Source organism: Citrobacter tructae (genome assembly GCF_004684345.1).
Classification (GTDB): Bacteria; Pseudomonadota; Gammaproteobacteria; order Enterobacterales; family Enterobacteriaceae; genus Citrobacter; species Citrobacter tructae.
On sequence record NZ_CP038469.1, the window covers coordinates 4,540,923 to 4,771,608 of the forward strand.

The window sequence follows — 230,686 nt, forward strand, 5'->3', positions numbered from 1 at the left end:
GGGATTTTTGATCAGTACCGTTTCGCGCACCTGCAGAACATGACGATAGATATAACCATTTTTGGCCACATTCTCATTGAGCATGTGCCGGTATTTCCCCGTACCCGCAATACGCATTAAAGATTCATCAATGATTTCAACATCCGTCCCGGTAATACCAGAAATAGCGTCAGCATAATTACAGATATCGTCCTGAATATTACTGAGTACTGAAATCATGATATCTCTCCGGCGGGCAACGAATTTCTCAAGGGTAATGATAAATATGCGAATTAAGGCCAGGTTGGTTTGCGCGGAATCAATCTATTGCACTGTTTTTATATATATTTTTTGTTTTATCTTCCGCGATCACACAATTTATCATTTGTGAGAATTTATCAAAGTAACTCGATAAACTCAGTAACTCTTTTTTACTGCATTTGCTGGCGTACTATTTTTTAATTCGTTGAACTTAAAGCTGTTATTAAAAATATTCTCATCATTTCGTCGTTTTATAAAAAACTGGTAAGCATTTTGCTATTAGGAAATACCGCTCGCTTAACGCTCTCTGTATGACACCGATTACAGGGAATGAAATACCAGGACAATGAGGTTCTATGATGCAGGAAAACGTATCGTTTTTTATCAACCAGACGCCGTTTACCGAACGCCCCGACGCGCCGCTGGCGCCGTTTAGTCGCCAGGAATTGGTAAAAGCGCTGAATTTTCATCGCTCCATTCCAGGCTATGCGCCAACGCCGCTGTATTCGCTGCCGGCCCTTTCGCAAAAATTGGGCGTTAAAAATATTTATCTGAAGGATGAATCTCAGCGTTTTGGTCTCAAAGCTTTTAAGGCGTTGGGGGGAGCCTACGCAATGGCATGCCACATCGCGGAATTAGTGGGTAAGGATATCAGCGAATTACCCTTCGACGTGATGACCAGTGACGAGGTGCGTCACGACCTGAAAACCGTGACGTTTGCTACGACTACCGACGGCAATCACGGTCGCGGGGTGGCGTGGATGGCGCGACAGCTCAAGCAAAATGCCGTGGTTTACATGCCGAAAGGCTCATCTGAGCAGCGTCTGACCGCTATTCGCAATGAAGGCGCGACGGCTGAAATTGTCGATATGAACTACGACGATGCTGTACGTATGACCGCAGAGCAGGCTGAAAAACATGGCTGGATCGTGGTGCAGGATACGGCCTGGGAAGGGTACGAAAAGATCCCGCAGTGGATTATGCAAGGCTACGGCACCCTGATGCTGGAAGCGATGGACCAACTTCATCAGGTTGCACCGACGCACGTCTTCGTTCAGGCAGGTGTGGGTTCATTTGCCGGGATGGTGCAGGGAATGGTGACGGCAGCCTGGGGTGACAATCGCCCGAAAGTGATTGTCGCCGAGGCGTTAATCGCCGATTGCCTCTATCGCTCAGCGCTTGCCAAAGAAGGCGATGCGGTGGCTGTAGGCGGGGATTTACAGACCGTTATGGCCGGGCTTGCCTGCGGTGAAGCCAACAGCATCGGCTGGAAACTGCTGCGTGATTATGCCGCCGCATTTGCCTCTTGTCCTGATGAAGTCGCCGCACTGGGGATGCGCATGCTAGGTAACCCGTTAGCGGGCGATCCACAAATTACTTCCGGTGAATCAGGTGCCGTGACCACTGGTCTGCTGGCACTGCTGATGACCTCACCTGCATTGGCGCAAACGCGTGAACAACTGGGGCTGGATGTGCATTCGCGCGTGCTGTTGATAAGCACGGAAGGTGATACCGATCCGCAACAATATCTGGATATTGTCTGGGGCGGTCAGTACCCCGGCGTTAACTCATCCATTCCTGATTGAAAGTCATAACGGAGAAAACCATGTTATCTGCAAACCGTATTGAAGAAGTCATTAAGAATTGCCAGGCACTGATCCAGCAGAAAAGTTATTCCGGTCAGGAAGGGGAAGTGGTTAATGCAATAAAAATAATGATGGAGCATTACCAGTTTGATGACATCCATGTAGATAAGTACGGCAACATTGTTGGCGGCATTGTCGGCAACAAGCCGGGGAAAACGCTGGTGCTGGATGGCCATATTGATACTGTGCCTGTGAACCCGGAAAAGTGGATCCACAATCCGTATGGCGGCGACATTGAAGATGGCAAAATTTATGGCCGTGGCACAACGGACATGAAAGGCGCCGTGGCGGCGATGATCTCTGCCGTTGGATTTTTCGGCCAGGATAATCAGCGTGATTTTGCCGGTAAAATTTACGTGGCCTGCATCGTACATGAAGAGTGCTTTGAAGGAATTGCCGCCCGCCTGGTCAGCGAACGTTATAAACCCGATTATGTGATTATCGGTGAAGCGTCAGAATTGAATCTGAAAATTGGCCAGCGTGGCCGCGCTGAAATTGTTGTTGAAACGTTTGGCAAACCGGCGCACTCCGCTAACCCGCAGGCAGGTATTAACGCGGTGTATAAAATGGCGCAGCTGATCGACAAAATTCGTACCATTACCCCGCCAACGCATCCGGTGTTAGGGCCTGGCATTCTGGAACTGACAGACATTAAATCGTCGCCGTATCCGGGGGCTTCTGTGGTGCCAGATTATTGCCGCGCGACCTATGATCGTCGCCTGCTGGTGGGCGAAACCAAAGAAAGCGTTATTGCACCACTGGAAAGCGCGCTTGCCGAACTGGTTGCTCAGGACCCACAGTTTAAGGCCTGCGTCTCCTACGCTGTGGGCCAGGAGTCTTGCTATACCGGCGCTACCATTGAGGGCGAGCGTTTCTTCCCTGGGTGGGTTTACGAAGAGTCCGACGAATTTGTGCAGGCCGCGTTGACCGGCGTTCGTGCGGCAGGGTTTGAACCCACCATCACCCAGTACTCTTTTTGCACGAACGGTAGCCACTATGCGGGCGAAGTGGGCATCAAAACCATCGGTTTTGGCCCTTCGCGTGAAAATCTGGCGCACACCATCGATGAGTTTATTGAAATCGATCAACTTACCGGTTCGGCCAGCGGATATTACAGCATCATCCAGACGCTCTATCGTCATTCATAAATAACGATAAAAACCTCTTACCCTACAGGCGGTGCCGTTTATCGGCACCGCAATGGAGAATAACGATGAAAACCATTTTCAAAAACGGAAATGTGATCGATGGGACGGGCAGCGAAGGCAGGATTGCCGATGTAATGATTGATGAAGGTCGTATTGTGGCTATCGGCCAAATAGATGTCGGTGTAAATGAACAGATTATTGATGCAACAGGAAAAGTAATTTGTCCGGGTTTTATTGATACCCACACGCATTCTGATTTATCAGCGATTATTAATCCCGCGCTGTCGGCGAAAATTCGTCAGGGTATTACCACGGAATTATTAGGACAGGATGGTGTGGCGTTAGCGCCGTTACCTGAAGAATATATTCCGGCCTGGCGTAAAAATATTGCCGGACTTGATGGCGACACTGACAAAATTGACTGGAAATATAAAGATACGGACGGTTATCTCAATTTGTTGGCTTCCCGTCACCCGGCCACCAACCTCGCGTATCTGGTTCCGCACGGCAATGTGCGCATGGAAGCGATGGGACTGGACGGGCGTCCTTCTACCCGTGAAGACGTGGCGAAGATGTGCGACGTTCTCGAGCGGGAGTTAAAAGCCGGGGCGTTTGGTCTGTCCACTGGGCTTATCTATATGCCGTGCGCCTTTGGCGATACCGCTGAAATGATTGAGCTGTGCAAGGTTACGGCGAAATACAACGGGATCTTCGTAGTACACCAGCGCAGTGAAGCTGACGATATCATCAACTCCACCCAGGAACTGATTGATATCGCCACAGCAACTGGCGTCTGGCTGCACATTTCGCATATGAAAGTCTGTGGCAAGAAAAACTGGGCGCTGATTGATCGGATGCTGAGCATGTTGGAGCAGGCGCAGGAGGAAGGCATTCGGATCTCTTACGATCAGTATCCGTACGTCGCGGGCAGCACTATGCTCGGCGTGATCCTGCCACCGTGGGTACACTCCGGCGGAACCGACAAATTGCTTGAGCGTCTGGCCTCGCCTGAGTTGCGGGAAAAAATGATCGCTGATATTCAACAGGGCATTCCGGGCTGGGATAACTTTATTGACTTCGCCGGTCTGGATCAGATTTTTGTCACCAGCGTTAAGACAGAAAAAAATCAGGATGCCGTCGGCCTGAACCTCGTCCAGTTGGGTGAACTGCGCGGTAAAGATCCCTACAACGCTACGTTTGATCTGCTGTTTGAAGAAGAAAATGCCGTTGGGATGGTCGATTTCTACGGTACGGAAGAACACGTGATTAAGTTCCTTTGCAGGCCGGAACAGAACGTTTGTACTGATGGCCTGATGGGCGCAGGTAAGCCGCACCCGCGCGTGTTTGGCGCTTTCCCTCGCGTGCTCGGTAAATATGTGCGGGAAGAGGGATGTCTGAGCTGGGAAGCGGCGATCCGTAAAATGACCGGAAAACCTGCTGAGGTATTGGGCTTGCAGGATCGCGGGCTGATTAAGGTCGGTTATGCTGCAGATATTGTGATGTTTGATCCGCACACTATTGCGGATAAAGGCACGTTTGTTGAACCTAATCAGTATCCTGAAGGAATTGAACTGGTCATGGTCAATGGGCGCATTGCTTTAATTAATGGCATAGAGAGCTATGCCTGTAGCGGTACTGTTATCAGAAAACAATATTAATAAATAACGCTCAACACGCGTTGATCCCTCGCGACCATTATTGGCCGCGAGAGATCACTACACCCCAAGGACATCACAATGAACCTACAAACATCTTTACCTTCAGGTAAGCCAAAGACCTGGAAAGCAAGATATACCGTTCTGTCATTGATCTGGATGGCGTGGCTGCTTTCCTTTCTCGACCGTATGGTTATGAGTGTTTCATTACCTTATATCGGTAAAGACTTAAATCTTGATACCACGCAACAAGGTTTAATTATTAGCGCCTTCTTTATTGGTTACGCGGCATTTCAAATTCCCGGCGGTTTACTGGCGGATAAATTTGGTTCGCGTAAAATTATGGCAATTGGCATTGCCTGGTGGTCAATTTTCACCAGCTTAACCGGTGCGGTACTGACGCTTCCTCTGATGCTGGCCGTTCGCTTTTTATTTGGCGTCGGCGAAGGGTGCTTTCCGTCAGCTTCCTGGAAGATGATCTCGACCTATTTCCCGTCGAAAGAGCGTGGTCGTGCGACGGCGATTCAGTCGACGGTGAACACCTTAGGCCCGGCACTGGCGGTGGTTGTCGCTGCAAGTATCATTGGGGCATTTGGCTGGCATATGGTCTTTATTGTGCTCGGTATTCCCGGCCTGTTTGTTGCGGCGGGCATCTACTTCTTTACGCGAGACAATCCGAAAGATCACCCAGCCATTACTCAGCAAGATCTGGCAGAACTGGCGGCTGACGATCAGGGAGGCCTGCAAAACACCAGCGCTGTTGCCTTCAAAGACGTGCTGAAAATGCCGGTGCTCTGGCAGATGGCAGGTATCTGGTTCTTGTTTGACATTACCTTCTGGGGCTTCTCAACCTGGCTGCCAAGTTACCTGATCACCGTCCGTGAATTCTCACTGGCGAAGACTGGCGTGATGGCGGCAATTCCTTTCCTGTTTGGCGCATGCGGAACACTGATCGGTGGATATTGCTCCGACAAATACAAGTCGCTGCGTAAGATGTTCTATGTTGTGACGTCTGTTATTGCTGCTGGCTTCCTGTACCTGACCTTCAGCGTGAGCAGTGCGGATATGGCGGTGGTTTACCAGTGCATTTCAGCACTGTTCATGTTCTTCGCCATGGCGACGTTCTGGGGGATTTTGATGGACACCATCCCCAGCAAAATCATGGGCCGCGCATCGGGTATCGTTAACTTTGGTGGGCAGATGGCAGGGGTCGTTTCCGCACCAGTTATCGGCTGGTTAATTCAAAGCAGCGGGGGTAGCTACAACAGCGCATTTATCTTTATGATTGCGGCGCTGATTTGTTCAGCGGTGGTGACGCTGACTGTGAAAAACTCGCATGCTATTACTGCGTTACCCAGTCAAGCCTGATTAGCGTTTATCCCCTGTGGCTCTGGTGTGCCAGAGTCGCAGGGGTCAGGCCGCGTTCCGTGCTGATGAGTCTTTATAGTTTACGCATGACGTTAATGTGATCTGGTGTACTAAATTAATTTCTTAATTGAATTCTCTAATGAAAATAACACAGGGTGTTTTAAACCACAAAAATAAGAAGTTTTATTGTTGATTGTATCCAGATCTGGATAGGTAAGAGCATATCTCTTCTTAGAGAAGCATTCAGTATAGAAATCCATATGGTTTAATACTTCGGTGTTTAATGGTTTGGCTTTGGTGTATATCTCTTTAGCGAAAGCACTGCATTTACTACAGTTGCAATGGCAAGTGGAATAATCAGTAGCGATGATAAAATCATCATTATCCATGGCAAAGCCTAGTTTTTCTCGCCGGGTATAGGCATCCATTATCCCGTTGGCCTCATGCTTCAATAGTATGCTTGTCCATTCGCTTCTTTTTAAATATGGGGATAGTATATAACTCAGCAATAAGATGGTTCTTTCATTTACCGTAGGGTAGACGTTTAACGTGTTTATTTGTTTTGCTTTGATGATAAAATATGATGCTATTATAAAACCAAGGCACCGGGCGGTACTGATCTCCAGTTCCCCATTTCGTTTGTGCGAAGCATCATCTCCGGCTAAAGGCATTAGTGTATTTTCGAAAGCTAAAAAATCGGCAATAAACTCCATAGTCCTGATGTAGGGCAGTTGATTTCCATTACTCTTAATAAATTCATGATGGTGACATATTAGATGAACCAGTTCATGGAAAAAAACAAAGTTCATGAAAGATTTTGCTGTGTTAAGTGATACCTCTACTGATTTAGTATCAACTCTATTTGCAATCATACAAAGAGCAGTATCGGCTGAGGGCGAGTGCTTAAATATTGTGGATAAATCGAGGCTGATGTTTAAGTTGTAAGTTCCTGCAACGATAATCACCCAAGAATAGAATCTTCGATTTATTGCAATAAATGCAGTATCATCTTTAATATTTATCTGGACTAAGGGCTCATTTTCATAAACAAAACCCCAAATGGATTTCCTGACAGGGATTAATGCGTTATGTCCCAGCCAAACGTTGAGAGTTAAATCAAGCTCAGTAAAAGAATACCAAGTTATATCGGTGTCAATGTCTGCCGGGGAACACCAGGACTGATAGGGCCATGAGTCGGGAGTTATATCAGGGAAATCAACATTATTTAATGATTCTCGTATCTGATTCATTTTACTTTACGCCATTAATCAATTGCTTCGTTGACGACCAGAAAGGTAGCGTAAGTTGCTATTCTGGCTCCTTATTTTCTCCTTTCATGATGAAAATGATGCTTTAAAGTTGGCTGGGTTTTCTTCACACCAGGTTATGCAGTCGTGAAATTTCTGCGGATCTGATTTTTTCTAAAGATAAAATTGTCGAAGTTGTTATCACCCGAAAGTATGAGAAAGAATGTTGCTGATATGTTTTTGAACAACGAACTAATGTGTCCAGGCGGTTCGTTCATGGGAAGTTCCTGATAAATAAATGCGTAAAAACAAGTGTAGAATATTTTTGCGAAGAAATAAAATTCACAAAAACAAATTTTGTCAACACATTGAAAAATAATATTTGTTTGATTTATAAATCTTATAGTAGACAGGCATATATTGATTTCCAACGGTGACAGGGCGCTTAACGGCTCAGGACATCCGACGAAGCGGAGGCCTCGCGTCCTGCGGCCCTGTGAAACAGAGTCGCAGATGGCATTATGCACGGCTTATTCTACATCTGATATTCGATCATCCCACTTTTTCTGGCAACCCAGTCATAAAGGCGCTGTCCACGGAGGTTAGTTTCATGGGTATGCCAGTATAATCTTGAAGCATGGCGCTTATGGGCGCATTTCTGAACATACTCAATGAGCTGCTTGCCGATGTGTTTGCCTCGGGCATCCTCGTTAACAAACAAGTCTTCCAAATAGCAATATTCTGTCTCAGACCATGTTGAGCGATGGAAGAGATAATGCACCAGGCCAACAATTTTACCGTCATACTTCGCGACAGCACAAAAAACTGGCTCCGCGGGATTGTGAAAACGCCCCCAGGTTAACTGCGTTACCTTGTCTGAAATGTCAGTGCGGTAAAAAATCTGGTAGTTTAGCCATAGAGGAAGCCAGCCAGCGTAGTCTTGTTGTGAGGCGGGTTCGATAGTAATCGGTGCATCTGTGTTTTGGTTATTCATAGGTCTCCTGATATTTTTAGTTAGTGTGGTATTGTTTGTGGTTATCCTAATTAGTGTTTGAACCACCGCAAAGAGACACTTTGTATATATTGATAGGATCCACTTTTTCCGGAAGAGCTAAAGCAATGAAAAAAAACAACGCCCCTTTATTTCAGGAGCTTTTTTTAGAACAAGGTGTTATTAAGGAACAGGTCTACCATGCTTTGCGTAACGCCATTGTAGAGGGGCGCTTGCCGTCAGGCACGAAGATACCCTCAACCCGGGCGTTGTCTGAGATGATGTCAATTTCACGGAACTCGGTTATTGCCGGTTATGACCGTTTATTAGATGAAGGGTATATTCTGACGCGGAAAGGTGCCGGAACATTTGTCACACAAAATATTCCTGACCGAAGTATTAGCAATAACTATCCCAAAATGATGCAGGAGAATGAGCAGCCGTCTGATGGGCAGTTAAATGCTGATATCACTGCTGTTCATGAATTGTGGTCAGGGGATTATGAAGGGCGTGAACTGAATCGGCTCTTTGCTGTTGGCGTTGGTTGTACCGATCTCTTCCCACATACATTATGGGGAAAGTTATTGGGACGAGTCTGGAGACAATCCCGGCATCAGTTGGGTTCTCACACCAGTCCCTGTGGTTTTTATCCCCTAAGGAAAGCAGTTTGCCATTATATTAAAACGACACGGGGTGTTAACTGTAGCGAAGATCAGATTATCATCGTAAACGGTATTCAGCAGGCATTAAATATTACTGCGCGGGCGCTGCTTTCAAAAGGAAATGAAGTTTGGCTGGATGACCCCGGTTATAAAGGCGCTCGGGGGGTATTTATGTCAACCGGGGCAATAGTGAGACCCGTGCAAGTGGATAGCGAGGGGATGAATGTTCAATATGGTATTAATCATTTCCCCCACGCGAAACTGGCTTATGTCGTTCCTTCAGACCAATACCCATTAAGTGGGGCGCTGAGTTTATCTCGGCGACTTGAGCTACTGGAATGGGCGAAGTCAAATCGGGCATGGATATTTGAAGATGATTATAATAGTGAATTTCGCTATGCCGAGCGTTCTTTGCAAGCATTGCAGGGATTAGACCAGCATCAGCGGGTAATCTATTCCGGGACATTCTCCAAAATGATGTACCCAGAGTTTCGCTTAGGATTTTTAGTTGTTCCTCCTGGTTTAAAAGAACAGTTTATCGTGACGAAATATTTTTCAGATATTGGGACCAGCTATCTTGAACAGGCCGTGCTGGCGAGTTTTATTGAAGATGGGCACTATGCCAGTCATGTGCGTCGAATCCGTAAGGCGTGTTATGAGAGAAGGGCGGTGTTGGTTAATGCGATTCAATACTATCTTGCCGATAAAATGACTATCCAGCCTTCTGATTCAGGGATTCATATTGTGTGCTGGCTGCATGATGGGGTGACTGGAAATGAAGTCGAGGAAAAAGCCAGAATGCTTGGTATGGGAATACAGTCATTGAGTCATTATTATCATGGGGATGCATCTCGACAGGGGGTTATGATCGGTTTTGCAAATCATCCACCAGAGGCTATTGTTGACGGTATCCGCCGCCTTGCGCATGTTATTTAGAGGTGGTCTGGTGGCTGATGTAACGCAAAAGTGTGGATCTATAAAAAACACCGATTGTGGCTCTTTTTACATACTCATTCATCCCTTATTCTGGCGTCGTTTGGCGCTAATATAAGAGGTAAAATATGTCATCCACCTTTAATGAATTCCAACAGCCGATCGGTGTGGGATTACCTAACTGGCAAAGTGCGCAGTTTCCTGCGGCTCAACAAATTACAGGACGCTATTGTAAGCTCGAGCGGATAAATGCCGAGCGCCATGCGCAAGATCTCTATGAAGCCTATCGCGATGCCCCTGATTCTCGCGACTGGACCTATCTCGCCGCCGGGCCATTCACAACGTTTGATTCAATGTTTGCTTATTTAACAAAGATTGAGGCACAGTCCGATCCTATGCATTACGCCGTGATCGATTTGGCCAGTATGAAGGCTGTTGGAACGCTGGCGCTGATGCGCATTGATACGTCGAATGGCGTGATAGAAGTTGGCTGGGTTACCTATTCGCGACGTATGCAACGCTCGCGGCTGTCAACGGAAGTCATGTCGCTGTTGTTGAAGTATGTTTTTGAGGTGCTGGGTTATCGCCGTTTCGAATGGAAATGCGATGCGCTTAATGCGCCTTCTCGTGAGGCTGCGAATCGCTTTGGTTTCAGCTTCGAAGGGATATTTCGTCAGGCAGTTGTCGTGCATCAGCGTAATCGGGATACCGCCTGGTATTCAATCATTGACAGTGAATACCCAGCGCTACAAGCAGCTTACAAGATCTGGCTCGATGAGAGTAATTTCGATGCCAGCGGACAGCAGATTCAGCGCCTGGCGGATGTGATCAGCAAGGAACAAAGCAAGCGCTCAATGTGATTGAGCTCGCGACGTGTCAGATACCTGTTTTTTGTACAATATGACGTCTGGCATTCGTCGCGATTGTCGTTTACTTTCAACAGGTTCTTACCCAACCGAACGGCTTTTTTCATTTCCCCCATCGCCTAATCTGTAAGCCAGCGCCACCACTAACGATTGCACCAGGCACAGCGTTGCAGATTGTGATCGAAATGCGTCGACCTGCGCCTCTTTTACCACAAAGCAAAGATCGCTGAACGTTGCCAGCGGACTGATCTGGCTGTCGGTGATCACAATCTGGCGGGCACCCGCATTCGCCGCCGTTTCGCTGACCATCACCGTCTCTTCTGCGTAAGGCGAGAAGCTGATCGACACCACGATATCGTTCGCTTTAATACGGTTTATCTGCTCGCGCAGCATTCCCCCCATCCCGTCGAGCAGAATCGGGCGGCACTCAAGATGGCTCAGGGCGTAGGTGAGATAGGCTGCCACGCTAAAGGAGCGACGTAAACCGGCGATGTAAATCGTGTCGGCTTCTTTCAACAGCTGTACGGCGCGTTCCAGCATTTCTGGTTCGGCGCGGGCCGCCAGTTGCTGTAAGGCCTGAGCATTCGAACGGGCAAATTCCTGCAGGATGTCCAGCGGGGTCTCCGGTACAGCTTCGCTTTCCATTTCGCGAAACAATCGCGCGCGGTCGCTGTAGCTGGCGGTTTCTTCAACCAGGTTCATACGAAACAGTTGTTTCATTTCGTTGAAACCGGAGAAGTCAAAGGCATTAGCAAAGCGGATCAGCGTTGATGGCGGGACCCCGGCACGTTCGGCAATGACGGCAACCGTATCGAAGGCCACGCTGTTGGTATTATCCAGCACATAGCGGGACACCTGCTGCAGCCTCTTGCTCAGGCTATCGTAGCGATCGCGGATTTGCTGCTGCAGCTCGTTCAGGCTGGTTGCTGTCGTCATTTTACCTCCTGTTGCATAGTTTTATGATTCTAAACGCAAAGCCGCGTCTTTTAAATGTTGCTCATTCAATTGCTATAAAAAATGAAACAAAAACTTCAATACTCTCTTCGCTTGAAATGCGCGAATAGCCAGATGAATCTGGTGATGTCGCTCGTTAACATAAAAACCCATCCTTGATCACATTAATCATTATTTGTTTTATTTCAACTTAAAATGGAATATTTGTTTCATATATAGTGTGTAGATAACGATAGTGTTCAGGTAACAGTCACGTATCAACAGCGAGAGGTTAAGGATGGAGACGGTAGCGAATTTTATTCACGGCGAATGTGTCACCGGTTCAGGCCAGCGTGTGCAGGCAATCTTCAACCCAGCCACCGGCGAACAAATCCGCCAGGTGGTGATGAGTTCGGTACAAGAAACCGAACAAGCCGTTGCGGCGGCGCATGACGCTTTTCTAGGATGGGCGCGGCATTCTCCACTAAAACGTGCGCGAGTGATGTTTCGCTTTAAGGCCTTACTGGAAGAGAATATGGCGCGGCTTGCCCGGTTGATCAGCGAAGAACATGGCAAAGTGTACTCTGATGCCGTCGGTGAAATCACTCGTGGCCTGGAAGTGGTGGAATTTGCCTGCGGTATCCCGCATCTGCAAAAAGGCGAGCACTCCGCCAACGTGGGGACCGGCGTTGACAGCCACTCGCTGATGCAACCGCTCGGCGTGTGCGTCGGGATTACGCCGTTTAACTTTCCGGCGATGGTGCCGATGTGGATGTTCCCCATCGCGCTGGCGACCGGCAACACCTTCGTGCTGAAGCCGTCGGAAAAAGATCCTTCTCTCGTGCTCGAACTGGCAAAACTGCTGCAACAGGCGGGGCTGCCGGACGGCGTGTTCAACGTGGTACAGGGGGATAAGGAGTCGGTAGACGTGCTGCTGACCGACCCGCGCGTGCAGGCCGTGAGCTTTGTCGGCTCCACACCGATTGCCGAATACATTTATCAGACCGCATCCGCCCACGGCAAGCGCTGCCAGGCGCTGGGCGGGGCAAAAAACCACTGTATTTTAATGCCGGATGCCGACATGGAGATGGCGACCAGCGCCATTATGGGGGCCGCTTACGGCGCGGCGGGAGAACGCTGCATGGCACTTTCCGTGGTGCTTGCGGTGGGTGATGAAACGGCGGATGAACTCTGTGCCCGACTGGAAAAACAGATTGCGACACTGCGCGTCGGACCCGGTCTGGACCAGTCGCCGGAAAATGAAATGGGACCGCTTATCTCCTCGACGCACCGCAGCAAAGTGCTGGGCTATATCGATAGCGGGGAATCTCAAGGAGCCAGTCTGCGCGTAGATGGCCGGCGTTTTAGCGTCAAAGGTCATGAGCAAGGCTATTTTGTCGGGCCGACGTTGTTCGATAAGGTCACGCCAGAGATGACCATTTATAAAGAAGAGATTTTTGGACCCGTGCTTTCTGTGGTGCGGGTAGCAGATTACGCCAGTGCGGTAGAACTGATTAACCGCCATGAATATGGTAACGGTACGGCTATTTTTACGCGTGACGGCGGCTGCTCGCGTCGCTTCTGTGAAGAGGTTCAGGCTGGGATGGTTGGGGTGAACGTCCCGATCCCGGTCCCGATGGCGTTCCACAGCTTTGGCGGTTGGAAGCGTTCCATCTTTGGTGCGCTTAACGTTCACGGTAACGACGGTGTGCGTTTCTACACTCGAATGAAAACCGTCACCGCACGCTGGCCGGAAATGCAGCAGGACACGGGCGCTGCGTTCTCCATGCCGACGCTGGGTTGACAGGAGGTGCTATGCAAACCGAACGTATGACCATGGCCCAGGCGCTGGTCAAATTTCTCAACCAACAATATGTCTGCATTGATGGACATGAAACGCCCTTCGTGGAGGGCGTGGCGACCATCTTTGGTCACGGTAATGTGCTCGGAATAGGCCAGGCGCTGGAGCAGGATGCCGGGCATCTGAAGATGATGCAGGGCTGTAATGAGCAGGGTATTGCGCATATGGCGACCGGATTCGCCAAACAACATTGCCGACAGCGTATCTGGGCCGTGACATCGTCGGTAGGCCCAGGCGCGGCCAATATGCTGACGGCGGCGGCAACCGCGACGGCGAACCGCATTCCTCTGCTGCTGTTGCCGGGGGACGTTTACGCCAGCCGCCAGCCGGATCCGGTATTACAGCAAATTGAGCAGTACCACGATCTCAGTATCAGCACCAACGATTGCTTCCGCCCGGTCTCCCGTTATTGGGATCGCATTAACCGTCCGGAGCAGTTAATGAGTGCGATGTTAAGTGCGATGCGAACGCTTACTGACCCCGCAGACACCGGCGCGGTGACGATTTGTCTGCCGCAGGATGTACAGGGCGAGGTCTGGGAGTATCCGCTTAGCTTCTTCGCGCGCCGTATCCACCACATTGAACGCCGACCGCCTGACACGCAGCGCCTGGAGATGGCCCGGGCGCTGATTGCCCGTAAACAGCGCCCGCTGGTGGTGTGTGGTGGTGGCGTGCGTTACTCCGGCGCGCATGAAGCGTTTCGCGTGTTTGTTGAGACGCTGTCGCTGCCTTTTGCTGAAACCCAAGCCGGAAAAGGCGCGCTGGTAAGTGACCACCCACTTAACCTGGGCGGTATCGGCGTGACGGGAGGAATGGCGGCGAATCAGCTCGCGCCGCAGGCCGATCTGGTCATTGGCATCGGCACGCGCCTCACCGACTTTACCACCGGTTCAAAGGCGTTGTTCTCGCACCCGGACGTGGAGTTTCTGTTGCTGAACGTGGCGGAATTTGACGCGCTGAAGCTGGATGCCACTGCGCTGATTGCCGATGCCCAAACCGGGCTGATGGCATTAACCGGGGCGTTGAAAGATTACCGCAGCGAATGGGGGGCGGAGGTCGCGCAGGCACAATCGGCCTGGCGCGAAGAGTGTCGTCGTTTATGGGCGCGCGAATGGCATCCTGATGATGCACCAGAAGTGGCGGGACACCTTGATGCTCAACTGGCGGAATATGGCGACACGCTCAACACCCGGCTGACCCAGACGCGGGTGCTGGGACTGATCAACCAGCATATTGAAGATAACGCCATCGTGGTGGGCGCGGCCGGATCGTTACCGGGGGATTTACAGCGACTCTGGCAGGTTAAAACGCCGGACAGCTATCACCTGGAATACGGCTATTCCTGTATGGGTTATGAGATTGCTGCCGCTATAGGCGCGAAGCTGGCAAAGCCACAGCAACCGGTGTACGCCATGGTAGGGGATGGTTCGTACATGATGTTGCACTCGGAGCTACAAACCGCCGTGCAGGAGGGAATAAAAGTCACCATCCTGCTGTTTGATAATGCCAGTTTCGGCTGTATTAACAATCTACAGATGGGCCACGGAATGGGGAGTTTTGGCACAGAGAACCGCCATCGCAACCCGCAAACCGGGCGGTTGGACGGGCCGCTGGTGAAGGTTGATTTTGCCCAAAATGCCGAAAGCTATGGCTGTCGTGCATGGCGGGTTCATGACGAGCAAAGCCTGCTGGCGGCGCTGGAAGCCTCACGCGCCGAACTCGGCCCAACGCTGCTGGATATTAAAGTGCTGCCGAAAACCATGACCCATGATTACGCATCGTGGTGGCGAACTGGCGATGCACAGGCTGCAGAATCACCAGCGGTGCGCAAAGCTGCAGAGCAGACCCTGGCGCAGGTGAAAAACGCGCGCCAGTATTAGTTTTTTCCGCCATAACGAAATTTTCATTTCATTTTTCCTGTTGTTTCACACATTGCCCTCTTCCTGACCGGGAGAGGGCGAATCATCGTATCTGACACCCGGTAATGTTGTGATATTGATAACAGATTTTATCTCATTCATCTCAAAACTGTTAACTTGCACTCAAAAACATAATTTTCACTATTTATAAAAATGAAATAAATGTTTTATTTATAGTGTCGTTAGTTCATCGCATTCACCAACACCGGGAGCCGTTATGTTTAACATTGCTTTACTGGGCGCTGGCCGAATTGGTCAGGTACATGCAGCTAACATTGCCAGTCACAGTGCCACCACACTCTGGTCCGTTGTCGACCCGAATCAGGAGTTTGCCACCCGTCTTGCCACGCAGTATCAGGCTCGCTTGCAGAGCCTGGATGAGGCGATGACTGACCCGAACGTTCACGCCGTGCTGATCGCCTCTGCCACGGATACCCACGCAGATCTGATTGAACTGGCCGCTCGTCACGGCAAAGCCATTTTCTGCGAAAAGCCGGTACACCTTGATCTTGCCCGCGTTCGCGATTGCCTGAAAGTGGTCAAAGAGTACGACGTACCGCTGTTTATCGGTTTTAACCGCCGCTTCGATCCGCAGTTCCGTCGCGTGAAAACAGATGCGCTGGCCGGGCGTATCGGTAAGCCTGAATCCCTGCTGATCATTTCCCGCGACCCGTCACCGCCACCGGCTGAATATGTTCGCGTGTCCGGTGGGATGTTCCGCGATATGACCATCCACGATTTTGATATGGCGCGTTTTATCATGGGTGAAGAGCCGGTGTCTGTGTATGCCCAGGGCAGCAATCTGGTGGATCCGGCGATTGGTGAAGCGGGGGATATCGATACCGCGTTCATCGTTCTGAAATATGCCTCCGGCGCGATGGCGACCATCGTCAACAGCCGCCGCTCCTCTTACGGTTATGACCAGCGTCTGGAGCTGCACGGTTCTGAAGGGCTGCTGTGCGCGGGCAACATTCTGGAAAATCAGGTGCAGCACTACGCTAAGAACGGCTGCACCAGCGCATTGCCAGAACATTTCTTCCTGCAACGTTACAAATCCGCTTACGCCGCGGAATGGGAACATTTTGTTGCCGTACTGCGCGGTGAGGCGGTCCCGGATTGCAACGGCGACGACGGTGAGCGCGCGCTGTATCTGGCTGATAAAGCGCTGGAATCACTGCGTAGTCAGCGTGAAGTTCTCCTCTGATTGTTATACCCAACCCCCCTACACAGAGAGACATAATAATGAAAAAACTGATCTTAGCTGTCCTCATCGCCATGACCTCCGGGGCAGCAATGGCTGAAAACGAACAAATTGTTTTCAGCACGCCAAACCTGGCAATGCCGTTTGAAGTCCACATGCAGCGCACTGCGGTGAAAGCCGCAAAAGAGATGGGCGTAAATCTACAGGTTCTCGACGGGCAGGGTAGCTCGCCGAAACAGGTCGCTGACCTGGAAAACGCCATCACTCGCGGGGCGCAGGGATTTATCGTCTCCCCCAATGATGTTAATGCCGTCTCCAGCGCGGTAGATGAAATCCAGGATGCAAAACTGCCGGTTGTCACGCTTGACCGCTCCGTTGACAGCCAGAAAAAAGTGCCGCACTTCGGTGCCAACAATTACAAAGGCGGCCAGGTCATTGGCGACTTTGTGAAAACCAAATTCCCCGAGGGTGCTGACATTATTCTGCTCACCGGCCAGCCGGGATCGTCCTCCAACATCGAACGCACCAAAGGCATTCGCGACAGCCTGAAAGCAGGTGGCGAAAAATACAAGATCGTCGCCGATCAGACGGGTAACTGGATGCGTTCTGAAGGGATGCGCATTGTTGAAAGCGTACTGCCTTCGCTGCCGAAACGTCCGCAGGTGATCCTCTCTGCTAACGACGATATGGCGCTGGGGGCAATTGAAGCGTTACAAGCCCAAGGGATGAAGCCTGGTGAAGTACTGGTCACGGGCTTCGATGCGGTGCCGGAAGCGCTGGCGCGCGTGCGTGATGGCTGGCTGGCGGTCACGGCGGATCAGCGTCCAGGCTTTGCGGTAACCACGGCGATGAGCCAACTGGTGGCAAACGTGCGGGAGAAGAAACCGATCACCGGCGCGGACTATCCACCAACGCTTATCACCAAAGAGACCCTGCAGCAGGCTGAGCGTATTAATGAGGCCGGTAACTAATTTATCTGGAGCCGCTGTTACGGCGGCTCCCCATGAAGGAGGAGCAGGCTGATGTCGCAACCCTTATTGAATGTGACCGACCTGGCAAAAAGTTTTTCCGGCGTCTGGGCGCTGAGTAGTGCGCAATTGACCGTCGGAACAGGTGAGATTCACGCGCTGCTGGGCGAAAACGGCGCGGGGAAATCAACCTTGCTGAAGGCACTGGCGGGCGCACAGCCGCAAACTCGCGGTGAAATCAGCTTCAACGGTGAAACGTTACCGGTAGATGACTCCCCGGTCGAGCGGCAAAACAAGGGCATTATCACTATCTATCAGGAATTTAACCTGCTGCCGAATATGACCGTTGCCGAGAATATGTTCCTCGGGCGCGAGCCGCGCAAACGCAATCTGATTGTTGATGAAAAGGCGGTAAATCAGGAAGCGCAGGTAATTCTGGATTATCTGCAGTTGAACGTGGCACCGACCACGGCAGTGGCCCGCCTGAGCGTGGCGCAGCAGCAAATGGTAGAAATTGCCCGGGCGCTAACTCTCAATGCGAAGCTTATCATCATGGACGAACCTTCCGCCGCACTGAGCGACAGCGAAGTGGAAAGCCTGCATCGGGTGGTGCGGGAGCTGAAAAGCCGTGGTGTGAGCATTATTTATGTCACTCATCGTTTACACGAAGTGTTCCAGCTCTGCGATCGATTCACCGTATTCCAGGATGGCCGTTATACCGGCAGCGGCGAGGTTGCCGAGACTACGGTAGAACAGCTGATCCGGCTGATGGTCGGGCGCGACGTGGCGTTTAATCGTCGCCCTTCGAGCGAAACCCATCATCAGGACAAACCTGTACGCCTCTTGATAAAGGGGTTAAGCCGCGAGAAACCGCCGCTGGATCCGCACGGTATCGCGCTGCATGACATCAGCTTTCACGTCCATGCCGGAGAAGTGTTAGGCATTGCCGGGCTGGTGGGGGCCGGGCGCACTGAAGTCGCGCGGTGTCTGTTTGGTGCCGACGCCTTTACGTCTGGCAATTTTGAACTGGATGGCGTGCCGTACCAGCCACGCGATCCGCTGTACGCCCTGGATCAGGGGGTAGCGATGGTCCCTGAAGATCGCAAAAAAGAGGGGGCGGTTCTCGGGCTGTCTATTCGCGACAACCTGTCGCTCTCCAGCCTCTCTTCTCTGTTGCACTGGCGCTGGTTTGTGAACACCCGCAAAGAGGATGCCCTGATTGAGTCCTACCGCCAGGCGCTGCAGATCAAAATGGTCAACAGCGCGCAGGAAGTGCGCAAGCTATCCGGTGGCAACCAGCAAAAAGTGATCCTCGCGCGCTGCATGGCGCTCAATCCCCGCGTGCTGATCGTCGATGAGCCGACGCGCGGCATCGACGTCGGCACTAAATCAGAAGTGCACCAGGTGCTGTTTGAAATGGCGAAAAAGGGCGTGGCGGTGATTGTGATCTCCTCCGATCTACCCGAAGTGATGGCGGTTTCTGACCGGATCATCACCCTGAGTGAAGGTCGGGTGACCGGCGAGATCCACGGCGATGACGCCAACGAAGAGCGGCTTATGACGATGATGGCCATCAACCACAACGCCCTGAACGCGGCATAACGGAGTTTCTCATGACGCAGATAATTACTAAAACGCAGGCTCCGGGTAAACGCGCCGGACGTCTCGATCCCATCGCTTTTTTTGAGCGTTTCGGCGTGCTGATTTTCATGATCCTGCTGCTGATTTTCTTCCAGTTGCAGAACAGCAATTTTCTCTCTGAACGCAACATTTTCAACATCCTGACCGAAGTCTCGATCTACGGGATCATGGCCGTGGGGATGACCTTCGTCATTCTGACCGCCGGGATCGACTTGTCCGTGGGTTCCATTCTTGCAGTCTGCGCCATGACCGCAGCGTATGTGATTAAAGGCGACAACTTTACCACCGTTGACCCGAATGCCTGGGGCGGCTTGAGCTGGCTGGTTGGGATGGGGATTTGCCTCGCGATGGGCACTGCGATTGGTTTTCTGCATGGCCTTGGCGTTACCCGCCTGCGTCTGCCGCCGTTTATCGTTACCCTCGGTGGGATGACCATCTGGCGCGGTCTGACGCTGGTGGTTAACGATGGTGCGCCGATCGCCGGTTTCGATCCGGGCTACCGCTGGTGGGGACGCGGCGAACTGCTCGGCATCTCCATTCCGATCTGGATCTTCGCCCTGGTGGCCATCGGCGGCTATCTGGCGCTGCATAAAACCCGCTGGGGACGCTTTGTGTACGCCATTGGCGGCAACCCGGAAGCGGCACGTCTGGCGGGAGTTAACGTCAAGCGGGTTCTGGTGAGCGTTTATGTGCTGATCGGCTGTCTTGCTGGGTTGGCTGGCTTCATTCTCAGTGCGCGTCTGGGCAGCGCAGAGGCGGTTGCCGGGATCTCGTTTGAGCTGCGCGTCATTGCCTCGGTGGTGATCGGCGGAACGTCGTTGATGGGCGGATACGGGCGTATCGGCGGCACCATTATCGGCTCAATCATCATGGGCATTCTGATTAACGGCCTGGTCCTGATGAACGTCTCGGCTTACTACCAGCAAATTATTACCGGTTTAATTATCGTTCTGGCTGTGGCGTTTGATACCTATGCCAAGAACCGTCGCGGCGCATTGTGAGGGATAAATGATGAAAGAGGTACGCATTGGATTAATTGGCACCGGGTACATCGGCAGGGCACATGCCATCGCCTATGCCCAGGCGCCGACGGTGTTCAACCTGCGCGGCAAGCTGGTGCGAGAAATGGTTGCCGAAGTCACGCCGGAACTGGCTGCTCAGCGGGCGCAGGCGTTTGGCTTCAACCGTTCAACCGGGGACTGGCGCGCGCTGGTGGCCGATCCGGCCATAGATGTAGTGGATATTTGTTCGCCGAATCATCTGCACAAAGAGATGGCGCTGGAGGCCATTCGCCACGGTAAACACGTCTACTCGGAAAAGCCGCTGGCGCTGAATGCCCATGACGCCAGCGAGATGGTTGAGGCGGCGAAGCAGGCCGGGGTGAAAACACTGGTGGGGTTTAATTACATGAAAAACCCGACCGCGAAGCTGGCGAAAGAGATTATTGAGCGCGGGGAGATCGGCGAGGTGATCCATTTCTACGGCACCCACAACGAAGACTATATGGCCGACCCGCTTTCCCCTATTCACTGGCACTGCTTTAAAGAGACGGCGGGGCTGGGGGCGTTGGGCGACCTGGCAGCGCATATCGTCAATATGGCCCAGTATCTGGTCGGTGATATCCAGCAGGTTTGTGGCGATTTGAAGATTGTGGTGCCGGAACGCCCGGCGAAGGCTGGTTCATCGCAAAGGGTGACGGTGGAAAACGAGGATCAGGCCCACGCGATGGTGCGTTTTGCGGGCGGCGCGCAGGGGGTGATTGAAACCTCCCGCGTTGCCTGTGGCCGCAAAATGGGACTCTCGTATGTGATTACCGGAACCAAAGGGGCCATCAGTTTTACCCAGGAGCGCATGGCAGAACTGAAGCTCTATCTGCATGACGATCCGGTGAACCGCCAGGGATTTCGCACGCTGCTGGTGGGGCCTGCGCATCCGGACTATGCGGCATTTTGCCTGGGGGCGGGCCATGGCATCGGCTTTAACGACCAGAAAACCGTGGAGGTACGTGACCTGGTAGACGGCATTGCCGCCGATGTGCCGATGTGGCCGGACTTCGAAGAGGGCTGGAAGGTGTCACGCGTGCTTGATGCCATTGCGCTCTCACACCTGGAAGGTCGCTGGCTGAACGTGAACGACATTGTCTGAAGAGGTATCAACGTGGAAAAGCAGTTTGATGTGATATGCATGGGCCGCGTGGCGGTTGACCTCTACAGTCAACAGATTGGCGCGCGCCTGGAAGATGTGTCGAGCTTTGCCAAATACCTTGGTGGCTCGTCGGGCAATGTGGCCTACGGCACGGCGCGCCAGGGGCTGCGCTCGTCAATGCTGGCGCGCGTGGGCGACGAACATATGGGCCGCTTCCTGCGTGAAGAATTACACCAGGTCGGATGCGATACCAGCCACCTGATTACCGATAAAGAGCGCCTGACGGCGCTGGTGCTACTCGGCATTAAAGACCGGGACACCTTTCCTCTGATTTTTTACCGTGACAACTGCGCGGATATGGCGATTGTCGCCAGTGATGTCGATGAACAGTACATCGCGTCTGCACGCTGTCTTGCCATCACCGGGACACATCTTTCTCATCCACAAACCCGCGAAGCGGTGCTAACGGCGCTGAACTACGCCCGCCGCCACGGTGTGCGCACGGCGCTGGATATCGACTATCGCCCGGTGTTGTGGGGGCTAACCTCCTTAGGCGACGGCGAAACGCGCTTTATTGCCGCTGAGCAGGTGACTCACCAGTTGCAGGATGTGTTGCACCTTTTCGACGTGATTGTCGGCACCGAGGAGGAGTTTCATATCGCGGGCGGCAGTACCGATACGCTGCAGGCGCTGGCGCAGGTTCGGGCCGTGAGTAAGGCGACGTTGGTTTGCAAGCGAGGGGCACTTGGATGCTCGGTGTATACCGACGCCATTCCGCCACGGCTTGATGACGGCCTGACGGTGACCGGCGTGCGCGTGGAGGTGCTCAACGTGCTGGGGGCGGGCGATGCATTTATGTCCGGCCTGCTGCGCGGCTACCTCAATGATGAAGGTTGGGAGCAGGCTTGTCGCTATGCCAACGCCTGTGGTGCGCTGGTGGTGTCGCGCCATGGCTGTGCGCCCGCGATGCCGAGCAAACTGGAGCTGGATGATTATCTTTCCCGTGCCGAAGAGGTGTTGCGCCCGGATATCGATCCGCGTCTTAACCATCTGCACCGCGTCACGACGCGTCGCCGCGAATGGCCGGAACTGTGCGTGATGGCATTCGATCACCGCAGTCAGCTTGAAGAGATGGCTATGCAGTGCGGTGCCTCGCTGAAACGCATCCCGGCGCTAAAACAGCTGATCCTGCAGGCCAGTCGCGAAGCGGCAAACAGCGCCGGACTGGAAGGGAAGGCCGGGCTACTGTGCGACGGTACGTTTGGTCAGGATGCGCTGAATTCAATCACTGGTGAAGGCTGGTGGATAGGTCGTCCGATCGAACTGCCGGGCTCGCGCCCGCTGGAGATGGAGCACGGCAATATCGGCACGCAGCTCATCAGCTGGCCGCAGGAACATGTGGTGAAATGCCTGGTCTTTTTCCATCCGGAAGATGCCCACGCCCTGCGGCTGGAACAGGAGCAGAAAATCGCCGAGGTCTACCACGCCTGCTGCCAGTCCGGACATGAGCTACTGCTGGAGGTGATCCTGCCTGCCAGTATGCCGCGTAGTGATGAGCTCTATCTGCGCGCCATTTCCCGCTTCTATAACCTGGGGATTTACCCCGACTGGTGGAAGCTGCCACCGCTCACATCTGCGGGCTGGACGGCGCTGAGTCACATTATCGAGCGACGCGATCCGCACTGCCGTGGGGTGGTGATCCTCGGGCTGGACGCTCCGGCAGAGCAACTGCGCGCTGATTTCAAGGCGGCTGCAGGCCATGAACTGGTGAAAGGATTTGCCGTGGGACGCACGCTTTTTGGCGACGCCTCCCGCGCGTGGCTGAAACACGATATCGGCGATGCGCAACTGGTGACACGTATTCGGGACAACTACCTGCAGCTTATCGCCTGGTGGTGTGAGCGCGGACAAGCATAATTCTGGAGAAGAGAATGACAGTACAATTAGGCATTAACCCACTGACATGGACCAACGATGACCTTCCTTCACTGGGCGCGGAGACCTCACTTGATACCTGTCTGAGTGAAGGCAAAGAGGCCGGGTTTACCGGGTTCGAACTGGGCAACAAGTTCCCGCGCGAAGCGCGTCTGCTGGGGCCAATTCTGCAACGTCACGGACTGCAACTGGTTTCCGGCTGGTACTCAGGCCGCCTGCTGGAGCGCAGCGTGGAGGAGGAGATTGCTGCGGTGCAATCGCACCTGACGCTGCTGCGTGAGCTGGGGGCGAAGGTACTGGTGTTTGCTGAAGTGAGCGGCTGTATTCATGGTGAACAGCAGACGCCAGTTCATCTGCGCCCGCGCTTCCCGCAGGCGCGCTGGCAAGAATATGGCGAAAAACTCACCGAGTTTGCGCGTTACACTCAGCAGCAGGGGGTACAAATTGCCTACCATCACCATATGGGGACGGTGATTGAATCCGCTGAAGACGTGGATAATCTGATGACACACACCGGTGATGAGGTTGGTTTGCTGCTCGATACCGGCCATCTGACCTTTGCTGGTGCCGATCCGCTGGCGGTGGCGCAGCGCTGGGCATCGCGCATCAACCATGTTCACTGCAAAGATGTGCGTGCCGATGTGCTGGCGGATGTGAAAAATCGTAAAACCAGCTTCCTTGATGCGGTACTGAGCGGCGTTTTCACCGTGCCGGGTGACGGTTGCGTAGACTACCCGCCGATTATGGCATTACTGAAGGCGAATCAGTATCAGGGCTGGCTGGTGGTGGAGGCGGAGCAGGATCCGGCTATTGCGCATCCGCTGACCTATGCGCGGCTGGGGTATAACAACCTTAGCCGTTTGGCGCGGGATGCCGGGCTTATCTGAGGAGGTGACATGTCACGTTTATTATCACGCTGGCAGCAGCCAAACGCGCAAGGGCGCACGCAGTCGGTGACGCCGGAAGGTGCAGGCTGGGGATATGTCGGCTTTGAGGCGTATGAACTGGAAGAGGGGCAGTTGCTCACGCTGCCCGCCGTCAGTGAGGAGCGTTGTCTGGTGCTGGTGGCCGGACGCGCAACCATCACCACACCGGGCGCAATCTTTACGGATATCGGCGAGCGGATGAGCCCGTTCGAACGCATTAAACCGTGGGCGGTTTACGTTACCCCGCAAGAGACAGTGCAGGTCACCGCGCTGACGAGGCTTGAGCTGGCGGTCTGCGCGGCTCCGGGTAAAGGGACATATCCAACGCGACTAATTGCGCCACAGGATATTGACGGTGAAGCACGCGGCAAGGGGCATAACCAGCGCTATGTGCATAACATCTTGCCGCAAGATAAACCTGCTGACAGCCTGCTGGTGGTGGAGGTATGGACCAACGAAGGCTGCACCAGCTCGTATCCGAGCCATAAGCATGATACCGACAATCCGCCACTGGAAACCTATCTTGAGGAGACCTATTACCATCGCCTCAATCCGCAGCAGGGATTCTGTATGCAGCGGGTGTACACCGACGACCGGACGCTCGATGAGTGCATGGCCGTCTACAACCGCGATGTGGTGATGGTGCCAAAGGGATACCACCCGGTAGCGACAATGGCGGGATATGACAGCTACTACCTCAACGTCATGGCCGGACCGGTTCGCAAATGGATGTTCACCTGGGAAGATGACCACGCCTGGATCAACCGCGATTATCCTGCGGATAAATAAGGGAGGTTTGAATAATCGTTATCGTTTTAAGTGAACTTTAATTGTTATTATTATCTGGAAAATATGTTGATTTGGTCATTCCGAGTATCCCAGGGTAATCACTGGCGCAAAAAAGCCCTCAACTTGTGCTGAGGGCTTTTCATGTGTTTTTGCGAAGGCGTTCCACTGTGCTTGTCCGACCTATAAAACAGTATCTATAGAATAACCCAGCCGATAGCGCGATTAATGGTATCGCGAAATATTTCTGCCACGGCCTTTATATAGCCATAAAATCACCCTGAAAATATAAGTATGATTCAGGAGGGGGCTGGGTAATGAACCCTCCTTCATCATGATCGATACATTTTCGCTTCTTCCTTGCGGCGGCGAATCAGGCCCGGCAGCACCTTTCCTGAACCATAAACCCAACGACCAAATTCTTCTGCGGCTCCTTCAAAATTGCCCGCTTTGTGCTTGCGTAACAGTGTTGAATCAGCGAGCGCATTTATACCTGCGTTGTAAGCAAAGCTGGTCAGTGCACCAAACTGGTGGACAGATGTCACCGCGTTACCCAGCAGAGCAGCAACCTTGTTCCCGTAAATTGCAAGATCGCTAGCAAAACGTTGGTCACATTCAGCCTGCGTCCATTTGGTCCCTTTAGTAATATCTGGCCCCGTACTTCCCCAGCCGATAGTCCAGGGTTCGCCTCCGCTTCCTGGGTCAGGATAGGCCTCTAATTCGCAGCTTTCAAAATGTTTGATGAGGTCAATACAGGCTTGATCGGGTTTAAATTTTGCCACCCCAACAGGTGGTGTAATTATGCGTTGCACGGCTGGCAATACAGCTAATTGAAGCAGTACGTTCCAGGTTTTGGGGCCAACTATGCCGTCCGGTACCAGGTCGTGATCGCGCTGAAAAACACGCACAGCAGCCTCAGTGTGCGGGCCGTAAATTCCGTCCTCGGGTATTTCAATGATGGTTTGGATTTGTTTGACCAGATCGCCCTTAGCACCGCGTCGCAACGTAGATCTGCCGCTGGAGTCCATCGCGGGAATCGCAGGACGGACTTGTGCTGTGCCGCGTAAGATTTGGCCGACCTGATTACGAAAGACTGCCATATCAAGAGTCGGATCGTTCTTCCTGCCTGGCGGCAGCGCGAACTCTTTATGCCCGCACGCCATGTTTTCTGATGCGCCAATATATTTGAGTATCGCTGCGACACAGCGATAATACGCATCAAGTTGCACCTCTGACCACCGTTCGCCGACACCCGTATTTTCAGCCTCTATACCAATGAAACTACTGTTGCCGGTGTCAATGCCATGCCAACTCCCTGCGCCTGCATGGTTGGCTCGACCCGCAGCGACAATGAATACCGTACCATCTCGCGCGAGCCCAATTTGCGCCAGTGGGCCCGCAAGCGCCTGGGCATTTGCCGATGCGGCTCGCCCATTAATGAGCGTATTGAGGCTGGGCATCACGCCTTGTGGGGCTCCGGCAGTATGATGGCACATCACGCCGCGAATCGACCCGACGTCGCCGCGCCCACGCGTCCGCCATCCGGGACACTCAGCAACCTTGAGACCAGCCGCCTCCATCACATCGGGAAGCCAGGTGAGAGAATAGGCCATGATTTATACCCCCTTACTCTGAGGCGGTGGTGATGGCGCGACATTTTCGCGAGTAACGCCTCCTGTTGCGACAGGTAGATCCGAATCCAGGGTTACTTCCTCGCCGGCAACGGGTTGAGCATCGCAGAGGCAAGAATCAATGTTGTCTTCGGCATGTGGCACCGATGTTGTTGCCACAGCAGTACCAGAGACCGATGCCGATGTTGATGTATCCACTGGTTTTTTACTGGCGTTAACGGCCGCGTCTTGCTCTGGAATAGCGCTGCCATTTCCAGAAGCGACTTTGGACAGGAGGTCAGGAATTAATCGTTCAGCGAAGCCTCCGAGGAAACCCAATATGAAATTAGGCATCCACAAACTCGACGTTAAACTCTGAGGAAATTTCAGCCAGTCAATAAATCCCAGACGATAAAGACAAACAATGACAAACCCGGCGATCATACCCACCGCAACACGAAGAACGGCATCACTGGTATTATCGCGCCAGTGGAGATCGGTTCGGATAGTGCGGGAGCGAATGCCGATACTGATAGAGAAGAAGGCTCCTAAAATCCCACCGGCAACGCCATATTCAATATTTGGGGAATGGCGGATAAGACACACTATAACGAGTGCAATGGTGAAAATGAGGGCTGCAAGTGAGGCCGATATAAGATAAAGAAAACGAGCCCGCGATTTACGGTCGACAATCACTTCGTTGCGAATTTCAGTCAGTATTTCTGAGGCATTAGGCTGATCCCCTTCCAGCGCAGTGATCAGTGCATCGGCAACTCGGCGGTCCAGATGTTCTGCCCTTTTTTTCAGCTCATCGCTTTTACTGTTGTACCAGCCATCAATGAGGCTGTTGATTTGCCCTCGCAGTGCCGCCAGAGAGGCCAATTTTTGTCGTTGTGATTCAGCGAGAGTGTGATCGTCGGCGAATTGCACCATAACCCGAGCTTTGGTGCGATATACGGCATAACATTTTGAGTTTATTGTATAAATATCGAAAACGACGATCCCTGCCGCATCCTTCTCACCTATTTTTAGCTCACTTAGTTGCATGATGGTTATCTCACTTACTTGCATTACCTGCACGCTACAATTGAACTCACGAAGACAAACAACTGACGTTATCGCATCAGAAGCTTGGCTTATTTAATAAATGTCAGCAGAAACATAATTACTTCTGTGTATTAAGCATACTATCGAGAACGTTAAATATAATAATTGTTATCTAGTATAGAAAATTTTCACTGCCCACATCTAATAGCAATAGGTGAGTTTGAAAAATATACTTGATAGAAATTAATGGCAGCTTTTTTCATTTATCACATAGGGAGCGCATCACTCTAATTTCGTAGGTCATACCATGATGCAGTCACCTATAGTAATCAAATGTGCCGCAAACCGAAGCGCCGGTTTCGCCGGACAACACGGGAGGCGGTCATGGCCTTAAATTCAGTACGCACAATCAGGATGCCGATTTACGCCATCATCTGCATCGTTGTTTTGATTATTGCCGCTACGATTGCCTTATCCTGGCCGCGCACGGATAGCCTGGGTACTTCCCTCCAGCCTGAACTTAACGAGCCAACTGGCGATCGGTTCCAGATAGCTAACGCAATTTTGATGAATTACGAAGAGACACGATCAAATGCGGCAAGATGGAGTGGGGTTTACTGGGGCTTTACGTTTACTGCGGCAATATTTAGCGCACTGGCCGGATTTATTTTTAATATATGATTTTATATGTAGTTTGTTAACTTAATATGGGTGAAAACCCGGGTTGGTTTCTGTTCTTTATTTCATTAAGAACAGGTGATAATAAATGAGAGGGTTTTCTTACATGTGTAGGACGTATCCTATATATCGTGTTAATGTTTAGAGTGTTCGGTATATTCAAAATGTTAATTTTGTGGTCTTTGATGTTTCATTGGCGATTTTCTCTTGTTTTTATAAAAATTAATAATGATACACATAGTGACTATGTTAGAGTTTACAGTCTAAAGGCTGAAATCTGTAAATTATAATATTGAAGCCTCACCTGCTCATTAGGCATCGCCTCACTTTTTTATCGGGATTCTCATACGCTATGAACGCGATAATCGTTGATGATCACCCATTGGCTCGTATTGCCATCCGAAATTTACTCGAAACTAACGGTATCACTGTAACCGCTGAGCTTGACAGCGGAGAGGGGGTGGTACACGCCGTGGAAAAAATCAAACCGGAACTGTTGATTGTTGATGTCGATATTCCGGGTATCAGTGGCATTGAGGTGCTGGAGCAATTACGCAAGCGACACTATGCGGGTGTAATCATTATCATTTCAGCGAAAAATGAAATTTTTTATGGCAAACGCAGCGCGGAGTACGGTGCTAACGGATTTGTGAGTAAAAAAGAGGGCATGAACAATATTCTTGCCGCAATCGACGCTGCCAACAATGGTTATAGCTATTTCCCTTTCTCACTTGAACATTTTACGGGGACATCCATTACTGAGCAGGACAAGCTTGATGCGTTGTCTGCACAGGAAATGAAAGTATTGCGCTATATTCTTAGCGGAATAGATTACAGCACCATTGCCAGTAAAATGAACATAAGCAATAAAACAGTCAGCACCTACAAAAGTCGCTTAATGGAAAAGTTAAATTGCTCATCATTAATGGAACTTTATGATTATGCGCAAAGGAATAAAATAGGGTAGGGATATGCAAGTACGCTTGTTAGTATTTCTGATGGCCATATTTGCCATCGGGTTATCTGTGGGTGCCAGTTCTGCTCAGCAACTTGAATTGAAAAGTAACTACAATACACCAGTGCAAAACAGTAATTTAACCAGCGAAGAAATAAACTGGTTAATGCATAAAAAAACATTGGTTGTGGGGACATGGTTACCGGAGGTTTCTCCGATTGTCTATCAACATAGCAACGAATATTATCGTGGGGTCAACGCGGATTACCTTGCGCTAATGCAAAAAAGTCTCAACGTGAAAGTTACCATAAAACAGTATGATAATGAGGAGCAGGCGCTTGCTGCGCTCTCTAATAATGATGTCGATACATTGTTAACGCAGTTATCCAGACGAAAGGACATGGGGGGGCATTTGCTGCGTACCGCGGCATTGCTGAAAACATGGCCGACGCTGGTGACGTCAATAAAAAACACCATGCTACCACTGACAACGGAGCAAAAGGTAAACGTCGCGTGTGTGCGGGATTGTCCCTTTCTTGATGTTATTCAGGCGACTTTCCCGAATGCTAAGATTTCATTTTACGACGATGAACATCAAGCCATGGCGTCAGTTGTGAACGGTGATAACCACTATTTTATTGGTAATAATATTACCAGCAGTCATTGTATCTCCAGATATTATTCCCAATCACTCGTCATAACTCACTATTTTGATAAGCAAAAACAGTATAACTTTTTTGTGGTCAATGAAGCACAGCCACTATTAAGCAAAATACTTGATAGTTTTATTTCGTCAATCAGTAATGAAACGCATATGCAGGTGATGCAAAACTGGTTGAATCGCGGAAATTTGACTTATCTTAATGCCCCCATTCCTTTCAACGCTCAGGAAAAAGAATGGCTGAAAACGACGCATCGCATCCGAATATTGATTAACCCGGATTACCCGCCCTACACGCTTGTAGGGCACGGTGGTGAGTTGCGCGGCATCCTTGGTGATTTACTTAATATTATTCATCTGCAAACAGGTCTTGAGTTTGAACCGATTCTGGTCAGCTCAAAAAGCGAACAGATGAAGCATATGAATGGCCTGCAATGGGATATGTTTCCTACTATCGTCCGAACCGATAAGTTTCAGGGGGATACCGCATTCAGTGAACCCGTGATGAATGTTACTTTCGTGATGATCACTTCTTCCCAGGAAACTCCTGAATCGCTACTGGAAAAACCGATACGTATTGCTCTGCCTGCCGGGCATATTCTGGCAAATGACTTAAAGCAACGTTATCCGCAGGCAACCTGGGTGAATGCGGATACTGCCAGCATTGCCATGGCAATGGTCAAGGAGGGAAAAGTAGATGCTGCAATCGCGACAGAATTGTCGGCGAGGTTCATGATTGATCATTATTACCAGAAAAATATGCACTTCTTTCGACTTCCTGATATGCCTGGAGCGTCCGTTAGTTTTGCTATCTCTTCGCATCAGCCAATACTAAAGTCCGTTATGGATAAGGCGCTGCAAGCCATACCGCCACGTGAAATTTTGCAGATGACAGAGAAGTGGTCGAAAATTTCCAATACACAGGTCGATATCTGGAGCCGTTTTAGCAAGCAGTTCTATCAACTGGTGGTTTTTGCGCTATTGCTTATTGCGATCAGTCTCATCTGGGGACTGTCACTGTCTCGCGAAGTACGCAAAAGAAAGCAATCGCAGCGGTTACTGGAGGAGCAACTTCATCTCAAAGAGGTATTATCCCTTGAACTGGAAGCCGAAAAGAATAAAGCCATTGAGGCAACCAAAGCCAAAAGCCGCTTTCTTGCGAGCATGAGTCATGAATTACGCACGCCAGTGAGTTCGATTGTTGGTTTTCTGGAATTGCTGTCTAGTTCAGAACTCAGCGCTGTGCAACGGAAAGAGGCAATTGCGCTTACGGGGGCGACAGCCCAATCGTTGCTGGGGCTGATCGGAAAGATTCTGGACGTTGATAAAATAGAGTCCGGTAAATATCAGGTTATTCCTCAGTGGACAGATCTCTCGCAACTCATCGAATTGCAGTGTCACTCTTTTGACGCATTAGCCCGGCAGAAAGGCATTAACCTTTGCTGCATCAGCCAACTGCCGGCTCACGAGCGGGTGTTTATTGATCAGCAGGCTTTGCGACAAATACTCACCAACCTGGTAGGTAACGCACTGAAGTTTACCGAGCAGGGGCATATTCATGTCACGGCTCATCTGACTCCTGAAGGCGGTAATCAGGGCATCCTGACGATCACCATCAGCGACACGGGCTGCGGTATTAGCGAAGAAGAGCAGGCTGGGCTATTCCACCGTTATGCTCAAACGCCTAAAGGCCGCCAACAAACCGGTTCAGGTCTGGGGTTGTTTATTTGCAAAGAACTGGTGACCTTGATGGGCGGTACGCTCAAGATGACGAGCCGCCAGTCGCAAGGGACCACCTTTACGATGACACTGTCGGTGGAAACCGCCCGACAGTCGAAAGCGCCTGATGGCGATACAGCAGGTGCGTTGTTGCCGCTACCGTGTCTCTCCATCCTTATTGCCGACGATCACCCGACCAATCGACTGCTGCTCAAGCGCCAGTTAAATGCCATTGGCTACAGCGTGGATGAAGCCTGTGATGGCGAAGAAGCTGAAGACAAACTGGCCAAGAAATCATACGACTTGTTGATAACTGATGTGAATATGCCGAAGAAAGACGGGCTGACGCTCGCTGCCTCGCTACGTCGTCAACATGCACAGTTACAAATATGGGGTCTGACGGCCAGCGCGCTCCCGCAGTCACGTGAGGAATGTCTGCAAAGCGGTATGAATTTGTGCTTGTTCAAGCCCGTAGCGATTCAGACGTTGACCCACGAATTGAGCAAAATCGATAAGGGTTACTCCTCTCCCTGCGCTATCCGACATTTGAAATTCAATGTTCTGACTGAAAATACCGGCGGGGATCGCGCGTTAATGAACGAAATACTGGAAACCTTTCGCGAGGCGACGGTTAGCGATTTACAAGCCGCTGAGAGCGCTGTTGCACAAGATGAACCGCAGTTATTTTTACGCGCTCTCCATCGGTTACACGGATCGGCTCAAATTCTGGGAATTACCGCACTTCAGACGCTGTGTGAACCTTTTGAGTCAATGCAACAAGACAATCTGCCTCTGGCATTACGCCAGGAGGTATTACAGAAAATTGTTGCTGTTGTACGGGAAATTGAGATTGAGATTGATAGTTTAATCAGCCATTGACTGGCCTGAACGGGTAGCCGTTGCTACCCGTTCAGAAGAGGACTATCACTATTTCTGCAATCCGCGTGGCGAGTATTATTGGCCCGCACCCAGCACTTCACTATCGATGACAATACCTTCTTCCGCACCTTTGAGCGCCAGATTAGCCTCATAGTATTTGCCAGAGGACAGCAGTTTTTCGGCGCTGGCAACGGCTTTACGAGTCTGGTTAAGCGGCATCAGGTATTGCGTCTGAGCCACGCTGATTCCAGCCAGTTGCAAGGTATCCACCGCACCTTTCCAGTCACCTTTGGCCATTTTGCCATTCGCTGTTTTGATCGCGGTTTCTTTTTCCGGGCTGGCAATATAGTCTTCTGATACTGCTACCGTAGCATTAATAATCACATATTGATCATCAATCATCTTCGCTTTGGCGTCTGTTTTGACAAACTTCGCCCAGTCGCTGCTATCGCCCGCCAGCAGGGAGGCTGCGTCATCCGTTAATTTTTTGGCGCTGTCAGGCTGTCCATGAAACAGGGCCAGTCTTGCAAACTGAATATCACGCATCGCATTAGTACCTTTCACTGCAACCTGCATAATATCTGCTGCTTCTTTTTGTACATTTGCGCTCGCCGCTTGCGCTGGTGTGGTAGTTGTCGCTGCCAGTACCGGAGTAGAACTCATCATCGTTGCAAGCAGACCTGCCAGAATAATCTTTTTCATTACCTTCTCCTGAATGAAATGGGTATATGTCACTGAACGAAGCTAGCATAATAAATAAAATAAAAAGGTGGAATCAGAGTGCGGGGTAAATAGTGAGGTCATAATCTTACACGTGTCAGAATTCTGACGTGTGTAGGAATAGGTGTATTAACATCTTCCAGTGTTCTTATTTACGTGTGCTGGTGATAAGTTCTATTGTCTTCTCATGAGTGATATTGATGATGTCTGTTTATATTGCCATGTGACAGTGCAGTATTTTTAAGGTGACGGAGGAAGTATGTTTGTTTTTAACCAGTATAGCCTGAGAGCGTTTAATGAAAAAGCACGGCTTCATTATAGAAGACACGCTACAATTATGGCTGCATTGTTGCTGATTTGTGGTTTTTGCTGCCTTATTTACCCAATCGCTGCGGGCATTTATTTGAGCTATGCAACAGGGTTTATGTTTCTGTTATGTGGCTGCTATTCTATCTACAGTCTGATTACTTCTGGTAAACAGTCGTTGAGAGCTACATTTACCTATGCTCTTTTTTCTGTCGCATGGTTATTGCTGGGGTACAGTTTTATTGTCAATCCCATCGTAGGCATGGGTTCATTGGCCGTGATTTTTTGCTGCTTATTCATTATTGGTGGCATTTTTCGCATCGTTTCCGGGTTCAAAATGTTTAGTAGTCCGGGCTATGGATGGAATGTCTTTATTGGCATCTTTGATCTGCTTATCGCTGGCGTCTGGCTGAATATGGATGCCGATAAATCTTATCTATTTACTACTATTTTTATTGGTCTGGAGATGATTTTTAGCTCCTTTGGTTTTATTCGCTTGCGTAAAAATATGACGTTTTTTAAAGATGATAAAGTACTCGGTAAAAATTAATGTGAAACACAGGAGGGTATGTGAACATTAAAATAATTATCTCTACTGTCATTCTGATGGTCTCCATTTCAGCCTCGATGAATCGTGTTTTTGCTGCTGAAGCAACTGAGGTCGCACCACAAGATATGACCTGCAAAGAATTCGTAAACCTGAGTTCGAAATATATGACGGCGATTGCCTTTGTGGTGGTCAATAAAAATAGTGATTTTAAAGGTGATGACTATGTTTCCCTGCATGAGGTGGAAACTGTTTCTGTACCGAAAATCCTTAAACAATGTCATCAAACCCCGAGTGCTAAATTGGGTGAACTCATAGGGAGAGTAAAGTAGTTGGTACGTACGATTAAGTAAAAATTTTAATAGTCTATTTTGAATGAGGAATTAACAATGACAATACTTATTGAGCCCGTTGAAAATGACGATGTCTATGCTTCTATAGAGTTGGCAACCTTCTTGCCTAAAACAGCGTTTCCGCTGCAGGAAAGCAATCCACGTAATGTTTACAATGCAATTCATGATGAGCTGATGCTGGACGGCAACTCCCGGCAAAATCTGGCTACTTTTTGCCAGACCTGGGTTGATGATGAGATTCGCCAGTTGATGGATCTCTCCATCGACAAAAATATGATTGATAAAGATGAGTACCCGCAGACTGCCGAAATTGAACGGCGTTGTGTGACCATGCTTGCCGACCTGTGGCATTCTCCTGCGGCTGTTGACACTCTGGGCTGTTCAACTATTGGTTCTTCAGAAGCCGCGATGCTCGGTGGTCTGGCGATGAAATGGCAATGGCGTAAGCGCCGTGAGCTGGCAGGAAAGCCCACCGATAAGCCGAATATGATTTGTGGCCCGGTTCAGATTTGCTGGCACAAATTCGCCCGCTATTTTGATGTTGAGCTACGTGAAATCCCGCTGGAAGGTGATCGTTTGTTAATGACGCCTGAAGAAGTCATCAAACGCGTGGATGAAAATACGATTGGCGTTGTGCCGACGCTGGGCGTGACCTTTACCTGTCAGTATGAACCTGTAAAAGCAATTAATGATGCGCTGGAACAGCTTTGCCAGCAGACCGGTCTCGATATCCCAATACATGTTGATGCCGCCAGCGGCGGTTTCCTGGCACCGTTTTGTGCGCCAGAGCTTGTCTGGGACTTCCGCCTGTCGCGAGTAAAATCGATTAATGCCTCCGGCCATAAATTTGGTCTTGCTCCACTGGGTGTGGGCTGGGTTGTATGGCGTGAAAAAGAGGATCTGCCGCAAGATCTTATTTTCAATGTTAACTATCTCGGCGGCAATATGCCGACCTTTGCACTGAATTTCTCGCGTCCTGGTGGACAGATAGTTGCGCAGTACTACAACTTCCTGCGTCTGGGCTATGAAGGCTATCGTAAAATTCATCAGTCCTGTTATACCGTGGCTCAGTATCTGGCGAAGGAAATTGCTGCAATTGGCCCGTTTGAAATGGTTTTTGATGGCGACTGCCATAAAGGGATCCCTGCGCTAGCATGGACACTGAAATCTAATTTCCAACATGGCCAATACACACTGTTCGACCTGGCTGACCGGCTGCGCAGCCGTGGCTGGCAGGTTCCGGCCTATTCCATGCCCAGCCATCGTGAAGATTTGGTTGTGCAGCGCATCCTTGTACGTCATGGCATGAGTATGGATCTGGCTGAATTGCTGATTGACGATCTCAAACGCACCCTTGATACGCTGGAAAAAAATCCCGTCACCCAGCCTTTAACCGCTGAGGAAGCCGGCGGCTTCAATCACAGTTAGTCGCTTCCCCACTCGTCTACCCGAGAGCCATGGTGCCATGGCTCTCTTCGTTACTATATAAACATCTGCACAGGTCTCAGGCCTGCTGATGCGGAGGGACTTATGTCCACAAAAACGACTCAGGTGCCCGCCAGGCAGCTTACGCTGCTTGGTTTTTTTGCCATCACCGCTTCGATGGTTATGGCTGTTTATGAATATCCTACTTTTGCGACTTCCGGTTTTAGCCTTATTTTTTTCCTGTTAATGGGGGGGATCTTTTGGTTTATTCCTGTTGGCTTGTGTGCCGCGGAAATGGCTACCGTTGAAGGCTGGGAGGAGGGCGGTGTCTTTGCATGGGTTTCTAATACTCTAGGGGATCGCTGGGGATTTGCAGCGATCTCTTTTAGCTTCCTGCAAATTGCAGTTGGCTTTATTCCGATGCTCTACTTTGTGCTGGGCGCACTCTCTTATATTCTTAACTGGCCGGAAATTAATACTGACCCGCTGCTTAAAACGGTTGTCGCCGTCATTATTTTATGGGGGCTGGCGCTAACCCAATTTAAAGGCACACGTTATACTGCGCGCATTGCTAAAATTGGTTTCTTTTTGGGTATTTTATTACCCGCCGTCGTACTGGTGGTACTGGCATTGGCCTGGATTTATAAAGGTCAACCTGTTGCGATTGAGATATCGACGCATTCCTTCTTTCCTGATTTTTCCCAGATCGGTACGTTGGTGGTGTTTGTTGCCTTTGTACTCAGCTATATGGGGGTAGAGGCGTCGGCAACCCACGTCAATGAAATGCGCAACCCTTCCCGGGATTATCCCCTGGCAATGATCCTGCTGGTTATTGCGGCTATTGGGCTTAGCTCGGTTGGCGGTCTGTCTGTTGCGGCGGTGATCCCTCATGATGAGATCAATCTTTCTGCCGGCGTCATGCAAGCATTCAGTACATTAATTGGTTTTTACGGGCCGGGTTTTGAGTGGGCGATTCGGAGCGTGGCTGCCTTACTGATGCTGGGTGTGTTGGCTGAAATTGCGTCGTGGATTGTGGGCCCGTCTCGGGGAATGCTGGTCACTGCGCAAAAAGGTCTGTTACCCACCCGGTTTGCCAAAGTGAATAAAAATGGTGTGCCGGTCGCGTTGGTTTTCTCCCAATTGATTATCACAACAATTGCGTTAATTGTGCTGACTAATACAGGAGGGGGTAACAATATGTCTTTCCTGATAGCACTTTCACTTACTGTGGTTATTTATCTGTGCAGTTATCTGATGCTGTTTCTCGGGTATATCCAACTGGTTTGCAAACAGCAGGATAAAAAGCGTGCTTTCCAGATCCCGGGTGGTAAAAAAGTGAAACTGCTTATCGCCTGTTCTGGTCTGATCGTCTCGGTGCTGGCATTTGCTGTTTCTTTTATTCCACCATCTTCTTTGCCGGGAACTCACGCGGACGAGATGTATGCAGAGTTGCTGATAGTCTGTTTTGCTCTCGTTTTTGTCCTTCCTTTTATTGTTTACCTGTTTCGTAATAAAAACAGCAAAAAACAAGTACCGGACTTGGTGTTGGTGAAAACAGATAATGCACCGCCAGGACATTTTTTCATTCATCCTAAAGCTCGTTCTACTCATTATCCGAAGTGGTAAAAGATAACGGATGGGGAAGTGGGCACAAAAAAGCCCGCAGGGCTTGCGCCATGCGGGCTTCTAGGACTTCATCGGATGACTCTGGTAATCACCGATGGAGAATTTTGGGCTGGCGTCCCTGTAATTGGTGGGGGAGGTGGTTGAGTTTGTTAGGGATTTTGATTTTTTGCGGGGAAGGGAAGGCGCAAAAAGAGTGGCGATGATGTTGATATGGAAGGGGTTTTTGTATCTTATTGATTTTTAAGTTGAATGTTGAGGCGTATTGGTTCTAACTTTGCTGGAAATTGTAAGAGTGTCGTTTTCATCATTCGAGTCTGTTCTTGGTATAGTCATTCGCACCCTGAGATATATGCTTTTAAGTGGTTCAGAGTATGTGCTTACTGGTTACGGATATTGTGCCTGAATCATGTGGTTTGATGATTGCCGCTTTGCTTTCGAGCCAGTAAGTGTTCTACGTACTCTAATGAACATTCCGCCCATGCAGAAAAGCTGCTGACTATATTTCATTCGATTAACGTGAAATGCATACCAATTCCCGATATATATGACTGTTTTAAAGTGATTTTCTATTATTTTTTTCTGTGCTGAAAATAATAAGATTATGATTTTAATGATATTTTTATAACTTTAACGCCACTTGCAGGACTTGGCACTTTTAATTATTGTATTGTAATGTTTAACCGTTTATTACGGTTTTTAGAAAAATAAATACATCATTTGATTTTTTACTCTTTCACAGAGGGGTACAAAATGAAAATAGCCGACATTCAAGCACGCCTTAATAAAATTGGAATTGATGCTGGGCCGGTTGACGGATTCTATGGAAAAAAAACCATCAAGGCTGTTAAAGTTTTTCAGAAGAATAATAATTTGCACATAGATGGTATTCCCGGGCCAAAAACTTTATCAAAAATGTTTCCCGAAAATAGCGGTGTTCAACCAGAAAATGTTGTCCCAGTGGATCTTGTCTGGTTAATTGAAGCAATCCGCTTATTTGGTGTAACAGAAACGCCAGGGGTTGGTTCTAATGTTAAAATACTAGAATGGGCTGAAGACCTAAATCTTCCTTATAGTGGTGATGAAGTTCCATGGTGTGGTTTATTCATTGCTCATTGCATTAATACCACTTTACCAGATGAACCATTACCATCGAATCCACTGAAAGCAAGAAACTGGCTAAATTTTGGCGTCAAGACACAACCTACGCTAGGCGCTATCATGGTTTTTTCACGTGAAGGTGCTGGCGGAAACAAGGGGCATGTAGGTATATATATGGGAGAGAATACTGAGAGTTATCGTATCATTGGGGGGAACCAAAGCGATAAGGTGTGTTTTGCTAACATTTCTAAAATACGTTTACTTGGCAGCTTTTGGCCGTCTGTATTAGCATTACCTCAACACTCTATCAAACCAACAGTAGTTGGTGGGACGCTGTCATGGAATGAATTGTAGAATATAAGTTTTATTTTTTATTAAAAGCTCATTATAGTTCGTTCGAGTGTTTTAGTGTTGAATTGTAATATGTGATTAAAATTTATCTGATGCCCTATATATAATATTTTTGTTATTGATTCGGAATTGTGAAATAAAGTGGCAATTGGATATAATCTACTTAGGCACATCGTTTTATAAAGGTGATATCATGATGTCCATTTATAGATTTACAGGTGCTATTTTTGCAGTGTTTTTTATCTCATCATGCAATATGAAAGCAAAAGCAACCGAAAATGATAATACTTCTTTAAAGGATGAATACAGTCTCATGAACGCTGGGGGGGAGGCTGTTACTTGGGTCACAGATATACCAATTGAGCCTAAAAGACTGGTGGGAAGAGTTGTTATTTTAAAAAACATCGGAAAACCAGAACCGCTCACTATATCCGCAAAATTACCTGTAGAAGAAAAAAATGATTCAGTAATAACCAGAAGCATAATTAAAAAGGTGGGAGCGACTGGTAGTGTCGGACTTGGTAATATATTCTCGATAGCTGCATCAGCTGAAACAGCAGTAGAATTCCAAGTTGTTCAAGGTTCACGCTGGGTTACCGATACAAGCAGTGATGAATATTATCAGGGGTTAAAAAATTTCCTGGAGAGGGCTGGAGATATCAAGCAGTACGATGAGGTATACATGGTACAGGGGGTCATACAAAGAAAAATATGGTTAAAAAAATATAATAAGGCTGATGCTAAAGCAGAATTAACATATTTTGTTAAAATTAATGGAACTCTTTACGGGACTAATAGTGATTATGAGGAAGTTAGCCAGTATGGAATTCTTTATATTCCATTGGTTTTAAAAAAATCAGGTATAGATGTTACTAGGTTGAATTTATCTACGGAAAATAAGATTTTGGCAAAGGAGAAAGTAAGTGATTTTAATGCGGAAGTGAATGACATTAAGTTGCCGAGCGCTACGCTAGTGAATTTACCATCAACTGTTTATGATTTGGATAAAAACTCCTCATTTATCATTTCAGGCAATGATACCATCAAAAATTTGAATGGGGATGTGAAGGGGTTGAGTAATGAAATGCTGAACTCTAAAATTAAAGAATTTAATGATAACAATATAAAGATTTATCATTAATAATACCCGGGTAGAAAAATATGACTGTAAATATCTAATGCTGTATATATTACCTATCGATGAATCATCTGACGCGCAAGATGTTGCTACTAAACTTAATATCAATCAAAGTGTTTTTGGCAGCCTTAAGTTTATTACTAAGCGGAGTCATGACAAACATAATAGGAATGTAAGAGGCACGTAGCATAGAATACTATTGATTACCTTTTACTTCGATTTTGATTGAAGACCGGAGGGTGATTAGTAACGTAACGGGCGATGTTGAGCCACAGAATTCAAAAAAATTACTTACAGACAATCTTAAGAAACATTTGTGTTTTTTGTAAAAATGCTAATTGAGTAGTGAACCCAATGCTTACGTATACGCAGCGATGGTGTTTTGCATCTCCGGTGAGGCTTTAATGGATAATTATCCAGAAATGCTGCCCGCAAAGGCTCGCTAAAGCGAGCCTTTGCGGGCGTAGATTTTAGATTTGTCTCAGGGTTAAAACCAAACCACGGCTATCTCAGCCGTACCTAAAATACTTAAACGAATAGAATTGGGAATGCAGAATGATACGATGCACCACAAGGAATGTTGCAGTTATGCCGGACGCAACTCCCGCTGATCCAGAAACGAAAAAGTAGGCCAGTTCTCTCACGCATGAAGAAAATCAGGAAGGGCTGGAGGCGCTAAACTGCTTCCACGATGAGTACGGACATTTTAGTGATGACTACAGGACATTTTAAGCACAGCTCTTCAGGATTAACCGTAACGCTGAGGTTGTAGTTTATACGCGTTCTTTTAAGTGTTGACGAAACGAATTGACAGCCACAATGGCGCACTTCCCTCCCTTACCCTTAAAGGCCTTTAAAGGCCCTTTAGCGAGCTTTTGCGGGCGTAGCATTATTCGAGCCAAAGTTGGCTGAAATCCGGCCATCCCAGCGTATTTAAATCCCGCCAGGTAAATGACTTCTCGGTCGCAAATTCCATCCAGTGATGCAGCAAAGGAATGACATATCGCTGGTGGGTCATCTCATGGAAAAAGGCGGCAATGGTGGCGAATGCATGCTCATCGTCGCTGTTCAGAATCGTCGGCAGCAGGGTGTTCAGGTTTTGTCGCTGGGCTTCAGGCAAGCGCGTAAACAGCGCGGTGGAAGCCAGCCATTCCAGAAACGCCGGAACCGAAAGGGTATCAAGCATAAAGTTACTGAGCCAGATATCCGCAGGAGGGCGCGGCTGGCTGTTAAAGCTATCAAACGCGTCGATCCGTATTTCGGCGCGAATATGCCAGCGCTCAAGTAGGCGGTGAATCGCCCCGGCAAGCTCCACCAGTTCCGGCTGCTGAAAGGTGCTGATGATAACCGGCTGACGCAGGTTAAACGGCGCGGTGATCCCGCCGAAATCCACCGGGCGGTGGTTCCACTGCGGCAGCATGCCCTGAGCCACGGAGAGGATGCGCGCGTATTCGTCGGGAAGCTGCGTCTGGCTGAGGAGTTCGACAGGTTGCAGCAGGTAATTGATAAATCGTCTTCCGGCCTCATCTGCAAAGGCCCCATCACCGTCGAGCAGCACAAAGCAGCAGCCCTGCTCCAGACTACGCTCGTTGAGCGGGCGGTCATCCTGTGCCTCCTCGCCCCGTAGCAGGGGAATAAAGCTCATGCTGATATGCTGCGGTGCCCAGGTGAAAATGGTGATCTCCTCCAGTCCGGGCCGCGCCTGGTGCCAGTGTTGATTGCGCCGCAGAACCATAAAGTTGTCGCTGTGCTCCTGAAGATGGAAAGCGCCGGTACAGCGGATGTGTCCGTGCTGGTAATCAAACAGCATTGTCGGCTGGGTGGCGAGCAGGCAGTCGAGCCGCCTGACAGGATGATGCGTTTCAATCGCCAGATGCCATGGCGCGCTAGCGGTAATGGTTTTTATTGAGCTGAAAAGCGGGGCGAACTGCGGGCTCTGGCTGGCGGCGAGCAGGCAGTGCTGAACGGCGCAGGCATCCAGTTCGCTGCCATCGGCAAAGCGGGTGGTGGATTTCAGCCAGAACTCCCAGCGGGTAAAGTCCTCGTTGTGGGTCCAGTAGTGGGCGATATCAGGGACGATCTTGCCCTGAACGGCGTCATAGCGCGTCAGTCCGCTCAGGCACTGGCGCAGGAGGTGGCGTTCGGTCCGTCGCAGGGGGACGAGCGGGTTAAGCGGATCCAGATTGCGATAGTAGGGGATGCGTACCCGCGTTTCGCTGCTTTTATCCTGTACCCCAAAGCGCCACAGGTTCAGGCGATCCAGCAGATACTTGTCGTTGCCGATAAACCGCAGCACGTTGCCGTAATCCTGCTTCTCCAGCAGCTTATTGACATTCTGGCTGAACAGCTTTTCCGGCGAGGTTAACAGGTGGAGCCGTGAGCGCTTGCCGCGTCCGCGCTGCGGCTGCCAGTCGAGCCATTTTTCCTGATGCATCTTTTTCAGCGCAATACGGCAATTACGCACCGAACAGCCGAAGATGGCGGCGATCTCCTGCATCTGTAATTCGTGCGTCTGACCTGCGCCGTAGCGGGCGTGCAGCCTGCGAAAATGCGCCTCGAAGATATTCATGTGATGCCCTCCCGCCGAACGCGATTTCCTCTTTTATCCCTTTCTGACGGTTTCTGGCGTGATTGTCCTCATAAATTTTCCGGTTTTAAGCGAAAACCGGAAATAACTTTCGTCTTTGATTGCTGTTTTTTTAATCATCTCGGGTTCGGATACTGAAGGTGTTCGGAGCAGAACCTGCTGTTGTGCGAATCCCTGTCATAAAGACGCGCTCAGGAGATCGAGATGAAAAGATTCAACCTTCTGCAAATGTTACAAAGCATCGGGCGATCGCTCATGATCCCCATTGCCATGCTGCCTGCCGCCGGTATTTTGCTGGCTTTTGGTGTTAGCTTTCAGGATCCCAATATTGTCGCCAGCCTGCCGTTTCTCGGCACTGACTGGCTGGTTCACGTGCTGAAGCTGATGGCGGAAGCGGGCAGTGCGATTTTCGCCAACCTGCCGCTGCTGTTTGCGGTCGGCGTGGCGGTGGGACTTAGTGACGATCAGGGCATTGCCGGGCTGTCGGCGATCGCCGGGTTTTTGATTATGAACGTCACCATCGGCCAGTTTCTGGGGATCACGCCCGAATCGGTGGCGCAGGTGCGTGACTACACGATGGTGCTGGGCATCCCTTCGCTGCAGACCGGCGTGTTTGGCGGCATCATTATCGGGATTATTGCCGCCTGGCTGTATAAACGCTATTACCGCATCCAGCTTCCTTCATGGCTGGAGTTCTTCTCCGGCAAGCGATTTGTGCCGATAGTGACCTCCTTCGCCGCGCTGTTTGTCGGGCTGGTGATGGCGGTGGTCTGGCCGCCGGTTCAGCATCTGATTAATGGCCTGTCGAATACCATGACGGTGCAGGGGCCGGGCGTGTCCGCCTTCCTGTTCGGTTTTGTCGAGCGGCTGCTGATCCCGTTTGGCCTTAACCATGTCTGGTGGCCGACGTTCTGGCTGCAGTTTGGCGAGTACGTGAACAAAGCCGGGCAGGTGGTGCATGGCGACCAACTCATCTTCTTTGCCCAGCTGAAAGACCAGGTGCCGATTACCGCCGGAACCTTTATGGCCGGGCTGACGCCGATCAAGATGTTCTGCATTCCGGCGATTGCGCTGGCGATCTACCGCTGCGCCAGCCCGGAAAACAGAGCGCGGGTGAAGGGCATTATGCTCTCTGGCGCGATCACCTCCATTGTTTGCGGCATCACCGAGCCGATTGAGTTCTCCTTCCTGTTTGTTGCGCCTGTGCTGTATGGCATTCACGCCGTCTTAGCGGGGCTGGTGTTCCTGCTGATGGAGTGGTTCCGCGTGCACATCGGGCTCTCTTTCTCCGGCGGGCTTATCGACTATCTGTTCTTTGGCGTCCTGCCGCGAGCGCCTCACTGGTACATGGTGTTTCCGGTCGGGCTGGTGATGGGAGCGCTGTACTACGCCCTGTTTACCTTTGCCATCCGCCGCTGGAATTTGCTGACGCCGGGGCGTGAAGTCGAAGAAAACGCTGTGGCGCAGGAAAACGAACAGGACGACCTGGTGAGCGGCATCATTCTGGCCTATGGCGGGCTGGGAAATATGACCAGCATCGAAGCCTGCATGTCGCGTCTGCGCATTGACGTGACGGATAAGACGCTGGTGGACAAAGCGCTGCTGAAACAGCTTGGCGCGGCGGGCGTCGTCGAGGTCGGGAACAACATCCAGAGCGTCTTTGGTATGAAATCCGATCGGCTGAAAGAAGCGATCCGCGCAGCTAACGCGTATACACAGGAGGCAAAATGAAACAGCTACACCACAGCGGCTTGCCGCTGTATCTCGATGACGACGGCGTGATGGCGCTGAAACCGCCGCTGAACTATCTCGGCTTTGGCCGCAAAAGCGCCGGACAGATGGCGGTGGTATTACCGGAGTTCACTGAAGCACAGCGTGATGAACCGACTTACGATGTTTATCGCGGGCTCAGCTTTGCGGAGGATCACGAACGGCTTGCTGCTGACCAGTATCAGTATGACATCACCATCATCATGCCGGGAACGATTGGCCATGAGCGCAAGAAAACCAGCGGTCATTATCACGGCTATAACGACACGCGGCGCAACACCCATCCGGAAGTGTATGAGGTGATTAAGGGTACGGCGGCATATATCCTGCAAAAGTCGCCGGATTTTGCCGTCCCGCCAAAAGATCTGCTGGTGGGCGATCTTATCGTGGCGGTGGTGAAGGAGGGGCAGAGCATTATCGTGCCGCCGAATTACGGCCACTGCTCAATCAATATCGGTGACGGGCCGCTGGTGTTCAGCAACCTGGCGTATAAACCCTGCGCGGTTCACTACGACACGGTGCAGTTTTACCACGGTATGGCCTGCTACATCGTGGAAGAGAACGGGCAGCTCTGCGTGCGCAAGAATCACTACTACCCGCGTATTCCGCGCATCAAATTCGCCACCGTCAAAGAGAACCCGCATCTTGGCATCACCTTCGATACGCCGCTTTACCAGCGCTACCGCGCCGCACCGGAACGTTTTCATTTTCTGGGGCATGTCGATAACTATGTCCGGGAAATCATGGGGATGCTCCAGTATGAGGATGATTTATTCCCGCTCTGTCAGGAGGACGCATGATGGAAACGCAATCTGTTGCAGGCGTTGCCTGTAGCGACCTGAATCAGGTGATGTCGCGGATTGATGGCGCTGCGCTGGCGTGTCTGGAGCAGGCCATTGCTGACGCGAACGCGATATTTGTTTTTGGCGCAGGCCGTTCGCTGTTGATGCTGAAAGCTTTTGCGATGCGCCTGATGCATATCGGCCTGAAGGTGCATGTTGTCGGCGATGTGGTGACGCCTGCGCTGCAAAAAGGCGACCTGCTGCTGCTGGCCAGCGCATCGGGCGAAACGGCTTCGCTGGTGAATGTGGCAGCGAAAGCGAAGAAGCTGGGCGGCACCGTGGCCCTGCTGACCATTTTCCCCGAGTCCACGTTGGGGAATCTGGCGGATGTGGTGATCAGGATCCCGGCCTATACCGACAAACTGCCGGATGGACCTGAGAATGTGAAAGGTATTCTGCCCGGCGGCAGCCTGTTTGAAGAGGCGGTCATGGTGCTGGGCGACGCCATGATTGTGAATCTGGCGCAGTCGACGGGATATCGCTTAACCAAAGGCTTTGCGCTGCACGCCAACCTCGAATAAGTCATTCGACACAAGGAAACCAACATGAAATTACAGCTTGCCCTGGACGAGTTAACCCTGCCTGAAGCGCTGGTATTTATTGATAAGGTGGTTGACGACGTTGATATTATTGAAGTGGGCACGCCTTTTCTAATTCGGGAAGGCGTGAACGCAATTAAAGCCATTAAAGAAAAATATCCGCATAAGGAAGTACTGGCGGATGCGAAAATTATGGATGGGGGATATTTCGAGTCCCGGCTGTTATTTGATGCTGGCGCAGACTACGTTACGGTTCTGGGCGTGACGGATGTTTTAACGATCCAAGCGTGTATCCGGGCGGCAAAAGAGACGGGAAAACAAGTGGTGGTGGATATGATCTGCGTCGACGATCTGCCCGCGCGGGTCCGCCTGCTAGAAGAAGCGGGGGCGGATATGCTGGCGGTACACACCGGCACCGACCAGCAGGCGGCGGGACGCAAGCCGATTGATGATTTGATAACGATGCTGAAGGCGCGCCGGAAAGCCCGGATTGCCGTCGCAGGCGGCATCAGCAGCCAGACGGTGAAGGACTATGCGCTGTTAGGTCCGGATGTGGTGATTGTGGGATCAGCGATCACGCATGCGGCGGATCCGGCTGTTGAGGCAAGGAAGATATCACAGGAGTTGTTGCAACATCATTGAGGTTAGACGAACAGAACGACATCTGGCGCGACTGTGTGCCAGATGTCGGAATAACCATAAGATTATGCCTTCAGTCTGAATCGTGGATTAACTCCCTTCGCGCTGGTGGCTCGATTATTCATAGGGATTTGATAAATACTCCATATGGATTTTATCATTGTCAAAGCCCCTATCTACTATGACGAAATCATTGCGCAGCGTAGGGGGCTTGGCGGAACCCCAGGCCATCTGCTGCATGCTTTTACCAAGGAACATGTCAGAGAGACGGTCGCTTACACGGCAGTAGCATAAGTATCAAGAGGATACTGCCAATATCCAAATTCCGGGATAGACATCTCGGTTTAGTTACTGCAATTCATGCTAGTGACTCGGTGGGAAAAGGAAGATCTCAAATGTCTGATGAGTGTTAGGAGCGGACATCTCTCCTAGGAAAATTACATCTTTGATATATAATGGCTTTTAAAATTAATTTTTAGACATTAATGAACCGTGACGATGTTAATGAAACGTGAAGATATAAACACTATTATAGCCATGTCCGGGCTAATTCTTGCTGCATTTACCTCTTATAATCAATTTAAACCAGAAACAGATAAGCTTGAGGTGGCCGTTAATACAGGCTTTGTAGCCAGTTCCGAATTAGAATTAAACAAAGATATTTATGTGCCCAAAGCACTATATGGAGATTATACTAGATTTGCTGGCCCCGCTTCGATAATCCTTGAAGTATCAAATAACATGAGCAGGCCTGTTACAATAAAAAAAATCGAAGTCGAATTAATTAAGAACGACGCTGCGGTGAGTTACACTAGCATGTTCAACCCTTTAGACAATAAAACCTTAGACAATTTACAATCCCCTACTACTATCTCTGAGCATTCTGTCAAAAAAATAGAGTTGCGAATAAATATACCAATTTATTATAACGAGGACGTTTCCTCATGCTTCAGAAGTATTAAATCCACCAAGCCTAAAGATGAGAAATTTGGCAATGTACGTTTTTGCTATTATAAAAACGGCATCGATTTATTAGGGAATAAGGTCCAACTCAAGCAGTTTGAAGACGGTGGATACATGGTAGAATCCTTTAAAGGAAATAGCTTAATATATAGGGTAACAGCCATAACAGGCGACAACTCCAAGATAGTTAGTTTAGCTACTTTTTATTGAGTTTTTTAACGATTCCCATCTATAAGACAGGACAATGTAAGTATGCATTCTGAATGTCCGTTGTTCGCTCACATCGGACCATGCTTTCTAATAATCCCTGCACTTTGACTTGATAGCTGGGTTAAGGGCCTTACCATTCTGACATAGCATAAAGGCACAGCCCTTAAAGTTATGACATTATGAGTGTTCAGGTTTGCCGCTCTCCAGACTGCGGTGTACCGCCTCGCAGATCCGGCTTACCGCCAGCCCGTCTACGGCGGTGATCGGGTAGGGTGACTTGTTCCTGACGGCCCGTACAAAGTCGTTTATCGGGTCGATACCGAAACCGCTGGCAACGCCGTTGCGGTAGTTGATGAAATAGCTGTTGGGTGTGAGCGTCATGCCCGGCGTGGTGATTTCCAGCCCGCGATGCTGCGAGGTGCTGCGGATATAGGTTGCCTCGCAGAGGATATCAATACGCCCGTCGTTGTCCTTCGGAAAGCCCTCCGGCAGCACCCACGAGTTTTCCACCACCCACGAACTGCCATCGGCCATTGTCAGCAGGCTCTGCACGCTGTCGAAGGTGTCGAGGCCGCATTCGACCGTCAGCCGCTTCTGCCCGACGGCATACACCGACACCACCTCCTGGCCGGAGAGATACCGTACAAGGTCAAAGCAGTGGGAACCGAGAAACCATACCGGAGAGCTTGCGCCCGCCCAGTCCAGCCACTCCGTCGGCACGCTAATCACGTCGTCCATGCTGATATGGCCGCGCAGGATGCGCCCGGCTTCCGGCTTCTCCAGTTCGGCCTTAATGCGCATTACCGCCGGGTCCCAGCGCTTGTGGAAATCGACGCCGACCAGCAGGTCCCGCTGCTGCGCCATCTCCACGATAAGCTCACACTCGCGTACCGAGGTGGCGAGCGGCTTTTCCGCCAGCACATGTTTGCCGTGGCGCAGGGCGGTGAGGATGGATTCGGTGTGGTACGGATCCGGTGTCGCCACCGAGACCACGTCGATGGCTTCCTCTTCCAGCAGCGTTTCCAGCCGGGTATAGCCCATGATGCCGTATGACATGGCGAGGTCGTCGCAGCGTTCTGCATCGGTGTCGCAGATGGCGACCAGCACCGTGTCCGGGTTATGGCGGTACGCATTCATATGGTGTTTGCCGTAGATACCCGCACCGACCACGGCGGTTCTGATTTTGTTCATATTTGAGTCCTCAGAATAAGCCCAGGGAAAACAGCCAGCCGATGATGACGGCCAGCGGTCCGGTTAACTGACGCGAAAGCAGAAAGGCGGGGACGCCCTTCGCGATAGTCTCCGGCTTTGCCTCCTGCATGGAGAGTCCTACAGGGACAAAGTCGCAGCCGACCTGCACGTTGATGGCAAACAGGGCGGGCAGGGCAAAGGCCGGGGATATTGCGCCCGCGCCAATCTGCGTGCCAATCATCACGCCAATCACCTGCGAGATGGCCGCACCCGGCCCGAGCACCGGCGAGAGGAACGGAATGCCGCAGATGAGCGACAGCAGCACCAGCCCCCACAACGAGTTCGCCAGCGGCGTCAGGGCGTGGGCAATCAGGCTGCCGAGCGCGGTCTCCTGCACCAGCGCAATCAGCAGCGAGACAAAGGCCATAAACGGGATAACGTTGCGCAGGGACACGTCCACCGCCTCGCGGCTGGCGGCGAACAGCAGGGCGATAACATGGCCGACGGCGGTGCCGGTCTGCTCGACCATGCGCACCAGTTTCTCCGCGCCACGTGGAGGCGGCGGAGTGATGATGACCCGTGGCGCAGCGACAGGCACGGATTCCGGTTCACCGTCCGGGGCTTCGGCGGTATCCACCAGAACCAGTTGCTCCATCGTCACGCCGGAGACGTAGTTCTCCTCGCTAATAAACTGCGCCAGCGGCCCGGCGCGCCAGGTGGGGAGCACGTTGATGGTCGGGATGCCCTTCTGCGGATACAGGCCGCAGCGCAGGGACCCGGCGCAGTTAATCACCACGCACAGAATGTCGTTATCCGGTGGGATATCAGCGAAGCCGTTGACAATTTCCGATTCGGTGAGCGCGCTGATTTCTATCGCCACCGGATGGATTTCGCGTCCGGTCAGCGACAGTACCTTTTTGCCGCTGCCAACGGGCAGCCACAGCCCCTTGCCGTAGCCGCCGGGACCAGGGGGAATGAGTACCGTGTTCATGGTCGTCCCTCCGCAATCATCAGTTCTCCGTGCAGGGCCGGGAGCAATGGCACCGGGCCGGACAGATGGACCACGCCGGGATGGAAGGCATTCAGGCTGCCGTCAAATTTCATCGTCAGATGGCCGAGCTCAAACAGCGACTGCTGTGCTTCTCTGCCCACAGCCGTAATGAGGTAGCTGTATCCGGCCAGCAGCAGGGTATCGCCTGGCAGAATGAACAGATTTTCTTCCCGCATGGTCGGTTCCAGTGACAGGGAGTAGTCCAGACAGTCCTTCGGCCCGTTGCTGTCGAAGGTGATGAGCATTTTGTCGGTGAGGCCATCGGCGACAAACAGGCCGATAGCGACGATACGCGCGCAGTAGGTCATCATGGTTCGTTCCCCCGTTTGCTGAGGCGCAGGAACAGGTACTCGGTGATAATCCCGCGGATTAAACCAATCAGCATGGCGGCGGCGATATAGCGCAGCGCCAGTGAAGTGACGGGCAGGCCGAGCGCCTTAATCCCGGCGGCGACGCCAAGCCAGACGAACAGCTCCGACGGTACCACGTGGGGAAACAGGCTGGTAAGCGGATGGGCGGTGGTACCGAGCGCATCCTCATAGCCGGGCTTGCTCTTCTCAGGTAAGAGCTTGCCGAGGGTCAGCGCGCCGGGGCTGCTCATAAAGAACCAGCCGAGCACCGGCAGCACGCCGTAGGTGAGGATGCGCGAGCGGCCGAGCAGGGCCGCGACCTTCTCCATCCGTACGGTGCCGACCAGCTTCATCAGGAAGTTGATGGCCAGCAGCAGGCAGATGAGCATCGGGATAAGTCCCGTCATCATGTCGAGGAAGATTTTGCCTGCGGCCTGGAATACATGAATAAACGCCTCAGCGAGGCTGACTGTCCACATAAGGTGTCCTCCGGGTAAAAGGCCCGGAGCGCACAGACTTATGAGACAGAGGTTAAGGCATGACAGGCGTAAGCGTCTGGGGCTCCGGTAATGGCGATAAACAGCTATGGCTCATACTGCTTTCTTTGTTATCCCCGCTTGTGGCGTGTTTTTGTGAACTGAGCGGTTTTCAGGACGAGCGGATACGTGGCAATTCAGCCCTGAGTATGCGATGCTCAGCAGTTGGGTTTGCAGAGGGTGATTGTCTGCAATTTATACAGATAGATTAGATCGAAAATTAGAAAAACAAAAGCTATAAATATCTAATTTTCGAAATCTTTTCTTTTTTTCTGATTATTCATGCGGTTACAGAGTTGGGGCGTGATGATTAAGAGTGAATTTAGTACAAGATTAGCCGAGTTACTCGCGAGAACGGGTGATTCGATGCGCGATCTTGCCCAAAAAAGTGGGATACCTTACTCCACAATCCGCGGATACATTGCTGGGGACTCGCTCCCTACTGGGATTGAACAATTACATAAGATTGCTCGTGTTACAGGTGTGCAGCCTGCTTGGCTTTTGGGTGGGGATGTTGAGCCTTCCACGCGCGATATGCGAGTTACAAAAGAATTAAAACTATTAGTGACTTTGGCGGAACATCTCTCTGATGTGCAGAGGGGGATTCTCCTTAAACAAACCCTCGCGGCATTAATTGATGAAACCGATTGTGTTGAACGTGATCAAGAACATACTAAATTATTATCCCCATCAATAATTGAATTAGCTTTAAAACTTGATCAGCTATCTGATGATAAAAGGAAATTTTTATTTGATTTTTTGGATAAGGATAAAAAATAATTGAATGGTTGTTGTATTACATGCAATTGTTAACTTGTTTCCATATAAAGGTCTTAAACAAAGAATTCTATTTTATTCCTTTTAATTTAAATTAAGGATGAGGTATGTTTGAAAAAGTATCGGACATTTTGGAGGCATTTGTTGCGGCAGAAATTGATTCTCTAAAAGATGTTGATATGCCTCATATGCCAACCTTAGGTAGTGCATATGAAGCTATAACTAAGGAAGGTGTTAATCAAGATTATGTGATTCCAAAATATTTAGGGCTTAAAGTTGTATCTGGATTTATCACTGTTGCAGATGTAATATTCCCTCAACAAATAGATGCTATGCTTGTTGTTGGTGATGGTAAAAGATATGGTAAGACAGAACAATTTATCTATGAGATAACTCAGGTATTATGTATATTCGAAATTAAAAAAACTTTAAGGAAAAATGATTTAAAGGATGCTTTCTTGCATCTGCGAGAATTGAAAAAGGCTTTTACCGAAGATTTTTCTCGAAAAATTGATGATGAAGGATTTCAACCTAATGTTTTTCTTGCAGGGCATCATTTTTCGCAAATTACAGGGAGAAAAGCTCCTGGTTCATATAATGATCTGAAGTATTTGGATGTAAAAGACCAAATTTTAATGTATACCTTAATTCAGGAAATTTATGCACCAGTAACGATTATTCAGGGATATGGTGGCTATGAAACTGAATATGGTTTACGTACTGCATTTATTGATTCGCTTGAGGAATTATACGCTGAGTATGGTAATGGAGCGGGTTTAGGAGTTCCTGGTTTGCCATCTCTGATAACATCCAATAACTTTAGCTTGGTAAAAGGATGTGGGTTACCATTCATAATGACTAATCAAGAGCGTGAGTGGGTTGTTATTGGATCGACTCGATTTAAATCTATCCGTATGATGATGGAGTTAATTTGGTCTAAAATATCCATTTTTTGTGATAGTCAACTTCCATGGGGAGATGGAGTTTCAATGGAAAATGTCAGCCCCTTAATGCTTGCTATTCCCGCGGAACATAATGGACAAGTCGGCTGGCGCTACCCTACAATTGAGTATAAAGAAAAGACTCTTGAAAGAGCAGAGCATATTGAGTGGGAGCCAAATGCTATAACTAATAGTGAATATGATATGTTCATCCAATTAATGTGTGATGGAGGTATGTTGAAAATTAATGAGGAGCTGTGTGAAGTCCTTGATTGCACAATTGATGAAGCTAAAGAGATGGCGAGTAATTTAACGAAGACAATGGAATTTGTCTTGGATGGCGATCTATTAGAGCCTATTAAAAAGGTCATTTTTGTTATTAAAAATGATACAGATGGTGCATATCTGTCATCAAATAGGGAACGGTTTGATGCATGGTGCCACAAAAAAGGTATAGAACCAAGATATATAACTTTAATTGTAACTTGGTAAAGTTATAATGAGTATAAATTAGTTACGAATCTCACCTTTATTTAGGGGTAGGCCCATTACCCCTTATTCTCCCTTCCTTTCAGCCTTTGCAGTCCCTTTTCGCCATTTTCATTCCTTCTGTTTTTGAGGTGGTATAGGTGGGACAAGTGGTACAACCGCGCCTGCCGTGGCTTTGCGCTGTACCACCTGAAAAATGCCAGTCTGAAAAGTGGGACAGATTCAGCAACGGCTGTCCCACCCTGTACCACTTTTTTTAAACCAAATTCTGTAATGTGGGACGCTGAAACCCGCGCCAGCTCTGCGTGTACCACTTGTCCCACCCTGTACCACCTTTTTTTAAGACACGCGAGACTGCACTCAGATACTGAGGATGCGGGAGGTGAGCCGGTAGACCCTGGCTTTGCCGATCTCCGGCAGGCGAACCTGCGACTGGTATTTCCCGTCGCTGCCGGGCAGCAGGCATTCTGCTTCCAGACATAATCTGGCCGCTCTGGCGGGACTGAATCCCCGGCACATTTCCCGCCAGCCCTCCGGCAGGATGTGAAACAGTGTGTGCTCTTCACCCGTCAGCGGATCTTTTTCCACCCGGCGAAAGCCCACCATATTCAGCGGGCGGTCCGGGCCGTCCCACGAGGCAAAACGGCTGTACTGGTGCGCGGTGATGAACCGCTTGATCTGCGCCAGCACGCCTTCATCTTCCTGGTTGGCAATATGGCCGCGTTCGTTCAGCCAGGCGAGCAGGCAGATCTGCACCGCCTCATACGCCGTACCTTCCTGCCAGCCCGTGATGCCGTGCAGCGTCGCTATCTCTCCGGCCGCCGCCAGCAGGGCAAAACGGGCCACGATGCGCTGCACCTGGTTTCCGGCGTTGTCCGGCATCAGGGCGGTCTGGTAGCGGCGAAGTAACTCTCTCGCCAGCGTGGTGCTGGCGTCCAGGTCGTGGGTGAGGAAGGCCAGCCAGGCACGAAAGGCGGTGCCGTGGAAGCGGGCGACCCGGTCGCACAGGGCATCGGCGAACTGCTGGCCGCTGGCAAAGCCGTGTAGCTGCTCAAACGCGCCATGATGCCCGGTGTCGCTGGGGATTTGTACCATGCGCACGTCCATTCCGGCGTAGAGGCGCTCCCCGGCGCGTTCGGTATGTTCCGCCAGCGACAATTCCCCGGTGGAGAACAGCAGCAGCGTCCAGTGCCTGCGGTTACGCACTTCGCCATCGGTACGTGCACGCCCCTTGCCCTGGCCGTTCGCCAGCATATAGGCAATCATCCCGGCTTCACGCGGGTCCACTTCGCGCAGTTCATCGAGCGGCAGCAGGGCATCATTGTGTCGGCTGGCAATTCCCTCCAGCGCATTCCCGGTGGCCCGCCATGAGTGCCAGTAATCCGTCCCGCCACAGACGGAAGCGGCCACTTTCATCACTGTGGTTTTACCGTCAGTGGACTCACCGCGCAGATGGAAGCCTCCGCCGCCCGTTCCGGTCAGGCGCAGCAGCGGGGCGGCCAGCGCACAGCAGACGGCAAAGACCAGCCGTGAATTGCCTGCACAGAGTGCGGCGACCTGCTCCTGCCACTCTGCCAGCGTCCCTGCCTGCGTAAAGCCACCAGTCAGGTAGTGGCTGCCCTGAAGGATGACATTGTCACCACCGGGACCGATAACTTCATCCGGGAGCACGTACACGCCATTGTGCCAGCCGGTTTTCTCCACGCAGGTGACCCGGCGTCCGGGGAGTGACCGTGAGATGTATTCGCACAGCAGGCTGCGTAGGGCGGGGCGGGTGGAGATGTAGGTCAGGCCGTTCTCCAGCAGGATGCGCCGCAGCTCCTCGCCGTTGCCGCTGAGCATCGCCATCGGCATGGCCCAGCGCCGCAACTGCCCGGTGGTGGTGTGCCATTCCAGCAGGCGTCCATAGCTGCCGTCATGGCTGTCGCAGGTGATGGCGGTGACGCGCAGAGGGGAACAGATGCGCTGGGGCTGGACGTCGCTTTCTCCGTCGCGGCGTTCGGTGAGCTTATCAAACCACAGCGCCTCTTCATCGAGGCGGAAGTGCTCCGGCAGGATGTCAGAAGGCCTTTCCTGCCGCAGGCGTGCAAGCTGACCGCTCCAGTCCTCCAGCAGCTCACCGTCGGGGCTCATCAGCCGGGCCATCTGCACATCCGCATGTGCCAGTTTTACGGCGATTTTCAGCAACTCCTCTTCGTGGATATCGCCGGTGCGGAGTACCCGGACGTAGAGCGTGTCGGGTCTGATAATGGTCAGATTATCCAGATCGGCCAGTTCATCCGGGCCGAGTACCACCGGGGGAACATCATCTTCCCGGTCGGGATCTTTTCGCCAGGCGCGTGAGGTCTCCCATGCCTGGCTTCCGGCCAGGATCACCACTTCGAGCGTGCGGTCAGGAGACTGCTTGTTGAGGAAGGGGGCGCGTTTCATGATGAGGTATCGGTCGGCTCATCCCTGAGCGTGGATTAACGGATGGCGGTGCGGCGCTGCTGCCACTGGCGGATTTCAGCGGCATCGAACACCACCAGTCGGGAAGAGAGGTGGACGGGGCGGGGAAAGTCGGAGTCTTTAATCAGGCGGTAAACCGATGATTCGCTCATCGCCAGAAACTGGACCACCTGCCGCATACGCACATTGCCGCTTTCGGGAAAAGCATCGTTATTGTCAGCACGGGTTTTCATGATTGCACCTCACGGGAACAGAGTGTCGGAGCGGTTATAGCGCGGAACGGGAAGGGGAGGTATAGGTCCGGGTGAAAAAGTAAAGTCCGGATAGAAAATAATGAGTCCGAAAAATGATTGTTTATTGCCAGTAATAATGACAATAAATTAACTAGTTGAAAATTAATGGGTTATTTAACATCGCCTATGTTTGAATGAAATCTGCGCAGGTAAGCGGGTGGTAATGCACTACTACGAACGTTTCATATCAACGGGCGCTAGTCTACAGTTCGTTATAAGCGTTTAAAATAATACCGTTAGCGATAATTCATTCACTGCGTCCAAATGATGTAGAATTCTCATTAACCTACAGTTGTAGGTTGTGTTCCTGCATAATACTCCGATGTGTATAAATTGTTTTACAAATTAATTTTGTCTATAGTTTAATAAGAAAGATAGGCAGTGTTATGTATATAATTTAACTTGCAAAAAACACAAGTTATAACTATTACACAACCATGCCTATACTTATTGTTGATAGATAAGAGGTTACACAGTTATGTTATCCGAATCTGATAACCAGAGGTTGCTCTGACCAAATATTGATTCTATGCCTTCTTTTATTTCTGAGATATCATCTAAATATAATATTCTTAAGTTTTTTATTGCTCGTGAACAAGCCACGTAGAGCAAATTTTTAGTATTATTATGTTTTTCTTTGAAAATATCATCAGTTAGCAAATGATCGCGATATTCTTTATTTTCTTGAAGAAATTTGAAATAGTTTTTAAATTTAAGCTTATCTTTATTTCCAAAGCTATGTTCTAAAATAATAGCAACATTATTGTATTCTTCACCTTTGGTACCATGGTAGGTGTGGTAGATAATATCACCAATCTCTGTGCCATCTATAAAATTAATCCAATTCATTAGAGATTTTATTGGTAAGGATAAAATACTCTGTATTTTACCTTTAGCTACAGTTTCATCTTCAGACATATCATTCATGAGTAAATTTATGCTGTTTATAATTGCAGACTTAAATAAATGGGGTGACAAGGTTTTTTCTTTGTCAGAGTTAATGCGGTTTATTAGTATTTTTTCTAGAGAACTTTTTTCTTCACTATATTCAAGACGGTCTGTTATTAGTTCAATCCAGTCATTAAGTGATACAATTTCTTTATTTTGCAGTTCACGTAAAATTGAATTTGCAGAAGAAAAACTTAGTCCCTCACCATAAGCTCCAAAAATACAGTGATAAGAAACATTATTTTGAAGAATGTCTTGATATAACTTTGTTAGGTTATAGATAATCAATATGGTTGGGTGGAGTTTTTCTAATTGCTTGGATAACACTTGAGTATTTAGGTTTTCATGATAGATCGTTGAGTTTTGATATGCTTGGTAAACATTGTCGAAATCATTGAACTGCGCCATGAGCCTATTAGTTAACACTAGGCAGTGGATCTTGCAATCGTCATTATCCCTACCTTTACTGGTTTGGTCTAAATAAGATTTATAATGTGAGAGAAACTCTTTTGCTATTTCCATTTTTCCCTTGGATTGATGATGAGAAAAAATAACGGAACCTTTATTACTCTCTGACGAAATGGGTATTTGAACTATTTTATCTGCGCGAATTTTGTTTGCAACATCAATTATTTGTTGATGTGAGCGGCGGTTAAATATTTTATCTATTTCATAAAGTCCGCTATGAAGTTTTGTGATATTTTCTCCTACTCCATCATCATAAATACATTGGGCCGTGTCGCCAAAGTAACCTACCATCCATTTCTTATTATTTTGATTTGAAAAATCATAAAGAGTTTTAAAAAAACCAACAACATGACTATTTGTATCTTGATATTCATCAATGAAAAAATAAGGGTAACTGTCAATAATAATACGACATAGCATTGGATAAGTTTTGACTAGTTTTAACCCATACTCAAGTAGAGTATCATGACTGAACTTCATATAATGAAGTCTATCGATATTGACCTTACTGTCATAATAAACACGATTTTCTTTATTAGATTCAATCCTGGCAAGACACTCTTCAAGTCTTTGGATTTTATAAAACATACTGACAACGAATTTAAAGTTAGAAACATTTTTTAAAAAACTATCTAGATGAGAAGGTTTCTCAATTGTTGAATCCCCATAAGCTTTTTTAAAAGATGCAGCGCTATGATCTTTATAACGATAAAAAATATCTTTAGTCTGAAAAATATACTGAATGAATGTTTGCTTTTCGGGTTCATCAAGGTTGATAAAAAATTTCGCTTTTTCAGAATGATTAAGTTCTTTTTTATTTTCATCTATCACATTGATTATCTTTTCCTTATGACATATCAAAAGCTGTGGTTGGGCTCTTTTGATTATATCCCACAACATTTCGTGAATAGTTGAAACGTGAACTACTTCTGAATTTCCTAACCGTTTCTTTATTTCATTTACCGCAACATTGGTATAGGTAATGCAGGCTATTTTTTGGGGGCTTCTAGTAGCTATGATTTTATTTATAGTGACATATTTAAGAGTTTCTATCAGCGCATAGGTTTTACCAGCACCAGCACCAGCATTGAAACGAAAACTGTTGAAATTATCAACATGATTGATGACGCTTTTTTGCACCTCTAGTTCTTTAATTTCATTTGTTAGCATCAGCTATCTCCGCCGTAATTTCAATTTTCGGGATTACAACATCTTGGTTAACGGCTATACCGTATTCATTTGCCGGAGTTGCACTATCTCTTTGTATTTTAAATGCAAGCCATTTTAATCCATCCTCAAGATAATTTGGTAATTTTGGTAAGTATTCAGTGTCTTCCGCTGAGAGGAAATTAAATAACAATTTGTTAGAAAAATCACTTTTACTATCAGAAAGTTTTTTCTGTAATTTATAAGAGTGAGAGATTAAATTTTTATTGGATTTTTTACCACTACTATTCAATATTTCTTGATAAATTCCAGGTTTACATTCATTTAGTGCTTCATTAAGTGCATCGTTGTTATAATTTGTCAAAATTAAAGCCTCTTCGAAGCTAGTTGCGTACTGGCCTTCAATTGGATCTTTTTGAAATACAACATAAAGGTTTTCGTCACTAAAGAATTCTATATTATCTAATTGGCCTGCTTCTTCTTCAGATTTATCTTTGAGTTTTATGTTCAATTCTTTAAGTGTCGCATTAGTCGTAGTTCGACCACTGAGACTTGTGATTTGATAAAAAGTTGGTGCAGTACCCGGACGGAAAGGTATATCTCCATTTTTTGCCTGTTGACCACATCTTAGACACGTTTCATTTTCTTTATGTGCTTTGCATTTTTCACATTTTTCACGCTTGATATCTATGTCGGTCACAATTAGACTAGGGACACAAAGTTGTTTTGCTAATGGAAAGTATAATTTGCCGTGAGCGCCATTGATATTGAATACTGATATATAGTAGTTACTAAGAATTGGATGCTTTTCCAAATAATAATGTAACAAAGTCTCCTCAGTAATACCTTCAACAAAGATAATTGCGTCTGAAAAAAACAACTCTGACACTTTGTATTTTATATGTTTTTTTATAAATTTGAGTTTTTCATTAGCATCATTATCTTCACTAGAGACTACGCATTCATCAGTCAGGTTAATGGCTTTTGTGCATTTTTTTATTGAAGTTAAGTAATTAAGATTGTTGAATGTATTGCTACTATGGATTTTGCTATTAACGATGTGAGAAGAGTGGGTTGTAATAGCTATCTGGCATTGAAGAGTTTTTTTTATAACCGAAGAATTGTTTGCTATCTCCAAAGCTTTTTTTACTGCATTATCAATACGTTTAATAAAGAACTCTTGCATGTGAGGGTGCATGAATGCTTCAGGCTCTTCAATAAATAGTAGATTAACTTTACTAAAATGACTTTTGTCTTCATAGCTATCTACAAAATGAATTATTTCACCGATTATATTTAATAGGTTTATATATCCTAAGCCAAACTGATCTTCGGGGATATAATCTTCACCATCTATAAAATTATATTTTATCAGTCCTTTCATTATCGCATCATAACTAACATTTCCCGATAGATTTAAATCTACTTTATTTGAGTGCTCTATCTCACATAGAACCTGCGATATATCAGTGCTTTTTGCACCTACACTTAAAGATATTTGCTGGTTAATCAGATGAATACTGGATTCCAAACCTGTGCGAGATTTAGTGTCATTAGTGAATTGAAATGAAACTATCTTATTGAAAACATCGCTAAGAACTCCTTCTTTAAGATGACGATTGGCTTTTATTTCTTTGATGTTAATTAATTTTTTAAGTGAGAATTTTTCTGCAGGTTCACCTAATATATCGATAAAATTAGTTTGATAAAGATTTCCCTCCTTTTTAAAACAGTTAGTGTCTTTTGAAAGCATTAAGTAAAACATTTCAAACTGCTGTTTATGATCTAGTGTATTCCCTTCTGAATTTTTTAAATTAAAGATCCTCTTAACTTCCTCTTTAAAAGCAGTTTCTTCAGAATAAACAATTTTGACTACAATGCGTATACTCACGGAAGTTCCACTCTCACCCTCACTAATTGATATAAAAGGTGATAGGTTCGTCATTAAATCATTATCGTTGAAATCTACTTTAATTGCTAATGTAAACTCTAATGTCGGTGTTTCTAATTGTTCGAACTTTGTATCTTGATCAATATTATAAGATCGTTTGTAAAGACTAAATAACTCATTTAAGTATGATAAGTTAAAGTCAGATGCTAAGGGTTGTTCGTTTCCGCATAGCATTTTAAGTGCATTGATGACAGTTGTTTTACCTGCGTTATTCTTACCAATTATTAAGGTTGTCGATGGTGCAATCACTGATTTTGATTGCTCACCTTCTATTGTCATATCTATAACTTCTGGTTTAACGAAGCATACTTTATTATCCGTAGAGCGAAACTTTCTATAATTCTTGATGGTTAAAAATTCTAAATGCACGGGATTACCCTCATCCATAATATTTTAATCAGTTTGCCTAGGCAATTTACTATAACATATTACGACGTGTGTGATTTGTTCAATGCTTCGTTTATTTTTATAAGGTGATTTGATTTTGTACTCTTCTGGGAGCTACTCTTTATCCCGCCCCATCTTCAATACCTCATAAAACGTCCCTCTCCCAAGCCCATCCGACGGTAATTCCCGCTCTTGAACCAATACCTTCAGCTTCCGAAGTATCCGATCCGAAGCCGGTTTATCAGACGTCCCATAACGCCCGTCAGTCTCCTCAACCAGAAGCTGAACCAGCAGCCAGCAGAGTCGGGCAGTATTCTCCCGCGCCTTATCGCGCTTATGCATTCCACGCAGGGAAGGTTGTGCTGAAGCAGTGAGGTCCGGTAGCGCTTCATCACCGAGCGTTTTCAGCCACTTGCGTCCACGGCTGTTACGCGACAGTTTCATCACCGCCTTCAGGCTGCGAGCCTTAATTTCTGGCGGCGTGAGTTCGTCATCAATAAGCCGCCAGGCCAGCGCGAACATTTCATCGGCATAGAACATGCGTTTATTCGCCGGGGCACTGACCATGCCAGTGGCTTTGATGGTGCGGCTGATGGCGTCGTGCAGGATACGATAATTCTCTTGATGTTCTTCCGGCAGGGCGTTTGCTGGTTGGGAAGCATCGAGGCCGAGAAGCAGAAGCGCGAGATGCCGCGCTTCCAGCAGCGGCATATCACATTCTCGTTCAAAAAGATTCTGACGAATGGGACTGGTCACATTATTCTCCTTCCACGATTTGCAGCGGTTCTTCTGCACCGAGCAGCGCCTGCCGTCTGGCAGCATCAACGTAGTTTCCCCACCACTGCATCAGCGGTCGCCTTTGTTCCAGGTAGTCGCTGCGGTTGTAGGCCGCTTCGATCTCGTCTTCTTTCTGGTGTGCCAGCGCAGACTCCAGAACTTCACGGGGAAAATGACCTGCTCCCGCCGTTCTGGCGATGCTGCGCATGCCGTGGGCGACCAGCTCACCGCCGAACCCCATACGGATAAGCGCGGCGTTCGCGGTCTGCTGGTGCATATGCTCCAGCGGTTTGCGAATGCTGGGGAAGACCCACGGGCGATGGCGGCTGACGGGCTCCATTATCTGAAGAACGCGCAGCGCCTGTTTGCTGAGCGGCACCGTGTGTGAACGGTTCATCTTCATAAAGGTCTCGGGGATGCGCCATTCCGCTTTTTTCATATCGATGTCGCACCAGCGGGCGCTAACGGCTTCGCCGGGGCGAACCCAGGTCAGTAGCTCCCATTCGATCAGGCAGCGGGTTTCCTTGCGGATTGAGGCGTTCTGTAGTGCCAGCATTAGCCTGCCCAGTTCGCTGGGGTGAAGGGCGGGCATGTTCTGCTTTTTCGGTTTCTTAAAGCGGGCAACCAGGTTGTCAGCCGGATTGAACTCGATGAGCTCTTCGGAGATGGCAAAGCGGAAGATTTCATTGAGCCGTGAGATGACCCGCCGCAACGTTTCGAGGATGCCTTGTTCTTCCAGTGGTGTGAGGTGTTCCTTGAGCATTTTGGGGCGGATCTCAGTGACGGGCGTGTTACCCAGAGAAGGGAAGACGTGCATCTCCAGCGAGCGCCAGACATCTTTGGCGTGGTCTTCGCTAAGATCGCTGGTCCGTTTTTTCTCTTTGAGCCACTGTTCCGCAACTTTTTCCAGCGTGCATTCATTCTGGATGCGTTTTTCTTCGGCTATTCCTGCTAAGTGTTGACGGGGATCGATGCCCTGCCAGAGCAGTCGTCTGTACTTCGTGCGAGTTTCGCGAGCCATGGCCAGTGTAACGACCGGGTAAGGGCCAAGGCTGGTTTTGGTGCGCTTTTTGGTGACGGGATGATAATACTCGAAATGCCAGGCCTTCCTCCCTGAAGTCTTAACCAGCAAGTACAGGCCTTCACCGTCCCGTAGCTCATAGTCCGTGCTACGGGGCTTCGCGCCAGCGATCCCCACATTTGTTAAGGGTTTCAGTTGCTTAGGCATGTTTTAGCACCACGCTTTTTTAGCCCCACGATACCGTGGTGCTAAACATGGTGCCAAAAGGTCAAGATTCATACAGAGATCATGACCACACATGCAACAAAAAAGCCTGCAACTCGTTGAAGTTACAGGCTTTTTTAAGGTTCATGATGCATCATGAATGAATGTTTGGTGGAGCTGGCGGGAGTTGAACCCGCGTCCGAAATTCCTACATCCTCGGTACTACATGCTTAGTCAGTCTTTACATTCGCACGCCAGCTGCGGACAGACACGCCACTAACGAACTAGCCTGATTAGTTTTAGCACTTCAGCCCCAGGCAGGACATCCGCGCGATCTCTTTTGGGTTTGACCTCTCTTGATCCCCGTCTTAAGAGCGGAAGCTAGGGAGAGAGGGCTCTTAGCAGGTTATTAAGCTGCTAAAGCGTAGTTTTCGTCGTTTGCGACTATTTTTTTGCGGCTTTTTACGAGGCCAACCGCCCCTCGGCATGCACCTTGGGTTTCGCAAATCCCGTCGAATCCAGAATCAGCCCCAATGTGTTAGAGCAAGTATAACAGACTTGTGACATGCGTGACCAGCCCCTGCAACCCCTTATCCTCAACGATTTACCGTTCGCGTAGCGCTTCTTTTGCACGGTTAAACGGTTTGATTAAATAGTCAACGATGGTTTTTTCACCTGTTTTTATATCCACTGTGGCAATCATACCCGGAACGATAGAGAAATGACGCCCCAGTTTATTCTGCAAATAGTCCTGATGGGTGCGGATAAATACGCGGTAGTAAAAGATTTCCGGCTTCACTTTGTCCTGAATGGTGTCCGGGGAGATAGTTTCGACCACGCCTTCCAGCCCGCCGTAGATGGCGTAGTCATAGGCGGTGATCTTCACCAGCGCTCGCTGCCCGGGGTGAATAAAAGCGATATCGCGCGGTGACAGGCGGGTTTCAATCAGCAGATGATCGTCCACCGGTACAATCTCCATCATCTCGCCGTTGGGAGGGATCACGCCGCCAATGGTGGTGACCTGAATGTTTTTCACGATGCCGCGCATCGGGGCTCGGACGGTCAGGCGGGTGACGGAATCCTCGCGTCCTTTCAAAATGGCCGCCAGCATATCCACTTCGGCGTTGGCTTTCGACAGCGCTTCCCGTGCCTGTACGAAATATTGCGAGCGAAGGTCGGTGATTTTCAGCCCGAGGTCACTTTTTTGCCGCTGCAGGCGCAGTACTTCAACATGGCTGGCGGCACCGCTTTTCTCCAGCCGTTGGGTGATCGCCAGCTCTTTGTTCACTGATACCAGCGCATCCTGCAGTTCTACCATCGAGTCAGCAAGCTGAGCCCGACGGCTTTTATACAACCGGGTCTCGGAGGCGATAAGGTCCGGCCAAGCTTTCAGCGCATCGGGAAACGTCAGCACCAGATCGTTGACTTCGGCGTTGAGCCGCGCGCTGGAGGCCAGCGAGGCGCGGTAGCGGGCGGCGCTTTCACCGACGTTGGATTCCGAGCGGGTTGGGTCGAGGCGGGCCACGACTTGATTGGCCTGCACTTTGTCCCCTTCGCGCACAGTCAGTTCAGCGAGGATCCCGCCGTCAAGCGACTGCAACACCTGTTCGCGAGAGCTGGGGATCACTTTGCCGTTGCCGGTGGAGACTTCATCCAACTTGCCGAAGTATGCCCAGATGCCGAGGATGGCAAACAACAATGTGCTGAGCAGGATAATGCGGCTGGCCCCGGAAAAGCGCTGTTCGCGGCGGATATCGAGGTCGTCCATGGCGGCATCATGCGGATTGGTTTTCATTTTTCCACTCCCGACCGTGAGGTTGTGCAGGTGCCCGACTCGCGTTCAGCGCTTGTGCTTTCGGGGCATCCATTACCAACTGACCTTCTTTTAACACCACCACGCGATCGACCAGTTCCAGTACCGGCACGCGATGGGTGGCGACAATCAGCGTGCGGTTGCCGAGCCACTGATTCAATCGCTGGATAAACTCCCGCTCGGTATGTTCATCCAGTGAGGCGCTTGGTTCGTCGAGCAGCACAATATTGGGCGAACGCAGTAGCATTCTCGCCAGCAGAATGGACTGCCTCTGTCCGCCGGAGAGGCCGTTGCCGCCTTCCATAATCGGGTGGCCCAGCCCTTTGGCGAGCTGTTTAACAAAGGTGGCTGCGCCGCAGACCTCCAGCGCGTCGAATATCTGTGTATCGCTGGCATGCGGTGCGCCGAGAGTCAGGTTCTCACGCAGGGTGCCAAAAAAAAGTCGCGCATTTTGGCTGAGAAAGCCGATGTTCCTGCGTAAATCGGCCATATCAATTTGCGCCAGACTCAGGTTATCGAGCCGGACGTCGCCCTGAATAATCTCCACGCCGCCCGCCATGGCCTGCAGCAGAGTAGATTTCCCCGCACCGTTACGTCCGAGGATGGCGATGCGCTCCCCTGGCATAACCTCAAAGCGGGAGATGCGCAGCGGCACTCGCTGGTCGTCACTGTGGTAGCGAAAATGCGCGTTCTCAAACAGATAGTGCCCGCGAAAGATCTCCTGATGTACCCGATTCTCATCGTGCTGGGTTTCGGTGGGGAGCTGCATAATACTGTCCAGTCCCATCTTCGCCGCCTTGACCTGCTGCCAACGGGCAAGCACGCCGCACAGATTCGCCATTGGGGCGATCATTCTCGAACCGAGCATCGAGGCCGCCACAACCGCGCCGGTGGTCATTGTGCCTTCAATGACCATTGGCGCGCCGAACATAATAATGGCGGCGTATACCAGGCTTTGCACCGACATGCCCCAGCCAATCAGCCCCTGAGTTAGCTTGCGCGTACGCAGCCCGGACTCGCCGGTAATGCGGATGTAGCTGTTCCACTGCTGCAAAAAGCGGTTCTCCGCTTGCATCAGCTTGATGTCCTCGAGGCCCTGAACGCTCTCGACCAGTACCGCGTTACGCAGCGTGGACTCGTGCGCCGCCTGATTAGCGAGCACCGCCAGTTTTTTTTGTAGCAGCAGTCCTGGCAGGATCATCAGAATCGCGGCGACGGGCGCTATCCACGCCAGCGGCGGAGCGATGCAGGCCAGCACAACGATAAACAGAAAGAAAAAGGGCAGATCGACGATGGTCGACATGGTCGAGGAGGTGATCATCTCACGCACCTGCTCCAGCTCACGGAGCTGGGATATAAAGCTTCCGGTGGAGCGGGGGACGGCGCTGTTACGCAGGCGCAGGGCATGGCTGAAGACGCGATCGGAAATGCGCATATCTGCACGTTTGCCGAGTACATCCATGATATGGGTGCGCGCTTCGCGCAGTAAAAAGCCGAACAGCACCGCCACCAGCACCCCGGTCGAGAGGACATACAGTGTGGGATATGACTGGGCCGGGATCACCCGATCGTAAACCTGCATCGAGAAGATAATCCCGGCGAGCGACAGGACGTTAATCAGGAACGCGGCGATCATCACCGGCAGGTAAGGCCGGATGTCCTGCAACACCAGTTCGCGCATCCAGTCGGGCTTAAAGCGCGAAATATAGCGGTCAACCCGACTGTCTTTTAGCGCCGACAGCGGGCGTAGTGCGGTGATGGTGTGGATCTCCGGCAGCAGCTCCGCAAGCGCCAGCCGGTTGCGCTGGCCTTCTTCGGCGATGACAAACACATCCAGGGCATCTTCACCGTTGAAGTGCTCTATCACCATGATTTGGCCATCGCGCAGTTCCGCCACCACCGGTAAACGCCACTGGCTGAATACCTGCTTCGTGGTGTCCAGCGCATGAAATGACAGCCCCGCCTGACGTGCCAACTGCGTCAGGGCGAGGGTTTTGTTCTTTCCGTTAAACCACGGGGCATTGGCCTGTATCGCGCCGGGTGAGCAGGTGACGCGATAGTGGCTGGCAATGTGGGTAATGGCCTGCGCCCACTGGCTCAGGGCAGGTTCGCCAATCATCTCTTCAGCAACGGGATCGATGCGGCTCATAGCTGAATCTCCACCGACTGGATGCTGCGATTGTTGAGGGCGAACGCCTGGCGCAACGCACCGGTATTGTAGAGGCAGTTCAGCTGGAGTTGACGAAGCTGGCTTTGGGTTTGCAGTTCGGCAAAGCGGGCCTGATACACTTCCTGCTCGGCGTTGAGCACGTCGAGCAGTGGACGAGAACCGAGGTCCAGATATTGTTGCTGATACAGCTCGCGGGTTTGTTCACTCAGCCGCTGTTGACGGCGGAGGATCTGCAAAGCGGTGGCAAGGCTCATCGCCTGGCTGCGGGATTCGAGCAATTTCTGGCGCACGTCGAGTCGGGTACGCTGGATGGAATATTGCGCTGAATCTACCGCATGGCCAGCAGCGTTGCGGCGGGCGGTGAGTCCGCCTCCTTGATACAGCGGCATCTCTACTTTTACCCATGTGGAGTACTGCGTTTTGTCGAGCACCTCATGGCTGGGATATTTGTCATTGAGATAATGCTGCACGGAAGGTTCGAGCGAGATGGTCGGCGTCATCTGTGCGTTGGCGTAATCGAGATTTGCCTGCGCGACATTGGCCTGCGCCCAAGCCGCTAGCACCGCAGGAACTAGCCTGTCATCAGGTTTGGCTACGTCGCAACTGCTGTCCAGTTTCACCGGGAATTCGTTGCTGATGCCGTTGAGTGAATTCCAGCCAAGAAAGCTCATCAGCGTTGCCTTGCTACTGTCTAGATTCGCCTGATACTGCGCCAGCTGTGAACGGGCAGACTCGATACGCGCATCGGTTTGTACTACGTCAGAAAGCGACGTGGCCCCTTCATCGTTGCGTTGTCGGGTCAGCCTGCCAATGCCGTTTAGAGCGGAGAGTTGCGCTTCGGCGGCATCGACCATTTGTTGCCATGACTGAACCTGCACAATGGCGTTGGCGGTTTCGTGGGCGACGGTATCAATACTGAGTAATACGTTGGCCTGTTGCTGCGCAGCTCCCGCAGTTTCGGCGCGCACCTGGCTGGCGACTTTGCCAAAGTCATACAGCATTTGCGACACCGAGATCACTAGCGACGGGCTGAAACCATGATCGTTATAGGTATTGCTGTAGCCGTTGTTCATTCCGGCGGTGACCTGCGGATAATATTTCGATTTCGCCACGTCGATCTGCTCATTTTGTGAAAGCAGTTTACCGATGGATTCACGGATCGCAGGATGCCAGCTCACGGCGCGGCTTACCGCATCGTTCAGTGTCAGATTGCCGGGTGCGGCAGCGCTCAGCGGTAGATCGGCCACCGAGCCATCCAGTGAGGGGAGCATCTGGCTGGTCGCCAGCCCTTCCGGGGTGATGATTTGCGGTTCATCTTCGGCATTAACCCGTTCCGAACAGAGCGTTAATGCCAGCAGTAAAGCGACAGGGGTGACATTTCTCATCGTTTATCCCTTACAAAATACGGCCGTGAAGACTGTTATTGCCCCGAATGTCTTGGCATCCGGGGCTGTAGTTATAAAGTTTTGGCGCTAATGTCAGGTCACAATATGATTTTGTTGAACCAGCTCATCGAGCGTGATGTGAACGCTTTCCAGTGTTACGAGGGTAGTCGAATGATACGTTGTACCTGTACCGTCACGGTCGATGGACAGTACGGTGTTACTGCCGTTGGTGGTTACCGTGAGATAGTTGCCGAGCGTGGCGTTCTGCCCGTTCCAGCCCACCAGCAGGTCGCCGATATCGATTTTGTCTCCCTGCGCCAGTGAGAAGTTGGCCCAGGTGTCCGTGGTTCCGTTGCCGCCGGTGGCATCATTGGCGCTAAGCAGGTGATAAATCAGCGTATCGCCGTAAACGCTGCCGATGAGGCGATCTGCATCGACCGTGCTGACGATCTGTGGGTTCATGTCGATGGTCAACGAGGCGGTATCGGTATGGCCGTTCTGGTCATTAAGGGTGTAGGTGAATGTCTCTTTGGTTTTGATGGACTCCAGTGAAACATCGCTGTTGAGGGCATAGGTGTAATGCCCATCAATGCCGATCGTCAGCTTGCCATACAACCCATTAATGGTGGCGCTGGCGGTGCTACTGCCCAGCGGATCCAGCGTGGCGGTGCTGCCGCCTGCACCGATCACCGTCAGCAGGGTGTGCACGCTGGCGATATGGTCTCCGTCATAGATATTGCCAGTGACGCTATTCGCGCCAGCGGTTTCGAAGTTATCAAGATCGACTATCGCGCCTTTCACGCTGGGGGTGATGGTGATGGTGCCGAGCCCAAGCGCACCGGCGTTACCGGTGTAATCGAGGCGATAATTACCAGCGTGCAGCACCAGTCCGTTCAGGGCGATATCAAGATTGCCGCCAATCAGTAATCCACCGTTAAATGAATCACCGGCAACTTTAACGCCTTGGCTGTCGTACAACGCCCAGGTCACATTCAATCCGCCCAGTGTTAGCAAAGATGCCACGTTAAAATGCAGCACCACGTTTTGCACAGCCGTACCCGCCGCAACTTCAACGAAGCCGGAGCCGCTTTTTGAGCTGGGCCCCAGCACCGTGGTCCAACTGGCAGAGCCGACGCTGGCATCACTAAAGGGTTGAGAAGTATCCTGCAGCGTGGTGACCGCCATCTGGCTGCTGGTATCGTTCACGGCATCCAGCGCTTGCGGGGTTGCCTTGATGTTCAGGGATGCGCTGCCGATATCACCGTTTGGCGCCTTGACCGTGTACACAAAGCTGTCCGGGGTATTAATGCTGTCCGCACCCAGTCCGCTTTTTAGCGTATAGGTGTAGTTACCCTTCGCATCGATAGTCAGCGTGCCATACTGCCCAACAATGCTGGTGGTGCCTGTCCCACTGACCCCGACGCCGTTCACTTCGGTGATCACCGTATTAGCGGGAGCGGAATCATTGGCCAGAATGTTGCCATTGGTTGAGGTACTCAGGCTGTCCACCGCGTAGGTGTGATCGGCCTGAATATTCAGGGTGTAGCCGGTCAGTAGTGTCAGACCACCGGAGGCGTTAAGTAAGAACAGGTAGTCCCCACCCGGCAGCGTGATGGTATACGCCTTTGAGCTTCCGCCGAGTAGCGCGGTGACCCAGTTCGGTTGTACCCGGTATTGCTCATACTGCTGAATGGCGTCATTGAAGCGGTAGACATAGAGATCAAAACCGCCAAGCGTAACGCCGAGGACGTTAGCCTGAACGGTCAATGTACGGGTCGCGCCGTCATCAACGTTGAATTTGATCGGGTTGGTCAAACCGTTTACCAGGCTAACGTCCAGGACATTACCCAGACCGACATTGGCGAGCGTGAAGCCGGTTTGCTGTGACGGCAAGTGCTCGACCGCGATGACCTGCGTCCCATAAGTTAGCGTAGCAACATCGTCTGCCGCCGTTACAGTGCTGGTTGTTGGGGTCTGACCCAGCGTCACCACCAGTTTTGCCGATGAGTGGTCACTGCCATGCGTCAGCGTATAGGTAAAGCTTTCGGAACGCCCGTACACCGATGTCGAGGTATTCGTGAGTGTGTAGGTATAACTGCCGTCCTGGTTAATATGCAGGATGCCGTACTTACCCTGAATGTCCGCTCCGCCTGCCGGGATGTTCACTGTATTCCCGTTGCCATCGGTAATCGACGTCACCCGCGTGCCGGAAGGGGCGTTATCCTGCCCGTTGGTGGGGTCGGTATCGGTGATGATGTTACCGGATCCCGTCAGACCGCCGGTAATGGTTCCGGCGCTGGTTTTGACCACCGCCACGTCCAGGCTGGTGAAAGCACCGGTTGCCAGTAGGCTGGTGTTGTAGCTGACCACGCGGTAGTCCCCGCCGGTGAGCTTGTCATAGTTGAGCGTTACGCCGGAGGCGCTGAGCGTTAACAGATCGGCAAAATCGGGTTTACCGGTATCGACCACCGTAACCCAGGCGTTGAGCGTAGAGTCAAAGCGCTGGATAACAATCTCCATGGTGCTCAGTAGCGACAGCACAATGCCTGTCGCCGCCGCATTGATGGTGATGGAGCCGCTGCCGCCAGGCTGGATGCTGAAGTTGACGGCAGCAGTGTTGTCTCCCAGCACGTTCGCCACATTACCCAGCGCGTCGACCAGCAGGAAACCATAGTCGCTTTTGTGCTCGTTAGTGACCGTGACGTCGGTTTGTAATGCCAGGCGGGTGATGTTGTCTTCGGCCAACAGCGGCAATACCGGTGCGATAATGTTTGTTGGTGAAGAGGTGTTACCCGCAGCATCGGTTGCAGTGGCGGACAGCGACTGACCTTCAATCTGGCGTACCGGTAAGGTGACGCTGTAAACACCGCTGCTGTTGGCGATAGCCGTTACGCTGCCGCCGCCGGGCAGGGAGATAGTCACTGTGCTGCCCGCTTCGGCAATACCGCTGACGGTTCCTCCGTCAGCGCTGATTAGCACTGACGGTGCTGGTGGTGGCGTGGTATCCACAATCACGCTAAACGAGCCCGACAACCCGCTTGCGCCGTTGGCGTTTGTTGCAGTGGCGGTAAATGCGTGGTTACCCTCGCTGAGGGCACCGGATGGGGTAAAGCTCCAGAGCCCATTGCCGTCGGCGGTCGTTGTGCCCATCAACGACCCGTTGTTGTAGAGGCTGACGATGGCGTTAGCCTGCGCCGTTCCGCTAAGGGCTGGACGGGTATCATTGGTGGTTTTCCCTGCCGCGATCAGACCAGTAATCGTGCCAACGTCGTCAAATACGCTGGAAATAATCGGCGCTGGCGGAACACCGGTAAACGGTGCCAGTACGTTGCCTGGGGTACCGATGTTACCGGCGGCATCCTGAGCGCTAACCAGCAGCGTTTGCCCACTGATTTGTGGAGGATTCAAGGTAAAGGTGAAGTTACCGGCAGCATTGGCGGTTGCGGTGCCAAGTACGGTTCCGCTGCTGGAGGTGATGATCACCGTACTGTTCGCTTCGGCAACGCCGGTCAGTGCGGTCCCGTTGGCGTTTACCGTCAGGCCGGTTGGAATACCCGGTGCGACGGTATCGACCACAATTGCGGTGGCAGACGATAGCCCGCTGGTATTACCTGCGGCATCTGTTGCTGTGATGGTGAAGGAATGCGTTCCCTGACCCAGCGCCGTAGGTGGCGTGTAATTCCAGTTGCCACTGCCGTCCGCCGTTACGCTGGTTACCAGGATGCCATTATCATAAATATCGACTCGCGCGTTAACTTCCGTGGTGCCGTTTAACGTTGGGCGTGCGTCATTGGTAGGCTGATTGCTGCCAATCACCCCGGTGTTGGGCCCGACATCATCAACAATACTGCTAATTGATGGCTGCGTGGGGGCGGTGCTATCTACGTTAATGGTGAAGCCCGCCGACGCACTGCTGATATTGCCTGCCGCGTCGGTGGCGGTGACGGTAAAGGTATGTGCGCCATTTACCAGCGGTGTGGTGGGGGTAAACACCCAACTGTTATTACTTTGCACCAGCGCCGTGCCCAGCAGGGTGCTTCCGTCATAGATACTGACGGTGCTGCCCGCTTCGGCGGTACCGTTGAGCGTTGGTCGGGCATCGTTAGTCAGTTGCCCGTTATTAAGCCCCGCGTTGAACACACCGCCTGCGACGTCATCCACAACCGAGGTCAGGAGCGGCGCTGATGGCGCGATCGTGTCAACGTTGATAATAAATTCGCTTGAAATGGGACTGACGTTCCCGGCGGCATCCGTGGCAATCGCGGTAAAGACATGCTGGCCGTTACCCAACGTGGTGAGCAGATATTCCCAGGAGCCATCTATCGTTGCCGTTACCGTAGTCAGCAGCGTGCCATTGTCGTAAATGGCAATCCGGGCGTTAGCCTCTGCCGAACCGCTCAGTACGGGGCGGGTGTCGTTGGTCCAGGCACCACTCGACAGCGTACCGGTGCCCGGAAGTACGTCATCAAATGCCTGAATGATGGTCGGTGCCAGCGGGATGATAGTGTCTACAATGAGGGCAAACCCGGCAGACGAAGAGCTGACGTTGCTGGCCGCGTCCGTAGATGTCACTGTCAGCGTGTGGTTACCGTTGCTCAGCGCTGTTCCCGGCGTGAAAATCCATGCTCCGCCCCCGTCTGCCGAAACGGTGCCGATCAGCGTACCGTTGTCGTAAATTTTGACCGTTGAATTGGCCTCCGCCGTGCCGCTGAGGGTAGGGCGCGCATCGTTTGTCGCCTGACCGTTGTTCAGATTTCCGGTCAGCGGACCGACATCATCGGTGACCTGAGTGATAATTGGTGCGTTCGGCGATACGGTATCAATCGTGAGCGTAAAGCCAGTAGAGGCAGAACTGGTATTGCCCGCGCTGTCGGTGGCGGTAACGGTCAGCGTATGAGGACCGTTACTCAGCGCAGCCGTTGGGGTAAAACTCCAAGTGCCGCCTGCGCCGACGGTGGTGGTGCCAATGGGCTGACCGTCGCTCAGGACGGTAATGGTTGCGCCAACTTCACCGCTGCCACTCAGTGCCGGGCGGGTTTCGTTCGTCGTTTGACCGTTACTGATCGGCCCAGTGGTAGGGGCCGTGTTGTCTTGCACCGTACTGATGACCGGCGCTACGGGAGCAATAGAATCCAGTTCAAGGGTAAAGGATGAAGACGCTCCCCCGGTATTACCGGCCAGATCGGTGGCCGTTGCGGTGAAGACGTGCTGCCCCTGACCTAGCGCGTTTTCCGGTGTAAAAGTCCAGTTGCCCGATTCGTCTACCTGTGCAGTACCTATTGCGACGCCCTTATCTTTTATCGTGATCGTCGCACCGGCTTCCCCTTTGCCGTTCAGCGTAGGCTGTGCGTCGTTGGTCAGTTGCCCGTTAGCCAGCGATGTATTACCAGGTTGATCGTCAATGACTGAGGTGATGAGCGGTGCGGCGGGCGGTAGCGTGTCGACGACCAGTACGAACGGTGGCGTCGCTGGGCTGATGTTGCCTGCGCCATCCGTGACGGTTGCCGTCAGCGAGTGGTTGCCTTCACTGAGCGCAGGGGCTGGCGTAAAACTCCAGTTGCCACTTCCGTCGCTGATCACCGTGCCGATCACTGCGCCATTATCGCGAATAGTGACCACAGAGTCTGCTTCGGTGACACCAGCAAACGTCGGGGTGTTATCGTTGGTTGACTGCCCGGAGGTGAGTGTCTGGGTCGTGCCAACGTTGTCCGTTACCGTCACAATGGACGGCGCGTCCGGGACTAAGGTATCGACAATGATCCGAAAATCGTCGGATGCGACTCCCTGATTACCCGCCGCGTCGGTGGCGCGCACGGTGAAGTCATGCGTGCCTTCTCCCAATCCTTCTGCTGGAGTAAAGCTCCAGAATCCGTTGCTGTTTACCGTGGTTGTGGCATAAGCGATACCGTTATCGTAGAGGGTGATGGTTGCGCCCGCTTCGCCGGTTCCGTTTAAGGTTGGGCGTGAGTCATTGGTAATTTGCCCTTTATCCAGCGACCCGGTGCCAGGTGAAGCGTCGTCGATAATGCTGGTGATGGTCGGTGCCAGTGGCGCGGTGGTGTCGATGGTAATGGCATAATTGGGTGACTGGCCGCTGGATATTGAGTTGACGGTTTGTGACACGCTGAAATTATAAGTTGTGCCGTTTGTCAGCGCCGTAGGCAGTTGATAACTCCATGCGCCAGAAACGGCATCGGCAGTTACCGTGGTGAGGAGTGCGCCGTTCTGGAAAATGCTGACCGTTGCTCCCGCCGTGGCGGTTCCTTGCAACAGCGGTAAGGTGTCGTTGGTGGTTTTACCGTTGCCGATAAAGCCCATGCCGGGGGCAACGTCGTCCACGATGTCAAGAGTCGGCGGGTGTGGCACGCTGGATGTGGCAGCGGTAAACGGCGTGGGATTGCTCTGGTTACCCGCAGGATCCTGGGCGATGGCATTCAGTGCCTGACCTGCCGTTTGCGCCGGTGAAATCGTGATGGAGTAATTTCCTGAACCGTCTGTGACTCCCTGACCGAGAATCGTCGTTCCGTTGCGAATAATGACGGTGCTGCCAATTTCGGCCGTACCGCTTACCTGTGTACCATCAGGGTTAATGCTAGTAACGATTGGGTCGCCGGGGGGCAGCGTATCAACCTTCAACGTCACCGGATTGCCTGCCGCCAGCACGTTACCAGCGGCATCTTCGGCACCGAAAGTTAGCGTGTGGGTGGTATTTGGTGTGAGGGAAACATCCACACTCCAGGTGCCATTTGCGGCAACGGTGGCAGTAGCAACAGGATTGCTACCCTCATAAATGAATACGGTACTGCCCGGCGTGCCGGTCCCACTAATCGTCGGGGTGGTATCGTCCGTCACACCGCCGCTGGTCAGTGAACCGGTAATGACCCCGACGTTATCCTGAATATTCGTTACCTGCGGCTGAGTCAGCGTTGTTGTGTTAACCGTAAACGAGACGCTGTTTGAGCTGCCGCTGGCGTTACCTGCCGCATCGGTGGCGGTGGCGGTCAGTGTGTAGCTTCCGTTTGCTAGCGCAGTTCCGGGAGTGATACTCCAGACGCCGCCAACCACCGTTGTGGTGCCGATCACCGTACTGCCGTTGTACAGGGTGATGATGTCTCCGCTGATGCCGGTTCCGCGAATGGTTGGGGTTGTGTCATCGGTTATCGCGTTGGGGGCGAGATCCCCCTGGAAACCGCCGACGTTATCATTGGCGGCGATAATAACCGGAGGAGCAGATGGCGTGGTGTCGATTTCCAGGTTGGTCGCTACTGATGGCAGGCTGACGTTGCCAGCTGGATCGGTTGCGGTGACGGTTATCTGGTAACTGCCTGGGGCTACAGGGGCGGGGGGCGTAAAGCTCCAGGTGCCGTCTGCGCCAACCGTTGCCGTACCTTGCAATGGCGGAGTACCGCTAAGATAAATGGTAATCAGATCCCCGGCGCTTCCCGTACCGCTAAAGGTTGGCGTGGTATCGTTGGTGATGCCGTTGGTGATAATTCCGGTTATCGGATTGGCATCATCAGTGATGGTCGGTGGTTCGGGTTTCGCTGGTGGTAGATTATCCACCGTCAGCGTAAAGCCAGCGGATGGGATCCCCACATTGCCTGCTACGTCAGTCGCCGTGGCGGTGAATTTGTGTGGGCCGTCCAGAAGCGGAGCGTCTGGCGTAAAAGTCCATGTCCCATTTGGCTGTACGAGGGTAGTGCCAATCGGGGCGTTATTATCATAAATAGTAATGGTTGCACCCGGTTCGCCGGTTCCGGAAAGTGTGGGTTCGACGCTTTTCGTGCTGCCACCGTTAATCAGCGTCTGTGTGGTGCTGCCAACCAGACCTTCCGCTGATGAGATGACAGGGGCGACGGGGGGAGTTGTATCAATGGTCAGCGTGAAGTTCCCGGCGCTACTGGCGTTACCCGCCGCGTCGGTTGCGATAGCCGACAGCGTATGTGGCCCTTCACTCAACGGTTGAGTAACCTGGAAACTCCAGCTTCCTCCTGCCAGGACCGTGGTGGTACCTATTGGCGTGGCACCATCGTAGAGCGTAATGGTAGAGCCGGCTAACCCGGTACCTTTCAGCAGCGGCAGGGTATCGTTTGAACGGCTATTGGTGCTCAGATCGACGGGTGAATTCCCAACGTCGTCCGTGGCGCTCACAATGACGGGCGCTGTGGGTGCCAGGGTATCAACGGTCACGATGACAGGATTGGGGGAAGTGACAACGTTCCCGGCGGCATCCGTTGCGGTCACCGTAAAACGGTGGACACGATCGTCAAGCGCCTCATCTGTTGGGACGGTATAACTCCAGGTGCCCGACCTGTCGATAAAAAAGACTGCCATTTGCAGGCCATTATCATACAGCGTTACCAGCGAGCCGGGCTCACCGGTTCCTGAGATTGTTGGCGTTTTGTCGTTGGTGATCCAGTTGTTATTGGCGATATCTCCGGTGATGCTGCCAACGTCATCGCTGATAAGCGTAATGGCCGGTACGCTGGGGGCTATGCTGTCGACAATGATTTTCCAACTGGCGGCAGTGCTGGTGTTGTTGGCGGCATCGGTTGCCGTTACCGTAAAGACATGCGCACCCTGGCTCAGCGCCGTGGTGGGGGTGTAGTTCCAGTTGCCGTTGATATCGGCGGTGACAGTGGTTAACAAAATGCCATTATCATAAATTTTGACCTGAGACCCTGCCTCGGCGGTGCCCTCGATTTTGGGTTTATCGTCGTTAGTGGATCCGTTGTTACTAATGGGGCCGGTGAAATCAGCGACATCGTCAGTGACGGCGATAATAATAGGTTGGTTTGGCGCGGTGAGATCCGGGGCAACAGCCGAAGTTGGCAGGCTTTCGTTGCCAGTGCTGTCCGTTGCGGTGACGTTTACTGTTTCATTGTTGATTTTCGCTGGGGTGATCTGGACGGTGAAATTGCCGCCGCTGTCCGCCTGACCCACGCCAATAGTAGCTCCGTTGCTGTCTTTGATGGTGACGGTGCTTCCCGCTTCAGCATGCCCGCTAACCGCTCCACCATTTCCTGCGACGAGAACATCTGTCGGTGCATCAGGAGCGGTGGTGTCCGGTGCGTTGACAGAGGCGTTACCGCCCTTGTTGCCTGCGGCATCGGTCGCATTTGCCGTAAGGGTCTCGCCGTTGGTTTGTGGCGGAACCAGCGTTGCGGTGAAATCCCCATCCGTATTGGCAGTTGCCGTTCCAATGATATTGCCATCCGGATCCAGAATATTGACCGTACTGCTGGGTTCGGCCTTGCCGGTGACCTGGTCGCCAGTGCCATTAACTAACAGGTTTGTTGGGGGTTGTGGCGCGGTAATGTCTGGCGCAAGCGCCGTTTCCGGCAGGCTTGGGTTTCCTGCCAGATCGGTCGCGATGGCTTTAATGGTTTCGCCATTGGTCTGCGGCGGGTTGATTGTGATGGTAAATGACCCATCCGCCCCGGCGACGCCGTTGCCGATAGGGTTATTGCTAGCGTCGGTGATCACCACGGTATTACCAGGCTCGGTCGTTCCGGTAACGACGGTTCCATCAGCAGATACGTTGAGATCATCAGGTGGCGACGGTGGCTGGGTGTCGATGCTGATATTGAACGCTGGTGACATGCCTCCTGTACCTGACTGGTTTGTCGCGGTGGCGCTGAAGGCGTGTAGCTCGTCTGATAACGGGGAGCTGGAAGTCCATGTCCAGTTGCCGTTACCGTCAGCCAGTACGCTGACGATAAGTATGCCGTTGTCGTAAATAGTAACCGTGCTGTTGGCGTCGGCGGTGCCGGAAAGCGTAGGGGTATCATCGTTGGTAGCCTGGTTGTTGCTCAATGACCCGGTTGATGGGTCGACGTTATCCATCACGCTGACGATAACCGGTACGCCAGGATAGCCAGAGTTCGTCGCATTGAATGGGGTATCTGGCCCGATGTTTCCTGCCTGGTCCTGAATCTTAGCGATTAGCGCTTCGCCGTGCGTTTGTGAGGGGGAAATCGCGATGGCGAAATTGCCGGTTTGATCGACCGTTATTGAACCCAGAACCTGATTATTGCTACCAATGATCATAACCAGGCTTCCTGCCTCTGCACGACCCATTACCGTCGTACCTTCAAGATTTACGCTTGATATAATCGCACCTTCCGGTGGCGTGGTATCAACGGTAAATGTTGGCACGGTTGTTTCGCTGCTCACGTTACCCGCAGCATCAGTTTGCGTCAGCGTCAGATTGTGAACACCATCGCTGAGCGGTATATCCGGTGTAAAAGTCCAGTTGCCATTGTCATCAACCAGGACCATGCCAATCAGAATACCGTTATCAGTGATGCTGATAAAACTACCTGCTTCGCCGGTGCCTGTGAGCGTCGGTGTGGCATCGTCGGTCACACCGTTATTGCCTATCAGGCCTGTAATGGAGCCGACATTGTCAGTTTCTTCTGTGACCAAAGGGGCATCCGGGGCCAGCGTATCGACGATAATGTCCCAACTGTCCGACATTTCGCTGTTGCCCGCATTATTTGAGGCGCTGACGGTAAACTGGTGAGTGCCGTCTGCGAGCGGAGATGAGGGGGTAAACGACCAGTTGCCGTTTGCATCTACAGTGACCTGGCCTATTTCGATGCCATTATCAAAAATATGTAGGGTGGCATTCGCGGGGCCGGTACCCAAGAGTGTAGGTCTGTTGTCGTTGGTCGATTCCTGTTGATTAACGAGGCCGGTAATCAGTTCCTGGTCATCAAGTACGCTGGTGATAACGGGCACGTCTGGCACGTTGGGGGTTGTCGTTGGTGGCTCACCGTCATCGCCGCCTCCATTACCGTTGCCGCCACTACCATTGCCATTGCCACCATTACCGTTTCCAGCGTTGTTGTCGCTCCCGCCACCACCACCTCCACCACCACCACCCGCAGCGAGGCCTATTCCACCAGCGACCGCGATCCCACCAAGAACCCAGGGCCATACAGCGCCACCTTCATGGCTGCCTTCGGTCGTCATCAGCGGAGTGAGATCGTCCAGATGCTGGAAGTGGAAAGCGCCATCAGTATCCTGAACCCACCACAGTGCGCCATTGCTATCTTCCAGAACGAGTTGGTTTTGCGCATCACCTTTTCCAGTGTAGAAATTTTTAATGGTGATGGTTTCACCTGAGCGGAGTGTGACCACCAGATCCTGGTTAATACGGGTCAGTTGGCTGATGTCCTCACGCGAAACTGACAACTTCACGATGGACGGTGTACTGAGCGTCACTTCTGAGGTTTCAACATTCGTGGATACACCAGTCAACTTTGATACAACGGCGAGATGACGCATATGTTCACTCCTGATGGCTTGCCGGGGGAATTAATCCGCAACAGCGTTCTGGGAAAATGAGCAGACAGGTGCCCCGTTCATCCTGAAGATGAATTTACACATGTGGTTTCATTGATTAGGTCATAGTGATGTTGGTTTTTTAGTAAATAAGAGTCGGCCTCGACGTTGAATAGTTCTTTTGTATTAGATGATATAGTCAGAAAGAAAGTATTCTGCAACTTATTCATAATAAAAACATATAGTGATATTTCAGGTAAATTAGAGTTGGCTGTTTTGCGGTGTAGGGTTTTTTATATCTTGTTGTATTTTAATGATTTTAATTGTTCATTACATGTGCTGGTATATAATAAACATCAGTAATAATAGTGTTATTTAAATGAGGGAGAAATAGAGTGAGACAGTTCTTGATGTTTTATTTTATTAGTCTATGAGCGGCAAGAAATAAATGCGTAAATTATTTGTTGTTTGAACGATTCAGCGATATTTAACTATAAGATTGGTGAATATATCGAGGTGGCTTCAATAACTAAAAAATAAGGACCAGTCCCATGATGAGAGACTGGTCACAAAAAATGGGTTATCTGCCAGCATTTTTCATAATACGTGCTTTGTCTACCTGCCACTCACGCTCTTTCACATCGGAGCGTTTGTCGTGCTGCTTCTTACCTTTAGCGACGCCAATTTTCACTTTGCACCAGGCATTTTTCCAGTACAGTGACAGCGCAACCACGGTGTAACCCTCGCGGTTCATTCGACCATATAGCGAGTCGAGCTCACGTTGGTTTAACAGTAGCTTACGGGTACGAGTGGGATCGCAGACCACGTGCGTTGAGGCAACCGCCATTGGGATGAAGTTGGCGCCAAACAGATAAGCTTCACCGTCTTTAAGAATGACGTAGCTGTCGCTAATGTTGGCTTTACCCGCGCGCAGGGATTTGACTTCCCAGCCCTGCAGAGCGAGTCCAGCTTCGAACTCTTCTTCGATAAAGTATTCGTGTCGTGCGCGCTTGTTAAGCGCGATTGTGGCTGAGCCAGGTTTGTGTGCTTTTTTCTTCGTCATAATGCCGCTCAGTATAGGTAATCTGGAATCGAAAAACACCCCATTTCATCCAGCGGGGCGCAAGGCGCTATCTTAGCACGAGTTGGGCTATAGCGTTTTTTTTAGCGGATGATAAATGGTATTATTTGCTCGATTGATATAGATGGAAATTGTTATGCCTCAGATTAGCCGGACCGCTTTAGTGCCTTACAGTGCGGAACAGATGTATCAGCTAGTGAATGATGTTAAATCCTATCCCCAGTTTTTACCGGGTTGCACCGGAAGCCGCGTTCTGGAGTCGACTCCGGGACAGATGACGGCAGCGGTGGATGTTTCTAAAGCAGGGATTAGCAAAACGTTCACCACGCGCAATCAGTTGACTAATAACCAGAGTATCTTGATGCATCTGGTCGATGGTCCTTTCAAAAAACTCATTGGTGGGTGGAAGTTTACGCCGCTCAGTCAGGACGCGTGCCGCATTGAGTTTCAGCTCGATTTTGAGTTTACTAACAAGCTCATCGAACTGGCATTTGGCCGTATCTTCAAAGAGCTGGCGTCGAACATGGTGCAGGCCTTCACAGTGCGTGCGAAAGAGGTTTACAGTGTCAGTGTCGGCTAAAATGGTCGTCGAAGTCGCGTACGCGCTACCCGACAAACAATATTTACAGCGCGTGACGCTGCAAGAGGGTGCAACGGTTGAAGAGGCTATTCGCGCTTCTGGATTGTTGGAATTACGTCCTGATATCGATCTCAGCAAAAACAAAGTGGGGATCTACAGTCGACCGGTAAAACTTGCTGATGTTGTATACGACGGCGATCGGGTAGAAATCTACCGACCATTGATTGCCGATCCGAAAGAGTTACGCAGGAAGCGGGCTGAGAAATCCGCCAACAAATAACAGACAGTAAAAAGGTGCTCATTGAGCACCTTTTTTGATCTCTCAAACCTATTTGTTGTCGGTCAGGGCAGGTTTGTTATCAATGTTGGTCAATACGCCACTGCTATTAAAGGTCAGCGTCAGTGTTTGTTGCGTTACGCCTTCATGTCCAGGCTGTTGACGGAACACATAAAACCAGGTGTTGGTGCCAAAAGGATCGGACATCATTGGCGTACCCAGAGCATAAGCAACCTGCTGTTGCGTCATACCCACACGAACTTTGGATACATCGTTAGCAGTCAGATAGTTTCCCTGGTTGATGTCAGGACGGTAAACCACTCGCTCCAGAGTGGAACAGCCTGCGGTCAACATCAGTAGTACTGCTGCAGCAGCAGTCAGCGTTTTACAGCGCATAGTGATTTGATTCCTTTTCGGGCCCGAGCAGTACGCGGCTCATATGTAATATGCCGATGATAATAGACCTTTCATCACTTTAAAACCTTTTGCTGTCGGGTCGGACGGCGATTTTATGTTGAACTCAGACCGTTACAAGAGAAAAAAGTTTACGCAGCCAGCAGTTCTTTTGCATTTGCGAGGGTATTGCGTGTGACTTCGCTGCCGCCAAGTAAGCGGGCGAGTTCCTGCAGACGCGCGCGTTTATCCAGCGGTTGCATATGCGTTTCGGTCATCGCGCCATCGGTTTCTTTGCTGACATAGAAGTGTTGGTGCCCACAACCGGCAACCTGCGGCAGGTGCGTGACGCACATGACCTGCGTGGATTCTCCCAGTTGGCGCAGCAACTTGCCCACAACTGCCGCTGTCGGACCACTAATACCAACGTCTACTTCATCGAAAATTAGCGCCGGCGTTTCCATTTTACGTGCGGTGATTACCTGGATTGCCAGTGCGATACGCGACAGTTCCCCGCCGGATGCGACTTTCGCAATAGGCTGTAACGGTTGACCTGGGTTAGTGGTGACCTTAAATTCAATGCGATCGGCACCGTCTATGCTCAGATGGTGTTCATCGAACTTCACGTCAATGCAAAAGAGTCCGTGTGGCATAGAAAGTGCGTGCATACTCTCTGTAATGAGCTGCCCCAGTTCCTGAGCAAAATGCTGGCGTTGGTGATGCAGCGTCTTTGCTGTTTCCAGTGCCTGCTGGTGGTGATTGTTCACCGCCAGGGTTAGGGTTTCGAGTGAATCAGCCTGATCGTCAAGCTGCTGTTGCTCATCCAGCAGGGACTGATAGAACTGCGGTAGCGCTTCCGGTGCGACATGATGTTTGCGCGCCAGAGAGATTTGTTTAGAGATGCGCTGCTCAAGTTCGAATAACCGGTTAGGGTCCAGATCCAGCCGATCGCAATAGTGGCGCAATTCGTCGCTGGCCTCGCTGAGCTGGATGGTTGCCTCTTCGAGCATGTTCAGAATACCGGAAAGCTTACCGTCCAAGCATGCCAGTTCGCTCACCAGCTGCTTTGCTGTATACAACTGGCTTTGCAGATTAGCGTCTTCGCCATCTGCCATGATAGCCAGCGCTTGTTGGCTGGTGGTGAGCAGCTGTCCGCTGTTAGCCAGACGCTTGTATTCTTCATCGATCTGCTCAAACTCACCTGGCTGCGGATTAAATTCGTTCAGTTCTTTCAACTGATATTGCAACAGCTCTGCCCGGGCTGCACGCTCCTGGCTTTGTTGTTGATGATGCGCCAGATCGCGACAGCTCTGATGCCACAGTTGATAGCGTGCCGCCATTTCCTGAATCAGTGAGGCTTCATTGGCGTAGCCGTCCAGCAGGGATTTTTGATGTTCAGATTTCGTCAGGAGTTGATGCGCGTGCTGGCCGTGGATTTGAATAAGCAACTGGCCGAGCTCGCGAAGCTGTGACAGCGGTACCGCAGTGCCGTTAATAAAGCCACGCGAGCGGCCATCACAGCTGATAACGCGGCGCAGCAAGCACTCACGGCCTTCTTCAAGCTGGTTCTCTTCGAGCCATTGTAGCGCCGCTGGCGTGTCTTTCAGGGAAAAGCGGGCGCACAGATCGGCACGTGTGGCACCTGTGCGAACCATGTCGGCATCGGCACGTCCGCCAAGGCACAAACCGAGGGCATCAATGGCAATGGACTTACCCGCCCCGGTCTCGCCGGTAATGACGGTCATTCCGCTCTGAAAATCGATCTCAAGTTCACGAACGATAGCAAAATTGCTGATGGTCAGTTGTGCTAACATAGCTGTTTTCCTGTATGAAAAACCATAACTGTAATTACATACAGTATAAACTGGTTTTTTATACAGTAAAGAGGTTGGCGTTAAATTAAAATAATTTTTTTGACCAGCCTAGCTTGGTGCTTAATGTGTTGAAATAGCTGTAGTCTTTGGGGTGAATCAGGTTTAGGTGGTAGTCACAGCGGCGAATCAACACGTCTTCACCTTCCTGGATAGGCAGGGCAATCTGGCTGTCGCAGCTGATCTCAAGATCGCTACGGCGGTGCGAGAAGCGCAGGCGAATCGTGCTGCTACTGTTGATCACCAGCGGTCGCGCCGAGAGCGTGTGCGGGAACATCGGCACCAGCGTAATGGCGTCCAGAGAAGGTGTCAGGATTGGACCACCGGCAGAGAGCGAATAGGCGGTAGACCCGGTTGGCGTGGAAATAATCAGCCCGTCAGAACGCTGGGAAAACGCAAAGACTTCATCGATATAGACTTCAAATTCAATCATGTGCGCGACTTTACCCGGATGCAAAACCACTTCATTGATCGCGGTACTGATGCGCTTCTGGCAATCCTGCTGGCACACCTGGGCCTCCAGCAAAAAACGTTTCTCACTGATGTAGTGGCCTTCCAGGACGTCGGCTAACTGCTGATGCGCATTATCCGGGTCAAGGTCGGTGAGAAAGCCAAGATTGCCACGGTTAATCCCGATGACCTTGATATCATAACGTGCCAGGGTGCGCGCTGCGCCGAGCATGTTGCCATCTCCGCCAACCACTACCGCGAGGTCCGCCTGCTGGCCAATCTCTGCCAGCGTGCCGGTTTGCACATTTTTCAGCTGCAGCTCGCGGGCGATTTGTTGTTCCACGATAACCTCATACCCTTTTGTGCACAGCCAGCGGTAAAGCATTTCATGTGTGGTCAGTGCAGTGGGGTGACGTGGATGCCCCACAATGCCAATACACTTGAAATGTTTGTTCATTTTCTCGAGGTCCTTGTAGCGAAGATGAGTGACAATGTGAGTACTTCCCTTGAATCCCTGAATCTTATCCCCATAATAAGCCAAGTTAGCGAGATGAATGCGAAAAAACGCGGAGAAATTCATGAGTAGTAAAGAACAGAAAACGCCTGAGGGGCAAGCCCCGGAAGAAATTATCATGGATCAGCACGAAGAAGTTGAGGCGGTTGAATCAGACGCTTCTGCTGAGCAGGTGGATCCGCGCGATGAAAAAATTGCGAATCTGGAAGCTCAGCTTGCTGAAGCCGAAACGCGCGAGCGTGACAACGTGTTGCGTATCAAAGCGGAAATGGAAAACCTGCGTCGTCGTACTGAACTGGACGTAGAAAAGGCGCATAAGTTCGCGCTGGAAAAATTCGTTAACGAACTGCTGCCGGTGCTGGATAGCCTGGACCGTGCGCTGGAAGTGGCGGATAAAGACAACGACGCCATGGCCGCGATGATCGAAGGTATCGAACTGACCCGTAAATCGATGCTGGATGTGGTGGCGAAGTTTGGTGTGCAAGTGGTTGCGGATATCGATGTGCCGATGGACCCGAACGTACATCAGGCGATTGCCATGGTTGAGTCTGATGACGTTGCCGCCGGTAACGTACTGATGGTGATGCAGAAAGGCTATACCCTGAACGGACGTACCATCCGTGCCGCGATGGTGTCTGTGGCGAAAGCTAAAGGCTAATCAGCCTGTAGCGCCGGATAACGCATCTGCATTACCCGGCGCTATATTACTACCCCTGGTCTGCCACGCTCTCCCGCAGCGGTTTTACTGGCAAGACCTGCACCTGTTTAATCATATTATCCTGGACGTCGAGAATATCGATATCGTACTGACCAATGCGCACCCGCGTACCGGCCACCGGGATCTCTTCCAGCGCTTCAAGAATAATCCCGTTCACGGTTCGCGCATCATCTTCCGGCAAGTGCCAGTTAAAGGCTTTGTTGATTTCGCGCACGTTGGCGCTGCCGTCAATAATGACTGAACCGTCATTTTGCGGGGTGACTTCCTCGGCAAGCGTCGGTGACATGGAAGTGGTGAAGTCGCCGACAATTTCTTCCAGGATATCTTCGACCGTGACCAGACCCTGAACGTCGCCATATTCGTTAACCACCAGGCCGACCTTCTTTTTATTGCGTTGAAATTTGATCAACTGGGTGCTGAGAGGCGTACCTTCCGGGACGTAATAGATCTCATCGGCGGCGCGTAGCATGGTCTCTTTGGTGAACTCTTTTTTCTCTGCCATCAGGCGCCAGGCCTCTCGTACACGCAGCATACTGATGGTGTCATCCAGCGAGTCGCGGTAGAGCACAATGCGACCGTGCGGGGAATGCGACAGTTGACGCACGATCGATTTCCAGTCGTCGTTGATATCAATACCTATGATTTCGTTACGCGGAACCATGATGTCGTCGACGCTGATTTTTTCCAGATCCAGTACTGACAGCAGCATATCCTGATTACGGCGCGAGATTTGCGAGCGTGATTCATTCACCAGCGTTCGCAGTTCGTCTTTACTCAGTGAACCGCTCACCACGATATCCGTTTTGATGCCCATCATGCGCATCAGCAGACGGGTAATGGTGTTCAGTAGCCAAACCAGCGGCATCATCAGAATCTGCAATGGCACCAGTAAGAAACTGCTGGGGTAGGCAACTTTTTCTGGATATAGCGCAGCGATGGTTTTTGGCAGCACTTCAGCAAAAACCAGCACCACAAAGGTCAGTACCCCGGTGGCAATCGCCACGCCCGCATCACCATACAGACGCATACCGACGATAGTGCCGAGCGCGGAGGCCAGGATGTTCACCAGGTTGTTGCCAATGAGCACCAGGCTTATCAGGCGGTCCGGCTTATGGAGTAATTTTTCAACGCGCTTCGCCTGACGATTCCCCTGCTTGGCCCGGTGACGCAGACGGTAGCGGTTCAGGGTCATCATTCCGGTTTCGGAACCGGAAAAATAGGCTGAAATAACCACCATGATGAGAAGCGTAACAATGAGCGTGGTGGTGGAGATGTGTTCCACGTAGGGTTCCTTAAAGACTTAACTCACAAGCTGCTGCAGTATGCGACTTCCAAAATAGGCCAGCGTCAGAATGCCGGCGCCTGTGACGTTAAACCATACGACACGACGTCCGCGCCAGCCTTCATGATAATGCCCCCACAGCAGAACGATATAGACAAACCATGCCACGATAGAGAGCACGGCTTTATCAATATTTTCGGTACTGAACAGGTTATGCATGTAAAACAGGCCGGTACACAGGGTCAGCGTCAGTAGAACCACGCCTATCTGAGTGATGTGAAACATTTTGCGCTCAATGCTCATCAGCGGCGGCATTTCATTGTTGAACGCCAGCTTTTTATTCTTCAACTGGTAATCAATCCACGCCAGCTGCAGCGCGTACAGTGCGGCAATAATCAGCGTGGCATAGGATAAGAGCGATAGCCCGATGTGGACCATCATACCCGGCGTGGCTTCAAGGTGGGTGATGTACTCGTTGGGCATAAACGTGGCGCAGGCCAGATTGATTAGTGCAAAGGCATAAACAATCGGCAGCAGCAGCCAGCCGCGATTGCGCGAGGCCACAATGGTCATTACCGTACAGATCATCAGACTGACGAGCGAACCGACGTTCAACAGGCTCAGGTTTTGTCCATTCTCACCACCGGGCAAAATACGCGCTTCCAGGGCAAAAGCGTGGCACACCAGCGCGATAACCGCAGAAAGAATAGCCATACGCCGCCAGCCGCTGTTTTTTTGCAGCAGGGCGGGAACGATCAGCGCAAGGCTGACGGAATAGGCGACAAGGGCGAACAAAGCAAAAACGGGCATATAGGTGTCGACAGTTGACCAGTGATAAAGAAAAGCAGTATAGCGTTACGTGACCGCTGCTCCAACCGTTGCATAACAACAAAGGCGGCTTCATGTTATACTGCGACAAAATTCTGTTGATGTGTCGCGCTAGCGACCGACCGTTTCCACCCCAGGCGAGAGACAATGTTTGATAATTTAACCGATCGTTTGTCGCGCACGCTGCGCAATATCAGTGGCCGTGGACGCCTTACTGAAGACAACGTTAAAGAAACGCTGCGCGAAGTGCGCATGGCGCTGCTGGAGGCTGACGTTGCGCTGCCGGTAGTGCGTGAGTTTATCAATCGCGTAAAAGAGAAAGCGGTTGGTCATGAAGTTAACAAAAGCCTGACCCCAGGTCAGGAGTTCGTCAAAATCGTTCGTAGCGAACTGGTTGCGGCGATGGGCGAAGAGAACCAGACCCTGAATCTGGCTGCTCAGCCGCCAGCCGTTGTGCTGATGGCGGGTCTGCAGGGCGCAGGTAAAACGACCAGCGTGGCGAAGCTGGGTAAATTCCTGCGCGAGAAGCACAAGAAGAAAGTGCTGGTCGTCTCCGCCGACGTTTATCGCCCGGCGGCGATCAAACAGCTGGAAACGCTGGCTGAGCAGGTTGAGGTCGACTTCTTCCCGTCAGACGTTGGTCAGAAACCGGTCGATATCGTTAACGCCGCGCTGAAAGAAGCGAAGCTGAAATTCTACGACGTGCTGCTGGTGGATACCGCCGGTCGTCTGCACGTTGACGAAGCGATGATGGACGAAATCAAACAGGTCCACGCGTCTATCAATCCGGTAGAAACGCTGTTTGTTGTCGATGCCATGACCGGTCAGGATGCTGCGAATACCGCCAAAGCGTTTAACGAAGCGCTGCCGTTAACCGGTGTGGTACTGACTAAAGTCGATGGTGATGCCCGTGGTGGTGCTGCGCTCTCTATTCGTCATATCACTGGCAAACCGATTAAGTTCCTCGGTGTCGGTGAGAAAACCGAAGCGCTGGAGCCATTCCACCCGGATCGTATTGCTTCGCGTATCCTTGGCATGGGCGACGTACTGTCGCTGATCGAAGATATCGAAAGCAAGGTTGATCGCGCGCAGGCTGAGAAGCTGGCGACCAAGCTGAAGAAGGGCGACGGTTTCGACCTGAACGACTTCTTAGAACAGCTTAAACAGATGAAAAACATGGGCGGCATGGCAAGCCTGATGGGCAAGCTGCCGGGCATGGGTCAGATCCCTGATAACGTGAAATCGCAGATGGACGATAAAGTGCTGGTGCGTATGGAAGCCATCATCAACTCGATGACGATGAAAGAACGCGCCAAGCCGGAAATCATTAAAGGTTCCCGTAAGCGCCGTATCGCACAGGGCTGCGGTATGCAGGTCCAGGATGTTAACCGCCTTCTGAAACAGTTCGACGACATGCAGCGCATGATGAAGAAAATGAAGAAGGGCGGGATGGCCAAGATGATGCGGAATATGAAGGGCATGATGCCGCCAGGCTTCCCTGGTAGATAAATATATCGGGCTACCTTATTTGCCATTTTTACGCCGGAGTGTGCTCAACAAAACACTATAGTGTTTTGAACGCACTTCAGGGCGGCCCGCAGGGCGAGCGGAGCGAGTAAATGCTCACGTACTGCGTGTACGCTCCGCTTTCTGTGCGCACGCCGACGCCAAACTGGCCGCAACGGTAACGCCCTGGTATAAAGCTTCATCACATGTTGATTGCTTTTTTCCCAGAAATCAGTAAAATTTTCGGGCTTTTAATATGACACCGGGTCCCTTCCCTCGATGGGGCCCGGTGTTTTATTCACACAAGAGGATGTTATGGTTACTATTCGTTTAGCTCGTCACGGCGCTAAAAAGCGTCCGTTCTACCAGGTTGTTGTTACTGACAGCCGTAATGCACGCAACGGTCGCTTCATTGAGCGCGTTGGCTTCTTTAACCCAATCGCTAACGAAAAAGAAGAAGGCACTCGCCTGGATCTGGATCGTATCGCTCACTGGGTTGGCCAGGGCGCGACTATTTCTGATCGCGTAGCTACGCTGATCAAAGCAGCAAACAAAGCAGCTTAATCTGTCACGGTGGTCATGATGAGCAAGCAACTCGCCGCACAGGCGCCCGTGGAACCCTTAGTTCTGGGGAAAATGGGGTCTCCTTACGGTATCCGTGGTTGGCTCAGAGTGTTTTCTTCCACTGAAGACGCCGAAAGCATTTTTGACTATCAGCCCTGGTTTATCCAGAAGGCGGGTCAGTGGCAGCAAGTACAGCTGGAAAGCTGGAAGCACCACAATCAGGATTTGATCATCAAGCTGAAAGGTATTGACGATCGTGATGCGGCGAACGTACTGACTAATTGTGAAATTGTCGTAGATTCCTCGCAGTTGCCAGCGCTGGATGATGGCACTTACTACTGGAAAGACCTTATGGGCTGCCAGGTAGTGACCACTGAAGGCTACGAACTCGGTAAAGTCGTCGATATGATGGAAACCGGTTCGAATGACGTAATCGTCATCAAGGCAAACCTGAAAGATGCGTTTGGTATCAAGGAACGTTTAGTACCGTTCCTCGATGGGCAGGTTATCAAGAAAGTCGATCTCACTACTCGTACTATCGAAGTAGATTGGGATCCTGGTTTTTAAACCACCGGATAAACGGTAAAAGTCGGCGTGATGGGGATTGGCTTGTGTTTATAGGTATCGTTAGCCTGTTTCCAGAAATGTTCCGCGCAATTACCGATTACGGGGTAACTGGCCGGGCAGTAAAAAATGGCTTGCTGAACATCCAGAGCTGGAGTCCTCGTGACTTTGCTCATGACCGGCACCGTACCGTGGACGATCGTCCTTACGGCGGCGGACCGGGGATGTTAATGATGGTGCAACCTTTACGGGATGCCATTCATGCAGCAAAAGATGCGGCAGGTGAAGGCGCGAAAGTGATTTATCTGTCACCTCAGGGACGCAAGCTTGATCAAGCGGGCGTTAGCGAACTGGCCACGAATCAAAAGCTGATTCTGGTGTGCGGTCGCTATGAGGGAGTAGATGAGCGCGTGATTCAGACCGAAATTGATGAAGAATGGTCAATCGGCGATTACGTTCTCAGCGGTGGAGAATTAGCAGCAATGACGCTGATTGATTCCGTTTCCCGGTTTATTCCGGGGGTACTGGGTCATGAAGCTTCGGCAACGGAAGATTCCTTTGCCGATGGATTGCTGGACTGCCCGCACTATACCCGACCTGAAGTGTTAGAACAGATGGAAGTACCGGCAGTATTGCTGTCGGGGAACCACGCTGAGATACGTCGCTGGCGTTTGAAGCAGTCGCTGGGCCGTACCTGGCTTAGAAGACCTGAACTTCTGGAAAACCTGGCTCTGACTGAAGAGCAAGCAAGGTTGCTGGCGGAGTTCAAAAAGGAACACGCACAACAGCAACATAAACATGATGGGCAGGCGTAAGCCCCCAATATCAGTTTACCCAGGATAAGAGATTAAATTATGAGCAACATTATTAAGCAACTTGAACAAGAACAGATGAAGCAGGACGTACCTTCCTTCCGTCCGGGTGATACCGTGGAAGTGAAAGTATGGGTTGTTGAAGGTTCCAAAAAACGTCTGCAGGCATTCGAGGGCGTGGTTATCGCTATTCGTAACCGCGGTCTGCACTCTGCATTCACTGTTCGTAAAATCTCCAACGGCGAAGGCGTTGAGCGTGTCTTCCAGACTCACTCTCCGGTAGTTGACAGCATTGCTGTTAAACGTCGTGGTGCTGTTCGTAAAGCTAAACTGTACTACCTGCGTGAGCGCACTGGTAAGTCTGCTCGTATCAAAGAGCGTCTTAACTAAGATATCGCTCAGGCGACATCCTGACAGAAGGGGCTGGCCAATGGGCTGGCCCTTTTTTTTATCTCGATAAAATGCTCTTTGCCAACGATTAAGCCGATCGAGGGGTGGCGATCCTGCTGGAAAGGGGAATTGTGGTGTTGGAGATGACGGGTTTCACCATAGACATCGACTGGCTGCGCCAGGGACTGTGTTGGCGCAGTCAGTCGAGTATGGGGACTAAGGCGTGCTGATGACGACCGCAACACGGCGGTTTTCGGCACGGCCTTTTGAGGTCTGGTTACTGGCAATCGGGTATTTTTTCCCCAATCCTTGTGTCGTCAGATTGCTACGTGGGATGTTGGCGCCCTGAGCCCAGGCGTCTGCAACCACATTGGCTCGCTTGAGTGACAGGGCTTCGTTGTAGCTGTCTTCGCCGTAATTATCAGTATGACCATCCAGACGCGCATGGTTCAGGCCGGTTGCTGCCAGTTTGGATGCCATTTCCTGTATCTGTTTTTCACTTTCAGGACGCAGTTTATAGTCGTTTTTATCAAACAGGATTGTATCAGACAGACCCAGCGACCAGTCGCCTGACGCTTCGGTAAATCCATATGATTTCATGGCAGCAATTTGCTCAGGGGTAAATTTGCCCTGAGGAGCCTGACAGCCAGCCAGAATCAGTATTATCAGAATAAACGGGGATAATAGTCGTTTTAGCATGTGTGTAATTCCTTAATTTTTAATGATGCGTTCAGAACGCAAATGTTTAGCCTGATACATATTGTGATCGGCAAGTTCTTGTAATTTCTCGGCAGAGGCATGTTCCCACGTCAGCGCAAATCCGATGCTTAGTGTCATGCTTGCCAGATGACCATTGTGAAGGTCAAACGGACGATTAAATTCTTGAGACAGCGCCGCGCAGATACGCTGAACTTCGTATTCAGAATGGACGCTGTACAGCACCATGGCAAATTCATCGCCGCCAAGCCGGTAGGGCTGATGCTGATTACCACCAAATTCGGCCAGCCTCTTTGCGACTTCAATCAGGACCCGGTCGCCTGCAGCGTGCCCCCAAGTATCATTAATAAATTTAAAATTATCGCCATCAAGGAATAACAACGCAGAACTGCTATGGGCAGCATCGTCGTTCATCAGGGCGTTAATGCTGCTGCGAAATGCAGCGCGATTTGCAAGTCCGGTCAGGGGGTCGTGCAGCGCGGTACGTAACAGCTGAGCGTTTTTAGCCTGCAGTCGCAGTTGCCACTCTTCCATCTCATCCAGCAGACTATTAAAGTCCTGAGCAAACAGATGAAACTCTTCAATGCGCTCTTCGGATACTCGCCGTGAGAAGTTGCGGTTGGTACGAACATCGTGCACCACCTCGGTAATATTTTGCAGCGCTTCAACGACGCCGTTATGCAAATAACGAGTGAGCATTAATGCAATACCGGAGGCCAGCAAAATGCATCCGGTCAGCACGGCCAGTGACAGATAGATGAAATGGCTGATGACGCTGTCGCGTGCAATCAGGCGCACTTCACCAATGACGTTGCCATTGTGCAAAATAGGCTGTGTCACCGGCTGAGGGAACAGCCAGTGGCTGATCAGACCGCTGATCTTATCGGTTGTGTCCTGGGCGTCATAACGCCAGGTGGCGATCACCTTTTGATTTTTATTGCGTACTTCCGCAACGGAGAATTGCCCTTGTTGTCCCAGTGCAGCCAGCGTTTCTGTTGCCGCAACGCTATCGGAAAACACCAATGAAGCTTCAAGCGAGTGGGTCATGGTTGCGGCGGTCAGATCCAGATTTTTTTGCGCATACTGCTTGAGTGCCAGCACGGAAGAAATGCTCAGCAGCAGCCAGATCAGCGTCATAGTAACCAGTACGCTGACGATGCTGATACGCCGTAATGTCCGTTTGAACGTCGGGCGTGTTATGGGAGAAATACCCTTATCCATGCTTATTATTCCGTGCAAGCATCAATACGTCAGGACTGACCCTTACACCACTACGTGAGAGGGAGTCCATATTTACTGAAAACCTCACTTCTTCATTATTTATGATGAGGCAAAAGGCGCTACCAATAACGCAATCGGAATTCTGTTCGGCAATTAATAACAATGCCTTAGTCGGGAATTGACTCTTTAATTCCACCTGAAATGCCGGGGATTCATTGCCAAAATAAAAACCGTCACACTGCGCAACTAAACTGTCTTGTTGTGTATGAACGATGACGGGAAGATAGGGTAACGCCCCGGAACGCGTATCTTGCAGCACACTGGTAAAACGTGATGAAGAGAAAATACACAGTTTGGGCGGACCGGAAAGCACAGGCCAGCGCGTGTAGCTGACGATACCGGAAACCATCGAGCGTACGGATTTCGCCTCTTCCGTCACGTTTTGGGCATACAGCGGTAATCCGGACAGTAGCAGTGCCAGTAGAAGTATGAGTCGATAAGAAAAGCTCATGAAAAGGTACCTACCAGCGTTAGCCGTAATACGTCGAAATACATTCACGATTGTTCGCAACAAAGTAACATTATTTTACCAAGGCGTCATTATATCTGGAGGGATAATATTACTGATTTAAGTTAAATCTCATTATTTTATTCATTATAACTTATTGTTTAATTTAGCCTTATAGATGCAGCGCCTTCATTTGAACCATTTTGCCAGGCACTGTGTAATTGACTAACATCTTCCACAGTGTCGCAACTTGGTGGAAAGGTTTTTCCGGCCAGTCCCCTTGCGTAGACAAAATCCGGCTGACAGGTTTTTCTCTGCCCTTCGGTATAACCCTTAAGATATTGTGCACGATCGACCTCGGGGTCATTGTAATTGTCGGCAAGCGTTTCATTATCTTTAACGACATACCCCGAAATAGCATCTTGTATCCCGGCATCGTACCAGTCAGTGCCGGTCCAAGTTGGGGCGTGGGTATAGGGATCTATCTGACATCCGCTAAGAAGTAATGCCAATACAGTGCAGACGAGTTGCTTCATTGCTGGTACTCCCTGGTTTTTTTAAAGCATAGCGGATCTGATAATTAGTGTGTGTAAATTTAAGTGTACGAATTCGCGTCATGTATTTGCTGTAAAATAGCATCTTGTAAATTAATATTTACGGAATGTGGATTGAAATCTTTACCTGTTGTGTTATCGTAATCACCTCCTCGCTGAGGAATAACTATCGCAAACGAGCTAAACAGGATCGCCATCATGCAAAAAGACGCGCTGAATAACGTACATATTACCGACGAACAGGTTCTGATGACCCCGGAACAACTTAAAACGGCGTTCCCGTTGAGTCAGGCGCAAGAGGAGCAAATTGCTCAGTCGCGCAAAACGATTTCTGACATCATCGCTGGTCGCGATCCGCGTTTGCTGGTGGTGTGTGGCCCTTGCTCAATTCACGATCCTGAAACTGCTCTGGAATATGCTCGTCGATTTAAAGCCCTTGCCGCAGAGGTCAGCGATAGCCTCTACCTGGTGATGCGCGTCTATTTTGAAAAACCCCGTACCACCGTCGGCTGGAAAGGGTTGATTAACGATCCTCACATGGATGGCTCTTTTGATGTTGAAGCAGGCCTGAAAATTGCGCGTCAGTTGCTGCTTGAACTGGTGAATATGGGGCTGCCGCTGGCAACAGAAGCGTTGGATCCCAACAGCCCGCAATACCTGGGCGATCTATTTAGCTGGTCCGCTATCGGTGCGCGTACGACTGAATCACAGACTCACCGTGAAATGGCTTCGGGTCTGTCCATGCCGGTTGGTTTTAAAAACGGCACTGACGGCAGCCTGGCGACAGCCATTAACGCCATGCGCGCAGCGGCACAGTCGCACCGTTTTGTGGGGATTAACCAGGCAGGGCAGGTGGCACTGCTGCAAACGCAGGGTAATCCGGACGGTCACGTGATTCTACGCGGTGGTAAAGCACCAAATTACAGTCCTGCAGATGTCGCTCAGTGCGAAAAAGAAATGGAGCAGGCGGGACTGCGACCGTCACTGATGGTAGATTGCAGTCATGGTAACTCCAACAAAGATTACCGTCGCCAGCCTGCCGTCGCAGAGTCTGTGATTGCGCAAATTAAAGATGGCAATCGTTCAATCATCGGCTTGATGATAGAAAGCAATATTCACGAAGGCAACCAGTCTTCCGAGCAACCGCGTAGCGCAATGAAATACGGCGTGTCCGTAACAGACGCCTGCATTAGCTGGGAAATGACGGACGCGTTGTTGCGTGAAATTAATAAAGACTTGAACGGCCAACTGGCGACGCGCCTGGCTTAAGAGGTGAGTTATGGTGGCTGAATTGACCGCATTACGCGATCAAATTGATGAAGTGGATAAGGCGCTGCTGGATTTGCTGGCACGCCGTCTGGAACTGGTTGCCGAAGTTGGCGAGGTAAAAAGTCGCTTCGGGCTACCGATTTACGTGCCTGAGCGGGAGGCGTCTATGCTGGCTTCTCGCCGTGCAGAAGCCGAAGCGCTCGGGGTACCGCCGGATCTGATTGAAGATGTATTACGTCGTGTAATGCGTGAGTCATACTCCAGCGAGAATGACAAAGGATTTAAAACACTTTGTCCTGATTTACGCCCGGTGGTGATCGTCGGTGGTGGTGGTCAGATGGGACGGCTGTTCGAGAAAATGCTTACTCTGTCGGGTTATCAGGTGCGTATTCTTGAACAACAGGACTGGGATCGCGCCGAGGACATCGTGGCCGACGCTGGAATGGTAATCGTTAGCGTGCCTATTCACGTCACAGAGCAGGTGATCGCGAAATTACCGCGCTTGCCTGCTGATTGTATCCTGGTCGATCTGGCCTCGGTGAAAAACGGCCCGCTGCAGGCGATGCTGGCGGCGCACGATGGTCCGGTAGTAGGATTGCATCCGATGTTTGGCCCGGACAGCGGCAGTCTGGCAAAGCAGGTGGTTGTCTGGTGCGATGGACGCCAGCCGGAAGCCTATCAATGGTTCCTGGAACAGATTCAGGTCTGGGGAGCGAGGCTGCATCGGATCAGCGCCGTCGAGCACGATCAGAACATGGCGTTTATTCAGGCGTTGCGCCACTTTGCAACCTTCGCTTACGGGTTGCACTTAGCGGAAGAGAATGTTCAGCTTGAGCAGTTACTGGCGCTATCTTCGCCGATATACCGTCTAGAACTGGCCATGGTCGGACGCCTGTTTGCCCAGGATCCGCAACTGTATGCCGACATCATAATGTCGTCTGAGAGTAACCTCGCGTTGATCAAACGTTATTACCAGCGTTTTGGTGAAGCGATTGGTTTGCTGGAGCAGGGGGATAAGCAAGCGTTTATCGACAGCTTCCGTAAAGTTGAACACTGGTTTGGCGATTATGCCAAACGCTTCCAGAACGAAAGTCGGACGCTGTTGCGTCAGGCCAACGATAGTCGCCAGTAGAGTAGATGCCGGATGGCGGCGTATACGCCATCCGGTATTATCACACGTTAGCTCGGATCGACCGGCACCACGTTCTCACTCGGATAACATCCCAACACCTTCATCGAACGGGTAATCTCTCCCAACTCCTTCAGTGCTTTTTGCATTTCCGGCGATTCCAGGTTGGCCTGGATATCGAGATAAAACATCTCTTCCCACGGATTGCCGTGAATCGGGCGCGACTCCAGCTTGGTCATAATCAGATTATGGTTGCGCAGCACCAGCAGGGCCTCAACCAGCGCACCCGCTTGTTGTCCTGTCGCCATGAGCAGCGTGGTCTTCGCCGGAACCTGGTCGGAAACATTGATAGCCTTGCGTGCCAGCACGACAAAACGGGTAATGTTTTGCGTCTGATTCGCTTCAATATGTTCAAGTACCTGCAGACCGTGCAGCACGCCGCCGGCTTCGCTTCCCAGAGCCGCTACGTGTGGTGAGTTAGTCTGTGCAACCTTTTCCATGGCCGCAGAGGTGCTTTCAGTGTATTCGATCTTCCAGTGCGGGTAGCGATTGAGGAATTTGCTGCATTGCTGGAACGGTTGCGGGTGGCTGTACACCGTTTCGATGCTATTCAGATCCGTGGTGCCGGAAACCAACACGCAGTGGTCGATGATAATGGTCATCTCGCCGACGATAGAGAGCGTGGTGTGCTGCAGCAGGTCGTAAACATCGTTAATCGCGCCGGAGCTGGTGTTCTCGATCGGTACTACCGCGTAGTCCGCTTGTCCGGTTTCGACTTGGTTGAAGATGTCGGCAAACTTTGCACAACCGCTTTCAATAAATTGTTCAAAATGGCGAGCGGCATACTGACGCGCGGCGAGGTGTGAATAGGAGCCTTTTGGCCCCAGAAAAGCGACCCGGGCTGAGTGCGGGTTGATCTTGTTCAGATGCTGCTGCAGGAGCGCCTGTTGGGTGAGCACGGAATCTTCGATGATCAGTTGGAACAGGCGAGTGATGTAGTGTGCGTCGAGGTGATGTGCTTTACCCAACTGGATCAGTCGGTCTAACAGATCGCGTTCGCGGTCAATATCGCGCACCGGACGATGAGAAAGCAGTTTTGCTTTGCCGACTTCTACGGCCAGACCACGACGCTCAGCCAGCAAGGCCAGTAATTTTTCATCCAGCGTGCTTATCTTATCGCGCAGCGCCAGTAACGGGTTTTCCGATGTCATAGTGTTGCCTTTTTTATTATCAATAAAAAAGGCCTCCCGTTGTGGGAGGCCTTATTGTTCGTCTTCGCATTCTTTATCACACGACGAAACGCCTCCCATTCAGGGGAAGGTAAAAAAGAATGCGAAGAAGAACGGAACAAGTTTCATGTTATTTTCCTTTGGCTACGACAGTAAAGTACCCGTACTGTTTTCACCCTGTCAACAAAAAACGCGCCCGGAGGCGCGTTGGCGATACACTCAATGTAAGGGACTACTCTTCTTCTGCTTCGACGAAGTTGGCGTCTTTTACTGAAGTTGTTGCACGACGGGCTTCGCCTTTGTGCTGCACTTTATTGAGCTGCCGTTCCAGCTTGTTGATCAAATCGTTAATTGCGGTGTACATATCTTCGTGCTTAGCGCTGGCAACCAAATGTCCGTTCGGTGTATTGATGGTGGCATCAGCAGTGAAACCCTGTGGCTCCTTGGACAGAATGATATGTGGATTAATCAGATGAGTTTGCCATTTTTCAAGTTTGGCGAGACGGTCTGCGACATGCTGGCGAATTGCCGGAGTAATTTCCATTTGTTTACTGGTAATGTTCATTGTCATAAATTTTACCTCTTGTCTTTCCCGTCTTGGTGATTCCAGCATACCTTTCCTAATGTCAAAATGTGTGATTTAAATCACATTATTTTGTCGCTTTTTGTCAAGAAAACCTTTTTGTGAGGCATCGCAGGAACAGGCGATTTTTTACTTGAGGAATACCTGAAAGCAGGCCATATTTGATGGGATGCGTCGCCGCTAAACCGCTTCAGTTGTGGCGTCAACGGATAAAAAAACGGCAGCCCTTGGGCTGCCGTTTTGCATTCAGCGATAAATTAGGTGTTGCTGCTGTTGGCTGCAATGATTTTCGCCACTTTTTCTGCCTGTGCGGTCATCTGCATCTGGCGATAGGCGTTTTCCATCAGCGGTAGAGCATCACGTGTTGCCTGGGTATCTGGGAAGTCACGCAGCATACCTTCCACTCGGTTTACCACGGCAACCCATGCGCCGCGCGCGGTGTAGTATTCCGCAACGGAGTATTCATACTTTGCCAGGCGATCTTTCAGGAACACCAGACGCTTGGTGGCATCTGTCGTGTACTGGCTGTTCGGATAGCCACGTACAAGTTTGGAAAAGTCGTTAAACGCAGCTCGGGCGTGCTGTGGATCGCGATCGCTGCGATCAACACCAAAGAATCCTTGCAGTGCGCTATCATCCAACGCCATATTGGTCAGGCCACGCATATACATGACATAATCAATGTTAGGGTGTGTCGGGTTCAGACGGATAAAGCGATCGATGGCAGCCTGAGCGAGCGGCAGATCGGCATTTTTGTAGTAGGCGTAGATGAGATCTAATTGCACCTGCTGAGAATACGGTCCAAATGGATAGCGATTATCCAACGCTTCCAATTGCGTTATTGCCTGTTTCCAGTTACCGTCCTGCAGCTTTTGCTGAGCAGTCGCGTAGATTTCATTTGGTGGGTTATCGGGCACCTCTTCCTTTGAACCAGAGCAACCCGCCAAAAACAGGCTCAACGTGGCTGCTGCCACCAGGTATTTCATGCGCGTCATGACGTTTTGACTTTCCTCAAAATGTTTTACGGGAGATTCTCTGTTCCTGCTCCCGGTTAAGACCAGCTACAATAGCACACTATATTAAACGGCAAAGCCGTAAAACCCAACGTTAAACGAAGAAGCAGTTTATGGCACAACGAGTAGAACTCACCGCAACAGTCTCCGAAAATCAGCTCGGTCAACGCTTAGATCAGGCTTTGGCCGAATTGTTCCCTGATTATTCGCGTTCACGCATAAAAGAATGGATCCTCGACCAGCGCGTGCTGGTTAATGGGAATCTTTGCGATAAGCCGAAAGAAAAAGTTTTGGGTGGAGAGCGTGTCTCCATCAATGCTGAAATTGACGAAGAAATACGTTTTGAAGCGCAAGATATCCCACTGGATATCGTTTATGAAGATGACGACATTCTGGTGATCAACAAGCCACGTGACTTCGTGGTGCATCCGGGGGCCGGTAATCCGGATGGCACGGTATTGAATGCGTTACTGCATTACTATCCGCCAATTGCAGATGTTCCACGTGCGGGTATCGTGCACCGTCTGGATAAAGACACTACTGGATTAATGGTGGTGGCAAAAACGGTTCCGGCGCAGACGCGTCTGGTTGAGTCGTTGCAGCTGCGTGAAATTACGCGTGAGTATGAAGCTGTGGCGATTGGTCATATGACAGCAGGCGGTACTGTAGAAGAGCCGATCAGCCGTCATCCCACCAAGCGTACACATATGTCCGTGCATCCAATGGGTAAACCTGCAGTAACGCACTACCGCATTATGGAACACTTCCGTGTACACACGCGCCTTAGGCTGCGTCTGGAAACAGGACGTACGCACCAGATCCGCGTACACATGGCGCACATTACCCACCCGCTGGTGGGTGACCAGGTCTACGGTGGCCGTCCGCGTCCACCGAAAGGTGCATCGGATGCATTCATCTCTACCCTGCGTAAGTTCGATCGCCAGGCGCTGCATGCCACCATGCTGCGCCTGTATCACCCGATCACTGGTATCGAAATGGAATGGCATGCGCCGATCCCGCAAGATATGGTTGATTTGATTGCCGTGATGCGTGCCGATTTCGAAGAGCATAAGGATGACGTGGCCTGGCTATGAGTAAGCTAATTGTCCCGCAGTGGCCGCTGCCGCAAGGCGTCGCAGCCTGTAGTTCTACCCGTATTGGTGGCGTGAGTATGCCGCCGTATGATTCGCTGAATCTGGGTGCCCATTGCGGCGATAACCCGGAGCATGTTGAAGAGAACCGCAAACGGCTATTTGCTGCGGGCAATCTGCCTTCTAAACCCGTCTGGCTCGAACAGGTGCATGGTAAAGAAGTCCTGAAACTTACTGGCGAGCCTTATCATTCTAAGCGTGCGGATGCGTCTTACAGCAATACGCCGGGCACTGTGTGTGCGGTGATGACGGCGGACTGTTTGCCGGTGCTGTTTTGTAATCGTGCAGGAACGGAAGTCGCGGCGGCCCATGCGGGCTGGCGCGGGTTATGTGAAGGCGTGCTGGAAGAGACGGTGGCCTGTTTTGCTGATAAACCTGAAAATATTATTGCCTGGTTAGGTCCGGCAATTGGTCCCCGCGCGTTTGAAGTGGGACCTGAAGTGCGTGAAGCGTTTATGGCCAAAGATCCGAAAGCGGACAGAGCATTTCAGCCGCGTGACGAAAAGTACCTAGCGGATATTTATCAGCTTGCTCGTCAGCGCCTTGCAAATGTTGGGGTCGAGAATCTCTATGGCGGTGACCGCTGTACGTTCAGCGAAAGTGAGACTTTCTTCTCTTATCGTCGCGACAATACCACCGGTCGTATGGCAAGTTTTATTTGGCTGATATAACCTAAAGAATCAAGACGATCCGGTACGCGTAATTTTCTTTTCACATAATTCAGGTCATTCACCTTGAATAATTGAGGGATGACCTCATTTAATCTCCAGTAGCAATTTTGACCTGTTATGGGAGGAGTTATGCGTCTGGATCGTCTTACTAATAAATTCCAGCTTGCTCTCGCCGATGCCCAGTCACTTGCATTGGGGCACGACAACCAATTTATCGAACCTCTTCATCTTATGAGCGCCCTGCTTAATCAGGAGGGGGGATCGGTCCGTCCTTTGTTAACGTCTGCTGGCATTAATGCTGGCCAGTTACGCACAGCCATTGATCAGGCATTGAGCCGTTTGCCACAGGTAGAAGGTACCGGTGGTGATGTGCAGCCTTCTCAGGAGCTGGTGCGCGTACTGAATCTTTGCGACAAGCTGGCGCAAAAGCGTGGGGACAATTTTATTTCGTCAGAACTGTTCGTTCTGGCGGCGCTTGAGTCGCGCGGCACGCTGACCGATTTATTAAAATCAGCGGGGGCGACGACCGCCAATGTCACTCAGGCAATTGAACAGATGCGTGGAGGTGAAAGCGTGAACGACCAGGGGGCTGAAGACCAACGTCAGGCCTTGAAAAAATACACCGTCGATCTGACCGAGCGTGCCGAACAGGGCAAACTCGATCCGGTTATCGGTCGTGATGAAGAAATTCGCCGCACCATTCAGGTGCTGCAGCGTCGTACAAAAAATAACCCGGTGTTAATCGGTGAACCAGGCGTCGGTAAAACGGCTATTGTCGAAGGGCTTGCTCAGCGCATCATTAATGGCGAAGTACCGGAAGGCTTAAAAGGCCGCCGTGTACTGGCGCTGGATATGGGCGCGCTGGTGGCAGGGGCGAAATATCGCGGTGAATTTGAAGAACGTTTAAAAGGCGTGTTGAACGATCTGTCGAAACAGGAAGGTAACGTCATTCTGTTTATCGATGAGCTGCATACTATGGTTGGCGCAGGCAAAGCCGATGGTGCCATGGATGCCGGGAACATGCTGAAACCGGCGCTGGCGCGTGGGGAACTGCACTGTGTCGGGGCCACAACGCTTGATGAGTATCGCCAGTACATTGAAAAAGATGCGGCGCTGGAACGTCGTTTCCAGAAAGTGTTTGTTGCCGAGCCGAGCGTAGAAGACACCATCGCGATTTTGCGTGGGCTGAAAGAACGTTATGAGCTGCACCACCATGTGCAGATTACTGACCCGGCAATTGTTGCTGCAGCGACGCTGTCTCACCGTTACATTGCTGACCGTCAGTTGCCGGATAAAGCCATCGATCTTATCGATGAAGCCGCGTCCAGCATTCGTATGCAGATTGACTCCAAGCCGGAAGAACTGGACCGACTCGACCGCCGTATCATCCAGCTCAAACTAGAACAACAGGCGTTAATGAAAGAGTCTGATGAGGCGAGCAAAAAGCGCCTCGATATGCTTAATGAAGAACTTGACGACAAAGAGCGTCAGTATTCTGAGCTGGAAGAAGAATGGAAAGCGGAAAAAGCGTCACTCTCCGGCACACAGACGATTAAGGCTGAACTGGAGCAGGCGAAAATCGCTATCGAACAGGCGCGTCGTGTAGGTGACCTGGCGCGTATGTCCGAACTGCAGTATGGCAAAATTCCTGAGCTGGAAAAACAACTGGAAGCCGCCACGCAGTCTGAAGGCAAAACTATGCGCCTGTTGCGTAATAAAGTGACGGATGCGGAAATTGCCGAAGTATTGGCGCGCTGGACGGGGATCCCTGTCGCCCGCATGTTGGAAGGCGAGCGTGAAAAACTGCTGCGCATGGAGCAGGATCTGCATAATCGCGTAATTGGTCAGAACGAAGCGGTGGAAGCGGTATCTAACGCTATTCGCCGTAGCCGTGCGGGGTTGTCCGATCCGAATCGTCCGATTGGTTCGTTCTTATTCCTCGGACCGACCGGTGTCGGTAAAACCGAGCTGTGTAAAGCGCTGGCTAACTTTATGTTCGACAGCGACGATGCGATGGTGCGTATCGATATGTCCGAGTTTATGGAGAAACACTCTGTCTCTCGTCTGGTCGGTGCGCCTCCGGGATACGTTGGCTATGAAGAGGGCGGCTACCTGACAGAAGCGGTGCGTCGTCGTCCTTATTCCGTCATTCTGCTGGATGAAGTGGAAAAGGCGCATCCGGATGTGTTCAACATTCTGCTGCAGGTGCTGGACGACGGCCGATTGACTGATGGGCAAGGGAGAACGGTCGACTTCCGTAATACGGTAGTCATCATGACTTCGAACCTGGGGTCCGATCTCATCCAGGAACGTTTCGGCGACCTGGACTACGGACATATGAAAGACCTTGTGCTGGGCGTGGTCAGTCAAAACTTCCGTCCGGAATTTATTAACCGTATAGATGAAGTTGTTGTCTTCCATCCATTGGGTGAACAACATATTGCATCTATTGCACAGATCCAGTTGCAGCGTTTGTATAAACGTCTTGAAGAGCGTGGCTATGAAATCCACATCTCTGACGAGGCGCTGAAACTGCTGAGTGCGAATGGTTACGATCCGGTCTACGGGGCGCGTCCATTGAAACGTGCTATTCAGCAACAGATTGAAAACCCGCTGGCCCAGCAAATCCTGTCTGGTGAGCTGGTTCCTGGCAAAACAATCCGTCTGGAAGTAAATGACGATCGTATTGTGGCAGTGCAGTAAGTCACAAATTAACAAAAACGGGTCCGGTGGGGCTCGTTTTTGTTTAAAAGCCAGGCGAAAATAGGAGGATTGGTTGAAAAATAATCGCTTGATAGGTTTTTTGTATTTTTAACTTGTCAGCCTGAAATAACTCCCTATAATGCGCCTCCACTGACACGGAACAACGGATTACACGCCGCCGGGTCAGCGGAGTTCCACTGAGAACTTCTCCGAGGAAAGCAAATTAAAAGCTTGACTCTGAAGCGGGATGGCGTAATATGCACACCCCGCGCCGCTGAGAAAAAGCGAAGCGGCACTGCTCTTTAACAATTTATCAGACAATCTGTGTGGGCACTCGAAGATACGGATTCTTAACGTCGCAAGACGAAAAATGAATACCAAGTCTCTGAGTGAACATACGTAATTCATTACGAAGTTTAATTCACGAGCATCAAACTTAAATTGAAGAGTTTGATCATGGCTCAGATTGAACGCTGGCGGCAGGCCTAACACATGCAAGTCGAACGGTAGCACAGAGAGCTTGCTCTCGGGTGACGAGTGGCGGACGGGTGAGTAATGTCTGGGAAACTGCCCGATGGAGGGGGATAACTACTGGAAACGGTAGCTAATACCGCATAACGTCGCAAGACCAAAGAGGGGGACCTTCGGGCCTCTTGCCATCGGATGTGCCCAGATGGGATTAGCTAGTAGGTGGGGTAACGGCTCACCTAGGCGACGATCCCTAGCTGGTCTGAGAGGATGACCAGCCACACTGGAACTGAGACACGGTCCAGACTCCTACGGGAGGCAGCAGTGGGGAATATTGCACAATGGGCGCAAGCCTGATGCAGCCATGCCGCGTGTATGAAGAAGGCCTTCGGGTTGTAAAGTACTTTCAGCGAGGAGGAAGGTGTTGTGGTTAATAACCGCAGCAATTGACGTTACTCGCAGAAGAAGCACCGGCTAACTCCGTGCCAGCAGCCGCGGTAATACGGAGGGTGCAAGCGTTAATCGGAATTACTGGGCGTAAAGCGCACGCAGGCGGTCTGTCAAGTCGGATGTGAAATCCCCGGGCTCAACCTGGGAACTGCATCCGAAACTGGCAGGCTAGAGTCTTGTAGAGGGGGGTAGAATTCCAGGTGTAGCGGTGAAATGCGTAGAGATCTGGAGGAATACCGGTGGCGAAGGCGGCCCCCTGGACAAAGACTGACGCTCAGGTGCGAAAGCGTGGGGAGCAAACAGGATTAGATACCCTGGTAGTCCACGCCGTAAACGATGTCGACTTGGAGGTTGTTCCCTTGAGGAGTGGCTTCCGGAGCTAACGCGTTAAGTCGACCGCCTGGGGAGTACGGCCGCAAGGTTAAAACTCAAATGAATTGACGGGGGCCCGCACAAGCGGTGGAGCATGTGGTTTAATTCGATGCAACGCGAAGAACCTTACCTACTCTTGACATCCAGAGAACTTAGCAGAGATGCTTTGGTGCCTTCGGGAACTCTGAGACAGGTGCTGCATGGCTGTCGTCAGCTCGTGTTGTGAAATGTTGGGTTAAGTCCCGCAACGAGCGCAACCCTTATCCTTTGTTGCCAGCGGTTCGGCCGGGAACTCAAAGGAGACTGCCAGTGATAAACTGGAGGAAGGTGGGGATGACGTCAAGTCATCATGGCCCTTACGAGTAGGGCTACACACGTGCTACAATGGCATATACAAAGAGAAGCGACCTCGCGAGAGCAAGCGGACCTCATAAAGTATGTCGTAGTCCGGATTGGAGTCTGCAACTCGACTCCATGAAGTCGGAATCGCTAGTAATCGTAGATCAGAATGCTACGGTGAATACGTTCCCGGGCCTTGTACACACCGCCCGTCACACCATGGGAGTGGGTTGCAAAAGAAGTAGGTAGCTTAACCTTCGGGAGGGCGCTTACCACTTTGTGATTCATGACTGGGGTGAAGTCGTAACAAGGTAACCGTAGGGGAACCTGCGGTTGGATCACCTCCTTACCTTAAAGAAACGTTCTTTGTAGTGTCCACACAGATTGTCTGATGAAAAGTAAATAGCAAGGCGTCTTGCGATTGAGACTTCAGTGTCCCCTTCGTCTAGAGGCCCAGGACACCGCCCTTTCACGGCGGTAACAGGGGTTCGAATCCCCTAGGGGACGCCACTTGCTGGTTCGTGAGTGAAAGTCGCCGACCTCAATATCTCAAAACTGACTCCCTGAGTTATGTTTGAGATATTTGCTCTTTAAAAATCTGGATCAAGCTGAAAATTGAAACGACACACTGTGTCTGTTCTCCGTAATAAGAACAGATAAGCGGTGTGTTCGAGTCTCTCAAATTTTCGCAACGCGGAATGTTTTACGAAACATCTTCGGGTTGTGAGGTTAAGCGACTAAGCGTACACGGTGGATGCCCTGGCAGTCAGAGGCGATGAAGGACGTGCTAATCTGCGATAAGCGTCGGTAAGGTGATATGAACCGTTATAGCCGGCGATTTCCGAATGGGGAAACCCAGTGTGATTCGTCACACTATCATTACGTGAATACATAGCGTAATGAAGCGAACCGGGGGAACTGAAACATCTAAGTACCCCGAGGAAAAGAAATCAACCGAGATTCCCCCAGTAGCGGCGAGCGAACGGGGAGCAGCCCAGAGTCTGAATCAGCATATGTGGTAGTGGAACGGTCTGGAAAGTCCGACGGTACAGGGTGATAGTCCCGTACACAAAATCACACATGCTGTGAACTCGAAGAGTAGGGCGGGACACGTGGTATCCTGTCTGAATATGGGGGGACCATCCTCCAAGGCTAAATACTCCTGACTGACCGATAGTGAACCAGTACCGTGAGGGAAAGGCGAAAAGAACCCCGGCGAGGGGAGTGAAAAAGAACCTGAAACCGTGTACGTACAAGCAGTGGGAGCCTTGATTTATCAGGGTGACTGCGTACCTTTTGTATAATGGGTCAGCGACTTATATTCTGTAGCAAGGTTAACCGTATAGGGGAGCCGAAGGGAAACCGAGTCTTAACTGGGCGTTAAGTTGCAGGGTATAGACCCGAAACCCGGTGATCTAGCCATGGGCAGGTTGAAGGTTGGGTAACACTAACTGGAGGACCGAACCGACTAATGTTGAAAAATTAGCGGATGACTTGTGGCTGGGGGTGAAAGGCCAATCAAACCGGGAGATAGCTGGTTCTCCCCGAAAGCTATTTAGGTAGCGCCTCGTGAACTCATCTTCGGGGGTAGAGCACTGTTTCGGCTAGGGGGTCATCCCGACTTACCAACCCGATGCAAACTACGAATACCGAAGAATGTTATCACGGGAGACACACGGCGGGTGCTAACGTCCGTCGTGAAGAGGGAAACAACCCAGACCGCCAGCTAAGGTCCCAAAGTCACAGTTAAGTGGGAAACGATGTGGGAAGGCACAGACAGCCAGGATGTTGGCTTAGAAGCAGCCATCATTTAAAGAAAGCGTAATAGCTCACTGGTCGAGTCGGCCTGCGCGGAAGATGTAACGGGGCTAAACTGTGCACCGAAGCTGCGGCAGCGACACTATGTGTTGTTGGGTAGGGGAGCGTTCTGTAAGCCGTTGAAGGTGGCCTGTGAGGGTTGCTGGAGGTATCAGAAGTGCGAATGCTGACATAAGTAACGATAATGCGGGTGAAAAACCCGCACGCCGGAAGACCAAGGGTTCCTGTCCAACGTTAATCGGGGCAGGGTGAGTCGACCCCTAAGGCGAGGCCGAAAGGCGTAGTCGATGGGAAACAGGTTAATATTCCTGTACTTGGTGTTACTGCGAAGGGGGGACGGAGAAGGCTATGTTAGCCGGGCGACGGTTGTCCCGGTTTAAGCATGTAGGCGGAGAGTTTAGGTAAATCCGGACTCTTATTAAACGCTGAGGTGTGATGACGAGGCACTACGGTGCTGAAGTAACAAATGCCCTGCTTCCAGGAAAAGCCTCTAAGCATCAGGTAACACAAAATCGTACCCCAAACCGACACAGGTGGTCAGGTAGAGAATACCAAGGCGCTTGAGAGAACTCGGGTGAAGGAACTAGGCAAAATGGTGCCGTAACTTCGGGAGAAGGCACGCTGATACCAGGTGAAGCGACTTGCTCGTGGAGCTGAAATCAGTCGAAGATACCAGCTGGCTGCAACTGTTTATTAAAAACACAGCACTGTGCAAACACGAAAGTGGACGTATACGGTGTGACGCCTGCCCGGTGCCGGAAGGTTAATTGATGGGGTTATCCGTAAGGAGAAGCTCTTGATCGAAGCCCCGGTAAACGGCGGCCGTAACTATAACGGTCCTAAGGTAGCGAAATTCCTTGTCGGGTAAGTTCCGACCTGCACGAATGGCGTAATGATGGCCAGGCTGTCTCCACCCGAGACTCAGTGAAATTGAACTCGCTGTGAAGATGCAGTGTACCCGCGGCAAGACGGAAAGACCCCGTGAACCTTTACTATAGCTTGACACTGAACACTGGTCCTTGATGTGTAGGATAGGTGGGAGGCTTTGAAGTGTGGACGCCAGTCTGCATGGAGCCAACCTTGAAATACCACCCTTTAATGGCTGGTGTTCTAACGTAGACCCGTGATCCGGGTTGCGGACAGTGTCTGGTGGGTAGTTTGACTGGGGCGGTCTCCTCCTAAAGAGTAACGGAGGAGCACGAAGGTTAGCTAATCCTGGTCGGACATCAGGAGGTTAGTGCAAAGGCATAAGCTAGCTTGACTGCGAGAGTGACGGCTCGAGCAGGTGCGAAAGCAGGTCTTAGTGATCCGGTGGTTCTGAATGGAAGGGCCATCGCTCAACGGATAAAAGGTACTCCGGGGATAACAGGCTGATACCGCCCAAGAGTTCATATCGACGGCGGTGTTTGGCACCTCGATGTCGGCTCATCACATCCTGGGGCTGAAGTAGGTCCCAAGGGTATGGCTGTTCGCCATTTAAAGTGGTACGCGAGCTGGGTTTAGAACGTCGTGAGACAGTTCGGTCCCTATCTGCCGTGGGCGCTGGAGAATTGAGGGGGGCTGCTCCTAGTACGAGAGGACCGGAGTGGACGCATCACTGGTGTTCGGGTTGTCATGCCAATGGCATTGCCCGGTAGCTAAATGCGGAAAAGATAAGTGCTGAAAGCATCTAAGCACGAAACTTGCCCCGAGATGAGTTCTCCCTGACTCCTTGAGAGTCCTGAAGGAACGTTGAAGACTACGACGTTGATAGGTCGGGTGTGTAAGTGTAGCGATACATTGAGCTAACCGATACTAATGAACCGTGAGGCTTAACCTTACAACGCCAAAGGTGTTTTGGTGAAGAGACACGATATTCGGCTTGATACAGATAACATCAGAACGCAAAAAGCGGTCTGATAGACAGAATTTGCCTGGCGGCTGTAGCGCGGTGGTCCCACCTGACCCCATGCCGAACTCAGAAGTGAAACGCCGTAGCGCCGATGGTAGTGTGGGGTCTCCCCATGCGAGAGTAGGGAACTGCCAGGCATCAAATAAAAACAAAAGGCTCAGTCGAAAGACTGGGCCTTTTGTTTTATCTGTTGTTTGTGAAAACCAGTATCCCATCTACAGATCATTTCTCGAATATTTCTGAATCCTTTCTCTGCTAATTAAAAACGTGACCTATATCGCACAATAAAACATAACAATTATATAACATTTAATTTACTAAAAAAGACACTATACATCATTGATAAATTCACCAGATCCTTGGCAGGGGCAAAATTCTAATGGCTGATAGCAGTGTAACTGAGAATGGGGTGATGACGGACAGCGATACCCGTCGTCGTATATGGGCGATCGTAGGGGCATCATCGGGGAATCTGGTCGAATGGTTTGATTTCTACATCTACTCTTTTTGTTCTCTCTATTTTGCCCATATCTTTTTTCCTTCAGGAAATACCACTACACAACTCTTACAAACCGCTGGAGTTTTCGCTGCAGGTTTTTTGATGCGACCAATTGGCGGATGGCTTTTTGGCCGGATAGCCGATAAGCACGGACGTAAAAAGTCTATGCTATTGTCAGTATGCATGATGTGTATGGGATCTCTGGTGATCGCCTGTTTGCCGGGATATGAAACTATTGGCACATGGGCGCCTGCGCTGCTGCTGCTAGCCAGATTATTCCAGGGGTTGTCTGTTGGTGGTGAGTATGGAACCAGTGCAACCTACATGAGTGAAGTTGCTGTTGAAGGTAAGAAAGGATTTTATGCTTCATTTCAGTACGTTACCTTAATTGGTGGGCAACTTCTGGCATTGCTGGTAGTGGTGATACTACAGCAAACGTTAGAGGACTCAGCGCTCAGAGCATGGGGCTGGCGTATCCCCTTTGCGTTGGGGGCCGTGCTGGCGATTGTCGCGCTATGGCTGCGTCGCCAGTTGGATGAAACGTCGAAACAGGATGTGCGTGCACTGAAAGAAGCAGGCTCCCTCAAAGGGCTATGGCGTAACCGCAGAGCCTTCGTCATGGTACTAGGATTCACTGCAGCAGGTTCATTGTGTTTCTATACGTTTACGACCTACATGCAAAAATATCTGGTGAATACGGCAGGCATGCATGCCAACGTGGCCAGCGGCATTATGACGGCGGCACTGTGCGTTTTTATGCTGGTGCAACCGCTGTTCGGCGCTTTGTCAGATAAGATTGGTCGCCGCACATCGATGCTGTGTTTCGGCGCGTTAGCCACGCTTTTCACCGTTCCTATTCTAACGGCGCTGCAGGATGTGACTTCCCCGTATATGGCGTTTGGCCTGGTTATGTGTGCCTTGCTGATCGTGAGTTTCTATACATCAATCAGTGGCATTCTGAAGGCCGAAATGTTCCCGGCACAGGTTCGTGCATTGGGGGTTGGGTTGTCTTATGCGGTGGCGAATGCCTTGTTTGGTGGCTCAGCTGAATATGTTGCGCTGTCGCTGAAGTCGATTGGTATGGAAACCACATTCTTCTGGTACGTCACCGCTATGGCAGTGGTCGCATTCTTTGTCTCGCTACTACTGCACCGCAAAGGTAAAGGCTTACGCCTCTAGTGATGGGCCATTTGCCAGACGGTATAACCGGTGGAAGCACCGGCGACATCCCAGACAAAATCTTTCCAACTCCAGCCGCTTCCCGCCGGGCGGCTGTCCCACAGCTCTTTAGAAGCGCCAAGGCTAATTGAGAACATGAAACCTATGGCGGCACTGCGATCGTGGCTGTTCCCCTGATGCTGAGCGTACTCGTTCCCGGCTGCGGCCAGCATGGCTGAGGCAATGAAATGTTGCGCTTTGTCTTGTCCACTCCAGCTGTCGTTTGCCATATGGCTACAACCAGAAAGTATCAGGATACTGGCGAGAATAAACAGGCGCACCGTTGCCTCCATAGGAAAAACCCCGTCAATGACGGGGTTCTGGTTACAGAATACGGCTGATTAATCTGTCGATTCGGATACGGCGGAGTCGACGGATAAGCTTACGTACTTTGACCGGATAGTCGGCAATACTCTGCAGGTCGCGATAGTGTTTAACGACGGTAGTATGTGTGCGGATAAGTTCCAGCTCTTTCTCGCGCTGTAAAGTCAGTTCCTGCTTGGGATCGTGGATCAGGATGGCGTTTTCCAGATCCAGACGCCAGGCGCGAGGGTTAAGGTTGTTACCGGTGAGCAGCATCCATTTATCATCAACCCACATGCCCTTCAGATGATAGGTATTGTCATCATCTTTCCATAATCGTACGACCAACTGATCGGTATTAACGTAATACTGCAGTCGGCTCAGGAAGCGGCGCAGGTTAATTTCATACAGATAAGGGAGCGCGCCGATAATTTTAAACGGTTCATCTTCCGGGATGAAAAAGTCGTTGGCGGCCTTATCACCCACAATAATTTCGACCTTTTTCCCTTCGCGCAGGAGCTGGATAATATTGCGTACCAGTATTGCCGGTAGATTGAAATAAGGGGTACAGATAGTGAGTTTTTGCTCTGCGCAGGGCATCAGATGGAAAATGGTCTTATTGAGCAGACTGGATTTTCCAAGCCCAACCAGAGGCGTCACCGAAAGCTGTTCGTTATCCGCATTACCCTGGAAATGGAATGACGCATCACGCAATTCCTGACGATACAGGCGGATGTCGTTTTTAATTTCCGGACTTTTAGGACGGTTGGTATCGTCAAGACGATTCACGCCGCGACCGTTCATCAGGTTCTGCGTTACCCAGTCGAACATAATGTCAGCCATTTGCGCGTTGCGAATCAGCTGGTAGCGATCGTAGCGATATTTATCATGCTGGTGCAGGTAAACATCGTTCAGGCTGGCACCGCTATACAGGACGCTATCATCAATGATAAAGCCTTTAAAATGCAGGACGCCAAGCGCTTCACGTGTGTTAATCGGTACGCCGTAGACGGGAATATCGATCCCAGGGTTTTCTTGCGCCATTCGGCAATACCAGTCAGCGTTGGTATTGGACGCTGCTGCGCCAATGCGTCCGCGTTGGGCACGATGCCAGTCGACAAGCACCCGGATATCAAGCTCAGGACGCTGCCGCTTAGCCTCATAAAGCGCGTCGAGAATGCCTTTGCCACCGTCGTCCTGTTCAAGATACAGGGCAATGATGCAAATACGTCGCGTCGCGCTGGCTATTTTCTCCAGCAGAGTCTCCCTGAAATTAGCGGGAGCATAAAAGAAATCTACATCATCAACTGATTGAGAAATCTTAGGTAGTTGGGCAAGGTGTTGTTGATGTTTATTACGCTTAAATTTTGACAACATCACAGTGCATTTCTTCTCTGTTCATTGAAGGGTCCTCTGTGCTATGCAGACGACATAAGCGAGCAATGATAACACCAGTACCCGTTAAAGTGGTCAACATTTCCAGTACCTTACTCACGATTCCTCATATTGGGCTAGATTAAGCGTTAGCCCAACAATTCCCTCTTCGAGCTGGACGTCAACAGTGAACCCGAGTTTGCGGGCCAGGGCGACCATCCCCCGATTGTTTGGCATCGTAATACCATTCAGACGTCTCAGTCCGTGATCTCGGGTATAGGCAATTAATTTTTCCATCAATCGCCGTCCGAGCCCGAGCCCTTTGAGATCCGATCGCACCAGCACGGCAAATTCGGCATCGACGTTATCAGGATCGGAAATGGCGCGGGTTACGCCGAGGATCTCTTCGGTGTTATTGCGGCAACGTACCGCCACAAAGGCCATTTCCCGATCGTAGTCGATCTGCGTCATATTGGCTAAATCTTCATGGGTGAATTCATTGATCTCGCTAAAATAGCGGTAATACAGATCTTCTTTGGTCACCAGCGAAATGAATTGCTGTAGATGAGGTTCATCCTCCGGCAGAATAGGACGGAACAGACAGCGTTCGCCGTTCTTCATCTCGACCCATTCTTCAAGCTGTTGAGGGTAGGGGCGCACGGCGAGTCTGCTTTCGTTATCGCCAGTGAACGGGGCAATATCCAGCGTGACGTCCAGGGCGGTAAATTCACCGGCGGAGGCCAGCAGCGGATGGATATCCAGACGCTGTATTTCCGGGCAATCGACGATCAGGTTGGAGACCTGAACCAGAAGCTGGCTCAGACCGGCAATATCCAGAGGGCGTAGCGCACTGCGGGCGCGGATCTTTTTATTTTTTATCCCCTGGATCACCAGATAGCGTGCGAGGTTCATGTTCAGCGGCGGTAATGCCACCACGGCTTGCTCTTCCGGTCGCCACTCTACGCCACCTTCTCCTAGCATAATGAGTGGTCCAAATACCGGATCGTGTTCGACGACCACGCGCAGCTCCTGGGCCCCTGCGCGATTCGCCATACTCTGGACTAACAAACCATGGATACGCGCCTGCGGCCAGGTCATTTTCACCCGATCAAAAATGGCATTGGCAGCCTGCTGCACTTCTGTTGCTGTGCGCAGGTAAAGCATGACCCCCTGAACTTCCGATTTATGCGGAATATCGGGAGAGCGCAGCTTGAGCGCCACCGGATAACCGATTTGCTCGGCGATGTGCACGGCTTCTGCACTGTCGCTGGCAATCCAGGTGGACAGCGTGTGCAAGCCATAGGCGTGCAAAATAGGCTGGACTTCATGCGTATCCAGCGACGTCGCCCCATCAGCGATCGCCTGTTGTAATAGATTATGCGCCTCGGCGGTGTTAGCAGTGAGGCTGTCGGGGAGCACCGGCGTTTCGCGCAGTTGCTTCTGGTTACGCCGGTATTCAACCATATGCATAAATGCAGTGATGGTGCCTTCCGGCGTACGATAGGTGGGTAATCCGGCTTCACTAAATAACCTGCGGGCTTCCTGGGATGAAAACTCCCCGCACCAGTTGGTCAGTAAGGAAACAAACTTGCCGCGCGGATGATGTTTCACCGCCTCGATTAGCGCCTGTGCGCTTTCGGTGCCTGGTGCGGCCGCGCTGGGCGAGTGGATGACCATCAGGGCGTCGAAATCCTGGCTGGCGAGTAAAATATCCAGCGTTATGACGTAATGCTCACTGCTGGCGTCGTCGCGCAGATCCAGCGGGTTGGCAATATCAACGTGGGCAGGTAACGCATCGCGTAACTTCTGGCTGGTCTCTTCGCTTAGCGTGGCCAGCTTACCGTTTCGCGACCACAGCTCATCTAAAGCCAGTGCGGCAGGGGCGGCACCGTTGCTGATTATCATCAGCCTGTCGCCACGCAGGGGGCGCATGTGGCTGAGGGTTTCTACCGCCGAGAAAAGCTCGTGCGTGTCCTGTACGCGCAACAGACCGGCGCGCTGGATGGCGGCATCCCAGGCCGGGTCCATTCCGGCGCTGGTATTCAGTAGGCGCTGAGCCGCCGGACTGCGACCACTTTTGATTACCAAAATGGGTTTGTTGCGCGATGCGCTACGTGCTGCCGAGACAAAGCGGCGGGCATCGCTCAAATGTTCGAGATAGAGCAAAATCGCACTGGTTTTACTGTCACGGGCCAGGTAATCAAGTAGTTCATCAACGTCGATATCCAGGCTGTCGCCCAGCGCGATGAAATAGGAAAATCCCATTTCCCGCTGCTGCGCCCAGTCGAGAATAGTGTTGGATACGGCAGCAGACTGAGAGATAAACGCCAGCTTACCGCGTTTAATCGGCACGGGTGAAAAACTGGCGTTAAGCCCCTGCCAGGGAGCAAGCAGCCCCAGGCTGTTGGGGCCAAGCAGACGTATTTTATAGCGTGAAGCGCAGGCCAGCAGTTCTGCGTGCTGCGCCGAGGGCGCTGAAAGAATAATGCACGTTTTGCAGCCTTTCTCACCCAGCGCTTCCAGTAACGCCAGATTACGGCTGGCATTGGTGCACAAAACGGCAAGGTCGGGAGAAAAGGGCAGACTGCCGATATTGGGCCAGGCCAGCACGCCCAACACTGCTTTCCAGGCGGGTGTCACCGGTAAAACCGGCCCATTGAAACCACCGGCCAGTAAGTTACGCATCATCAGGTAACCCGCACGATTGGGCTTCATTGACGCCCCAATCACCGCAATGGATTTCGGTCTCAGTAGCGCTTCCAGACCACGTTGACTCATATCGGCTTCCTTAATGACACCAGTGACCGAATGATTTTAAACGCTTTCTGTTAAGTCTGCTGTGATGCTTCCCTGATGTTGGGTTTTTCCTGCTAAGTAGCGTGTTTTAAAACGCGTGAAGTGCTCGCCTAATCCTTCCGCTGCCTGCTTATCTCCTGCCAGATCCAGTAAAGCAATCGCCACTTCGGCGGTGCAATATTGCCCCTCGGCATGGACTTCGCGCAGATGGTAAGCGGAAAGACGTGATAAATCGACAGAGATCACCGGCAGGTTATCAAGGTACGGGCTTTTGCGGAACATTTTGCGTGCTTCCGGCCAGGTGCCATCAAGCATAATGAACAGCGGTGGTTTACCCTCCGATGGTGTGAAAATTACTTCACGACCCTCGTCGGCATAAGACGCCGGGAATACAACCATCGGCTGATAATCCGGATTTTTCACCAGCTCAAGCAATGCTGACGGCGGCTCGGTACGTGACCATTGAAACGCAGCGGTATCAGGCAGGATATCGGCAATTAAACGCCCGGTATTGCTGGGTTTCATCGGTTCGGTGTCAAACATTACCAGGCAAAAACGGCTGTTCGCCTGAGCTGGTGCCAGCGTTTCACACAGGCACAGTTTCAGTGGCAGCATGCAGCGCTGACAGCGACGGATGCGGTTACCTCGGGCAAGAAAAGGGCGCGTGGCGCGCGCAAGGCGCTCGGCACGTAACTGGAGAACGGCGTTATTAGTCATCGGGAAACACGTTGAAAAATGCTATTGTCGCAGAGGACAAAACGGGGCACAAGATGTGCCCCGCAGAGATTATAATGATTCGTTAAGCCAGCTATCAAATGGGGCTTTAGGCACTGCGCCATTGAGCATATCGACGACTTCACCTTTCTTGAATATCATAATGGTCGGAATGCTGCGGATGCCGAAACGTGCGCTGAGTTCGCGTTCAGCTTCGGTATTCACTTTAACAAAACGCACTTTACCGCTACGCTCTTCGGCGACATCTTCAAAAATGGGGGCGAAGTTACGACATGGGCCACACCATGGAGCCCAGAAATCGACCACCACCGGAAGATCGTCTTTTAACAGCTTATCCAGCGTAGCACCGGTCGCATTGATCACCTCACCGTCAAACAGGTCGTGGCCACAGCGTCCGCATTTTGCCGTATCCTGAACACGATCCTCAGGGATGCGGTTGATAGCCTGGCAGCTGGTACAAACGGTATTCATAACTAACCTCTGGATGAGTAGGGTGGACTTCGCGGCAATCATGCCGATATGTTTCTGTTATGTTACATATTATCGGAGAGACTGTTTTAAACAGCAATGCGTTTTATTCAATGAGTACAATAGTCATAAGCTTTTAAATGAAATAATGGCTAACGACGTGCACATCGGGTAATCTGCGCGCTTCGCGCAGAGCAGGTGGAGAAAAACATGAGCGACGAACTGAAGAACAAAAACGGCAAGGTCAAAGTGATGTACGTCCGCAGTGACGATGACTCGGACAAACGCACCCAAAATCCACGTACCGGTAAAGGCGGCGGTCGCCCAGGTACTTCCCGAGCCGAAGGCGGTCGTCGCCCTGCCCGTGATGACAGAAAGGGCCCGAACAGCGAACGTGGCCGTGAACGTGGTCGTGACCGCGATGTTGAACGCGACCGTAAACGTGAAGACTCACCGTGGCGTACCGTGTCCCGCGCGCCGAGCGATGACGTAGCGGAAAAGGCCGATCACGGTGGTATCAGCGGCAAGAGCTTTATCGATCCTGAAGTATTGCGTCGTCAACGTGCGGAAGAGACCCGCGTTTACGGAGAGAATGCCTGTCAGGCGCTGTTCCAGAGCCGTCCGGACGCCATTGTCCGCGCTTGGTTTGTCCAGAGCGTGACGCCACGATTTAAAGAAGCATTACGCTGGATGGCGGCAAACCGCAAAGCCTACCATGTGGTTGACGAAGCCGAGCTGGCGAAAGCTTCCGGTACTGAACACCACGGCGGCGTGTGTTTCCTGATTAAAAAACGTAATGGTACAACCGTTAAGCAGTGGGTTGGTCAGGCGGGTACGCAGGATTGCGTACTGGCGCTGGAAGATATCGCCAACCCGCACAACTTGGGCGGCATGATGCGTAGCTGCGCTCACTTCGGCGTGAAAGGTGTCGTGGTTCAGGATGCAGCGCTGCTGGAATCCGGTGCGGCCATCCGTACTGCGGAAGGTGGTGCCGAGCATGTTCAACCGATTACTGGTGACAGTATTGTGGATGTGCTGGATGATTTCCGTAAGGCTGGCTATACGGTCGTGATGACTTCCAGCGACAAAGGCAAGCCGTTGTTCAACACCACGCTGCCAGAAAAAATGGTGCTGGTGCTAGGTCGCGAACGCGATGCATTGCCGGAAGCGGCATGCTCAGCGGACGATTTGTGCATCTCTATCGACGGCACGGGCAATGTAGAAACGCTTAACGTCTCTGTCGCAACGGGCGTACTGCTCGCTGAGTGGTGGCGTCAGAACAAAGCTTGATAGTAAAAATGCCAGCGAATCGCTGGCATTTTTTTACTCGCTCTCAGCTGGTAGTACCGGCATCCAGTCAATCGGTTTTTCACCTCGTTTTTCCAGCCATTCATTTGCCAGGACAAAGTGATTGCAGCCAAAGAAACCGCGATGTGCTGAGAGCGGAGAAGGATGCGGTGCTTTCAGTATATGGTGACGCTGTGCGTCAATAATTGCGCCTTTCTTCTGCGCGTGCGCCCCCCAGAGCAAAAACACCACGCCTTCACGATGTTCGTTGATCAGGCTAATGACTTTATCGGTAAACGTTTCCCAGCCCAGACTGGCGTGGGAATGTGCCTGACCGGCCCTAACGGTAAGCACGGTGTTGAGTAACAGCACGCCCTGGCGTGCCCAGCTTTCCAGGTATCCGTGCGTTGGGCGTGTGAAGCCTGGAATCGTTGCTTCCAGCTCTTTATACATGTTCAGCAATGAGGGCGGGGTGGCAATACCTGGGCGCACCGAAAAAGCGAGGCCATGTGCCTGGCCTGGACCGTGGTAAGGATCCTGCCCCAGTATGACAACTTTCACCTCGCCAAGCTCGGTAAAGCGAAAAGCGTTAAACACATCTTTTTGCGGCGGGTAAATCGTCATGCCTGACTGGCGTTCACCGGCAACGGTATGCAGAGTGTTAACAAAGTAAGGTTGCTGCTTCTCATCAGTTAGCACGTCGTGCCAGGTTAGTTCGGTAGCCATCTCGCTCTCCTGCGAATTTTCAATCCGCCTAGCTTAACTGCTTCTCTCTGAGGCGCAAAATTCTCTACGTTTCTCAAGGGACTACCTCTTAAAGATAGTTGAAAATTTATGTAAAAAGTTTATCTATTTGCATGGTGTAAGTTGATGTAAAACAATAAAATCTACCCATCACCACTTTCACTGTGTGGTTTTTATTGATTTAAATCAAAGAATCAAGGGTGTGTGAGGGGTATATATACACTCAAGCAACAATGGTTTTACCAATTGGCCGTGCGACGGCCAACCGAAATCAAATAATTTTGCCGGGGAGGCATCAACATGATTACAGGTATCCAGATTACTAAAGCTGCAAACGACGACCTGCTGAACTCTTTCTGGCTGCTGGACAGCGAAAAAGGCGAAGCACGCTGCATCGTTGCGAAAGCAGGTTTCTCTGCTGATGAAGTTGTTGCCGTCAGCAAACTGGGTGAAATCGAATACCGTGAAGTGCCGGTAGACGTGCAACCGGAAGTCCGCGTGGAAGGTGGTCAGCACCTGAACGTTAACGTTCTGCGTCGTGAAACGCTGGAAGATGCGGTTAAGCATCCGGAAAAATACCCACAGCTGACGATTCGTGTCTCTGGTTATGCAGTGCGTTTCAACTCACTGACTCCGGAACAGCAGCGCGACGTTATTGCTCGTACCTTTACTGAGAGCCTGTAAGGCTCACGGGGTCATACCCCGATAATCAGATAATCAAAAAGCGGAAGATGTCAGTGCATCTTCCGCTTTTTTACATCATTTAATAAAAGATCCTCACAGCGCAGTACACCAGCAGTAATGCCAGAATGACATTCAATTGCCGCCCATAGCTGCGAAAGACGCGTTGGAAAAGATGGCCAGCCAGCGCCCAGCAGGCATTGCCGAATGTTCCTATCAATGCCAGTAATACGCTAACACCAATTATCCAACTCAGTTCTTTTGTATGCGGCAAAACAAACGTGGATAACGCGGTAATGCCGTACAAAATGATTTTGACATTAACAAACTGCAAGCCAAAACTTGCCCAAAAGCTAATCGGTTTTGCCTCAAGGCTATCATTTGAGGTCGGGCTGGTGGCGATTTTTATGGCCAGCCATATGATATATGCTGCCCCCGCCCAACTGAGCCAGTGGACGATAGCCGGATCAATGACTGCAAGCGAGAATGAAATCCCGGCACACAGCAACATGACTATCAAAAAGCCCAGGCTCATTCCCGCCAGAACACGCGTACTCTGACGAAAGCCATGTGATGTCGCTGCACTAAGCGCGAGGATATTGTTCGGGCCGGGGGTTAGCGCAGTAATCAGTGTATAGGTCCAGAATGCACTTAAAAGCGTGGGGGTCACTTGTTATCTCCTCTGTTTTAGCAGACAGTACTCGACACAGAACATTTAAAAAAATGAATGTTTTTGCATTCTGGGTTCGACAATTTCGATGGGTTGGTGAAGATGGATTTACGTCGGTTTATTACGCTAAAAACGGTGGTAGAAGAGGGTTCATTTCTTCGGGCTTCGCAAAAACTTTGTTGTACGCAGTCAACCGTTACATTTCATATTCAACAGCTTGAACAAGAACTCTCGGTGCGGTTGTTCGAAAAAATTGGTCGCCGGATGTGCCTGACCAGTGAGGGGAAACGGCTGATGCCGCATATACATGACTTGACGCGTGTGATGGCATCGATCCGGCAAACGGCACAACAAGATGCACAACCGAGCGGCGATCTCCGCGTCGCAACCGGAGAAACGCTGTTGGCTTATAAAATGCCTGAGGTTTTACAACGGTTTAAACAACGTGCGCCCAATGTTCGCTTATCCTTACAGTCACTCAATTGTTATGTCATTCGTGATGCTTTGCTGAGTGATGATGTTGATCTGGGTGTATTTTATCGGGTTGGTAATGACGATGCTCTTGAGATGCTGCCATTGGGCGAACAACCTCTTGTCCTGGTTGCTTCTCCGGTTCTCCAGCACGTTGATTTCACCCAGCAAAACCAGCACATTCCCAGCAGCTTTATCATTAATGAACCGCAATGTATCTTCAGGCAACGCTTTGAAAGTCTGCTGCGAAAGCGGCAGATTACATTGGAAAATACCATTGAACTCTGGAGTATTGAGAGTATCAAGCAGTGTGTATCTGCTAATCTTGGTGTTAGTTTTTTACCACGATTTACTGTTGAGAAGGAATTGCGTTCAGGAGAATTGATAGCGTTACCATTTGGTGAAGATCCTGAGTCAATTACCGCATTGTGCGCGCATCATGCCGGAAAAGTCGTCAGCCCGGCTATGCGGGTTTTCATGGATTGTATTGTAGAGAGCTTTGCGAAGCATGAAAAAATGCCGGGCTGACTGGCCCGGCATTCGGTTTATTCTTTGTCGGACTGCTGTGAGGCAGAGCCGCTCGGCTTACGACGTTTGCCGATATTTTTAGCATCGCGGTGACGTTTCTTCACGCGCGGCTTCTCTTTATCTTTCTCTTTTTTCTCGGCACGCTTCGCCAGCACTTTCTTGGATGGCTTACCGTTAGATTTCTCACTTGGCGCGCGCGTTGTTGGACGCAATTCGTCAATGACGCGCGGCTTCAGCGGTTCGTCAATATAGCGGCTCGCTTTGCCGAGCAGCAGGTGGTCATGCGCTTCAACCAGAGAAATAGCGGTCCCTTTACGGCCTGCGCGACCGGTACGGCCAATGCGGTGCAGATAGGCATCGCCACTGCGCGGCATGTCGTAGTTAAACACGTGGCTGACGTCAGGAATGTCGATACCGCGCGCAGCAACGTCGGTGGCAACCAGCACATTCACGCGGCCATCGGTCAGGCGTTTGATCGCTTCGTTACGCTTGTTTTGCACCATCTCGCCTTCGAGATAGCAGTTGTTGATCCCTGCCTGGCGCAGCCAGCCCGCCAGTTCGTGCACGCGCTCGCGTTTACGCACAAAAACAATAGAGCGGGTCGCTTCCGGCTGTTTTAACAGATGGATCAGCAACGCTGTTTTATGTTCGATATCATCGGCACGGTAGTAAAACTGATGGATTTTCTTGCGTTCGCGGGTGGACGGATCCGCAGATACCTCAACTGGATCTTCCAGCAGGCGCTCGGCAAAATCTTTAATCGCATCGCCTTCCAGCGTGGCAGAGAATAACATGGTCTGCTTACGCCAACGGGTTTCACCGGCAATATGCTCGATATCTTGCGCGAAGCCCATGTCCAGCATACGGTCGGCTTCATCAAGGATCAGCGTTTCGACCGCATGGCAGTCGAAGTTCTCTTCTTTAATATATTGCAGCAGACGTCCAGTGGTGGCGACCACGATGTCCTGGTTTTCGCTGAAGACTTCCATATGGTTCATGTAGGCTACGCCGCCAGTAATGGTGGCAACATCCAGATGCGTATTCTTCGCCAGTTCACGGGCGTGATCGGCAACCTGCATCGCCAGTTCGCGGGTCGGGGTCAGAATTAATACTCGCGGTGGACCCGATTTTTTGCGCGGGAAGTCGAGCAGGTGCTGCAACACTGGCAGCAAATATGCCGCCGTTTTACCGGTGCCTGTCGGCGCAGAACCGAGTACATCACGGCCATCGAGCGCAGGTGGAATGGCGGCTGCCTGAATAGCGGTCGGGCGAGTGAAACCTTTTTCCTGGAGGGCATCCAGCAGGCTTTCATCGAGTTCAAGTTCGGAAAAAGTCGTTACAGTCATGTTCTACCTCTGTGTGGGGCGCTGATTATAGACGTTACGGCTGCAATCTTCATCTGTTTGTATGGATATACCTTCTCAGGTATTGTTTTTATCCTATGTTATCGTTTTTTTCCCAGGAAGGTTGTTTTTCATGTCCCAATCCACATCCGTACTTCGACGTAATGGGTTTACATTTAAGCAGTTTTTTGTGGCACACGATCGTTGTGCAATGAAGGTCGGGACTGACGGTATTTTATTGGGGGCCTGGGCCCCTGTCGCAGGCGTAAAGCGGATCCTTGATATTGGTACCGGGAGCGGTTTGTTAGCGTTGATGCTGGCCCAGCGTACAGATGACAGCGCCCTGATTGATGCGGTGGAGCTTGATGTCGACGCTGCGCAACAGGCGCAGGAAAACATCGCACAATCTGCGTGGGGGCAGCGTATCCGGGTCCATACCGACGATATTCAACGGTGGATACCTCGCCAGACCGTGCGGTTTGATTTGATTATCAGTAACCCGCCTTATTATGAGCCGGGCGTGGAGTGCGGTACACCACAGCGCGAGCAGGCACGTTATACCGCAACGCTCGATCACGCGGCACTGTTAACGCTGGCGGCGGACTGTATTACAGAAGAAGGTTTTTTCTGCGTGGTGCTGCCTGAGCAGGTAGGCAACGCCTTTACCCAGCAGGCATTAAGCATGGGATGGCATCTGCGTCTACGTACGGATGTGGCGGAAACCGAGGCTCGGTTGCCGCATCGGGTACTGCTGGCTTTCTCCCCGCAGGCCGGGGAGTGCTTTAGCGACAGGTTGGTGATCCGTGGGGCAGACCAGCGTTACTCAGAAGGTTACACCGCGCTGACCCAGGCATTTTATCTGTTTATGTGATGGCTTAGCGGCGAAAGAATAGAAGGGCCTGATTCAGGCAACTGCTCTGGATAATCCAGCGTGTAGTGCAGGCCTCGGCTCTCTTTACGCATCATTGCACAACGCACAATCAACTCGGCAACCTGCACCAGATTGCGCAGCTCCAGCAAATTGTTCGACACGCGGAAATGGGCGTAATACTCGTCGATTTCCTGTTGCAGCATAGTGATGCGCCGCAGTGCGCGCTCCAGACGTTTGGTGGTGCGCACAATACCGACGTAATCCCACATAAACAGCCGCAGTTCATGCCAGTTATGCTGGATGACAACCAGCTCATCCGGGTTTTCCACCCGGCTTTCATCCCAACCCGGCAGCGTGCTGACGCTGCGGGCGTAGGGCATTCTACGATCAATATCTTCTGCCGCAGACCAGCCGTATACCAGACATTCAAGTAGTGAGTTAGACGCCATACGATTCGCACCATGCAGACCGGTGTAGCTCACTTCGCCGATGGCATATAAACCATCGACGTCGGTACGGCCAAAATCATCGACCATCACGCCGCCGCAGGTATAGTGTGCAGCAGGCACGATCGGTACCGGCTCTTTGGTCAGGTCGATCCCAAGGCCCAGCAGCTTTTCATAAATCATCGGGAAATGCTGACGAACAAATTCTTCTGGTTTATGGCTGATGTCGAGGAACATGCAGTCAGCGCCCAGACGTTTCATTTCGTGGTCTATGGCACGTGCGACAATATCGCGCGGAGCCAGTTCGCCGTGCTTATCAAAGTCGGGCATAAAGCGTGAACCATCCGGGCGCTTCAGGTGAGCACCTTCGCCACGCAGCGCTTCGGTCAGCAGAAAATTGCGTGCCTGCGGGTGATACAACGCGGTTGGGTGAAACTGATTAAACTCGAGGTTGGCGACGCGACATCCTGCACGCCAGGCCATCGCAATTCCATCACCTGAGGAGATGTCTGGATTGGTGGTGTATTGATACACCTTCGATGCGCCACCGGTAGCCAGCACTACCGATTTGGCATGACAGGTTTCGACGGCTTCTTTATTACGGTTCCAGATCCATGCACCAACTACCCGGCGTGTGCCCGGCAGGCCGATTTTATCGGAGATGATCAGGTCAACGGCGTTGCTGCGCTCCAGAACCTGAATATTGGGATGGTTTTGCGCCTGGCTGACCAGTGTGGTTTCGACTTCTTTACCAGTAGCGTCTGCCGCATGCAGGATGCGTCGGTGGCTATGGCCGCCTTCGCGGGTCAGATGATAGCTCTCTTCGCCATTGGGTTGAACTTGCGTATCAAACAAGACGCCTTGATCGATGAGCCACTGGACGCACGTTCGGGCATTGCTGGCGACGAACTCAACCGCATGGCGATCGCACAACCCCGCGCCTGCAATTAGCGTGTCTTCTACATGGGAGTCAATACTATCGGTTTCATCGAAAACAGCGGCAATGCCGCCCTGAGCATAGAACGTAGAACCTTCACTGACAGGCCCCTTGCTCAGAACAATAACCCGATGCTTCTCAGCCAGGCGCAGAGCCAGTGAGAGTCCGGCAGCTCCGCTGCCAATAATCAGCACGTCACAGGATAATTCAGGCGTCGTATTCATGATTTTTGTTTAATTTACTAAACAGTGTTTGGTCACCATAGCACCACATTGCGCGATACTGCACGTTTTATTTTTAATTGTGTTGCAATGACTAAACAAGAAAGAAAAGCATAGCGAGGGGGAAAATACGAAAAATATTTTGTGCAGCAGGCCGTTAGCGTCAGATTAGGAGATGAAATAAAGTGCCCGTTGGGTTACTCTGCAAGCGGTTTAATGGGCATTTCTGTACAGATAGTGCGTTGATCGGGTTATGTAGACTTATAATGAGAGATAAGACCTGTCTACAACATGACAAACAAAAACAAATGCGTAACGGAACTTTACGAAACTTGAGCACTCTAAGTCATTGCTTGCTCATATTGCAGCTGATGGAGTGGCGTTTCGAAAGCGCGTGGAAATTTGGTTTGGGGAGACTTTACCTCGGATGAGCGAGCAGTTAACGGACCAGGTCCTGGTAGAACGGGTCCAAAAGGGAGATCAAAAAGCCTTTAACTTACTGGTAGTTCGCTATCAGCATAAAGTGGCGAGTCTGGTTTCCCGCTATGTACCGTCGGGCGATGTTCCCGATGTTGTACAAGAAGCATTTATTAAGGCCTATCGTGCGCTGGATTCGTTCCGGGGAGATAGTGCTTTTTATACCTGGCTGTATCGTATCGCAGTCAATACAGCGAAGAATTACCTGGTCGCTCAGGGGCGTCGTCCACCTTCCAGTGATATAGATGCGATTGACGCAGAAAATTACGAAAGTGGCGGTGCACTGAAAGAAATTTCGAACCCTGAGAACTTAATGTTGTCAGAAGAACTGAGACAGATAGTTTTCCGAACTATTGAGTCCCTCCCGGAAGATTTACGCATGGCAATAACCTTGCGGGAGCTGGATGGCCTGAGCTATGAAGAGATAGCCGCTATCATGGATTGTCCGGTGGGTACGGTGCGTTCTCGTATCTTCCGAGCGAGGGAAGCTATTGATAATAAAGTTCAACCGCTTATCAGGCGTTGACGATAGCGGGATACTGGAAAAGGTATTAGGCATGCAGAAAGAAAAACTTTCCGCTTTAATGGATGGCGAAACGCTGGATACTGAGTTACTCAAAGAGCTGACTCACGACCCGGAAATGCAAAAAACCTGGGAGAGTTATCACCTGATCCGCGATTCCATGCGAGGTGATACCGCCAACGTTCTCCATTTCGATATTTCCGACCGCGTAATGGCTGCCATCGCAGATGAGCCAGTACGTCAGACGGCGCCATTGATTCCTGAGGCCCAGCCAGCACCGCATCAGTGGCAGAAAATGCCATTCTGGAAGAAAATGCGTCCGTGGGCCGCTCAGCTTACTCAAATGGGTGTGGCTGCGTGCGTATCGCTTGCAGTTATTGTTGGCGTCCAGCACTATAATGGGCAATCTGAAACGTCCCAGCAGCCTGAAACGCCGGTATTTAATACATTACCGATGATGGGTAAAGCCAGTCCGGTGAGCTTGGGTGTACCTTCTGACGCGACGGCCAGCGGCGGTCAGCAACAGCAGGTGCAGGAGCAGCGTCGTCGTATCAATGCTATGTTGCAGGATTACGAACTGCAGCGCCGACTGCACTCCGAACAGCTTCAGTTTGAGCAGGCACAAACACAGCAAGCTGCTGTACAGGTGCCAGGAATTCAAACTTTAGGAACGCAATCGCAGTAATGAAGCAACTTTGGTTTGCCATGTCACTTGTGGCCGGTAGCCTGTTCTTCTCTGTTAACGCCTCGGCCACTCCTGCGTCCGGGGCGTTATTGCAGCAGATGAATCTGGCTAGCCAGTCGCTCACCTATGAGCTGTCATTCGTCAGCATCAATAAACAGGGTGTTGAATCCCTACGTTATCGTCATGCTCGCCTGGATAACCGCCCGCTTGCGCAACTGCTGCAATTGGATGGACCACGCCGGGAAGTCGTACAACGTGGGAATGAAATCAGCTATTTTGAGCCGGGGCTCGAGCCGTTCACCCTGAACGGTGATTATATCGTTGATTCTCTGCCATCCCTGATTTACACCGACTTCAAACGTCTTGCGCCCTATTATGATTTTATCTCGGTAGGCCGAACCCGCATTGCCGACAGGCTTTGTGAAGTGATCCGCGTCGTGGCACGTGACGGTACCCGCTACAGCTACATCGTCTGGATGGATACCGAAACCAAGCTGCCGATGCGCGTCGATCTTCTCGACCGGGATGGCGAAACGTTGGAGCAGTTCCGCGTGATCTCCTTTACCGTGAATAGCGGTGTCGGGGACAGTATGCAGACGCTGGCAAAAGCCAACCTGCCGCCGTTGCTGTCCGTTCCTGCGGGCGAAAAAACCAACTTCAACTGGATCCCATCGTGGTTGCCACAAGGATTCAGTGAAGTCTCCAGCAGCCGTCGTCCATTGCCGACGATGGATAATATGCCAATTGAATCGCGTCTTTATTCTGACGGCCTGTTCAGCTTCTCCGTGAATGTGAATCGTGCGCAACGAAACAGTGCCGATCAGCTCCTGCGTACCGGACGCCGCACGGTCAGCACCAGCGTGCGAGATAATGCCGAAATCACTATCGTTGGTGAGCTTCCGCCGCAAACGGCGAAGCGCATTGCGGACAACATTAAGTTTAGGGCTGCGCAATGATCAAAGAGTGGGCAACGGTTGTTTCCTGGCAGAATGGCCTGGCGACGGTAAGCTGTGACGTCAAAGCGTCGTGCAGCAGCTGCGCCTCAAGGGCGGGATGTGGAAGCCGTGTGCTGAATAAATTGGGACCACAGACAACGCACACCATCGTGGTGCCCAGCGCTGAACCGCTGGCTGCCGGCCAGAAAGTTGAGTTAGGCATTGCCGAAGGAAGCCTGTTAGGCTCCGCAATGCTGGTCTATATGTCTCCGTTGGCGGGGCTGTTTGTTTTTGCAGCCTTGTTTCAGGTGCTGTTTGGCAGCGATATCGCCGCGTTAAGCGGTGCGATACTGGGCGGCGTGGGGGGATTCCTGATTGCCCGCGGTTATTCCCGTAAGCTGGCTGAACGTGAAGCCTGGCAACCTGTGATCCTCAATGTTGCTCTCCCGCCTGACCTCATTCGAGTCGAAACCCTCCAGTGATATCTTTGCCTGATGGCACTACGCTTATCAGGCCTACAGGACCGTTAGTATGTAGGTCGGATAATGCGCTTGCGCCGCCATCCTGCAAAAGTTTCACTGACTTTGCAAAGTTGTTTCCAGTTCCCGCTATCCTTGCTCTATGAACATTTCCTCGCCTCAGCGTTGTAGTGTAGAATGCGGCGTTTCACTTAAACAGACGTTAAGCTCAGAACAGCGACTTCTCAGAGCCTGCTCAGGCAGGCGTAAGGCACAATAATTACACTATATGAAGAACATACGTAACTTTTCAATCATAGCTCACATCGACCACGGTAAATCGACGCTGTCTGACCGTATTATCCAGATCTGCGGTGGCCTGTCTGACCGTGAAATGGAAGCGCAGGTTCTCGACTCGATGGATCTTGAGCGTGAGCGCGGTATTACTATCAAAGCGCAGAGCGTGACGCTCGATTTCAAAGCATCTGATGGTGAAACCTACCAGCTTAACTTTATCGACACCCCGGGCCATGTGGACTTCTCGTATGAAGTTTCCCGCTCGCTTGCTGCCTGTGAAGGTGCTCTGCTGGTGGTTGACGCCGGGCAGGGTGTTGAAGCACAAACGCTGGCTAACTGCTATACCGCCCTGGAAATGGATCTCGAGGTGGTGCCGGTACTGAACAAAATTGACCTGCCAGCAGCCGATCCTGAGCGCGTGGCAGAAGAGATCGAAGATATCGTCGGTATTGATGCGACAGATGCGGTACGCTGCTCGGCGAAAACCGGCGTTGGTGTGACCGACGTTCTGGAACGTCTGGTACGAGATATTCCGCCGCCGGAAGGAGATCCGGAAGGCCCGCTGCAGGCGCTGATCATTGACTCATGGTTCGATAACTATCTGGGTGTTGTCTCGCTGGTGCGTATTAAAAACGGCACCATGCGTAAAGGCGATAAAATCAAAGTGATGAGCACCGGGCAGGTCTACAACGCAGACCGTCTGGGGATCTTCACGCCGAAACAGGTTGACCGTACCGAACTGAAGTGCGGCGAAGTGGGCTGGCTGGTTTGTGCGATTAAAGACATCCTTGGCGCACCGGTTGGCGATACGCTAACCCAGGCACGTAATCCGGCAGATAAAGCACTGCCAGGTTTTAAAAAGGTTAAGCCACAGGTTTACGCCGGTCTGTTCCCGGTCAGCTCTGACGATTACGAAAACTTCCGTGATGCGTTAGGCAAGCTGAGCCTGAACGATGCCTCCCTGTTCTACGAACCAGAAAGCTCTACCGCGTTAGGCTTCGGCTTCCGCTGTGGCTTCCTCGGTCTGCTACACATGGAGATCATTCAGGAACGTCTGGAACGTGAATACGATCTGGATCTGATCACCACCGCGCCGACCGTGGTGTACGAAGTGGAAACCACGGGCAAAGAAACTATCTATGTCGACAGCCCGTCTAAACTGCCGCCGCTGAACAACATCTATGAGCTGCGCGAGCCGATCGCTGAGTGTCACATGCTGCTGCCGCAGGCTTACCTCGGTAACGTCATCACGCTGTGTATCGAGAAGCGTGGCGTACAGACCAACATGGTTTACCACGGTAACCAGGTTGCGCTGACCTATGAAATCCCAATGGCTGAAGTGGTGCTCGACTTCTTCGACCGCCTGAAGTCGACGTCTCGTGGTTATGCGTCACTGGACTACAACTTCAAACGCTTCCAGGCCTCTGACATGGTGCGTGTTGATGTTTTGATTAACAACGAGCGTGTTGATGCACTGGCACTGATCACTCACCGTGATAATTCGCAGAGCCGTGGTCGTGAGCTGGTGGAAAAGATGAAAGAGCTGATCCCGCGCCAGCAGTTTGATATCGCGATTCAGGCGGCTATTGGTACGCACATCATTGCGCGTTCAACAGTTAAACAGCTGCGTAAAAACGTTCTGGCTAAGTGCTATGGCGGCGATATCAGCCGTAAGAAAAAGCTGCTGCAGAAACAGAAAGAAGGTAAAAAACGCATGAAGCAGATCGGTAACGTCGAACTGCCTCAGGAAGCGTTCCTCGCCATTCTGCATGTCGGTAAAGACAGCAAATAATCCTAAGGAGTTGGCATGGCGAATATGTTTGCCCTGATTCTGGTGATTGCCACACTGGTGACGGGCATTTTATGGTGCGTAGATAAGTTTATCTTTGCGCCAAAACGCCGGGAGCGTCAGGCTGCGGCACAAGCCGCAGCGGGTGATTCACTGGATAACGCAACGCTGAAAAAAGTCTCCCCTAAGCCGGGCTGGCTGGAAACTGGGGCATCCGTTTTCCCAGTATTGGCGATCGTGCTGGTGGTGCGTTCATTTATTTATGAACCGTTCCAGATCCCATCGGGTTCGATGATGCCGACGCTGTTAATTGGTGACTTTATTCTGGTGGAGAAATTTGCCTACGGAATTAAAGATCCGATTTATCAGAAAACATTGATCGAAACGGGCCATCCGAAACGTGGTGATATCGTGGTGTTTAAATACCCGGAAGATCCACGTCTGGACTACATCAAACGCGCTGTCGGTTTACCGGGAGACAAAGTGACGTACGATCCTGTGGCGAAAGAGGTCACGATCCAGCCAGGATGCAGCTCCGGTCAAGCGTGTGAAAACGCTTTGCCGGTCACGTACTCAGACGTTCAACCGAGCGATTTCGTGCAGACCTTTGCTCGTCGCAATGGCGGCGAAGCGACCAGCGGTTTCTTCGACGTTCCACTGAACGAAACGAAAGAAAACGGTATTCGCCTGAACGAACGTAAAGAGACGCTGGGTGAAGTGACGCACCGTATTCTGACCGTGCCAATCGCGCAAGATCAGGTGGGGATGTATTACCGCCAGCCGGGTCAACAACTGGCGACCTGGATTGTTCCACCGGGGCACTATTTCATGATGGGTGATAACCGTGACAACAGCGCGGACAGCCGTTACTGGGGATTTGTACCGGAAGCGAATCTGGTAGGTAAAGCAACGGCTATCTGGATGAGTTTCGACAAGCAAGAAGGTGAATGGCCGACCGGTGTTCGTTTAAGCCGAATTGGTGGCATTCATTAATCGCTGATAATCGTTCACGTTGTCGTCATTATGGCGGCAGCGTGAATTATTTCTCGGATAAATTCCCGCAGACTAACGACATTCCTTGTCGTTGTGTATAGAATATTCCCCCGTAGTTTTAGGTTGGCACCGTCAGGTTGCCACGGCACACGAAACAGCGTTGATTCGTATACAAGAACATTCAGGCGAAGCCGAAACGGCTAACCGAATGGCGTATATCAGGTCTGTTTCGTGTGCTGGATTGTTGACGCATTCATTTATTGGTATCGCATGAACCCCATCGTAATTAATCGGCTTCAACGGAAGCTGGGCTACACTTTTAATCATCAGGAGCTGTTGCAGCAGGCATTAACTCACCGCAGTGCCAGCAGCAAACATAACGAGCGCTTAGAGTTTTTAGGCGACTCTATTTTGAGCTTTGTTATCGCCAATGCGTTGTACCATCGTTTTCCGCGCGTGGATGAAGGCGATATGAGCCGCATGCGCGCCACGTTGGTGCGTGGAAATACACTGGCTGAATTAGCCCGTGAGTTTGATCTCGGCGAATGTTTACGTTTGGGACCGGGCGAGCTGAAAAGCGGCGGCTTCCGTCGTGAATCTATTCTGGCAGATACGGTCGAAGCACTGATCGGCGGCGTATTCCTCGACAGTGATATTCAGACTGTTGAGCAACTGATTCTTAACTGGTATCAAACCCGTCTGGATGAAATTAGTCCGGGCGACAAACAAAAAGATCCGAAAACGCGTTTGCAGGAATATTTGCAGGGTCGCCACCTGCCGCTGCCATCTTATCTGGTAGTTCAGGTCCGTGGTGAAGCGCACGATCAAGAATTTACTATCCACTGCCAGGTTAGCGGCCTGAGTGAACCGGTGGTTGGCACAGGTTCTAGCCGTCGTAAGGCTGAGCAAGCTGCCGCCGAACAGGCGTTAAAAAAACTGGAGCTGGAATGAGCGAAGAAAAAACCTATTGCGGATTTATTGCCATCGTCGGTCGCCCGAACGTCGGTAAATCCACCCTGTTGAATAATCTGCTTGGGCAGAAGATTTCCATTACCTCCCGTAAGGCGCAGACGACCCGTCACCGCATTGTCGGTATTCATACCGAAGGTGCGTATCAGGCTATTTATGTTGACACCCCGGGCCTGCACATGGAAGAAAAGCGCGCCATCAACCGCCTGATGAACAAAGCGGCCAGCAGCTCTATTGGTGACGTTGAGCTGGTTATTTTTGTCGTGGAAGGCACGCGCTGGACGCCGGACGACGAAATGGTGCTGAACAAACTGCGTGACGGTAAAGCCCCGGTTATCCTGGCGATCAACAAAGTTGATAACGTACAGGAAAAAGCCGATCTGCTGCCACACCTGCAGTTCCTGGCAAGCCAGATGAACTTCCTCGATATTGTACCGATTTCTGCCGAAACGGGTATGAATGTTGATACTGTCGCGGGCATTGTGCGCAAACATCTGCCGGAAGCTATTCATCACTTCCCGGAAGATTACATCACCGACCGTTCGCAGCGTTTTATGGCCTCCGAAATCATCCGTGAAAAGCTGATGCGTTTCCTCGGTGCTGAACTGCCGTATTCCGTAACCGTTGAGATTGAGCGTTTTATCCCTAACGAACGTGGCGGCTACGATATCAACGGTCTGATCCTCGTTGAACGTGAAGGACAGAAGAAGATGGTGATTGGCAACAAAGGGTCCAAAATAAAAACCATCGGTATCGAAGCGCGTAAAGACATGCAGGAAATGTTCGAAGCACCTGTACATCTTGAACTGTGGGTGAAAGTGAAATCCGGCTGGGCCGATGACGAACGCGCGCTTCGTAGCCTCGGTTACGGCGACGACGTCTAAACTCATCTTCTGAAAAACGGCGAGTATATGGAAGGATGGCAACGCGCCTTTGTCTTGCATAGTCGCCCTTGGAGCGAAACCAGTTTAGTGCTGGACGTCTTCACGGAAGAGTCGGGTCGCGTGCGCCTGGTGGCTAAAGGCGCACGTTCCAAACGCTCCAATCTTAAAGGCGCTCTCCAGCCTTTTACCCCGTTATTACTTCGCTTTGGTGGACGTGGCGAGGTCAAAACCCTACGTAGTGCTGAAGCCGTTTCTCTGGCGCTCCCGCTTAGCGGAATCACGCTGTACAGCGGTCTGTATATCAACGAGCTCATCTCTCGCGTACTTGAGTATGAGACCCGCTTTTCTGAACTCTTTTTCGACTACCTGAACTGTATTCAGGCGCTGGCTGGCGCGACAGGTTCGCCAGAGCCTGCGCTGCGTCGCTTTGAGCTGGCGCTGCTCGGTCATCTGGGTTATGGCGTGGATTTTACCCATTGTGCGGGCAGCGGCGAGCCTGTGGATGACACCATGACCTATCGCTACCGGGAAGAGAAAGGGTTTATCGCCAGCGTCGTTATTGATAACAACACCTTTACCGGACGCCATCTCAAAGCGCTTGAGTTGCGTGAATTTCCGGATGTCGATACGTTACGCGCCGCGAAACGCTTTACCCGCATGGCGTTAAAGCCGTATCTTGGTGGTAAGCCGTTAAAAAGCCGGGAACTGTTCCGGCAATTTATGCCAAAACGCGCAGTAAAAACAAATAATGAATAACGAGGATTGTCATGGCTGAATTACTGTTAGGCGTCAACATTGACCACATTGCCACGTTACGTAATGCACGCGGCACCGCATACCCGGACCCGGTTCAGGCGGCGTTTATCGTTGAGCAAGCGGGAGCGGATGGTATTACCGTTCATCTGCGTGAAGACCGCCGTCATATTACCGACAGAGATGTGCGTATTCTGCGTCAAACGCTGGATACGCGCATGAACCTGGAAATGGCGGTGACGGAAGAGATGCTGGCGATTGCCGTTGAAACAAAACCGCATTTTTGCTGCCTGGTGCCAGAAAAGCGCCAGGAAGTCACCACTGAAGGCGGCCTGGACGTTGCGGGCCAGCGCGAAAAAATGCGTGATGCCTGCAAACGCCTGGCTGATGCGGGGATCTTGGTTTCGCTGTTTATCGATGCCGATGAACAACAAATTAAAGCTGCTGCTGATGTTGGCGCGCCGTACATTGAAATTCACACCGGCTGTTATGCTGATGCGAAAACCGATGCGGAACAGGCCAGCGAATTAGCGCGTATTGCGAAAGCAGCGACTTTTGCGGCAGGTCTGGGCTTGAAGGTGAATGCCGGTCACGGCCTGACGTATCACAACGTCAAAGCCATTGCGCGGATCCCGGAAATGCATGAGCTGAACATTGGTCATGCGATCATCGGACGTGCGGTGATGAGCGGTCTGAAAGAGGCGGTAGTAGAAATGAAACGCCTGATGCTGGAAGCGCGTGGCTAATGGCGATTCTGGGATTAGGGACGGATATCGTGGAGATTGCCCGCATTGAAGCGGTAATCTCCCGTTCCGGCGATCGGCTGGCCAGACGTGTCCTCAGCGATAACGAATGGGCTATCTGGGAAACGCATCAGCAACCGGTGCGTTTTCTGGCGAAGCGCTTTGCGGTAAAAGAGGCGGCGGCAAAAGCTTTTGGTACCGGTATTCGCAACGGCCTGGCATTTAATCAGTTTGAAGTGTTTAACGACGAACTCGGTAAGCCGCGTCTGCGGTTATGGGGAGAGGCGCTAAAACTGGCGGAAAAACTCGGTGTTATGCATATGCACGTGACGCTGGCCGATGAACGTCACTACGCCTGTGCCACGGTAATTATCGAGAGTTAAAGCTTGTCCGCGTGATGCATTAACACAAACTTATCCCACAGCTGTTCTTCTGTTTCGACATGTGCCGGATCTTTCAAAATGGTATTGGGGATCGGGCACACTTTCTGGCAGGTAGGCGTGTCGTAATGGCCTACGCATTCCGTACATTTGTCGCTGTTAATCTCGTAAATGCTGTCACCCATCGAAATCGCCTCATTCGGGCATTCGGGTTCGCACATATCACAATTGATACACTTTTTAGTGATTAACAGGGCCATCAGGAAACTCTCAAAACATCACAAATCGGGCGGGCATTATACGCGCATTCTTTGCTCAGACCAGTTTTTTTACCAGAGCTTCGCTGTGGCGAATACGTTCAGGGGCATGCTCGAGATCCTGCTGCACCAGCGCCATAAACAGTAAATCGGTCAGCATCATTTGCGCATGGGTTGATGAAATCGCGGCGCTGCGTGTAGCCTGTTCTTCGGCAATCGTGTACAGACAACGGGTGGCGCGCTGCTGTAGGGCATTGGGCGTAAATCCGGTAATCGCAAGGATTTTGGCCCCGGTACGTAACGTTTCATCCGCAGCCAGATTAAGCTCACGGCGTTCCCCGCTATACGAAATCGCCAGTAGGAGATCGTTTGGTGAAAGCGCCTGCACCGTCGCCAGCAGGGCGTGCATGTCGCGTTCAACCACCGCATTAAATCCAATTTTCAATAGCTTCCAGGCAAAATTTTGCGCCACCAGCCCTGAGGCACCAATCCCGGTCAGGATAATACGCCGGGCAGAGCGCAGCATCGTGACGCTTTCTATCAGTTTTTCTTCGCTATTGACGTCCAGCGTGGCATGCATCGCCGCCACGTTCTCCTGAATCAACTTCTCACCCACCAGGCGCATGGGGTCGTCACCGCGAATCTGATTGTGCACCGGAACAGAATGCGGATTGGGATTGCTTGCCAGCGCTTCACTGATGGCCAGTTTGAGTGCCGGAAAGCCTTTAAATCCCATTTTCTGCGCGAACTTTACGACGCTGGACTGGCTAACGCCCGCTTCAAAGGCCAGTTGTTGTGAGCTGAGATGACGCGCATTATCCGGCTGCGAAAGAAGATAATCCGCAAGCTTTTTATCGCTTTGTGCGAGGTCCGGGTAACGCTGACGAATGCGAATCAAACAGTTCATGCTGTCTCCTGGCGAAAACGTGATGGCGATTACAAAACAAAATTTCACTCGCCTGGGTGAATATAATATTCCATTATGACGGATTATTATGAATTAAAAATTCCTAAGGAACAAAAAATGAATCTCGGTGCGTTAGTGTCAGAAACCCGCAATCCACAGACGATGGATCTCGATGCGTTATCCACGCTTGAGCTGGTACATCGCTTTAATCAACAGGATACGCTGGTAGCGGAAGCAGTAAAAGCGACACTGTCTGAAGTTGCGCATGCGGTTGATGCGGCAGCGAAAGCGTTGAAAGACGGTGGGCGGATTATTTACATGGGCGCAGGAACCAGTGGGCGCCTCGGTGTGCTGGATGCATCTGAATGCCCGCCGACTTTCGGCGTACCACACGGACTGGTGGTCGGGCTGATTGCGGGCGGGCCGGGGGCGTTGTTGAAGGCGGTTGAAGGTGCGGAAGATAACCAGCAGCTCGGGGAAGATGACCTGCGGGCGCTGAATCTGACCGCGCAGGATCTAGTTGTCGGCCTCGCGGCATCTGGCCGTACACCGTACGTCATTGGCGGCCTGAAATTTGCCTGTACGGTGGGCTGTACGACGGTAGCGATTTCCTGTAATCCGGACTCACCGATCGCCCGTGAAGCGGATATCGCCATCTCTGTAGTGGTTGGTCCGGAAGCGCTGACAGGTTCAACCCGTCTGAAGTCGGGCACCGCGCAGAAACTGGTGCTGAACATGATCTCCACCGGTGCGATGGTGAAGTTTGGCAAGGTGTATCAGAACCTGATGGTAGATATGAAAGCAACCAACGCCAAGCTGGTAGATAGAGCGTGTCGTATGGTGGTAGAGGCCACCGGTATTGCGCGTGAAGAAGCAGAAGCGTTGTTAGAGCAAACTGACTTTGATGTTAAACCCGCCATTCTGATGGCATTGACCGGGTTAGACGCGACGGCAGCCAGAGCAAAACTCTCCGCTCACCAGGGTTTTTTACGCGCGGCATTAGAAAACTAAGAGGTGCATATGGACAAAACGGCGGCGCTTGCCAGCGATATCTTGCTGGGAGTAGGCGGAGAAAAAAATATTCTGCGCCTGGAAAACTGTATGACCCGCGTCAGGGTAGAAGTACAGAATGACGACCAACTGGATATTTCCCGGTTGAAGCAGTTGCCTGGCGTCAGCGGCTATGTGAAGCAGGGGGCGCAGCACCAGATTATTGTCGGTCCAGGTAAGGCCGCCAAAGTGGTGGATGCCATGCGTTCTCTGATTGCCGATGACAGTGAACGTCCGGATGCAAACGACATTGAGCGCACGAAGTCAGAGGTTAAAGCGAAGTACAAAGCGCCAATGAGCGATGCGCTGCGTAAACTGGCGAACGTTTTTATTCCGCTAATCCCGGCGTTTATCGCTTCCGGTTTGATTACCGGCATTATTAACATTCTGAAACGCCCGGATATTGTTGGCGATTTTGCCACCCATTATCCCAATATGCTGGGGTTGATGGGCATCTTCGGCAGTGCCGTTTTTGCCATAATGAATATTCTGGTGGGGGTGAATACAGCCAAAGTGTTTGGGGGTTCGCTGGCGATGGGCGGTGTGATGGCCGGCATTCTCTCTAGCCCTCAGTTGGCGCAAATTACGCTATTTGGCGAAGCGCTACAGCCCGGGCGCGGCGGGGTTATTGCGGTGCTGCTGGTGGTGGCGCTGATGTGCTGGATCGAACGCAAATTCCGCGAGGTGTTGCCGGAATCGCTGGAGCTGATCCTCAACCCATTACTGACCACCCTCATTACCGGGACGATAGCGATTGTGGCGCTGCAACCGCTAGGTGGCTGGATTTCCGAATCCATTGCCCACGGAGCCTCCTGGGCTATCGATCGCGGTGGTTTCCTGGTCGGTGCGGTACTGGCGGGAACCTTTTTGCCACTGGTGTTAACCGGATTACATCAGGGGCTGGTGCCGATTCACGTTGAGCTGGTGCAGGCGCATGGCTACAACGCGCTGTTTCCCATCCTGGCGATGGCGGGGGTCGGACAGATTGGCGCAGCGATTGCCGTGTTGATGAAAACCCGTAACGCACGGCTGAAAAAAGTGATCAAAAGCGCGCTGCCAGTAGGATTGCTGGGTATCGGCGAACCGCTGATTTTTGGCGTGACGTTGCCGCTCGGTAAACCGTTTATCGGCGCTTGCCTTGGTGGTGCGGTCGGAGGGGCGCTAATCAGCTACTGGAAGGTCGCGACGGTTATCACCTTTGGCATCTCGGGATTACCGCTGGCGCTGACGATTGTTGCCGGAAAAGTGATGTTCTATCTGTTAGGCTATCTGGTAGCGGTTATTGCCGGGTTCTTGTTTACCTGGCTATTGGGGTTCAACGATCCAGAGGACTAAGGTTTGACCAATCACGAGCGTCGCGTTGTATTTTTTGATTTGGACGGTACGTTACACCAGCAGGATATGTTCGGTAGTTTTCTGCGCTATCTGCTGCGTCGCCAACCGTTGAATGCGTTGCTTGTACTGCCGCTGTTACCGATTATCGCGGTGGCGATGTTGATCAAAGGGCGTGCCGCCCGCTGGCCAATGAGTCTGCTCCTGTGGGGATGCACTTTTGGTCGGAGTGAAGCGCGCCTGAAAGCCCATCAGGACGATTTTGTTCGTTGGTTTCGCCATAACGTTACGGCGTTTCCGATCGTACAGCAGCGCCTGACTACCTATCTGTTAAGCGCCGATGCTGACATTTGGCTGATCACCGGCTCCCCGCGGTCGTTGGTCGAGCAGGTTTACTTCGACACGCCGTGGCTCCCGCGGGTGAATCTTATCGCCAGTCAAATGGCGCGCGGTTACGGCGGCTGGGTGCTGCCTCTGCGCTGTCTGGGCCATGAGAAAGTCACCCAACTGGAACGGCAGATTGGCGCACCGCTATCGCTTTACAGCGGTTACAGCGACAGTAAACAGGACAATCCTCTGCTCTCGTTCTGCCAGCATCGCTGGCGCGTCACGCCACATGGAGAGCTACAACAACTCGAATAGAGTAAACGATAGCGTCTGTGTATAATGCGCCCGCTTTAATTACTGGAGTTCTGCCATTGTCTGATGTTGAATTTAGCCACGAGTACTGGATGCGTCATGCTTTAACGCTGGCTAGGCGCGCCTGGGATGAGCGTGAAGTTCCGGTGGGTGCAGTATTGGTGCATAACAATCGCGTTATTGGTGAAGGCTGGAACCGGTCGATTGGTCACCACGATCCGACTGCCCATGCTGAAATTATGGCGCTGCGTCAGGGCGGACTGGTACTGCAAAATTACCGTTTACTGGATGCTACACTGTACGTCACCCTGGAGCCATGCGTGATGTGCGCTGGTGCGATGGTACACAGCCGTATTGGCCGGGTGGTGTTTGGCGCGCGCGATGCGAAAACAGGTGCGGTAGGTTCGTTATTGGATGTGTTGCATCATCCGGGAATGAATCACCGGGTTGAGGTTACGGAAGGCATATTGCGCGATGAATGCGCCACGCTGCTCAGTGATTTCTTCCGTATGCGTCGTCAGGAAATTAAAGCCTTGAAGAAATCTGCAACGGATTGATTGCGGTTGTAAGTCGGATAAGGCTTTTAAGCTGCCATTCGACAAGAGTATGCCACTATTTCTCCGCCTTCTTCTGCGGGGAGAACAGCAGTGAAGGGGTATGCGTCAGATAGTTTGACGAGGTTTGAGAGAGAAACGCAGAGAGCGGGAATTTCTCTTTACCTGACAGTTCTGCGGGCGAAACCGCCGGATAATCCTGCGCCAGCTGTTGCGATTCTACCGCCTGCTTTTCTTTCTCCTGCAGATATCCCACCAGGCTTATCTGATACTTACGGATATTCTCTACGTAAGCATAGGCTTCGTGGCCCCGCGCATAGCCATAGGTCAGCTTTTTGTACCAGGGTTTCTGGCTGAGCAGCGGCAGGCGCTGTTTGACGTCGGCCCAACTATCCGGGTTGCCTTTGGTTTTCACCGTTAGCGCGCGAGCATCCAGCATATGCGCATACCCCATGTTATAGGCGGCAAGTGCAAACCAGATCCGTTCTCCCTCGGGGACGGTATCCGGGACTTTACTCATCATATCCTGCAGATAGCGTGCGCCCCCGCTGATGCTCTGCTCGGCGTCGGTTCGGTCAGTCAGCCCGAGGCTCTGGGCGGTATTTTTGGTCAGCATCATCAAACCGCGTACGCCGGTCGGGGATGTTGCTTGCGCATCCCAGTGTGATTCCTGATAAGAGATGGCGGCAAGCAGTCGCCAGTCTATCTCCTGCGCATATTTCTCAAACAGCGGCTTGAGGTCCGGCAATACGCTGTCGACCGCACGTAAGAAAGTGCGGGTATCGACGTAGTCAAAATCATTGCCATGCCCGAGATATTTTTCTTCCAGCCGCGCAAGTGTTCCGTCTTCATTGATGGTGTTAAAGAAATCCAGCAGTGCGGCAGAAAGCGTATTGTCGTCATCCAGACGACTAAACCAGGTGACGGGCTGTTCGTCGGAGACATCCAGCGCCACGGCCAGCTCCGGATGTACGCGTTGGTACAGGCTGATGGCGACCGAATCGGCAATGGTGTAGTCCAGATTGCCATTGATGACGTCATCGAGCAGTTCAGTGGTGCCCTTTTTATCATCGACTTTCCAGCTCAGTTCAGGAAATTTTGTCTCTTTCAGGTGTTGCAGATCATTTACCACCACGTGTCCGGGGGCGATGGTCAGCTGTTTATCGTTCACGCTGGCCAAGGTTCGCGGACGATATTGCCCGACCCGATACACCAGCTGTTGTGAAACAGAGTAGTAGGTTGGGCCTGGCTGGTAATTTTTAACGCGTTCGCTGTTATACACCAGGCCTGCGGCTAGCAGGTCGGCGTTACCGCTATCCAGGTCGTCAAAAAGCTGACTAATGTTCTGGCGCACGGTGACTTTTAACGTCACGCCTAAATAGCTGGCGAACTGTTGGGCCAGCTCATAATCCAGCCCGAACCGTTTCCCGGTAAGAGTGGAATACGTTAAGGGGGAGTCAATAGTACTGACGCGTAACTCTCCCCGCGATTGAATGGCGGCGATACGATTGTCGGCTTTACCGAACCAGGGAATAGATGGCCACAGGGCCGCTGCCAGCAGCAACGTCAATATGCCGATAAACAGATAATTAATCTTTAATTTTTTCAATTAGTTAATTCTCTGAACCGTGCGTTTTTTCAGCTTGCTATGGTCGGGGTTAAGAAGTGAATTCATCATTAATGAGCGGCATTTTGCTTAAACTTGCGTCAGTTGGCAACTCATTCAGAATTACGGTCGCATTAGATGATAACAGGAGGTCGTGATTTTATTTCGACGCAAACGGTTTCGTCTGCGCGGTAGATTCTTTATAATAACGCCCGTTTCCCCCCTTGCGCACACTTATAAGCGCCTCAGGCGCTTCGAAGACGAGAGACTTATGATGGAAATTCTGCGTGGTTCGCCTGCACTGTCTGCATTCCGTATTAACAAACTGCTGGCGCGTTTTCAGGCTGCCAATCTTCAGGTCCACACTATTTACGCCGAGTATGTCCATTTTGCTGACCTGAATGCCCCGTTAAACGAGGATGAGCATGCGCAACTTGCACGCCTGTTGAAATATGGTCCGAGTCTCAGCAGCCATGTCCCAGAGGGCAAACTGCTACTGGTTACGCCTCGTCCGGGCACCATCTCCCCTTGGTCTTCTAAAGCGACTGACATTGCTCACAACTGCGGCTTGCAGCAGATAAACCGTCTGGAACGTGGCGTCGCCTGGTATGTTGAAGCCTCCACGCTGAGCGCTGAACAGTGGCAGGAAGTGGCTGCCGTGCTGCACGACCGCATGATGGAAACGGTTTTCTCTGCGCTGGATGATGCACAAGCGCTGTTTGCTCGCCACCAGCCGGCACCGGTTTCCAGTGTTGACCTTCTGGGTGCAGGCCGCCAGGCGCTGATCGACGCTAACCTGCGTTTGGGTCTGGCGCTGGCAGACGATGAAATCGACTATTTACAGGATGCGTTTATCAAACTGGGACGCAACCCGAACGACATCGAACTGTACATGTTTGCGCAGGCTAACTCTGAGCACTGCCGCCATAAGATTTTTAACGCCGACTGGGTTATCGACGGTAAACCGCAGCCGAAGTCGCTGTTTAAGATGATTAAAAACACCTTCGAAACCACGCCGGATCATGTTCTGTCTGCTTATAAAGACAATGCGGCGGTGATGGAAGGTTCTGAAGTGGGCCGCTACTTCGCCGACCACAAAACGGGTCGTTACGATTTCCATCAGGAGCCTGCACATATCCTGATGAAGGTCGAAACCCATAACCACCCGACCGCTATCTCTCCATGGCCGGGCGCGGCAACCGGTTCCGGTGGTGAAATCCGCGATGAGGGCGCAACCGGGCGCGGCGCGAAGCCGAAAGCCGGGCTGGTGGGTTTCTCCGTATCGAACCTGCGTATTCCGGGTTTTGAACAGCCGTGGGAAGAAGATTTCGGCAAGCCGGATCGTATCGTTACCGCACTGGATATCATGACCGAAGGCCCGCTGGGCGGCGCGGCGTTTAACAACGAATTTGGTCGTCCTGCGTTGACCGGCTACTTCCGTACCTACGAAGAGAAAGTGAACAGCCACAACGGCGAAGAGCTGCGTGGCTATCACAAACCGATCATGTTGGCCGGCGGGATCGGCAACATCCGCGCCGATCACGTGCAGAAAGGCGAGATCGTCGTCGGTGCGAAGCTGATCGTCCTTGGCGGTCCGGCGATGAATATCGGGCTTGGCGGCGGGGCGGCGTCTTCAATGACGTCCGGCCAGTCCGATGCCGATCTGGATTTTGCTTCCGTACAGCGCGACAACCCGGAAATGGAACGTCGCTGTCAGGAAGTTATCGACCGCTGCTGGCAGATGGGTGACGCGAACCCGATTTTGTTTATCCACGACGTGGGGGCGGGCGGTTTGTCTAATGCGATGCCGGAGCTGGTCAGCGACGGCGGGCGCGGCGGTAAGTTTGAGCTGCGCGATATCTTAAGCGATGAGCCAGGTATGAGCCCGCTGGAGATCTGGTGTAACGAATCTCAGGAGCGCTACGTTCTGGCGGTTGCTGCTGACCAGTTGCCGTTGTTTGACGAGCTGTGTAAGCGCGAGCGCGCGCCGTATGCGGTAATCGGTGAGGCCACCGAAGAGCAGCATCTTTCGATGAATGACCGTCATTTCGATAATCAGCCGATCGATCTGCCGCTCGACGTGCTGCTGGGCAAAACGCCAAAAATGACCCGCGATGTGCAAACGCTGAAAGCGAAAGGCGAGCAGCTTGCGCGTGAGCAGATTACGCTGGCCGATGCAGTTAACCGCGTGCTGCACCTGCCTGCCGTTGCAGAAAAAACCTTCCTCGTGACGATTGGCGATCGTACCGTGACCGGTATGGTGGCGCGTGATCAGATGGTGGGGCCGTGGCAGATCCCGGTAGCAAACTGCGCGGTCACCACCGCAAGCCTTGATAGCTATTATGGCGAAGCGATGTCCATCGGCGAACGTGCGCCGGTCGCACTGCTGGACTTCTCTGCTTCTGCTCGTCTGGCAGTGGGTGAAGCGCTGACCAACATTGCGGCAACGCAGATTGGTGATATCAAGCGTATCAAACTGTCGGCAAACTGGATGGCGGCGGCCGGTCACCCTGGCGAAGACGCCGGGCTGTACGAAGCGGTCAAAGCGGTAGGGGAAGAGCTATGTCCGGCGCTTGGCCTGACCATTCCGGTAGGCAAAGACTCCATGTCGATGAAAACCCGCTGGCAGGAAGGTAATGAACAGCGCGAAATGACTTCGCCGCTGTCGCTGGTGATCACCGCGTTTGCTCGCGTGGAAGATGTACGCCACACTATTACCCCGCAGCTCTCAACCGAAGACAACGCCCTGTTGCTGATTGATCTGGGACGTGGTCACAACGCGCTGGGTGCGACTGCGCTGGCTCAGGTCTATCGTCAACTGGGCGACAAACCGGCGGATGTACGCAACGTTGCACAGTTGAAAGGCTTCTACGACGCTATGCAGGCGCTGGTTGCTGCGCGTAAGCTGCTGGCCTACCACGACCGTTCTGACGGCGGCCTGCTGGTGACGCTGGCAGAAATGGCCTTTACCGGCCACTGTGGCATTCAGGCCGATATTAGCACGCTCGGTGATGACCGCCTGGCGGCGCTGTTTAACGAAGAGTTGGGCGCGGTAATTCAGGTTCGCGCGGCGGATCGTGAAGCGGTTGAAGCGCTGCTGGCACAGTATGGCCTCGGCGACTGCGTTCACTATGTCGGCCAGGCTGAAGCCAGCGATCGTTTTGTGATTGCAGCCAACGGTCAAACAGTGTTTAGCGAAAGCCGTTCAACGCTGCGTATGTGGTGGGCGGAAACCACCTGGCAGATGCAGCGCCTGCGCGACAACCCGGAATGTGCCGATCAGGAACACGACGCCAAAGCCAACGATGCTGACCCTGGGCTTAACGTAAAACTGTCGTTTGATATCAACGAAGACATTGCAGCCCCGTACATTGCGACCGGCGCGCGTCCAAAAGTGGCCGTGCTGCGCGAGCAGGGCGTTAACTCCCACGTTGAAATGGCGGCTGCTTTCCAACGTGCGGGCTTTGACGCCATTGATGTTCACATGAGCGATCTGCTGGGCGGGCGCATTGGTCTGGGGAACTTCCAGGCGCTGGTGGCCTGCGGCGGTTTCTCTTACGGCGACGTGCTGGGGGCCGGTGAAGGGTGGGCGAAATCTATTCTGTTCAACAACCGCGTGCGCGATGAGTTTGAAACCTTCTTCCATCGTCCGCAGACGCTGGCGCTTGGGGTGTGTAACGGTTGTCAGATGATGTCTAACCTGCGTGAACTTATCCCTGGCAGCGACCTGTGGCCACGCTTTGTGCGTAACCACTCCGATCGCTTCGAAGCGCGCTTTAGCCTGGTCGAAGTCGCCAGCAGCCCATCTTTGTTGCTACAAGGTATGGAAGGCTCACGCATGCCAATCGCCGTTTCTCACGGCGAAGGCCATGTAGAAGTGCGCGATGGTGCGCATCTGACTGCACTGGAAAGCAAAGGTCTGGTGGCACTGCGTTTCGTCGACAACTTCGGCAAGGTTACCGAAACCTATCCGGCTAACCCGAATGGTTCGCCAAACGGGATCACCGCAGTGACCAGCGAAAATGGTCGTGTAACGATCATGATGCCGCACCCGGAACGCGTATTCCGTACCGTGAGCAACTCCTGGCACCCTGAAAATTGGGGCGAGGATAGCCCGTGGATGCGTATCTTCCGCAATGCGCGTAAACAACTTGGCTAACGCAACTGCGTGATGTATCGAGCCCCTCTGTGTGAGGGGCTTTTTTTTGGCTGTGATTTCCCTGGATGTCTGATGAGCCTGAGTGAGACGTTGCAGACCGGAGTCGGCATTGATGCGAGCTCAGTGCGATATCGGTTGTGTCACTGAGTTTTAGTGTCGGGAAATGCCGACATATACAGGGTTGCCGTGTCGCTAAAAAGAGACATTTAATTGATTGATTTATATGTAATTTGTTTTTTAGTGCTTCAGGTGTTGCTATTTAGCGACAAAAAGGACAAAAAGCAGTCAACAGACCTTTTAGTATAATTAAACATATTTCCTATATTTATCATTGTGTTAATAAAGTGTTTTGAATATTGGCACAGTTGCTGCATAATATTAACCAGTGGCTCATTCACCCTCTTATGTCAGCCCCTTCGGGACGCGCTACATAAACTTCGGATGACGCACAACAAGGTGCCTGCCGTCCAACTTCTGATATTAGCACTGCTATATCAATCTCCGGGCGAAACGTCGAGTTAGGCACCGCCTTATTCCATAACAAAGCCGGGTAAATCCCGGCTTTGTTGTATCTGGCGTTCCCCTCAGTTAGCATCAACTTATTCCTGTCCATTGAGAGTAACGCCTTGAAGCGCTGGTCTGTTTTCCCCCGGTCTTTACGTCAGTTGGTGACGTTGGCATTTTTGCTGATCCTGCTGCCTCTATTAGTTCTGGCCTGGCAGGCATGGCAAAGCCTGAATGCCCTGAGCGCCCAGGCGGCGCTGACCAACCGCACCACGCTGATTGACGCCCGGCGAAGCGAGGCGATGACCAATGCGGCGCTGGAGATGGAGCGCAGCTATCGGCAATACTGCGTGCTGGATGACCCGACGCTGGCTAGGGTCTATCAGGGGCAGCGTAAGCGCTACAGCGACATGCTGGATGCTCATGCGGGCGTGTTACCTGACGTTAAACTCTATCAGGCGCTGCGCCAGGATCTGAACGATCTCGCGCAGTTGCAGTGTAAAAACAGCGGTCCTGACAGCGTGGCGGCTGCACGTCTTGAGGCTTTTGCCAGTGCCAATACGGAAATGGTACAGGCCACGCGTACCGTGATCTTCTCGCGCGGCCAGCAATTACAGCAAGAAATTGCTGAGCGTGGTCAGTTCTTTGGCTGGCAGGCGCTGGTGCTGTTTCTCGTCAGTCTGGCGATGGTATTGCTGTTCACGCGCATGATTATCGGCCCGGTAAAAGCCATTGAACGGATGATCAACCGTCTGGGGGAAGGTCGTTCGCTGGACAATACCGTTTCGTTTACCGGTCCGCGAGAGCTACGCTCGGTGGGTCAGCGTATTATCTGGCTGAGCGAGCGTCTCTCGTGGCTTGAATCTCAGCGGCATCAATTTTTACGTCATCTTTCACACGAACTTAAAACGCCGTTGGCGAGCATGCGCGAGGGAACTGAACTGCTTGCCGATCAGGTAGTGGGTCCGCTGACGCCGGAACAAAAAGAGGTGGTCGGGATTCTGGATGACAGCAGCCGCAATCTGCAAAAACTGATTGAGCAACTGCTTGATTACAACCGAAAGCTGGCCGATGACGCGATTGAACTGGAAAGGGTTGAAATCGCACCGCTCGTGGATAGAGTGGTTTCTGCACATAGTCTGCCTGCGCGCGCCAAAATGATACATACTGATATGTCTCTGGCAGAGGAAGCCTGCCTGGCAGAACCGATGCTGTTAATGAGCGTGCTGGACAATCTTTATTCCAATGCGGTGCACTATGGTGCTGAATCCGGTACCATTTGTATTCGCAGCAGTCTGCATGGCGCGACGGTGTACATTGACGTAATGAATACCGGCACACCGATTCCGCAAGCAGAAAAGACCATGATCTTCGAGCCTTTTTTCCAGGGAAGCCATCAGCGAAAAGGGGCGGTAAAAGGAAGCGGATTAGGGCTCAGTATCGCCAGGGATTGCATCCGTCGCATGCGGGGGGAACTGTACCTTGTTGACGATCATGAGCAAGGCGTTTGTTTCCGCATAGAACTGCCGCTATCTGCAACGAAAAACCATTAAAATGAATCTAAGTCTGGTGAGTATGCCACACGTTGTTTTCCGAAAGCTTAAACGACATTTTTTCCGCCGCGTATTATTGCTGAGCTTGCCGTGCCTGGCATTGGCTGGGTGCGTACCGAACGCGGTGGACCACATTATCGGCGATCCTTCGCAGGAGAAAATTCCGCCCTATCAGCTGGCGGATTACCTTTCAACCGAGTGCGCAGATATCTGGTCGCTACAGGGTCAGTCTACCGACACCAACCCTTTGTACTGGTTGCGCGCCATGGACTGTGCTGACCGCCTGATGCCGGTTCAGGCGCGCAGTGAAGCCAGTACCCTGCTGACTGATACCTGGCAGGGCGCATTTAAGCGCGGGATCCTGCTTGCCAATGCCAATATCACGCCACCGGAAAGACGAGATGCGGTGACGCGACTCGATGCGCTAAGCCCGCAAATTCCGGCACAGGTTCGACCGCTTTATCAGGTCTGGTTTCGCGACCAAACGCTGCAGTTACAGCTTGCCGAAGAACGTATGCGCTACAGCAAACTTCAGCAGGCGTCAGACAGCGATCTTGATACGCTGCGGCAGCAACAACAACATTTGCAAACGCAGCTCGATCTCACCACCCGCAAACTGGAAAATCTGACGGATATCGAACGCCAGCTTTCCACGCGTAAGTCTGGCGGTAGCTATAATCCTGATGCGCAGCATGGGAATGATAAACTTACTACACCTGACGACGCAGAGGGCTCAGCGTCCTCGACTGATGAGGTAACGCCATGATAAGCCGTAAGCCCGCGCATTTACTGCTGGTTGATGACGATCCGGGATTGTTGAAATTACTCGGCATGCGTTTAACCAGCGAAGGCTACAGCGTTGTGACGGCGGAAAGCGGGCAGGAAGGGCTACGGGTGCTTAACCGTGAAAAAGTGGATCTGGTCATCAGCGATCTGCGCATGGATGAAATGGACGGCATGCAGCTGTTTATCGAAATCCAGAAAGTCCAGCCGGGCATGCCGGTGATTATCCTTACCGCGCACGGTTCAATTCCTGACGCCGTGGCCGCGACCCAACAGGGCGTTTTTAGTTTTCTTACCAAGCCGGTTGATAAAGACGCGCTGTACAACGCCATTGATGGGGCGCTGGAACAATCAGCCCCGGCTACCGATGACGGCTGGCGTGAATCAATCGTCACTCGCAGCCCGTTGATGCTGCGCCTGTTAGAGCAGGCTCGTATGGTGGCGCAATCGGATGTCAGCGTGCTGATCAACGGTCAAAGTGGCACCGGGAAAGAAATTTTTGCCCAGGCCATCCACAATGCCAGTCCGCGTAACGGCAAACCCTTTATTGCGATTAACTGCGGCGCGTTGCCGGAACAGCTGCTCGAGTCTGAGCTGTTTGGTCATGCGCGTGGCGCGTTTACCGGTGCGGTGAGCAACCGTGAAGGGCTATTTCAGGCCGCCGAGGGCGGGACGCTATTTCTTGATGAGATAGGCGACATGCCCGCACCGTTGCAGGTTAAATTGCTGCGCGTATTGCAGGAACGTAAAGTCCGCCCCCTTGGCAGCAACCGTGATATCGACATTGGTGTGCGGATTGTTTCTGCGACGCACCGCGACTTACCCAAAGCGATGGCGCGGGGCGAATTCCGCGAGGATCTCTACTACCGTCTCAACGTGGTGAGTCTGAAGATCCCGCCGCTGGCTGAACGTGCGGAAGACATTCCGTTGCTGGCCAACCACCTGCTGCGCCAGTCTGCCGAGCGGCACAAGCCGTTCGTGCGCGCCTTTTCCACTGATGCAATGAAGCGTTTAATGACGGCCAGTTGGCCGGGGAATGTGCGTCAACTGGTCAACGTGATTGAACAATGCGTGGCGCTCACCTCGTCGCCGGTGATCAGCGATGCGCTGGTGGAGCAGGCGCTGGAAGGGGAAAATACTGCTCTGCCAACCTTTGTTGAAGCGCGTAACCAGTTTGAACTTAACTACCTGCGTAAGCTGTTGCAAATTACCAAAGGCAACGTGACCCATGCGGCGCGAATGGCGGGGCGCAACCGAACGGAGTTCTACAAGTTGCTCTCTCGGCACGAGTTGGATGCAAACGATTTCAAAGAATAAATTTACGGATTATGTTAGGTTTATCCGATCAAAAGACAGGCGACTTTCTCAAGGATTAGCATGAAAAAGATTGATGCGATTATTAAACCCTTCAAGCTCGACGACGTCCGCGAAGCGCTGGCAGAAGTCGGCATTACCGGTATGACCGTAACGGAAGTGAAAGGGTTTGGCCGTCAGAAAGGCCATACTGAGCTGTACCGTGGCGCAGAGTATATGGTGGATTTTCTGCCGAAGGTAAAAATTGAAATTGTCGTCACCGACGACATCGTGGATACCTGTGTCGATACCATCATTCGCACGGCCCAGACGGGTAAAATCGGCGACGGCAAGATTTTTGTCTTTGACGTTGCGCGCGTGGTGCGTATTCGTACCGGTGAAGAAGACGACGCGGCAATCTAAGCCGCGCCGTGTTTGCCGGATGGTGGTGTAAACACCTCCTCCGGCATGACGTCATTACAGGACTTTATGCGGGCCGAAGCATTCGTAATGAATGTTTTCGTTTTTCACGCCCAGACCCACTAACTGTTTTGCGGCAAACTGCATAAAGCCAACCGGACCACACAGATAAAACTGCATCGCCGGATCGCTGATTGCACCTTCCAGTTTGTTCAGATCCATCAGTCCTTCACTATCAAACTGACCTTTCGCGCGATCGGTTTCGCTCGGCTGACGATACCAGGTGTGCGCGTTAAAGCGCGGCAGTGTGTTGCCCAGTTCGTTGACTTCATCGGCAAAGGCATGCACATCGCCGTTTTCTGCCGCATGGAACCAGTTAACCTGCGCCGTGTGGTTGGCTTTCGCCAGCGTATCCAGCATCGCCAGCATCGGCGTCTGACCCACGCCTGCGGAAATCAGTGACACTGGGGTATCGGTCGCGACGTCCATAAAGAAATCGCCCGCCGGTGCGGCCAGGTGAACAACGTCACCGACATTCGCGTGGTTGTGCAACCAGCTTGAAACCTGACCACCGTCTTCGCGCTTAACGGCAATACGGTAGCCTTTGCCATTCGGTTTGCGGGTCAGAGAGTACTGACGAATTTCCTGATGCAGGAAGCCTTCCGGTTTCAGCCAGACGCCCAGATATTGTCCCGGATGGTATTCAGCCACCGCGCCGCCGTCGACGGGTTCGAACTCAAAGCTGGTGATCGCGCGACTTTGCGGTGTTTTTGCCACGATGCGGAAAGGACGAGTGCCTTCCCAGCCGCCATTTTTGTTGGCGTTCTCGCTGTAAATCTGCGCTTCACGGTTGATGAAGACGTTTGCCAGCACGCCATACGCTTTGCCCCAGGCGTCCAGCACTTCCTGGCCCGGGCTGAACATCTCGTCCAGCGTTGCCAGCAGGTGGCCGCCGACGATGTTGTACTGTTCGGGCTGAATCTGGAAGCTGGTATGCTTCTGGGCAATTTTCTCGACCGCAGGCAACAGCGCCGCCAGGTTTTCGATATTGCTGGCGTACGCGGCGATGGCGTTAAACAACGCTTCACGCTGATCGCCATTACGCTGGTTACTCATGTTGAAAATTTCTTTGAGTTCTGGGTTATGCGTAAACATGCGATCGTAGAAATGGGCGGTCAGCTTCGGACCGGTTTCGACCAGCAGGGGAATGGTGGCTTTCACTGTAGCGATGGTTTGTGCGTCAAGCATACGGTCTTCCTTATATCTGAGACTTTAATGATGTATGTCAAATACATCTTATAAAAAATACCCCTGCATTGTAAATGGTTCTTTGTAACTTTGCGTTGTAAAGGTTACAACGTGAAAAATCTGCATCACAAACCTGAAAAGAAATCCGTTGAAATTCGCCATCTCTTTATTCTCCAAAGCCTTGTGTGCTGTGGAGGTAATCGTTTGCGTAAAATCCTTTGTCAAGACCTGTTATCGAGGAATGATTCGGTTATACTGTTGCCCGTTGTCCTACGGACCGCCTTTATAAGGCCAAAAAATTTATCGTTAGCTGAGTCAGGAGATGCGGATGTTAAAGCGTGAAATGAACATTGCCGATTATGATGCCGAACTGTGGCAGGCTATGGAGCAGGAAAAAGTACGTCAGGAAGAGCACATCGAACTGATCGCCTCCGAAAACTACACCAGCCCGCGCGTAATGCAGGCGCAGGGTTCTCAGCTGACCAACAAATACGCTGAAGGTTATCCGGGCAAGCGCTACTACGGCGGTTGTGAATACGTGGATATCGTTGAGCAACTGGCGATTGACCGCGCGAAAGAGCTGTTTGGCGCAGACTACGCTAACGTCCAGCCGCACTCCGGTTCTCAGGCTAACTTTGCGGTCTACACCGCGCTGCTGCAGCCGGGCGATACCGTTCTGGGTATGAACCTGGCGCAAGGTGGTCACCTGACTCACGGTTCCCCGGTAAACTTCTCCGGCAAACTGTACAACATCGTTCCTTATGGTATCGATGAATCCGGTAAAATTGACTACGAAGACATGGCTAAGCAGGCTCAGGCCCACAAACCGAAGATGATTATCGGTGGGTTCTCTGCCTACTCCGGCGTGGTTGACTGGGCAAAAATGCGTGAAATCGCCGACAGCATCGGCGCATACCTGTTCGTAGACATGGCGCACGTTGCCGGTCTTATCGCCGCTGGCGTGTACCCAAACCCGGTACCACATGCTCACGTTGTTACTACCACTACCCACAAAACCCTGGCGGGTCCGCGCGGCGGCCTGATCCTGGCGAAAGACGGTAGCGAAGAGCTGTACAAAAAACTGAACTCCGCCGTATTCCCAAGCGCGCAGGGCGGCCCGCTGATGCACGTGATCGCGGCGAAAGCGGTAGCGCTGAAAGAAGCGATGGAGCCAGAGTTCAAAGTTTATCAGCAGCAGGTTGCGAAAAACGCCAAAGCGATGGTTGAAGTGTTCCTGAACCGCGGTTACAAAGTGGTTTCTGGCGGGACTGAAAACCACCTGTTCCTGCTGGATCTGGTCGACAAAAACCTGACCGGTAAAGAAGCGGATGCAGCGCTGGGCCGTGCGAACATCACTGTTAACAAAAACAGCGTACCGAACGATCCGAAGAGCCCGTTTGTGACTTCCGGTATTCGTATCGGTTCTCCGGCTGTGACCCGTCGCGGCTTCAAAGAAGCAGAAGTGAAAGAGCTGGCTGGCTGGATGTGTGACATTCTGGACAACATCAATGATGAAGCCACTATCGAACGCATTAAAGCAAAAGTGCTGGATATCTGCGCACGCTTCCCGGTTTACGCGTAAGCGTTAATCGTTTGATGTGAAAAAGGCCGCGAATGCGGCCTTTTTTGTTCCCGATGGCGCTGTGTTTATCAGGCCGTTATCACAAGGACTTCAACGCCACGGCTGGATCACGCAAAGCTTCCTCGTTCACCGATCGTCCAGACTGAATCAGCTTACGCAACACGCGCACTTCGCGTCCGTTGTTGAGCGCTACTGCGCCAATCAACGCCTCATCGCGTAGCTGAAACCAGATAGCCTTGCCGTCATCTGGACTGCCGCGAACGACCCAGCTCTCTCCACACATATCGCCAACAAATTGCAGATTGTCATTAAATTGGTCGGTCCAGAACCAGGGCGGGGGCAGTGTCGGTAGAGGTAATTCGAGCATAGCCGCTGCGGCAATTTGCGCCTGATTATTGGCGTTTTCCCAGCTTTCACAACGTTGCAGCGTTCCGTCTGGCGAACGCTGTACTGCCACATCACCGGCGGCAAAAATGTGCGGATCTGCGGTTGTGCATGAGGCATCAATGATAATGCCGTTTGCCACATCAAGACCCGCTTCACGGGCCAGCCCGTCGTTGGCAATAATCCCGATACCGTAAATCACGCTATCAACCTGAAGCTGCTCACCGCTTTGCAATGTAAGAGTAAGACGATCTCCCTCAAACACCTGCTCAATCGCATTGTTGAGTATAAGGTGCACGCCCGCCTGCTGATGACGGGCGGTCAGGTAACGCTGTATCGGCGGTGGTGCGTTGCGGCCCATCACCGTGGCGGCCAGTTCAATGACGGTGACCTTGCAACCGCGCTGCGTGGCGCTGGCCGCCAGCTCAAGTCCAATGGTTCCGGCCCCGACAATGGCGATCGACTGCCCGGGTCTGAGCGCTTCGCGCAGACGCGCCGCATCGTCGGCATGACGCAGCGTGAAGCAGCGTTCACCGAGCATATCCAGTAACGGGAACGGGCGTGCCGCCGCACCCGTGGCAATCAGTAACCGATCCCACGGGTAGGTTTGCCCGTCAGCCAGTACCAGCTCGTGCGTTTGTCGTCCGAGCGTCCGCACGGTGACGCCCAGATGCAACTGAACGTTATTATCCCGCCACCAGTCCGCGCTCAGCACCGGTTGCAGTTGTGGTGTGTCGTCCAGCAACATGGTTTTGGAAAGCGGAGGGCGTTCGTAGGGCAGATGCGGCTCATCGGAAAACAGATGTATTTCGCCGTCAAATCCCTGTTGGCGTAGTGCGGCCGCAGCCATTGCCGCAGCCTGTCCACCGCCGACAATTGCAATGATGTTGTTGTGCATAATGCCTCCTCAGAGATCCAGCCCAGCGGCAACATGACGAATACCGCGAATACCCAGACCGGCATCGGCATTGATCATTACGCCGCTCAGTGTGCGGTTGTTGCGCCGGGATGCCAGCATCACATACGGGCCGGTAAAATCCGCAGGTTGCGGGAAAAACTGCAGCGGCAAGATGGCGGCAATTTTTTCTGGCGTCAGCGACTGCATAATCGACGTATCGCTCTGGCCCAGTGCCTGCGGGCCGCGCAGATCGGTCGCCATACCGCACGGCCCCACGCCGTTGACGCGGACCTTCGGCGCCAACTCATAGGCTAACTGGCGAATCAGTCCGGTTGCCGCATGTTTACTGGCGGTATACAGCGGACCGCCGCCGCCGGGGTACCACGCCGCGTTGGAAAGGGTAAAAATGATGCTGCCTTCGCTGGCGATTAGCGCGGGAGCACAGGCTTTGGCCCCCAACAGATAACCCAGCACGTTGACGTTGAATAACTCGTGAAAGCCGGTCTCCAGCGCCTCAGCAGAGGTGTTCACCAACGATGCGTTATGATCCCAAATTCCCGCGTTGCCGATGAAACAGTCCAGCTTGCCGAAGGTGGTGAGGATCTGATCCACTGCGCGCTGATAGTCGGCGTAGCAGGTGACGTTTCCTTCGAGCGCCAGCACGTGTTCGCCAAAACGCTGGCGCAGGCTGGCGATTTTGGCGGCGGAGAGTTCCAGCGTGGCGACCCGCGCGCCTTCTTCAATAAAGCGTTCGACCAGCGCCAGCCCAAGACCGGAGCCACCGCCGGTAATAAAGACCACGTTATCGCGTAAATCGCTCATCAGTCCTCCTCAGGCATATCAATAAACACCTCGCCACCTTCCACGTACACCGTGTAGGTTGTTAGCGGATCGGTGGCGGGCAGGCACAGCGCTTTGCCGGTTTTCAGGCAGAAGCTGGCGGCGTGCAGCGGGCACTCTACGGTGGCATCGTCTTCCAGATAACCTTCTGACATCGAGGCGTTACCGTGGCTACAGCGATCGTTAATGGCATAAAACTCGCCGCCAACGTTAAACAGTGCGATAACCGGCGATGTGTCGAGCCGCAGCGCTTCACCCTCCGGCAGCTCCCCTACGGGGCAAGCAAATACACGATTCATCAGAACAGTACACTCAGGTTATGAGAGGAGATCACCGCCTGATCCAGCACGATCTCACGCTCCAGTAAACGCCACTCGTTGCCTGGCAGACGGCGTACTTTGTCCACGCGCATGCCAACGTATAAGGTTTCATCCCGCTCTTTTTGTGCACGATACAGCAGGTAGTTCAGCCGCACGCTAAATACGTCGGGAACGTCGGTTTCGCTGACTTGCAAGTTGCTGATCGTATGACGAGTGCGGGATGGGGGTTCTTCCGCCCAGGCCATGCCGGTTTCCAGCCGTGCAATCCGGCGCTCGAGCTGATCTTTGTTGTCGTTGAAAATCCAGGTGGTCGGCGGCTGCACCCCTTTGCGGCGATCGCGGGTCTGAGCATTCACCGTGGTACGCATGGTGTAGCGGATCTCGTCGTCAAGCTGCGCCAGCCAGTCGCGAAACTTCCAGTCGTCCAACAGGCTGGCTTCGTGGTAAAGAAACTGGGTAATGCGATGATGTAGTTCCAGGGAAACTAACGCGCTCATTTCATCACCTCCTGCTGGTAAGCGGCGGTTTTTTTCTGCACTTCCTGCCAGCTTTCGCTGCTGAGTAAATCGGCCCAGCGTTGGTACATGCCGCGCGCGGCGGTTTCGGAGAAGATGTAGTTGGTGATCCCCGGAATGCCATCTTCACGACGTTTTTCCTGACCTAATCCCATTTCCAGACACAGCTGGCTGTTACGCGCCCGGTGGCCCTTCAGCAGTTTTTGAATTTCACACCAGTTTTCTGAATCATCCTGCTCAAGGAAACCGGCCGGGCCAAAGGCGCGGGTGGCACTATTTTCAAATGCGGCTTTCACTTCGTCAGAGGCCGCTTTGTCGGTAATACAGAACGCCCACACTTCGACTTGATCTGGCCCGCGCGGATGCCAGACGCGCAGCGTGGCGGTACCGTTCAGCCAGGACAGGGTGGGGAAAATATTGTTATGACCGGCCAGGCGCAGGGCGCGTACTTTACCTAGACGCTGTTCGGCTTCGGCGTAGGTGTCGCGGTAGTAGCTGGAGACCTCGCCGTCGACCCAGACGTTGGCATCGGGGTTTTCGGTAAAGAAAAATCCGCTGCCGTGTCCGTCCTGGCCGAATTGCAGCGCATCTTTGGCGGTTTCCCACACTGGACGTGCGGTTTGCCCATCGCCCAGACGCTTATCGCTACCATCGTCTTTGGCCCCCAGCACCTGCACGGCAGAAGCGTGGCTGAACAGCGCGTGGTACTGGTCGCTGGCGAACTGCTCTGCAGGGAATTTCCAGTTGCAGTCGATCACCCATTTCTGTACGCCGCCGACGATTTCGGTGCCGCCTTCGCGACGATCCAGCACGCCGTCCAGATACCAGGCGATGTCGCCGAGATAATCACGCAGCGCAGGTGCGGTGGTGTCCCAGTTACCGAAAATCAGCCCTTTGTAGCTCTCGACACCGGAGACTTCGTTCAGCCCCCAGTGGGACTTGCACAGTCCTTGCGGGTAGGCGCGTGGCTCCAGTGGCACGTCGATCAGCTCACCGTTTATGCCGTAAGACCAGCCGTGATACGGGCAGGTAAAGGCGCGGGTGTTACCGCAGTCGGCGTAGCTGACGCGCATGGCGCGGTGGCGACACTGGTTGAGAAAGGCTTTGATGCTACCGTCTTTCTGGCGGACTACCACGACCGCATCCTCGCCCATGTAAGTGTTAAAAAAATCACCGGGCTTGGGGATTTGGCTTTCGTGGGCGAGAAAGAGCCAGCAGCGTCCGAAGATGCGTTCCAGCTCCAGTTGGTAAATTTCAGGGTCGGTATAAATCCGTGGGGTTACGCGACCGTGTTGGGTATCGATCAGGGTGTAGATGTCTAAATTTGAGGGTGTGGTCATATTTTTTAATCCTGAAAGCTAAGATGTATTGACCTTCTTTTTTTGTGCCATAAGGATGTTGCTGGTTAGTTATCAATCTGTGAAATAGTAAATATCTACCAGCTGAGACGTTTTTTCGATAACAAGGAGCAGGGCATGGAACTGAGGCACTTACGCTATTTCGTCGCGGTGGCGCAGGCGCTGAATTTCACCCGTGCGGCAGAGAAGTTGCACACATCTCAGCCGTCGTTAAGCAGCCAGATCCGCGATCTGGAAGCCTGCGTCGGGGTGACGCTGCTGGTACGGGATAAACGGACAGTTGCCTTGACGGCGGCGGGTGAATGCTTTCTGCAGGATGCGCTGGCAATCCTCGAACAGGCGGAAAACGCCAAAATTCGTGCCCGTAAGGCAGTGCAGGAAGACAGCCATTTCTCGATTGGATTTGTCCCTTCCGCAGAGGTGAATCTGCTGCCGAAGGTGCTGCCGCTGTTTCGATTAAAACAACCGGACACACATATTGAACTGGTGAGCCTGATAACCACCGCGCAGGAAGAGAAGATCCTGCGCGGGGAGCTGGACGTTGGCTTAATGCGCCATCCGGTTTACAGCCCGGAACTTGACTATCTGGAACTGATTCATGAACCGCTGGTCGTGGTACTGCCGGTTAACCATCCGTTAGCCAGCGAGAAGACGATATCGGCACAGCAACTGCATGGCGTGAACTTTGTCAGTACCGATCCGGCCTATTCCGGCGCGCTAGCGAAGATTGTCAAAACGTGGTTTCAGCAGCAGGAAAGCCAGCCCAATATTGTGCAGGTTGCTACCAATATTCTGGTGACGATGAACCTGGTCGGCATGGGGCTGGGAGTGACTTTGATACCCGGTTATATGAATAATTTTAATACCGGTCAGGTGGTTTTTCGCCCAATCACTGGCGATGCGCCGACTATCGCGTTACTGATGGCGTGGAAAAGGGGCGAGATGAAGCCCGCGTTGACGGATTTTATCACCACGGTGCAGGAACGTTTGGCCGTGCCCATGGCGGAATCATCATGACAATTCGCTAAGCTGTGACTCCACATACAGGTAGCCAATGCCCATCAGTTGCTGGGCTCGGTTAAGCTGGCCGAAGCTTATCTGCGTGGCCCTGGCCTGCGAATTATCGCCGTTCGCCGCCGGATTCTGCCACTTTTCTGCCAGTGCCAGCATCACACAGTCATTATCCAGCAGGACCTGCACGCCGAGCATCTCTTCCAGGAGATATTTTATTTCCACCGGTGTCTTCCACGGTGCTTGCACGCCTTGCTGACCCTCACCCATAGCGGTGAACAACCGATGTTATACGGTTGTGGATTCCATCCGTTTTTTGTCTTCGATACGCGCAGTACGGCGCAGTTTTCTGCCAGCGGTTACTGGCCGGAAGGGGAGCAACACTTGCCGTTATCCTGGCAGATCACTATACCGCTAGCGGCTGATTTCACCTGCGCGCAGTATGGCGAAGATGCTTGGCTCAACGTGGGTTATTCAGCGTGGGGCGGGCAGGCTGTCATTCAACGTGATGTGATGAGGGTCACGATTCTAGCGCAAACTCCGTGGCTTATGTTGTTCAGAGTGTCGGGTGAGGAGTTCCTTTGCCTCGAGCCGCAGACGCATCCGGTGAATGCCCACCACATGCAGGGGCAGCCGGGATTGCGCCTTTTAGCGCAGGGAGAGCAGTGCCATTTTGCGCTGCAAATTCGCGTAGATTAGGCAATTATTATGTTATTTGCCTGTTAATACTCTCTTGCGCCAACTGGGGTTTATCGCCAGACTATCGCCTCCAAACGGGAGGGAATCATGGTTTTGCATTCCACGCGCTGGCTGGCGCTCGGTTATTTCACCTACTTTTTTAGCTACGGTATTTTTCTGCCTTTCTGGAGCGTCTGGCTCAAAGGGTTGGGGCTGACGCCTGAAACCATCGGTTTGCTGTTGGGCGCGGGGCTGATTGCACGTTTTCTCGGTAGTTTATTGATTGCGCCGCGCGTGAGCGATCCCTCTCGCCTGATTTCTGCTTTACGTATTCTGGCCCTGCTGACGCTGGTGTTTGCACTGGCTTTCTGGGCGGGAACGCACGTGGCGTTGTTGATGGTGGTGATGGTCGGGTTTAACCTGTTCTTCTCACCGCTGGTGCCGCTGACGGATGCGCTGGCCAACACCTGGCAAAAACAAATCACCATGGATTATGGCCGGGTGCGGTTATGGGGATCGGTGGCCTTTGTGATCGGCTCGGCGTTGACCGGTAAGCTGGTGACGTTGTACGACTACCGGGTGATCCTGGTTTTGTTGTCACTGGCGATAGCGTCGATGCTGCTGGGTATGATGATCCGCCCGAGCGTACAGCCTGCGGGTGAAAACCGTCAGCAGGACAGCGCCGGATGGCAGGCCTGGCGTAAGCTGGTTATGCAGAGCTGGCGTTTCCTTGCCTGCGTGAGTTTGCTGCAAGGTGCACACGCCGCCTATTACGGTTTTAGCGCTATTTACTGGCAGTCTGCCGGGTATTCTGCGTCAGCTGTGGGCTATTTATGGTCGCTGGGCGTGGTCGCGGAAGTGATTATCTTTGCGCTCAGCCATAAGCTGTTCCGCCGTTTTAGCGCCCGCGATCTGCTTCTTCTTTCCGCCGTTTGTGGCGTGGTGCGCTGGGGGCTGATGGGCTGGAGTACCGAACTGCCGTGGCTGATTGTGATACAAATCTTGCATTGCGGCACGTTTACCGTGTGTCACCTGGCGGCTATGCGATACATTGCCGCGCGCCAGAGCAGTGAAGTGATTCGTTTGCAGGCGGTTTATTCCGCCATTGCGATGGGCGGCAGTATCGCCATCATGACCGTGTTCGCAGGCTACCTGTATCAGAATCTGGGCAGCGGCGTATTCTGGGTGATGGCGCTGGTGGCGCTGCCCGCCATCGCCTTGCGGCCTAAAGTGACGGCGCAGGCATCGGCGTTATGATTCGAGGATTTTGCGGATCTGCTGTTGCTGATGCGGCGTAAGCGACAGATCCGCATGAATCAACGGTGGTGAAAACAGCGGCAGCGGCGTGGTGTACGGCGTAATAATCAGCGCCACTCCACGCGGCAAACCCTGTTTTTGAAAGTCTTGCATTGGCATATGTTTTACATTCAGCGGCAGCAGGGTCAGCTCACGCAACTGCTGCTCAATATGCGCTTCCAGTCTTTCATTAGTGCCCGTCAGCAGGATGATTTGCTTCTCATGCAGATCCTTTTCCTGCATCAGCCACGCGCCAAAAATGACGGCCACCAGCCCCGTTTCTTCTTCCGAAAAATGCACATCGTATTCCGCCTCGAACCCCTTGAGGGCCTCGCGCGTGGTGCGTACCAGCCGTGGATAGAGCCGGCTGAACTCTTCCGGCAGGGTGTTATCAATGCCAATCGCGAACATGCTTCGATTCAACGCCTGGCCAAGATGTATGTACAGCTGGTCGTTCAACCCTTGCTCGTCGCTGAAGCGGACGTTGCCGATCTCACGAAAACGCAGCACCAGCCGGGCAATGGCCAAATGCAGGCGGCGGTCTTGCTGGTGGTTATCGCGAATCGGGTCCGGAATACGGATCATCGAGAACAGCAGCGCCATAAACAACGACTCGCCCAACGGCGCACTCTGCATCACGCGACGTTGCCAGTGACGGCCAATTTCCTCGGCAAGCGTGTACTCGGCGCAGGATTGCGCCCAGCGCTGCTGCAGCGGATTAAACTCCGGGTTGATCCCGGCATGATGTTGCAACAGGCAGTACTGTAAAAACAGGCGCAGAAACTGGATGTCACGGCATTCAAATGACTTTTGCAGCCGCCGGGAACAGAGGTTGATGAGCGCATGCAGATTGGTGTCGTCATACAACGTGCGGGCGATACCGCGTTGTTTCAGCTCTATTTTTAACGCTGGCGTAAACTGCTCGGTGATAAAACGTGGGCAGATTCGCAGGCCGCGTCGTAGCCAGTGCAGAAGACATAAGCGTTGATTGAGCGTAGTGCCTTCGATCTGGTAGCCGCCATTCTGTGTGGCGATGATGGTAAGCCGATGATAACGCTGGATTTCGATCCCCGCGCCGATGATATCCTCGCGGACAACATCGTCATCGACACCGTTCAGGGTACGGAATGTCTGGGTGGTGGCTATTTGCCCCGGCTGGAAAAGCGTCAGCAGCACATGGCAGCGGCGCTGGGGAGCAGAAAGTACAGATGGTGGGGCAAGCGTTGACATCATCTGTAGGGTCTCCCGAAAGTATATTTGGTAAGAATAGCTAAAGTTTGCTCATAGAAATGAAGAATGGAATCCTTTCCACCAGGAATGCTGGAGAGCGTCACAGAATTTTTAACGTGAGGAACAGTGACCGGGAGTTAAACGCAGCGCGTTAACACCTTTTTTCACTGTTTTATCTTCTGTTGAAACATAAAAAACCCCGCCAGTGAGTGACGGGGTTGGGAAGGTGAGCACAAATGCCTGTTCTAACTCTTGCGTTGCTGGCTGAGCGTTAATCCCACATCGCCGCCCGGATGTACTGCCAGCAGGGTCTCTTTTGAGTAACCACTCTCGCTCATCAAGCAGGCGCAGGCGGCATCAAAGATCGCCAGTACCAGAATAATGGAGGTGGTCGCCAGCATATCCAGCGGATCGGCCTCGCGCTGTACGCCGGTGGAAATCACCAGCCGGGAGGCGCTGGCGATGGCGGAGTTCGGGTTTTCAGTCACGCTGATTACCGACACCGCCTTCTCAGCAAGCCCTGGCAGCAGCCGGGTGAGTTCATCCGAATTTCCTCCACGTGACAACATAATCACCAGATCGTCGGCACGTAAAAAACCCAGGTCGCCATGCGCTGCATCCGTCGCGTTGAGGTAAATTGCCGGACGTTCCACGCAGGCTAACATATGCGCGACCTTGCGTGCGGCAATACCCGACGTGCCGACGCCTGTGACGACGATTTTCCCTGTGCAGCCGCGTAGTTCCGCCATTAAAGACAGCCAGGTCTGTTCAGTCAGATGCTGCCCCAGCCCTGCCAGAGCTTCGCTGTAGAGCTGCCACACGCCGTTCGCCTGTGGCCATGAGTCACTCATGCGTCCTCCTGCATCAGCTGGCGGTATTTCATATGATCCTGGTACATCTCATGGAAAACCCGGTATTTGCGATCGTAGTACTGCTTAATGCGGTTGGTTTGCGGGGTGACTGTTTTACCAATACGGCTCATCGCCGACATCGCTTCCGGGAAGGTATCGAACACGCCCGCCGCGATGGTTCCCATCATGGCGCCGCCCAGTAGCATGGCTTCACTCTCTTCCGGCAGCAGCATGGCACAGCCGGTGGCGTTGGCATGTTCCTGCACGAAAATCGGGTTTTTTGTGCCGCCGCCGCTGGCCATAATCGTATCGATGGTATAACCGCTTTGGTTCATCGTTTCGATAATATGCCGTGTCCCCAGCGCAATGGCCTGAATGGTCGCCAGATACTGCAGCGCCATATCTTCAGGCGTGCGGGACAATTTAAGCCCGGTGATCGCACCGGTGAGCGTTGGATTGGCGCGCGGTGAACGGTTGCCGTGGAAATAGGGCAGGATATGCATGTCGCGGGTCAGGAAGGCGATATCTTCCGGCTCGCCAGCCATTTTACGCAGCAGCGCATTCAGCACTTCGTAAATAGTCTGTCCCTGTGATTTTGCCTGTGCCAGCAGCGTGTCGTAGCACGGATGCGACTGAATTACGTGGTCAATTAATGCGCCCGTGGCCGACTGCCCGCCTTCATTGAGCCAGTATTCCGGCAGAACGGCAGAGTAGTAGGGGCCCCAGATCCCGCCGATAAAGCGCGGTTCTTTGGAGATCGCCATATGACCGGTGGAGGTGCCGCCAATCAGCGCGACGCGGCGGTCGAAGTCAGCTACCTCGCCAGAAACACCGCAGGCGCCAAGCGTGCCGAGCGTACCGGCGTGAGCATCGATAATCGACACGCTGACCGCAGTTCCCGGGATCAGACCCATTTCGCTGGCGGCCCGCGCAGAAAGGCCATGACCGAGCGGTTCACCCATGGTTTTCACGTAGCGGCCAATTTTGGCGGCATCGTGTTCCAACAAGTCTTCCAGCCCAATCTGGCGGAAATAGCTGGCATCCCACTTGTCTTCGTGGCCCATATAGGTCCATTTACATACCGTCGAGCACAATGAGCGCGTGTCATCGCCGGTGGCGCGCCAGGTCAGGAAATCAGGCAGATCAAAATAGTAGCCTGCATTGGCCCATGTATTGGGCATATGTTGCTTCAGCCACAGCAGTTTGGGCGTCTGCATTTCCGGCGAAATAATGCCGCCAACGTAATCCAGCACCCGATGATGCAGGGCGTTAATCCGCTCGGCCTGGGTAATGGCTCGGTGGTCCATCCACACAATAATGTTCTGTTCGCTGCGCCCGGAAGGGCTGATGGTCAGCGGTTTACCTTCTTTATCCAGCACCACCAGTGAACAGGTGGCGTCGAAGCCCAGACCTTTCACCTGAATCGGGTTGATATCTGACTGGTTAATCGCGTCGCGAACTGCGTTACACACCGCCTGCCAGATGTTATCGGAAGACTGCTCAACGAAATCGGCTTGCGGACGGTAAATCTCGATGGCCCGACTGGCCTGACCGACCATTCTGCCATTGAGATCAAACACGCCAGCACGGGCGCTTCCGGTTCCGACATCCACACCAATAAAGTAACTTGCCATAATTTTTTCTCCTGGAATCAGGCTTTACGATTCTGTAATGCGATAAAGAGGATCAGCACCGCGCCCCACAGCGCCATCGTCAGATAGCTACTGACCCCCAGCAAGTTAAGGCCGCTTTCCAGCATTTGCAGCACAATGAGCGCCAGCACCAGGCCGATAATGCGCCCGAAGCCGCCATCCGGGTTGATACCACCCAGCACTGAGGCGAGGATGGTGACCAGCAGGTAGGATTCGCCGTATCCGGCTTTTGCCGAGTTAAATTTCGCCATCATCAGGATGGCGGCAACCCAGCCAAGCAGGGCAGAAATGACGTACACGGAAATCTGTACCCGAACGGTATTCACGCCGCTATAGCGGGTTGCTTGTTCATTGGAACCGACGAGGTACAGGCTGCGTCCCAATGTGGTGTGCTCCAGTAGCACCCACAGCAGGATGGCCACGAGGAAAAAGAGCAACAGCGCTACGGGGATTCCGGCAATAGTGCCGTTACCCAGGTATTGAATGGCGGCCGGAAATCCGGAAATAACCGTGCCGTTGGAGAGCAGAATATTCAGCCCGGAGATCAGCGTCATAGTGCCGAGCGTGGCGAGGATCGGCGACACGCCGACCCAGGCGATCAGCGCGCCGTTCAGCGTGCCGATAGCAATCGCCACCGCGGCACCCGCCAGCAGGGCGATGACCAGGAACAGTGGGTTATCCGGATTGGCGACGATGATGGCTGCCATCACCAGCGAGCAGGCGTTAGCCCCGGCAATAATAGACAGGTTAATGCCGCCGGTCAGCATGGTCATACCCATTCCCAGCGCCAGCATGCCGAGGATCGGTAGCTGTGAGCTGATGGACTGGAAGTTAGCGACGCTGAAAAAGCGGCTGCCGAGCAGGGCTGAGAAGACCAGCGCGACGACTACAATAATGACGCATTGCAGACGAATGATGGCATCACCGGGTAAAAATCTGGCGATTGTTTTCATCTCAAAGCTCCCTTGCCAGTTTGCGTTTTTCGTTCCAGGCCGTGGCGCTAATGCTGACCAGGATAATGGCGCCGCTGAACACGGTGTGCCAGTAAGAGGAGACGCTCAGCAGCGTCAGACCATTTTGTAAAAAGGCCAGCAACACAACGCCGAGTAGCGTTCCGGTCAATGTACCGCGCCCGCCGCTCATGCTGGTTCCGCCGAGCACCACAGCCGCCAGCACCGTCAGCTCAAAACCGAGCAGGGAATTGGGGGCGACGGATTGCGTGATCTGCGCCTGCACTACGGCGGCAACGCCAGCCAGAATGCCCATGTAACCGTACACGTAGAAATGCAGCTTCAGTAGATTCAGACCGAGGCGTGATGCCGCGTCGCGGTTGCCACCCATGGCGTAAACCTGACGGCCCAGGCGGGTATAGTTCATCAACACGGCGGTAACAATAATCACCGCCGCCAGGCACAGCAAGGGCAGGGTCAGTCCGTAGTCGTAGCCGTCTGCGGCGGTGAACGAAAACCAGTTGATGCCGTTCATAAACCAGTCCGGGAAGCCGTACAGCCAGGTACCTTTGGTGGTGTACACCAGCAGACCGTAGTAGACGTTCAGCGTGGCGATGGTAATGATGATCGCCGGGACGCGCAGCCAGTAAACCAGAAAGCCGTTGAGCAGCCCCAGCAGCAGTCCAACTGCAATGGCAATAACCAGCGCCAGCGCAAAGTTACCGCCGTGGCCGATCACCCAACTGGCCATTGCGTACTGGGCAATCGCGGTCATCGCTGGAAATGAAATGTCGATACCGCCGGAAATCAACACCACAAACAGCCCACAGGCAAGGATGCCGAGAATGGCATAGCTGGTGGCGACGTCCGTCAGGTTCCCCAGTGACAGGAACTCATCGGTACTGATGCTCAGCCCGATGGCCAGAGTCACGACCAGCAAGCCCAGCCAGAACTCGTGTTGCCCGATTAAACGGGAGAGATGCATCTTATTCATTGATTACCTCGACCACTTCAGCAATCTCCTCTTCACGACAGTGATGAGGATTAAATTCCGCCACCAGTTTGCCGCGACGCATCACCAGCACACGGTGGCTGTTGTAATAGGCTTCCGGGATCTCATCGCAGATCATCAGCACCGCCATCCCCTGTTCAGCCAGGTCGCGGGCAATCTGGTAAATGCCCTCTTTGTTGGCGATATCGACGCCAACGGTGGGGGAATCCAGGATCAGGATGCGCGGATTGGTCGCCACCCATTTGGCAATGGCGATACGCTGGGCGTTGCCGCCGGAGAGCGTTTTGACCGGCAGGTGTGGATCGGACACTTTGATGTTCAGCTCGCGGATCAAATCAGCGACCAATTTTTGTGCTTTACCATGATCGAGCAAACCGCTGTGGGTATGCAGTTGATCAAAGACCGTAACGATGGTGTTGTCGTAGATCGACTGCTCCATGATCAGCCCCTGCGTCAGGCGATCTTCTGAGACGTAGCCGATCCCGTGCTTAATGGCATCGTGGTTATTGCGAAGCGTGACCGGCTGACCGTTAATGCGCATTTCACCGCTTTCCGGGTGGGTCATGCCAAACAGGCTCAGGCAAAGCTCGGTGCGCCCGGCACCCAGCAGGCCGACAATCGAGACAATTTCGCCGCCGTGCAGCGACAGATTGATATTCTGATATTTTCCGCGACGGCTCAGGTTGCGCAGCTCAAGCATTGGTTCTTGCTCAATAGCGGGCCTTTCTGGCAGCGGGCTGTAGTGGAAGCGTTGTCCGGTCATCAGGAAGGCCAGCTCGTGGCTGTCCAGTTCGCTGGCAGGGTATGTACCTACCAGTTTGCCGTCGCGCATCACGCTGATACGGTCTGCCACTTCCATCACTTCATCCAGACGGTGGCTGACAAACACGACGCAAATGCCGGCAGCTTTCAGTTCGTTGACCACCCGTAGCAGCCCGTTGACTTCCTGACGGGTTAACGAGGCGGTCGGTTCATCCATGATGACCAGGCGTGCGTCGGCGGCAATCGCCCGGCAAATAGCCACCAACTGACGGTCGGCGATGGAGAGCTTCTCGACTTTTTTGTCAGGGTCGAGGGTTACGCCGATGCGTTTCATGGCCGCCAGCGCTTGTTGTTTCATGGCGCCGCGACGTACCCAGATATCGCCGCCGGGCAGGTAGCGGTTAACAGCAATATTTTCCGCGACGCTAAAATTAGGGAACAGCGACAGGTCCTGATAGATAACCTGGATACCGTAGTGAGAAGAAAGCTGAGGCGTCAGGTGATGGAACAGTTTGCCATCAAGTAAAATCTGCGCGCCTTTTTCAGGGTGATAGACCCCGGAAATCACTTTAATGATGGTGCTTTTACCACAGCCGTTTTGACCCGCCAGACAGTGAACTTCGCCTTTTTTCAGCGTCAGATTCACGTTATCCAGCGCCAGCACGCCCGGGAATTGTTTGCTGATATTCTCAAGAGTGATAAATGCGGTGGTGTCTGTCATGGACAATACCCCTGCGAGCGTCCTTCCGGACGCTGAGTGTTAGTGTTGTGGATAGCGCCGACCAGACGGTCGGCGTTATGGTTTCCCTGGTGTTGGCAAAAGCCTTAGAAACCGAGTGATTGTGCGTTGTCTTTGGTGACTTCGAGGATCTTGTTAAAGCGGATCACTTTCTTCTCCATGTCGATATCGGCTTTCCCTAAACCTTCGATACTCAGATCGGCGTTGACTTCTTTACCCTGCAACAGTTGATCGGCAACGGTGACCAGCGCGTAGCCCGCATCTTTTGGATCCCACAGCAGCGCTTTTTTGATATCACCGCGCATCAGGTAAGGAGCGGCCTGGGCTGGCATGGCGATACCGACGACGGCAATTTTATCCTTGGCGCGTTTTTTCTGTACGGCCTGGCCTGCCCCGATGGGACCCAGCGAGCCGAAACCGATAATTCCTTTCATTTGCGGATAGGTTTTCATCAGATCCAGCGTCGTGGAATAGGACTTATCAATACTTTCCGCTACCGGCAGACGTGAGGTGACTTCGAACATCTCCGGGTATTTTTCTTTCTGATATTTAATCGCGTAGTCGGCCCACGCGTTATGCAACGGCACGGTCAGTGAACCTACATAGATTGCATAACCCCCTTTGCCACCCATACTTTTCGCCAGTTCATCGACGTTGGCCTGCGCGTATTTTTCGCTGTCGATGGTTTCGATATCCCACTGACCGATTTGTTCGTCCGGGGATTCGTGCGTCAGGACCACAATGCCTTTCTCGCGCGCTTTTTTCAGTACTGGTTCAAGAACCTTGGCATCATTCGGCACCACGATGATCGCATTGACGTTTTTGGCGATCAGATCTTCAATCACTTTCACCTGCTGCGCTGGGTCCGGCGTAGACGGACCGGTCTGGTAAGCGTTCACATCCAGTTTTTTTGCTGCTTCGTTAACGCCGGTTTCCATGCGGTTAAACCAGGGAATACCGGTGACTTTGGCAACCACAGCAATTTCATATTTTTCCGCCGCAAAGGACGTGCCGGACAACATGCATGCAGAAACCAGGGTTGCACTGAGTAATGCGAGTTTGAATTTCATAGTTGTACCTTTAGTAGGGGGCAGGGCATGTCACGGCGTGAGGTTAACAACGAAGGGAAGAGGGAATGAATCATAAATACCACGAATGTGATCTATGCCCATTTTTGTGAATATGTAGATCTAATTGTGTTAATTTTTAGTTAAATATAAGGCCAGGCACTCTCTTGAGAATCTTTTTATTGTTAATAATGAATTAAAATAAAACATAAAATTAACATTTATTTATCATTTGATTTAAGGGTAAGAGGGAGAACGTCATTTTTGCCGTTGCTGGCAACAAAGAAACTTTCGAAATTGAGAACTGAATCGATACCGGAAAAGGGGGCTCAATATTTTATCGTTCAATGCTATCCTCAGCGCATTCTCGCCAACGACTCCCTTTATATGGCGAGCTGGATTTCCGTGGAGAACTCATGCAGCGCGTTAAACGCATCATTGTCACGTTGTTTCTGGCCGTCCTGTCCTTTGGCGCGGGTGCGCATCCCCACAGCTTTATTCATCTGAAAACAGAGCTCGTGAGTGAAAATAATCAGTTTGTGGCGTTAAAAATGCGCTGGACGATGGATGAAATTACCTCCGCCGATCTGCTGTACGATGCGGGCAACGCCAAACCGGGCGATGAGATCTGGAAAAAATTGGCGGCGGAAGTCATGGCCAATGTCCTCGGACAGCACTATTTCACCGAAGTGTGGCGCAACGGGCAGAAGGTAAAATTTAAAAATCGCCCGACGGAATATGGTATGGAGCATGAGGAACATCAGGCGGTGTTGACGTTTGTACTGCCGCTGGCTCAACCGCAGCCACTTGCCGGACAGACCTATATTATTTCCACGTTTGATCCCACCTACTACGTGGATATGAGCTATGACAAGGACAACGATGCCACGCTGGCACCGGGCCTAAGTAATCAATGCCGGATTAACGTGCATACCCCGACGCCCAATGAACAATCGCTGCGCTTTGCGCAGTCACTGGATAAAGAAGACGCGCCGCCGGAGGATATGGAGTTGGGGAAACAATTTGCGCAGAAGGTGACAGTGCAATGTCAGTAGTGTATCAACAACGTACAGCCGGTCGTCGCTGGCTCACGCTATGGCCGCTGGCGGTCTTTTTTCTGCTGGCAACCGGTGGTGCACTGTGGTTATGGCAGGCCTGGCCGCAGGTGATGGTGAAAAGCATTATCTGGCAACGGGACGTTAACCAGCAAATGAGCGGCTTGCTGAAAGCGGTTGCCGCCAATCCTACCCGTGCAGGCGGATCGCTATTGCTGTTTAGTTTTATTTATGGGGTATTGCACGCGCTGGGGCCGGGGCACGGGAAAATCGTCATCACTACCTGGCTGGCGACGCATCCGTCGAAGCTCAAGTCGAGCATCGGGCTGACGCTGGCGTCTTCCTTATTGCAGGGGCTGGTGGCAATAGGGCTAGTGGTTGTGGTGCTCACGGTGCTGCAACTGCCTGCCCGACAGCTACACATGAGCAGTTTCTGGTTGGAGAAAGCCAGCTATGCACTGGTTGGCGTACTGGGCGTTTTGCTGTGTTGGCGGGCATTGAAAAAGTTACGCGCGCTGCTGCGCCGACCTAAATTTACCGTCTTTACACCGCATCATGTGCATCATGAACACTGTGGCTGCGGGCATCAGCATTTACCCGATCCCGAACAGATACAAAGCGGCGATGACTGGCGCGCCCGGCTGATGATTATTCTTTCCATGGGCATGCGTCCCTGCTCTGGCGCAATTATGGTGCTGCTGTTCAGTAAAGTGGTTGGCGTCTTTAGCTGGGGCATGGCATCTGCGCTGGCGATGGCGGCAGGAACGTCTTTGACGATTACGTCACTGGCTTTGTTGGTACACAGTTTTCGCTCGCTGGCGGTGAGACTTAGCGGACATAAAGCGCCGGTGCTGTGGCGACAGATTGGCTGGACCACGCTGGCGCTGGCCGGTGGTGCTATGTTAGTCGTTGCAGCAGTGGTGATGTGGGTGAGTGCGGTGCCAGTGGGAAGGGGATTACGACCGTTTTAAGTTGTCGGCCCGGTAAGCGTAGCACGCTACCGGGCACTTCTGAGATTAACGCTTCAGCGCGTCGCTCAGTTCGTCGCGCATGTTCGCCAGCATGGCTTTCACTACACGCGGGTTACCTGCAACGATGTTGCCAGTCGACATGTAGTTATGACCGCCGGTGAAGTCGCATACCAGTGCGCCTGCTTCACGAGCAATCAGTTCACCTGCGGCAAAATCCCACGGTTTCAGACCGATTTCGAAGTAACCGTCAACGCGCGCGGCGGCAACATAAGCCAGATCCAGCGCAGCAGAACCGGTGCGGCGGAAGTCAGCGCATTCGGTGTACATCTTGCCGAGGATCTTCATGTAAGAAGGAGCGTGCTGTTTGGCTTTGAACGGGAAGCCAGTGGCGATGATGGTGCCATCCAGATCGCGAGCGGTGCTGCCACGCAGACGGTAGCCGTTCAGCTGTGCGCCCTGACCGCGCGTTGCGGTGAACAGTTCGTTACGCATTGGATCGTAAACAACGGCGACTTCAGTACGGCCTTTGATGCGTACTGCGATGGATACCGCGAAGTGCGGCAGACGTTTTACGAAGTTGGTGGTGCCATCCAGTGGATCGATAACCCATTGAACATCCAGATCTTCACCAATATGTTCACCGCTTTCTTCGGTGATGATGGTGTGCTGAGGGTAAGATTTGCGGATTGTTTCGATAATAATCGCTTCTGCGGCTTTATCGACGTTAGTCACGAAATCATTGCTGCCTTTCTGGCTGGTTTCTACAGAGTCTGGTGTTTCGTAGTGTTTGGCAATTACATTACCCGCCTTGCGCGCTGCGCGCACGGCGATGGTCAGCATCGGATGCATCGGTCTCTCTCACTGGATGTTAAAGAACGGGAAAACGGCGCAGAGTATAGCAGCGAGTTCGGTATATGTCTTCGTTTTATGATAATATGGCCGAATAATCTTTAGCCGAAGAAATACAATGCTGCAAAATATTCGAATTGTGCTGGTGGAGACCTCTCACACCGGCAATATGGGCTCCGTTGCCCGTGCAATGAAAACCATGGGTTTAACCAATCTGTGGCTGGTCAATCCGCTGGTAAAACCTGACTCCCAGGCTATTGCCCTGGCGGCCGGTGCCAGCGATGTGATCGGCAATGCGCAAATCGTCGACACCCTCGATGAAGCGCTGGCTGGCTGTAGCCTGGTTGTTGGAACCAGTGCGCGTTCCCGTACCCTGCCGTGGCCGATGCTCGATCCACGTGAATGTGGTTTGAAAAGCGTAGCCGAAGCGGCGAATACCCCGGTAGCGCTGGTCTTTGGCCGTGAGCGTGTGGGATTGACCAACGATGAGCTGCAGAAATGCCATTATCACGTCGCTATTGCCGCGAACCCGGAATACAGTTCGCTGAACCTGGCGATGGCGGTACAGGTCATTTCTTATGAAGTGCGCATGGCCTGGCTAGCAACGCAGGAAAGCGGTAAAACCACAGAATACGAAGAAACCGAGTATCCGCTGGTCGATGATTTAGAGCGTTTTTATGGTCATCTGGAGCAAACGCTACTGTCGACGGGCTTTATCCGCGAGAACCATCCGGGACAGGTGATGAACAAATTGCGCCGTCTGTTCACGCGTGCGCGTCCTGAGAGTCAGGAACTGAATATTCTGCGTGGAATGCTTGCATCTATAGAGCAGCAGAATAAAGGAAAGTAGGCCGGATAAGCGAAGCGCCGTCCGGTGAGTGAAAACGGCACTGAAGGTTAAATACCTGACTAATTTAGTCAAGTAAATAGTTGACTGATTTAGTCGGGAATGTCAGACTTGCCCCTGCTATGCAATACCCCCATTTTACAATAAAAAACCCCGGGCAGGGGCGAGTTTGAGGCTAAGTAAGACATGAGACTGACATCAAAAGGGCGTTATGCCGTGACCGCAATGTTGGACGTTGCGCTCAACTCCGAAACGGGCCCGGTACCGTTGGCTGATATTTCTGAACGTCAGGGAATTTCCCTTTCGTACTTGGAGCAGCTGTTTTCCCGTTTACGTAAAAACGGTCTGGTTTCCAGCGTACGTGGACCAGGCGGCGGGTATCTGCTGGGTAAAGATGCAGGCAGCATCGCAGTAGGTGAAGTAATTAGCGCTGTTGACGAGTCCGTAGATGCGACGCGTTGCCAGGGCAAAGGCGGCTGTCAGGGCGGCGATAAATGCCTGACCCACGCGCTGTGGCGCGATCTGAGCGACCGTCTGACCGGTTTCCTCAACAATATTACGTTAGGCGAACTGGTGAATAATCAGGAAGTCCTGGATGTGTCTGGTCGCCAGCACACTCATGACGCTCCACGCAGTACCCGCACGCAAGACGCGATCGACGTAAAACTGCGTGCCTAATAAAAATTACGCAATATCCTTCTTTTTGCATCAAGGCAGGCAGAAGGATGAAGCGTAAAAGTATTTCAGAATCAGGCCGGGGTGTTGGACACTCCGTTAACTCGGTCGTACATCCAGCCGGTTGCCTGGTTCCTTGCATTGAAGCGATGTACGGAGTTTATAGAGCAATGAAATTACCGATCTATCTCGACTACTCCGCAACCACGCCGGTGGACCCGCGTGTTGCCGAGAAAATGATGCAGTGTCTGACCCTGGACGGAAACTTTGGTAACCCAGCGTCCCGTTCACACCGTTTTGGCTGGCATGCTGAAGAGGCGGTAGATATCGCCCGTAATCAGATTGCCGATCTGGTGGGTGCCGATCCGCGTGAAATCGTCTTTACTTCCGGTGCGACCGAATCCGACAACCTGGCGATTAAAGGTGCGGCCAACTTTTATCAGAAAAAAGGCAAGCACATCATCACCAGCAAAACGGAGCACAAAGCTGTGCTGGACACCTGTCGTCAACTGGAGCGTGAAGGGTTTGAAGTGACCTACCTCGCCCCGCAGCGCAACGGTATTATTGACCTGAAAGAACTCGAAGCGGCGATGCGTGATGACACCATTCTCGTTTCCATTATGCACGTGAACAACGAAATCGGCGTGGTGCAGGATATCGCGGCTATCGGCGAAATGTGCCGTGCGCGTGGCATCATCTACCACGTTGATGCGACCCAGAGCGTGGGCAAACTGCCTATCGATCTGAGCCAGCTGAAAGTTGACCTGATGTCCTTCTCCGGTCACAAAATTTACGGTCCGAAAGGTATCGGCGCACTGTACGTTCGTCGTAAACCACGTATTCGCATCGAAGCTCAGATGCACGGCGGTGGTCACGAGCGCGGTATGCGTTCCGGTACGCTGCCTGTCCACCAGATCGTTGGTATGGGTGAAGCTTACCGTATCGCGAAAGAAGAGATGGAAACCGAGATGGCGCGTCTGCGCGGTCTGCGTAACCGTCTGTGGAACGGCGTAAAAGATATGGAAGAGGTGTACCTGAACGGTGACCTCGAGCATGGCGCACCGAACATTCTCAACGTCAGCTTCAACTTTGTTGAAGGCGAATCGCTGATTATGGCGCTGAAAGATCTGGCTGTTTCTTCCGGTTCTGCCTGTACGTCTGCAAGCCTGGAACCTTCCTATGTGCTGCGTGCGCTGGGTATGACTGACGAGCTGGCACACAGCTCAATCCGTTTCTCTTTAGGTCGTTTCACAACCGAAGAAGAGATTGACTACACCATCAACCTGGTTCGTAACTCCATCGGCCGTCTGCGTGACCTTTCTCCACTGTGGGAAATGTTCAAACAGGGCGTGGACCTGAACAGCATTGAATGGTCACATCACTAATCGGTACCGATAAGGAGAATTCAGCATGGCTTACAGCGAAAAAGTAATCGATCATTACGAGAATCCACGTAACGTGGGCTCTTTTGACAACAGCGACGAGAACGTGGGCAGCGGCATGGTGGGTGCACCGGCTTGTGGCGACGTGATGAAGTTGCAGATCAAAGTCAACAATGAAGGTATCATTGAAGACGCGCGTTTCAAGACTTACGGCTGCGGTTCCGCCATTGCCTCCAGCTCTCTGGTTACCGAATGGGTGAAAGGGAAATCTCTGGACGAAGCACAGGCGATTAAAAACACCGATATCGCAGACGAGCTTGAACTGCCACCAGTGAAAATTCACTGTTCTATTCTGGCTGAAGACGCGATTAAAGCCGCGATTGCGGATTACAAAAGCAAACGTGAAGCAAAATAATTAAGAGTTGAGGTTTTATTATGTCGATTACCTTAAGCGACAGTGCAGCAGCGCGAGTAAATACCTTCCTGGCAAACCGTGGTAAAGGGTTTGGCCTGCGTCTGGGCGTGAGAACCTCCGGCTGCTCAGGTATGGCCTATGTACTGGAATTTGTTGACGAGCCGGCGGCTGAAGATACCGTGTTTGAAGACAAAGGCGTAAAAGTCGTGATCGACGGTAAAAGCCTGCAATTCCTCGACGGTACGCAGTTAGACTTCGTCAAAGAAGGTCTGAACGAAGGGTTTAAGTTCACCAACCCTAACGTGAAAGATGAGTGTGGGTGCGGCGAAAGCTTCCACGTATAACGCGCTTACCGATAACCCCACCGTGGTCACCTGCGCGTGGGGTTTGTTTTACCTGACTCTCTGGTTTTGCCACATCGAACAACAGAGAATCGATGCCCTGAGAATGTTATGGACTACTTCACCCTCTTTGGCTTACCGGCCCGTTATCAGCTCGATACTCAGGCGCTGAGCCTCCGTTTTCAGGATCTACAACGTCAGTATCATCCTGATAAATTTGCCAGCGGCTCTCAGGCGGAACAACTTGCTGCCGTTTCGCAATCCGCCACGATCAATCAGGCCTGGCAAACGCTGCGTCATCCCTTGATGCGCGCCGAATACTTACTGTCTTTACACGGCTTTGATATCCGAAGCGAGCAGCACACGGTGCGCGATACTGCGTTCCTGATGGAGCAGCTGGAACTTCGCGAAGAGCTGGACGAGATTGAACAGGCTAAAGACAGTCAACGTCTGGATGCGTTTATGCAGCGAGTCAGCGAGATGTATAACGTTCGTCATCAACTGATGGTTGAACAGCTGGACAGCGAGACGTGGGACGCGGCGGCAGATACCGTGCGTAAGCTGCGTTTTCTCGATAAACTACGAAGCAGTGCAGAACAACTCGAAGAAAAACTGCTCGATTTTTAATTTCCGGAAGCGAAAATGGCCTTATTACAAATTAGTGAGCCTGGTCTGAGCGCCGCGCCGCACCAGCGTCGTCTGGCGGTCGGTATCGATTTAGGCACCACCAACTCCCTGGTTGCGACCGTACGCAGCGGCCAGGCCGAAACGCTGGCTGACCACGAAGGTCGTCACCTGTTGCCGTCAGTGGTTCACTATCAGCAGCAGGGCTACTCTGTCGGTTACGATGCCCGCGCCAATGCCGCGTTGGACACAGCTAACACTGTCAGTTCGGTAAAACGCATGATGGGCCGCTCTCTGGCGGATATCCAGGCGCGTTACCCACATCTGCCGTATACGTTCCAGGCAAGCGAAAACGGCCTGCCGATGATCGAAACCGCTGCCGGTTTGCTTAATCCGGTGCGCGTATCCGCTGACATTCTGAAAGCGCTGGCCGCGCGGGCAACCGAATCGCTGTCCGGCGAGCTGGACGGCGTGGTGATTACCGTTCCGGCCTATTTTGACGACGCACAGCGTCAGGGTACTAAAGACGCCGCGCGTCTGGCGGGTCTGCACGTACTGCGTCTGCTGAACGAACCGACCGCTGCCGCAATTGCCTATGGCCTGGATTCCGGTCAGGAAGGCGTGATCGCAGTCTATGACCTTGGCGGCGGCACGTTTGATATTTCTATTCTGCGCTTAAGTCGTGGTGTGTTTGAAGTGCTGGCGACGGGCGGGGATTCCGCGCTCGGCGGTGATGATTTCGACCATCTGCTGGCCGATTATATTCGCGAGCAGGCAGGCGTTGCCGATCGTAGCGATAACCGCGTACAGCGCGAGCTGCTGGATGCCGCGATTGCCGCCAAAATTGCGCTGAGCGACGCCGAGTCCGTCACGGTTAACGTGGCGGGATGGCAGGGTGAAATCTCCCGTGAAACGTTTAATGAACTGATCTCTGCACTGGTTAAGCGTACGCTACTGGCCTGTCGTCGCGCGTTGAAAGATGCGGGCGTAGAGCCGCAGGATGTGCTGGAAGTGGTGATGGTCGGTGGTTCAACGCGCGTGCCGCTGGTGCGTGAACGCGTCGGTGAATTTTTTGGTCGCACGCCGCTGACCTCCATCGATCCGGATAAAGTGGTCGCCATTGGTGCGGCAATTCAAGCGGATATTCTGGTCGGCAATAAACCGGACAGCGAAATGCTGCTGCTGGACGTAATCCCACTGTCCCTGGGACTGGAAACCATGGGTGGTCTGGTGGAAAAAGTGATCCCGCGTAATACCACTATTCCAGTGGCGCGTGCGCAGGATTTCACCACCTTTAAAGACGGTCAAACCGCGATGTCCATCCACGTGATGCAGGGCGAGCGTGAGCTGGTGCAGGACTGCCGTTCACTGGCGCGTTTTGCGCTGCGTGGTATTCCGGCGCTGCCAGCAGGCGGCGCACATATCCGCGTCACCTTCCAGGTCGATGCGGACGGACTGCTAAGCGTGACCGCCATGGAGAAATCCACCGGCGTGGAATCCTCAATTCAGGTTAAGCCGTCCTACGGTCTGACCGACAGTGAAATCGCCTCCATGATTCAGGATTCGATGAGTTTTGCCGAGCAGGATGTCAAAGCCCGTATGTTGGCAGAACAGAAAGTCGAAGCGGCACGTGTACTGGAAAGCTTATCCGGTGCGCTCGCTGCTGATGCCGCGCTGTTAAGCGCCGCAGAACGTCAAGCCATCGACGACGCCGCCGCGCATTTGAGCGAGGTCGCGCAGGACGACGATGTTGACGCTATCGAACAAGCCATTAAAAACGTAGACAAACAAACCCAGGAATTCGCCGCTCGCCGCATGGACAAATCCGTCCGTAGCGCGCTGAAAGGCCATTCCGTGGACGAGGTTTAATATGCCAAAGATTGTTATTTTGCCTCATCAGGATCTCTGTCCCGATGGCGCAGTTCTGGAAGCTGAGACCGGTGAAACCATTCTCGACGTTGCCCTGCGTAACGGTATCGAGATTGAACACGCCTGTGAAAAATCCTGTGCCTGCACTACCTGTCACTGCATCGTGCGTGAAGGTTTCGACTCCCTGCCGGAAAGCACGGAAGAAGAAGACGACATGCTGGATAAAGCCTGGGGACTGGAGCCGGAGAGCCGTTTAAGCTGTCAGGCGCGCGTCACCGAGGACGATTTAGTGGTCGAAATCCCACGTTACACAATCAATCATGCGCGTGAGCATTAACAGGGGGTAGTATGGGACTGAAGTGGACCGATAGCCGCGAAATCGGCGAGGCGCTGTACGACGCGTTCCCCGATCTCGATCCCAAGACCGTTCGTTTCACCGATCTCCATCAGTGGATCTGCGATCTTGAGGAATTTGATGACGACCCTGGCGCATCCAATGAAAAAATTCTGGAGGCGATTCTGCTAGTCTGGTTAGATGAAGCAGAGTAAGTCACATAACGGGCTGCCATAGGGCGGCCCGTTTGCTAATAAGGATAAATAAAATGACAGAAGCCATGAAAATTACGCTTTCCACGCAGCCTGCTGACGCGCGTTGGGGTGAAAAAGCGACCTACAGCATCAATAGCGACGGTATTACCCTGCACCTTGATGGAAAAGATGACCTGGGCCTTATCCAGCGCGCCGCACGTAAAATAGACGGCCTGGGTATTAAGCATGTCCAACTGGATGGTGAAGGCTGGGATACCGAACGTAGCTGGGCGTTCTGGCAGGGCTACAAAGGACCAAAAGGCACCCGTAAAGTTGAGTGGGCCGCTCTGGACGAGGCGCAGCGCAAAGAGCTTGATAGTCGTCTGAAGATTATTGACTGGGTGCGCGACACCATTAATGCCCCGGCAGAAGAGTTGGGCCCGGAACAGTTAGCGCAGCGCGCGGTTGATCTGCTGTGCAGTGTGGCGTGCGATAACGTCTCTTACCGCATTACCAAAGGTGAAGATCTGCGCGAGCAGAATTACATGGGCCTGCACACGGTAGGCCGTGGATCTGAACGTCCGCCGGTGTTGCTGGCGCTGGACTTCAACCCGACAGGTGATAAAGAAGCGCCGGTTTACGCCTGCCTGGTTGGCAAAGGGATCACCTTTGATTCCGGCGGTTACAGCATCAAGCAAAGTGCGTTTATGGACTCGATGAAGTCAGATATGGGCGGTGCGGCAACGGTAACCGGCGCACTGGCGTTTGCCATAACTCGCGGTCTGAACAAGCGCGTGAAGCTGTACCTGTGCTGTGCAGATAACCTGATCAGCGGCAATGCCTTCAAACTCGGCGATATTATTCGCTATCGCAACGGCAAAAATGTTGAAGTGATGAATACCGATGCCGAAGGACGCCTGGTGCTGGCCGATGGTCTGATCGACGCCAGCGCGCAGAAACCGGAACTAATCATTGATGCCGCCACGCTGACCGGTGCGGCGAAAACGGCGCTGGGTAATGATTATCACGCGTTGTTTAGCTTTGATGACCAGCTGGCTGCACGCCTGATGGCAAGCGCGGCGCAAGAAAACGAACCGTTCTGGCGTCTGCCGCTGGCGGAGTTCCACCGTAGCCAGCTGCCGTCTAACTTTGCCGAGCTGAATAACACCGGCAGCGCGGCCTACCCGGCGGGCGCAAGCACCGCTGCGGGCTTCCTGTCTCATTTCGTGGAAAACTATCAGCAAGGCTGGCTGCATATCGACTGCTCTGCAACCTATCGCAAAGCGCCCGTTGAGCAGTGGTCCGCGGGTGCGACCGGTCTGGGTGTGCGCACGATTGCCAACCTGCTGACCGCGTAAATTATGACTGTATGGCCGGATGGCGTTTTGCGCATTCGGCCTACACGTACTCATCCAATTTGTGGTTCTTATGTCTGAAACAAAAAACGAATTAGAAACGTTGCTGGAACAAGCGGCGACTGAGCCTGCGCATCGCCCGGCATTTTTCCGTACGTTGCTGGAATCCACCGTCTGGGTTCCGGGAACAGCCGCAGAAGGCGAGGCGGTGGTTGAAGATAGCGCGCTGGATCTGCAGCACTGGGAAAAAGAAGACGGCACCACCGTGATCCCGTTTTTCACTTCTCTTGAAGCCTTGCAGCAGGCCGTTGAAGACGAACAGGCATTTGTTGTGATGCCGGTACGCACGCTGTTTGAAATGACGTTGGGCGCAACGCTGTTTCTCAACGCCAAACTGCCAACCGGCAAAGAGTTTATGCCGCGCGAAATCAGTCTGCTGATAGGTGAAGAAGGGAATCCGCTGAGTACCCAGGAAGTGTTGGAAGGCGGCGAGTCGCTTATCCTCTCTGAGGTTGCGGAACCGCCGGTACAGATGATTGACTCACTGACCACGCTGTTTAAAACCATTAAACCCGTTAAACGGGCATTTATCTGCTCGATTAAAGAGAGTCCTGATGCTCAGCCGAACCTGCTGATTGGCATTGAAGCCGATGGTGATATTGAAGAGATTATTCATGCCACAGGCAGTGTAGCAACGGATACGTTACCGGGTGATGAACCGATTGATATCTGCCAGGTGGTGAAAGGTGAAAAAGGGGTCAGCCACTTTATTACCGAGCACATCGCGCCGTTCTACGAGCGCCGCTGGGGCGGTTTCCTGCGCGATTTTAAACAGAATCGAATTATCTAAAAGATGTTGCCGGATAAGCGAAGTGTTATCCGGCATTTCAAACGTTATGCCGGTTCTACTGGTAAATCGTTGCGCGCTCCCCATTCGCTCCACGCGCCGTCATACAATGCGACGTTGGGGACACCCAGCGTGGCAAGCGCCAGCACCACCACGGCAGCTGTTACGCCGGAGCCGCAGCTGGCGATAATTGGTCTGTCAAAACTCACGCCGTGGCTGAAGAAGATAGCATCCAGCTCATCGGTGGTTTTTAATTCGCCATCACGAACCAGTTCTGTCCACGGTACGTTCAGTGCACCTGGAACATGACCGCGCTTCAGGCCAGGACGCGGCTCGTCAACTTCCGCGTTAAAACGTGCAGCCGGTCGCGCATCGACAATCTGCGCGGTTTTTTCATGGCTGGCCAGCAGGACATCGGTCACCCGCACTACGGCCTCTGGCGTAAACGCGGTGTCAAACTCGCCTTCGGGCAAATCAACGCTCCCTTCCTGCAACGGTAACTCATCACGCTGCCAACTCGCAAAACCGCCTGCCAAAATGGAGACATTTTCCACGCCAAACGTGCGCAGCATCCACCAGGCTCGCGGGGCAGAAAATAGATTGCCGTCATCGTAGATGACCAGGTGTTTATCCTGATGTACACCCAACTCGCGCATGGCTACGGCGAAAGCCTCCGGACGTGGCATCATATGCGGTAACGCAGAGGTATGGTCGGAGAGCGCTTCGATATCAAAAAAAACCGCGCCAGGAAGATGGCCGGCGCGATACTCCTCGCCAACATCGCGATCTTCCTGTCCTGGAGGAGCCATCCGGGCATCAATAATTTGTATTTCCGGATCGTCAATGTGTTCGACAAGCCAGTCGGCAGCGACAAAGAAGGCGGTGGTCATAGGCATCTCCATTTTTACCAAGTTTCGGCAAATTGTCGGCTGTTTACCGTAAAGCGACAAGTAAAAGAGGCTGATTTGTCAGGTGGACCCACATTAATCACGAAAATTCAGACAACAACATCCTATTACTGACTTCCACCGCCTGAAATCTGACGCATAATAGTTGTTCTACGTAGCTAACGGGCCACTCAGGCCAGGGATGAAAAATGAAACATTTACGCGTAGTGGCCTGTATGCTGATGTTGGCGTTGGCGGGGTGCGATAATAACGATAAGCCGTCGACGGCGGCAAAAAATGATGCACTAGCCCCACAGACCACGCCGGCAAAAGATCCGGCGCAATTACATAAGCTGATGCAGCAAAGTCAGGGTAAACCGTTGACGCTTTTGGATGCTTCAGAAGTCCAGTTGGACGGTGCGGCGACGTTGGTGCTGACTTTCTCTATTCCTCTCGATCCTGAACAAGATTTTTCTCGCGTACTGCACGTTGTCGATAAAAAAAGCGGCAAAGTAGACGGAGCCTGGGAACTGGCGCCAAACCTGAAAGAGTTACGCTTACGTCATCTGGAGCCCAATCGCGAGCTGGTGGTGACCATCGAGCGCGATTTGCTGGCGCTGAATAAGGCGACGTTTGGCATCGAGTATGAAAAAAATATCACCACTCGCGATGTCCAGCCGAGCGTCGGGTTTGCCAGCCGTGGTTCGCTGTTACCTGGTAAAGTGATCGAAGGGTTACCGGTGATGGCGCTGAATGTCAACAGCGTGGATGTGAACTTCTTTCGCGTGAAACCGGAGTCGCTCGGTGCGTTTGTCAGCCAGTGGGAATACCGCAACTCGCTGTCTAACTGGGAATCAGACACCCTGCTGAAGATGGCGGAACTGGTTTATTCCGGGCGCTTTGACCTTAATCCTGCGCGCAATACCCGCGAGAAACTGCTGCTGCCGCTGGGTGATATCAAGCCGTTGCAACAGGCGGGTGTTTACGTTGCGGTGATGAACCAAGCCGGACAGTACAACTACAGCAATGCTGCCACGTTGTTCACGCTCAGTGATATTGGTGTTTCTGCACATCGTTACCACAATCAGCTGGATGTCTTTACCCAGAGCCTGGAAAACGGCGCTGCGCAGCAGGGGATTGATGTCACCTTACTCAATGAGAAAGGACAGACGCTGACGCAGGCGACCAGCGATGCGCAGGGACACGTGAAGCTCGAGACGGATAAAGACGCCGCTTTATTGCTGGCGCGTAAAGACGGACAAACCACGCTGCTGGATCTGAAATTGCCGGCGCTGGATCTGGCAGAATTTGATATTGCTGGGGCACCGGGATACAGCAAACAGTTCTTTATGTTCGGCCCACGCGATCTCTATCGTCCGGGTGAAACGGTGATCCTCAACGGACTGCTGCGCGACAGCGACGGCAAAACGTTGCCCGATCAGCCGGTTAAGCTGGAAGTCGTGAAACCCGACGGACAGGTATTACGCACGGTGGTCAGCCAGCCCGAAAACGGTTTGTATCGCCTGACCTGGCCGCTGGACAGCAGTGCGCCAACGGGTATGTGGCATATTCGCGCCAACACCGGCGATAACCGCTCACGGATGTGGGATTTCCACGTCGAAGATTTTATGCCCGAACGGATGGCGCTCAACCTCACTGCCAACAAAACGCCGATTGCTCCGACGGATGAAGTGAAGTTTTCGGTGGTGGGTTACTACCTTTACGGCGCACCAGCGAATGGTAATGCTCTGCAAGGGCAGCTTTTTCTGCGACCTCAGCGAGAGGCGGTTCCCGCATTGCCGGGGTTCCAGTTTGGTAATATTGCTGAAGAGAACCTCTCCCGTAGCCTCGATGAAGTTCAGCTGACGCTGGATGAAAATGGTCGCGGCGAAGTCACAACGAGCAGCCAGTGGCAGGAGGCACACTCTCCTTTACAGATTATTTTGCAGGCCAGCCTGCTGGAGTCGGGCGGCCGTCCGGTGACCCGTCGGGTAGAGCAGGCGGTCTGGCCTGCGGATACCCTTCCGGGCATTCGCCCGCAGTTTGCCGCGAAAGCCGTTTATGATTACCGCACCGACACCACGGTGAACCAACCCATCGTCGACGAAAACAGCAATGCCGCGTTTGATATTGTCTATGCCGATGCGAAAGGTGAGAAAAAAGCGGTTACCGATTTGCAAGTGCGTTTGATCCGCGAACGTCGGGATTATTACTGGAACTGGTCTGAGGGCGAAGGCTGGCAGTCTCAGTTCGATCAAAAGGATCTGGTCGAAGGCGAGCAGGCTTTGGATCTTAAGGCCGACGAAACCGGTAAAGTCAGCTTCCCGGTTGAGTGGGGTGCTTACCGTTTGGAAGTCAAAGCACCGAACGATACGGTGAGCAGCGTACGCTTCTGGGCCGGATACAGTTGGCAGGATAACAGCGACGGCAGCGGGGCTGTGCGCCCGGATCGCGTGACTCTGAAACTGGATAAACCCAATTATCGTCCTGGCGACACCATGAAGCTACACATTGCCGCACCTGCTGCCGGTAAAGGTTACGCGATGGTCGAGTCCAGCGAAGGTCCGCTGTGGTGGCAAGAGATCGACGTACCTGCGGATGGCCTTGATCTTTCTATCCCGGTCGATAAAACCTGGAATCGTCATGACTTGTATCTCAGCGCTTTGGTGATACGTCCTGGCGATAAATCCCGCTCAGCAACGCCAAAACGTGCGGTGGGATTACTGCATTTGCCGTTGGGCGATGAAAACCGTCGTCTTGATTTGACGCTGGAAAACCCGGCGAAAATGCGCCCCAATCAGCCGCTGACCGTCAAGGTGAAAGCCAGTGTTAAAAATGGTGAGATACCAAAGCAGGTTAATGTACTGGTATCCGCCGTTGACAGCGGGGTGTTGAATATCACGGATTACGCCACGCCGGATCCGTGGCAGGCGTTTTTCGGCCAAAAACGCTATGGCGCGGATATTTATGATATTTACGGCCAGGTGATCGAAGGGCAAGGTCGTCTGGCGGCGCTGCGTTTCGGTGGTGATGGCGATGAGTTAAAACGCGGCGGAAAACCGCCGGTCAATCACGTCAATATCGTGGCGCAGCAGGCGTTACCGGTCACGCTCAACGAGCAGGGCGAGGGGGCGGTGACATTACCGATTGGCGATTTCAACGGTGAACTTCGGGTGATGGCGCAAGCCTGGACAGAAGATGACTTTGGCAGCAGCGAAAGTAAAGTGATCGTTGCCGCGCCGGCGATCGCTGAACTGAATATGCCGCGCTTTATGGCCGGAGGCGATACCTCGCGCCTGACGCTGGATGTGACCAACCTGACCGACAAACCGCAGACGCTGAATATTAAGCTCGCAGCCAGTGGTTTACTGGAACTGGTGGGGCAAGATCCGGAACCGGTGAATCTGGCTCCGGGCGTGCGTACCACGCTGTTTATTCCGGTGCGGGCGCGGGAGGGATTCGGCGATGGCGAAATTCAGGCGCAGATTAGCGGCCTTGCGCTGCCGGGTGAAACGCTACCTGTTCAGCATAAACAGTGGAAGATTGGCGTGCGCCCGGCGTTCCCGGCGCAAACCATCAACAACGGCGTCGCGCTCCAGCCGGGCGAAACCTGGCAGGTTCCGGGCGAAGAACTGACCAACTTCTCTCCAGTCACGATGCAGGGGCAACTGCTGCTTAGCGGCAAGCCGCCGCTGAATCTGGCGCGCTACATCCGCGAACTGAAAGCCTATCCATACGGCTGTCTGGAGCAGACGGCCAGCGGATTGTTCCCATCTTTATATACCAATGCCGCACAGTTAAAGGCGTTAGGTATCGCGGGCGATAGCGATGATAAACGCCGTGAGGCGGTCGAGATCGGTATTTCCCGGTTACTACAAATGCAGCGTGACGACGGGGGTTTTGCGCTGTGGGATAAGAACGGGCCGGAAGAGTACTGGCTGAGCGCTTATGTCATGGATTTCCTCGTCCGAGCAAATGAGCAAGGCTACAGCGTTCCGGCTGAAGTGATTAACCAGGGTAATGCGCGGTTGCTGCGCTATTTGCAGGATTCGGGCATGATGTCGATTCGCTACACAGATGATACTGCAGCCAGCCGGTTTGCCGTGCAGGCCTATGCCGCGTTGGTGTTGGCCCGTCAGCAGAAGGCCCCGCTCGGCGCACTGCGCGAGATCTGGGAGCGTCGTGCCCAGGCCGCCTCCGGTCTGCCGCTGCTGCAACTGGGGGTCGCGTTGAAAAACATGGGCGATGCTAACCGCAGCGAACAGGCGTTGACGCTGGCCCTGAATACACCGCGCCGCGATGCGCAGCAATGGATGGCGGATTACGGCAGCCAGTTGCGTGATAACGCGCTGATGCTGGCGTTACTGGAAGAGAACAAACTGAAACTAGACGTACAAAACACATTGCTGAACACGCTATCAGAGCAGGCTTTTGGTCAACGCTGGCTCTCCACTCAGGAAAATAATGCGCTGTTCCTTGCTGCGCGCACATTGCAGGATTTGCCTGGCACGTGGCAGGCACAGACCTCGCTCTCTGCTCAGACGCTGGCGGGCGAGAAATCGCAAACCCGTAATCTGGATGCTGAACAGTTGTCTACTCTGGCGGTGACCAATACGGGTAACCTGCCGCTGTGGTTGCGTATGGATGTCAGTGGTTATCCGCAAACCTCGCCGCAGCCTGCCAGCAATGTACTGCACATTGAGCGTCAGGTTCTGGGCACCGATGGGCAGAGTAAATCGCTCTCGTCTCTGCGTAGCGGTGAGCTTGTGCTGGTGTGGCTGACGGTAAAAGCCAGCCAGAATGTACCGGATGCACTGGTCGTCGATTTACTGCCTGCCGGACTGGAGCTGGAAAACCAGAATCTGGCTAACGGCAGCGCCAGCCTGCAGGATAGCGGCAGTGAAGTGGCGAATCTGCTCAATCAAATGCAGCAGGCGGATATCCAGCACGTTGAGTTCCGCGACGATCGCTTTGTCGCGGCGGTCGCGGTCAACGAAGGGCAGCCGGTAACGTTGGTGTATCTGGCGCGAGCGGTTACGCCGGGAACGTATCAGGTGCCTGTACCACAAGTGGAGTCGATGTATGTTCCGCAGTGGCGTGCGACTGGCACGGCTGAGGGCCCGCTGATTGTCAGACCGTAAATGATGCATAGATGGGCTAAACGCGGCTGCTGGCTGGCAGCCGTTGCGTTATTAGCAGGGGTGGTGGTGTGGGCGGCGGATAAAATCTGGCCGCTGCCGCTGCATGAAGTTAATCCTGCGCGGGTGGTCGTGGCTCACGATGGTACGCCGCTGTGGCGCTTTGCCGACGCGGACGGTATCTGGCGTTATCCGGTCACCATTGAAGAGGTATCGCCCCGGTATCTTGAGGCGCTTATTAACTACGAAGATCGCTGGTTCTGGAAACATCCCGGCGTCAATCCGTTTTCAGTGCTGCGCGCGGCATGGCAGGACCTTTCTTCTGGACGCGTCGTCTCAGGCGGCAGTACGCTCACCATGCAGGTGGCGAGACTGCTTGACCCGCATCCGCGCACTTTCGGCGGCAAGTTCCGCCAGCTCTGGCGCGCATTCCAACTTGAGTGGCATCTATCCAAGCGTGACATCCTGACGCTGTATCTTAATCGCGCACCGTTTGGCGGTACGCTGCAAGGTGTCGGTGCCGCAAGCTGGGCGTATCTTGGCAAATCGCCAGCACAACTTAGTTACTCCGATGCTGCGCTATTGGCCGTCCTGCCGCAGGCACCGAGTCGTTTGCGCCCGGACCGTTGGCCGGAGCGGGCGGAAGTCGCACGAAATAAAGTGCTCGAACGCATGGCGACGCAGGGAGTCTGGTCGGCACAACAGGCGCAGGAATCACGTGAAGAACCGGTCTGGCTGGCACCGAGACAGATGCCGCAATTAGCACCACTGTTCTCGCGCATGATGCTGAATAAAAGCCGCAGCAACAAAATTGTCACCACGCTGGACGCCGGGCTGCAACGCCAACTGGAAGAGCTGGCGCAAAACTGGAAAGGTCGGCTACCGGCGCGCAGTTCGCTGGCGATGATTGTCGTTGATCACACCGATATGAGCGTGCGTGGCTGGGTCGGCTCGGTGGATATGAATGACGACACTCGTTTTGGTCATGTGGATATGGTGAGTGCAATCCGCTCGCCGGGATCTGTGCTGAAACCGTTTATCTATGGCCTGGCGCTGGATGACGGATTAATTCACCCGGCTTCATTATTACAGGACGTACCACGGCGTACCGGTGATTATCGACCAGGGAATTTTGACAGCGGTTTTCATGGCCCGGTAAGTATGGGAGAGGCGTTGATACGCTCGTTGAATCTACCGGCAGTCCAGGTACTGGAAGCTTACGGTCCGAAGCGTTTTGCCGCATCGTTGCGTAACGTTGGCTTACCGCTGTATCTGCCCGCAGGGGCTGCGCCAAATCTATCGCTGATCCTCGGCGGTGCAGGGGCAAGGCTGGAAGACATGGCCGCAGCGTACAGCGTATTTGCCCGTCAGGGGAAAGCAGGAAAATTGCGCCTGCAGCCGGAAGACCCGCTGCTGGAACGCCCGCTGATGTCGGCGGGGGCTGCGTGGATTATCCGGCGAATTATGGCGGATGAAGCGCAGCCCCTGCCGGATAATGCGCTGAGCCGCGTGGTGCCGCTGGCGTGGAAAACGGGCACCAGCTATGGCTATCGCGATGCGTGGGCTATTGGCATCAACTCACGTTACGTGATTGGCATCTGGACAGGCAGGCCAGACGGGACGCCGGTGGTGGGGCAATTTGGTTTTGCCAGCGCGGTGCCTTTGCTGAATCAGATTAATAACTTACTGTTGGCGCGTGGAACAAATCAGCCTGAAGATCCGCGACCAGAGTCGGTCAGCCGGGGCATGGTGTGCTGGCCGGGCGGGCAATTTTTGCCAGACGGGGACGGCAACTGTCGTCGCCGCTTAGCCACCTGGCTACTGGACGGTAGCCAGCCGCCTACGCTGTTATTACCCGAGCAGGAAGGGGTTAACGGTATTCGTTTTCCCGTCTGGTTAGATGAGGCAGGAAAGCGCGTTGCGCCAGATTGCGCGCAGGCGCGTGAACATATGTTAATCGTCTGGCCCTTACCGCTGGAGCCCTGGCTGCCGCAATCTGAGCGCCGAGCCGCACGGTTACCGCCGGTTTCCGCTACCTGCCCGCCGTTGGGGCAGGATGCTTTCTTACCGCTCCAGTTGACAGGCGTTCGTGATGGCGCGATTGTGAAACGTTTACCCGGTTCTCCGGAGGTCTCAGTACCGGTGCAAACCAGCGGTGGGACAGGTGAGCGCTGGTGGTTTCTTAACGGTGAGCGACTAGACGAGCGTGGGCGAAATCTTACCCTGCGCTTAACGGTAAAAGGGGAGTATCAGCTGCTGGTGATGGATGCTGGTGGGCAGGTTGCTACGGTGGGATTTGCTTTGCAGTAGACTAGCTTGATGTGGTTTGTTGCTAAAATTCATCTTATTTTAAAGAAATGTTACCTTCGTCAATAGTCAATTGCAGGGATGCTCTTTATAATCCGCGCCAGGTAAACGACAACAAAACATCTTTTTCAGAGGTAATCATGGCTATTGAACGTACTTTTTCCATCATCAAACCAAACGCGGTGGCAAAAAACGTTATTGGGAGCATCTTCGCGCGCTTTGAATCAGCAGGGTTCAAAATTGTCGGCACTAAAATGCTGCATCTGACCGTTGAACAGGCACGTGGTTTCTATGCTGAGCACGACGGCAAACCGTTCTTTGACGGTCTGGTTGAATTCATGACCTCCGGTCCAATTGTTGTTTCCGTACTGGAAAGCGAAAACGCCGTTCAGCGTCACCGCGATCTGCTGGGTGCAACCAACCCGGCGAATGCCCTGGCAGGCACGCTGCGTGCAGATTACGCTGACAGCTTTACTGAGAACGGCACCCACGGTTCAGACTCCGTTGAATCTGCCGCGCGTGAAATCGCCTATTTCTTTGGTGAAGGCGAAGTGTGCGCTCGTACTCGTTAATTTAACGGGTTCGTTTACATATTATTTTCGCTAATGCTTCGTGCAAACGTGGCATCCCTGCGCCAGACTTTGTACAATGCAACGCCCCGGAAGAGCAGACCGCTTGCCGGGGCGTTTCTTTTTAACCCTCCACGGGCCATAACGTGTAACAACGAGGCCGGAAAAAATTATGTCTGAATTAGTTAACACCTCTGAAGTCGTCATTGCTGCGGTTCCAAATAAAAATGGAAAAATTAACCTGCTGGATCTGAACCGTCAGCAGATGCGCGAATTCTTCAAAGAGATGGGCGAAAAACCGTTTCGTGCCGATCAGGTCATGAAGTGGATGTACCACTATTGCAGTGACAATTTTGATGACATGACTGACATCAATAAGGTGCTGCGCAACAAACTGAAAGAAGTCGCTGAAATTCGCGCCCCGGAAGTAGTGGAAGAGCAGCGTTCATCTGACGGCACTATCAAGTGGGCCATTGCTGTTGGCGATCAGCGCGTAGAAACCGTATATATCCCGGAAGACGATCGCGCCACCCTGTGTGTTTCTTCACAAGTTGGTTGTGCATTAGAGTGCAAATTTTGCTCTACGGCTCAACAGGGTTTTAATCGTAACCTGCGGGTGTCGGAAATCATCGGCCAGGTCTGGCGTGCAGCGAAAATCGTCGGTGCGGTGAAAGCAACAGGCGTGCGTCCTATCACCAACGTGGTGATGATGGGTATGGGTGAACCGTTGCTCAACCTGACCAACGTGGTTCCGGCGATGGAAATCATGCTTGATGACTTCGGTTTCGGGCTGTCCAAGCGTCGCGTCACGCTGTCCACCTCAGGTGTTGTTCCTGCGCTGGATAAACTGGGCGATATGATTGACGTTGCATTGGCGATTTCCCTGCATGCGCCGAACGATGAAATTCGTGACGAGATTGTGCCGATCAACAAAAAGTACAATATCGCAACGTTCCTCGAGTCCGTGCGTGGCTACATTTCGAAGTCTAACGCCAACCAGGGTCGCGTCACCATTGAATACGTGATGTTAGATCACATCAATGACGGTACTGAGCACGCGCATCAGCTGGCGGAACTGCTGAAAGATACGCCGTGTAAGATCAACCTGATCCCATGGAACCCGTTCCCGGGGGCACCGTACGGACGTAGTTCTAACAGCCGTATCGATCGTTTCTCCAAAGTATTGATGGGCTATGGTTTCACGACCATTGTGCGTAAAACACGCGGCGACGATATTGATGCGGCCTGCGGTCAGTTGGCGGGTGATGTCATTGACCGTACCAAGCGTACCCTGCGTAAGCGTATGCAGGGTGATGCTATCGACATCAAGACCGTTTGATGTTGGGTGTACTACGGTATAATTAATGTACCGTAGTGCAATATGAGTTACATGCGGTCCTTTGTTATACTCGTCAGGTCAATATTAACGGTGCGTTTCTGTCGACTTTAGGGCAGTATGTAACGGCGTAACAAGAGTTTAGCCCTGAGGTTTACGCTGTTTTGTCATTAGTAGTCTGACCGTTTTATACTGTCTGACGAAGGTTAACTGACCAGATGTTTCGCGGTGTGGGTGAGCATTATGGCTCACCGACATCAGAACCCAAATTTACGCAGCTGTAGCGAATGAATACTGAAGCCACGCACGACAAAAATGAAGCACTATCCACCGGCGTTCGTCTGCGCAATGCCCGTGAACAACTCGGATTCAGCCAGCAGGCAGTCGCGGAACGACTTTGCCTGAAGGTTTCCACGGTACGCGATATTGAAGAAGATAAGGCGCCAGCCGATCTCGCTTCAACATTTCTGCGCGGGTATATCCGTTCTTATGCGCGGTTGGTGCATATTCCTGAAGAAGAACTGTTGCCAGGGCTGGAAAAACAGGCTCCGATTCGCCCAGCCAAAGTGGCGCCAATGCAGAGCTTCTCGCTCGGTAAGCGTCGTAAAAAACGCGATGGCTGGTTAATGACCTTTACCTGGCTGGTACTGTTTGTCGTGGTTGGACTGACAGGAGCCTGGTGGTGGCAGAACCACAAAGCGCAGCAGGAAGAGATCACCACGATGGCCGATCAATCCTCCGCTGAACTGAACGCCGGCAAAGACAATGCACAGAGCATACCGTTAGATACCAGTGCTGCGGCAAGCCAGGGTTCGACCCCGGCGCCGGAAGAAGGTACGGTAGCTGACGCTACGCCAGCGCCTGAAGCCGCTGCAACACCTGCACCAGTCGCCGATGTTCAACAGAATGCGGTGGTCGCACCGTCTCAGGCGAACGTCGACACCGCGACGGCGGTACCAGCCGCACCGGCTACGGCTGCACCGCTGCCGACCGATCAGGCGGGTGTGACAACGCCTGCTGCCGATCCTAACGCGCTGGTGATGAATTTCACCGCCGACTGCTGGCTGGAAGTGACCGATGCGACCGGTAAAAAACTGTTTAGCGGCATGCAGCGTAAAGATGGCGCATTAAATCTTACCGGCCAGGCACCGTACAAACTGAAAATTGGTGCTCCGGCAGCAGTACAGATTCAGTACCAGGGTAAACCTGTCGACCTGAGTCGTTTTATCAGAACTAACCAGGTTGCGCGTCTGACCGTTAATGCCGAACAATCACCGGCTCAGTAACAGACGGCAATGCGGGAGATTTTGTAATGCATAACCAGGCTCCAATTCAACGTAGAAAATCGACACGCATTTACGTTGGGAATGTGCCGATTGGCGATGGCGCGCCCATCGCCGTACAGTCTATGACCAATACGCGGACCACTGACGTGGCGGCGACGGTCAATCAAATCAAAGCGCTGGAACGCGTCGGCGCAGACATTGTTCGAGTCTCAGTACCAACAATGGATGCTGCAGAAGCGTTCAAGCTTATCAAACAGCAGGTTAATGTCCCGCTGGTTGCCGATATTCATTTCGACTATCGTATCGCGCTAAAAGTGGCGGAATACGGCGTCGATTGTCTGCGTATCAACCCAGGTAATATCGGTAATGAAGAGCGTATTCGCATGGTTGTGGATTGCGCTCGTGATAACAACATTCCTATCCGCATCGGCGTTAATGCCGGATCGCTGGAAAAAGATCTGCAGGAAAAATACGGCGAACCGACGCCACAGGCGCTGCTGGAATCTGCCATGCGCCATGTGGATCATCTCGATCGCCTGAACTTCGACCAGTTCAAAGTGAGCGTTAAGGCATCTGACGTTTTCCTCGCCGTAGAATCCTATCGCCTGCTGGCGAAACAGATCGATCAGCCGCTGCATCTGGGGATCACCGAAGCCGGTGGTGCACGCAGTGGATCAGTGAAGTCCGCGATAGGCCTGGGATTGCTGCTGTCGGAAGGGATCGGCGATACGCTGCGCATCTCTCTGGCGGCCGATCCGGTTGAAGAGATCAAAGTAGGGTTCGATATTCTGAAATCGCTGCGCATTCGCGCGCGCGGGATCAACTTTATCGCCTGCCCAACCTGTTCCCGTCAGGAATTCGACGTTATCGGCACGGTGAACGCGCTGGAGCAACGCCTGGAAGATATCATCACGCCAATGGACGTTTCGATCATCGGCTGCGTGGTTAACGGTCCTGGCGAAGCGCTGGTTTCCACGCTCGGGGTAACGGGCGGCAACAAGAAAAGCGGTCTGTACGAAGACGGTGTGCGCAAAGATCGCATCGACAACGACGATATGATTACGCAGCTTGAAGCCCGTATTCGCGCTAAGGCGAGTATTCTGGACGAAGCGCGTCGTATCGACGTGCAGCAGCTTGAAAAATAATAACGTGATGGGAAGCGGCGTGCTTCCCGTGTATGATTGAACCCGCATGGCGCCCGCATTGTTCGGGTTAGCGCTGAGGGTTCATTTTTATATCCATAAAGAGAATAAACGTGGCAAAAAACATTCAAGCCATTCGCGGCATGAACGATTATCTGCCTGGCGAAACCGCCATCTGGCAGCGCATTGAAGGCACTCTTAAAAACGTGCTCGGCAGCTACGGTTACAGTGAAATCCGCTTGCCGATTGTAGAGCAGACCCCGTTATTCAAACGCGCGATAGGTGAAGTCACCGACGTGGTTGAAAAAGAGATGTACACCTTTGAGGACCGTAATGGCGACAGCCTGACTCTGCGTCCTGAAGGGACGGCTGGCTGCGTACGCGCCGGCATCGAACATGGTCTCCTGTACAATCAGGAACAGCGTCTGTGGTATATCGGGCCAATGTTCCGCCACGAGCGCCCGCAAAAAGGTCGCTATCGCCAATTCCATCAGCTGGGTGTCGAAGTGTTTGGTCTGCAAGGCCCGGACATTGATGCTGAGCTGATTATGCTGACCGCCCGCTGGTGGCGTGCGCTGGGTATTTCTCAGCATGTCAGCCTTGAGCTGAACTCCATTGGTTCGCTGGAAGCGCGTGCGAACTACCGTGATGCGCTGGTTGCTTACCTGGAACAGTATAAAGATAAACTGGACGAAGACTGCAAGCGCCGCATGTACACCAACCCGCTGCGCGTGCTCGACTCCAAAAACCCGGAAGTACAGGCGCTGCTCAACGACGCACCTGCGCTGGGCGACTACCTGGATGACGACTCACGCGAGCATTTCGCTGGTCTGTGCAAGCTGCTGGAATCAGCAGGTATTGCCTACACCGTTAACCAGCGCCTGGTTCGTGGTCTCGACTACTACAACCGTACCGTATTTGAGTGGGTCACCAGCAGTCTGGGCTCGCAGGGTACCGTGTGTGCGGGCGGTCGTTACGACGGTCTCGTAGAACAGCTTGGCGGTCGTGCAACGCCTGCAGTTGGTTTCGCGATGGGGCTGGAACGACTTGTTTTGTTGGTTCAGGCAGTTAATCCGGAATTTATTGCTTCTCCTGTTGTCGATATATACCTGATCGCTTCAGGTGCGGATACACAGTCGGCGGCAATGACGCTGGCTGAACGTCTGCGCGATGAAGTTCCGGGTGTGAAACTGATGACAAACCACGGTGGCGGCAACTTTAAGAAACAGTTTGCTCGCGCCGACAAGTGGGGTGCTCGCGTTGCACTGGTACTGGGTGAGTCCGAAGTGGCTGACGGTACTGTTGTAGTGAAGGATTTGCGCACTGGTGAGCAAACGGCAGTAGCGCAGGATAGCGTTGCCGCGCATTTGCGCACTTTGACTTGCTAAGGAGAAGGACTGCGTGGAAATTTACGAGAACGAAAACGACCAGGTTGATGCGGTAAAACGCTTCTTTGCCGAGAACGGTAAAGCGCTGGTGGTTGGGGTGATTTTAGGAGTTGGCGCACTGGTTGGCTGGCGTTACTGGACCAGCCATCAGACGGAGTCCGCACGCTCTGCTTCTCTGGCGTATCAAAATACGGTGACTGCGGTCAGCGCGGGCAAACCGGACAGCATTCCTGCAGCAGAGAAATTTGCACAAGAGAACAAAAATACATACGGCGCGTTAGCTTCGATGGAACTGGCGCAGCAGTTTGTTGACCAAAACGAACTTGAGAAAGCCGCTACCCAGCTGCAACAAGGACTGGCGGCCACCAGCGATGAGAATCTCAAAGCGGTGATTAATCTGCGTCTTGCTCGTGTTCAGGTTCAGCTTAAACAAGCGGATACCGCGCTAAAAACACTCGATACCATTAAAGGTGAAGGGTGGACGGCAATTGTCGCCGATCTGCGTGGCGAAGCGTTGTTGAGCAAAGGCGACAAACAAGGTGCGCGTAGCGCATGGGAAGCTGGCGTGAAAAGCGATGCCTCTCCTGCTCTGAGCGAAATGATGCAGATGAAAATCAATAATTTGTCCATCTGAGAGGGACCCGATGCAATTGCGTAAATTACTTCTGCCAGGGCTGCTTTCCGTTACCCTATTGAGCGGCTGTTCACTGTTTAGTGGCGAAGAAGATGTCGTTAAGATGTCCCCATTACCGGTGGTTGAAAACCAGTTTACTCCGTCCACTGCATGGAGCACCTCTGTAGGTAACGGTATTGGTGATTTCTATTCCAATCTTCATCCTGCGCTGGCGGATAACGTTGTCTATGCTGCCTCTCGCGCCGGTGTAGTGAAAGCGTTGAATGCAGACGACGGCAAAGAGGTCTGGTCTGTTAATCTCGGTGAGAAAGACGGTTGGTTCTCTCGCGCTTCTGCACAGCTTTCTGGCGGTGTAACGGTTTCTGGTGGTCATGTTTATATCGGCAGCGAAAAAGCGCAGGTTTATGCGCTTAATACCAGTGACGGTACCATTGCATGGCAGACTCGAGTCGCTGGTGAAGCGCTGTCTCGCCCGGTGGTAAGTGACGGTGTTGTATTGATTCACACCAGTAACGGTCAGCTGCAGGCATTGAACGAAGCTGACGGTGCCGTCAAATGGACCGTCAACCTGGATATGCCGTCGCTTTCTTTACGCGGTGAATCTGCCCCGGCTAGCGCTTTCGGCGCCGCGATTGTCGGCGGTGATAACGGTCGCGTGAGTGCCGTGCTGATGCAACAGGGCCAGATGATTTGGCAGCAACGTATTTCTCAGGCGACTGGTCCAACTGAAATCGACCGTCTGAGTGATGTAGACACCACGCCGGTTATCGTTAATGGCGTTGTGTATGCCCTGGCTTATAATGGTAATCTGACGGCTCTGGATCTGCGCAGCGGCCAGATTATGTGGAAACGCGAGCTCGGCTCGGTGAATGATTTCATCGTCGACGGCAACCGCATCTACCTGGTTGATCAGAATGACCGCGTTCTGGCGCTGACTACTGACGGCGGCGTAACACTGTGGACGCAAAGCGATCTGCTACACCGTCTGTTGACGTCCCCAGTGCTGTATAATGGCAACCTGGTTGTCGGCGATAGTGAAGGCTATCTGCACTGGATTAACGTTGATGACGGCCGCTTTGTGGCCCAGCAGAAAGTCGACAGCTCTGGTTTCCTGACCGAGCCGGTATCGGCTGATGGTAAACTGCTGATCCAGGCAAAAGACGGTACGCTGTACTCTATTACGCGTTAATCGTCCTGGCCGCTCGCTTTGAAAAACGGCTCCTGGTGCAGGGGCCGTTTTACTGTTTTTAACAATGGCGTAAAAATGCGTCCGTTGTCTGATGATTTTTTAAATGAGGCTTTAAACATGGTACCTGTGGTCGCGCTTGTCGGGCGCCCTAACGTTGGCAAATCCACGTTATTTAACCGTCTAACTCGCACCCGAGATGCGCTGGTTGCGGATTTCCCGGGTCTGACTCGTGACCGTAAGTACGGTCGTGCGGAAATCGAAGGCCGCGAGTTTATCTGTATTGATACCGGTGGTATTGATGGCACCGAAGACGGTGTCGAAACCCGCATGGCTGAACAGTCGCTGTTAGCCATCGAGGAAGCAGACGTTGTGCTGTTCATGGTCGACGCACGTGCTGGCCTAATGCCGGCAGATGAAGCGATCGCCAAACATCTGCGCTCGCGCCAAAAACCGACTTTCCTGGTTGCCAACAAAACTGACGGACTCGATCCGGATCAGGCCGTTGTTGATTTCTATTCGCTGGGTTTAGGTGAAATTCACCCTATTGCGGCTTCTCATGGTCGTGGTGTTCTCAGCCTGCTGGAGCACGTTCTGCTGCCCTGGATGGATGACGTTGCACCGCAGGAAGAAGTGGATGAAGACGCGGAATACTGGGCGAAGCTGGAAGCCGAAGAAAACGGTGAGGAAGAGCCTGAAGATGACTTCAACCCGCAGGATCTGCCAATCAAACTGGCGATTGTCGGGCGTCCGAACGTAGGTAAGTCCACACTGACCAACCGTATTCTCGGCGAAGACCGCGTGGTGGTTTACGACATGCCGGGAACCACGCGAGACAGCATTTACATCCCGATGGAACGTGATGGGCGCGAATATGTGCTGATCGACACCGCGGGCGTGCGCAAACGTGGCAAGATTACTGAAGCGGTAGAGAAATTCTCTGTTATCAAGACACTGCAGGCGATTGAAGATGCCAACGTGGTGATGCTGGTGATTGACGCCCGTGAAGGTATTTCCGATCAGGATCTGTCGCTGCTGGGCTTTATTCTCAATAGTGGGCGCTCACTTGTTATCGTTGTCAACAAATGGGATGGCCTGACTCAGGAAGTGAAAGAGCAGGTTAAAGAGACGCTGGACTTCCGTCTGGGCTTTATCGATTTTGCCCGCGTGCACTTTATCTCTGCGCTACACGGCAGCGGTGTGGGGAATCTGTTTGAGTCCGTGCGTGAGGCGTATGACAGCTCAACCCGCCGCGTCAGCACCGCGATGCTTACCCGTATCATGACCATGGCGACAGAAGACCATCAGCCGCCGCTGGTGCGTGGTCGTCGTGTGAAGCTGAAATATGCGCATGCCGGTGGTTATAACCCGCCGATCGTGGTGATTCACGGCAACCAGGTTAAAGACCTGCCTGACTCATACAAACGCTATCTGATGAATTACTTCCGTAAGTCACTGGAAGTGATGGGAACGCCGATCCGTATTCAGTTCAAAGAAGGGGAAAACCCCTATGCGAATAAGCGTAATACGTTGACGCCAACTCAGATGCGTAAACGTAAGCGTCTGATTCAACACATTAAGAAAAGCAAATAATCCTTGCTGACCTCGATAAAAACCCGCGCGTGTCGCGGGTTTTTTTGTCGCCTGTTCATCGCATGTATTTGTCCGTGTGATGTCAATCACTATTCGTTTTGTGCCAAGTTTAAATCTAAGAAAGTAGACAATCGTCGAACTTTCATCTTAAAGTCCTGGGGTTGGTACTAGACAAAACTAGCACTAGGTTATCAAATGGTTAAATAACCCTTCGCCGTATGTAAAAAATCGGCCGGATACATAACTGGCTGGCGTACATTGCGGTGTTTACAAGCACAACGACATACCTTTTCGGGAGAATTATGCAATCCTCTGTTAATCCAAAAGAAAGCCGAACGTTCTTCGGCCATCCTTACCCGCTTGGCTCGCTGTTCTTCACTGAAATGTGGGAACGTTTTTCATTTTACGGAATCCGTCCGTTACTGATCCTGTTTATGGCGGCTACCGTTTATGACGGCGGTATGGGATTGGCACGTGAAAACGCCTCGGCGATTGTCGGTATCTTTGCCGGTACTATGTATCTTGCTGCGCTGCCGGGGGGCTGGTTGGCGGATAACTGGCTCGGCCAACAGAAAGCGGTCTGGTATGGTTCTATTCTGATTGCGCTCGGCCATCTGTCGATTGCGCTCTCTGCCATCATGGGTAACAACCTGTTCTTTATCGGCCTGATGTTCATCGTACTCGGCTCTGGTCTGTTTAAGACCTGTATCTCGGTTATGGTCGGCACGCTGTATAAAAAAGGCGATGCGCGCCGTGACGGCGGTTTCTCGCTGTTCTACATGGGCATCAACATCGGCTCGTTCATTGCACCGCTGATCTCCGGCTGGCTGATTAAAACGCACGGCTGGCACTGGGGGTTTGGTATCGGTGGTATCGGGATGTTGGTGGCGTTGATCATCTTCCGTATCTTTGCCGTTCCAGCGATGAAACGCTACGATAGTGAAGTCGGTTTGGATTCCACCTGGAATAACCCGGTGGTGAAGAAAAACGGTGTCGGCGCGTGGTTATTGGCACTGGCTGTGGGTGTGGCTATTGTTGTTACACTGATTGCGCAGGGCGTGATTGTTATTAACCCAGTTGCCGTTGCCAGCATGCTGGTGTACGTGATTGCGGCATCCGTCGCCCTCTACTTCATCTATCTGTTTGTCTTTGCTGGCCTGAACCGTAAAGAGCGTGCCAGGCTGCTGGTCTGCTTTATCCTGCTGGTCTCTGCTGCATTCTTCTGGTCTGCGTTTGAGCAGAAACCTACCTCGTTCAACCTGTTCGCCAACGACTACACTAACCGTATGATCGGCGATTTTGAAATTCCGGCCGTATGGTTTCAGTCGATTAACGCATTGTTTATCATCCTGCTGGCCCCGGTATTCAGCTGGGCGTGGCCAAAACTGGCGAGCATGAACATTCGCCCCAGCAGTATCACCAAGTTTGTTATTGGCATTCTCTGTGCTGCGGCGGGCTTTGGCGTGATGATGCTGGCGGCGCAAGACGTACTGGAAAATGGTGGTGCAGGTGTTTCTCCATTCTGGCTGGTGGGCAGTATTCTGATGCTGACGCTCGGCGAACTGTGTCTGAGTCCAATAGGCCTGGCAACCATGACATTGCTTGCACCTGAAAGAATGCGTGGTCAGATGATGGGGTTGTGGTTCTGCGCAAGCGCGCTGGGCAACCTGGCTGCAGGTCTGATTGGGGGGCATGTGAAGGCCGATCAGCTTGATATGCTGCCAGATCTGTTCGCGCGTTGCTCTATCGCGTTGCTTATCTGCGCTGCGGTACTGATCGTCCTCATTGTTCCGATTCGTCGCATGCTGGAGAATACGCAAACTAAACCGGCAACTAGCGCCTGATAACACCTCGACTGTGCCGGGGCAGACGTTATGCCCCGGCAATTCATTTACGAGGTGAGAACATGTTGTTAGGGTTTGTTGGGCTTGGCGCAGTGGTTGAAACGGCATACTTACCCGCAATACGACACCTTTTTGGCGAGACGGTAAGTTGCCTTGGATTTGATATACAATCCGCAAAGCAACCAGTAGGCGTGACTTGCTGTTCTTCGCTCGCTGAACTTCTTTCTCAGCCTCTTGATACTCTTTTTATCACCACGGCATCTTTGTACCATCTTGAAGTCCTTGAACAGGCGTTGACCTCATTGATCCCGCGTATCGTGGTCGAAAAACCGATTGTCGCCACGCTTCCCCAAATAGAAAAACTGAAAATGCTGCTGGCAATGTCCGGTGTGGCGTCTCGCGTGCTGGCGCTCGATCACTGGATGGCTCGTAGTGGCGTGACTCAACTGATGTTAGGCGAACTTGGCCCGCAGTGGCAGGGAGATAACTGCTATGTCGGGCTGACACCTGCCTTTGCGGATATCGTCAGAATCGAAGGCTTTTTGCAGGAGCCGAGTGGATTTAACGCCGCAGGGGAGCCTGTTGCACTCAACTTTGCTACGGGGGAGCCGGATACCCGCGAACTTCACCACCCGGATGGCGTCATTCTGGATATTGGCACACATGTGCTGGCGATGCTGCGTGAAACAGTACGCTACCTGGGAGGAAATGATGATATGACGTTGCAGGTGGTGAGTGCAAAAGATCGTCTGGGACGTGACATCGTCGAGGGTGACCTAATGACGGCAGAAGGTGAGGCACATCTTCAGGGGCAGATTAGCGGTATTCCACTGGCGATCTGGCTCAATAAATACGCGGGGGCAACTGGCGGGCAAAAAGGCCTACGGTTTTACCTGAGTGATGGACGCGTTATCAGCTATGACCGACGCGGTGCAGAGGATGTGCTGGAACTTATTGATGGCAGTACCGTTTTATTGTGGAGCCTTCCTGGTGCGATCTACACCCACTGCCTGGCAGAGCATATTCTGGGAGCGCAAAGCCTGTTTGAACGTAACCCAGAAGAGGTGGAACGTACGACGCAGCGCAGACTTGAAGAAGTCGAAAACCTGCTGATGTTACAGCAACAGTTGCGTGGCCCACATTAAGCGCATCGTGTTAAAATTGAAGCAGTATAAAATTCCCTGAACAGGAGTCACCATGTCGATTATCTGCCCGGATTGCCATGCACAACTAGTGCCACAAAACGGAGTGGCGCACTGTGAGAGTTGCAACAAAGATGTTCCGCTTGAAGCGCGCTGCCCGGAGTGTCATCAGCTACTCCAGGTGTTAAAAGCCTGCGGTGCGGTGGATTATTTCTGCCAAAACGGCCATGGGATGATTTCTAAAAAGCGAGTGAAGTTTGTGCCGATTTAATCCGGTTTTTTCTTCCGCGTTTTTTTCGCGGGCGTTACGCCTTTCACTTCGCTCTCTACCCAGCCGTCCGCCAGCCGAGTAGTGAGCATATCACCGGCTTTTACTTGTTTGGTCTGCTTCAGCACTTTACCACCAGTTACGCTGGTGACGCTGTATCCGCGCGCCAGCGTGGAGAGTGGGCTCACGGCTTCAAGATGCGTCACCGCATTGCCAAAGCGCTGGCGGGTGGTGCTAAGACGGGCGCGCACGTTTTCCGCCAGACGATATTCCAGTTGCTGAATACGGGTTTGCGCACGGTAAATTCGTGGTTGTGGGTTTTGGTGGTTCAGTCTTTGAATAATGCGCTGCTGGTACGACACTGTACGCTTAAGCTGATTCTCCAACGCAAAACGCATACGTTTTTGCAGGCGTTCCAGTGCGGTCTGCTGGCGTACCAGGCGTAGCTGTGGATGCTGCTGCTGTAAGCGGTGATGAATCTGTGTAAAGCGACGGGTACGGTTGGCGAGAAAATAATCCATCGCCATTTCCAGACGCTGCTGACCATTCTGAATCTGACGCAGCAGTTCCTGCTGGTTACGACTGACAATTTCCGCCGCTGCTGATGGCGTAGGTGCGCGCAGGTCGCCGACAAAATCGGCAATGGTGACGTCGGTTTCATGGCCGACCGCGCTGACAACCGGAATGCGGCTGGCAAAAATTGCCCGCGCAACCCGCTCGTCGTTAAAGCTCCACAAATCTTCCAGTGAGCCGCCGCCGCGCCCAACGATTAACACGTCACACTCGTTGCGGGCATTCGCCAGCTTAATGGCGCGAACGATTTGCCCTGGCGCATCGTCACCCTGTACCGCGGTCGGGTAAATAATGACTGGCAGCGAGGGATCTCGACGTTTGAGGACGTGGAGAATATCGTGCAGCGCAGCTCCGGTTTTCGAAGTGATCACCCCGACGCAGTGGGCCGGAGAGGGAAGTGGTTGCTTGAACTGCTGATCGAACAGCCCTTCAGCCTGTAGAGTTGCCTTCAGCTGTTCATACTTCTGCTGCAACAGACCTTCACCTGCAGGCTGCATACTCTCAACGATGATTTGATAATCACCGCGCGGCTCATACAACGTAATATTGGCGCGCACCAGCACCTGCTGCCCATGCTGAGGCCTGAAGGTCACGCGACGGTTGCTGTTGCGAAACATCGCGCAGCGTACCTGAGCGGTATCGTCTTTTAAGGTGAAATACCAGTGACCGGAAGACGGCTGGGTAAAGTTAGAAATCTCGCCGCTGATCCACACCTGTCCCATCTCTTGTTCTAACAACAGACGAACGGCCTGATTAAGGCGGCTTACGGTAAAAATTGAAGAGGTCTGAGAGGATAACATGTGAGCGGGATCAAATTCTAAATCAGCAGGTTATTCAATCGATAGTAACCCGCCCACAGGGGATCGCAAGGTTTTTTTGCAAAAAAGTGTGGATGCAATCGGTTACGCTCTGTATAATGCCACGGCAATATTTATTAACCAATCTGGTCGAGATATTGCCCATGCTACGTATTGCCAAAGAAGCCCTGACGTTTGACGACGTCCTCCTCGTTCCCGCTCATTCTACCGTTCTGCCGAATACTGCTGATCTCAGCACGCAGTTGACGAAAACTATTCGTCTGAACATTCCTATGCTCTCCGCAGCGATGGATACTGTGACTGAAGCGCGCCTTGCAATTGCTCTGGCACAGGAAGGCGGCATCGGTTTTATCCACAAAAACATGTCCATCGAGCGCCAGGCAGAAGAAGTTCGCCGCGTGAAAAAACACGAATCTGGCGTGGTTACTGACCCACAGACTGTGCTGCCTACCACGACCCTGCGTGAAGTGAAAGAACTGACCGAGCGTAACGGTTTTGCGGGCTACCCGGTTGTTACCGAAGATAACGAACTGGTGGGTATCATCACCGGTCGTGACGTGCGTTTTGTGACCGACCTCAGCCAACCCGTCAGTGTGTACATGACACCGAAAGAGCGTCTGGTCACGGTACGTGAAGGCGAAGCGCGTGATGTTGTGCTGGCAAAAATGCACGAAAAACGCGTTGAGAAAGCACTGGTTGTTGATAACGGCTTCCATCTGCGCGGCATGATCACCGTAAAAGACTTCCAGAAAGCTGAACGTAAACCTAACGCCTGTAAAGACGAGCATGGCCGTCTGCGTGTCGGTGCTGCAGTCGGCGCGGGTGCGGGTAACGAAGAGCGTGTTGATGCGCTGGTTGCCGCAGGCGTTGACGTGTTACTGATTGACTCCTCTCACGGCCACTCTGAAGGCGTATTGCAGCGTATCCGTGAAACCCGTGCGAAATACCCGGATCTGCAAATTATCGGCGGTAACGTTGCGACGGGCGCAGGCGCTCGTGCGCTGGCTGAAGCTGGTTGCAGCGCGGTGAAAGTGGGTATCGGCCCAGGTTCTATTTGTACGACTCGTATCGTGACCGGCGTGGGTGTTCCGCAGATCACCGCCGTTTCCGACGCGGTTGAAGCGCTGGAAGGTACTGGTATTCCGGTTATCGCTGACGGCGGTATCCGTTTCTCTGGCGATATCGCAAAAGCGATTGCGGCAGGCGCGGCAGCGGTAATGGTGGGCTCTATGCTGGCCGGAACCGAAGAATCTCCGGGTGAAATTGAACTCTACCAGGGCCGTTCTTACAAATCCTACCGCGGTATGGGCTCTCTGGGCGCGATGTCCAAAGGCTCTTCTGACCGTTACTTCCAGAGCGATAACGCTGCTGACAAACTGGTACCGGAAGGTATCGAAGGTCGCGTTGCCTATAAAGGCCGCCTGAAAGAGATTATTCACCAGCAGATGGGTGGCCTGCGCTCCTGTATGGGTCTGACCGGCTGTGGTACTATCGACGCGCTGCGAACGAAAGCAGAGTTTGTACGCATCAGCGGTGCGGGTATTCAGGAAAGTCACGTTCACGACGTGACCATCACCAAAGAGTCCCCTAACTACCGTATGGGCTCCTGATCAGTTTCCGCGCCCGGCTCCTATGCCGGGCGAATTTGTTTCACTTGCCTCGGAATTAGCGTCAATGACAGACAATATTCATAAACATCGCATTCTCATCCTCGATTTCGGTTCGCAGTACACTCAACTGGTGGCACGTCGCGTACGTGAGCTGGGCGTCTACTGTGAGCTGTGGGCATGGGATGTTACGGAAGCACAAATTCGCGAATTCAACCCAAGCGGTATTATTCTTTCCGGCGGTCCGGAAAGCACTACCGAAGCTAACAGCCCGCGAGCACCAGAGTACGTATTCAATGCTGGTGTCCCTGTATTCGGTGTCTGTTACGGTATGCAGACTATGGCGATGCAGCTGGGTGGCCATGTGGAAGGGTCTCACGAGCGTGAATTCGGCTATGCACAGGTAGAAGTTCAGACCGACAGCGCGCTGATCCGTGGCATCGAAGATTCACTGACAGCAGACGGTAAACCGCTGCTGGATGTTTGGATGAGTCATGGTGACAAAGTCACCGCCATTCCGGAAGGTTTCGTCACCGTTGCCAGCACCGAAAGCTGCCCGTTTGCCATTATGGCGCACGAAGAAAAACGTTTCTACGGTGTACAGTTCCACCCGGAAGTGACCCACACCCGTCAGGGGTTGCGTATGCTGGAGCGCTTTGTGCGTGACATCTGCCAGTGTGAAGCCCTGTGGACGCCGGCAAAAATCATTGACGACGCTGTGGAGCGTATCCGTCAACAGGTTGGCGACGACAAAGTGATCCTCGGTCTGTCCGGCGGCGTTGACTCCTCCGTAACCGCCATGCTGCTGCATCGTGCTATCGGTAAAAACCTGACCTGCGTATTCGTTGATAACGGTCTGCTGCGCCTTAATGAAGCTGATCAGGTTATGGATATGTTCGGTGACCACTTCGGTTTGAACATCATTCACGTTAAAGGCGAGCAGCGTTTCCTGGACGCGCTGAAAGGCGAGAACGATCCGGAAGCCAAACGTAAAATTATCGGTCGCGTGTTCGTTGAAGTTTTCGACGAAGAAGCGCTGAAACTGCAAGACGTGAAGTGGCTGGCGCAGGGCACTATCTACCCGGACGTGATCGAATCTGCAGCTTCTGCCACCGGTAAAGCACACGTCATCAAATCTCACCACAACGTCGGCGGCCTGCCGAAAGAGATGAAGATGGGTCTTGTTGAACCGCTGCGTGAGCTGTTCAAAGACGAAGTGCGTAAAATTGGCCTGGAGCTGGGCCTGCCGTACGACATGCTGTACCGTCACCCGTTCCCGGGACCAGGTCTGGGCGTACGTGTGCTGGGCGAAGTGAAGAAAGAGTACTGCGACCTGCTGCGTCGTGCTGACGCTATCTTTATCGAAGAACTGCACAAAGCCGACCTGTACAACAAAGTGAGCCAGGCGTTCACCGTGTTCCTGCCGGTTCGTTCTGTTGGCGTGATGGGCGATGGCCGTAAGTACGACTGGGTGGTTTCCCTGCGTGCTGTCGAAACCATCGACTTTATGACTGCCCACTGGGCGCACCTGCCGTATGACTTCCTGGGCCGCGTGTCCAACCGCATCATCAACGAAGTGAACGGTATTTCCCGCGTGGTGTATGACATCAGCGGTAAGCCGCCAGCAACGATTGAGTGGGAATAACTGTATTTCCTTTCGCCTGATTTTCCGTAGGTAAATTGTTCAAAAACCCCCTGTTTTTACAGAGGGTTTTTTATTTTTGCAGTCAATTGACCCGTTGTTGCCACGACGCTTACCAATGTGCTCATCCTGCGTGATGATATGATTAATGGTGTATTTCATATTCGCCAAAGATCACATCCTATTTTAGAAAAAGCATAAAATCCTGTTGAATATAAAAATAGCAAAAGGGTTATATAATCCTTTAAGTACATGTTAAATATAAATGTACGCCCTATTGATATTAATTAAATAATATCGGTTAGCGGCTATTTGAGCATTGTTTGTGTTTTTTATGTCCAATAAACAGAAACATAGAACATCAGTGTGAATCGTGGATCGACAAGAGAGTGTCATTGTGAAGAAGAACGATTTGCTGGGAAGTAACGTGTAGGGTTATAAAAATAGTGAGAGGAAGGGACATAAATCCCTTACCGGATGGTTAAATGTCATACGATTAGCCATCCGGTAAGGAATCTTGAAGCTCAGGCATCCAAAGTGCTGCGAGCGATTAACGTTGGTCAGTTTGTGCAGGGGAAGTCTGTTGCAAAAGACTGCTCTGTTGGGATTCTTTCTTGTCCTGGTGGTGGTGCCACGCACCAATAGCAGAGTAGACGAAACGTCCAAAGAAGAAGAGAAAGCTGATAAGCAGTACGATCCGAATCATGCGACTGTTAAATCGGTGTCGTTTTCGTAGGCTAGTAACCTGGCTCACAAAGGGTTCCTTCAAGTGTGCCCAACGATGGGCGATGATTACATTAAGGCACACTGTGAGGGAATGGTCAATTCATCATTATGTAAAAATGCATCAGTTGTTTTATCTTCTTATGTTATGAAAGATAATTTTATTATTTGCATTAATAATGGGTTAACGATAACAAAAGAGAAAAAAGGTAATAAATGATTAATGAGTAATATTTTTCTTGATATATATCAAACGCCCTCCTCAAGTGATAACTAAAATCAACGAGTCATTGTGATGTGCTGTACATCGCAGCTTTAAAGTCAGGTGGGAAACCTGTCTGAATTCCCCTTCAGGATGTGAGGGACTCTACTGAGCATCTATGAAAATTAATAAAAACTATATTAGTATTAGAGATAAGTGGTGGGCATTACCCCTGATCTTACCTTCCTTGCTGCTACCCTTATTGAGCTGTGCGAATACTTACGCACATATTAGTACCGGTACTGTTATTCTTTTTTATCTGCCTTTAGCGTTGATGATAAGCTTGATGCTTTTTTTTGGCTGGGCAGCCTTGCCAGGAATTGTTGTTGCTATTTCCTGGTATAAATACTCGCAGGTTGGGTTGTACGAATCACTCTCAGTTATTGCGCACTTTGTGGTAACCATTGTGCTCAGTTGGGGTGGATATAAGGTATTTGCTCCCCGGCGCAACAATGTTGCCCATGGCGACTCACATCTGATGTTCCAACGTATATTTTGGCAGGTGTTCTGCCCGGCAACGTTGTTCCTGGTGCTCTTTCAGTTTGCTGCGTTTGTGGGGGTGTATGAGAGCAAATCTGGCATGACGGGTGTTATGCCATTTAATGTCAGTACGCTCATTAACTATCAGGCATTACTGGTAGGGAATCTCGTCGGCGTCCCGCTGTGCTATTTTATTATTCGTACCCTGCGCAATCCACTGCATCTGCGTGGCTATTTTTCTCAGTTAAAACTGCAGTTTGATAGTAAAGTAACAAAAAAAGAGTTCATTATCTGGTTGATAATATTGACTACGTTAATGGTATTGCTGTGTATGCCATTAAATGAAAATAGCTCAATATTTAGCACTAATTATACATTGTCACTATTGCTACCTGTCATGTTATGGGGAGCAATGCGTTACGGTTATAGATTCATTTCGTTGATATGGGCGGTCGTACTTATTACCGCGATTCATTATTATCAGCGTTATATTCCTTGGTATTCAGGCTACGATGCCCAGCTTACGATAACGTCGTCAAGTTACCTGGTTTTTTCTTTTATTGTGAGTTATATGTCAGTACTGGCGACACGCCAGCGGATTGTCAGCGCTCGCGCCCGCCGCCTTGCTTATCTGGACCCCGTTGTTCACCTTCCCAACCTTCGTTCGTTAAACCGGTCGCTAAAAAGCGCTCCGTGGTCTGCACTCTGTTTTTTACGCGTGCCGGGCTTAGAACTGCTCGGGAAAAACTATGGTGTTATGCTGCGGATCCAGTACAAGCAGAAACTTTCTCAGTGGATAACTGAATTACTGGCACCGGATGAAAGTGTGTACCAGATGTCCGGGCACGATCTGGTCTTGCGTCTGAATACCGAGTCGCACCAGCAGCGCATCGAGTTGCTGGATAAGCATATTAAGCAATTTCGTTTCATCTGGGATGGTATGCCTTTACAGCCGCAGGTAGGGGTGAGCTATTGCTATGTTCGCTCTCCGGTGAACCATATATACCTGTTATTAGGTGAATTGAGTACGATTGCCGATCTCTCGCTTGCAACCAACGCACCAGAAAATCTGCAACGTCGTGGTGCCGTACACTTACAGCGAGATCTGAAAGATAAAGTGGTGATGATGAACCGGCTACAGCAGGCGCTGGAGCACGATCGCTTTTTCCTGATGGCGCAGCCAATTTTGGGTGTGCGTGGGGATGTGTATCATGAAATCCTGCTGCGCTTGAAAGGGGATGACGATGAAATTATTACGCCAGATTGTTTTTTACCTGTCGCACATGAGTTTGGCTTGTCCTCCAGCATCGATCTGTGGGTGATTGAAAATACGTTGAAATATATGGCTCAGAATCAGGCAAGGATGCCTGCACGTCGCTTTGCCATCAATTTATCACCCACGTCAGTGTGCCGAGCCAGGTTGCCGACCGATATCGCTCAATTGCTGGAAAGGTATCAGATAGAAGCGTGGCAGCTGGTATTTGAGGTAACGGAAAGCAATGCCTTAACCAATGCGGAACAGGCGCAGGCAACGCTGCTACAACTGCAGCTACTCGGTTGCCAGATTGCGATCGATGATTTTGGAACCGGTTATGCCAGCTATGCACGGCTGAAAAATGTGAGTGCCGATATTCTAAAAATTGACGGCAGCTTTATTCGTAATATTGTTTCAAATAGCCTCGACTACCAAATTGTGGCGTCGATTTGTCACCTGGCGCGCATGAAAAGAATGATGGTGGTGGCGGAGTATGTCGAAAGTGAAGAGATACGCAGTGCGGTGATTTCTTTGGGAATTGATTACATGCAGGGCTATCTGATAGGCAAACCGATGCCGTTGAATGAGATTCTCGAAGAACAGGTGCCAGAAGCCCTGGCACCTGCTGAAGACTCACGCGGCGATATCGGGTGAGCTTTCTTCTTCAATTTTAAGCCGCCAGCCCGTTACGCCTTCCCAGTATTGCTGCTCTTTTTCCAGATCGAGCAATACCAGCGCGTTCTGGCTGAACCAGTCGTGCGGGAAGCGTAAGGTCCAGTGGCTCTCGTCCGTAATCAGCGTGAGCGTCGGTGGCGTTGTCGTCGCCTGACGCTGATTATTCAGCAAGACGCCCAGACGCAATAACTGGATGAGCGGCAGGAACTGCTTCTTCTTGAACAGCGTAAAGCGAGGGAGATCGTCCAGCTTAATTGCTTTGCGATGATAACGAACCAATGTCGCCATCATTAGCTGCTGTTCCTGGTTAAAACCGGGTAAGTCGCTGTTTTGTAAAATATAGGCAGAATGGCGATGCAAACCGCTGTGGTTGATGTTCAGCCCAACTTCATGCAGCATCGCGGCCCATTTGAGTAACGCTTCCAGCTGCGGGTTTGCCAGTTTCGGCTGCTGCGCATGCCACTGGTCGTACATTTGCATGGTGGTTTCCAGTACGCGTCGCGCCTGTTCGCTGTCGATGTTGTACTGGTTCGCCAGGCTGCTGGCGGTACGACTGCGCACGTCCTGGTGACGAAAGCGGCCTTCCATTTCATACAGCACGCCTTCACGAAGCGCACCATCAGAAAGTCGAAGTTCACGAATAGCCAGTGCATCAAAAACGCCGCACAGGATAGCCAGGCCAGGGACAAATACCGCCTTTCGTTCCTCGGACAGCCCCGGCATACTGAGCGCTGCAAAAGAGGTGTGCTTCAGGACTTCACTGGTCAGCATTTCCAGGCGTTCGGGTGTGATGAAACCATCTTTCTCACCCATCTCCAGCAGCACCTCGTGCGCTGCTTTGATAGTACCAGAGGCACCTAGAGCCACGTTCCAGCCCTGAATACGAAACTGCCAGGTTAAGGTTTCCAGCTTCTGTGCCGCCGCCATACGGGCGCGCTGGAAGTTTTCCCGGTTGATAATGCCGCCCGGGAAATACATTTGGGCAAAGCTGACGCAGCCCATCCGACGGCTTTCGACCAGTTTGGGTTCGAAATCTTCACCGATCACCAGTTCGGTGGAACCACCACCGATGTCGATCACCAGCTTACGGCCTTTCTCCGGCTGGGTATGTTCAACGCCCATAAAAATCAGTCGAGCTTCTTCGTTACCGGAAATAATTTCAATCGGGTAGGGGATGACCTTTTCCGCGCGCTTGAGAAAATCGGTGGCGTTTAGCGCCTGACGCAGCGTATGGGTTCCCACAATACAGACGCTTGATGGGGGAAAGCCCTGCAGACGTTCCGCGAACAATGACAAACAGCTTAACCCGCGCTCCATGGCTTCTTCGCTCAGCTTATTGTCTTCGCCGAGTCCATCTGCCAGATGTACGCGTTGTTTCAGCCGCCCGATAATTTGCATTGCTCCATCAACCACGCGGGCAATAACCATATGGAAACTGTTTGAACCAAGGTCGACCGCAGCAAACTCCTGCGGTCGTGGTGACTTGTCGTGTATTGGCATATCTTTAGTCAGGTTGCTCGAGTGATTTGATGTAGTCATAAATCGCCAATTGTGACTGAACCTTACGGCGGTTTCCTCGTGGCACGTAGCGATTACTCAGTTCTTTATCTATGTAACGGGCTTTTACCGTATCGCTGAACAGGATCTCGATAATATCCAGTACGCGTTGCTTGAGGTGTGGATCCAGCAGCGGCGTGGCCACCTCAATACGATAATCAATGTTTCGCGTCATCCAGTCCGCAGAGGACAGGTACACCTGTTTATCGCCACCGTTCTCGAAGATATAGACCCGGTCATGTTCAAGGTAGCGGTCAACGATGCTGATAACGCGAATGTTGTCACTGATGCCTTCCAGATTGGGGATCAGGGAGCACATGCCACGGATCAGCAAATTAACCGGCACGCCCGAACTGGACGCCGCATAGAGGCGGTCAACGAGACCCTTATCGACCAGGTTATTCAGTTTTAACGTAATGCCGGAAGAGCGTCCTTGCTGCGCATTGGCGATCTCTTTGTCAATCATCGCGTACAGCAGACGCCGTGAGTTCTGCGGTGAGACCAGCAGATAATCGAAAGTCACCGGGCGATAGGGGTTTTCGATAAAGTTGAACACCCGACGTACTTCGTTGGTAATGCGCGAATCGGCGGTCAGCAACGAGTAGTCGGTGTACAACCGCGCCGTTTTTTCGTTGAAGTTCCCGGTACCGATATGGGCGTAGCGTACAACCTCATCGCCTTCTTTACGCGAGATAAGGAACAGCTTGGCGTGAATTTTCAGACCCGGTGCGGAGAAGATGACATGAACGCCCGCTTCGGTCAGACGCTTGGCCCAGTGAATGTTGGCTTCTTCATCGAAGCGCGCCTGCAGCTCCACGACCACGGTCACTTTTTTACTGTTGTGAGCAGCATGGATCATCGCGTCGATGATACGGGAGTCTTTTGCCACGCGGTAAATGTTGATTTTTATTGCCAGTACGCTCGGGTCAAACGAGGCCTGACGCAGCAGTTCAAGTACGTGTTCAAAAGTATGATACGGATAATAGAGCAGCACATCGCGCTCGCGGATCGCATCGAATCCGTTACGGAATTTCTCGTTATCAAACCAGATATGGCGGAGGCGAGGCAGCGGCTTGTTCACCAGGTTGGCTTTGCCAACGTTGGGGAAATTAATAAAGTCTTTAAAGTTATGGTAACGCCCGCCGGGGACGATTGAATCGTAGCGGGAGATCGTCAGTTTTTCACGCAGGACTTCGACCAGTGCATTGGGCATATCACGCTGATAGACAAAGCGCACAGGCTCCGCAGTCAGGCGCTGCTTCAGGCTGGACGACATGAGCTCCATCAGACTGGATTCCATCTCGTGCACCAAATCATATTCGGCGTCGCGGGTCATTTTCATCGAATAAGCGTTCAGCGTATCGTAATCAAAGAACCCTTTGAAAATGTCATCAAGGCAATAACGCAAGATGTTGTCTAGCAGGATCATCGGTTTGCGGCGGCGCGGAGTTTCCGGTGGCAGATTCACAAAACGGGGAACTTTGTCGGAAGGAATTTCCAGCAGCGCATAGCGAATGGTATCACCGCGAATGATCTCCACGGCCAGATAGGTATAGTCATCTTTCAGAAACTGGACTAAATCAGTCTCGCGGTTAATCAAGATCGGCGTAATGTGCTGGCGCAGATATTGCTTGAAGTAATGACGTAACCAGCTCTGTTGATTCACAGACAGCTGGCGCTCGTTGATTAAGAATATTTGATTGCGCGCCATCTCCAGCAGTAATTCATTGTACAGGCCGTCGAATTCCTGATCGGCTTTCAGCACGCGGGCCTGGATTTTGCCTAACAGGTGGCGGGAGTGAGAGTTAGAACCCTGCTCTTCGCTAATAATGATGCGGCGTTTAAGTTCGGCAAAACGAACTTTATAAAACTCGTCGAGGTTATTGGAATAGATGCCTAGAAAGCGCATCCGTTCAATCAACGGGTTTGATTTATCAGCAGCTTCCTGCAGGACGCGTTCGTTGAATGCTAACCAGCTCAGTTCTTTCTCGATGTATAGCTTTTCCTGACCCATTACCACTTTTACTCCGTTTCATTCACGGGACACTACATGATCATTATGGCGAGCATTGCTCTCAGATGTCCAACTGTGCCAGAAAGATATGACAATAAACCGTCTGATAGCAAAGAGAAAGGGGGAGAGACGTACCGTAGTTCGGATAAGACATTGATGTCTGCCATCCGGCAATCAGGTGCTGCAATGCCGGATAGTTCCGGCATTGCAGATTTGTCAGTCGTGATCGGCCGCATAGCCTTGTGGTGAGAGGCGATTACCGTCCAGCCAGGCTGCGTTATCGTGCATTTTCAGGCGACCATCGATAAACCAGCTGACCACCAGCGGATAGATGGCATGTTCCTGCGCCTGCACGCGGGCCGTCACGTCATCTTCGCTATCGCCGTCAAACACCGGTACTTTCGCCTGGAGAATAACCGGCCCACCATCCAGTTCATCAGTGACAAAATGAACGGAGGTCCCGTGCTCTTCATCGCCGTTTTCCAGCACCTGGCGATGCGTATGCAGGCCGGGGTATTTGGGCAACAGAGAGGGGTGGATATTCAGCAAACGACCGGCGTAGTGGGCAACAAACGCCGGGCTGAGGATGCGCATATACCCGGCCAGCACGACGACATCAGGTGCATAGGCATCAATTTCTTGTATCAGTTGGCGATCGAATGCGTCACGGCTGGTAAATTGGCCAGCTTCCAGCGAATGAGCCGGAATACCGGCTTCTTGCGCACGTTCAAGGCCGAACGCGTCGGCCTTGTTACTGAATACTGCGCGTACGGTGCCATTGATTTTTTTGTGTTTGCAGGCGTCGATTATCGCCTGCAAATTGCTTCCGTTGCCGGAAATGAGCACCACAATGTTTTTCATTCAATGACCACACGCTGTTCGGAATCAGATGCTTTGATGATACCGATTCTCCACGCGTTTTCACCTTTTGCATTCAGCAGGGCGAGGGCATTTTCCACTTCTGCTTCCGGCAGGGCGATAATCATGCCTACGCCGCAGTTGAAGGTGCGATACATCTCATGCTGGCTGACGTTACCCGCCGCTTGCAGCCAGTTAAAGACGGCTGGCCACTGCCATGAGGATTCGTTGATCACCGCCTGGGTGTTATCTGGCAGGACGCGCGGGATATTTTCCCAGAAACCACCGCCGGTCAGGTGTGCAATAGCATGCACATCAACCTTCTCGATCAGTTCCAGAATTGATTTCACATAAATGCGGGTTGGTGCCAGCAGGTGATCGGCCAGTGATTTACCATCCAGTTCGGTTGTTTCCGGGTCGCAGCCGCTGACTTCAACGATCTTACGCACCAGAGAATAACCGTTGGAATGCGGGCCGCTGGAACCCAGCGCAATCAGCACATCGCCATCAGCCACTTTTGAGCCGTCGATGATTTCTGATTTCTCGACCACGCCAACGCAGAAACCGGCCACGTCATAATCTTCACCGTGATACATCCCCGGCATTTCAGCGGTCTCGCCACCGACCAGCGCACAGCCGGACTGCAGGCAACCTTCGGCAATACCGTTAATCACGCTGGCTGCGGTATCGACGTCCAGTTTGCCCGTGGCGTAGTAGTCGAGGAAAAACAGCGGCTCAGCACCCTGAACCACGAGGTCGTTGACGCACATCGCCACCAGGTCAATGCCGATGGTATCGTGGCGCTTCAGATCCATCGCCAGACGCAGTTTTGTTCCTACGCCGTCAGTGCCGGAAACCAGTACCGGTTCACGATATTTTTGCGGCAATGCGCACAGCGCACCGAAGCCACCCAAACCACCCATAACTTCCGGGCGGCGGGTTTTCTTTACTACGCCTTTGATTCGATCGACCAGAGCATTCCCTGCGTCAATATCAACACCGGCATCTTTGTAGCTAAGAGAGGTTTTATCGGTCACTGCCTGGTTCCCCACGTGTTTACTTGCAGTAAAAGTTAAATTCGGCGCAATTCTAACAGGGAAAGCAAACGTTTGCGAGTCTGCTCTGTATCGACTTTTTTCTGTCGGTTTTTTCAGCGTTTTACGTCATTGTTACGCGCCGTTGGGCGGCATTGGCTTCGTATCAGCCTAAAATAATGGCGGCGGCGGAGCATTAGCACGTGCGCCTAAGAAATCTTTTTTAGGGTATCAATGCACCACTCAGGGTAACGATAAATTTTTATAAAATACAATGTGCTGATAATCATCTAAGCCAATCATATGGGGCGTGTTTTATACTCATATTCCAGACGTAAATGACTTTGGTTGATCCATATCAAGCGTATGCAGTGTTGCGCCAGAGAGGAAAAGCGGTATAATCCGGCGATTTTTTTTGTGGTTGCCACTCGTCTGAGGAAAGGAGAAGAGTATGAAGATCGTGGAAGTCAAACACCCACTCGTCAAACACAAGCTGGGATTGATGCGTGAAAACGACATCAGCACTAAACGCTTTCGTGAACTCGCCTCGGAAGTTGGCAGTCTGCTGACTTATGAAGCAACCGCTGGTCTGGAAACCGAAAAGGTGACCATTGAGGGCTGGAACGGTCCGGTTGAAGTTGACCAAATTAAAGGTAAAAAAATTACCGTTGTGCCGATCCTGCGTGCGGGTCTGGGCATGATGGAAGGCGTCCTGGAAAACGTCCCGAGTGCGCGTATCAGCGTTGTCGGTATGTATCGTAACGAAGAGACGCTGGAGCCAGTTCCGTACTTCCAGAAATTGGTTTCTAACATCGATGAGCGTATGGCGCTGATCGTTGACCCGATGCTGGCAACCGGCGGTTCCGTTATCGCCACTATTGATCTGCTGAAAAACGCAGGCTGCAGCAGCATTAAAGTGCTGGTCCTGGTTGCGGCGCCGGAAGGTATCGCCGCACTGGAAAAAGCGCACCCGGATGTTGAGCTGTATACCGCATCTATCGACCAGGGGCTGAACGAGCACGGATACATTATTCCGGGACTCGGCGATGCCGGCGATAAGATTTTTGGTACCAAGTAAATGAATAAATAAAAAGAAGCCGACTTTTAGAGTCGGCTTTTTTTTGAATAAAACAACCCAATCGCAACTCACACAATACTCAGAGGAAAACACTATGACGCGCCGTGCTATCGGGGTGAGTGAAAGACCGCCGCTTTTACAGACAATCCCGCTTAGTTTGCAGCACCTGTTCGCCATGTTTGGCGCCACGGTACTGGTGCCAGTCCTGTTTCATATCAACCCGGCTACCGTCCTGCTGTTCAACGGCATTGGTACGTTACTGTATCTCTTTATTTGTAAGGGGAAAATCCCTGCCTATCTGGGGTCCAGCTTCGCCTTTATCTCTCCGGTACTGCTGCTGCTGCCGTTAGGGTATGAAGTGGCACTTGGCGGATTTATTATGTGTGGCGTGCTGTTCTGTCTGGTTTCTTTCATCGTCAAGAAAGCAGGAACCGGCTGGCTGGATGTGATGTTCCCGCCTGCGGCAATGGGCGCAATCGTTGCCGTCATTGGCCTGGAGCTGGCGGGTGTCGCTGCGGGGATGGCGGGTTTGCTGCCTGCCGAAGGACAAATGCCGGATTCTAAAACCATTATCATCTCGATGGTGACGCTGGGTGTAACGGTATTTGGTTCGGTACTGTTCCGCGGTTTTATGGCGATTATCCCTATTCTGATTGGTGTGCTGGCGGGCTATGCGCTTTCCTTCGTGATGGGCGTCGTGGACACCACGCCGATTGCCGAGGCTCACTGGTTTGCCCTGCCGACTTTCTACACGCCGCGCTTTGAATGGGTGGCTATTCTGACTATCCTGCCTGCTGCTCTGGTGGTGATTGCTGAACACGTAGGACACCTGGTGGTGACGGCCAATATCGTGAAGAAAGATTTGATTCGCGATCCCGGTCTGCACCGTTCGATGTTCGCCAACGGTCTGTCGACGGTGATCTCCGGCTTCTTTGGTTCGACACCTAACACCACCTACGGTGAGAACATCGGCGTGATGGCGATTACCCGCGTGTACAGTACCTGGGTGATTGGCGGGGCGGCAATTTTTGCCATTCTGCTCTCTTGTGTGGGTAAACTGGCCGCCGCGATCCAGATAATCCCGCTGCCGGTCATGGGCGGAGTCTCGCTGCTGCTTTACGGGGTGATTGGTGCGTCGGGTATCCGCGTGTTAATCGAATCAAAAGTCGATTACAACAAAGCGCAAAACCTGATCCTGACGTCGGTTATTCTGATCATCGGTGTGAGCGGTGCGAAGGTTCACATCGGAGCCGCTGAGCTGAAAGGGATGGCGCTGGCGACCATTGTCGGCGTTTGTCTGAGCCTGATTTTCAAAGTAATCAGCCTGCTGCGCCCGGAAGAAGTTGTCCTCGACGCTGAAGATGCTGACAGCCCGCAACACTAAGTCTCTGACCGGGCAGCAATGCTGCCCGGTTCTATCACGACGTATTTCTGTGGTAAACTCAACGCGATTTTATGAAATCCTGGGTTGAGGTATCTCTGAACACACCGGCACAGCTCTCTCTGCCACTTTATCTTCCTGACGATGAAACCTTCGCAAGTTTCTGGCCGGGGGATAACTCCTCTTTACTGGCCGCGCTGCAAAACGTGCTGCGTCAGGAGCATAGCGGGTATATCTATCTCTGGTCGCGTGAAGGCGCGGGCCGTAGCCATTTGCTGCATGCAGCATGCGCCGAGCTTTCTCAGCGCGGTGATGCGGTAGGTTATGTCCCGTTGGATAAGCGCACGTGGTTTGTACCGGAAGTGCTTGATGGCATGGAGCATTTATCGCTGGTGTGCATCGATAACATCGAATGCGTGGCCGGGGATGACCTGTGGGAAATGGCGATCTTCGATCTCTACAACCGCATCTTGGAATCAGGGAAAACCCGCCTGCTGATCACCGGCGATCGTCCACCAAGGCAGTTGAATCTCGGACTGCCGGATCTGGCTTCTCGTCTGGACTGGGGACAAATCTACAAGCTTCAACCGCTCTCGGATGAAGATAAGCTTCAGGCATTGCAATTACGCGCCAGGCTGCGCGGGTTCGAACTGCCGGAAGACGTGGGCCGCTTCCTGCTAAAACGTCTGGATCGCGAAATGCGTACTTTGTTTATGACGCTGGATCAACTGGATCATGCGTCAATCAGCGCTCAGCGCAAACTGACCATTCCGTTCGTCAAAGAGATTTTGAAACTGTAAGCACCGCAGCCGGAAAGACTGCGGCAAGCTCCAGGTTAAGCGATGATTTCCAGCACCTGCTCCGGTGGACGCCCAATTCGTGCCTGACCGTTGGCGACCACAATCGGGCGCTCTATCAGTTTCGGGTTTTCCACCATCGCCTGAATCAGCGCCTCTTCACTCAGACTACCGTCCGCCAGATTGAGCGACGAATAGAGATCTTCTTTCTTGCGCATTAGCTCGCGCGCGCTGGACATGCCCAGCATTTGCAGCAGATTACGCAGGGTTGCCGCGTCCGCAGGGGCGTCGAGATACAGCACCACTTCCGGCTTCACACCGTTAGATTTCAGTAATTCCAGCGTCTCACGGCTCTTTGAGCAACGTGGGTTATGGTAGATTTTAATCGCGTCAGTCATTGTTGTTTCCTGATTACATCTTCGTATACGGTTTAAAGCGCTCTTGTAGCTGGCGTAGCTGATCAATACGGGCATCGTATCGGGCCTGCTGCTGGCTCCCCAGCTTCACCTGCGAGCTTGCGCTGCTGAGCATAGAAATTGCCTGGTCAAGACGTCCCGCCAGCGCATATCCTTCCGCGCGCGCCGCCAGTTCCTGATCGCGGTTATTCAGCGTCGCTTCTGTTTGCGCTAACAGATCCCAGCCGTTACCGTCATCTTTATGATTAAACGTATAACGATTCAGGATGGTTGCTGCTTCTTTGGCCTGACCAGCCTGCAAATAGGCATTAGCCAGATTAAGCTGCAATACCGGATTGACGCGCAGATCGCGGGCGTTTTTCAGGCGGTTAATGGCATCGCTGGTTTTCTTCTGACCGAGATCGATATCGGTAGCCAGATCAAGGTACCAGGCATTGTTCGGATCGGCTGTCAGCAGCGGCTGCAGCGCTTTACGCGCCTCATCGTATTTACTGTCTTCCATTGCCTGTAACGCCCGGCCATATTGCGCTGCCCGCTGTTCACGGACATTTCCTTTTGCCCAGTTATCCAGCAGATCGCTGCTCAACTGGTTGCGACCCGAGTTGTACATGCCCAGGGTTCGCGCTTTTGCCAGGTAAAAATCTTCCGAGGATTGCACCACCGTCGGACGCATCTGGTTAGCACGGTTACGCGCATCCGCCAGACGACTTTCTGGCAGGGGGTGCGTCAGCAGAATTTCAGGCGGGCGTGTGGAATAGCGTGCCTGATCGAGCAGTTTTTCCAGAAACGTCGGCATGGCCTGCGGATCAAACCCTGAACGTTGCAGGACTTGAATACCGATGCGATCTGCTTCCTGTTCATTTTGTTGCGTAAAGCTGATCATCCCCTGGCGGGTGCCTGCCAGCGTACCTGTTAGTGCCGCCATCCCCGCCTGCGGGCTGGCCATCGCCAACAGAATAGAACCCAGCGCGCCAACCCAGGTCAGCGGCGCAGAGCGTTTTTGGTCTTCCATAGCGCGCGCCAGGTGACGCTGTGTGACGTGAGAAATTTCGTGCGCCATTACCGACGCCAGCTGGCTTTCGTTATCGGAATAGCGGAAAAGCGCAGAGTGCAGCACCACGTTGCCGCCAAAGAAGGCAAAGGCGTTTATTTCATCGTTATTAATCAAAAAGAAATGGAAAGGGGTTTTGACGGAGTCTGCGTGTGCGACCAGACGCATCCCCAGAGTATTAATGTATTGAGTCAGCAAAGGATCGTTAATTAACGGCGCACTGCCGCGCAGCTGGCGCACGTAATAATCGCCCATCTGCATTTCCTGTCCGATGGAAAGCGTGCTTCCTGCTGAGGTTCCCATATCCGGTAGGGTGTCCGCAGTGTCAGCAAATGCGGGCGCGACCTGACCGAGGGCCAGTGCAGCAATGAGGGTAGCAACCAGGTTTTTTTTCAACTGCCTGAACATAACCTCTGTCCTGTATTCTTTTTTGAGATAGCCATTTGACCAATGCTGTGAAGTATCGTTCATCCTCTGCCAGCTATGTGAGTGTAACTGCGAAATCTGACGATGAACACCCAGGAAAAATGTCTTTTCACTTTGCGTAAACAACAATAAAAAGCGAAGTCTTTTTTGTGACATTTCGATACAATTCGGGATCGCAATCCCGCTATTGGGTTCATGGAAGGGTTTTATGCTCGAAATGTTGATGCAATGGTATCGCCGCCGCTTTAGCGACCCCGAAGCCATCGCCCTGCTGATTATTCTGGTTGCTGGTTTTGGCATCCTTTTCTTCTTTAGTGGGCTGTTAGCGCCGCTGTTGGTTGCCATTGTGCTGGCCTATCTGCTGGAATGGCCCACTGTGCGGCTGGAAAATATTGGCTGTTCCCGACGCTGGGCGACATCCATTGTGCTGGTGGTGTTTGTCGGTATTCTGCTGTTGATGGCGTTTGTGGTGATGCCGGTTGCGTGGCAGCAGGGGATCTACCTGATTCGTGATATGCCCGGTATGCTCAATAAGCTGTCTGATTTTGCCGCCACCTTGCCACGACGGTATCCGGCGCTGATGGATGCTGGCATCATTGATGCGATGGCAGAGAATATGCGCGCGCGAATGCTTAATATGGGCGATTCCGTGGTGAAATATTCGTTAGCCTCGCTGGTCGGATTGTTGACGCTGGCGGTGTATCTGGTTCTCGTTCCGCTGATGGTATTCTTTCTGGTGAAAGACAAAAGCCAGATGCTGAATGCCGTACGTCGGGTGCTGCCACGTAACCGTGGTCTGGCCGGGCAGGTGTGGAAAGAAATGAACCAGCAAATCACCAACTATATTCGCGGCAAAGTGCTGGAAATGGTCGTGGTCGGCGTAGCGACATGGTTGGGCTTCCTGATGTTTGGCCTCAACTACTCTCTGTTGCTGGCGGTGCTGGTCGGGTTTTCGGTCCTGATCCCGTATATAGGTGCCTTTGTGGTGACCATTCCGGTGGTCGGCGTGGCGCTGTTCCAGTTTGGTCTCGGGACCGAGTTCTGGAGCTGTTTTGCCGTATACCTGATTATTCAGGCGCTGGACGGTAACTTACTGGTCCCGGTACTGTTCTCTGAAGCTGTAAACTTGCATCCGTTGGTGATTATTCTGTCAGTCGTCATTTTTGGCGGTCTGTGGGGATTCTGGGGCGTATTTTTTGCCATTCCGCTGGCGACGTTAATCAAAGCGGTGGTGCATGCCTGGCCTGATGGCCAGACGGTTGATGAACCGTAATTGGCAAATTCCGGCGGCGCAATGTCGCCGGAGCTGAACTTGTCTGACCTCTGTACACACTTTCTAAATAATCTCTCCGGATGTCGTTTTTCTCAGTGTTTGTCTTTAACTTGACCAATGTGATGTCTTTTTGTCACGCAAGGAATAAGACCAACAGGGGAAAGAAATGGGTCACAATACGCACATGCAACAAAAAGTGGGATGAGTTGGCTATCTCGCCTTTTTCGTCACTATCACCTTTTTTTCGGCATGTTTTCGAAAAGTACCGAGTGGTGGCGGGTGTTTGATTTCACCCTCCTCAACGGAGCATTTGGGAAGATAAACGCGGCGGGCGAGACGGCGGTCTCTTTTCGCGGTACCGGCGGTATGGGTGCAAAATGTCGGACGCTGTCTGGGAACGGCGGGGGGGCATCCCCGCTATTACCCGCTTATTATTGCAGTAAGCGTGATTAATGCGCTGCTCTCTATTTGGGTTATGCAGGTTATTACCTGACAAGGAAGGTTATGAACTGTTCAATTCTTAATTTGACGTTGTTCCAACGTGGACACGTTTATGCGCCTGAAGATCTGGGACAACAGGATATTCTGGTCTCTGGTGGCAAAATTGTCGCCATCGCGCCGTCTATCCCGGCAGAAGACTTTCCTGGCTGTGAGTGTATCAATCTTGACGGGGCTATTGTCTGTCCGGGATTTATCGATCAGCACGTCCATCTGATTGGCGGCGGCGGGGAGGCTGGGCCGCATACCCGCACCCCGGAAGTTCGCTTGTCGCGCCTGGTGGAGGCCGGCGTCACCTCGGTGGTGGGATTGCTGGGCACCGACGGAATGACTCGTCACCCGGAATCGCTGTTGGCGAAAACCCGTGCGCTGGAGTTTGAAGGCATCAGCGCCTGGATGCTGACTGGGGCGTACTCTCTGCCTTCCCCGACCATCACCGGTAGTATCGATCGCGACGTGGCGCTGATCGACAAGGTTATTGGGGTGAAATGTGCGGTTTCGGACCATCGTTCCTCTGCGCCGACTACCTCGGCGCTGGCGAACATGGCGGCGCAGTCGCGTGTTGGCGGATTGTTAGGGCGCAAGCCGGGGATCAGCGTCTTCCATATGGGCGACAGCCCGCACATGCTGGAGCCGCTGTATGACATCCTCGCGCATTCGGATGTGCCGATCACCAAGCTACTGCCGACACATGTTAACCGCGCGGAACCGCTGTTTCAGGCGGCGTTAGCCTTTGCTCGCAAAGGCGGCTATATCGACATTACCAGCAGCATTGATGAGCCCGTCGACCCGGCAACGGCTATCGCCACGGCGCTGCGTCACGAAGTCCCGCTGTCGCGTATTACTCTGAGCTCGGACGGTAACGGTAGTCAGCCGGAGTTTGATGAACATGGGAATCTGACGGGCATTGGCGTGGCTGGATTTGAATCACTGGCCGAAACGCTGCGCCAGTTGGTGAGGGTTCATGCCGTGCCGCTGGAACAGGCGCTGTGTCCGCTGACGCGTACGGTCGCAGAATTTTTGGGACTGGAGCATAAAGGACGTCTGGCTGTGGGATGCGATGCGGACATTCTGGTACTTAATGACGCACTGGAGGTTTATCACCTGTGGGCGAAGGGCAACGCCGTGGTGAAAGAGAAGAAAGCGTGTGTTAAGGGGACGTTTGAGTAGATAGCGGTTGTGCCGGATGGCGGCGTAAAAGCCTCATCCGGCACAACGTACATCAGGCGTTTTCTTTCAGCCAGTTCATCACCACGTCGTGGTGATTGCTGGTTTTGAAATCATCAAACACATGCTCAATCTTACCGTCGGCATCAATCAGGAAGCTGATGCGGTGGATGCCATCATAGGTTTTACCCATAAATGACTTTTCTCCCCAGACGCCAAATTGCTCGCAGACCTGGTGATCTTCATCGGACAGGAGCGTGAAGTTAAGCACTTCCTTTTCCACGAAGCGAGAAAGCTTCTCAGGTTTATCGGTGCTGATCCCCAGCACTTCAACGCCTGCTTTTTTTAACTGATCCATGTTATCGCGTAAGCCACAGGCTTGTACGGTACAGCCGGGCGTCATGGCTTTCGGGTAGAAATAAACCAGAACACGCTGTCCCTGGAAGTCGGTTAAATTTACTTGTTCTCCGTCTTGATCCGGCAAGCTAAATTTCGGTGCGATATCACCGGCTTTCAGTGGGTTCATTACTTAACTCCATTTTGTTCATCATGCTGTGAGTAATTGACGACGTTAATACTGCCTTGCGCATTGAGTTCTGTACAGAGTGCTTTAAACGCATCCTCAATATTTGCCGAATCGTGTGACGCAGGGCTATGTGCGGTAATTTGAATAAACAGCTGTGCAGCCTTTTCGTTCTCAGCCGGTTGGGTACGAGAAACCAGTTCGGCAATATTCATTTGGTGACTGTCGAAAAGGGCGGTAAAGCGCTCAATCAAATGGGGAGAGTCGGGGACATCAACCTGCACCCATACCGTGGCGGGCATCGCAGGACGGGGACGCGCGGTCGTTCGCTTCATCACAATCAATAAATCCAGCTCTGCGCCTTTCAACGGCAAGGTTGATTCAATCAAGGTGATGGCATTCCAGGTGCCAGACAACAGCATGATAAACGTAAACTCGTCACCCAGCATGGCCAGTCGGCTGTCCTCAATATTACAGCCACAACTGCTGACATGACGAGTGATGGTGTTCACAATTCCTGGGCGGTCGGCACCCAGCGCAGTAATGACCAGATAGTGTTGCGATGACGATGTCAAACCTGTTCTTCCTTTGAGCGGTGAGGTAATCATAAGGAAAGCATAAAAAAAACATGCATACAACAATCAGAAGGGCTCTGGTCGCTTGCTTTTATTGTCGTACCAAACGTACCATTGAGGCACTTGTTTGCACAGAGGATGGCCCATGTTCACGGGAAGTATTGTCGCGCTTATTACGCCGATGGATGAGAAAGGTAAAGTCTGCCGGTCGAGCCTGAAAAAACTGATTGATTATCATGTCGCCAGCGGCACCTCGGCGATCGTTTCGGTTGGCACCACCGGTGAGTCCGCCACGCTGAGTCATGATGAACATGCCGATGTGGTGATGATGACGCTGGAGCTGGCCGACGGGCGTATTCCGGTGATTGCCGGAACCGGCGCTAATGCGACCGCAGAAGCCATTAGTCTGACGCAGCGTTTTAACGACAGCGGTATTGTCGGCTGCCTGACGGTGACGCCTTACTACAATCGCCCAACCCAGGAAGGTTTGTTCCAGCATTTCAAAGCCATCGCTGAACATACTGACTTGCCACAAATTCTGTATAATGTGCCGTCCCGTACCGGCTGCGATATGCTGCCTGAAACCGTTGGTCGTCTGGCGAAGGTTAAAAATATTGTCGCTATCAAAGAGGCCACAGGGAACTTAAGTCGTGTTCACCAGATCAAAGAGCTGGTTTCAGACGATTTTATTTTGCTCAGCGGTGATGATGCGACCGGGCTGGACTTTATGCAGCTCGGTGGTCATGGTGTGATTTCCGTTACCACTAACGTAGCGGCACGTGAAATGGCTGAAATGTGCAAACTAGCGGCTGAAGGGCGCTTTGCCGAGGCGCGGGTGATTAACCAGCGCCTGATGCCGTTACACAACAAACTATTTGTCGAACCCAATCCTATCCCAGTGAAATGGGCATGTAAGGAATTGGGTCTTGTGGCGACCGATACGCTACGTCTGCCGATGACGCCAATCACGGACAATGCTCGTGATATCGTCAAAGCGGCGCTTCAGCATGCCGGTTTGCTGTAAAGTTTAGGGAGATTTGATGGCTTACTCAGTACAAAAGTCGCGCCTGGCCAAGGTTGCGGGTGTTTCGCTAGTTATGTTGCTCGCGGCCTGTAGTTCTGACTCGCGCTATAAGCGCCAGGTGAGCGGTGATGAATCCTATCTGGAGGCCGCACCGCTTGCTGAGCTTCACGCGCCAGCTGGGATGATTTTGCCGGTAACAACCGGTGATTATAATATCCCGGTGACCAACGGCAGCGGTGCCGTCGGCAAAGCGCTGGATATTCGTCCACCGGCTCAGCCGTTAGCATTAGTCAGCGGCGCACGTACCCAGATCGCCGGTGATACTGCAACGTTACTGGTGGAAAATGGTCGTGGTAACACGCTGTGGCCACAGGTCGTCAGCGTGATTCAGGCTAAAAACTACACCATTACCAAACGTGATGATGCCAGCCAGACACTGACCACCGATTGGGTTGACTGGAACCGTCTTGATGAAGACGAGCAGTATCGCGGACGTTATCAAATCTCGGTTAAACCGCAGGGCTATCAGCAGGCGGTAACGGTGAAACTGGTTAACCTCGAGCAGGCTGGTAAGCCGGTGGCAGATGCCGCGTCCATGCAGCGCTACAGCGCTGAGATGATGAACGTTATCTCTGCGGGTCTGGATAAGACCGCCACCGACGCCGCGAATGCTGCGCAGAACCGCTCTGCCGCCACTATGGATGTTCAGAGTGCCGCTGATGACACCGGCTTGCCGATGCTGGTGGTACGCGGACCGTTCAACGTGGTGTGGCAGCGTCTGCCAGCAGCGCTTGAGAAAGTGGGCATGAAAGTAACCGACAGCACCCGTTCTCAGGGCAGCATCGCCGTGACTTACAAACCACTGTCTGACAGCAACTGGCAGGAACTGGGCGCGAGCGATCCGGGTCTGGTATCCGGTGACTACAAACTGCAGGTCGGTGATTTAGACAACCGCAGCAGCATGCAGTTTATCGATCCGAAGGGGCATACCCTGACGCAAAGCCAGAACGACGCGCTGGTTGCCGTCTTCCAGGCTGCATTCAGTAAGTAAAAATAAAGGGCTGGATAACTCCAGCCCTTTTTTTCTGATATGATACGCAAACGTGTGCGTCGGCAGAAAAACGCAATATTTATCGTTATTTCACACCCAGGAGTAATAAAGATGCAAAAGCAAGCTGAGTTGTATCGTGGTAAAGCGAAGACCGTATACAGCACGGAAAACCCGGACCTGTTGGTGCTCGAATTCCGCAATGATACGTCAGCAGGGGATGGCGCGCGCATCGAACAGTTCGATCGTAAAGGCATGGTGAACAACAAGTTCAACCATTTCATTATGACCAAACTGCAAGAAGCGGGCATTCCGACCCAGATGGAGCGACTGCTATCCGATACCGAATGTCTGGTGAAAAAACTGGAAATGGTCCCGGTTGAGTGCGTGGTGCGTAACCGCGCGGCAGGTTCCCTGGTGAAGCGTTTAGGCGTTGAGGAAGGTATTGAACTGAATCCGCCGCTGTTTGATTTGTTCCTGAAAAACGATGCTATGCACGATCCCATGATTAACGATTCCTATTGCGAAACTTTTGGTTGGGTGAGCAAAGAGAATCTGGCACGGATGAAAGAGCTGACCTACAAAGCCAACGACGTGCTGAAAAAAATGTTTGATGATGCAGGTCTGATTCTGGTCGACTTCAAACTTGAGTTTGGCTTGTATAAAGGTGAAGTTGTTCTGGGTGATGAATTCTCTCCAGACGGTAGCCGTCTGTGGGACAAAGAAACGCTGGATAAAATGGACAAAGATCGCTTCCGCCAGAGTCTGGGCGGCCTGATCGAAGCCTATGAAGCCGTCGCACATCGCCTGGGTGTGAAGTTAGACTGATCCTCCTTCGAGCCGGCGATCGCTCTCCGGCTCATCAATTCCTCCCTTATTTGATTACTGTTTCTTATGGTAATCCTGTTCCGAACAGCCTACGATCATCATCATAATGAATAAAAGTTGAGGTGATTATGCGCTGGCAAGGGCGTCGCGAAAGCGACAATGTAGACGACAGACGTAATAGCTCGGGCGGCGGACCTTCTATGGGTGGGCCGGGTTTTCGTTTGCCAAGCGGTAAAGGCGGCATCATCCTGCTGATTGTGGTACTGGTGGCGGGGTATTATGGCGTAGATCTCACCGGGTTAATGACCGGTCAACCCGTTTCGCAGCAGCAGTCAACGCGCTCCATCAGTCCGAATGATGATGAGGCGGCGAAATTTACCTCGGTGATCCTCGCCACGACCGAAGATACCTGGGGACAACAATTTGAAAAAATGGGCCGCACCTATCAGCAGCCTAAGTTGGTAATGTACCGTGGCGTGACGCGTACCGGCTGCGGTGCGGGGCAGTCTGTGATGGGCCCGTTTTATTGCCCTGCCGATGGCACCGTTTATATCGATCTCTCCTTCTATGATGACATGAAAAGCAAGCTGGGCGCTGACGGTGATTTCGCTCAGGGTTATGTCATTGCACATGAAGTCGGCCACCACGTGCAGAAGCTGTTGGGCATAGAACCGAAAGTTCGCCAGAAGCAGCAGAACGCCTCCCAGGCTGAAGTAAATCGTCTTTCCGTGCGTATGGAGCTGCAGGCCGATTGCTTTGCTGGCGTCTGGGGTCACAGTATGCAGCAGCAGGGCGTGCTGGAAACAGGCGATCTGGAAGAGGCGCTGAATGCTGCCCAGGCGATTGGTGACGATCGTCTGCAGCAGCAGGGGCAAGGACGCGTGGTGCCGGACAGCTTTACGCATGGCACCTCTGAGCAGCGCTATAGCTGGTTCAAACGTGGTTTTGATAGTGGCGACCCGGCGCAATGTAATACCTTTGACAAAGGCATTTAAGATCTTGAGGCAGGGATGTCTGACAACACAGCGTTGAATGCGTTAACCGAACAAATGGCCCGGGAAGGGATCCGTCGTCTGCTGATTATCAGCGGCGAGGGTTCCTGGCCTCAGGAACGGGCGTTTGCGCTACGAAGCACATTACCCGGCGACTGGCTATGGGTGGGGGCAACGGCCTCCGCCGAGCCGTGCTGCACGCCGCAGGCGTTACAAACGTTGCTGGGGCGCGAATTTCGCCATGCGATTTTTGACGCCCTGCAGGGATTTGACGCCGCGGCATTTGCCGCCTTAAGCGGCACGCTGCGTGCCGGGAGTTGGCTGGTGCTGCTGACCCCTCCCTGGCTGGACTGGCAAATGCATCCTGACGTAGATTCACTGCGCTGGAGCGACTGCGCCGAACCTATCCCCACACCGCACTTTGTCGAACACTTCAAACGGGTGATTGCTCGTGATGGACAAACCCTGCACTGGCAGCAGCATCAGCCGTTTGTGCCGGTGTATTTTCCCGAGCGCGCTGACTGGCGGCCAGCTAACGGCGAACCTCAGCCAGAGCAGGCGGTAATTTTACAGCAATTGCTGGATATGCCTCCCGGCGTGGCAACGGTGACCGCCGCGCGCGGGCGGGGCAAATCCGCGCTGGCCGGGCAGTTAATATCACGTATGAAGGAAAGGGCCATTGTCACCGCACCGGCAAAAGCGGCGACGGATGTGCTGGCGCAATTTGCCGGGGAACGTTATCGCTTTATTGCACCAGACGCGCTATTAACCGGCAGCGAAACCGCTGACTGGCTGATCGTGGATGAAGCTGCCGCCATCCCCGCCCCGTTGTTACATCAGTTGGTTTCACGTTTTCCCCGCGTGCTGTTGACCACCACCGTTCAGGGCTACGAGGGAACCGGCAGGGGGTTCTTATTGAAGTTCTGCGCGCGTTTCCCCAACCTTCAGCGTTATGAACTGCAGCAGCCCATCAGGTGGGCACTGGGGTGCCCGTTGGAAAAAATCGTCAGCGAGGCGCTGGTGTTCGACGACGAAACCTTTTCGCATCCCCCTCAGGGCAATATCCACTTCTCTGCCTTTGAGTCGAACGCCTGGCATTGCAATCCGCATTTGCCTCTGGCGGTCTATCAGCTACTTTCCGGGGCGCATTACCGCACTTCACCGCTCGATCTCCGTCGGATGATGGATGCGCCTGGTCAGCATTTTCTGCAGGCCTCGACGGCTGACGCGGTGGCGGGTGCTGTATGGCTGGTGGACGAAGGAGGATTATCCGCTGAACTCAGCCAGGCCGTTTGGGCCGGGTATCGTCGGCCCAGAGGAAATCTGGTGGCGCAGTCGCTGGCTGCGCATGGCGGTGATCCGCTGGCGGCGACGCTCGTTGGGCGTCGGGTTAGTCGTATTGCGGTCCACCCAGCCCGCCAACGGGAAGGTATTGGGCAACAGTTGATTGAACAGGCCCATCAACACTCTTCACTGTGCGACTACCTGTCTGTTAGTTTTGGTTATACGACCGAGCTATGGCGCTTCTGGCAGCGCTGCGGCTTTGTGCTGGTGCGAATGGGCAACCACCGGGAAGCCAGCAGCGGGTGCTATACCGCAATGGCGCTACTGCCGATCAGTGAGTCTGGAAAACGCCTGGCCGCAACAGAGCACCTGCACTTGCGTCGTGATGCTGACGTTTTGGCGCTGTGGAACGGCGAAGCCCTCCCGATAAGGCCGCTGAAAGAGGCTACGCTTAATGATGACGACTGGCAGGTGCTGGCCGGATTTGCCTTTGCGCATCGACCGTTGCTCACCTCGTTAGGCTGTCTGAGTCGTCTGCTCCAGTGCAGCGAGCTCCCTCTCCCTGCATTGCGCGGACGTGTGGACGAGAGGTGCAGCGATGCTGAACTGTGCCAACGACTGAAGGTGTCTGGTCGTAAAGCGCTGTTATTGGTTCAGCGCGCTGAGGTGGCACAGGCGTTAGCCCTGCTGGATGCGGCCCGGACGCAACGGCTACAGAATCGCATTATGCAATGGCAATTTTTTCACTAACTTCTTCAATTTCCTGGCATGGTCATTGCGATTAAGCGGCGTAGAATCACTCTTATCAGTTAAGGAGATCGCCATGAAACATGACCATTTTGTTGTTCAAAGCCCCGATAAACCCGCTCAACAGCTACTGCTGCTGTTTCATGGCGTCGGCGATAACCCGGTAGCCATGGGCGAAATTGGTTCCTGGTTCGCGCCGCTGTTCCCGGATGCGCTGATTGTCAGCATCGGTGGGGCGGAGCCTTACGGTCCTACCGGGGGGCGTCAGTGGTTTTCAGTACAGGATGTGACGGAACAGAACCGTCAGGAGCGTGTTGACGCTATCATGCCGGTGTTTATCGAAACCGTTCGCTACTGGCAAAAACAGAGCGGCGTTTCCCCTCAGGCCACCGCGCTGATTGGTTTTTCGCAAGGGGCGATTATGTCGCTTGAGAGCATCAAGGCTGAACCGGGGCTGGCATCGCGGGTGATTGCGTTCAATGGCCGCTACGCCAGCTTGCCGGAGGTTGCAACCACAGCAACAACGGTGCATTTGATTCACGGTGGGGAAGATCGGGTCATTGAGCTGTCTCACGCCGTCTCAGCGCAGGAAGCGTTAATTCGCGCCGGTGGGGATGTGACGTTGGATATCGTCGACGACCTGGGCCACGCCATTGACGATCGCAGCATGCAGTTTGCGCTCGATCATTTGCGTTTTACCGTACCGAAGCACTACTTCGATGAAGCGCTGAGTGGCGGTACGCCTCACGATGATGATGTGATTGAGATGATTTAAACGAAAAGCCCGGAAAAGAAATGATTTTCCGGGCTTTTAAATTGTACTTACTTCTTAGGTTGGTCTTTGTTCGGCCAATCGTCGTCGTCATCCCATTTATCGTTAAAGTCACGATGTGGGGGAAGCTCTGGTTTATTGGCGAGAAATTTCTTATGGTCAACGCGCTTGAGATCTTTGATCACATTCAGCAGTACGCCTACCAGAAACACCAGCACTAAAATCCACCAATACTTTGCCAGCAAGTCCATGCTTATTTCCTCTTGCAGGAACACTCATCAGGCGACGAGCTGTTCCATGATACGTTGATACATACGGGCAAGCAGCTGCAGGTCGGCGGCATTAACACATTCATTAATTTTATGAATGGTGGCATTGACCGGCCCAAGTTCTACTACCTGCGCCCCCATGCGGGCAATAAAGCGCCCGTCGGAAGTCCCGCCTGTAGTCAGTAACTGCGGTTTAATTTCATTATAGTGCTCAATGGCGTTCACCACCGCATCCACCAGTTTACCGCGTTCGGTCAGGAACGGTTGACCGGATAGCCACCAGTCGGCGGTGTAACGCAACTGATGCTTATCCAGCAGCGCCAGCAC

At 52.2% G+C, this 230,686-nt stretch carries 190 protein-coding genes, 1 tRNA gene, 3 rRNA genes, 1 other RNA gene, 4 pseudogenes and 1 other annotated feature (2 of these 200 only partly in view); of the genes and pseudogenes, 122 read left to right on the top strand and 77 right to left on the bottom strand.

Annotated elements, in window-relative coordinates:
• A protein-coding gene (locus E4Z61_RS22415) for a sigma-54 interaction domain-containing protein (RefSeq protein ID WP_135324636.1) crosses the window boundary here: on the bottom strand, positions 1-219 show its 5' end (the start). 1,530 nt of this gene lie to the left of the window's left edge; 219 of the gene's 1,749 nt are visible here — the first part of the coding sequence; it begins with the start codon at positions 217-219; its stop codon lies beyond the left edge, outside the window.
• Positions 220-596: 377 nt separating this feature from the next.
• Here E4Z61_RS22415 and dpaL point away from each other — a divergent pair, with 377 nt between their 5' ends.
• The 4 genes from dpaL to E4Z61_RS22435 all read left to right on the top strand — a co-directional run bounded on the left by dpaL (position 597) and on the right by E4Z61_RS22435 (position 6,057).
• Positions 597-1,826, top strand: coding sequence for a diaminopropionate ammonia-lyase (dpaL, locus tag E4Z61_RS22420; RefSeq protein WP_476695775.1), 1,230 nt, complete (start codon positions 597-599; stop codon positions 1,824-1,826).
• Between the two features lie 20 nt (positions 1,827-1,846).
• Positions 1,847-3,034, top strand: a complete 1,188-nt coding sequence (locus tag E4Z61_RS22425; RefSeq protein ID WP_135324637.1) for a YgeY family selenium metabolism-linked hydrolase — start codon at positions 1,847-1,849, stop codon at positions 3,032-3,034.
• 65 nt (positions 3,035-3,099) lie between these two features.
• Positions 3,100-4,692, top strand: coding sequence for an N-acyl-D-amino-acid deacylase family protein (locus E4Z61_RS22430; protein WP_135324638.1), 1,593 nt, complete (start codon positions 3,100-3,102; stop codon positions 4,690-4,692).
• Between the two features lie 78 nt (positions 4,693-4,770).
• Entirely contained in the window at positions 4,771-6,057 is a 1,287-nt protein-coding gene (locus E4Z61_RS22435) for an MFS transporter (protein ID WP_135324639.1), read from the top strand.
• 110 nt (positions 6,058-6,167) lie between these two features.
• On the opposite strand, the gene E4Z61_RS22440 is transcribed toward E4Z61_RS22435, so the two are convergent.
• Both E4Z61_RS22440 and E4Z61_RS22445 read right to left on the bottom strand, forming a co-directional pair.
• Positions 6,168-7,307, bottom strand: coding sequence for a M78 family metallopeptidase domain-containing protein (locus E4Z61_RS22440; RefSeq protein WP_135324640.1), 1,140 nt, complete (start codon positions 7,305-7,307; stop codon positions 6,168-6,170).
• A gap of 532 nt (positions 7,308-7,839) precedes the next feature.
• Positions 7,840-8,298, bottom strand: a complete 459-nt coding sequence (locus E4Z61_RS22445; RefSeq protein WP_135324641.1) for a GNAT family N-acetyltransferase — start codon at positions 8,296-8,298, stop codon at positions 7,840-7,842.
• Between the two features lie 125 nt (positions 8,299-8,423).
• Between E4Z61_RS22445 and pdxR the strand changes: the two genes are divergently transcribed.
• Together pdxR and E4Z61_RS22455 are read left to right on the top strand one after the other, a co-directional pair.
• Entirely contained in the window at positions 8,424-9,893 is a 1,470-nt protein-coding gene (gene pdxR, locus E4Z61_RS22450) for a MocR-like pyridoxine biosynthesis transcription factor PdxR (RefSeq protein WP_135324642.1), read from the top strand.
• 125 nt (positions 9,894-10,018) lie between these two features.
• On the top strand, positions 10,019-10,750 hold the full coding sequence (locus tag E4Z61_RS22455) for a GNAT family N-acetyltransferase (protein WP_135324643.1): 732 nt from the start codon (positions 10,019-10,021) through the stop codon (positions 10,748-10,750).
• 87 nt (positions 10,751-10,837) lie between these two features.
• On the opposite strand, the gene E4Z61_RS22460 is transcribed toward E4Z61_RS22455, so the two are convergent.
• A complete protein-coding gene (locus E4Z61_RS22460; protein ID WP_135324644.1) occupies positions 10,838-11,692 on the bottom strand; it encodes a MurR/RpiR family transcriptional regulator in 855 nt (284 codons plus the stop codon).
• A 295-nt stretch (positions 11,693-11,987) separates the two neighbouring features.
• Between E4Z61_RS22460 and E4Z61_RS22465 the strand changes: the two genes are divergently transcribed.
• From E4Z61_RS22465 to iolB, 10 genes are all read left to right on the top strand, one after another.
• On the top strand, positions 11,988-13,493 hold the full coding sequence (locus E4Z61_RS22465) for a CoA-acylating methylmalonate-semialdehyde dehydrogenase (protein ID WP_135324645.1): 1,506 nt from the start codon (positions 11,988-11,990) through the stop codon (positions 13,491-13,493).
• A gap of 11 nt (positions 13,494-13,504) precedes the next feature.
• The gene (iolD, locus tag E4Z61_RS22470; protein WP_135324646.1) at positions 13,505-15,430 is read left to right on the top strand and encodes a 3D-(3,5/4)-trihydroxycyclohexane-1,2-dione acylhydrolase (decyclizing); all 1,926 of its coding nucleotides are present in this window, start codon (positions 13,505-13,507) and stop codon (positions 15,428-15,430) included.
• Between the two features lie 256 nt (positions 15,431-15,686).
• A complete protein-coding gene (gene iolG / locus E4Z61_RS22475) occupies positions 15,687-16,673 on the top strand; it encodes an inositol 2-dehydrogenase (RefSeq protein WP_135324647.1) in 987 nt (328 codons plus the stop codon).
• Between the two features lie 38 nt (positions 16,674-16,711).
• Positions 16,712-17,641: a substrate-binding domain-containing protein gene (locus E4Z61_RS22480; RefSeq protein WP_135324648.1), complete on the top strand. Its 930-nt coding sequence runs from the start codon at positions 16,712-16,714 to the stop codon at positions 17,639-17,641.
• A 51-nt stretch (positions 17,642-17,692) separates the two neighbouring features.
• Entirely contained in the window at positions 17,693-19,240 is a 1,548-nt protein-coding gene (locus E4Z61_RS22485; protein ID WP_135324649.1) for a sugar ABC transporter ATP-binding protein, read from the top strand.
• An 11-nt stretch (positions 19,241-19,251) separates the two neighbouring features.
• Positions 19,252-20,280 carry an ABC transporter permease gene (locus E4Z61_RS22490; protein ID WP_135324650.1) on the top strand — a complete coding sequence of 343 codons (1,029 nt, stop codon included), beginning with the start codon at positions 19,252-19,254 and terminating at the stop codon, positions 20,278-20,280.
• A gap of 10 nt (positions 20,281-20,290) precedes the next feature.
• On the top strand, positions 20,291-21,424 hold the full coding sequence (locus E4Z61_RS22495; protein WP_135324651.1) for a Gfo/Idh/MocA family protein: 1,134 nt from the start codon (positions 20,291-20,293) through the stop codon (positions 21,422-21,424).
• Between the two features lie 12 nt (positions 21,425-21,436).
• Positions 21,437-23,341: a bifunctional 5-dehydro-2-deoxygluconokinase/5-dehydro-2-deoxyphosphogluconate aldolase gene (locus E4Z61_RS22500; protein WP_135324652.1), complete on the top strand. Its 1,905-nt coding sequence runs from the start codon at positions 21,437-21,439 to the stop codon at positions 23,339-23,341.
• Between the two features lie 14 nt (positions 23,342-23,355).
• Positions 23,356-24,246 carry a myo-inosose-2 dehydratase gene (gene iolE, locus E4Z61_RS22505; protein WP_135324653.1) on the top strand — a complete coding sequence of 297 codons (891 nt, stop codon included), beginning with the start codon at positions 23,356-23,358 and terminating at the stop codon, positions 24,244-24,246.
• Between the two features lie 9 nt (positions 24,247-24,255).
• Positions 24,256-25,074, top strand: a complete 819-nt coding sequence (iolB, locus tag E4Z61_RS22510) for a 5-deoxy-glucuronate isomerase (protein ID WP_135324654.1) — start codon at positions 24,256-24,258, stop codon at positions 25,072-25,074.
• A gap of 329 nt (positions 25,075-25,403) precedes the next feature.
• On the opposite strand, the gene E4Z61_RS23970 is transcribed toward iolB, so the two are convergent.
• Entirely contained in the window at positions 25,404-26,684 is a 1,281-nt protein-coding gene (locus E4Z61_RS23970) for a glycoside hydrolase family protein (protein ID WP_205746875.1), read from the bottom strand.
• 3 nt (positions 26,685-26,687) lie between these two features.
• Positions 26,688-27,728: a hypothetical protein gene (locus E4Z61_RS22525; protein WP_135324655.1), complete on the bottom strand. Its 1,041-nt coding sequence runs from the start codon at positions 27,726-27,728 to the stop codon at positions 26,688-26,690.
• 384 nt (positions 27,729-28,112) lie between these two features.
• Between E4Z61_RS22525 and E4Z61_RS22530 the strand changes: the two genes are divergently transcribed.
• The 3 genes from E4Z61_RS22530 (at position 28,113) to E4Z61_RS22540 (ending at position 32,620) form a co-directional block, all read left to right on the top strand.
• Complete coding sequence (locus E4Z61_RS22530; protein WP_135324656.1) at positions 28,113-28,409, top strand: hypothetical protein; 297 nt, start codon at positions 28,113-28,115, stop codon at positions 28,407-28,409.
• Between the two features lie 349 nt (positions 28,410-28,758).
• Positions 28,759-29,373 (top strand): acid-sensing system DNA-binding response regulator EvgA, encoded by a 615-nt coding sequence (gene evgA / locus E4Z61_RS22535; protein WP_135324657.1) that lies wholly within the window; start codon positions 28,759-28,761, stop codon positions 29,371-29,373.
• A 4-nt stretch (positions 29,374-29,377) separates the two neighbouring features.
• The gene (locus E4Z61_RS22540) at positions 29,378-32,620 is read left to right on the top strand and encodes a response regulator (RefSeq protein WP_135324658.1); all 3,243 of its coding nucleotides are present in this window, start codon (positions 29,378-29,380) and stop codon (positions 32,618-32,620) included.
• A gap of 75 nt (positions 32,621-32,695) precedes the next feature.
• Here the strand turns inward: E4Z61_RS22540 and E4Z61_RS22545 are convergent, their stop codons facing one another.
• Entirely contained in the window at positions 32,696-33,322 is a 627-nt protein-coding gene (locus tag E4Z61_RS22545; RefSeq protein ID WP_135324659.1) for a YfdX family protein, read from the bottom strand.
• 277 nt (positions 33,323-33,599) lie between these two features.
• Here E4Z61_RS22545 and E4Z61_RS22550 point away from each other — a divergent pair, with 277 nt between their 5' ends.
• The 7 genes from E4Z61_RS22550 (at position 33,600) to E4Z61_RS23975 (ending at position 40,916) form a co-directional block, all read left to right on the top strand.
• The gene (locus tag E4Z61_RS22550; protein ID WP_135324660.1) at positions 33,600-34,196 is read left to right on the top strand and encodes a DUF308 domain-containing protein; all 597 of its coding nucleotides are present in this window, start codon (positions 33,600-33,602) and stop codon (positions 34,194-34,196) included.
• 20 nt (positions 34,197-34,216) lie between these two features.
• On the top strand, positions 34,217-34,525 hold the full coding sequence (locus E4Z61_RS22555) for an HdeA/HdeB family chaperone (RefSeq protein ID WP_420808691.1): 309 nt from the start codon (positions 34,217-34,219) through the stop codon (positions 34,523-34,525).
• A 57-nt stretch (positions 34,526-34,582) separates the two neighbouring features.
• Positions 34,583-35,974, top strand: a complete 1,392-nt coding sequence (gad, locus tag E4Z61_RS22560) for a glutamate decarboxylase (protein WP_135324661.1) — start codon at positions 34,583-34,585, stop codon at positions 35,972-35,974.
• A gap of 102 nt (positions 35,975-36,076) precedes the next feature.
• A complete protein-coding gene (gene gadC / locus E4Z61_RS22565; protein ID WP_135324662.1) occupies positions 36,077-37,597 on the top strand; it encodes a glutamate/gamma-aminobutyrate antiporter in 1,521 nt (506 codons plus the stop codon).
• A gap of 750 nt (positions 37,598-38,347) precedes the next feature.
• Complete coding sequence (locus E4Z61_RS22570; protein ID WP_135324663.1) at positions 38,348-39,049, top strand: NlpC/P60 family protein; 702 nt, start codon at positions 38,348-38,350, stop codon at positions 39,047-39,049.
• Between the two features lie 190 nt (positions 39,050-39,239).
• Positions 39,240-40,187 (top strand): hypothetical protein, encoded by a 948-nt coding sequence (locus E4Z61_RS22575; protein WP_135324664.1) that lies wholly within the window; start codon positions 39,240-39,242, stop codon positions 40,185-40,187.
• A 663-nt stretch (positions 40,188-40,850) separates the two neighbouring features.
• Positions 40,851-40,916, top strand: a complete 66-nt coding sequence (locus E4Z61_RS23975; RefSeq protein WP_205746901.1) for a type II toxin-antitoxin system CcdA family antitoxin — start codon at positions 40,851-40,853, stop codon at positions 40,914-40,916.
• Between the two features lie 157 nt (positions 40,917-41,073).
• Here the strand turns inward: E4Z61_RS23975 and E4Z61_RS22585 are convergent, their stop codons facing one another.
• Positions 41,074-42,753, bottom strand: coding sequence for an SgrR family transcriptional regulator (locus tag E4Z61_RS22585; protein ID WP_135324665.1), 1,680 nt, complete (start codon positions 42,751-42,753; stop codon positions 41,074-41,076).
• Between the two features lie 222 nt (positions 42,754-42,975).
• Here E4Z61_RS22585 and ptsG point away from each other — a divergent pair, with 222 nt between their 5' ends.
• The 5 genes from ptsG (at position 42,976) to E4Z61_RS22610 (ending at position 47,734) form a co-directional block, all read left to right on the top strand.
• The gene (ptsG, locus tag E4Z61_RS22590) at positions 42,976-44,502 is read left to right on the top strand and encodes a glucose-specific PTS transporter subunit IIBC (protein ID WP_135324666.1); all 1,527 of its coding nucleotides are present in this window, start codon (positions 42,976-42,978) and stop codon (positions 44,500-44,502) included.
• Positions 44,499-45,341, top strand: coding sequence for a glucose-6-phosphate isomerase family protein (locus tag E4Z61_RS22595; RefSeq protein ID WP_135324667.1), 843 nt, complete (start codon positions 44,499-44,501; stop codon positions 45,339-45,341). Before ptsG ends, E4Z61_RS22595 begins: the two co-directional genes overlap by 4 nt.
• Entirely contained in the window at positions 45,341-45,904 is a 564-nt protein-coding gene (hxlB, locus tag E4Z61_RS22600; RefSeq protein ID WP_135324983.1) for a 6-phospho-3-hexuloisomerase, read from the top strand. The genes E4Z61_RS22595 and hxlB overlap by 1 nt, the downstream gene beginning before the upstream one ends.
• 24 nt (positions 45,905-45,928) lie before the next feature.
• Entirely contained in the window at positions 45,929-46,564 is a 636-nt protein-coding gene (gene hxlA / locus E4Z61_RS22605; RefSeq protein WP_135324668.1) for a 3-hexulose-6-phosphate synthase, read from the top strand.
• A gap of 495 nt (positions 46,565-47,059) precedes the next feature.
• Positions 47,060-47,734: a hypothetical protein gene (locus E4Z61_RS22610; protein ID WP_135324669.1), complete on the top strand. Its 675-nt coding sequence runs from the start codon at positions 47,060-47,062 to the stop codon at positions 47,732-47,734.
• 177 nt (positions 47,735-47,911) lie between these two features.
• Here E4Z61_RS22610 and E4Z61_RS22615 read toward each other — a convergent pair whose 3' ends face one another.
• From E4Z61_RS22615 to srlA, 4 genes are read right to left on the bottom strand one after another with little or no spacing between them, the layout of a single operon-like run.
• Entirely contained in the window at positions 47,912-48,925 is a 1,014-nt protein-coding gene (locus E4Z61_RS22615) for a Gfo/Idh/MocA family protein (RefSeq protein ID WP_135324670.1), read from the bottom strand.
• Between the two features lie 10 nt (positions 48,926-48,935).
• Positions 48,936-49,916: a PTS glucitol/sorbitol transporter subunit IIB gene (srlE, locus tag E4Z61_RS22620; RefSeq protein ID WP_135324671.1), complete on the bottom strand. Its 981-nt coding sequence runs from the start codon at positions 49,914-49,916 to the stop codon at positions 48,936-48,938.
• A complete protein-coding gene (locus E4Z61_RS22625) occupies positions 49,913-50,287 on the bottom strand; it encodes a PTS glucitol/sorbitol transporter subunit IIA (protein ID WP_088144763.1) in 375 nt (124 codons plus the stop codon). Before E4Z61_RS22625 ends, srlE begins: the two co-directional genes overlap by 4 nt.
• Positions 50,284-50,805 (bottom strand): PTS glucitol/sorbitol transporter subunit IIC, encoded by a 522-nt coding sequence (srlA, locus tag E4Z61_RS22630; protein WP_135324672.1) that lies wholly within the window; start codon positions 50,803-50,805, stop codon positions 50,284-50,286. The genes E4Z61_RS22625 and srlA overlap by 4 nt, the downstream gene beginning before the upstream one ends.
• Before the next feature lie 423 nt (positions 50,806-51,228).
• On the opposite strand from srlA, the gene E4Z61_RS22640 reads away from it, so the two are divergent.
• Both E4Z61_RS22640 and E4Z61_RS22645 read left to right on the top strand, forming a co-directional pair.
• Positions 51,229-51,642: a helix-turn-helix domain-containing protein gene (locus E4Z61_RS22640; protein WP_240703840.1), complete on the top strand. Its 414-nt coding sequence runs from the start codon at positions 51,229-51,231 to the stop codon at positions 51,640-51,642.
• A 104-nt stretch (positions 51,643-51,746) separates the two neighbouring features.
• Positions 51,747-53,072, top strand: a complete 1,326-nt coding sequence (locus E4Z61_RS22645) for a DUF6602 domain-containing protein (RefSeq protein WP_135324674.1) — start codon at positions 51,747-51,749, stop codon at positions 53,070-53,072.
• A 357-nt stretch (positions 53,073-53,429) separates the two neighbouring features.
• Here the strand turns inward: E4Z61_RS22645 and E4Z61_RS22650 are convergent, their stop codons facing one another.
• The 12 genes from E4Z61_RS22650 to smpB all read right to left on the bottom strand — a co-directional run bounded on the left by E4Z61_RS22650 (position 53,430) and on the right by smpB (position 80,453).
• A complete protein-coding gene (locus E4Z61_RS22650; RefSeq protein WP_135324675.1) occupies positions 53,430-55,499 on the bottom strand; it encodes a DUF927 domain-containing protein in 2,070 nt (689 codons plus the stop codon).
• Between the two features lie 35 nt (positions 55,500-55,534).
• Positions 55,535-55,750, bottom strand: a complete 216-nt coding sequence (locus E4Z61_RS22655) for an AlpA family transcriptional regulator (RefSeq protein ID WP_135324676.1) — start codon at positions 55,748-55,750, stop codon at positions 55,535-55,537.
• Between the two features lie 528 nt (positions 55,751-56,278).
• On the bottom strand, positions 56,279-58,396 hold the full coding sequence (locus E4Z61_RS22660) for a UvrD-helicase domain-containing protein (protein WP_135324677.1): 2,118 nt from the start codon (positions 58,394-58,396) through the stop codon (positions 56,279-56,281).
• Positions 58,383-60,731 carry an AAA family ATPase gene (locus E4Z61_RS22665; RefSeq protein WP_135324678.1) on the bottom strand — a complete coding sequence of 783 codons (2,349 nt, stop codon included), beginning with the start codon at positions 60,729-60,731 and terminating at the stop codon, positions 58,383-58,385. The genes E4Z61_RS22660 and E4Z61_RS22665 overlap by 14 nt, the downstream gene beginning before the upstream one ends.
• Positions 60,732-60,845: 114 nt before the next feature.
• Positions 60,846-61,487, bottom strand: coding sequence for a hypothetical protein (locus E4Z61_RS22670; protein ID WP_135324679.1), 642 nt, complete (start codon positions 61,485-61,487; stop codon positions 60,846-60,848).
• 1 nt (position 61,488) lies between these two features.
• Positions 61,489-62,736: an integrase domain-containing protein gene (locus E4Z61_RS22675; RefSeq protein WP_167817573.1), complete on the bottom strand. Its 1,248-nt coding sequence runs from the start codon at positions 62,734-62,736 to the stop codon at positions 61,489-61,491.
• Positions 62,737-62,902: 166 nt separating this feature from the next.
• Positions 62,903-63,265, bottom strand: a transfer-messenger RNA (tmRNA) gene (gene ssrA, locus E4Z61_RS22680).
• Positions 63,266-63,337: 72 nt separating this feature from the next.
• The gene (locus tag E4Z61_RS22685; protein ID WP_135324984.1) at positions 63,338-64,501 is read right to left on the bottom strand and encodes a beta-barrel domain-containing protein; all 1,164 of its coding nucleotides are present in this window, start codon (positions 64,499-64,501) and stop codon (positions 63,338-63,340) included.
• A gap of 7 nt (positions 64,502-64,508) precedes the next feature.
• Positions 64,509-66,695, bottom strand: coding sequence for a type I secretion system permease/ATPase (locus E4Z61_RS22690; protein ID WP_135324680.1), 2,187 nt, complete (start codon positions 66,693-66,695; stop codon positions 64,509-64,511).
• The gene (locus tag E4Z61_RS22695) at positions 66,692-68,101 is read right to left on the bottom strand and encodes a TolC family outer membrane protein (protein WP_135324681.1); all 1,410 of its coding nucleotides are present in this window, start codon (positions 68,099-68,101) and stop codon (positions 66,692-66,694) included. The genes E4Z61_RS22690 and E4Z61_RS22695 overlap by 4 nt, the downstream gene beginning before the upstream one ends.
• 93 nt (positions 68,102-68,194) lie before the next feature.
• Entirely contained in the window at positions 68,195-79,393 is an 11,199-nt protein-coding gene (locus tag E4Z61_RS22700; RefSeq protein WP_135324682.1) for a BapA/Bap/LapF family large adhesin, read from the bottom strand.
• Between the two features lie 577 nt (positions 79,394-79,970).
• Complete coding sequence (gene smpB, locus E4Z61_RS22705) at positions 79,971-80,453, bottom strand: SsrA-binding protein SmpB (protein ID WP_096759347.1); 483 nt, start codon at positions 80,451-80,453, stop codon at positions 79,971-79,973.
• 154 nt (positions 80,454-80,607) lie between these two features.
• Between smpB and ratA the strand changes: the two genes are divergently transcribed.
• Both ratA and E4Z61_RS22715 read left to right on the top strand, forming a co-directional pair.
• Complete coding sequence (gene ratA, locus E4Z61_RS22710; RefSeq protein ID WP_045446395.1) at positions 80,608-81,051, top strand: type II toxin-antitoxin system toxin RatA; 444 nt, start codon at positions 80,608-80,610, stop codon at positions 81,049-81,051.
• Between the two features lies 1 nt (position 81,052).
• A complete protein-coding gene (locus tag E4Z61_RS22715; protein ID WP_420808718.1) occupies positions 81,053-81,331 on the top strand; it encodes an RnfH family protein in 279 nt (92 codons plus the stop codon).
• Between the two features lie 48 nt (positions 81,332-81,379).
• Here E4Z61_RS22715 and bamE read toward each other — a convergent pair whose 3' ends face one another.
• The 3 genes from bamE to nadK form a co-directional block, all read right to left on the bottom strand.
• Positions 81,380-81,724 (bottom strand): outer membrane protein assembly factor BamE, encoded by a 345-nt coding sequence (bamE, locus tag E4Z61_RS22720; protein WP_135324684.1) that lies wholly within the window; start codon positions 81,722-81,724, stop codon positions 81,380-81,382.
• 149 nt (positions 81,725-81,873) lie between these two features.
• Positions 81,874-83,535: a DNA repair protein RecN gene (gene recN / locus E4Z61_RS22725; protein ID WP_135324685.1), complete on the bottom strand. Its 1,662-nt coding sequence runs from the start codon at positions 83,533-83,535 to the stop codon at positions 81,874-81,876.
• Between the two features lie 85 nt (positions 83,536-83,620).
• Positions 83,621-84,499 (bottom strand): NAD(+) kinase, encoded by an 879-nt coding sequence (gene nadK, locus E4Z61_RS22730; protein ID WP_135324686.1) that lies wholly within the window; start codon positions 84,497-84,499, stop codon positions 83,621-83,623.
• 121 nt (positions 84,500-84,620) lie between these two features.
• Here nadK and grpE point away from each other — a divergent pair, with 121 nt between their 5' ends.
• The gene (gene grpE, locus E4Z61_RS22740) at positions 84,621-85,214 is read left to right on the top strand and encodes a nucleotide exchange factor GrpE (protein WP_135324688.1); all 594 of its coding nucleotides are present in this window, start codon (positions 84,621-84,623) and stop codon (positions 85,212-85,214) included.
• A gap of 49 nt (positions 85,215-85,263) precedes the next feature.
• Here the strand turns inward: grpE and E4Z61_RS22745 are convergent, their stop codons facing one another.
• Both E4Z61_RS22745 and E4Z61_RS22750 read right to left on the bottom strand, forming a co-directional pair.
• Positions 85,264-86,556 carry an HlyC/CorC family transporter gene (locus tag E4Z61_RS22745; protein WP_135324689.1) on the bottom strand — a complete coding sequence of 431 codons (1,293 nt, stop codon included), beginning with the start codon at positions 86,554-86,556 and terminating at the stop codon, positions 85,264-85,266.
• A gap of 18 nt (positions 86,557-86,574) precedes the next feature.
• Entirely contained in the window at positions 86,575-87,366 is a 792-nt protein-coding gene (locus tag E4Z61_RS22750; protein ID WP_135324690.1) for a cytochrome C assembly family protein, read from the bottom strand.
• A 165-nt stretch (positions 87,367-87,531) separates the two neighbouring features.
• On the opposite strand from E4Z61_RS22750, the gene ffh reads away from it, so the two are divergent.
• The 5 genes from ffh (at position 87,532) to rplS (ending at position 91,220) form a co-directional block, all read left to right on the top strand.
• Complete coding sequence (gene ffh, locus E4Z61_RS22755) at positions 87,532-88,893, top strand: signal recognition particle protein (protein ID WP_135324691.1); 1,362 nt, start codon at positions 87,532-87,534, stop codon at positions 88,891-88,893.
• Positions 88,894-89,205: 312 nt separating this feature from the next.
• Positions 89,206-89,454: a 30S ribosomal protein S16 gene (gene rpsP, locus E4Z61_RS22760; RefSeq protein ID WP_135324692.1), complete on the top strand. Its 249-nt coding sequence runs from the start codon at positions 89,206-89,208 to the stop codon at positions 89,452-89,454.
• A gap of 18 nt (positions 89,455-89,472) precedes the next feature.
• Positions 89,473-90,021: a ribosome maturation factor RimM gene (gene rimM / locus E4Z61_RS22765; RefSeq protein ID WP_135324693.1), complete on the top strand. Its 549-nt coding sequence runs from the start codon at positions 89,473-89,475 to the stop codon at positions 90,019-90,021.
• Positions 90,022-90,065: 44 nt separating this feature from the next.
• The gene (trmD, locus tag E4Z61_RS22770) at positions 90,066-90,833 is read left to right on the top strand and encodes a tRNA (guanosine(37)-N1)-methyltransferase TrmD (protein WP_115257737.1); all 768 of its coding nucleotides are present in this window, start codon (positions 90,066-90,068) and stop codon (positions 90,831-90,833) included.
• Positions 90,834-90,872: 39 nt separating this feature from the next.
• Positions 90,873-91,220: a 50S ribosomal protein L19 gene (gene rplS / locus E4Z61_RS22775; RefSeq protein WP_002914145.1), complete on the top strand. Its 348-nt coding sequence runs from the start codon at positions 90,873-90,875 to the stop codon at positions 91,218-91,220.
• 216 nt (positions 91,221-91,436) lie between these two features.
• Here the strand turns inward: rplS and E4Z61_RS22780 are convergent, their stop codons facing one another.
• The 4 genes from E4Z61_RS22780 to E4Z61_RS22795 form a co-directional block, all read right to left on the bottom strand.
• The gene (locus tag E4Z61_RS22780; protein WP_135324694.1) at positions 91,437-91,919 is read right to left on the bottom strand and encodes an OmpA family protein; all 483 of its coding nucleotides are present in this window, start codon (positions 91,917-91,919) and stop codon (positions 91,437-91,439) included.
• 12 nt (positions 91,920-91,931) lie between these two features.
• Positions 91,932-93,158 (bottom strand): diguanylate cyclase DgcN/YfiN, encoded by a 1,227-nt coding sequence (gene dgcN, locus E4Z61_RS22785; RefSeq protein WP_135324695.1) that lies wholly within the window; start codon positions 93,156-93,158, stop codon positions 91,932-91,934.
• Complete coding sequence (gene yfiR, locus E4Z61_RS22790; protein ID WP_135324696.1) at positions 93,151-93,669, bottom strand: regulatory sequestration protein YfiR; 519 nt, start codon at positions 93,667-93,669, stop codon at positions 93,151-93,153. Before yfiR ends, dgcN begins: the two co-directional genes overlap by 8 nt.
• A 158-nt stretch (positions 93,670-93,827) precedes the next feature.
• The gene (locus E4Z61_RS22795) at positions 93,828-94,202 is read right to left on the bottom strand and encodes a DUF2799 domain-containing protein (RefSeq protein ID WP_135324697.1); all 375 of its coding nucleotides are present in this window, start codon (positions 94,200-94,202) and stop codon (positions 93,828-93,830) included.
• A gap of 216 nt (positions 94,203-94,418) precedes the next feature.
• Here E4Z61_RS22795 and aroF point away from each other — a divergent pair, with 216 nt between their 5' ends.
• Both aroF and tyrA read left to right on the top strand, forming a co-directional pair.
• Positions 94,419-95,489 (top strand): 3-deoxy-7-phosphoheptulonate synthase AroF, encoded by a 1,071-nt coding sequence (gene aroF / locus E4Z61_RS22800; RefSeq protein ID WP_135324698.1) that lies wholly within the window; start codon positions 94,419-94,421, stop codon positions 95,487-95,489.
• 10 nt (positions 95,490-95,499) lie between these two features.
• On the top strand, positions 95,500-96,621 hold the full coding sequence (gene tyrA / locus E4Z61_RS22805) for a bifunctional chorismate mutase/prephenate dehydrogenase (RefSeq protein ID WP_135324699.1): 1,122 nt from the start codon (positions 95,500-95,502) through the stop codon (positions 96,619-96,621).
• A 47-nt stretch (positions 96,622-96,668) separates the two neighbouring features.
• Here tyrA and pheA read toward each other — a convergent pair whose 3' ends face one another.
• The 4 genes from pheA to bamD form a co-directional block, all read right to left on the bottom strand.
• Positions 96,669-97,829, bottom strand: a complete 1,161-nt coding sequence (gene pheA / locus E4Z61_RS22810; RefSeq protein ID WP_135324700.1) for a bifunctional chorismate mutase/prephenate dehydratase — start codon at positions 97,827-97,829, stop codon at positions 96,669-96,671.
• A 22-nt stretch (positions 97,830-97,851) separates the two neighbouring features.
• Positions 97,852-97,977 (bottom strand) — a sequence feature (Phe leader region).
• On the bottom strand, positions 97,929-97,976 hold the full coding sequence (gene pheL, locus E4Z61_RS22815; RefSeq protein WP_100250063.1) for a pheA operon leader peptide PheL: 48 nt from the start codon (positions 97,974-97,976) through the stop codon (positions 97,929-97,931). Its footprint overlaps the feature before it by 48 nt.
• 102 nt (positions 97,978-98,079) lie before the next feature.
• Positions 98,080-98,418 (bottom strand): ribosome-associated translation inhibitor RaiA, encoded by a 339-nt coding sequence (raiA, locus tag E4Z61_RS22820; RefSeq protein ID WP_096756105.1) that lies wholly within the window; start codon positions 98,416-98,418, stop codon positions 98,080-98,082.
• A gap of 269 nt (positions 98,419-98,687) precedes the next feature.
• Positions 98,688-99,425, bottom strand: coding sequence for an outer membrane protein assembly factor BamD (gene bamD, locus E4Z61_RS22825; RefSeq protein WP_096756107.1), 738 nt, complete (start codon positions 99,423-99,425; stop codon positions 98,688-98,690).
• Positions 99,426-99,556: 131 nt separating this feature from the next.
• Here bamD and rluD point away from each other — a divergent pair, with 131 nt between their 5' ends.
• The 8 genes from rluD (at position 99,557) to E4Z61_RS22865 (ending at position 110,984) form a co-directional block, all read left to right on the top strand.
• Positions 99,557-100,537 (top strand): 23S rRNA pseudouridine(1911/1915/1917) synthase RluD, encoded by a 981-nt coding sequence (rluD, locus tag E4Z61_RS22830; protein ID WP_135324701.1) that lies wholly within the window; start codon positions 99,557-99,559, stop codon positions 100,535-100,537.
• The gene (yfiH, locus tag E4Z61_RS22835) at positions 100,534-101,265 is read left to right on the top strand and encodes a purine nucleoside phosphorylase YfiH (protein ID WP_135324702.1); all 732 of its coding nucleotides are present in this window, start codon (positions 100,534-100,536) and stop codon (positions 101,263-101,265) included. Before rluD ends, yfiH begins: the two co-directional genes overlap by 4 nt.
• Before the next feature lie 129 nt (positions 101,266-101,394).
• On the top strand, positions 101,395-103,968 hold the full coding sequence (gene clpB / locus E4Z61_RS22840) for an ATP-dependent chaperone ClpB (protein WP_135324703.1): 2,574 nt from the start codon (positions 101,395-101,397) through the stop codon (positions 103,966-103,968).
• Between the two features lie 438 nt (positions 103,969-104,406).
• Positions 104,407-105,946 (top strand): 16S ribosomal RNA (locus E4Z61_RS22845).
• A gap of 85 nt (positions 105,947-106,031) precedes the next feature.
• A tRNA-Glu gene (locus E4Z61_RS22850) sits at positions 106,032-106,107 on the top strand.
• A gap of 217 nt (positions 106,108-106,324) precedes the next feature.
• Positions 106,325-109,234 (top strand): 23S ribosomal RNA (locus E4Z61_RS22855).
• A 93-nt stretch (positions 109,235-109,327) separates the two neighbouring features.
• Positions 109,328-109,443, top strand: a 5S ribosomal RNA gene (rrf, locus tag E4Z61_RS22860).
• Together the 16S, 23S and 5S rRNA genes with 1 tRNA gene alongside form the textbook arrangement of a ribosomal RNA operon.
• A gap of 242 nt (positions 109,444-109,685) precedes the next feature.
• Positions 109,686-110,984: an MFS transporter gene (locus E4Z61_RS22865; RefSeq protein WP_135324704.1), complete on the top strand. Its 1,299-nt coding sequence runs from the start codon at positions 109,686-109,688 to the stop codon at positions 110,982-110,984.
• Here E4Z61_RS22865 and E4Z61_RS22870 read toward each other — a convergent pair.
• The 5 genes from E4Z61_RS22870 to trxC all read right to left on the bottom strand — a co-directional run bounded on the left by E4Z61_RS22870 (position 110,981) and on the right by trxC (position 116,702).
• Complete coding sequence (locus E4Z61_RS22870) at positions 110,981-111,316, bottom strand: YfiM family lipoprotein (RefSeq protein ID WP_420808692.1); 336 nt, start codon at positions 111,314-111,316, stop codon at positions 110,981-110,983. The two genes, E4Z61_RS22865 and E4Z61_RS22870, sit on opposite strands and share 4 nt — an antisense overlap.
• A 31-nt stretch (positions 111,317-111,347) precedes the next feature.
• Positions 111,348-112,703 (bottom strand): CDP-diacylglycerol--serine O-phosphatidyltransferase, encoded by a 1,356-nt coding sequence (gene pssA, locus E4Z61_RS22875; protein ID WP_135324987.1) that lies wholly within the window; start codon positions 112,701-112,703, stop codon positions 111,348-111,350.
• 114 nt (positions 112,704-112,817) lie between these two features.
• Positions 112,818-115,478, bottom strand: coding sequence for a bifunctional acetate--CoA ligase family protein/GNAT family N-acetyltransferase (locus E4Z61_RS22880; RefSeq protein ID WP_135324705.1), 2,661 nt, complete (start codon positions 115,476-115,478; stop codon positions 112,818-112,820).
• Between the two features lie 36 nt (positions 115,479-115,514).
• Positions 115,515-116,213 carry a tRNA-uridine aminocarboxypropyltransferase gene (gene tapT, locus E4Z61_RS22885; RefSeq protein WP_135324706.1) on the bottom strand — a complete coding sequence of 233 codons (699 nt, stop codon included), beginning with the start codon at positions 116,211-116,213 and terminating at the stop codon, positions 115,515-115,517.
• 69 nt (positions 116,214-116,282) lie between these two features.
• On the bottom strand, positions 116,283-116,702 hold the full coding sequence (gene trxC / locus E4Z61_RS22890) for a thioredoxin TrxC (RefSeq protein ID WP_045446319.1): 420 nt from the start codon (positions 116,700-116,702) through the stop codon (positions 116,283-116,285).
• A 207-nt stretch (positions 116,703-116,909) separates the two neighbouring features.
• Between trxC and E4Z61_RS22895 the strand changes: the two genes are divergently transcribed.
• Positions 116,910-117,989 carry a tRNA/rRNA methyltransferase gene (locus E4Z61_RS22895; RefSeq protein ID WP_135324707.1) on the top strand — a complete coding sequence of 360 codons (1,080 nt, stop codon included), beginning with the start codon at positions 116,910-116,912 and terminating at the stop codon, positions 117,987-117,989.
• Positions 117,990-118,022: 33 nt separating this feature from the next.
• Here the strand turns inward: E4Z61_RS22895 and ung are convergent, their stop codons facing one another.
• Positions 118,023-118,712 carry a uracil-DNA glycosylase gene (ung, locus tag E4Z61_RS22900; protein WP_135324708.1) on the bottom strand — a complete coding sequence of 230 codons (690 nt, stop codon included), beginning with the start codon at positions 118,710-118,712 and terminating at the stop codon, positions 118,023-118,025.
• A gap of 318 nt (positions 118,713-119,030) precedes the next feature.
• Here ung and grcA point away from each other — a divergent pair, with 318 nt between their 5' ends.
• Positions 119,031-119,414, top strand: coding sequence for an autonomous glycyl radical cofactor GrcA (gene grcA, locus E4Z61_RS22905; protein WP_096756118.1), 384 nt, complete (start codon positions 119,031-119,033; stop codon positions 119,412-119,414).
• 79 nt (positions 119,415-119,493) lie between these two features.
• On the opposite strand, the gene eamB is transcribed toward grcA, so the two are convergent.
• Complete coding sequence (gene eamB, locus E4Z61_RS22910; RefSeq protein WP_135324709.1) at positions 119,494-120,081, bottom strand: cysteine/O-acetylserine transporter; 588 nt, start codon at positions 120,079-120,081, stop codon at positions 119,494-119,496.
• A 102-nt stretch (positions 120,082-120,183) separates the two neighbouring features.
• On the opposite strand from eamB, the gene E4Z61_RS22915 reads away from it, so the two are divergent.
• The gene (locus tag E4Z61_RS22915) at positions 120,184-121,080 is read left to right on the top strand and encodes a LysR family transcriptional regulator (protein ID WP_135324710.1); all 897 of its coding nucleotides are present in this window, start codon (positions 120,184-120,186) and stop codon (positions 121,078-121,080) included.
• A 17-nt stretch (positions 121,081-121,097) separates the two neighbouring features.
• Here E4Z61_RS22915 and srmB read toward each other — a convergent pair whose 3' ends face one another.
• Positions 121,098-122,426: an ATP-dependent RNA helicase SrmB gene (srmB, locus tag E4Z61_RS22920; protein WP_135324711.1), complete on the bottom strand. Its 1,329-nt coding sequence runs from the start codon at positions 122,424-122,426 to the stop codon at positions 121,098-121,100.
• Between the two features lie 130 nt (positions 122,427-122,556).
• Here srmB and trmN point away from each other — a divergent pair, with 130 nt between their 5' ends.
• Entirely contained in the window at positions 122,557-123,294 is a 738-nt protein-coding gene (gene trmN / locus E4Z61_RS22925; protein WP_135324712.1) for a tRNA(1)(Val) (adenine(37)-N(6))-methyltransferase TrmN, read from the top strand.
• Here trmN and nadB read toward each other — a convergent pair.
• Complete coding sequence (gene nadB, locus E4Z61_RS22930) at positions 123,279-124,901, bottom strand: L-aspartate oxidase (protein ID WP_135324713.1); 1,623 nt, start codon at positions 124,899-124,901, stop codon at positions 123,279-123,281. The two genes, trmN and nadB, sit on opposite strands and share 16 nt — an antisense overlap.
• A 263-nt stretch (positions 124,902-125,164) precedes the next feature.
• Between nadB and rseD the strand changes: the two genes are divergently transcribed.
• From rseD to acpS, 12 genes are all read left to right on the top strand, one after another.
• A complete protein-coding gene (gene rseD / locus E4Z61_RS22940; RefSeq protein ID WP_135324714.1) occupies positions 125,165-125,329 on the top strand; it encodes a rpoE leader peptide RseD in 165 nt (54 codons plus the stop codon).
• Positions 125,326-125,901 (top strand): RNA polymerase sigma factor RpoE, encoded by a 576-nt coding sequence (gene rpoE / locus E4Z61_RS22945; RefSeq protein WP_135324715.1) that lies wholly within the window; start codon positions 125,326-125,328, stop codon positions 125,899-125,901. Before rseD ends, rpoE begins: the two co-directional genes overlap by 4 nt.
• Before the next feature lie 31 nt (positions 125,902-125,932).
• Positions 125,933-126,583 carry an anti-sigma-E factor RseA gene (gene rseA, locus E4Z61_RS22950; RefSeq protein WP_135324716.1) on the top strand — a complete coding sequence of 217 codons (651 nt, stop codon included), beginning with the start codon at positions 125,933-125,935 and terminating at the stop codon, positions 126,581-126,583.
• Positions 126,583-127,539, top strand: coding sequence for a sigma-E factor regulatory protein RseB (rseB, locus tag E4Z61_RS22955; protein ID WP_135324717.1), 957 nt, complete (start codon positions 126,583-126,585; stop codon positions 127,537-127,539). Before rseA ends, rseB begins: the two co-directional genes overlap by 1 nt.
• The gene (gene rseC / locus E4Z61_RS22960) at positions 127,536-128,000 is read left to right on the top strand and encodes a SoxR-reducing system protein RseC (protein WP_135324718.1); all 465 of its coding nucleotides are present in this window, start codon (positions 127,536-127,538) and stop codon (positions 127,998-128,000) included. Before rseB ends, rseC begins: the two co-directional genes overlap by 4 nt.
• A 265-nt stretch (positions 128,001-128,265) precedes the next feature.
• Positions 128,266-130,065, top strand: a complete 1,800-nt coding sequence (gene lepA, locus E4Z61_RS22965; protein ID WP_135324719.1) for a translation elongation factor 4 — start codon at positions 128,266-128,268, stop codon at positions 130,063-130,065.
• A 15-nt stretch (positions 130,066-130,080) separates the two neighbouring features.
• Positions 130,081-131,055, top strand: coding sequence for a signal peptidase I (lepB, locus tag E4Z61_RS22970; RefSeq protein WP_135324720.1), 975 nt, complete (start codon positions 130,081-130,083; stop codon positions 131,053-131,055).
• A gap of 270 nt (positions 131,056-131,325) precedes the next feature.
• Complete coding sequence (gene rnc / locus E4Z61_RS22975; RefSeq protein ID WP_003037579.1) at positions 131,326-132,006, top strand: ribonuclease III; 681 nt, start codon at positions 131,326-131,328, stop codon at positions 132,004-132,006.
• Positions 132,003-132,908: a GTPase Era gene (era, locus tag E4Z61_RS22980; protein ID WP_135324721.1), complete on the top strand. Its 906-nt coding sequence runs from the start codon at positions 132,003-132,005 to the stop codon at positions 132,906-132,908. Before rnc ends, era begins: the two co-directional genes overlap by 4 nt.
• Before the next feature lie 27 nt (positions 132,909-132,935).
• Positions 132,936-133,664 carry a DNA repair protein RecO gene (recO, locus tag E4Z61_RS22985; protein ID WP_135324722.1) on the top strand — a complete coding sequence of 243 codons (729 nt, stop codon included), beginning with the start codon at positions 132,936-132,938 and terminating at the stop codon, positions 133,662-133,664.
• Between the two features lie 11 nt (positions 133,665-133,675).
• Positions 133,676-134,407: a pyridoxine 5'-phosphate synthase gene (gene pdxJ, locus E4Z61_RS22990; RefSeq protein WP_135324723.1), complete on the top strand. Its 732-nt coding sequence runs from the start codon at positions 133,676-133,678 to the stop codon at positions 134,405-134,407.
• Positions 134,407-134,787, top strand: coding sequence for a holo-ACP synthase (acpS, locus tag E4Z61_RS22995; protein WP_135324724.1), 381 nt, complete (start codon positions 134,407-134,409; stop codon positions 134,785-134,787). The genes pdxJ and acpS overlap by 1 nt, the downstream gene beginning before the upstream one ends.
• On the opposite strand, the gene E4Z61_RS23000 is transcribed toward acpS, so the two are convergent.
• Both E4Z61_RS23000 and E4Z61_RS23005 read right to left on the bottom strand, forming a co-directional pair.
• On the bottom strand, positions 134,784-135,044 hold the full coding sequence (locus E4Z61_RS23000) for a YfhL family 4Fe-4S dicluster ferredoxin (protein WP_003037590.1): 261 nt from the start codon (positions 135,042-135,044) through the stop codon (positions 134,784-134,786). The genes acpS and E4Z61_RS23000 overlap by 4 nt on opposite strands.
• Before the next feature lie 55 nt (positions 135,045-135,099).
• Positions 135,100-135,948, bottom strand: coding sequence for a MurR/RpiR family transcriptional regulator (locus tag E4Z61_RS23005; protein ID WP_135324725.1), 849 nt, complete (start codon positions 135,946-135,948; stop codon positions 135,100-135,102).
• A 117-nt stretch (positions 135,949-136,065) separates the two neighbouring features.
• On the opposite strand from E4Z61_RS23005, the gene murQ reads away from it, so the two are divergent.
• The 4 genes from murQ (at position 136,066) to tadA (ending at position 139,526) form a co-directional block, all read left to right on the top strand.
• On the top strand, positions 136,066-136,959 hold the full coding sequence (gene murQ / locus E4Z61_RS23010; RefSeq protein WP_135324726.1) for an N-acetylmuramic acid 6-phosphate etherase: 894 nt from the start codon (positions 136,066-136,068) through the stop codon (positions 136,957-136,959).
• Positions 136,960-136,968: 9 nt separating this feature from the next.
• The gene (locus tag E4Z61_RS23015) at positions 136,969-138,333 is read left to right on the top strand and encodes a PTS transporter subunit EIIC (protein ID WP_135324727.1); all 1,365 of its coding nucleotides are present in this window, start codon (positions 136,969-136,971) and stop codon (positions 138,331-138,333) included.
• Between the two features lie 3 nt (positions 138,334-138,336).
• Entirely contained in the window at positions 138,337-138,972 is a 636-nt protein-coding gene (gene yfhb / locus E4Z61_RS23020; RefSeq protein ID WP_135324728.1) for a phosphatidylglycerophosphatase C, read from the top strand.
• A gap of 89 nt (positions 138,973-139,061) precedes the next feature.
• Positions 139,062-139,526: a tRNA adenosine(34) deaminase TadA gene (gene tadA, locus E4Z61_RS23025; RefSeq protein ID WP_240703889.1), complete on the top strand. Its 465-nt coding sequence runs from the start codon at positions 139,062-139,064 to the stop codon at positions 139,524-139,526.
• Positions 139,527-139,581: 55 nt separating this feature from the next.
• Here tadA and mltF read toward each other — a convergent pair whose 3' ends face one another.
• Positions 139,582-141,132: a membrane-bound lytic murein transglycosylase MltF gene (gene mltF, locus E4Z61_RS23030; protein ID WP_135324730.1), complete on the bottom strand. Its 1,551-nt coding sequence runs from the start codon at positions 141,130-141,132 to the stop codon at positions 139,582-139,584.
• Positions 141,133-141,400: 268 nt separating this feature from the next.
• Between mltF and purL the strand changes: the two genes are divergently transcribed.
• The 5 genes from purL to glnB all read left to right on the top strand — a co-directional run bounded on the left by purL (position 141,401) and on the right by glnB (position 149,844).
• Positions 141,401-145,288, top strand: coding sequence for a phosphoribosylformylglycinamidine synthase (purL, locus tag E4Z61_RS23035; protein ID WP_135324731.1), 3,888 nt, complete (start codon positions 141,401-141,403; stop codon positions 145,286-145,288).
• A 626-nt stretch (positions 145,289-145,914) separates the two neighbouring features.
• A complete protein-coding gene (gene qseE, locus E4Z61_RS23040; RefSeq protein WP_135324732.1) occupies positions 145,915-147,345 on the top strand; it encodes a two component system sensor histidine kinase QseE/GlrK in 1,431 nt (476 codons plus the stop codon).
• A 22-nt stretch (positions 147,346-147,367) separates the two neighbouring features.
• Positions 147,368-148,111, top strand: a complete 744-nt coding sequence (gene qseG, locus E4Z61_RS23045; RefSeq protein ID WP_135324733.1) for a two-component system QseEF-associated lipoprotein QseG — start codon at positions 147,368-147,370, stop codon at positions 148,109-148,111.
• A complete protein-coding gene (glrR, locus tag E4Z61_RS23050; RefSeq protein WP_205746902.1) occupies positions 148,111-149,445 on the top strand; it encodes a two-component system response regulator GlrR in 1,335 nt (444 codons plus the stop codon). Before qseG ends, glrR begins: the two co-directional genes overlap by 1 nt.
• Before the next feature lie 60 nt (positions 149,446-149,505).
• Positions 149,506-149,844, top strand: coding sequence for a nitrogen regulatory protein P-II (gene glnB / locus E4Z61_RS23055; protein ID WP_002438074.1), 339 nt, complete (start codon positions 149,506-149,508; stop codon positions 149,842-149,844).
• A gap of 54 nt (positions 149,845-149,898) precedes the next feature.
• On the opposite strand, the gene hmpA is transcribed toward glnB, so the two are convergent.
• Entirely contained in the window at positions 149,899-151,089 is a 1,191-nt protein-coding gene (hmpA, locus tag E4Z61_RS23060; protein ID WP_135324735.1) for an NO-inducible flavohemoprotein, read from the bottom strand.
• 328 nt (positions 151,090-151,417) lie between these two features.
• On the opposite strand from hmpA, the gene glyA reads away from it, so the two are divergent.
• Positions 151,418-152,671, top strand: a complete 1,254-nt coding sequence (gene glyA / locus E4Z61_RS23065; RefSeq protein WP_135324736.1) for a serine hydroxymethyltransferase — start codon at positions 151,418-151,420, stop codon at positions 152,669-152,671.
• A gap of 79 nt (positions 152,672-152,750) precedes the next feature.
• On the opposite strand, the gene hcaD is transcribed toward glyA, so the two are convergent.
• Genes hcaD through hcaE form a run of 5 tightly spaced genes read right to left on the bottom strand, consistent with a single transcriptional unit; the run spans position 152,751 to position 156,968 of the window.
• A complete protein-coding gene (hcaD, locus tag E4Z61_RS23070; protein ID WP_135324737.1) occupies positions 152,751-153,953 on the bottom strand; it encodes a phenylpropionate dioxygenase ferredoxin reductase subunit in 1,203 nt (400 codons plus the stop codon).
• A gap of 9 nt (positions 153,954-153,962) precedes the next feature.
• Positions 153,963-154,775, bottom strand: a complete 813-nt coding sequence (hcaB, locus tag E4Z61_RS23075; protein ID WP_135324738.1) for a 3-phenylpropionate-dihydrodiol/cinnamic acid-dihydrodiol dehydrogenase — start codon at positions 154,773-154,775, stop codon at positions 153,963-153,965.
• Positions 154,775-155,092 (bottom strand): 3-phenylpropionate/cinnamic acid dioxygenase ferredoxin subunit, encoded by a 318-nt coding sequence (gene hcaC / locus E4Z61_RS23080; RefSeq protein ID WP_135324739.1) that lies wholly within the window; start codon positions 155,090-155,092, stop codon positions 154,775-154,777. The genes hcaB and hcaC overlap by 1 nt, the downstream gene beginning before the upstream one ends.
• On the bottom strand, positions 155,092-155,610 hold the full coding sequence (hcaF, locus tag E4Z61_RS23085; RefSeq protein WP_135324740.1) for a 3-phenylpropionate/cinnamic acid dioxygenase subunit beta: 519 nt from the start codon (positions 155,608-155,610) through the stop codon (positions 155,092-155,094). The genes hcaC and hcaF overlap by 1 nt, the downstream gene beginning before the upstream one ends.
• Positions 155,607-156,968, bottom strand: coding sequence for a 3-phenylpropionate/cinnamic acid dioxygenase subunit alpha (gene hcaE / locus E4Z61_RS23090; RefSeq protein ID WP_135324741.1), 1,362 nt, complete (start codon positions 156,966-156,968; stop codon positions 155,607-155,609). Before hcaE ends, hcaF begins: the two co-directional genes overlap by 4 nt.
• Positions 156,969-157,103: 135 nt before the next feature.
• On the opposite strand from hcaE, the gene hcaR reads away from it, so the two are divergent.
• Complete coding sequence (gene hcaR / locus E4Z61_RS23095; RefSeq protein ID WP_135324742.1) at positions 157,104-158,003, top strand: DNA-binding transcriptional regulator HcaR; 900 nt, start codon at positions 157,104-157,106, stop codon at positions 158,001-158,003.
• Positions 158,004-158,108: 105 nt separating this feature from the next.
• Here hcaR and E4Z61_RS24225 read toward each other — a convergent pair.
• Positions 158,109-158,249 (bottom strand): annotated as a pseudogene (locus E4Z61_RS24225) (hypothetical protein); the annotation flags it as partial.
• Between E4Z61_RS24225 and E4Z61_RS23105 the strand changes: the two are divergent.
• Positions 158,220-158,696, top strand: a pseudogene (locus E4Z61_RS23105) (aldose epimerase family protein); the annotation flags it as partial. The pseudogenes E4Z61_RS24225 and E4Z61_RS23105 sit on opposite strands and share 30 nt — an antisense overlap.
• 87 nt (positions 158,697-158,783) lie before the next feature.
• Positions 158,784-159,932, top strand: coding sequence for a 3-phenylpropionate MFS transporter (locus tag E4Z61_RS23110; RefSeq protein ID WP_135324743.1), 1,149 nt, complete (start codon positions 158,784-158,786; stop codon positions 159,930-159,932).
• On the opposite strand, the gene csiE is transcribed toward E4Z61_RS23110, so the two are convergent.
• The 7 genes from csiE to E4Z61_RS23145 all read right to left on the bottom strand — a co-directional run bounded on the left by csiE (position 159,927) and on the right by E4Z61_RS23145 (position 168,237).
• On the bottom strand, positions 159,927-161,204 hold the full coding sequence (gene csiE, locus E4Z61_RS23115; RefSeq protein ID WP_135324744.1) for a stationary phase inducible protein CsiE: 1,278 nt from the start codon (positions 161,202-161,204) through the stop codon (positions 159,927-159,929). The genes E4Z61_RS23110 and csiE overlap by 6 nt on opposite strands.
• Before the next feature lie 242 nt (positions 161,205-161,446).
• Positions 161,447-162,052 carry a KpsF/GutQ family sugar-phosphate isomerase gene (locus E4Z61_RS23120; RefSeq protein ID WP_135324745.1) on the bottom strand — a complete coding sequence of 202 codons (606 nt, stop codon included), beginning with the start codon at positions 162,050-162,052 and terminating at the stop codon, positions 161,447-161,449.
• Positions 162,049-163,686: an FGGY-family carbohydrate kinase gene (locus E4Z61_RS23125; RefSeq protein ID WP_135324746.1), complete on the bottom strand. Its 1,638-nt coding sequence runs from the start codon at positions 163,684-163,686 to the stop codon at positions 162,049-162,051. The genes E4Z61_RS23120 and E4Z61_RS23125 overlap by 4 nt, the downstream gene beginning before the upstream one ends.
• 17 nt (positions 163,687-163,703) lie before the next feature.
• Positions 163,704-164,657: an ABC transporter permease gene (locus E4Z61_RS23130; protein WP_135324747.1), complete on the bottom strand. Its 954-nt coding sequence runs from the start codon at positions 164,655-164,657 to the stop codon at positions 163,704-163,706.
• Position 164,658: 1 nt separating this feature from the next.
• Positions 164,659-165,648 (bottom strand): ABC transporter permease, encoded by a 990-nt coding sequence (locus E4Z61_RS23135; RefSeq protein WP_135324748.1) that lies wholly within the window; start codon positions 165,646-165,648, stop codon positions 164,659-164,661.
• A complete protein-coding gene (locus E4Z61_RS23140) occupies positions 165,641-167,149 on the bottom strand; it encodes a sugar ABC transporter ATP-binding protein (RefSeq protein WP_135324749.1) in 1,509 nt (502 codons plus the stop codon). Before E4Z61_RS23140 ends, E4Z61_RS23135 begins: the two co-directional genes overlap by 8 nt.
• A gap of 104 nt (positions 167,150-167,253) precedes the next feature.
• Positions 167,254-168,237 carry an autoinducer 2 ABC transporter substrate-binding protein gene (locus E4Z61_RS23145; protein ID WP_135324750.1) on the bottom strand — a complete coding sequence of 328 codons (984 nt, stop codon included), beginning with the start codon at positions 168,235-168,237 and terminating at the stop codon, positions 167,254-167,256.
• Positions 168,238-168,650: 413 nt separating this feature from the next.
• Here E4Z61_RS23145 and E4Z61_RS23150 point away from each other — a divergent pair, with 413 nt between their 5' ends.
• Positions 168,651-169,289, top strand: coding sequence for a DUF1007 family protein (locus E4Z61_RS23150; protein WP_135324751.1), 639 nt, complete (start codon positions 168,651-168,653; stop codon positions 169,287-169,289).
• Positions 169,280-170,260: a nickel/cobalt transporter gene (locus tag E4Z61_RS23155; protein WP_135324752.1), complete on the top strand. Its 981-nt coding sequence runs from the start codon at positions 169,280-169,282 to the stop codon at positions 170,258-170,260. Before E4Z61_RS23150 ends, E4Z61_RS23155 begins: the two co-directional genes overlap by 10 nt.
• Positions 170,261-170,305: 45 nt before the next feature.
• Here the strand turns inward: E4Z61_RS23155 and suhB are convergent, their stop codons facing one another.
• The gene (gene suhB / locus E4Z61_RS23160) at positions 170,306-171,109 is read right to left on the bottom strand and encodes an inositol-1-monophosphatase (RefSeq protein WP_096756163.1); all 804 of its coding nucleotides are present in this window, start codon (positions 171,107-171,109) and stop codon (positions 170,306-170,308) included.
• 118 nt (positions 171,110-171,227) lie between these two features.
• Between suhB and trmJ the strand changes: the two genes are divergently transcribed.
• The 11 genes from trmJ (at position 171,228) to sseB (ending at position 179,995) form a co-directional block, all read left to right on the top strand.
• Positions 171,228-171,959, top strand: coding sequence for a tRNA (cytosine(32)/uridine(32)-2'-O)-methyltransferase TrmJ (gene trmJ / locus E4Z61_RS23165; protein ID WP_096756164.1), 732 nt, complete (start codon positions 171,228-171,230; stop codon positions 171,957-171,959).
• A gap of 183 nt (positions 171,960-172,142) precedes the next feature.
• Positions 172,143-172,634 (top strand): Fe-S cluster assembly transcriptional regulator IscR, encoded by a 492-nt coding sequence (gene iscR, locus E4Z61_RS23170; protein WP_005120405.1) that lies wholly within the window; start codon positions 172,143-172,145, stop codon positions 172,632-172,634.
• A gap of 167 nt (positions 172,635-172,801) precedes the next feature.
• Positions 172,802-174,016 carry a cysteine desulfurase gene (iscS, locus tag E4Z61_RS23175; protein ID WP_135324753.1) on the top strand — a complete coding sequence of 405 codons (1,215 nt, stop codon included), beginning with the start codon at positions 172,802-172,804 and terminating at the stop codon, positions 174,014-174,016.
• Between the two features lie 25 nt (positions 174,017-174,041).
• Positions 174,042-174,428: a Fe-S cluster assembly scaffold IscU gene (iscU, locus tag E4Z61_RS23180; RefSeq protein WP_002913991.1), complete on the top strand. Its 387-nt coding sequence runs from the start codon at positions 174,042-174,044 to the stop codon at positions 174,426-174,428.
• A 20-nt stretch (positions 174,429-174,448) separates the two neighbouring features.
• Complete coding sequence (gene iscA / locus E4Z61_RS23185) at positions 174,449-174,772, top strand: iron-sulfur cluster assembly protein IscA (RefSeq protein WP_003835203.1); 324 nt, start codon at positions 174,449-174,451, stop codon at positions 174,770-174,772.
• 108 nt (positions 174,773-174,880) lie between these two features.
• Positions 174,881-175,396, top strand: a complete 516-nt coding sequence (hscB, locus tag E4Z61_RS23195) for a co-chaperone HscB (RefSeq protein WP_003838436.1) — start codon at positions 174,881-174,883, stop codon at positions 175,394-175,396.
• A 15-nt stretch (positions 175,397-175,411) separates the two neighbouring features.
• Entirely contained in the window at positions 175,412-177,262 is a 1,851-nt protein-coding gene (hscA, locus tag E4Z61_RS23200) for a Fe-S protein assembly chaperone HscA (RefSeq protein ID WP_135324755.1), read from the top strand.
• A 1-nt stretch (position 177,263) separates the two neighbouring features.
• A complete protein-coding gene (fdx, locus tag E4Z61_RS23205) occupies positions 177,264-177,599 on the top strand; it encodes an ISC system 2Fe-2S type ferredoxin (protein WP_003037690.1) in 336 nt (111 codons plus the stop codon).
• 11 nt (positions 177,600-177,610) lie between these two features.
• Positions 177,611-177,811, top strand: a complete 201-nt coding sequence (gene iscX / locus E4Z61_RS23210; RefSeq protein WP_045446157.1) for a Fe-S cluster assembly protein IscX — start codon at positions 177,611-177,613, stop codon at positions 177,809-177,811.
• A 53-nt stretch (positions 177,812-177,864) separates the two neighbouring features.
• Positions 177,865-179,148, top strand: a complete 1,284-nt coding sequence (gene pepB / locus E4Z61_RS23215; protein ID WP_135324756.1) for an aminopeptidase PepB — start codon at positions 177,865-177,867, stop codon at positions 179,146-179,148.
• A 70-nt stretch (positions 179,149-179,218) separates the two neighbouring features.
• On the top strand, positions 179,219-179,995 hold the full coding sequence (gene sseB / locus E4Z61_RS23220) for an enhanced serine sensitivity protein SseB (protein ID WP_135324757.1): 777 nt from the start codon (positions 179,219-179,221) through the stop codon (positions 179,993-179,995).
• Between the two features lie 44 nt (positions 179,996-180,039).
• Here sseB and sseA read toward each other — a convergent pair whose 3' ends face one another.
• Positions 180,040-180,882, bottom strand: a complete 843-nt coding sequence (sseA, locus tag E4Z61_RS23225) for a 3-mercaptopyruvate sulfurtransferase (protein ID WP_135324758.1) — start codon at positions 180,880-180,882, stop codon at positions 180,040-180,042.
• 206 nt (positions 180,883-181,088) lie between these two features.
• Here sseA and E4Z61_RS23230 point away from each other — a divergent pair, with 206 nt between their 5' ends.
• From E4Z61_RS23230 to E4Z61_RS23290, 13 genes are all read left to right on the top strand, one after another.
• Positions 181,089-186,020, top strand: a complete 4,932-nt coding sequence (locus tag E4Z61_RS23230; protein ID WP_135324759.1) for an alpha-2-macroglobulin family protein — start codon at positions 181,089-181,091, stop codon at positions 186,018-186,020.
• A complete protein-coding gene (pbpC, locus tag E4Z61_RS23235; RefSeq protein WP_135324760.1) occupies positions 186,021-188,327 on the top strand; it encodes a peptidoglycan glycosyltransferase PbpC in 2,307 nt (768 codons plus the stop codon).
• A gap of 137 nt (positions 188,328-188,464) precedes the next feature.
• Positions 188,465-188,896, top strand: coding sequence for a nucleoside-diphosphate kinase (gene ndk / locus E4Z61_RS23240; protein ID WP_135324761.1), 432 nt, complete (start codon positions 188,465-188,467; stop codon positions 188,894-188,896).
• Between the two features lie 169 nt (positions 188,897-189,065).
• Positions 189,066-190,232: a dual-specificity RNA methyltransferase RlmN gene (rlmN, locus tag E4Z61_RS23245; protein WP_115257784.1), complete on the top strand. Its 1,167-nt coding sequence runs from the start codon at positions 189,066-189,068 to the stop codon at positions 190,230-190,232.
• Between the two features lie 284 nt (positions 190,233-190,516).
• Positions 190,517-191,515 carry a cytoskeleton protein RodZ gene (gene rodZ / locus E4Z61_RS23250; protein ID WP_135324762.1) on the top strand — a complete coding sequence of 333 codons (999 nt, stop codon included), beginning with the start codon at positions 190,517-190,519 and terminating at the stop codon, positions 191,513-191,515.
• 26 nt (positions 191,516-191,541) lie between these two features.
• A complete protein-coding gene (ispG, locus tag E4Z61_RS23255; protein ID WP_135324763.1) occupies positions 191,542-192,660 on the top strand; it encodes a flavodoxin-dependent (E)-4-hydroxy-3-methylbut-2-enyl-diphosphate synthase in 1,119 nt (372 codons plus the stop codon).
• A 110-nt stretch (positions 192,661-192,770) separates the two neighbouring features.
• On the top strand, positions 192,771-194,045 hold the full coding sequence (gene hisS / locus E4Z61_RS23260; protein WP_135324764.1) for a histidine--tRNA ligase: 1,275 nt from the start codon (positions 192,771-192,773) through the stop codon (positions 194,043-194,045).
• Between the two features lie 13 nt (positions 194,046-194,058).
• Positions 194,059-194,679, top strand: a complete 621-nt coding sequence (locus tag E4Z61_RS23265) for a YfgM family protein (protein WP_135324765.1) — start codon at positions 194,059-194,061, stop codon at positions 194,677-194,679.
• Positions 194,680-194,689: 10 nt separating this feature from the next.
• A complete protein-coding gene (gene bamB / locus E4Z61_RS23270) occupies positions 194,690-195,868 on the top strand; it encodes an outer membrane protein assembly factor BamB (RefSeq protein ID WP_135324766.1) in 1,179 nt (392 codons plus the stop codon).
• A 117-nt stretch (positions 195,869-195,985) separates the two neighbouring features.
• On the top strand, positions 195,986-197,458 hold the full coding sequence (gene der / locus E4Z61_RS23275) for a ribosome biogenesis GTPase Der (protein WP_135324767.1): 1,473 nt from the start codon (positions 195,986-195,988) through the stop codon (positions 197,456-197,458).
• 302 nt (positions 197,459-197,760) lie between these two features.
• Entirely contained in the window at positions 197,761-199,302 is a 1,542-nt protein-coding gene (locus E4Z61_RS23280; protein WP_135324768.1) for a peptide MFS transporter, read from the top strand.
• A gap of 62 nt (positions 199,303-199,364) precedes the next feature.
• A complete protein-coding gene (locus E4Z61_RS23285) occupies positions 199,365-200,447 on the top strand; it encodes a Gfo/Idh/MocA family oxidoreductase (protein WP_135324769.1) in 1,083 nt (360 codons plus the stop codon).
• 52 nt (positions 200,448-200,499) lie between these two features.
• A complete protein-coding gene (locus tag E4Z61_RS23290; RefSeq protein ID WP_135324770.1) occupies positions 200,500-200,715 on the top strand; it encodes a zinc ribbon domain-containing protein in 216 nt (71 codons plus the stop codon).
• Here the strand turns inward: E4Z61_RS23290 and xseA are convergent.
• On the bottom strand, positions 200,712-202,085 hold the full coding sequence (gene xseA / locus E4Z61_RS23295) for an exodeoxyribonuclease VII large subunit (RefSeq protein ID WP_135324771.1): 1,374 nt from the start codon (positions 202,083-202,085) through the stop codon (positions 200,712-200,714). The two genes, E4Z61_RS23290 and xseA, sit on opposite strands and share 4 nt — an antisense overlap.
• A 161-nt stretch (positions 202,086-202,246) precedes the next feature.
• On the opposite strand from xseA, the gene guaB reads away from it, so the two are divergent.
• Together guaB and guaA are read left to right on the top strand one after the other, a co-directional pair.
• Entirely contained in the window at positions 202,247-203,713 is a 1,467-nt protein-coding gene (gene guaB / locus E4Z61_RS23300; RefSeq protein WP_135324772.1) for an IMP dehydrogenase, read from the top strand.
• A gap of 64 nt (positions 203,714-203,777) precedes the next feature.
• Complete coding sequence (gene guaA, locus E4Z61_RS23305) at positions 203,778-205,355, top strand: glutamine-hydrolyzing GMP synthase (RefSeq protein ID WP_135324773.1); 1,578 nt, start codon at positions 203,778-203,780, stop codon at positions 205,353-205,355.
• Between the two features lie 547 nt (positions 205,356-205,902).
• On the opposite strand, the gene E4Z61_RS23310 is transcribed toward guaA, so the two are convergent.
• Complete coding sequence (locus E4Z61_RS23310) at positions 205,903-206,106, bottom strand: YfgG family protein (protein WP_135324774.1); 204 nt, start codon at positions 206,104-206,106, stop codon at positions 205,903-205,905.
• 349 nt (positions 206,107-206,455) lie between these two features.
• Here E4Z61_RS23310 and E4Z61_RS23315 point away from each other — a divergent pair, with 349 nt between their 5' ends.
• On the top strand, positions 206,456-208,726 hold the full coding sequence (locus E4Z61_RS23315; RefSeq protein ID WP_135324775.1) for a bifunctional diguanylate cyclase/phosphodiesterase: 2,271 nt from the start codon (positions 206,456-206,458) through the stop codon (positions 208,724-208,726).
• On the opposite strand, the gene ppx is transcribed toward E4Z61_RS23315, so the two are convergent.
• The 4 genes from ppx to purM form a co-directional block, all read right to left on the bottom strand.
• Positions 208,706-210,247, bottom strand: a complete 1,542-nt coding sequence (gene ppx, locus E4Z61_RS23320; protein WP_135324988.1) for an exopolyphosphatase — start codon at positions 210,245-210,247, stop codon at positions 208,706-208,708. The two genes, E4Z61_RS23315 and ppx, sit on opposite strands and share 21 nt — an antisense overlap.
• Before the next feature lie 4 nt (positions 210,248-210,251).
• Positions 210,252-212,318 (bottom strand): polyphosphate kinase 1, encoded by a 2,067-nt coding sequence (gene ppk1 / locus E4Z61_RS23325; protein WP_135324776.1) that lies wholly within the window; start codon positions 212,316-212,318, stop codon positions 210,252-210,254.
• Between the two features lie 216 nt (positions 212,319-212,534).
• Complete coding sequence (gene purN / locus E4Z61_RS23330; protein WP_135324777.1) at positions 212,535-213,179, bottom strand: phosphoribosylglycinamide formyltransferase; 645 nt, start codon at positions 213,177-213,179, stop codon at positions 212,535-212,537.
• Positions 213,176-214,213: a phosphoribosylformylglycinamidine cyclo-ligase gene (gene purM, locus E4Z61_RS23335; protein WP_135324778.1), complete on the bottom strand. Its 1,038-nt coding sequence runs from the start codon at positions 214,211-214,213 to the stop codon at positions 213,176-213,178. Before purM ends, purN begins: the two co-directional genes overlap by 4 nt.
• A 448-nt stretch (positions 214,214-214,661) precedes the next feature.
• Here purM and upp point away from each other — a divergent pair, with 448 nt between their 5' ends.
• From upp to E4Z61_RS23350, 3 genes are all read left to right on the top strand, one after another.
• Positions 214,662-215,288 (top strand): uracil phosphoribosyltransferase, encoded by a 627-nt coding sequence (gene upp, locus E4Z61_RS23340; protein ID WP_096756189.1) that lies wholly within the window; start codon positions 214,662-214,664, stop codon positions 215,286-215,288.
• A gap of 94 nt (positions 215,289-215,382) precedes the next feature.
• On the top strand, positions 215,383-216,672 hold the full coding sequence (gene uraA / locus E4Z61_RS23345; RefSeq protein WP_135324779.1) for a uracil permease: 1,290 nt from the start codon (positions 215,383-215,385) through the stop codon (positions 216,670-216,672).
• 95 nt (positions 216,673-216,767) lie between these two features.
• On the top strand, positions 216,768-217,469 hold the full coding sequence (locus E4Z61_RS23350; RefSeq protein WP_240703890.1) for a DnaA inactivator Hda: 702 nt from the start codon (positions 216,768-216,770) through the stop codon (positions 217,467-217,469).
• Between the two features lie 35 nt (positions 217,470-217,504).
• Here the strand turns inward: E4Z61_RS23350 and arsC are convergent, their stop codons facing one another.
• Positions 217,505-217,864, bottom strand: coding sequence for an arsenate reductase (glutaredoxin) (gene arsC, locus E4Z61_RS23355; protein ID WP_135324781.1), 360 nt, complete (start codon positions 217,862-217,864; stop codon positions 217,505-217,507).
• A 13-nt stretch (positions 217,865-217,877) separates the two neighbouring features.
• Positions 217,878-219,341: a beta-barrel assembly-enhancing protease gene (gene bepA / locus E4Z61_RS23360; RefSeq protein ID WP_135324782.1), complete on the bottom strand. Its 1,464-nt coding sequence runs from the start codon at positions 219,339-219,341 to the stop codon at positions 217,878-217,880.
• 226 nt (positions 219,342-219,567) lie between these two features.
• On the opposite strand from bepA, the gene E4Z61_RS23365 reads away from it, so the two are divergent.
• The 4 genes and pseudogenes from E4Z61_RS23365 to iadA all read left to right on the top strand — a co-directional run bounded on the left by E4Z61_RS23365 (position 219,568) and on the right by iadA (position 222,300).
• On the top strand, positions 219,568-220,632 hold the full coding sequence (locus E4Z61_RS23365) for an AI-2E family transporter (protein ID WP_135324783.1): 1,065 nt from the start codon (positions 219,568-219,570) through the stop codon (positions 220,630-220,632).
• A 166-nt stretch (positions 220,633-220,798) separates the two neighbouring features.
• A pseudogene (locus tag E4Z61_RS24445) lies at positions 220,799-221,010 on the top strand (hypothetical protein); the annotation flags it as partial.
• A pseudogene (locus E4Z61_RS24235) lies at positions 221,003-221,125 on the top strand (hypothetical protein); the annotation flags it as partial. The pseudogenes E4Z61_RS24445 and E4Z61_RS24235, both read left to right, overlap by 8 nt.
• Before the next feature lie 11 nt (positions 221,126-221,136).
• Positions 221,137-222,300, top strand: a complete 1,164-nt coding sequence (gene iadA / locus E4Z61_RS23375) for a beta-aspartyl-peptidase (protein ID WP_135324784.1) — start codon at positions 221,137-221,139, stop codon at positions 222,298-222,300.
• 52 nt (positions 222,301-222,352) lie between these two features.
• On the opposite strand, the gene bcp is transcribed toward iadA, so the two are convergent.
• Together bcp and E4Z61_RS23385 are read right to left on the bottom strand one after the other, a co-directional pair.
• Positions 222,353-222,823 carry a thioredoxin-dependent thiol peroxidase gene (bcp, locus tag E4Z61_RS23380; protein WP_135324785.1) on the bottom strand — a complete coding sequence of 157 codons (471 nt, stop codon included), beginning with the start codon at positions 222,821-222,823 and terminating at the stop codon, positions 222,353-222,355.
• A complete protein-coding gene (locus E4Z61_RS23385; RefSeq protein WP_196209498.1) occupies positions 222,823-223,395 on the bottom strand; it encodes a glycine cleavage system transcriptional repressor in 573 nt (190 codons plus the stop codon). Before E4Z61_RS23385 ends, bcp begins: the two co-directional genes overlap by 1 nt.
• Positions 223,396-223,540: 145 nt before the next feature.
• Here E4Z61_RS23385 and dapA point away from each other — a divergent pair, with 145 nt between their 5' ends.
• From dapA to ypfH, 6 genes are all read left to right on the top strand, one after another.
• Positions 223,541-224,419, top strand: a complete 879-nt coding sequence (gene dapA, locus E4Z61_RS23390; protein WP_135324787.1) for a 4-hydroxy-tetrahydrodipicolinate synthase — start codon at positions 223,541-223,543, stop codon at positions 224,417-224,419.
• A 16-nt stretch (positions 224,420-224,435) separates the two neighbouring features.
• On the top strand, positions 224,436-225,470 hold the full coding sequence (bamC, locus tag E4Z61_RS23395; protein WP_135324788.1) for an outer membrane protein assembly factor BamC: 1,035 nt from the start codon (positions 224,436-224,438) through the stop codon (positions 225,468-225,470).
• Positions 225,471-225,581: 111 nt separating this feature from the next.
• Positions 225,582-226,295 carry a phosphoribosylaminoimidazolesuccinocarboxamide synthase gene (purC, locus tag E4Z61_RS23400; RefSeq protein WP_003835086.1) on the top strand — a complete coding sequence of 238 codons (714 nt, stop codon included), beginning with the start codon at positions 225,582-225,584 and terminating at the stop codon, positions 226,293-226,295.
• A 128-nt stretch (positions 226,296-226,423) separates the two neighbouring features.
• Positions 226,424-227,290 (top strand): KPN_02809 family neutral zinc metallopeptidase, encoded by an 867-nt coding sequence (gene ypfJ / locus E4Z61_RS23405; RefSeq protein ID WP_135324789.1) that lies wholly within the window; start codon positions 226,424-226,426, stop codon positions 227,288-227,290.
• Positions 227,291-227,305: 15 nt separating this feature from the next.
• Positions 227,306-229,321 (top strand): tRNA(Met) cytidine acetyltransferase TmcA, encoded by a 2,016-nt coding sequence (locus tag E4Z61_RS23410; RefSeq protein ID WP_135324790.1) that lies wholly within the window; start codon positions 227,306-227,308, stop codon positions 229,319-229,321.
• A 73-nt stretch (positions 229,322-229,394) separates the two neighbouring features.
• A complete protein-coding gene (ypfH, locus tag E4Z61_RS23415) occupies positions 229,395-230,093 on the top strand; it encodes an esterase (protein ID WP_135324791.1) in 699 nt (232 codons plus the stop codon).
• Between the two features lie 47 nt (positions 230,094-230,140).
• Here ypfH and E4Z61_RS23420 read toward each other — a convergent pair whose 3' ends face one another.
• Both E4Z61_RS23420 and dapE read right to left on the bottom strand, forming a co-directional pair.
• Positions 230,141-230,341, bottom strand: a complete 201-nt coding sequence (locus E4Z61_RS23420; protein ID WP_096756206.1) for a hypothetical protein — start codon at positions 230,339-230,341, stop codon at positions 230,141-230,143.
• A 27-nt stretch (positions 230,342-230,368) separates the two neighbouring features.
• Positions 230,369-230,686, bottom strand: the end of a protein-coding gene (gene dapE, locus E4Z61_RS23425) for a succinyl-diaminopimelate desuccinylase (RefSeq protein ID WP_135324792.1). It continues 810 nt past the right edge of the window; the window shows 318 of its 1,128 coding nt (coding positions 811-1,128); its start codon lies beyond the right edge, outside the window; the stop codon is at positions 230,369-230,371.

Coding starts and splice junctions, on each gene's coding strand:
- rplS (WP_002914145.1), top strand. CDS start 90,873: ATGAGCAACATTATTAAGCAACTTGAACAAGAACAGATGAAGCAGGAC.
- E4Z61_RS23970 (WP_205746875.1), bottom strand. CDS start 26,684: ATGGCCTATTCTCTCACCTGGCTTCCCGATGTGATGGAGGCGGCTGGT.
- E4Z61_RS22645 (WP_135324674.1), top strand. CDS start 51,747: ATGTTTGAAAAAGTATCGGACATTTTGGAGGCATTTGTTGCGGCAGAA.
- E4Z61_RS23290 (WP_135324770.1), top strand. CDS start 200,500: ATGTCGATTATCTGCCCGGATTGCCATGCACAACTAGTGCCACAAAAC.
- E4Z61_RS22750 (WP_135324690.1), bottom strand. CDS start 87,366: ATGCCCGTTTTTGCTTTGTTCGCCCTTGTCGCCTATTCCGTCAGCCTT.
- murQ (WP_135324726.1), top strand. CDS start 136,066: ATGAATCTCGGTGCGTTAGTGTCAGAAACCCGCAATCCACAGACGATG.
- E4Z61_RS23015 (WP_135324727.1), top strand. CDS start 136,969: ATGGACAAAACGGCGGCGCTTGCCAGCGATATCTTGCTGGGAGTAGGC.
- ptsG (WP_135324666.1), top strand. CDS start 42,976: ATGAAAAGATTCAACCTTCTGCAAATGTTACAAAGCATCGGGCGATCG.
- E4Z61_RS22435 (WP_135324639.1), top strand. CDS start 4,771: ATGAACCTACAAACATCTTTACCTTCAGGTAAGCCAAAGACCTGGAAA.
- ratA (WP_045446395.1), top strand. CDS start 80,608: ATGCCTCAGATTAGCCGGACCGCTTTAGTGCCTTACAGTGCGGAACAG.
- trmN (WP_135324712.1), top strand. CDS start 122,557: ATGTCCCAATCCACATCCGTACTTCGACGTAATGGGTTTACATTTAAG.
- ffh (WP_135324691.1), top strand. CDS start 87,532: ATGTTTGATAATTTAACCGATCGTTTGTCGCGCACGCTGCGCAATATC.
- E4Z61_RS22425 (WP_135324637.1), top strand. CDS start 1,847: ATGTTATCTGCAAACCGTATTGAAGAAGTCATTAAGAATTGCCAGGCA.
- E4Z61_RS22895 (WP_135324707.1), top strand. CDS start 116,910: ATGAGCGACGAACTGAAGAACAAAAACGGCAAGGTCAAAGTGATGTAC.
- ung (WP_135324708.1), bottom strand. CDS start 118,712: ATGGCTACCGAACTAACCTGGCACGACGTGCTAACTGATGAGAAGCAG.
- bamB (WP_135324766.1), top strand. CDS start 194,690: ATGCAATTGCGTAAATTACTTCTGCCAGGGCTGCTTTCCGTTACCCTA.
- E4Z61_RS23285 (WP_135324769.1), top strand. CDS start 199,365: ATGTTGTTAGGGTTTGTTGGGCTTGGCGCAGTGGTTGAAACGGCATAC.
- tadA (WP_240703889.1), top strand. CDS start 139,062: ATGCGTCATGCTTTAACGCTGGCTAGGCGCGCCTGGGATGAGCGTGAA.
- E4Z61_RS22695 (WP_135324681.1), bottom strand. CDS start 68,101: ATGAGAAATGTCACCCCTGTCGCTTTACTGCTGGCATTAACGCTCTGT.
- E4Z61_RS22655 (WP_135324676.1), bottom strand. CDS start 55,750: ATGAAAACCCGTGCTGACAATAACGATGCTTTTCCCGAAAGCGGCAAT.
- trmJ (WP_096756164.1), top strand. CDS start 171,228: ATGCTGCAAAATATTCGAATTGTGCTGGTGGAGACCTCTCACACCGGC.
- yfiR (WP_135324696.1), bottom strand. CDS start 93,669: ATGAGCTTTTCTTATCGACTCATACTTCTACTGGCACTGCTACTGTCC.
- srlE (WP_135324671.1), bottom strand. CDS start 49,916: ATGAACACGGTACTCATTCCCCCTGGTCCCGGCGGCTACGGCAAGGGG.
- arsC (WP_135324781.1), bottom strand. CDS start 217,864: ATGACTGACGCGATTAAAATCTACCATAACCCACGTTGCTCAAAGAGC.
- upp (WP_096756189.1), top strand. CDS start 214,662: ATGAAGATCGTGGAAGTCAAACACCCACTCGTCAAACACAAGCTGGGA.
- E4Z61_RS23280 (WP_135324768.1), top strand. CDS start 197,761: ATGCAATCCTCTGTTAATCCAAAAGAAAGCCGAACGTTCTTCGGCCAT.
- E4Z61_RS23155 (WP_135324752.1), top strand. CDS start 169,280: ATGTCAGTAGTGTATCAACAACGTACAGCCGGTCGTCGCTGGCTCACG.
- gad (WP_135324661.1), top strand. CDS start 34,583: ATGACAATACTTATTGAGCCCGTTGAAAATGACGATGTCTATGCTTCT.
- iolB (WP_135324654.1), top strand. CDS start 24,256: ATGTCACGTTTATTATCACGCTGGCAGCAGCCAAACGCGCAAGGGCGC.
- hcaB (WP_135324738.1), bottom strand. CDS start 154,775: ATGAGCGATTTACGCGATAACGTGGTCTTTATTACCGGCGGTGGCTCC.
- nadB (WP_135324713.1), bottom strand. CDS start 124,901: ATGAATACGACGCCTGAATTATCCTGTGACGTGCTGATTATTGGCAGC.
- E4Z61_RS23315 (WP_135324775.1), top strand. CDS start 206,456: ATGAAAATTAATAAAAACTATATTAGTATTAGAGATAAGTGGTGGGCA.
- raiA (WP_096756105.1), bottom strand. CDS start 98,418: ATGACAATGAACATTACCAGTAAACAAATGGAAATTACTCCGGCAATT.
- bepA (WP_135324782.1), bottom strand. CDS start 219,341: ATGTTCAGGCAGTTGAAAAAAAACCTGGTTGCTACCCTCATTGCTGCA.
- pheA (WP_135324700.1), bottom strand. CDS start 97,829: ATGACATCGGAAAACCCGTTACTGGCGCTGCGCGATAAGATAAGCACG.
- smpB (WP_096759347.1), bottom strand. CDS start 80,453: ATGACGAAGAAAAAAGCACACAAACCTGGCTCAGCCACAATCGCGCTT.
- xseA (WP_135324771.1), bottom strand. CDS start 202,085: ATGTTATCCTCTCAGACCTCTTCAATTTTTACCGTAAGCCGCCTTAAT.
- rodZ (WP_135324762.1), top strand. CDS start 190,517: ATGAATACTGAAGCCACGCACGACAAAAATGAAGCACTATCCACCGGC.
- E4Z61_RS22545 (WP_135324659.1), bottom strand. CDS start 33,322: ATGAAAAAGATTATTCTGGCAGGTCTGCTTGCAACGATGATGAGTTCT.
- E4Z61_RS22440 (WP_135324640.1), bottom strand. CDS start 7,307: ATGAATCAGATACGAGAATCATTAAATAATGTTGATTTCCCTGATATA.
- hcaE (WP_135324741.1), bottom strand. CDS start 156,968: ATGACCACACCCTCAAATTTAGACATCTACACCCTGATCGATACCCAA.
- iscR (WP_005120405.1), top strand. CDS start 172,143: ATGAGACTGACATCAAAAGGGCGTTATGCCGTGACCGCAATGTTGGAC.
- ppx (WP_135324988.1), bottom strand. CDS start 210,247: ATGCCAATACACGACAAGTCACCACGACCGCAGGAGTTTGCTGCGGTC.
- E4Z61_RS23420 (WP_096756206.1), bottom strand. CDS start 230,341: ATGGACTTGCTGGCAAAGTATTGGTGGATTTTAGTGCTGGTGTTTCTG.
- yfiH (WP_135324702.1), top strand. CDS start 100,534: ATGAGTAAGCTAATTGTCCCGCAGTGGCCGCTGCCGCAAGGCGTCGCA.
- E4Z61_RS22585 (WP_135324665.1), bottom strand. CDS start 42,753: ATGAATATCTTCGAGGCGCATTTTCGCAGGCTGCACGCCCGCTACGGC.
- E4Z61_RS23140 (WP_135324749.1), bottom strand. CDS start 167,149: ATGACAGACACCACCGCATTTATCACTCTTGAGAATATCAGCAAACAA.
- E4Z61_RS22465 (WP_135324645.1), top strand. CDS start 11,988: ATGGAGACGGTAGCGAATTTTATTCACGGCGAATGTGTCACCGGTTCA.
- E4Z61_RS22795 (WP_135324697.1), bottom strand. CDS start 94,202: ATGAAGCAACTCGTCTGCACTGTATTGGCATTACTTCTTAGCGGATGT.
- E4Z61_RS22575 (WP_135324664.1), top strand. CDS start 39,240: ATGATGTCCATTTATAGATTTACAGGTGCTATTTTTGCAGTGTTTTTT.
- srlA (WP_135324672.1), bottom strand. CDS start 50,805: ATGTGGACAGTCAGCCTCGCTGAGGCGTTTATTCATGTATTCCAGGCC.
- glyA (WP_135324736.1), top strand. CDS start 151,418: ATGTTAAAGCGTGAAATGAACATTGCCGATTATGATGCCGAACTGTGG.
- fdx (WP_003037690.1), top strand. CDS start 177,264: ATGCCAAAGATTGTTATTTTGCCTCATCAGGATCTCTGTCCCGATGGC.
- E4Z61_RS22685 (WP_135324984.1), bottom strand. CDS start 64,501: ATGGACGACCTCGATATCCGCCGCGAACAGCGCTTTTCCGGGGCCAGC.
- E4Z61_RS22660 (WP_135324677.1), bottom strand. CDS start 58,396: ATGCTAACAAATGAAATTAAAGAACTAGAGGTGCAAAAAAGCGTCATC.
- iolD (WP_135324646.1), top strand. CDS start 13,505: ATGCAAACCGAACGTATGACCATGGCCCAGGCGCTGGTCAAATTTCTC.
- srmB (WP_135324711.1), bottom strand. CDS start 122,426: ATGACTGTAACGACTTTTTCCGAACTTGAACTCGATGAAAGCCTGCTG.
- der (WP_135324767.1), top strand. CDS start 195,986: ATGGTACCTGTGGTCGCGCTTGTCGGGCGCCCTAACGTTGGCAAATCC.
- E4Z61_RS22690 (WP_135324680.1), bottom strand. CDS start 66,695: ATGAGCCGCATCGATCCCGTTGCTGAAGAGATGATTGGCGAACCTGCC.
- recO (WP_135324722.1), top strand. CDS start 132,936: ATGGAAGGATGGCAACGCGCCTTTGTCTTGCATAGTCGCCCTTGGAGC.
- E4Z61_RS22700 (WP_135324682.1), bottom strand. CDS start 79,393: ATGCGTCATCTCGCCGTTGTATCAAAGTTGACTGGTGTATCCACGAAT.
- pdxJ (WP_135324723.1), top strand. CDS start 133,676: ATGGCTGAATTACTGTTAGGCGTCAACATTGACCACATTGCCACGTTA.
- E4Z61_RS22480 (WP_135324648.1), top strand. CDS start 16,712: ATGAAAAAACTGATCTTAGCTGTCCTCATCGCCATGACCTCCGGGGCA.
- qseG (WP_135324733.1), top strand. CDS start 147,368: ATGCCACACGTTGTTTTCCGAAAGCTTAAACGACATTTTTTCCGCCGC.
- tapT (WP_135324706.1), bottom strand. CDS start 116,213: ATGACTAATAACGCCGTTCTCCAGTTACGTGCCGAGCGCCTTGCGCGC.
- hmpA (WP_135324735.1), bottom strand. CDS start 151,089: ATGCTTGACGCACAAACCATCGCTACAGTGAAAGCCACCATTCCCCTG.
- purL (WP_135324731.1), top strand. CDS start 141,401: ATGATGGAAATTCTGCGTGGTTCGCCTGCACTGTCTGCATTCCGTATT.
- hcaC (WP_135324739.1), bottom strand. CDS start 155,092: ATGAATCGTGTATTTGCTTGCCCCGTAGGGGAGCTGCCGGAGGGTGAA.
- E4Z61_RS22640 (WP_240703840.1), top strand. CDS start 51,229: ATGCGCGATCTTGCCCAAAAAAGTGGGATACCTTACTCCACAATCCGC.
- E4Z61_RS23135 (WP_135324748.1), bottom strand. CDS start 165,648: ATGAATAAGATGCATCTCTCCCGTTTAATCGGGCAACACGAGTTCTGG.
- iscS (WP_135324753.1), top strand. CDS start 172,802: ATGAAATTACCGATCTATCTCGACTACTCCGCAACCACGCCGGTGGAC.
- bcp (WP_135324785.1), bottom strand. CDS start 222,823: ATGAACCCACTGAAAGCCGGTGATATCGCACCGAAATTTAGCTTGCCG.
- pssA (WP_135324987.1), bottom strand. CDS start 112,703: ATGTTGTCAAAATTTAAGCGTAATAAACATCAACAACACCTTGCCCAA.
- rseD (WP_135324714.1), top strand. CDS start 125,165: ATGAGAGATAAGACCTGTCTACAACATGACAAACAAAAACAAATGCGT.
- acpS (WP_135324724.1), top strand. CDS start 134,407: ATGGCGATTCTGGGATTAGGGACGGATATCGTGGAGATTGCCCGCATT.
- hxlA (WP_135324668.1), top strand. CDS start 45,929: ATGAAATTACAGCTTGCCCTGGACGAGTTAACCCTGCCTGAAGCGCTG.
- tyrA (WP_135324699.1), top strand. CDS start 95,500: ATGGTGGCTGAATTGACCGCATTACGCGATCAAATTGATGAAGTGGAT.
- E4Z61_RS22715 (WP_420808718.1), top strand. CDS start 81,053: ATGGTCGTCGAAGTCGCGTACGCGCTACCCGACAAACAATATTTACAG.
- hxlB (WP_135324983.1), top strand. CDS start 45,341: ATGGAAACGCAATCTGTTGCAGGCGTTGCCTGTAGCGACCTGAATCAG.
- E4Z61_RS22665 (WP_135324678.1), bottom strand. CDS start 60,731: ATGGATGAGGGTAATCCCGTGCATTTAGAATTTTTAACCATCAAGAAT.
- grpE (WP_135324688.1), top strand. CDS start 84,621: ATGAGTAGTAAAGAACAGAAAACGCCTGAGGGGCAAGCCCCGGAAGAA.
- E4Z61_RS23005 (WP_135324725.1), bottom strand. CDS start 135,948: ATGAACTGTTTGATTCGCATTCGTCAGCGTTACCCGGACCTCGCACAA.
- aroF (WP_135324698.1), top strand. CDS start 94,419: ATGCAAAAAGACGCGCTGAATAACGTACATATTACCGACGAACAGGTT.
- E4Z61_RS22540 (WP_135324658.1), top strand. CDS start 29,378: ATGCAAGTACGCTTGTTAGTATTTCTGATGGCCATATTTGCCATCGGG.
- ispG (WP_135324763.1), top strand. CDS start 191,542: ATGCATAACCAGGCTCCAATTCAACGTAGAAAATCGACACGCATTTAC.
- purC (WP_003835086.1), top strand. CDS start 225,582: ATGCAAAAGCAAGCTGAGTTGTATCGTGGTAAAGCGAAGACCGTATAC.
- rnc (WP_003037579.1), top strand. CDS start 131,326: ATGAACCCCATCGTAATTAATCGGCTTCAACGGAAGCTGGGCTACACT.
- E4Z61_RS22455 (WP_135324643.1), top strand. CDS start 10,019: ATGTCATCCACCTTTAATGAATTCCAACAGCCGATCGGTGTGGGATTA.
- E4Z61_RS23365 (WP_135324783.1), top strand. CDS start 219,568: ATGCTCGAAATGTTGATGCAATGGTATCGCCGCCGCTTTAGCGACCCC.
- hscA (WP_135324755.1), top strand. CDS start 175,412: ATGGCCTTATTACAAATTAGTGAGCCTGGTCTGAGCGCCGCGCCGCAC.
- E4Z61_RS22445 (WP_135324641.1), bottom strand. CDS start 8,298: ATGAATAACCAAAACACAGATGCACCGATTACTATCGAACCCGCCTCA.
- pepB (WP_135324756.1), top strand. CDS start 177,865: ATGACAGAAGCCATGAAAATTACGCTTTCCACGCAGCCTGCTGACGCG.
- iolG (WP_135324647.1), top strand. CDS start 15,687: ATGTTTAACATTGCTTTACTGGGCGCTGGCCGAATTGGTCAGGTACAT.
- nadK (WP_135324686.1), bottom strand. CDS start 84,499: ATGAACAAACATTTCAAGTGTATTGGCATTGTGGGGCATCCACGTCAC.
- dpaL (WP_476695775.1), top strand. CDS start 597: ATGATGCAGGAAAACGTATCGTTTTTTATCAACCAGACGCCGTTTACC.
- csiE (WP_135324744.1), bottom strand. CDS start 161,204: ATGATGTCAACGCTTGCCCCACCATCTGTACTTTCTGCTCCCCAGCGC.
- clpB (WP_135324703.1), top strand. CDS start 101,395: ATGCGTCTGGATCGTCTTACTAATAAATTCCAGCTTGCTCTCGCCGAT.
- E4Z61_RS22870 (WP_420808692.1), bottom strand. CDS start 111,316: ATGGAGGCAACGGTGCGCCTGTTTATTCTCGCCAGTATCCTGATACTT.
- bamE (WP_135324684.1), bottom strand. CDS start 81,724: ATGCGCTGTAAAACGCTGACTGCTGCTGCAGCAGTACTACTGATGTTG.
- trxC (WP_045446319.1), bottom strand. CDS start 116,702: ATGAATACCGTTTGTACCAGCTGCCAGGCTATCAACCGCATCCCTGAG.
- rseC (WP_135324718.1), top strand. CDS start 127,536: ATGATCAAAGAGTGGGCAACGGTTGTTTCCTGGCAGAATGGCCTGGCG.
- pbpC (WP_135324760.1), top strand. CDS start 186,021: ATGATGCATAGATGGGCTAAACGCGGCTGCTGGCTGGCAGCCGTTGCG.
- E4Z61_RS23230 (WP_135324759.1), top strand. CDS start 181,089: ATGAAACATTTACGCGTAGTGGCCTGTATGCTGATGTTGGCGTTGGCG.
- E4Z61_RS22610 (WP_135324669.1), top strand. CDS start 47,060: ATGTTAATGAAACGTGAAGATATAAACACTATTATAGCCATGTCCGGG.
- E4Z61_RS22530 (WP_135324656.1), top strand. CDS start 28,113: ATGGCCTTAAATTCAGTACGCACAATCAGGATGCCGATTTACGCCATC.
- E4Z61_RS22485 (WP_135324649.1), top strand. CDS start 17,693: ATGTCGCAACCCTTATTGAATGTGACCGACCTGGCAAAAAGTTTTTCC.
- rimM (WP_135324693.1), top strand. CDS start 89,473: ATGAGCAAGCAACTCGCCGCACAGGCGCCCGTGGAACCCTTAGTTCTG.
- evgA (WP_135324657.1), top strand. CDS start 28,759: ATGAACGCGATAATCGTTGATGATCACCCATTGGCTCGTATTGCCATC.
- era (WP_135324721.1), top strand. CDS start 132,003: ATGAGCGAAGAAAAAACCTATTGCGGATTTATTGCCATCGTCGGTCGC.
- E4Z61_RS23410 (WP_135324790.1), top strand. CDS start 227,306: ATGTCTGACAACACAGCGTTGAATGCGTTAACCGAACAAATGGCCCGG.
- dapA (WP_135324787.1), top strand. CDS start 223,541: ATGTTCACGGGAAGTATTGTCGCGCTTATTACGCCGATGGATGAGAAA.
- E4Z61_RS22650 (WP_135324675.1), bottom strand. CDS start 55,499: ATGAAACGCGCCCCCTTCCTCAACAAGCAGTCTCCTGACCGCACGCTC.
- iscU (WP_002913991.1), top strand. CDS start 174,042: ATGGCTTACAGCGAAAAAGTAATCGATCATTACGAGAATCCACGTAAC.
- grcA (WP_096756118.1), top strand. CDS start 119,031: ATGATTACAGGTATCCAGATTACTAAAGCTGCAAACGACGACCTGCTG.
- E4Z61_RS22880 (WP_135324705.1), bottom strand. CDS start 115,478: ATGAGTCAACGTGGTCTGGAAGCGCTACTGAGACCGAAATCCATTGCG.
- E4Z61_RS23145 (WP_135324750.1), bottom strand. CDS start 168,237: ATGAAATTCAAACTCGCATTACTCAGTGCAACCCTGGTTTCTGCATGC.
- hcaD (WP_135324737.1), bottom strand. CDS start 153,953: ATGCACAACAACATCATTGCAATTGTCGGCGGTGGACAGGCTGCGGCA.
- E4Z61_RS22490 (WP_135324650.1), top strand. CDS start 19,252: ATGACGCAGATAATTACTAAAACGCAGGCTCCGGGTAAACGCGCCGGA.
- purN (WP_135324777.1), bottom strand. CDS start 213,179: ATGAAAAACATTGTGGTGCTCATTTCCGGCAACGGAAGCAATTTGCAG.
- ndk (WP_135324761.1), top strand. CDS start 188,465: ATGGCTATTGAACGTACTTTTTCCATCATCAAACCAAACGCGGTGGCA.
- E4Z61_RS23110 (WP_135324743.1), top strand. CDS start 158,784: ATGGTTTTGCATTCCACGCGCTGGCTGGCGCTCGGTTATTTCACCTAC.
- recN (WP_135324685.1), bottom strand. CDS start 83,535: ATGTTAGCACAACTGACCATCAGCAATTTTGCTATCGTTCGTGAACTT.
- suhB (WP_096756163.1), bottom strand. CDS start 171,109: ATGCATCCGATGCTGACCATCGCCGTGCGCGCAGCGCGCAAGGCGGGT.
- E4Z61_RS22865 (WP_135324704.1), top strand. CDS start 109,686: ATGGCTGATAGCAGTGTAACTGAGAATGGGGTGATGACGGACAGCGAT.
- E4Z61_RS22430 (WP_135324638.1), top strand. CDS start 3,100: ATGAAAACCATTTTCAAAAACGGAAATGTGATCGATGGGACGGGCAGC.
- E4Z61_RS22495 (WP_135324651.1), top strand. CDS start 20,291: ATGAAAGAGGTACGCATTGGATTAATTGGCACCGGGTACATCGGCAGG.
- E4Z61_RS22615 (WP_135324670.1), bottom strand. CDS start 48,925: ATGAACAAAATCAGAACCGCCGTGGTCGGTGCGGGTATCTACGGCAAA.
- E4Z61_RS23150 (WP_135324751.1), top strand. CDS start 168,651: ATGCAGCGCGTTAAACGCATCATTGTCACGTTGTTTCTGGCCGTCCTG.
- E4Z61_RS22525 (WP_135324655.1), bottom strand. CDS start 27,728: ATGCAACTAAGTGAGCTAAAAATAGGTGAGAAGGATGCGGCAGGGATC.
- uraA (WP_135324779.1), top strand. CDS start 215,383: ATGACGCGCCGTGCTATCGGGGTGAGTGAAAGACCGCCGCTTTTACAG.
- rluD (WP_135324701.1), top strand. CDS start 99,557: ATGGCACAACGAGTAGAACTCACCGCAACAGTCTCCGAAAATCAGCTC.
- sseB (WP_135324757.1), top strand. CDS start 179,219: ATGTCTGAAACAAAAAACGAATTAGAAACGTTGCTGGAACAAGCGGCG.
- E4Z61_RS23130 (WP_135324747.1), bottom strand. CDS start 164,657: ATGAAAACAATCGCCAGATTTTTACCCGGTGATGCCATCATTCGTCTG.
- E4Z61_RS22595 (WP_135324667.1), top strand. CDS start 44,499: ATGAAACAGCTACACCACAGCGGCTTGCCGCTGTATCTCGATGACGAC.
- dgcN (WP_135324695.1), bottom strand. CDS start 93,158: ATGGATAAGGGTATTTCTCCCATAACACGCCCGACGTTCAAACGGACA.
- E4Z61_RS22780 (WP_135324694.1), bottom strand. CDS start 91,919: ATGCTAAAACGACTATTATCCCCGTTTATTCTGATAATACTGATTCTG.
- rpoE (WP_135324715.1), top strand. CDS start 125,326: ATGAGCGAGCAGTTAACGGACCAGGTCCTGGTAGAACGGGTCCAAAAG.
- pdxR (WP_135324642.1), top strand. CDS start 8,424: ATGAAAAAAAACAACGCCCCTTTATTTCAGGAGCTTTTTTTAGAACAA.
- rlmN (WP_115257784.1), top strand. CDS start 189,066: ATGTCTGAATTAGTTAACACCTCTGAAGTCGTCATTGCTGCGGTTCCA.
- E4Z61_RS23125 (WP_135324746.1), bottom strand. CDS start 163,686: ATGGCAAGTTACTTTATTGGTGTGGATGTCGGAACCGGAAGCGCCCGT.
- E4Z61_RS22915 (WP_135324710.1), top strand. CDS start 120,184: ATGGATTTACGTCGGTTTATTACGCTAAAAACGGTGGTAGAAGAGGGT.
- glnB (WP_002438074.1), top strand. CDS start 149,506: ATGAAAAAGATTGATGCGATTATTAAACCCTTCAAGCTCGACGACGTC.
- bamC (WP_135324788.1), top strand. CDS start 224,436: ATGGCTTACTCAGTACAAAAGTCGCGCCTGGCCAAGGTTGCGGGTGTT.
- rseA (WP_135324716.1), top strand. CDS start 125,933: ATGCAGAAAGAAAAACTTTCCGCTTTAATGGATGGCGAAACGCTGGAT.
- guaB (WP_135324772.1), top strand. CDS start 202,247: ATGCTACGTATTGCCAAAGAAGCCCTGACGTTTGACGACGTCCTCCTC.
- E4Z61_RS23120 (WP_135324745.1), bottom strand. CDS start 162,052: ATGAGTGACTCATGGCCACAGGCGAACGGCGTGTGGCAGCTCTACAGC.
- hcaR (WP_135324742.1), top strand. CDS start 157,104: ATGGAACTGAGGCACTTACGCTATTTCGTCGCGGTGGCGCAGGCGCTG.
- guaA (WP_135324773.1), top strand. CDS start 203,778: ATGACAGACAATATTCATAAACATCGCATTCTCATCCTCGATTTCGGT.
- ypfH (WP_135324791.1), top strand. CDS start 229,395: ATGAAACATGACCATTTTGTTGTTCAAAGCCCCGATAAACCCGCTCAA.
- E4Z61_RS22675 (WP_167817573.1), bottom strand. CDS start 62,736: ATGCCTAAGCAACTGAAACCCTTAACAAATGTGGGGATCGCTGGCGCG.
- ppk1 (WP_135324776.1), bottom strand. CDS start 212,318: ATGGGTCAGGAAAAGCTATACATCGAGAAAGAACTGAGCTGGTTAGCA.
- lepA (WP_135324719.1), top strand. CDS start 128,266: ATGAAGAACATACGTAACTTTTCAATCATAGCTCACATCGACCACGGT.
- sseA (WP_135324758.1), bottom strand. CDS start 180,882: ATGACCACCGCCTTCTTTGTCGCTGCCGACTGGCTTGTCGAACACATT.
- E4Z61_RS22460 (WP_135324644.1), bottom strand. CDS start 11,692: ATGACGACAGCAACCAGCCTGAACGAGCTGCAGCAGCAAATCCGCGAT.
- rseB (WP_135324717.1), top strand. CDS start 126,583: ATGAAGCAACTTTGGTTTGCCATGTCACTTGTGGCCGGTAGCCTGTTC.
- bamD (WP_096756107.1), bottom strand. CDS start 99,425: ATGACGCGCATGAAATACCTGGTGGCAGCAGCCACGTTGAGCCTGTTT.
- E4Z61_RS22570 (WP_135324663.1), top strand. CDS start 38,348: ATGAAAATAGCCGACATTCAAGCACGCCTTAATAAAATTGGAATTGAT.
- E4Z61_RS23000 (WP_003037590.1), bottom strand. CDS start 135,044: ATGGCCCTGTTAATCACTAAAAAGTGTATCAATTGTGATATGTGCGAA.
- lepB (WP_135324720.1), top strand. CDS start 130,081: ATGGCGAATATGTTTGCCCTGATTCTGGTGATTGCCACACTGGTGACG.
- hcaF (WP_135324740.1), bottom strand. CDS start 155,610: ATGAGCGCGTTAGTTTCCCTGGAACTACATCATCGCATTACCCAGTTT.
- iadA (WP_135324784.1), top strand. CDS start 221,137: ATGAACTGTTCAATTCTTAATTTGACGTTGTTCCAACGTGGACACGTT.
- iolE (WP_135324653.1), top strand. CDS start 23,356: ATGACAGTACAATTAGGCATTAACCCACTGACATGGACCAACGATGAC.
- E4Z61_RS22625 (WP_088144763.1), bottom strand. CDS start 50,287: ATGATGACCTACTGCGCGCGTATCGTCGCTATCGGCCTGTTTGTCGCC.
- ypfJ (WP_135324789.1), top strand. CDS start 226,424: ATGCGCTGGCAAGGGCGTCGCGAAAGCGACAATGTAGACGACAGACGT.
- hscB (WP_003838436.1), top strand. CDS start 174,881: ATGGACTACTTCACCCTCTTTGGCTTACCGGCCCGTTATCAGCTCGAT.
- rpsP (WP_135324692.1), top strand. CDS start 89,206: ATGGTTACTATTCGTTTAGCTCGTCACGGCGCTAAAAAGCGTCCGTTC.
- E4Z61_RS22550 (WP_135324660.1), top strand. CDS start 33,600: ATGTTTGTTTTTAACCAGTATAGCCTGAGAGCGTTTAATGAAAAAGCA.
- iscA (WP_003835203.1), top strand. CDS start 174,449: ATGTCGATTACCTTAAGCGACAGTGCAGCAGCGCGAGTAAATACCTTC.
- gadC (WP_135324662.1), top strand. CDS start 36,077: ATGTCCACAAAAACGACTCAGGTGCCCGCCAGGCAGCTTACGCTGCTT.
- iscX (WP_045446157.1), top strand. CDS start 177,611: ATGGGACTGAAGTGGACCGATAGCCGCGAAATCGGCGAGGCGCTGTAC.